This window comes from Halobacillus shinanisalinarum (assembly GCF_022919835.1).
GTDB classification, from domain to species: Bacteria; Bacillota; Bacilli; order Bacillales; family Halobacillaceae; genus Halobacillus_A; species Halobacillus_A shinanisalinarum.
In genome coordinates this window covers 2,075,609-2,306,294 of the sequence record NZ_CP095074.1, presented here as the reverse complement: position 1 = coordinate 2,306,294, position 230,686 = coordinate 2,075,609, and the positions used below count along the sequence as shown (strand labels likewise).

The window sequence follows — 230,686 nt, the reverse complement described above, 5'->3', positions numbered from 1 at the left end:
GGTTAGCGTCAGTAGAAAGAGCTACAGCCACTCCTGCATCGATCATTTTTCTAGCTTGTGCGAATTCTGCCATTAAGAAGAATGCTGTACCTGGGAGCAATACACCGACGACTCCGGTATCCGCCATATCTTTAATTCCTTGTTCAGATGCTTTTAAAAGGTGGTCGGCTGAGATGGCACCAACGGAGGCGGCTAATTCCGCTCCGGCATAAGGCTCAATTTCATCGGCATGAATTTTAGGGATTAACCCATGTTCTTTACCGGCTTCTAAAATGCGTCTAGATTGTTCTGGTGTAAAAACGCCTCGCTCACAAAAGACGTCGTTAAAGACAGCGAGGTTCTTTTTAGCGACTTCCGGAATCATTTCATTAATCACCCGATTGACGAATGGTTCAGGGTTCTCTTTTTCAGCCATTGGGATCGCGTGAGCACCCATAAACGTTGGTACGAGATCGACGGGGTGATCCTTGGCCAACTGCTGGGCAACTTCAAGCTGCTTTATTTCATGCTCAAGCGTCAATCCATAGCCGCTTTTCGCCTCCACCGTTGTTACCCCATGTAACAAAAATTGATCTAAGCGTTTTCTTGATTGTTCGTAAAGCTCTTCATGGCTCGCTTTCTGTGTTGCTCGAGTAGTAGCATGGATTCCGCCACCAGCTTCCATGATCTCCATGTATGTCTTTCCTTTCAGACGCATGGCGTACTCATTTTCCCTCGTTCCGGCATGTACCAGGTGTGTGTGTGGGTCAATTAGCCCTGGTGTAACCACCTTTCCTGTGGCATCAATATGATTTTCAGGGACCACTGAATCTTGGTACTTCTCACGAATCTTTACATCAGTACCTACTTCTACGACTTTCCCCTCTTCCATATAAACAGCACCATTCTCAATCACCTCAAGCTGAGACATGGCTTCTTTCCTTGCCGGTTTCTCCGAATGTCCAGCCATGGTAATTAATTGAGCTGCATTGGTAATAAGCAATTTTTGTACCATAAAAAATTCCCCCTCCTAGTCCTTCTTTAGCATAGGTATGTGAATGCCTTTTTCTTGAGCTGTATTTTCGGCAAGTTCATATCCGGCATCGACGTGACGGACCACACCCATGCCAGGATCTGTCGTTAATACACGTTCCAAACGCTGTTCCGCATTTTTTGTACCGTCAGCAACAATCACCATTCCAGCGTGAAGGGAATAGCCCATGCCAACACCACCGCCATGGTGAACACTGACCCAACTGGCACCGCCTACGCTATTAATCATCGCGTTCAAAATTGGCCAATCGGCAACCGCGTCACTGCCGTCCTTCATGGATTCCGTCTCCCTGTTTGGTGACGCAACAGAACCAGAATCAAGGTGGTCACGGCCAATAACGACGGGTGCACTTAATTTGCCGCTCGCCACCATATCGTTAATAATCTTTCCGAATCTGGCCCGTTCCCCGTAACCAAGCCAGCAAATGCGAGAGGGCAGCCCTTGGAAGCTGATTTTCTCACGAGCCATGCGAATCCAATTACATAAATGTTCATTGTCACTGAATTCTCTTAGAATGACTTCATCTGTTTTATAAATATCTTCTGGGTCACCGGATAAGGCAACCCAACGGAAAGGTCCCTTGCCTTCGCAAAACTGTGGACGAATGTAAGCAGGAACAAAGCCAGGGAAATCAAAAGCATTCTCTACCCCTTCATCCTTAGCGACTTGACGGATGTTGTTGCCATAGTCAAACGTAATGGCTCCTTGCTTCTGCATGTCGAGCATTGCCTGAACATGTGCGGCAATACTGCGTTTTGATAGTTTAATATATTCTCCGGAGTTCTTTTCACGAAGATCCGCTGCGGCTAGGAGATCCATATCCACTGGAACATACCCATTCAACGGGTCATGTGCCGAGGTTTGATCTGTTAGTGCATCTGGAATGAAACCTTTGGAAATCATTTCCGGCAAAAGCTCTGCAGCATTACCTAACAAACCAATCGAGAGGGCTTTGCCCTGGCCCCGAGCTTGTTCTGCCAGTTGAATAGCTTCATCAAGGCTGTCGGTGGATATATCCAAGTATTTTGTATCTAAACGGCGCTGAATACGATTCTGATCAATTTCAATCGCAATGCAGACCCCGCCGTTTAAGGTAACAGCTAGTGGCTGTGCGCCGCCCATGCCACCGAGTCCAGCTGTTAAGGTGATTGTGCTTTTTAAACTTCCATTAAAGTGCTGTTTGGCACACTCAGCAAACGTTTCATACGTCCCTTGAACTATGCCTTGACTGCCGATGTAAATCCAACTGCCAGCCGTCATTTGGCCGTACATCATTAAGCCTTTTTGATCGAGCTCATGGAAATGGTCCCAATTTGCCCAAGCAGGTACAAGGTTTGAGTTGGCAATCAACACTTTCGGTGCGTCTTTGTGAGAACGAAAGACAGCAACGGGTTTCCCAGACTGGATGAGCAACGTTTCGTCTTCCTCAAGGTTTTTCAGTGATTCAACAATCGCCTCGTAACATTCCCAGTTACGAGCGGCCTTGCCGATCCCGCCATAAACGACGAGTTCATCTGGATTTTCTGCCACATCTGGATGCAAGTTATTGCTAAGCATCCGTAAAGCAGCCTCCTGGATCCAGCCCTTTGTATGCAATTCTGTTCCACTATACTGCTTTACTTTTCCTGATTTCGTTTCAGACATCATCTTCATCCCTTCGAATTTAATTTTTCTGATAACTACATGGTATCAACAGTCAATATTTAAAAATAGATAATTAAATTTAGAATTTATGTACTTATATTCGATAAAGGTAAAGATATGCTTAAAAACGCTTACAATTAAAGGTGTTAAATTTAGAAATGAAAAAAATATTAGATTAGAAAGGGGGTAGCACTTTTATTAATTGGAGTGACGGTTAATATTTACCAAACCATATTCTCTATTAAAATAACCTGTTAAGCAAAAACTGGATGCACGAATATGATTATTTTTAACCTAGTTAAAAAAGTACTAAATTACGACGAATATTGATAAAATTTTGTTGTCTCCCCCAGGGAAGGGGGTGATAACTTGGATACTCAGGAAGTAGTTAAAAGTTTCAACAACTTTGAGTTAAAGGTCATGTATGAATCTACGCTTAACCACCTTAGTCATCATGGATCCGAGGTCTTAGAATTCTTAGAAGATCTCTTGTTCTTATTAACTGAAGAAATTCAGAATAGGAACATCTGGTAAAACCAAATCCATTAATCTAAGTTAGTTGTTCTGATAGCACCGTGGCGATAAAGGGGGAGGCTAATATAATTAAGGTTACTAACTGTGAATCTACTATCCCCACTAGATATCCATAGGTATCACTCGTTGAAATAACGCATCACGTAACTTTAATTAAAGGCTATAGATATGATTATTCCTCACATTATGTATTATTTGTTATCGCCGTTTCTCCAATGTTTATTCTTTTTTTAATAACGCATCCGTGACATAAGCGGTGAAGCGAGTAAGTGTTTTTTCAACGATTAGAATATCCTTGTTAGCCGACCTCCAACGCTAGGTACATAGTGAAAAGGCCCAACCTCCTCCTTGATGGAGAGAAATCGAGCTTTCGCTATCAGACAGTCATTCATTTGTACGAAGCACTTATTCCAACTATACATACGTTAATTATTCCGAGGGATCTGAATGGTCTCTCTGATATGGGGAATTGGATGATGACGATAAATATGGTAGGAGCTTTCCCCTTAGGACTTTACTTGTTGTCACAAATTCTTTCTTTAAAATGACACTTGTCTCATTCGCTATCAGAATAGTTGCAGGGGGATAAAATTACAATTATTAGGTCCCTATTAGGCTTATGTATCCCAATTCTGTACTCAGTGAATTCTACGGTATTCACGAGGTGTTTGACCAGTCGTTGATTTAAATACACGACTAAAGTAATTAGGGTTATTAAACCCTGTCGAATGAGCAATGTTTTGAATCGTTTCATCAGAGGAAGCCAGCATCTCTTTGGCTTTTTGTACACGGGTATAACTTAACATTTCTCGAAACGAACGTTCGTACTTGTTTGATAGAATATGACTGAAATAGGAAGGGCTGCGTCCAACATGTCTCGCTACTTCCTTTAAGGAAAGTGTTGGATCTTCGTAATGATCTTCTATATATGAAATGGCTTCTTCTATGATATCAATCCCTGCTGCGTTGGGGTGCTTTTCGATCGAGTTTAATAAGTAGTTTATAAATAGAATCATATCTTGGACAATCCGGTAAAGGACGGGACTGTATAAAATAGTATCAAACACCTGTTTGTACTTTTCCTCGCTCTCCTCATCTGTGATCCCTTTGCGAATCATAAAGCGACGGATTTGTGCGAGAATACTCGTCAAGCGTGTCCGCAATAGTCCAGGGTCAGGAAAGGGCGGCTCCATGCTGAAAAATTGTTCATACATCCATGTTTTGATCTCCCCTCCGTGCCCTTCATCTAGCATAAACACCCAGTTACGCTGTTCTTTCATCGTTAAAAAAGGATCCATGTCTGTCCAATCATGGTTATATCCTGAACTTAATACTTGTTGGTAACCCGTGAAAAAAGTCGTCTCCATTACTTTTCGCAGCTTCATATAGATTTGGTGGAGGGACCTTTGACTTTCTTCCGAATGAACAACGATTGCCAGAGGTTTACCCGCAGAACGTTCCCATTCTCTCAAGAAACGCTGCGCCTGTTTAACAGGGTCGGGAAGAGTTTCCTGGAATACGAGGGCGATCCGATCACTCGTTGAAAACACCAGTGGTTTATAGTAAAAATCGAACTGCTCGATGAAGGTTCTTAAATGACTTAAATCAGCTATAGATTCTGTTTTTACTAAGTAGACGGGGTATGGGAAGGGAAGGTGTTCTTCAATAAATAACGATTCATATCTGGCAGCATGCCTCGACTCACCATCTTTATTTGGATTCGATTGGCTGGAAAGATTCTTAAAAGCTTGTTGTAATGAGTTCTTCACCCGTGACGGCGATAACGGCTTTACCCATAAATCTACTGCCTCAATCTCCATCGCCTGCATAGCCCGCTCAAATGTAGGTTCCGCGGTAACCGCGATCACCTCTTCTGCATACCGGTCAATAAACGTCTTAACCATTTCCCACTTATCCTCAGCTACCATATCAAGTTCAATGCACAGCACATCAGGAACTTCATTCTCCAATACATCGAAAACCTCAACCAATTGATCGACCAGCCTCGAATTTGAAATAGGGAAGGAGTATTTCGTAATCAGCCACTCAAGACCAACAAGTTCCTGTCTATCACGATCTGCAATTAATAGTTTATACATCTGAGCCACCCTACCTTCTAAGCTATTCCCCTCATTTTAACGTATCACTGGAACAATAGCATCTTATTGGGGAAAATCCCACCTCAGGTCATCCAAATTTTGGATGACCTGAGGTGGGATTTATTTCCATATCATTAAATCTATTATACGGTGTGGCTACTATAAGGGAGGTTACTCTAGTATAATAGGTACAATTCGGTGTGTTTTTACTATGTGAGCCCACATCACAATGAATATCTGTCATATATTGTAGAATAGAAGTGTCTTACAGCCTGATTATTTTACCACACCTTAAAATCGGTGCTGGTATGCCTTGCGAAAATGATACATATCATGGTTATGGATAATAGTTTGCTTACGGCAAGGTGAAGAACAAGCATGGATTTTATAAAAGCTACTATGAATGGGTGGTCCAATTTCTTGTTTCTTTACCCTTTAGTCATGTCACTTTTATGGATTGCCGGATCTCTTTTGTTTTTTTTCGTCGTGAAAGCAACCCTGTTCCAATACATTTAATCAAGATCGAATGGCCTAAAATTAGTATTCTTATACCTTGCTATAATGAACAAGATACGATTGAAGAAACGATCAACCACTTTAGTAGATTGTCCTATCCAAATAAAGAAATTATTGCAGTGAACGATGGAAGCCAGGATTCAACAGGGAGACAATTACAGGATCTAGCATCTATCTATCTGCAATTACGTGTGGTCGATTGTAGTGAAAATAGGGGGAAGGCCCAAGCCTTACAGCTGGCCAGCTTTGCTTCAACGGCAGAATTTTTAGTATGTGTAGATGCAGATGCCATCCAATATCAAGCTTTTGAAAGTGACTTACAGAAGAGCATCACTGTATTAGAGGATAAGTTAGATATCTCTGTACAGGATTTTGCCTACCCTTACGGAATTGCGAGCGATGAAATCGTATCTATAGTAGAAAATTCGTCAATCTCAAGAGCAGCCATCCTTGCTCCACGATCAATCTCGCCTGGAAACGGCCTATACCGTATCAACCGATTTCTTGTTGAAGAAAAGAACTTTGAGATGATCTTTCAAGAATCGCCTGACTCTTTCAAAAATTAAAAGATGCAAGGATCAAACAAAATAGTTTTGATAATAGGCTGAATCTTTTAAACTAAAGAGGAAAAGGAGATGATCAGCATGTTGATGGAAAAAATCCCGAATTTCGCATTAAAAAATGTGGACGGGAAAGAAGTATCTATTGACGATTTTAAAGGAAAACAAACACTAATCTTTATGTGGGCTTCCTGGTGAAGATGTCGTGAACAATTGCCTGGATGGCAATCTTTTTATGACGAGCATAAAGGTCAAAACTTTGAAATTCTTTCCGTAGCTGTTGATGTCCAAGGGCCTGAGGTGGTCAGACCTTACATTGAAAGTATAAGCTTTCCAACAGTGGTCGATGAGGAAAATCAACTAGCCAATTACTTTGGGTTTAAAGTAGTCCCTAATGGAATCTTTATTGATGAAGAAGGCACCATTCGCTTGCTTAAACAAGGGTTTAAAGTAGACGAGGAAGAACACGTTCAATCGTTAGCGCAGCTTATTAATAAAGAAGTGGAGAAAGTTGAATTCGATGATCAATATTATCAGCCGCAGAACGCCCCTTCTAATGTAGAGAAACAATTAGCAGAGAAAAAATTCAAGCTCGCTATGGAATACTCTAAGAACGATAAAAAAGAGAAGGCGATTCAGGAACTTGATGAAGCGTTAGTACTAGATTCCGATAACTTTTTAATTCGAAAACAACGCTGGCATCTCCTTTATCCGGAGAAATTCTCACCAACGATTGATATAGAATGGCAGCAAAGGCAACTTGAAAAGGAAAAACAAGAAGAGGCTCAGTTAAAGGATGGGATGGTTTGTGGGCCAGAAGGTTGTTACATCCCTGGGACATGACCAGCGTCTTGAAAACTAGGTTATGACGAGCTTTCCATTTGATATAAGGATAATTCATATACTAAAATGAAATGATAAAGTTAAGGAGGGTTCAACATGGCTAAGACAATTACTGCCGAAGAATATGCAGAAGTTACTAAAAATATGAGTCAACCGGTTGTGCTTGAATTTGGTGCAGATTGGTGACCAGGCTGTCGTCAATTGGGGCCGGTGGTCTCAAGCGTATCTGAACAGCTTGATAATGTGGATTTCTACTATGTAGATGTAGATCAATCTTCAGATTTAGCTGGACAGTTTGGGGTACAAAGTATTCCAACATTAGTTTTAATTAAAGATGGAGAAGAAGTAAACCGTTCTGTTGGATTTGCTCCAGAAGAACAGGTGAAGGATTTCGCTCAATCATAATAGCAATAAAAAGAAGGCGTCCCAATTTAAAGTTTCGGGAGGCCTTCTTTTATTTTCTCTTAGCTTGGAGGGGGAGATATGTTGACACCGTACCTACTCATTTCTCCAATAACGTAAAACTGTACCCTTTATTTCGTATTGCTTTGATCAATTCTGGCAAAACTTCAAGTGTTTGTTTCAGTTCATGCAGGAGAATTACTGCTCCATCCTCAAGATTATCAGCGACATTTGTAATGATTTGCTGTGGATCCTCTTTTAGTTCCCAATCGATGGCAGCAATTCTCCACATGACAGTCAGTACATTCAGTTGTTTAGCTGCTTTGATCGTATCATCGTTGTATTGGCCAAACGGCGGGCGAAAATAGTTAATTTGACTCCCCGTAATTTGTTCAATTTTTGTGATGCTGTTTTGAATTTCTTTATATTGTTGTTCATAGGTAAGCTTAGTCATGTTAGGGTGTTTTGTAGTGTGTGAACCGATGAGATGCCCTTCATCTAATACTCTATTCCAGGGTCTTTTTGGATATAAAAGGCGAGATTGCCAAAAAAAGACCGCTGGAACGTTTTCAGCTTTTAGTACATCAAGTATCTGTGTTAAAACCTTACTTGGACCGTCATCAAACGTTAAGATAACAGACTTTTGGGTTTTATTTTGAACAGAAGTAACAACATCTGAATCGTTAGAGTCGTACACGACCCTTGAGCAATCCACTACTCATGGACTGTTTATCATCTCTATTCCTCCTTTTTCGCATTATGTATGGTTTGATGGGAGCCGCACTTCCCATCGTTAATTAAAAGGTGATTTGATGAGATTCGTACGTTTCCTCATAATTCTTTTCTGTAAATTCTTCTGGAGGGCCATCGAAAATGATTTTCCCATCTTTAAGTGCTAGGAGTCTTGTGGCATAGCGTTTAGCAAGATCGATATCGTGTACATTAATAATTGTCAGTAAATCAAGACGTTGGTGCATGTCCTTGAGCAAGGTGAAAATATGGTTAGACGTCCCAGGATCCAGGCTGGCTACTGGTTCATCTCCAAGCAAAACTCTTGGCTGCTGGATGAGGGCACGTGCGATTCCTACTCTTTGTTTTTGACCGCCACTCAAAAGTTCGACTCTGCGATTGGTCATTTCAGTAAGTTCAACTTCGGAAATCACACGTTTGGCTTGTTCCAATTCTTTGTTGGAAAACAAACCAATCAAGTTTTTAAAGTTACTGCGATAGCCAAAAATTCCCGTTAAGACGTTCTGTATCACGCTCATTCGGGGGATGAGGTTAAAAAGCTGAAAGATCATACCCATTTCAAGCCTGACCTGCCGCAACTGTTCTTCATTCATATTGGATAGTTGCTTTCCATCAAAATAGACTTCGCCTTGGGTAAGTTTCTGTAACCCATTGATGGAGCGAATAAACGTTGATTTTCCAGCACCGCTTTTACCAAGGATACATATAAAATCACCTTTATTAAATGACAGATGGACCTCAGATAGTGCATCATGCTTTGCTCCCGGGTAACGAACGGAGACATTTTTCATCTCAATCATTTGGTTGGCCCCCTTTCTTTCGCATGATTGGACATGAACTCCCTTTATCTTCAGGTCATCATTAAACAAGAATTCAAATGACCTTGTTTCTAATATAGCTGCCAAAGAGGTCAACGATAATAACCATGACCATAATCACCAGTACATCTAGTGAAACAGATGGATATTGGAAGGTCTGAAAATCGTTAAATAACCGCTGACCAATTCCGCCACCACCAATAAACCCTAGAATGAGTGATGTTCGAATCGCAACTTCAAACCGATAGAAGTAATGGGATAGCACATTAGGCCAAATCTGTGGAAGTATGCTGAACAGGGAGACGATCCAACCCTTGGCCCCGACTGCTTTCATAGCCTCTTGGGGGCCTGGATCAGCTGCTTCAATTAATTCTGAAATTAGTTTACCCAGCACACCGATGTTATGAAGCATGATTGCGATGACGGCTGGGAATGGCCCAAGTCCAAGCGCTGTCAGCAGGATTAATCCAAACACGATTTCTGGTACAGACCGAATAAAGCTTAAGGATACCCGCCCAAAATGATAAATAAATGGTGAGGGCGCTGTGTTCCTGGCAGCTAGGAAGCTTAATGGCAGGGCAATAAACAGCCCTAGCAGACTGCCTAGAAATGCCATGGCCAATGTTTGCAGCGTATCCTTTATGATGCCTGATAGGTTTGAAAAATTCGGTGGAAACCATTGTGACAGGAAATCGATCATGTTACGGAAATCCTTGAATTTCGATAAGTCAAATTCAGTAAGCCTCATGCTAATATAAATGAATACTATAAGAAGAATACCTGTTAAAATGTTGCGTTTTTTAAACCACACCATGATCAACTCTAATCTTTAATAATTCCTTGTTTAAGGGCTGCTTGCCTAATATTCTCATAATCCTCATTACTTGCTTTAGTGAACCCAGTGGCTCCAAATGCATCTAGAATCTCTTGATCCTCTATACCGAGGAAGGCTTCCTGTAGCTTGTTAATTGTCTCTTGATCTGTATCTTTGTGCACGGCCCATGGGTATTGAAAGATCTTATCTGATTTCCATATCACTCTAAGTTGTTCTTTATCAATCTTTCCTGATTCGACTAGCTGATTAAAAATAGCACTGTCAATAGCTGCAGCATCGACTTGTTTATTTTGGACGGCTAAAGCAGATGCGTCATGTGAGCCTGTGTAGCGAACAGATTTAAATTTATGGTTTTCGTTGGATTGATAACTCCCGCGCTCCTCTAGTTCGATAGAAGGGATCAAGGTACCGGAAGTTGAATTCGGATCACCAAACGCAAAGGCGACTTCTTCAGGCTTTTGCAGCATCTCGTCTAAGGAGTTCCATGGTTGATCACTGTGGGTAATAATGTATGAATGGTAAAAAGGTTCACCGTCAATTAATTGAGTAATGATTGCTTTCGCGCCGCTCTTTTGATGGGCGATGACATACGTTAGCGGTCCTAAATAAGCCATATTGATCTTATCGTAGTTCAAGGCTTCCACCACACCGTTATAGTCCGGGTAGACTTCCACCTTAACTTCACGATTCAATTTTTCATTAAGAATGGATTGGAGCTTATTCATTGCATTATCCATTGATCCTTCAGTCTGAGCCGGGATGACACCGATCGTAAATGCTTCCCCAGATTGCTCTTCTCCGGATTCCTCCTGGCCGGACTGTTCATTGCCTCCACCACATGCTGTTAAAATCAATCCGATACTAAGTATGAAAGCCGCTATCAACCACTTTTTCATATTTTCACCTCATTATTTTTGGTAGATCGTAATTCTATAAGTGAGTGTTCAAAAAGTTGCCAAATTAGAACGCCGACAAGGATCGTCACATCCTGTGACAAAGTCGGCACTAGCACGTCCTGTGCGTCGCAAGAAGTTCGAGGCGCGAAAGTTTTGAGGACCGCAAGCCGTATGCCCTTAATACGTGAGGACCGGAAAAACCGAGCAATGAAGAAATTCGCCGTTTATCATTTGGTGACTTTTTGAACAACCTCTATAAAATAAGGACTCAAGTAGAGTCCTTATTTTAAATGACATGGATTCGTCCTTTATTCCCACTAGTCACTTCACCAATAATAGAAGATTGCACACTGTTATTCGTAAGCTCTTGTTGCAATGCATCGGCTTCGGCTTCAGGTACTGAAATGAGCAGTCCGCCTGATGTCACAGCATCACAAAGGATAAGCTGTTCGATTTCACTGATCGTAGTATCGTAGTCAATACTCTCAGCAAGCCAATTATGATTCTTCCGTGTACCGCCAGGAATGATATTTTGTTCAGCCAGCTCTCTTGTCTTGGACAGAACCGGAACATCTTTGCTTGATACGTTTATACCAACCTGACTACCTTTAGCGATCTCAAGCGTATGACCGAGCAGTCCGAAACCGGTAACGTCTGTACATGCGTTAACCGTGTAGTTTTCCATAGTTTCGGCAGCTTTTTTGTTTAATTCAGCCATAACATTCATGACTTCCTCAAGTTCTTTCTTATTGATCAAGTCTTTCTTTATAGCTGTTGTTAGGATGCCCACACCAATCGGCTTGGTCAAAATAAGGCGGTCTCCTGGCTGCGCTCCTACGTTGGCTCGAATTTTTTCCGGGTGAATCGTTCCGGTAACTGACAGGCCAAACTTCGGCTCTTCGTCGTCGATGGAATGTCCTCCGACTAAGACAGCGCCTGACTCACTCACTTTGTCAGATGCACCAGTCAGGATATCAGCTAAAATACTTTTATCTAATGTATTAATAGGAAAGCCAACGATATTCATGACAGTGATCGGCTTGCCGCCCATCGCATAAACATCGCTTAAGGCGTTAGCCGCTCCAATTTGGCCGAACATATAAGGGTCGTCTACGATTGGAGTGAAATAATCCAGGGTTTGGACTAGGGCTGTTTCATCATTTATCTTATAAACACCTGCATCATCGGATGTGTCCAATCCGACAAGTAAATTTGGGTCAGCTACAGACTTTGGTAAGTGACGCAAAACTTGCGTCAGGTCTTCAGGACCAATTTTGCAGCCTCAGCCACCTTTACTAGATAGTGAAGTTAACTTAACGTTTTCATTACTAGACATCATACACTCTCCTTTTCATAAAAGGTTTAAAACAAGAAAAAGTCTTGAGGCAAACGGCCGAATCTAACTCAGGATACTTTCGTAGATCTTGAGGAAGTGATCTGCTTCATAGGAGCTTGAATGGTGATCGGCAATATATTGTTTAGCCTGCTGTCCAATCTTTTGTTTTATCTCGTTATTATTAATGATTTGTTCACCATAATCAAGAAATTCGTTTGGAGTTTTATAAACAAAACCTGTTCTATGATGTGTAACAATGTTTCGATTCCCTGAATTATTTGATACCAAAACAGGTAGACCATACCCCATTGCTTCGATAATAGCGGAAGACTGTCCTTCCGTATGGGATGTGTTTAATACAGCATCAGCAGATTGGTAAATGGCTCCCATACTTGAGTGAGTTACTTGACCCAAGTACTCGATCCAATCATGTTGACGAACAAGCTCTTCTACAGCTTTCCCCTCTTGTTCTTCAATTATTGGTCCAACTAACCAAAGGCGTACAGACGGGAACTTGTCATGCAGTTTGCTCATCATCTCAACAGCCTCAGGAACATTTTTAACTTTCCTGATTCCAGCCGGTAAAACAAACAGGAACGTATTTTCTCCTTTTTCAAGGGGGGATTTTTCTATTGGAAAATCACTGTTCCCTTGTGCAATCGTAAAAATTTTATCTTCAACCTCTGACAATTCGTTAGAGATCACCTCTCTTGCTTTATCATCAAAAACGTGAATGGCTTTAGCCCCTTTTAATGATGCGAAAACATCTTCCCGCTTATGTTCATCAAACAAGTCATGGTTGAGATCAGTACCAGTGATCGTTACCATATACGGATTCGGCATCTTGTCTAATTTTTGGATAAATTTATAAAAATGATAAGCATGAAAGCCATGAACAATATCTGCTTCAGGAAGAGTTGTCCATTCCTTGTCGGTAGTGGAAATAATCTCTGTATCAACAGCTAATTTCTCAAGGCTGTTCGCTATACGCTGGACAGTTACGGTGTTGCCTCGTGGTTGATGAAAATTGGGTGAGGCCAATAAAACTCTCATTTACTACCCATCCTTTAGTTCATTATTATGAGATCAAATTACTGTGTCACTCGTTTTATCTTTCACTTATTCATGAAAAAAGATCGTCCAATTGACGACCTCTTTTTCCAAGGAGTACATTCTAAACTACCCTTTACTTAATATGTATGGCGGGACTGTGTGGGAATCGAACCCACCGGAGACGGCACGCGCCTCCCTCAGGGTTTTGAAGACCCAGGGGAACACCAGTCACCCATCCAACCCCATATAATAGAACAATCACATTATACACAGAATCCATTTTTTAATTCAAGAAAATAAGTTTCAGGTGCAAAATCTATGTTTCGAAGGTAAAGCGATTAACTTGAACCAGTTTTCGTTCCTTATTAAGATAGAGGTAACATGTAACTTAGAGAAACGGGTGACAGATAATGGACGATACGTACTTTACGATTGGCATGGCGGGCCACATTGACCATGGAAAAACGACACTAACAAAAGCATTGAGTAATGTGGATACAGATCGATTGAAGGAAGAGAAAGAAAGAAGTATTTCGATTGAGTTGGGTTATGCCCCCCTACAGATAGCAGCTGGGGTTAACCTTTCGATCGTGGATGTCCCGGGACATGAGCGATTTATTCGCCAAATGATTGCAGGTGTTGCTGGGATTGATCTCGTCGTGCTTGTAATTGCTGCGGATGAAGGTGTTATGCCACAGACGAAAGAGCATTTGGAAATATTGGAGTTTCTTGGGGTTGAGCATTGTATCGTTGCCATTTCAAAAATTGATCGTGTCGATGATGAACTGTTAGAGCTTGTGACGGAAGATATTAAAGAGGGGCTTGCTGGGACCATTTTTCATGAGGCTCCATTCGTTTATGTTGATGGCGTATCAGGCAAGGGAATAGACAACCTGAAGCAGACATTGTTAAGCGAGTTAGAGTCGGTAGAAAGTCGCGATGCTTACGGCTCGTTCCGGTTGCCTGTCGATCAAGTTTTTACTGTCCAAGGACAAGGTACGATCGTCAGGGGGACCATCTATGAAGGGGTCGTTCAAAAGGGGAGTCATTTAAGGTTGCTTCCCAATGACTATAAGGTGAGGGCTCGTCAAATACAAGTCCATCATAAAGACCAAGAGCAGGCACTGGCGGGTCAAAGGACGGCGGTTAACCTCGGTGGGATCGCCAGAGAGGATATAAGCCGTGGCGATGTGCTTGTCGCTTCAGATCACTTCTTAGTAACGGAAAAAATAGATGTTTCACTTAGGTTTGTTGACGAGCTGACAACGCCTGTGAAACAACGGATGCCAGTGAAAATTCATGTGGGAACATCTGAAGTAATGGGGAGAATTGTTTTTTTTGACAGAAATGAAGTGAACAAGACAAGCGAAGAAGTACTGTGTCAAATTCAATTGAATGAAGAAGTTGTTGTTCGGCGTGGTGATCGATTCATTTTAAGGCGCCCAACTCCTATTGAAACCATCGGGGAGGCTGGGTGATTCAGCCTCAAGGGGCTAAATATCGTTTTGGCAAAGAAACAATCGAAATGCTTCACGGTAAGAAAGAAAGTACCCCAGGAGATCTGATTGAGGGTGTATTAAGCAAGCATACACTGCTTGATCTCAAACAACTGATTCAACATACCTCCTTGGATGAGCATGTGGTAAAAGAGGCCATTACTAAAGGAGTAGAGGATAGGTATCTGATCGAGGTTAGTAGGCAAAAATATAGTTTAACGAAAACGTTTAATAAGCTTAAGGATGAAATGACTACACAGCTTGAGGATTATCACCAGACCTTTCCGATGAGATTAGGAATGAGTAAAGCAGAACTTGTTCAGTTGTTTAGTGAAATCTATCAAAAATCGTTTGTCGAATATAGCCTGAATCAGTTCGTTGAGGATGGTGATGTACAAAAAGAAGAGCAGTTCGTTTCCTTAGCAGGCTTTTACCCGGATTTACCTAAACAATGGAAACAAAGGATGCTAGAAGTCATTGCTACTCTTGAAAAGGATGGAGTGTCCGTAAAGAAATGGGAGGAGTATGTAACGGATACACCACTATCGAAAGTGGATGCGAACGAGTTAGCTGTTTACCTTGTACAGACAAAACAAGCCTATCGGTTCATGGAGGATAGACTTATCCATCAATCAGCTGTTGATGGTGCCTTAAAGACACTGAGAGAACAAACTAATGATACGTTTGGTATAAAAGAAGCAAAGGATACTTTAGCTGTATCAAGGAAATATTTAATTCCGTTCTTAGAATTGCTTGATCAATTAAAAATCACTACCCGTATAGAAGATAAACGGAAATGGATAAGCCAGGGGTAGGATTAAAAAGGGGGGGACATGATGAGTTATAAAGTTACGATTGAATTTTGCATGCAGTGAAACTATGCACCAACAGCCGCAAGTTTTGCGGAACAGTTATTCACTCATTTTCGCACTGAAATTACGGCTATGGAACTGATCCCAAGTTCGGGAGGGGCATTTGAAATCAGCGTTAATGGTGAAAAGATTTATTCTAAGCTTGAAACGGGAGAATACCCCGAAGTGAATCAAATGATTGAAATAATGGAGAAACAAGCATGACCGTTAAAAGGTGCCTCATGGAATCAGATTTTGAGGCACCTTTTTTATAGAATTAAGCTTCTCCGTGAATTTAGAGAGAATGATGGAGGCTCGAGGATATGAAACAATATTTACGGCAGCTGCCGCCTGTTCATGAACTACAAAAGCAGGATCGGTTTGAAAGCATCCTAGCTAAATTTGATATCGCTAGAGAGCAGTTAACAAAATTTGTTCAACAAGAGATCAATGAAATAAGGGAACAGATCTTGAATCATAATTTTTCAAAAGAATTCTTTAATGATGGTATGGAGGAAGCCATTTTTCAAGGTGTAGAGGGAAGGATTCAGCAGTGGACACGGGATCGTTTGAGACGTGTCATTAATGCGACGGGTACAGTGTTACATACGAATTTAGGGCGATCACGATTGAGCGAAAAGGCTGTTCAGCATGTGGCAGATGTGGCCCGGAATTATTCAAATCTCGAATATAAAGCAGCTGAAGGCAAACGCGGTTCCCGTCATGATATTATTGAAGACTTGCTCAAAGAGGTAACGGGTGCAGAAGCGGCGATGGTGGTTAATAATAATGCGGCGGCTGTTTTTCTCGTATTAAGTGCATTGGCGAAGAGGCAAGAAGTCATCGTTTCCCGCGGCCAGCTTGTAGAAATTGGCGGGTCGTTTCGTGTGTCATCGATTATGGAAGAGAGTGGTGCTCGTTTGGTAGAAGTAGGAACAACAAATAAAACCCACCTGTTCGACTATGAAAATGCCGTAAGTTGTGAAACCGCCATGATTATGAAAGTTCATACGAGCAATTTTATGACCGTTGGTTTTACAGAATCTGTCGATACGGGAGATCTGGTTAATTTAAAAAACGAACGGGACTTAGTCTTTTATGAGGACTTGGGGAGCGGATCCCTTTATGATTTTAAACAACATGGAATAGGTGATGAGCCCGTTGTGAAGGAAATGGTTGACTCAGGTGTTGATCTAATTTCCTTTAGTGGCGATAAGTTATTAGGTGGGCCCCAGGCTGGTATCATCGCCGGGAACAAGGATCTTATCCAAAAGCTGAAAAAACATCAGTTAGCACGAGTACTAAGGGTCGACAAAATGACGCTAGCCGCACTAGAGCAGACACTAAAATCATACGTGTTAGGCGATGCGCCAACCGAAGAACTCCCGACTCTACGTGATGTTACTCGGACACATGAAGATATTAAGAGACAAGCGGAAACCTTTTCGAATGAACTGCAAGCCAAAACATCCTCCTATCATGTGGACATTGCAGAAAGCACCTCCCAAGTAGGAGGGGGAACGATGCCTAGTGTACATCTTCCTACCTTTGTTGCTGCCGTACAGCACAATCGATATTCTGCCCATGAGCTGGCAGCAAAACTGCGGGCCCATATCCCCGTTATCGTGACACGGATTCAGGATGGACGGGTGTGTGTCGATTTTCGGACCATTGTAAACGAGGAAATGCCGGAGCTCTTGGAAGGATTTTTAGACGTAGGGGTAGAACAATAGGAAAAAGAGTCTAAGTCTTTTATATGAGGAGTATTTCCATACAGTATTTTCCACCTCAGGTCATCCATAATTTGGATGACCTGAGGTGGAATTTTATTCCATTTACTTAATTTTGGAGTGGGTTTTTTCCATGAATAGAAAGACAGTATCTTCTCTTGGTAGCTGGTGGGTTTTGTACCCTTTATAGCCAAGTCCCTCATAAAAAGCTATATTTTTGATGCTCTTGTTTCCTGTAAACAATTCAAAACGTACATGTTCATATCTGCCTTCAATCTCTCGCATCAACTCTTTGCCGATTCCCCTGCCCTGAAAGTCAGGGTCGACCATTAGTTTCCCTATGTGGCAGGTTCCGTTTTCTTTTGAGGCTCTCACTGAACCGACAATTTTGCCATCGAGCACATACTTAAGTATAAAACTGCTTTCAAAGTCTTTTTCTACACCTGATACGGTTTGTTGTAATGGTTGAATGTCGTAGTCATTATATAGTTCAGCTTCACTTCTATAGGCCTGCTTTTGAATGTGCAGGATTTCTGAAGCATCCTCTGGTTTAGCTTCTAAAATTGCCTTCATACTACACGCTCCCTTATCTAACTATGTACTATCCATTATCGCTTATTTAAAGGGCAATGAACAAAAAAGTGCCTGTTCCTTGTTATTTTAAACACACAGGAACAGGCATTATGCAGGTTAACTATAGAGAAGAATTACCCTTTTATCTCTAAAGAATCCAATGTACTTAATGAAGGATATTTCACACGATATTTTCGATTAACTGCGTCGATAATAGTTTGGGTAGACTCAGGGTCAAGGCTGGCTTCCTCACTAATTTCTCCTTGAGGAAGCTTAACTTCAAAATCTATATGATTATGGTTATAACGGATGGTTCCTGAAACGATCATGATGGAAGTCCTCCTATACAAACTGTTGTCTATCAAGTTTATATGTTCCGTTATGAAATAGGCAAGAGTAACAGTCTCCCTTCACGTCATGGGATAGCACTAAAGGTGCTGAGAACATTACTAGAGGTAGGAATGGGCACTCAAAGCGTTTTTAACTAATTGAAAAAATCTCGAGCACCTGATTAGGCCTCGAGATTTCCTTAAATATATATCTAAGCTGCATCAATGTCGCTTTTATTTTCATTTGTTTTTGTTTTCCATCCTAATAAGAAAAGTAAAGCCAACAATCCAAGTATAGCACTCCCAACGATCATGTTCGACTGAATTAAACGAATGAGATTTCCGAGAACAATTCCCACAACACCAAAATCTGCATCTCCAAACGTGGTTCCTTGGAAGCCGAGAGAACCAAGTACAGGCAGTAATAATGCCGGCAGGAAACTAATCATTATCCCATTAGCCATGGAACCGAACACAGCTCCTCGACGACCGCCAGTTGCATTTCCGAAGACCCCTGCTGCTGCCCCTGTGAAGAAGTGCGGCACCAATCCGGGAACAATTACACTTAGACCTAGAAGAGGAAGGAATAGCATACTAACAAGCCCAGCAACAAAGCTGCAAAGGAAGCCAATAATCACGGCATTTCCTGCGAAAGGGAAAATAGCTGGAGCATCTAGTGCGGGTTTTGCATTGGGAACGACTTTATCCGCAATCCCTTTAAATGCCGGTACAATTTCCCCTAGTAGCATACGAACCCCAGCTAGAATGATATACACCCCTGCCGCGAAGGTAAGACCTTGCATAAAGGCGAACACGAGGAAGTTTTGCCCTCCGCTTAACTCTGCTTCAACGAAAGAAGGACCCGCAAATCCAGCAACAATGAAGAATAGGATAACCATCGTTAAAGATACGGATACAGATGTATCGCGCAGGAATCCTAGTGACTTAGGCACTTTAATTTCTTCGGTAGACTTCGAACCTTTTCCTACAGACTTTCCAACACAAGCTGATACAAAATATCCAATGGAGCCGAAATGCCCTACTGCAAAATCATCAGAACCAGTGACCTTACGTGTGAAGGGCTGAAGCATGGCTGGTGAAAGCACCATCAATGCTCCTAATATAATGGAACCTAGAATGATTACAGAAGCTCCGGAAAAACCGCCAGTAGTTAAGATAACGGCAATTAGGCATGCCATAAACATTGTATGATGACCTGTTAAAAAGATATATTTAAAAGGACTAAATCGTGCTAAGATAATATTGACAATCATACCAAACAGCATAATCATTGCTGTCTCTGTCCCAAAGCTTTCTTGAGCTAAGGCAACGATGGCCTCATTGTTTGGAATGACACCTTCTACAGCAAATGCTTCATCAAACATACTGCTGAATTGACCTAAGGATTGAACAAGTACATTGGCACCTGCATTGAGAATGACGAAACCCATCACTGTTTTCAGTGTCCCCGAAACGACATCCCCAGAGTTCTTGCGCTGAACCAGCAGACCGATTAGTGCAAATAGACCAACTAGGATGGCAGGAGTACCCAAGATATCCTTCATGATTAAATCAACCATTTGTAACGCCCCTTTGGTTTCAGATTTGAATTACAAATTGTTCTCTAGTGCCTCGCGGAGCTCGTTCTTATCCATTAAGTTTTTCAGTTTGACCACATTTTTGTTTCCGTCTTCAAGACTTTCCACAATGTCTTCTGAACCTAAGAACAAATCCGCTTGTTCTGTCTTGGCTGTTGTTAGATCTGTATGAGATACTTCGGCATCTTTTCCCATATCTTTTAGAGCGGCCTTTACATTCATCTCAACGATCATACTGCTTCCTAGTCCGTTTCCGCATACAACTAATACTTTTTTCATTTTCAAATTCCTCCTCTTGTTTTTTTACGCTTGAACATATTGATTAATCAACTGGATCACACTATCGCTGTCATGTGCTTCAATTAACTGGTTCACATTTTCCTCGTTCGATAAAACTTCAGTGAGCTGGGCCAGCGCTTTTAGATGAGTCTGGTTATCGATCGCAGCCAGTACAATAATCAACTGTGCCCGATGCTTTTCTTTATTAGAAAAATAGACAGGCTCCCTCAGTCGAAGCAGGCTCATCCCTAAGCGTTCCACCCCTGTGTCAGGACGGGCGTGGGGGATGGCAATTCGTGGAGCGATTACTATATAAGGACCTAACTCCTTCACGTTTTCAATCATTGCATCAACATAATGGGAGTGAATGGAATGCTGGTCAATCAATGGCTGAGCAGCAAAAGTAATCGCTTCCTCCCAACTCGGTACAGAGTCCTTAAATTGGATGGTTTGGTCTGTTAATAATTCATTGAGCATAGCTTTTCGTAACTCCTTTGTTCCGAAAGGTTTATTCTCCAATAACTGGTTTAAAGCTCTCTTAAGTTCATCTTTTTCATGAACAGTTGCATGACGCTCTACGACATCTATTACATGGTCAGTAGAGTTCGTAGGAAGGCCTTTAGAATGGAAAAGCTCATTCATTCTTTGCATGACATGCTCCTTTTCAAGATTTGTTAAAATAGCTGGAACATGTATAACAGGGGTGTTCTTTGGTTTAATAAAATTAGTAGAAAAGATGATATCTGCAGGATAGTCATTGGACTGATATTCCCTCATTGAAAGTGTGGCTGTCACATCTAGCCCTGCAATCAAATTTTCTAATTGTGTTCTAAGCATGTTAGAGGTGCCTATTCCGTTTTCACAGACAATAATGGCTTTGAACTTCGTTTCTACCCTTTTCTTCTCTTTTGTGAGCCAGCCTCCAAAGTGTAAAGTGATATAGGCGATTTCTTCGTCTGGAATTGGTTGACCGACATAGTATTCTAAGTGCATGATGACACGTTTTGTTAAATGATAGATATCCTGATAGTTTTCCTGGATACTGTCTGAGAGCTCATTAGCGATTTGTACGCCATATTTCAGCCGATAATAAGTTGGCTTAATATGCGAGATAAGATTCTCCTCAAGTCCTTTTCTATCGTCAAAAATTACACAAGAATAGGATTGAAAGTCAGAGATCATCCGTTGAACCACCTGTTTCAGCCCTGCTAATTCCTGTCTTGTATATCGACTGAAATCATCGTGCTGCACTTTGGAGCCGAGGAGGTTCATTGCAATAAAGCAAATTTCATCATTCGGAAATGTAACCTTCCATAAATGCTCAAGCTTTTGAGTAATAAGCATGGAAGCTTGATAGGCTTCCGTTTGTTGAAGTACTTCCTTCTCTTCTGAATCCACATGGATGAATCTCTGTAAATGAACCCGTTTTTTTATAATTAATATTTGTAAAGATAATATCTCCACCATTTCATCGGTGAGAGTCAATCCCATTTCTTCTTCTGCTTCATAAAGAAGCCCTTTTACATGATTTCTTTGATCGGTTTGATTTGAAATTTCGTCTGATTCGGGCTGAATCATTCTATGAACTTCATTACGAACGTTCCACCATTCTCTATGAGAGAAGATAGTGGATAGGACGTCAGAAAGCATCTTTCTCTTGGCTTCCTCAGAGCCATTGAGGTGATAGCCCATCCCCTTTTTATAATACAAATGCAAACCTTGCTGCTGAAATTCTTGTTTGATGGCTTGAAGAGCCTTAGCCACCGTACCTCGACTCATACTCGTAATTTCCATGAATCTTTTCATAGAGGCGTCGTGTTCTTCTAACAAAATTTTAGCCTTGATGAGTAATTCACGTTCTTGTTTAGATAATTGGTAATGCCAATCCTCAAAACTTTTCTCATTATCAATCACTATCTTGTATTTAGATCGATCAGGCAAAAAGACTCCTTTTCCATGTTTGTTTTCAATTGGATCGAGTCTTTGTTCTGTCAGCCAACTATTAATTTGATCGAGATCGTAGTAAATGGTTCGTTGAGACACTTTCATTTTTTCTACCAATTCCTTTGTTGATACGGGAGCGGCAGACTGTTGAATGATGGATAATAAGTGTGCACGTCTTTTATCCAAAACCATGGGGATCCCCCTTAATCCATTAATTGCTAATTGTTTAAATTTGCAAAACTATACTGATTACTAGTTGATGATCATCCTATGCTGTTATTATAACGCGTATTTATTAAGGTTGTAAGTGGTTTCATTGTGCATAAATTGTATAACTTAAATTTGCAAGTTTGGACAGTGTTTTTATTTGTTGATGTGATGGGCGATGGAAGTTATAAACGAACTTAGCGTTGTGATGAATCAGAGTAAGGATTTCACATACCCCCAAAAAAAGGAATTCGCTGCATGCTGACAAGTATCAGCTGATGGAGAGACGTACAAGGGATCAGGATCAATTCCAGAAGGATGTAAGATGACAGAACAGCGTTTTCTATTAGGTGTGATTAGTGCCTTCAATGAGCACCGATAAATGAAGTTGTCTTTTTTCCTCGTGCAAATAGTCGTATAATGAAAGAATGGATTAAAGAAAGAAGCGGGTGTCACGATCATGGTTAGCAGAAGAAATTTAAAAACAATGAACCCAGCATCAGGAGCGATAATTATGGCAATTGGGATATTTTTATTTGCCGCGATTGATGCATTTCCTTTTTTGCAGCGGAGGGTGGGAGGGATTCTTGCGGTAGGACTAGCTCTTATCAGCTTGAACATTTACCAAGGGCTGACAAGGCAGTTTTTTGATCGTGATTTTTTGATCCCTTTTTTGAAGAATCCTGTGAACTCTTTCACCATGGGAACATGGATTGCTGGAATGTCTGTCATATGTAATGTCTTAGAAAAATATTATCCGGCAGTAACGTTGATCGTGCAGATCATCGCTGTTGTGAATACAGTTCTTTGGCTGCTTTTCTTAGTAAGTTGTGGGTATAACTTTAGACAGTTACTTGCACGTCCCACGAATCATGCTATTCATGGGGTCGTTTTATTATCAACAGTGGCCACGCAATCGGTGGTGATTATGTGGATTAACTTTTTTCCTTTTTTCCCGAATGTATTGATCAATGTGGTGATCGTGCTTGGATTAACTTTTTACCTTTGTGGGGTGATATTAATCGCCGTTCGTTATGGCAAGGAAGCGGAATGGACGTTGGCTGATCATTGGACGAATACCAATTGTATCATTCATGGCGCGTTATCGATTTCAGGATTGGCTCTTGTCTCAGCTAATGTAGGCAGCTCTCTATTTTTAATGGTCTTTTGGCTAATAGTGTTTGGGTTATTGCTTTCAATTGAAGTGGTGGAAGTAATGCGTGCTGTGAAGCGGGTAAGGCAATTAGGTTGGAAAAAAGGATTATTTACCTACAATATCAGCCAATGGTCGCGGAATTTTACGTTTGGGATGTTTTACGCGTTTTCGATGACGATGCATAGTAATCCTCATTATCAGAATGTGCTATATAACTTCCACGCGGAATTTTTATCGATTTGGGCGTGGGTCGTACTTATTGTTCTTATGGCTGAAATTGTGCTTTGGGTTGACTCAAAGTGGAGTCTTTTCGATGGGAAAATGAGGGAAAAGGCCATATGAGTTTCTCTCCTTGCTAGTCGAATAGTTGTCAGAGGGTTCCCAGGATTGGGAGTCTTTTTTTGTTGGATTAGAATCTGGTCACAATAGAATAATTTGTTCAGTATGCAGCAGACTACTTAATAACCTTTAACGATAAGGGTGAACTTGATTATTTTCTAATATTTTTTCTCTTAGTGGGTGTTCAAAAAGTTGCCACATTAGAAGGTCGACTAAGGTCGCCATGACACGCGAGCAACGTCGAAACTAGCACGTATCATCCAAAAAAGGCAGTAGACAGTAATGTTCATTGTTGGGAGGTTTAATAAATGGCGAAACGTGACCCTAGATTAAATTCATCAGAACTTTCACAACTGTGGATGGGTTACATGCAGGACAGCATGACCATTTGTACGATGAAATACTTTTTACAAATTGTTGAAGACTCTGATATTCGACCGGTGATAAAACAAGCTTTAAAGCTGTCTGAGGCACATATTCCTAAGCTAATCGCTATTTTTCAAGGGATCATCGTCCAGTTCCCCATGGTTTTAATGATCAGGATGTTAATTTAGGGGCACCTCGGTATTTTCAGACCAATTTTTGTTAAACAATGTGAAACAGACGGCACAAATAGGGATGCAAATGTATGCACAAGGCAAGGCGTTATGTGCGCGTAAAGATATCCGTGATTACTTTTCTGAATGTCTGATAGAGTCGGATAAACTTCACGATAAGGCTGTTGATCTATTGGAATCAAAAGGTATATATACCCGGTCACCTTATATTGATACACCTGATCAGGTGTATTACGTAACGAAACAAAATTTTATGTCGGGTTGGATTGGAAAGCAAAGACCTTTGTTATCACTAGAAATTGCCAATCTTTATGCGAATTTACAACGAAATGCACTCGGTGCTAATTATTTAACGGGGTTTAGTCAAGTTGCAAAGTCAAAACAAGTGCAACAATATATGACACGAGGAAAAGAAATAGCTGCAAAACATGTGCAAATCTTTACAACGAAGTTACAAAAGCATCAGTTACCGGCATCAACGGTTTGGGAGGATCCTGTAACTGATTCGACTGTCGCCCCTTTTTCAGACAAGTTGATGTTGTTCCAAGTCACTACAACAAACTCGGTAGGTTTAGCTTATTATGGGACAAGCATATCGACGACTTTTAGGCGTGACCTGGCTGCCATTTACGTTAGGCTTATGGGTGAAATAGGCAAATATATTGAAGACGGGGGTAATTTACTGATTGAAAACGGTTGGATGGAAGAGCCACCGAGGATGATCGATCACGACCAATTAGCAAAAGATGGGAAGATGTAATGAGGACGGGAAGGTTTCTTCGTCTTTAGTAATTTTCTTTCATTATCATGCAGAAAACGTGGGAGGGTGCTTATGAATGGGAAAAAATTCTATTGAGAAACTATTCTGGAGTATCGCTCTGCCCGGGTTTGGCCAGTTGTTAAATGGTAGATATCTTAAAGGTATCCTATTGGTTGCACTTGAATTTTTGATAAATGTTCAAGCTAATTTTAATACAGTGATCATGTTAAGTTTCCGTGGTGACATGGCAGCTGCAATAGAGCAGGTGAACTATGGCTGGATAATGTTCTATCCTTGTTTGTACTTCTTTGCGATGTGGGACGCCTATAAAGATGCTGGAGGAGGGAGAAGCCCCTATTCATTTTTGCCTTTTGTCTTTGCTGCATATTTTGTTACGGTTGGAATTATGTTCTCAAACACAAAGGTACTAGGGGTATTATGGGGGCCGATCTGGTTACCTATACTTTCTGTAATCCCGGGATTAGGAGTTGGGTTCCTTATAAAAATGGTCATAATTAAATGGGGAAATGCTAAGTAATTATTCTTCTATACATAACTCCATACAACTTGAAAAATCCAACCCTCCCAAAAGGAAGGTTGGTTTTGTCATTTATAGGGGACGATCGTCAAATTCATAATGGACAGGTCCGGGTGCAACTGTTGCATTTTCTAATGCAGGTGTGTCAGGTCTTGCAATTCGATAGACAGCTGCTCCTACAATTTCGGTCGTTTCTTTAAGTTTTTCTTTACTAATTTTGTCTAAAGTATCCTGTGGTGAGTGATACCACGGCTCAAGTGGTGCGTGAATAAAGAGGGCTGCAGGAATGCCGCGCTGGAAAAATGGCACGTGGTCACTACGGCCAAGCTGCCCATATTCAACGACTTCAGCGACTCTAGAACCAGCTGCCGCACCGAGATCTGTGACGAGATTCTTTTGTCCGTCCGGAGTGAACATGATCAGGTCCCCTGCATCACGACTTCCGACCATATCCATTTGGAAATGGCCTACCGTACGATCGACTTCATCTTCACTTAAAGTACTGGCGTAGTGATAGGATCCGACAAGCCCTTTTTCCTCAGCTCCAAATGTCATGAAGCGAAGCTCAGTATCGGTAGGAGTCTTAGCCATGATTCTAGCTAGTTCCAATACAGCAGATACTCCTGAAGCATCATCATTCGCTCCTGGCCCTCCAGCCACGGAGTCATGGTGGGCACCGATCATGGCAATTTGGCCATTATCTTTATTTTTATGGGGCTCTTTGGTTGCGATTACGTTATAGGAAGTCTTATCAATCGTTCCGGCATCTTCAACGGAGACAGTCGCAGTGACCTGTTCGTTTTGCAAACGATCTACAAGTTTTAAGCCTGCTTCATGCGTGATGGCAACTGCTGGGATGTCTTGTCCCTCATAAGTATAGCCAAAATGATTCCCTGGTTGTCCTTTACCATTGAACATAATGACACCTACAGCGCCTTTGTCCAGCACGTTCTGAACTTTATCATAGTAGGTGTAGGAACCTCTTTGAATCAAAGCGATCTTCCCTTCGACTTCATTTCCGACCTCTTCAGATGAAGCTAGTCCAACATAAACGAGTGGAGCTTGAACGTTGCTGTTGACAGATCCATTAAACGTATGAACCTCTCCTGAGAAAGCTTGATTATTGACGTCAATAGCAGATGTGCCGCCATCCCATTCCTGGAAAGTGAAAGGCTGTAATTCTGTATCATATCCATAACTCTCAAACTCACCTTTGATATACTGTACGGCATCATATTCTCCTTGGGTTCCCGCTTCTCGTGGGCTTTCAGACAGTAAGGCAATGTTGTTGTACATCCGGTCTGCATTAATTTTCTTGATGACCTTGTTGTCAAAAGCATGATCAGCATTCTCGTTTGGAGCGTGGCTGTTTGCATTTGCTGCTGCAGGTGCAGAGCTTAAAGCTAAACCTGCAGCCAATACAAATGTAAGTATTTTACTGGACATCTTTCATTCCTCCTAAGTATGTTTAGATTTGATAGTGTTATTATTTCATTTTTTCAATATTTGGCAAATATTAGTTTCGTGTAAAATACTGGCTTGACTGAATGGATCTATATACTTATTTCCTATATATGGTTGTTTGGAACTGTAGTTTTTTGTCGGATAGGTGGTGCATCGGGATTGGTTTAGTAAAGTTATAAGTGGAAGGATTAGGGAATTTGCTACTAATGGTTCATTTTAAATAAGTTTAGTCTTAAAGAAGAGACATCCTGTTAAGACTTAAAAAAGGAGGGCCGATTTGAGGCCCTCCTTTTTGGATTGTTCCCGAACGTGAAATAGGGTTCTATTTACAATCGATATACCCAATCACAGCCGCTGATCATGGCTTCATCGTGTGTCACCATAATTGTTGAGATATTTCGCTGCTTTGTTTCGTTTGCGAGTAAATCGACGACGGATTTTCCTCGTTCACGGTCGAGACTTGCCGTCGGTTCATCGGCAAGGATTAGATTGGGTTGGTTCATTAAAGCACGGGCGATAGCGACTCGCTGTTGTTCACCGCCTGATAGCTGCTGGGGATAATGTTTGCTGCGATCGCTTAAACCGAGATGGGCAAGCAATTCTTCCGCTCGCTTCGTGATTTTATTTTTCTGATGGATCAGTTTACCGATCAGCTGCAGTTGCTCTTCTACGGTTAAAAATGGGACTAAGTTTGCTCCTTGAAAAATAAATCCGATTTCCTGAAGCCGTAGATTAGTCTGTTCTTTTTTAGGAAGGCCGTGTATGGTGCGTCCTCCCATTTTTACTTCGCCACTCGTTGGGACAGTTAACGCTCCGATAATCGACAGCAGTGTGCTATTCCCCGATCCTGAAGGTCCAAGAATCGCTCCGAATTCTCCTGGATTCACGTTCATCGAAACCTGATCCAGTACAGTAAGCGTCTCATTGCCCTGTTCATATTTTTTCGTCACTTCATTCAATTCTAAGATGGCTGTCATATTATTTTACACTCCCGATGGCTTCTAATGGATCGACGGAAACGATGCTCCGGAATGATAAGAGAGATCCAATCCACGCCATAATTAGTATTAATCCACTGTTGAACAAAATCATAGTGATCGACAATTCAAATGGTACACCGCTTGGAATAACTAAAGTTAGCCCATAGGTGAGCGCAATACCCGCTGCAACACCGCCGGCTGCCAAAATCGAAATCTGTGCAAAAAGGGCTCCAAGCAGAATACGCATTTTCGTTCCAATTGCCTTAAGCACACCGTACTGGTGGAGCTTTTGCAATGTAATAACATAGAAAAAGGTAGCAAGAACGATGGCTGCGATGATGAATAAGAACGTCACCATCATTGTCAACGACCCTTGTTCGGCTGAATAGCCAGGAACATTGGATAGGATGTCTCCCTTTTGAACCGCGTCAACGGATGAGGAGGGAGCGTCTATTGTGTCCTTTTCCGATAATAATACGGCTTGATACGTGTCAGATATTGATTCCCATGTTTCTAAGCTGGTGAATAGGGCTGGCGTGTGTCCGTAGCTGTACCGTTGCTCGGTAAAACCTTTAACAGTCCATGTTATTTCGTTGTATGTGAACTGGTCTCCAATGTTGAGCCCTTCCTGCTTGAGACTTGGGTCAGCGAGTACTTCGTATGGTTTCAATCCAGATTCATCAGAGGTCTCCGGCATAAATTTACTGGTTTGATCGACGGCGAACAGACTCACATTCAAGGGTTCGTCGTCTTTAATGATCTCGATCAATCTGCATGCCTAGCCGAGAGCCTCCATCTGGAATGGATGTTATATCGCTTTCCGTTAATTGTGAGCGTTCCAGCTGGTGTGTTTCACTAGACTCTACTACATACATTTCAGCTGGCATATTTTTTATGGCGGAGGCGTTATCGACGGCTAATCCGTTTGCTAGTCCTGAGATCGATAGCACGAGACTTGTGATTAGCGTGATAATGCCGGTAATTAGCAGGTACCTGAGTTTCGCATAGCGCATTTCCTTCCATGCTAGAAACATAAAAAATTCACCTTCCCTTTCATGACTTCACCTCTATCATAAAAGCGAAGTATGAACGGAAGATGAACAAGTAATTAAGGAAGCATCACAGTAAATGTGCTCCCTTTATGGAGCTCACTCTCGACAATGATCTCGCCACCGTGCAGTGTGATGATTTTTTTAACAATCGAGAGGCCGAGTCCGCTGCTATCCTTCTCCTGGCTGCGTGATGTGTCAACTTTATAGAAACGGTCGAACACTTTCTCTTGATGTTCGAGGGAAATTCCGTTTCCATTATCCTGAATGGTAAATCTGAGCCCATCCTGATGTTCACGGAGGGTCATGCTGATTTCGCCCCCAGCAGATGTATATTTAATACTGTTCGTCAGAAGATTTTCGAATGCTTGATAGAGCAATTCCTCATTGCCATTATAAGTAACTTCGCTTGCTACCAAATTAATGGCGATGCCTTTCGATTCCCATAACCACCGTGTTTGCTGGAGGAGGTTTTGCAGGATTGGAGCGACGGTAAACGGTTCACTCTTCGTTATATTCTCATCTTTATCAAGGGCAGCGAGCGTCAGCAATTGCCTGCTAAGCTTGGAAAGTCGGATACTCTCTGATTCGATCACTTGTAAATAATTATCTCTTTCCTCAGGTGAAGGAGACGAGGAGCGCAACAATTTCGCGTATCCTTTTATCGACGAAAGCGGGGTTCGTATCTCGTGGGAAACGTTGGAGACGAACTCTTGACGCATATTTTCGACCTGTTCAAGCTGGCGGCTCATCGATGTAAACGACCTTGCCAGTATTCCAATCTCATCCTTGCGATTTTGTTTAAGCTCAATCGAATATTCTCCGCCGGCAATCTTCTCCGTAGCACCAGTCAAGTCTTTAATTGGTTTTACAATATAACGCGTACTAAATAACACAAGCACCATGCTCAACAAAATCGTAAAGACAAGCAAGACCGCCAGTAAAATGTGAATTTCATTAAATTGCTGCTCAATATTCGGTCTCATAAATAAGGCATGTTTCTCACCATTGATCTCGACAGGCACTCCAATACTATTTGTTAATTCGTTTGAAAAAAAGCCGGTAACAAAGGTTTGGCCGGGATAATTCGCCATCCCATGATACGTGGTTCCGCCGAGAACTTTTTCTATGGCTTTAGAAGAGAGGGTTTGGTCACGAAAAGGAGCACCATAAAAGGTGCCGTTTCCCTCACTATCTGTCACATAAAATTGATAACTTAGCTCGGCTGTTTGCTCGAAAAAAGTATCGGCATCTAAAGAAGTATCGTTATAGAGCTGCACGATACCTTTGGCGATTTCGGTGTTTTTGGCATCGTTGGCAGGTTTTAGGATTTGCTGATAGTAAATGTTTGCTCAAATAAACGCGATCATGCTGCTAATCAGCATGATCAATAAAGTAACAACGACAATTCGCAAGTACAATGTGCGCATTTAGGAATCTTCCAACCTGTAGCCAATTCCGCGCACCGTTTTTATGGCAAAATCATCAGAGGTTTTGAACCGCTCACGTAGCCGTTTGATATGTACATCAACAGTACGATCATCTCCTGTAAATTCCAGACCCCATATTTTTTCTATTAACTGTTCTCTTGAAAAAGTACGGTTTGGAAAACTGGCGAGCTGATAAAGCAATTCAAACTCTTTTAAGGGGAGGATTGTTATGTTCGAACCGTTCTTCACCTCATACGAGCGCTTGTTAATCTTTGTCTCATTTAGCTGAATGACTTGTGAATTAACACGATCAAATCTTCTAAGAATGGCTTGCACACGAAACAGCAGCTCGTCCTCTTCAAAAGGCTTAATCATATAATCATCCGTCCCGGCCTTGTTGCCTTTTGCCTTATCAACGAGGCTGTCTTTCGCTGTTAAAATAATAATTGGAATATCGTACTCTTCCCGTATTTCTTTGGATAACTGAAAACCGTCTTTATTCGGCATCATCAAATCAACGATCGCCAAATCAACGGGGTGTTTTTCCAATGTGGTGGAAGCAGTTGATCCATCTGGTGTTTCGATGACAACGTACCCGTTTTGCTCTAAGTGAACACGTACGAGCTTACGCAGGTGTGCATCATCGTCAACGACTAAAATAGTTATCATGTCAATACCTCTTTTATCTAATAGGGTCTATTTATTCGATTATATCAAAGACCACTGTCATAAACATTGTTTCGTTACTGTCACATGAATGTTTTTTTAATGCAGAATAAGGCTTTTTCAATGTTTAATATGTGGGGATTTTGGTCGATATAAAAAGCAGCCATAGAAAAATTGAATGTATGGGGGATTGTCCATGTTCCAACTTTTTGCTACTAAAACAAAGGCAAAGCAGCCATCGTTTACATTTGATGAAGGGTTTAAAGGTGTGATTCAAATTGAGAGAGGATCCGATCTTGAGAAACAGTTGAAAATGATCAATTTAACGAATGATGACCTGAGTGTGCTTAAGTCGTTACAGCCGTTCGTTTCGGAAAACATTGAACAGATAGTCAGTCAGTTCTATAAAAACCTTGAGCATCAGGAATCATTGATGAATATAATCAAAGACAATAGTTCAGTTGATCGTCTTAAGAAAACGCTGAACGTACATATTCAAGAAATGTTTAATGGAGTCATTGATGCTCATTTTGTGGAAAAGAGAAAGCGAATTGCTGCGGTCCATGTTCATATTGGCCTAAAGCCGAAATGGTACATGTGTGCATTTCAGGATCTCTTGCATTCCTTGATGGGGATATTTGATAAGGAGGGACTTGATCAAGAGCAATATAGTAAATCCGTTCGTGCGACGACGAAGATACTAAATCTTGAACAGCAAATTGTGCTGGAATTATTTGAGCATGAAAATTTGCGTTTGAGAGAGCTTGAGGCTGAAAATAAAGTTCAAGCCTATCGCAGGATTGAACAAATGTCTGAGGAGTTGGCAGCCATATCCCAGCAGGCAAGTGCTTCTACGGAACAATTAACTGGCCAATCTGAGAAAATACTCGGTGACTCTCGAAAAGGGACGGAGGTTGCCCAAAATGTCGAGCATCAATCTTCGGAAGGAAAGAAACAGCTCGAATTACAGCATCAACAAATGAATCGTATTAAAGAGAGCATTAAACAAATTTCGACCGAAATGGAAACATTAAAAGGGGTGGCTGAACAAATCAGCAAAATTGTTACCATTGTTTCCTCCATTGCTGAGCAAACGAACCTGCTTTCCCTTAATGCATCAATTGAAGCGGCTCGTGCAGGTGAACATGGAGCCGGGTTCACGGTTGTTGCCAATGAAGTTCGCAAATTGTCTGAGCAAACAAAGACATCTGTGTCCGAAGTGTCTGCACTCATTCAATCGACCAATGGCCAGATCCATAATGTCTCTCACAATGTGCTTGATATCGATCAATTGATTACCGAGGGAACAGACAATATGGATCAAATCAATCACTTTTTTACAGAGATCGTAGGGGCGATGGTACAAAATAAGCAATACAATTCGGGGATTGAGCAAGAGCTCGAAGGTTTTTCCCAAGTGATCCAGGAAATTAATGATGCGGTTTCACAAGTGGCTGCTTCTTCACAACAATTAACAGAGCTCACAGAATAGTCTTTCAAAAAAGTGGTCCACACAAGGTCACTTTTTTGTTCTTGAATCATCGACCATATGAACATAGAAATGCATCTTTTGTCCCATATCGCCTTCATAAATAACAGAATATTCGTTCAATTATACCGCAACAATATAATGATTTACATTTTTTTCACTTTATATTATTTCCCGGTTTACAAAGTAGTGGTACGTTAGTAGTTGTAAGATAAGACTACTGGGAGGGAAGAAATGATGAAAAAAGGTGCACTGAAAAAAGTACTATCGGTGGCTGTATTATCATCGATGATCTTTGGGACAACGACGGGGATGGCGACTCAAACTGTTAAAGCTGAGGAAGAAAAGAAACCTGAAATTAAGAACATCATTTTTCTAATTGGGGATGGAATGGGGCCTGCTTACACAACAGCGTATCGTTACATGAAGGACGATCCTAGTACGATGAAAATGGAGGATACAGCCTTTGACCCGCATTTAGTCGGTATGCAATCTACATATTCGGCTGATCCTTATCATGATGGTGGTCCTGATGATGAAAAGGAAAATATACCTGACTCTGCCGCTACGGCCACTGCTATGTCGTCTGGGGTAAAGACATATAACGGAGCGATTGCTGTCGATTTACAGCAAGAGGATACACAGACGGTTCTTGAAGCTGCGAAGAAAAAAGGGAAAGCAACTGGACTTGTTTCCACTTCTCAAATTACCCATGCGACGCCAGCCGCTTTTGGATCACATGAAAACTCTCGGCAGAGCTATGATAAGATTGCCGATGACTTTTATGATGATTTAATAAGTGGCGAACATAAAGTGGATGTGTTGCTTGGCGGTGGAACAGATTATTTTGTTCGTGATGATCGGAATCTTACTGAAGAATTTCAAGAAGATGGCTATAATTATGTAACATCTACTGAGGGGTTAATGAATAACGATAGTGAAGAGCTTCTAGGGTTATTTGCACCTGTAGGTCTGGATAAGGCGATTGACCGCCCTGAAAAACAGCCTTCTTTGGAACAAATGACATCGGAAGCTTTAGATACGTTGAATCAAGATAAAGATGGGTTTTTCCTAATGGTTGAAGGAAGTCAAATTGACTGGGCAGGCCATGATAATGATGTTGTGTCAGCGATGAGTGAGATGGAGGATTTTGAAAAAGCCTACATGGAGGCAATTGAGTTTGCTAAAAAGGACGAGCATACCCTTGTCGTTGCTACAGCTGACCACTCTACTGGCGGCCTTTCCATTGGGGAGGGTGGCCCATACAAATGGAATACTGATGTCATCAAGGCGGCACAGCACACTCCGGATTATATGGCTGCACAAATTGTAGAAGAAGGTGCAGAGGTTGAAGCGATTTTAAATGAAAATATTGATTTCGAATTAAAACAGGAGGAGATTCAATCTGTAAATAAGGCGATGGAAACAGCATCAGAAGAAGATCGCTTGCTTGAAGTGGATAATGCAATCGAGAGCATTTTCAACGAACGGTCGGGGACAGGCTGGACGACAGGCGGACATACGGGGGTAGACGTACCTGTCTATGCGTATGGACCTGGATCAGACATGTTTGCCGGACATATTGATAATACGGAGCAAGCTGAAAACATTTTTAAAATTCTAGGGGCTTCCTCTTCCAATGACGAAGGTGGAGAATTAGCTGATACGGCGACAAACTATCCAACTGGAATTCTGATAGGTGCATTGCTTCTTGGGGCAGGCGGCATCATTCTTTTCCGAAGAAGGTCAGTGCACTAATTTTTACAAAAAGGTGATCTTATGATGAAAAAGATCGGGATTGTAATTAGCATTCTTGGACTCTGGTTGGTGGTTGCGAATGGGTATGGATGGTGGAAGCAGAAGACGGTTGTAACCCATGATACATCGCTTGCCCAATCCGTTGATGAGGAATGGGATCAAACAGCTGAACAACAAACATTGAAAGTGAAGGATGTTAAAGCTAGTCAGCCGAAGTCTGAGAATAAATATGGCAAAGGGGAGGAAGTTGGTGAGTTTATCATTCCTAAGCTTGGGACGGTGTATCCGGTGTATTGGGGCACCAATAAGGCTGCTTTGCAAAAAGGAGTTGGGATGTACGACACTGTTTTTACCAGTGTCCCCTCGGCAAAGCGGCATACGGCACTTGCCGGCCACCGGGATACGACCTTTCGCAACTTGGACCAATTAACTGCAGGCGACCGTTTATATGTAAAGGTGGATGAGGTGAAGTATGAGTACCAGGTCAGAGAAACGTGGGTGACGGGGCAGAAGATCGATCCGTTATTGTTGAAAAAGAAAATCCTACGCTCACGCTGACTACTTGTTATCCGTTTGATTACATTGGGTCAGCTCCTGATCGCTATATTGTCCAAGCAGAATTAATTGGAGAAGAACCAGTTAATGGAAGTTGAGGACAAAACCAGCCGACCTTGTTTAATGAGTGCGGCTGGTTTTATTTGTCGCTTTGATTATGTTCGAAGGGAATTTGTCCTCATGAATGATGGTGTGGTGCCGGTTTATTCTACCAAAATTGCAAGAGATTTTGCCCTCAGGTTCCTAAAAATCTAGTTCCAGATACTAGAAAATGAAACCAGTTCTCCTGCCAACTCGTATATAATGAAACGAGGCTGGGGGAGGAATGGGTGTGTGTAGTAAATCAGTGTTATTTGTTAGTGACTGTAACGTTAAAATAAGAAATCAGCAAATATAAAAGAGCATCTCTTTCCATGTACTTGAAGGCAAGATCACCGCTTTGGTTGGTCATAACGGGGCGGGCAAATCAACCTTAATCAAGTCGATTATCGGATTTCAGGAAAAAACAACTGGCACAATATCGATTAATGAAATCGATCAAGATGAAAGGTTTTTCGAGTACAAGCAGCATTTCAGCTATATTCCTGAAGAACCACTATTATTAAGTGAGCTAACCGTATACCAGCATTTTCAACTCTATCAAAAAAGCTACCACATCCCTGAGGAGACTTTCTTAAAGAGAGTGAGGGAATATACGGAAGCTTTTGAGCTGTCGGGTAAGCTGGATGAATACCCGGAGTCGTTATCAAAAGGGATGCGGCAGAAGGCGCAAACAATTTGTGCGCTTTTACCTGATGTGCCGCTGCTTCTTATCGATGAACCGTTTATGGGACTCGATGTGTACGCGGGGGCCTACCTAGAGAAGGTTTTATTAGAACGTAGAGAAGATGGAGTAAGCATTCTTTTGACAACACACCAGCTTGAAAAGGTTCGCGAGCTCGCAAATGATTTTGTAATGCTCAAGGATGGGGCAGTTTCCTCATCAGGTGTTGTTGATGACTTTCATGAACTCGATCGGAGACAATCGTAATGAATTCTTCCTCATGGGCTGTGTACAGATGGGTACGCGGGAACGATCAAGGAAGAAGCGGAATCTCTATAAGCAGGCGCTTATCTTGAATTTTGATTGGACTATTGTCTTCTATTTGGCGGTCTACGTTGTCATTATGTTGTTCATTATATATGAATGGCTGCAAGATTTTCTACCGTTAATTGAAACATGGCAAGTGACGATTGCTGACTGGTTGTGGGTACTCCCCATTATTTTGTTGCTTCGAGCATGTGGCCAGTCATTTTTCCATCCAGGGTTATCGTTTACCTCCTCTGAATTGAAAATTAGTATGCTGCCCCATTCTAGGAAACGGATATTGTGGTACGTAGTTGCAGAGCGAGTGTTGGTTCATACATGTATTGCATTTGTGTCAGCCACTTTAATTGGAATAGTGACACCATTTTCACTGTTCTTTTCACTAAATGTTGCCTTCATTTACAGCTTGTTTTTCCTGCTGACGGTGATCATTCATTGGAAAATGTATTCCTTGCCTCGCTGGAGAAAACTTCTCATTATTTTCTTTATTGCTGCTTTCTCCTCCGGGACTCGGTATGGTTTCCTGATCTTTCAGGAAGGGTTGCCTGAGTGGGCCATAGGTATTTGTCTTTTCCTCATTCTTGCGGGAATGAACGTGTACTTGATCCCAAAAGTGTTACAGCAGGTGAACTGGGGAAAGGTTGTTGCTACCAATGATGCTAAGGTGTGGAATATCAAGTTAATCAGTCAGATTACGAAAATAAATATTAAACCACCTAAGCGATATGGTATTCTACAAACCTACCTAAGAAGCCGCAGGGCTCAACAGCGTTTTACTAATATCCATTCCCTTTATCATAGACTTTGGAGAAACCATCTGCAAGCACAGTTCAACTATGTGGGGATTACGGTTCTATCTTGTGTTGTTGTTCTGGGTGTTTTACCGGGGCAAGTAGAGTGGATACTCATTATCACGGCTCCAATCGCTCTCTTTATTTATATAGAGGTATCTTTAAGCCTGTTTGAGGATCAATTTCGGCAGCAACCGATTCTTAGTGTTCTTCCTATTGAGGAAAAAGGCTGGCAATCCACATATTATAAATGGGCTTTGGCAGGAATTAGTCCGCTTTTTTTGACGTTTGTCTTTACTGTATGGGCAATTGATGGCATGGGGATAGGTTTACTGATTCAGATCATCGGATTCGTTTACTTGGCCGTTTATGAGCTCCATCGGCAAATTTTTGAACGAATGCACCAAATTCAGCGTAGAAATGTATCGAAAAATGAATTTCTTCAAATAATTAGCTACCTATTGCTTGGCCTTGGGCTATTTTTCCCTCCAACCATGATAGCGATAATACTGATCCCATGGATAGAAAAATATACAAAGCAAAAGCTTCTGACTCAGCGGACTTCTTCATGAGAAGAGAACTGAACAGAAGCTTTTTTTCTACTTAACTATTTTCTCCATAGCATCGAGCATTATCGACCATGCTTTCTCTGTTTGCGGAATGTACTCAGTCCAGTTCGGATCCATCTCGACTGTCAGTGTAAGTTTACTTCCCGTGTCTGTTTCGGCAATGTCTACCATGACGCGATCCTCACCAGAAGATTTTTCTGGGATTGCCCATGTAAAAGCAAGGCGATGAGGGTGATAAAGCTCAAGGTAATTTCCACAATGATCTATTTCCTCTCCATCACGAAGGTCTACAAAAGAGAAGCCCGACACGTGCATCAATGTCTATACGTCTAACGTCTCCATTTGGAAACATCCATTGCTTTACAATCTCAGAATCAAGCCAGGCATTGAAATCCTCTTCTGGAGCTTGAGCGAATTCATTTATCACAATAGCCCTTTTGTCACTTATGTCTCTTCCTTTGTTGCCCCACTTCTTTTTATAAATATAATCCCATCGTACCCTCAATCGATCATAAAATCTTACGAAATAAATAAAGATATAGAAGGTCATTGAAATAAAATTTCTAATTTTCTGTCGTTTCATTGACAAAATAGTTCAGTAGGACTATGATTAAAACAACTTTAAAAATGAAAGCGCTTAAGTAAATAGTGTGATAGAATGCTGTCTGGTTTCATAAAAATAGATAGGGACCAACCTCTCGAAGTAGCTCAAGAGGTAAAGCAGTTGATTTCGAGGGAACAACATTAACCTTGAACGAAGGGTTAATGCGTTTCATATATTCAATAAAAATCAAAGGGGGAAGCAGCTTGAAGAAGGTATTCAAAGGTCCTGTTTTGTTCGGTTGGATAGCGATTTTGATGCTGATTTTAGTAGTTGGTTGTTCTTCTGATGAAGAGGCATCTTCTGATGGGGATAACAGCGAGATAGCTAATGATGGAAAAGTGAATGGCGAACTTGAAATTCAATATTTTGTTGGTGGGTACGGCGACTCATGGTGGAAAGAAGTTATCGCTGATTTTAAAGAGGAGTATCCTGATGTGACGATAACCGAGCATGCCGGTCCGAACATTAACGAAGAGATGAGGTCACGCTGGGTTTCTGGTGATCCGCCTGACGTAGTGTATATTGATGGGGCAGGTTCGAGTGAAACACAGATGGTTGAAGATGGCCAGCTAATGAACCTGACAGAATGGGTGAAAGATGTAGAGGTCGACGGCACTCCTATTACAGAAAGTTTTATTGTAGATCCAGCTAAATATGATGGTGAAATCTATTCTTTACCTCTAGTATTTGACACATGGGGAACATGGTACGATGAGGCTTGGTTTGAAGCTGAAGGTTACGAAGTTCCAACAGATTTTGAAAGCTTTATGAGTACAATGGGTGATATTCAGGAGGGCGAAGATATTGCTCCGTTCGTTACAACCGGTCAACACCCTTATTACTTCTTGCGTGGGATGCTTTATCCAGCCTTTGGAGCTGCAGGCGGGGATCAACTGCTTGAAGACGTGATTACAGGTAAAGAAGGCGCTTGGACGAGTGAACCCGTACTTGAAGTAATGAAAAAGGTGGAGAAAATGCAAAAAGAAGGCTACATCGACGAAGGGTTTGGAGCTTTGAACCACACCCAATCGCAAATGAACTTCCTTCTTCATAAAAATGCTTTTATTCCTGTAGGATTCTGGCTGCCAAATGAAATGGAAAAAGATAAGCCGGAAGACTTTACGTATGGCTTTATACCTTCTCCAATGCAGGATGCTGGCGAACCCTTTGCCGTTGTTCCAGACCTAAGACCGCTTGCGATTGCTGAGGAAGCGGATAATCCTGAAGCAGCCAAGGCTTTCGTAGACTTTGTTTTCACGAAAGAATATGCCACCCTTTTCTCTGAGCATACGGGTGCGATCATGAACATCAATGGTGTTGATTTGTCGCAGAATGAAAATGTTTCGGATTATTTAATTGAAGCGAATGCAATGATTAACGATCCAGAACAGGTTAAAATCTATCAAAAACCACACCCAATGAGTGCGGAACTGGAAACACCGATTAGCAATGCATTGGTGTCGTTAATGCTAGGTAATATTACAGCAGAAGAATTTACACAGCAGGCAGAGGAAGCTGCAGCTGAATATCGGAACAGCAAGTAAGAGGGATGTCTATGGTATGGAATGTAAGGTGTGTGAACCTCACGTTTTTATATTCCATACCTACTTATATCTCAAGGGAAAGAGGGATTAGGTGGTACAGTCTAAAAAACAAAAATACCTGTTTTTAGCCTTTTGTTTAATTCCAACTTTTATTATGTTTTCAATTTTCACTTTGTACCCTTTGTTCAGTGGATTGTACTATTCATTTTTCGAATGGTCAGGTTCATCAGAAAGTAAAGAATTTATTGGAATTAGCAACTACATACAATTATTTAATGATGAGATCATCCCAATGACCATTATTCATGACTATTTCCTTGTTGCGACGAAAGTGTTAGGGATTATGGTATTGGCGCTTTTCTTTGCTGTTGCCTTAACCCAATTAAAGATAAAAGAGGCACCTTTTTACCGGATCGTTTTCTTTTTTCCGAATATTATGTCTGTTGTGGTCATCGGGATCCTTTGGACGTTTATTTACAATCCGAGCCTGGGACTCGTGAATTCGGGGCTGCAATTTATGGGCTTGGAGGACTGGGCGAGACCTTGGCTAGGTAGTGAAGACTGGGCATTGCCTAGTCTTGTCTTACCATCTATATGGGCTGGTATTGGATTGTTCATGTTGATGCTCATGGGAGGGATTGCTAACGTCTCAAAAAGCTATTATGAGGCAGCAGAAATTGATGGTGCCAATGAATGGCAGCAATTTTGGAAAGTGACGTTACCACTCGTCTGGCCGCAAATAAAAATTTCTATTCTCTACATCGTAATAACGACATTAAATGGTTCGTTTATCATCGTTCAAATCATGACAGGCGGGGGGCCTAACAATTCCACCCACGTAATGGGATCGTATTTATATGAACAGGCTTTCGTGCAATACAATTTTGGTTATGGTGCAACGATCGGTGTTATGATTTTGATCTTTTCATTGGTAACTGTACTGATTTTGCAATTCATTATGCGCCGCGAACGGGTGGAATACTAGTATGAATAGGCATAGGAGGGGAGATAGTGAAACGTCGTAGTATTGGTCACATCATGGGGAGAGCTGGCATCCGAATACCACTTGTCCTATGGTCGCTTGCTGTACTCTATCCAATCATATGGATGTTTATCGGATCATTTAAATCGAATGGCGAGATTTATGCAAATCCATGGGGGTGGCCAGAGTCGCTCAATATGGGAAATTTCGTCACAGCTTGGACAGAATATAATATTGATACAAGTGTATTTAACAGTTTGATCGTAACAGTAGTAGGTGCCTTGTTAACATTAGTTCTCGCCATCCCTACAGCCTATGCAATCGAACGTTTGCGATTCCGGGGAAGTCAATTCCTATTTACTCTTTATGTTTCCGCCATGATGATTCCAATGGTATTAGGCTGGATTCCATTATTCTTTTTACTGGCGCGGTTTAATATGCTCGATAATATTTACGGTCTCGCGATTGTCTACGCTGTCAGTCAGCTTCCGTTCACGATCTTTGTGTTAACGAGCTTCATGAGTACGATTCCGAAGTCATTGGAAGAATCAGCGGCTATGGATGGACTTTCACCATATGGTGTTTTGTTAAAAATCATTACACCGCTTTCGATGTCAGGGATTATTACGGTTACGATTATGAATGCCATCCAGTTTTGGAATGAATATTTTATGGCCCTCATCTTTCTACAGACAGAAGAAAATTACACATTGGCGCTGGCGATTGACTTTATCAGCAGCGAAGCACAGTACACCAATGCATGGGGCACCCTTTTTGCGAGTTTAACGATTGCTATTGTACCAGTTATCATTTTATATGCGATCTTCCAGCAGCGTATTGCTAAAGGAATGACAGAGGGAGCTATCAAGGGATAAGGTTTTCAGAGGTTACGGAGTTGGCATCCGCGACGAAAGCAAAAATATTCGGCCATCCTTTAGAGATAGCAACTCCCCAAGGCGCCCCTCGCACCTTGGGGGAGTTTTTATTCTTAAAAAGGATTTGTTGCCCATAGGCTGGCAGACTTAACAAACGTTCGGGGATTAAGTTTAAGCTGGGAAATAATATATTCAGCTAAATCCTCCGGCTGCATCAAATGGTCTGTTTCTTCATCTGCTTGATATTGTCCAGTAAAGTTTGTGGCTACCCGGCTTGGTGTGATTGCATTCACGCGGATGTTGTGCTTCCTTACTTCTTGCATTAAGGATTCAGATAGGCCAAGAATGCCAAACTTTGATGCACTATAGGCACTTGAGTTAGCCGTTCCTCTTAGCCCTGAGGTGGAAGAAATGTTAACAATATCACCGCTCTTCTGTTCTATCATCCCTGGCAAGACGGCTCTAGAGACATAATAGGTCCCCATTAAGTTAACCTGGATCACTTTTTCCCATTCTTCAGGATTTAAATCCATAAACCCGCCATATTTCCCGATTCCGGCATTGTTAATCAGGATATCGATGGAACCTAGGTCGCTTTTCACTTGTTTAACAGCTTGATTGACGGATTCGATATCAGACACATCTGCTGAAGCTACCGATATGTTTATACCAACGCTCTCGAGTTCTGCTGAAACTTTCTCTAAATTGGCTTCGGTTAAACCGACTAACCCAACATGAACCCCTTCTTTTGCTAAAGCGATCGCGGTGGCTCGGCCGATTCCACGGCCGGCTCCGGTGATTAACGCAGTTTTACCTTGTAGTGATTGCATTCTTTATCCCTCCGCTTTAATCTCAGCTACGATTTCATAAGAGCGCAGACGTTTCTTATGGTCATAAATTTGTGAGGTAATCATTAGCTCATCTGCTTGTGTCTCCTCAATAAAAGCCTGCAGCTTATGTTTCACCGTTTGCTTACTTCCGATTATGGAAGCCCCTAACTGTTGCTGCAAAGCTGCTTTCTCATGTTCTGTCCATATCTCATCCATATTTTCAACCGGCGGCTGCAGGGGTGTTTCTCGATTTCGGATGATGTTCAGAAATTGTTGTTGTAAGGTCGTGGCCAAGTACTCCGCCTCCTCATCTGTGTCTGCTGCAACAACATTGACGCCTAACATCGCATGTGGAGCTTCAAGCGTTTTTGACGGTTTGAAGTTGCGCCGATATAAATCGAGAGCAGCTATTGTATTGTTCGGTGAGAAATGGCTGGCGAATGAGAATGGCAGTCCGAGTTGGCCAGAAAGCTGGGCGCTGAATCCACTTGAACCTAACAGCCAAATCGGGATATCCAAACCTTCCCCTGGAACGGCTCTGACATGGTTTTTTTCCGAACGTAAATCAGGGTCAAAATAACCACGCAGTTCAGCGAGCTGCTGCGGAAAATCATTGCCATCACTTCTTGAATCTCTTCTTAGTGCTCTGATTGTGATGGGATCAGTCCCTGGCGCACGTCCTAAACCAAGGTCAACTCTTCCTGGAAAAAGTGATTCCAGTGTTCCGAACTGTTCAGCAATGACGAGTGGCGCATGATTTGGCAGCATCACACCGCCTGAACCAATCCTTATGGTTGATGTATGGGCGGCAACATGTCCAATAATAACGGAAGTTGCTGAACTGGCGATAAATGGCATGTTATGATGCTCAGCCATCCAATATCTGTTATAGCCCCATTTTTCCACATGCTGAGCGAGGTCAACCGTGTTTTTAAAGGCATCTGTTGCTGTATGTTTGACGGTGATTGGAGCAAGGTCAAGTACTGAGAATGGGATCGTATTCACCTGTTTGGATTTTGTTTCTTCAGACATGATGATTTCATCTTCTTTCTTTTTGTACTTCAATACAACTATATCTTATCAATGATTATTCGTGTCTCAAAATAACTTGCTTTTAATAAAAGTTTATGATCGTGCTAAGTAGGAAAGATAAAAAAAGACAGTTTTTTTTGGGGGACAAAAGGAGCGATGCTCAATGCCAACGCGTAAGGAACAAACGGCTAATGCGCAAACGAATAGCAAACAAGATTACGTAGATATAAAGATGGGTGACCATGACCTTTTTGTTAAAAAAGGCTATGACATGATGTACACCATTAATGATTTTTTACTAGGAATGTGGTTTCTGATCGGAAGTGTTTTCTTTTATTTCGAATCGTTAAAAGAATGGGGCGTAACGTTATTTGTCTTAGGAAGTGTGCAGATGTTAATACGTCCGACGATTCGTTTATTTCATCGCTTTCAGCTAAGAAAGCATTATGAAAACGAGTATGACCGAAAGCAGTAGCAATTTATGAAGGTGTGGAAGAGTCTCGGGCTCATCTGCATCTTTTTTAGTTTAAAATATTGCAGGTTTACAAGATCCCTCATAAGTTGACAAAGTTTTCGGAAAATTTTAATTGTAATCATCTCATGAACCTTTTATGCTTATAGTACAAACAAAAAAGTTATGTTATGGAAAATCTAGCATATGAATAGGGGAGTGATGGTGTGTGGTAGACGAGACAGCAATTGATCACGATATTTATTTGTTCCACCAAGGAAATCTCCGCTATAGCTATCAGCTCCTCGGTGCACATGTGGTAACAGTGGATGGGAAACCCGGGGTTCGTTTTATGGTATGGGCTCCGAACGCTGAGCAAGTAAGTGTCGTAGGAATATTTAATAAGTGGGATGGCAGACAACATCAGATGGAGAAGTTGAATGTGAACGGCTTGTGGTGTGTGTTCATTCCTGAACTAGAGAAAGGCACCATTTATAAGTATGAGGTTTTGACGGCACATGGGCATTTGCAGTTAAAGGCTGATCCCTATGCGTTCTCAAGCGAGCTTCGCCCCGCTACAGCCTCGGTAGTGTATTCGCTAGATGGTTACGTCTGGCAGGATGATCAGTGGATGAAGCGGCGAGAAGGGATGAATCTATATGAATCACCCATGTCTATCTATGAACTGCATTTAGGTTCTTGGAAAAATATTGAGGAGGAAATTTTTTATAACTATCGCGATTACGCGGAGATGGTCATTCCCTATGTAAAGGATCTTGGCTATACACATATTGAGCTGCTGCCGTTAACGGAGCATCCGTTTGACCGCTCCTGGGGGTACCAGGCTACTGGCTATTACGCGGTCACAGCTAGGTACGGGACACCTGATGATTTTCGTTATTTCGTTGACCAATGTCATGAGCACAGCATTGGGGTGATTCTTGACTGGGTGCCCGGTCATTTTTGTAAGGATCAACATGGACTTAGACGCTTTGATGGAGAGGCGCTCTATGAATATGCCAATCCTAAGAAGGCGGAGAAAACGCAATGGGGAACGCTGACTTTTGATTTTGCTAGGAACGAGGTTCAGAGTTTTCTAATCTCTAATGCAATTTATTGGTTAAAAGAATTCCACTTGGATGGACTGAGAGTCGATGCTGTCGCCAGTATGTTGTATTTGGACTTTGGCAAAGAAGATGGGGAATGGGAGTTGAATGAATATGGAGGAAGAGAGAATCTTGAGGCGGTTGATTTTATTAAAAGATTGAATGAAGCGATCTATGAAGAGGTGCCAAATGTGCTAATGATGGCCGAAGAATCAACATCGTGGCCGCTTGTGAGTGCACCTACATACATAGGAGGACTCGGATTTAATTATAAATGGAATATGGGCTGGATGAATGACATGCTTCGTTATATGGAGATGGAGCCGGTTCACCGCAAATACCATCATAACTTGATTACATTCTCGCTCCATTATGCTTATTCAGAGAACTTTGTGCTGCCGATTTCTCATGATGAAGTCGTTCACGGGAAAAAGTCATTGTTAAATAAAATGCCGGGTGATTATTGGCAAAAGTTTGCTAACCTCCGTGCGTTTTTAGCGTATATGTATGCACATCCCGGAAAGAAACTGTTATTTATGGGGGGTGAATTCGGGCAGTTCCATGAATGGAAGGATATGGATGAATTGGACTGGGAATTGTTGGATTATGATTCTCATAGGGCCATTTTGAACTTTATGAAACAGCTTCATCAGTTATATCGAGATATGCCCGCACTATGGGAACTTGATCATGATCAAGAAGGCTTTTTTTGGATTGATCCGCATAATTTCGAGCAAAGTATTCTTTCTTTTGTACGAAATAGCCGTTCTACCAATGATCAGCTTGTAGTTGTCTGTAATTTCACTCCTGAGGTGTATCATGGCTACAAGGTTGGTGTGCCGAAAAGCGGTACGTATAAAGAAATCTTTACAAGTGACGCGGTCCATTTTGGCGGCTCAGGGCAATCGAATGGCCTTACATTAAAAGCAATCACCGAGCCCTGGCAAGGTCAGGATCAACATATCGAAATGACGATCCCGCCACTCGCCGTAAGCTTTTTGAAATGTACATCGAAAGTAAAGGGGGAGGACTATGAAAGGTAAAGAATGTGTGGCAATGCTATTAGCTGGTGGTCAAGGAACGAGGTTGAAATCACTAACGAGGAAAATCGCGAAGCCAGCTGTTTACTTCGGCGGTAAATATCGAATCATTGATTTCCCCTTAAGTAATTGCACGAATTCTGGAATCGATACCGTCGGTGTGTTAACCCAATATGAGCCGCTTATATTAAATAATTATATCGGAATTGGTTCTTCGTGGGATTTAGATCGTAAACATGGGGGTGTGTCTGTACTCCCTCCGTATATGCAATCAGAAGGCGGAGGCTGGTACACAGGAACAGCCAATGCAATCTATAGGAACATAGATTTTTTAAATCAATACAATCCTGAACACGTGCTGATTCTATCAGGGGATCATATATATAAAATGGATTACGGTGAGATGCTGGATTACCATCGAGGAAGTGGAGCAGATGCGACGATATCGGTTATTGAAGTACCTTGGGGGGAAGCGAGTCGATTCGGAATAATGAATACAGATGGCCAAGGGCGAATTACCGAATTTGACGAGAAACCGGAATATCCGATGAGCAATCTTGCTTCAATGGGTGTTTACATTTTTCGTTGGGAGGTTTTGAAACGCTATTTAATGGAGGACGAAGAGAAGAGTCACTCCTCTCATGACTTTGGAAAAGATATTATACCTAAACTGCTTGCTGATCGGAAAAGGTTGATGGCCTACACGTTTGAAGGTTACTGGAAGGATGTTGGAACGGTCGAAAGCTTGTGGGAAGCGAATATGGATTTGCTTAAAAAACAACCTGAACTGAATTTGAACGATCATACGTGGCGCATCTATTCGAAGAACCCAAACCAGCCGGCTCAATACATTTCCCCCGCAGCCTTGGTTCGAGGGGCTTTGATCAATGAAGGCTGCCGGATTTACGGCACGATTGACATGTCGATTATCTTTTATGGTGTACACGTAAATGAGGGGGCGACTGTTAAAGACTCAGTCGTTATGCCTAATGTAAAAATCGGTAAAAATGTAAATATTAACCGGGCCATTATTGCTGAGGGAAGTGTGATTGAGGACAATGCTGTGATCGGTGACCCCTCACCAGACAGTGAGATCACTTTAGTGGCAGATGAAGGGAGTGTCATGGCGACAAGTTATGCAGCAAATAACTAAGGAGGAAACTCTCATGGATCGAATAGCCGGCGTTATTAATCTAGATCATGAACAAGATGTATTAGATGAACTCACTTATTTTCGCTGTGGGGCGGCGGTCCCATTCGCTGGTCGCTATCGAATGATTGATTTTGCAATATCCAATATGACGAATTCGCGGATCGAATCGGTAGCCGTTTTTGCACGGCGCAAGTATCGTTCTTTGATGGATCATTTAGAGCAGGGAAAGGCATGGGATTTAGACCGTAAGCGTGGCGGGTTGTTTATTTTGCCACCAGATTGGAATGACCCGACTGATATTTCTCGGGGGATTTGCAGCATTTTCATAATAATATCGATTTTATTGAAAGAACTTATGCTGACTACATCTTAGTTTCAGGATCGCAGAACATTTGTAATATTAACTTTCAGGATGTGTTAGAAGCTCATAAGGAGTCGAAAGCGGAAGTTACTGTCATTTATAAAAAGGTAGATGAACTGTATCCAGAGCACAACCAGGCCCACAAGCTCAGCTTTGACGATAACCAAAGAGTTACGGCGATTCATAATGATAAACGGTCCAGGAATGTCTATATAGATATGTACTTGATCGAAAAAAACTGCATGCATGAGCTAATTGAAGAGGGCATTGCCCATGGGAGCTCACACTTCTTCCTTGATGGCATTAAGGCAAAACTTCCGAATATTCATATCCATGCCTATGAGTATGAGGGCGCTCATGCACTGATTAATTCAGTCGAAAGCTATTACCGTCACAGTGCGAGTTTACTTAATGAGACGGAGCATAATAAGTTATTTAAAGAGGATTTTCCGATTTTTACAAAAGTGAAAAATGAAGCGCCGTCAAAGTATTCGCAAACATCGAATGTGACAAATACGCTTGTGGCTAATGGCTGTGTGATCGATGGTCAGGTTGAGGACAGCATCCTTTTCCGGGGAGTCAAGGTAGGAGAAGGAGCGGTTGTGAAAAATTCGATCATCATGCAACGCTGTGAAATTGAAAGTGGTGCCGTGCTTGAAAATGTCATTCTAGATAAAGACTGTAAAATATCGCAAGGGCGGATGTTAATTGGTGCACCAGAAAAGCCCTTCGTCCTCGCCAAGCGAAAAGCGATGTAAAGTTTGATAGGAGGAACTGTCTGAACTACTTATTCTGGCAGTTCTTTTTACATAATATAAGAGGTTGTTCAAAAAGTCACTAAATGATAAACGGTGAATTTCTTCGTTGCTCGGTTTTTTCCGGTCCTCAAGTATGAGAAGCATACGGCTTGCGGTCCTCAAAACTTTCGCGCCTCGAACTTCTTGCGACGTGCAAGGAACGTGCTAGTGTCGACTTTGTCACAGGATGTGGTGATCTTTGTCGACGTTCTAATTTGGCAACTGTTTGATACCACTATAAGGAGTGAATTGTAGATGAACGTGTTAATGGTAGGGTCTGAGTGTACCCCTTTTATTAAAACAGGTGGACTTGCTGATGTACTTGGGTCTTTGCCCCAGGCATTAGTTGCACAGGGGCATGACGTCCATGTCGTACTGCCTAAATATGAAGAGATGAGTGACGAGTGGAAGGAACAGCTGACGTTATTGCATGAACTAAATGTACAGATAGGCTGGCGTAACCAATATGCAGGGGTTGAGTACATTGAATATGATGGAATCCCTGTTTATTTTATCGATAATGAGTATTATTTTAAGCGTTCGAACCTGTATGGATATGAGGATGAAGCGGAGCGGTTTGTTTTCTTTAATAAGGCTGTGCTTGGAATGGTGCGTGCTCTTGATTGGGAGCCTGATGTTCTGCATTGCCATGATTGGCAGACAGGACTGATTCCCGTTTTCTTACATACTCACTATCAAAATGATGAAAAGGTGAAAGGTATGAAAACTGTGTTCACGATTCATAATTTGAAGTACCAGGGGATCTTTGCCGATTCAGTGTTGCACGATTTGATGGATTTAGATGAACGGATGATGACAGAAGATGGATTGGAGTTTTTCGGGAACATCAACTTTATGAAAGGAGCCTTAAATTACGCAGATGCAATCACAACCGTGAGTGAAACCTATGCACAGGAGATTCAAACCCCTTATTATGGGGAAAACTTAGATGGAGTACTTAGAAAACAATCCGACCGTTTAGCGGGGATCGTAAATGGGATTAATGATAAAGACTACAATCCGTTAAGCGATGTGGCTCTCGCTTTTCCTTATCGCAGTTCTCTTTCGAAAAAGGCTCAAAACAAAACGTGGCTGCAGGAGAAATTGGGGCTGCCTATTCGAAAGGATGTTCCGATGGTCGGCATCGTTTCGAGACTCGTTGAGCAAAAAGGCTTCGACCTTGTTGCACGAGTCATGGACGAGCTTTTGTACCATGAGGATATTCAACTCGTACTGCTCGGAACAGGTGAATACGATTATGAGCAAATGTTTGAGTGGGCGCAAGTAAAGTATCCAGAAAAGGTGTCCGCGAATATCATGTTTAGTGAAGCTCTATCGCGACAGGTGTATGCGGCTAGTGATCTATTTTTAATGCCGTCCCGATTCGAACCGTGCGGGATTGGCCAACTGATCGCATTAAGGTATTTGGCTGCACCTATCGTTCGTGAAACTGGCGGGCTCGCTGATACCGTGATTCCATTTAGTGAAAAAACAGACGAAGGAAGCGGCTTCACCTTTGCCAATTATAACGCACACGACATGCTGTTTACGATCCGTCGTGCGCTCGAACTTTATCATAATAATGATGCATGGAAGAAACTTGTGAAAAACATGACGAAGACTCAGTTTCCGTGGAAATACTCTGCTCGAAGATATAGTGAGGTGTATGAGTCGACACTCAGTAGCAGGGAATGAATGGAGGATACGATATGTTCAACAGCAAAGAGGAGTTCATACAGGTCTTTTCTGAAAAGATCGAAACAGAGCTTGGAAAGGGTGTGGAAACAGCGACAGAGCTTGATGCTTATCGATCTCTTGGGGCGTTAGTAAAAGATCGTGTCAACAAAAACTGGCTGCGAACGAACCACCAGTATCTAAGCGACCAAAACAAGCAGGTGTACTATTTTTCGATGGAATTTTTAATGGGACGTCTGTTAGGCAATAATTTGCTGAATATGCAGTTGCTTTCATTAGTGAAAGAAGGGTTAGCTGATTTAGGTTTTTCTTTAACGAGTCTTGAAGAACAAGAGCATGACGCGGGTCTTGGGAATGGGGGGCTAGGTCGTTTAGCTGCCTGTTTCTTAGATTCGTTGGCCTCTCTAGGTTTAGCTGGTCATGGCTATGGTATTCGATACAAATACGGCATGTTTGACCAAGCAATCATTGATGGTTATCAGGTGGAGCTCCCTGATCAGTGGCTCGCTAATGAATTTATATGGGAGATTCGCAGGCCGGAGCAGTCCCTTGAGGTTCGGTTTGGCGGTCATGTTCATTCGAAAATAAATGCTGATGGGACACTAACTTTTGAGCATGTTGGCCATGAACAAGTGCAAGCTGTTCCTTATGATGTACCAGTCATTGGTTATAACAACGAAACCGTGAATACTTTAAGATTGTGGTCGGCGGAAGCGTCGCAGGAAGATACAGTAAAAAGAGCCTCCCAGCAGGATGAACTCGGCAACTTTCTAACCCATAAGCGTTCACTGGAGGAAATGTCCGATTTCCTCTATCCAGATGATTCCCATGAAGAAGGAAGAAAACTACGCTTGAAGCAGGAGTACTTCCTCGTTTCTGCGGGTGTGCAAAGTGCCATTCGTTCGTTTGAGCACCTGAATTTACCTCTATCCTCTTTTCCAGAAAAAGTATCACTTCATATTAATGACACCCACCCTGCCCTCGTCATTCCTGAGTTAATGCGTGTATTGATCGATGTAAAAGAACTCGGCTGGGAGGAAGCATGGACAATTACACAAGCATCTGTCTCTTATACGAATCACACGACACTCAGTGAGGCGCTTGAGACATGGCCAGTTGATTTCGTACGCACGCTGCTTCCAAGGCTTCACATGATTATCGAGGAAATCAATGAACGTTTCTGCCAAAAGCTTTGGAGTCAGAACCCGGGTGACTTTGACCGCATTGCCCGGCTTGCTATTATAGCTGACGGCCAGGTGAAAATGGCCCATTTGGCAATCGTAGGCAGTCATAGTGTGAATGGGGTTGCCAAGTTGCACACGGAAATTTTGAAGACCCGTGAAATGAAGCACTTCTACGCTGTTTTTCCAGAACGATTCAACAATAAAACAAATGGCATCACTCACAGGCGCTGGCTTATCCATGCGAACAAACAGTTAGCGGATCATATTACCGAAGTGATTGGAGACCGCTGGGTTACCAAGCCAGAACGATTAAGAGATTTGCTTGGGGAGAAAGACGACTCCGCCTTTTTAGATCAATTGGGTAGGATTAAGCAGCAGAAGAAACAGGAACTTGCTTCATTTATTAAAGAGTATAATGGAACGGCTGTTGACACTGATTCAATATTTGATGTTCACATCAAACGACTGCACGGCTACAAGCGCCAGCTCTTAAATGCGCTTCATATTATGTATATCTATCATGAATTGAAGTCGAATCCCTCGTTTGAAATGGCGCCACGAACGTTTATTTTTGCCGCTAAAGCAGCCCCGAGCTATCACTTTGCTAAAAAGGTGATTAAATTAATAACGAGGGTGGCAGATGTTGTGAATAACGATCCTCTTGTAAACAGACAAATGAAGGTCGTTTTTTTAGAAAATTACTCTGTTTCCCTCGCTGAACGGATCATCCCTGCAACAGATATTAGTGAACAAATTTCAACGGCGAGCAAGGAAGCTTCGGGAACAGGAAATATGAAGTTTATGATGAATGGTGCCTTGACCCTAGGGACGTTGGATGGAGCTAATGTTGAAATTCATGATCTGGTCGGTGATGAGGGGATCTACACGTTTGGATTAAGTTCTGAGGACGTGCTAAGCTATGGCCAAAACGGAGGGTACTCCTCACGTGAAGTGTATGAGTCAGATGAACGTGTCCGCCGCACCTTAGATCAGCTCGTCCATTATAGCCCTTTTTCAAAAGGAGAAACCGAATTTCGGGATCTTTATGAATCGTTGCTCGCTTACAATGATGAATATTTCGTAGTGAAGGATTTTGCTAGCTACGTAGCGACCCAGCAGCGAATTGGCTATGATTATCAACAAAAACAGAACTGGAACGCGAAAAGCCTGCTGAATATCGCCCATTCCGGCAGGTTCTCAAGTGACCGTACAATACAAGAATATGCACAGAATATATGGAATATACGACCAGTACGTACCTTGAAGTGACAACCTTGAGGGGGAGAGTATGCCGTGAAATCGCTGGATATTTACCATAATAGTTTTGCACTACAGTATCGTGAACCTTTTGGTGCTGCACCAAAAGGTTCCTCGGTTACATTAACCATTGATATCGATCAACGTCATCCTTTATTACATGTGATTCTACACTGCATTCATGACAAGACTAATGAGGAACAGACGATTGAGATGGATCAGGTTAGTGAAAAGAACTCGTGTTATACCTTTGAAGCGACCCTTATTATGCCAGAGGAGCCCCAGCTCGTTTGGTATTTTTTTGAGATCCAGCTTGAGGATAAAATAAGGTATTACGGTCGATTAAATAGTGAGGAGAGTGGAGAGGGAGAAGTATATGAAAAGCGTCCTCCATCCTGGCAAATTACTGTTTACGACCCATGTTATCAAACTCCTGCCTGGTGGAAGAATGCGACCATGTATCAAATCTTCCCTGATCGATTTAAGAATGCAGGTGGATTGAAGCTTGAATATGCACCGAAAACAAGTCTCATGCACAATCACTGGGAAAACGATCCTTTTTATATTCGTAATGAAAAAGGAGAAGTGGTTCGTTGGGATTTCTTTGGAGGTACTATTCAAGGAATGATTGAAAAACTCGATTACATTCAATCGCTGGGTGTAACCGTCATTTATTTGAACCCGATTTTTGAAGCGGAAAGTAATCACCGTTATGACACAGGGGACTATCACAAAATTGATCCACTGCTTGGCGGTAAGGAAGACTTTGAGAGACTTGTGAAGGAAGCTTCTGAACGAGATATCGAAGTGATGCTCGATGGTGTGTTTAGTCACACAGGAAGCAACAGCAAGTATTTTAACCAAAGAGAACAGTACGATACGGTTGGTGCCTATCAATCTAAGGATTCGGTTTATTATCCATGGTATATCTTTCATGAACACCCGGATGAGTACGAAGCTTGGTGGGGAGTAGGTACACTTCCGACGTTAAATAAAGAGGACGAAAGCTATCAAAACTTTTTGATCCATGATGACGATAGTGTAATAAAGACATGGCAGCAATCAGGTGTAAAACATTGGCGGCTTGATGTTGCAGATGAGCTGACAGATGGTTTAATTAAGCAAATCTATCAACAGTTGAAAAAAGGGGATCAGGACAGTGTACTGCTCGGGGAAGTGTGGGAGGATGCTTCCAATAAATCTGCCTATGGAAAACGCAGAGACTACTTTCTTGGCGGTGTGCTGGATTCTGTGATGAACTATCCTCTAAGAGAGTTAATGCTCGGTTTTATAAAAGGAGAAGTGGACGCTTACTATATTCATCGCAGGCTCCTTACATTAAGCGAGCATTATCCATCGCAATACTTTTATTCCCTCATGAACATGCTGTCTACTCATGATGTTGAACGAGTGAAAACATTGCTTCAGGGGTTTTTACCAAAAGAGGGGATGGACCACGAGCAAATCATTAACAAACAACTGAAGGCGTTAAGTCTATGGCTTTACACATTCCCAGGAATCCCATCGCTTTATTATGGCGATGAAGCGGGGCTGACAGGTGGGGAAGATCCTGATAATCGTAAGCCATATCCTTGGGGAAGAGAAGATGAAGAGTTAGTGTCATGGTATAAAACACTGGGCGGTTTAAGAGCGAATTACCCATCATTGAGGACAGGAAGCTGGATACCTCATGCCCCACATGAAGATGTATACGGCTTTGAACGGATAATTGAGAATGGGGTTGATCAGTTTGGTGAACCTGCAATTAACGAGCACATGATTTATCTTATTAACCGAAATGTAAGTAAGGAAAGGGAAGTTACATTACCGGTAAGAAAAGGGAAATGGCAGTATGTGATTAACAAAGAGAAAATGTTTCACGTGAAACAAAGTGGGATGAAGATTACACTAGAACCTAGTGAAAGTTTATTGTTGAGGCATTTAAATTGAGTGCGCCATCCATTTATTGGATGACCTATTGGATGACCTGAGGTGGGAGTTTATGGAATGCTTGGAGTGGGAAAAGTTATAATGATTATAAAATGTTGATTATCCATATAAGGGAGTGTTTACTATCGGGTTTTTAGATGGATTAATGGGAAATGCAAGTGAAGTAGATCGTGAGAAGATCGCCAAGGAGCTTGAGGAAGTTCTTGTAGAAGGAGAAGAATTCCAAAGCGGGTACAAAGTATTGCGTGATTCCTTTATTTTCACAGATAAGCGTTTAATTTTAATTGATAAACAAGGGATGACAGGTAAGAAGGTAGGGTATCATTCCATTCCTTATAATAGTGTTACCCACTTCAGCGTAGAGACAGCAGGCAGTTTTGATTTAGAATCAGAACTGAAAATATGGTTGTCAGGGACCAGTGAACCTATCGGAAAAACTTTTAAAAAAGATAGTCCGATTCAAGAAGTACAAAGAAATCTTGCTAAGTATGTATTATAATCATATGCGAAGACAGGGTCAGCCTTCCATTAGGGAGGCTGACCCTTTTTATTACGAAGCATTTAGCTATTAGGACCGAAATGTGCAATTAATCTATATTTTGTGCAATTATATTGGATTACGATTAATTATCGTTAATTTCGTGCAAATAAGCGCTCAAATAGAAATCGTGCATAAATCGAAAAATATGTGCAATTAAATAGACTGTCATCCTCATGGAAGATTTTAAGTTAACCTATATTTATATAAGGTTGACAATATAAAATAGTTAAGATACTCTTCACTATATACATAGTGAAAGCAGGTGTTGATTGTGAAGCTTAAAACGATGGTTTATGCATCTTTATTTGCAGCAATAATTGGAGCGCTTGGTTTATTGCCACCCATCGTCACTCCGTTCACTCCTGTACCGATCACAGCCCAAACCCTAGGAGTGATGCTGGCTGGTTCGATCTTAGGAGCTAAGCGTGGCGCGTTAAGTCTATTAGTCTTTGTCTTACTAGTAACGTTTGGTGTACCATTGCTTTCAGGAGGCCGGGGCGGATTAGGAGTTCTATTCGGCCCCTCGGGCGGTTACATACTAGCCTGGCCTTTTGCCGCTTTTACGATAGGTTTTCTCGTAGAACGTTTCTGGAAAAAGCTAAATATTGGTCTCTATATCACCATTAATGTAATGGGGGGCATTCTTTTAGTTTATGCATTTGGTGTAACCTATCTTTCTATGATTACGGAGACCCCATGGACGAAAGCTGCATGGGCAGCACTGGTTTTTATTCCTGGTGATCTCGTTAAAGTTGTAGTGGCTTCTTTACTCGCTAGACAAATTAATCGTGTGTATCCATTAATTAAAATGGAGAAAAGCCATAATAATCGTAAATATAAAGCTGCCTGAAAAAAGGTTTGCCTTATCTAGGGCAAACCTTTTTTGAGAATATAAGTAATTGAGGTGTGTAGAATGGCTTTTATCGGGCCGTTTATAAAAGAAATAGCCGAGCAATCTCCTAAGCGGATAGCTATTGAAACGAACAAGGACCGAATAACCTACCAAGAATTTTATCATTCCGTTCTATTGCTTCAGCGGAAAATCTCCCGTCTACTCCCTGAAGGCAAAGGAAAAAAGATCGGTTTTTTGCTTCCTAATGAGCCGAAATGGTTAGAATTGTTTATAGCGATCAGTTCAAGTGGAGGGATCGCCATTCCGTTTGATCCTAAATGGAGTCCTTTCCAGTTAAATGATGTGATTAAGGATTCTCAGCCTGATCTCGTTATCTATGATGGCGTCTTTGCTGATCGATTTAGGAACACTACTTTTGTTCAAACTTGTACAATAGACGCACTAGATCTACTTTTCCCATCCGAGCAAAGCAGAAACCTTTTCTTGGATCAAGAGCCTTTTTATATTGGATATACATCTGGCACGACTGGCCAGCCAAAGGGTTTTATAAGAATCCATGCATCATGGGCGGATTGTTTCTCACTAGGCCGCCAAGTTTTTTCTTTGGATAAGGAAGACCACATACTATGTCCAGGACCTCTAGTACATTCACACTTCTTATATGCTGCTGTCCAATGTCTACATATCGGTGCCACCTTACATTTATGTTCGTCATTTGACGCGAGGGAAGTCTCTGAGGTTCTTCGGAGAAAAAACATTACCGTAATGTATATCGTTCCCACGATGTTTGAAGCGCTGAATAAAATTGGATGTGGCTTAATATCGGAGCACTTAAGAACGTTAATTTCTTCGGGAGCAAAATGGTCTGCAGCATCTAAACAGGCAGCTAGTCAAGCTTTCCCCCATGCATCCATTTATGAATTTTACGGCGCTTCTGAATTGAGCTTCGTTAGTTTTCGAGAGGTGAATGACGGTGGTCTCCCCGAAGGAGCGATCGGGGAACCTTTTCCTCGGGTAGAGATTTTGATTCTTTCAGATGACGGACGACCTGTTCGTCAAGGCGAAGTCGGAAATTTGTTTGTGAGAAGTCCTTGGATTTTTGACGGATATTTAAATCGACCTGAGGAAACGGCGGATGTTTTTAATGGTGCCTGGGCCACGGTTGGGGATCTCGCTTTTGTAGATGGGGATGAACACGTCATTCTTAAAGGGCGGAAGAAAAATATGATCATCAGTGGTGGTCTTAATATCTATCCTGAAGAGGTGGAACAAGTGATACGGGAGCATCCAGCTATTGATGAAGCAGTCGTAAAGGGTGTAGAAAATGATTATTGGGGTGAAAAGGTCACTGCTTTTGTTACCCGTACAGAAGGGAAGCAGCTTTTCATTGATGATGTGAAAGATCACCTTACGAAGCTGTTGCCAAAATATAAATGTCCTAAAGAGTGGATTGAGTTGGATGAGTTCCCTTATACAAATAGTGGGAAGATAGCTCGAAAAGAACTTGTAGAGCCTGCAGGGAGGAATTAGATGAAGGAAGTAGTGATTGTTAAGGCGAAACGCACACCTGTTGGGAGGGTAGGTGGTGTTCTGTCACATATCCCTCCTGAAAAACTGATGAACCCTATTCTTAAGGATTTAATCCAAGGTCTGGACCCAGGGGAAATTGACGATGTTATTTTAGGAAACGTTGTTGGACCTGGAGGGAATATGGCAAGGCTCTCCCTATTAGAAGCGGGGCTGCCAATGACGGTTCCTGGGGTAACAATAGATAGGCAATGTGGGTCTGGTTTAGAAGCCATTAATATAGCTGGACGCCTTGTTCAAGCAGGTGCTGGAGACATCTATATCGCCGGGGGTGTAGAGAGTACCAGCCTGGCCCCCTGGAAAGTAAAAAAGCCCGATTCTATACATAGTCCAAAAGGTCCTGAATTGTACACAAGAGCCAGGTTCTCGCCTGAATCAATCGGTGATCCTGAGATGGGGGAAGCGGCTGAAAACGTAGCGGAGCACTATGGCGTCACACGAGAAGAGCAAGACGAATTTGCTTATCGTAGTCACCTCAAGGCTGTTAATGCTCAAAGTGAAGGGGTTTTTGATAAAGAAATCGTTCCAAAAGATGGAATTCGTACAGATGAATGTCCACGTCCAAATACATCGCTTGCCAAACTATCTACTCTGAAACCGGTTTTTAAACAAGGAGGTACGGTGACGGCAGGAAATGCATGCCCTATGAATGATGGAGCTGCAGCTGTATTAATCATGTCTCTAGAGAAATGTCGCAAACTTGGGCTGAAGCCATTAGCCCGCTTTGTAGATAGCACCTCAGTAGGGGTTGACCCCCATTTACTCGGAATTGGACCAATTCCAGCTGTAAAAAAATTGTGGGAGCGCCAGCATTTGACCGAAAAAGATATTGATCTTGTAGAATTCAACGAAGCGTTTGCCTCTCAAGTCATCGCTTCATTAAAAAGTCTTGAAATTCCATACGAAAAAGTGAATCGGTCTGGCGGTGCCCTTGCGTTAGGTCATCCCTATGGTGCCTCAGGGGCTATTCTTGTTACGCGACTTGTCTCTGAGCTAGCAGGAAGTAGTCTTAAGCGTGGGATAGTGACTCTTGGTATTGGGGGAGGAATGGGATTGGCTACCTTATTTGAATCAATGGAAGATGTTCGCCTGTAAAGGTGGAGGAACAAGACGAAGATCTACTCCGTCATCAACCTCTGGCCGGAGTACTAACGGATGATGTTTAAAGCTGGTCACTAAATCGTGATCAGCTTTTTTAACAGAGCAATAAAGCCATACTCATCCGTCATAACATGTAACCGGCAACGATTTAAACATGAAGATAAAAATCGCCTCCCTAAAAATGTATGTTTCCTATTGACCTAAGCAACCTGAAAAGCGCCTATGAAATTGCTGAAGTTGGGCAAAAAAGATTGGGCCCATTCTTCCGTTAAAGAGTGAAAAGAAATCCCTCGTAAGGCTGCTGAATTTTTGCAAAATAATCGTGATGAAATTATTCGTACCGCTAATTTAGAAACAGGAGGACATTACTTAAAGTGGAGATGGAATTAAATCTCGCATTGACGTATTAAAAATACGTTGACGAGGTGAAGGAAGTCCATGCGACGATTGATGAATTTACTAAATTGAAGTGGGTGTCGGTTCAAGAAGAATATCGAGAATTTCCGTTTTAACTGAGAAGAGGACGAGTACTCGTTTACTTTAGCGATGTATTTGTCCTTTTTAAATTAGACAAAGCACTTATCATTACTATGATGTAAAATTGGGAAAGAAGGTACTTAAGGCAGGTATATAGAAGATGAAGTGTTATAAGGCATACATTTACATCGAAAAGAATCAGTCAAGCACGGATAAGGAGTCATACATAATGGAAACTAAGTTTCGGCGTAACACTCAGAATATGGACGTTAAAAAAGTACTCTTCATCATAGGCATCATCTTCGTCGCTTTTAATTTGCGTCCGGCTATTACATCTGTTGGACCTCTTATTAGCTCAATCACGGCGGATCTTGGGATATCCAATGCTGCGGCTGGATTTATTACAACTCTCCCCCTTCTGTCATTTGCTGTCTTTTCCTTACTTGCCCCTAAGTTAGGCCATCGATTTGGATATGAACGAATGGTGTTTATTGGTTTACTGACGTTAATCATGGGAATCGTTATCAGATTTATATCATTGACAGTTACGTTGTTTGTGGGAACCGCTTTAGTTGGAATCGGGATTGCCATCTCAAATGTATTGTTACCTGGTATTATAAAAGGGAATTATCCCCAAAAAGTTGGCTTGATGACGGCTGTTTATACAACTTGTATGTCTGTGTTTTCAGCCATCGGAACTGGGTTGAGCATCCCTTTAGCCAAAGGACTTGGTTTAGGGTGGGAAAAAACATTATTGTGTTGGGCTTTGTTAGCACTGCTAGCAGCAGTCATTTGGTTGCCCCAGATCCGTAAGCCAGCAAAATTGGATGACCCGAAAACGTCTGCATTACAGGGGGCTTCGATATGGCGTTCCAAAATCGCCTGGCAGGTTACCATTTTCATGGGATTACAATCCTTTTTATTTTATTCCATGATTACATGGCTGCCTGAAATCCTTAATGGTAGAGGCTTGAGTATATCAACGGCAGGATGGATGGTATCGGTCATGCAGTTAACAGGCCTTCCGATGACCTTTCTAACTCCTGTCTTTGCTACTCGTTTCCAAAATCAAAGAGGAATTGTGGGAATGATTGGTTGTCTTTATACTGCAGGGCTATTAGGGGTTCTGCTCGGTAGCAATATTCCCATGCTGACTGTCAGCGTCATGTTGATGGGAGCTGGTCAAGCAGCTTCGATCAGTTTAGCACTTACTTTACTAGGGCTTCGTGCAGGTAATGCTCAGCAAAGTGCTGCATTATCAGGCATGTCTCAATCAGTGGGGTATTTACTTGCTGCGGCAGGCCCAGTATTGATCGGCATCCTTATTGATGTTACTGCGTCCGTGAATGTGCCGTTGTTGTTATTCATTGCCATTATTATTGTGATGGTGACGGCAGGTCTAGGAGCGGGAAGGAATCAGACGGTTTTTAACGAGAACAGAGCCCATGATTAGTTAACGCTTCACTTTTTCACTCCTTTAGAAGAATAGTAAATTAAACAAAAGGGTTCCGTAAGCATAGCAATGATTCCTTTTTTTACATAGAAAGCTGATTCTTCATATGCATGTAAAATATAATCGTGGTAATAATAAGATAATGAATAGTTAAAAAGGAGCCTTGAGCGCCTATGGAAAGAATGGTTTTGTGGGGATTGTTTCTGTTCGGTATCGTTCTATTACTACTTAGTTTTAGAAAAGCACCCATACAGGACATCACTATTGTTTTCTTGTTGACCTCTTATATAGCAGTGATTTTAGGCCAAATTATTGTAAAGGAAAACATGATCACCTATCCGATTAATTTACTGAGTGAATACTTTAGGTCTAGTTTGCTTTACGAAATGCTTCTACTTCCCGTTGTTTGTATTTATTTTTATAAAACAACCTATCATTCGAGGTATCCAAGTATTGTTATGCAGTGTGCAACTTATACATTCACTCTAACGATCGTTGAAGTCTTTTTGGAAAAGTACACTGATTTTGTCGAATATTATACGTGGACCTGGGTTCACACCTTCATAGGTATTTTCTGTCTGCTCTTTTTTATCCGTTTGGTTACGAAGGTAATAATGACAAAAGCTAGGTTTCCAGTATAAGAGGGGTGACCTTTTATTATTAATATTGGGTGCTGAGGCCTTTGTGTTCAGTGGTTTTTTTCTCTGCCTTTGTGCCTTTACATAAGTAAAGAGAAGGGAATAAAAATGGTGATTGAAGTCAGGATGAAGACTTCATCACCATATTGTTTAAGGGCTTCTATAATCATCGTATATAAAATCTGGATTAGATATTTAGGGTGCTACAAACAGTCATGCTCCTTTATACTTCCAAGACTAATGCTCCTCTATACCCTTGACAATGCCCTTTGCTACTTGTTCGCGGTAATGCTCGCTTTTCAACAACTCGGCATCCTCTTTATTCGAAACAAACCCAGTTTCTGCAAGCACTGCTGGCATATCAGTATGACGCAAAACATAATAATCCGCTTTAAACACCCCGCGGCTCAGGTTACTAGTTTTAGAGATAACATATTCTTGGACTAAATCTGCAAACTCTCTTGCTTCCGAACTCCCTGCATTATAAAAGGTTTCAATACCTTTAGCACTAGAGTCATAGTATCCGTTGGCATGAATACTTACAAAAAGATCGCCTTCCCAGTTATTGGCTTGTTTCACACGATCTTCAAGTGTAACAAACGTATCATCTGACCGCGTCATTAAAATATCATACCCTTTTTCACGTAGTTTAGACTCAACTCGCTTAGCAATGTCCAGGACGACCTCTTTTTCCTGAAGAGAGTTCCCGATTGCTCCAGGGTCTTTACCTCCATGACCAGGGTCGAGAATAATACGTTTGATCTCCTGGCTTTCGGATTGGTCAGGTTTTACCTCCCTGAACTTATCTTCTTTTTCTACATCTTTCTCTTCTACACGTTTTTCTTCCTCAACTTGTTCCCCAGCGACTTCTGATAGAAAAGCTGTGCTTACAAAGCCTAGCTGTCCTTGATAAGTGATTTGCCCCCAACCATTCCCAAGTTCAATATACTCAACTCGTTGCCCTGGCATGAGACTTCCAATCACCTTGGCATTCAAACTAGGCGCTTGCCGTACATTTAAGGATGACTGGGTGTCAATTTCGCCTGTTTGTGCGGCTTCAACTGGCTGGGCAATCGTCATCGCAGATATAACTATTAGTACAAAAGAAAGAACCACCGTTATGAAACGCGTTTTTATTTTCATGTTCATACATAACTCCTCCCGACTATTAAAAATGTAACTTTTATTCTATGAAAAGTAGATCATACTATTAATCTTGGTCAAATTTTCAATGTTATATTCACCAGAAGGCTTTCATTTTAAATATTATCTAGGGTTATATATGGTCACACTATTCTAAGGTTTTAGGTTTGAAACACGAGCACTTCCTCTGCAAATGGGGCCTGCCCACTAGCCGCCCCGTAGCCAAGTAAATATTGTGGCTATTTATTAGAAAACGAATGGTTACTGAATAATGAATATTTGTAGAAGAGTCTTGTATGACTATGGAAAGAGTAGTTTTTATGGATATTATTAGTGGGTTGGGATGGTACTGTTGTATGGTAGTTTACGGAAACCACATATGAAAGACAAAATTATCATTTTCTTCATGACCTCCTATATTGCTACCGTTGCAGGTGTTATAGTTGTTGAGGAAAAAATGATCGATTATCCTGTCAACCTATTCAGTCAATATTTTAGTTCTAGTCTGTTATATGAAATGATCCTTGTTCCAATCGTTTGTATTTACTTTTATCAAACAACTTTTCACTCAAGCTATTCGCGTATTGCCTTACAATGCGCCATCTACACTTCTATTCTGACTTTCAATCGAAGTCCTTCTTGAAAGGTATACTGAATTAGTTGAGTACTATACGTGGACCTGGGTGTACACATTCATTAGCGTTTTCTGTATAATTATGTTGATCCGTTTCCTTATGAATGTAATCAACCATGTTGTTACATACCATAAGGAAGATATTTGACAAAAAAAGTCTAAAAACCAAGCATTTTTTCATAATCTTTAGTAGAATGGTAGATAGTTGAATAGGGGAAGAAACAGGCGTGATGTCATTCATCACTTAATAGGGAAGTTGGTTGAAATCCAACGCGGTCCCGCCACTGTATTTGCGAGCAACCTGCACGATTCCACTGTGTGAAAAGCATGGGAAGGAGCAGGGAGCAATGACCATAAGCCAGGAGACCTACCTGTTTTTCTCACCAATACCTACGCGGATAGGAGGTGTATAGTAAAAAAGGAAGCTGTCGTGTATGTGCTTTAGCGTCATTGCAAAATCCTTTTGTGTACACATCATCATTGCGGGATGTGTTTTTTTGTGCTCAAAAATTTTTTAATTTATGGGAGAGATAAACTTGAAACGACTATCAAATTACATATTTATACTTCTGATGACGATCGGTTTGCTAGTAGGTTGTGCAAGCAATGAGAACTCAAGTCAGCCAGAGGAAAGCATGAGTGATACAACTACAGAAGAAACCCAAGGTCAAGAAGGAACGACTTACCCTCTGACCGTAGAAGATTCTGCGGGTAATGAAGTGGTTCTGGAAGAAGACCCTGAACGAATTGTTTCATTGATTCCAAGTAACACAGAAATTGTGTTTGCCGTTGATGCAGGAGAACAGGTTGTCGGGGTGTCAGATCACGATAACTACCCTGAGCAGGTCAAGGAGATTGATAGAGTTGGCGGGATGCAAATTAATACCGAGAAAGTTTTATCATTAAAACCTGATCTCGTTCTTGCGCACGGTTCAAGTGCTCATAACTCTCAGGCTGCGCTTGACCAAATTAGTAATGCGGGGATTCCGGTCTATGTTGTGAAGAACGCCTCTGATTTTAAGGGTGTTTATGAAACGATTCACTCGGTGGGTAAATTGGTAAATGAGCAGGAGAAAGCGGACAGCATTGTAACTGGAATGAAGGATAAGCTTAAAGGAATTAAGGAAAAAGCCTCTGAGATCAAAGATCCTAAAAGTGTATTTGTAGAAGTGTCTCCGGCTCCGGAAATTTATACAACTGGAACGGGTACATTCATGCATCATATGCTCCAAGCGATCAATGCAGAGAATGCTGCTGCAAACCAAGAAGGATGGGTGAAAATGAATGAGGAGGCCATTATTAACTTACAGCCAGATGTCATCATTACAACCTATGGCTATTATACAGAGAAACCTGTAGAAAAAGTGCTTTCTAGAGAAGGCTGGGAAGAAGTACCGGCAAACGAGAAGAAACAGGTATATGACGTTCACTCTGATCTTGTTACACGTGCGGGTCCACGTTTGATTGAAGGGATAGAGCGGTTGGCTGAAGCTGTTTATCCGGAAACGTTCGGTGATGAATAAACCGTTAGCTTATATAGGAAGCGTAATCATTTTAGTAGGTGCATGGCTGGCAGGAGTGGCTGTTGGCAGTGTACCTATTCCGCTTCCTGTCATCATTGGGGCGATAGCAGAAACGATAAGTCCCTATCAATCAAATATTGATCCTATAAACATCAGTATTATTGTGGATGTTCGCTTGCCACGCGTCGTATTAGCTGGTTTAGTGGGTGCATCACTAGCTATAGCCGGGGCTTCTTTTCAAGGTCTACTACAAAATCCGCTAGCTGACCCTTATACCTTAGGTGTATCTTCGGGTGCGTCTGTCGGAGCAGTGTTGGTTCTGTTTGTGGGATTTTCTTTACCGGTTTTCGCCTCCTTCACACTCCCCATTGTCAGCATCTGCACGGCAGTCCTTACACTGCTCTTCGTTATTGGATTTGCACGCATGCTTGATCGAACACTTTCTATCGAGACGCTCATCTTGACAGGGATCGTCATGGGATCTTTTCTCGGCTCGGTTATTTCTCTCATGATTGCGCTTACAGGGGAGGAGCTTCGCCAAATTGTCGGCTGGCTCCTGGGAAGTGTAGCGATGCGGGGATGGAGTCACGTGGGGTTACTGCTCCCCTTTTTTATGGTTGGTGTACTGCTTCTTATGACTCAGGGGCAGGAATTAAATGCGATGTCGTTAGGCGAGGAACGGGCAAAGCAGCTGGGTGTTCCTACGGAGAAAAGAAAATCATTGATCTTATTAGCTGCTTCGATTTTAACTGGGGCGGCAGTTGCTGTATCAGGGACAATTGGTTTCGTCGGTCTAGTCGTTCCTCATATTTGCCGGAGGGTTTTTGGTACAGACCACCGGCATCTTATTCCACTGTCTTTGATTAATGGAGCGACGTTCTTAATTTTGGCAGACCTCGTTTCACGAACGATTATTGCCCCAGCTGAGTTGCCTATTGGGGTGATTACATCGCTGATAGGAGCACCGATTTTTGCTTTTATTCTTTACCAGCAGAGGAAAAAAGGGGCGAGTGTATGATTCAAGTAACCAATATGACGGGTGGATATGAAACTAAGCCCATTGTTGATCATGTCGATTTTCAAGTCAATCGTGGTGAGTTTTTTGGTGTGGTTGGTCCTAATGGAAGTGGAAAAACAACCTTATTTAAATTGATGAGTGGGATTCTTCCTCTATGGGAAGGGGAAGTGGTTATTGATCGGAAGCCCCTTGGTCATTACCCTCGTAAACAACTTGCTCGCAAGGTTGCGACATTGCCCCAGGTTCAGCAGAGCTTTTTTTCCTACAATGTCTACGAAACTGTGATGATGGGACGTTATGCCTATCAGTCAGGCTTTTTTAAGCAGCCGACGGAGCGGGATAAAGAAGTGGTTGAACATGTGTTAAAGCAAACTGGACTGACAGAAATGATGTCTCTCCCTCTCAATCATTTAAGTGGAGGGGAAAGACAACGTGTTTATCTGGCCCAAGCTCTGGTTCAGGAACCAGATGTTTTGCTGCTTGATGAGCCGACGAATCATCTCGACTTCAGTTATCAAAAACAGCTCTTGGATGAACTGAAACAGCTTTCGCTGACAAGCCATTTAACGGTCGTGTCGATTTTTCATGATTTAAATATAGCCAGTCTGTATTGTGACCGTCTGTTACTGATCGACCAAGGGCAGATCACTCAGATCGGCAAGCCAGAAGAAGTGATGCAAAAGCCTTTACTTGAGCGAGTCTATCATTCTTCGATTGATGTTCATGCTAATCCTACGTTATCAAGCCCCCAGATGAACTTGCTCCCGGATTATTTTTTAGACAAAACGAGGGCTGCTATTACACCTGCGCTTGTGGAAGCCACAGAGGAGAAGATTGTTGTAAGAACCCCCCAGTTGCTTAAAACTTTTTCTTCAGCGGTAAAGGGAGGGGGATTTGGCTGGTATCGTAACTTTATCAACTATCATGTTGATAAAAGCTTTAACTGTGAATCTCCTTCCCAATTCATGATAGAAAAATGTCAGCAGTGGGAGCTGACTGAACATGACACTTTAGCGATGATCACAGCAGCCCACCTGTCGGACTATTCGGAACGATTTTTCCTGGGAGACGGTGTTTCTATCCTGATTTTAGTTACAGCTGGGTTGGGTAATGCAGTAGATGTTGTCCATGGGGATAAACGAGTAGAGGCAGATCAGCCTGGGACGGTAAATACTTGGGTTTTCATCGATGGCCACCTATCTGAACAAGCATTTATTCAAGGAATCGTAACAGCGACGGAAGCGAAGACGAAAGCTTTTTCAACATGTGGAATTAAGGATTCGTTGACAAATACTGAAGCTACAGGGACGTCCACGGACAGCATTATGATTGCGAGCACTCAGACGGAGAGACAGCTGGAATATGCAGGACCGATTACCTTTCTCGGGAGCAAGATTGGGCAGATGATTTATGAGGCTACTAAGGAAGCCATTGAACGTTATTTGGAAAGAATGAAGCCTCAATGATCGAACACCTCATTGCTTTAACTGCAGCGCTTTTACTAGATCTATGGCTTGGGGATCCACGCTGGCTGCCACATCCCGTCCGCATGATGGGAAGCTTGATTCATTTTCTTGAAAGCAGGGGGAATAAAGGGAGTCTTCGCCGCTTCAAAGGGGTGGCTATGGTTCTCATTGTGTGCAGTGTTGTTTTCGTGATTACATGGTCTATTACTGCACTCGGCTATCACGTTCATGTTGGGCTGGGAGTGGTCTTGGAGTCCTTCTTTATTTGGACAACGATCTCTTTAAAGGGCTTGAAAGAAGCATCGATGAATGTATATACCCCGTTAACAGAGTCCGACTATACTCGAGCACGTCAGCATTTATCCATGATTGTCGGAAGGGATACCGAACATTTAGATGAATCTGAGTTGGCGAGAGGTGCGATTGAGACGGTTGCCGAAAATACGAGTGATGGCATTACGGCACCCCTTTTCTTTGCTCTTTTAGGTGGGGCTCCTTTAGCTATGCTTTATCGTGCCGTGAATACGTGTGACTCAATGGTCGGATACCGACATGATCGATTCTACCATTTTGGATGGGCGTCGGCCCGATTGGATGATGTGCTGAACTGGGTTCCGGCCCGACTGACATCGATGTTACTTTTGTTATTAGAGAAGAGTACTTTTCAAACGAAAAGAGAAGCGATTACTTTGTTAGTTCATCATTCAAAGCGTCATCCGAGCCCGAACAGCGGATGGGGTGAAGCAGCTTTTGCTATTTTAATGGGGATTCAGTTAGGCGGTGAAAATCGCTATTTCGGTGAAGTATCTATGCGTCCTACAATTGGGATTCCCTTTGAGAAAATGGACGCTGAGCATATTAAAACAGCCCATCACTTTATGGTGCGAGCTACACTTTATATGACTCTATTGTTATGGATAGGAGGTGCAGGCATTGAAGTGGCCGTCACATGGAGCTAACCCGCAATATTTAACGGACCCCTTACAGCTGTCAGAGGTGACCTATGATTTTAGTGTGAATGTGAATCCGTTAGGACCTCCGTCTTGGCTGCGGGAGAAGTGGGGAGATTTTTTCGAACTCATCACGAACTATCCAGATCCCTTTGCTGAAGATCTCCGTCGTACGATTGCTTTACAAGAAGGAATTTCGGAAAAGCAAATTCTCGTTGGGAATGGTGCGTCGGAACTGCTTACATTAATAGGGCGAGAGTTTGCTGGCAAACATCTATTGATTGTTGAGCCGACTTTTTCTGAATATCGAATGATTGCCGAGATGAATGGTTGTATAGTCGAATCTATCTTTCTAACCGAGTCGGAAGGATGGGAACTGCCTTTAGAACGGCTCAAATCTAAGCTTACTGGTGTAGACCTTGTGATGATCTGTAATCCAAATAACCCAACAGGCGTTGCCTACAAACAAAGTAAGTTAGTCGAATTGTTGAATGAGCTTGAAAAGAGAGAAGTCTCTCTTCTAATCGATGAAGCGTTTTATGATTTTGTTCAAAACGAACCGTCCCTAATTCAGCAAATAAACAAGTCATCTCACCTTATCATTTTGCGTTCGCTGACGAAGATGTACGCTATCCCAGGGTTAAGGATCGGTTATCTAGCCGGGTCGGAAGCTATCGTTCAGAAGTTAGCTTCCCATCAGCCGACATGGAGTGTAAATGCTTTGGCTCAAGACATTGCTAAGGGTTGTATCAAGGATCATTCCTACCGTCAACAAACAAGAGACTTGATTCAAGCTGAGAGAGAGCGGATTTTCCTTAGGCTTAAGGAGCTTGCATTTACTGTGTCAAAAAGCGACGTAAACTACTATTTATTAGGAGGATATCCTTCTTTAAGTGATACCTTGCTTCCTTTTCTGTTGAAAAATCGATTGGCTGTTCGTCATACACATAATTTCCCTGGATTAAATGGGGATTACGTGCGTCTGGCGATTCGAACGCCACGGGAGAATGACTGCTTGCTTGACCTCCTAAAAAGGTGGGTGCAAACATGATGATCTTTGTCTGTGGAGGTGTAAGGAGTGGGAAGACGAGTTATGCGGAGAGTTGTATGTTGCAATCAAATCTGCCACACCTCCACTATGTGGCAACGGGGGTGGTGACAGATTCAGAAATGCAAGACCGTGTAACCCGCCACAAAAAGGACCGCAAGCAAAGCGGGCGGTCCTGGCAAACGTGGGAACAGTCGACAGCCATTGATCAGCTTTCATTTACAGCGGAAGACGCCATCCTGATCGACTGTTTAACTACATGGGTCACAAATGAAATGATGGCTCAGGAGGGTGTGCATCCGGATGGTATGGTTACTTTTCTCATGAATCAGCTGGCCCGTTTAATCACAGGTGCTGGGGAAGTATATATTGTTTCCAATGACCTTGGCCGTGATCTGCCTTCACCTTATAAAATGGTTCGTGACTATCTATACATTCTTAATTCCATACATAGATACGTTGTTGGGAAATCAGATAAGGCGATTGAAGTGGTATTTGGTTGGCCGTTTTTTCATAAGGGGGTAGAAGCATGAGGGGAGTCATGATCCAAGGGACAGCATCAAATGTAGGGAAAAGTTGGATTGCAACTGGCTTATGCCGGCTGCTCGTTTGCCGTGGTCTAGCCATCGCTCCATTTAAATCGCAAAACATGTCAAATAACTCCTATATAACGAGGAATGGGGAAGAGATTGGTCGTGCTCAAGGAGTTCAGGCTGAGGCTGCTTTCGTTGAGGCAACCGTTGATATGAATCCCATCTTGTTAAAGCCGACAAGTGACCAGCGATCTGAAGTCATTATCCATGGAGTCAGTCAAGCTGCTTGGTCGGGATCAGAATACCGAACTCATTGGTATGAACAAGGGAAGCAGGCCATCAAGCAATCTGTTCAACGATTGGAGCAGGACTATGACGCGTTAGTGATCGAAGGAGCCGGCAGCCCTGTTGAGGTGAATTTAAATGATCGCGAATTGGTGAATATGTCGATCGCGGACTTGATCAATGTGCCAGTCATTCTAGTTGCTGATATTGACCGAGGCGGGGTGTTCGCCAGTATTGTTGGGACCCTGGAATTGTTGCCTGAGAAGCATCGGGAGCGTATTAAGGGATTAATTATTAACAAGTTTCGTGGTGAACGTGCTTTATTTGAAAGTGGAATAGAATGGATTGAAAACTATACAGGCATACCTGTTTTAGGTGTGCTGCCCCACTTAGAAGATCATGGTATTGAGGGAGAAGACTCATTAACGATCCAATCTACGCCAGCTAAAAGGGAAAAGTCCTTAGATATAGCTGTGATTCATTGGCCTTATTTATCGAATGAAACGGATATATCACCACTTACTCAAGAGCAGGATGTATCGATTCGTTACGTTCGCTCCGTTGATCAGCTTGGAAAACCAGATGCACTAATTTTACCAGGAACGCGAAGCACAATTGAAGACTACCTTGCATGTGAGGAAAAGGGACTGACAGAAGCGATCGGGGCTTATGCCGAGAGAGGAGGAGTGATCGTAGGGATTTGTGGTGGCTATCAGATTCTTTCTGATGTCATGTATCGCCATGAAGCTGATAAAGACGGTGTGCAAGGAATAGGGATATTTCCTCTCTCAACAACTTTTGTGAAAAACAAACAAACGATTCGTGTAAGCGGACATATTCATGAAGCAAGCGGTTATTCCCTTGTGCCCATGTCTGGCTATGAGATTCATCTTGGGCGAACGGCTGGATCTATCAAGTATCCGTTCCTTCAATTGAACGATGGACCTGAGGGAATCAGTCTTGATCAGGGGCGTTTGATTGGCACTTACCTTCATGATTGTTTTCATAATGATGAATGGAGAACGGAATGGTTGAATCGCTTGCGTAGAAAGTCGGGTTTATCCGAACAGGTAATGACTGATACAGGCGGTCGAGATGAGCGTTACGAACGTCTGGCTAAACATTTAGAAACCTATCTCGATACCGAAAAGATTATACAGATGATAGAGGAGAGCGCGCCATGAAAAATTTTGGATTGGGTGGATTATTTGCCTTGCAATTCTTCTCTGTGTTTCCTATCCGAAAAGGCATCGAACCGAACACGGCTGTCGTTCGCAGTTGTCTTATGTGGCTGCCAATACTAGGGCTGGTAATCGGAGGGTCTAATGCGTTTATTTTCTATGGACTCTCCTCTCTAACAACTATGAGTCTAGTTAGTTTAACTGTTTTTGCGTTGATGATTCCGGCCGTATGGAGTGGGGGTCTTCATCTTGACGGCTTAATGGATACAGGGGATGCCTTCTTCTCCTATCAGGACCAGCAAAAGCGCTTGGAAGTGATGCAGGATCCTCGGACAGGAGCCTTCGGAGTATTGGTTTTACTGGCCGTGTTGATTCTCCGTTTTGTATTCATGTATGAATCGTTTCTTGGTAATTTCTCAATGCTCTGGTTTATTTTATTGATTCCCTTTTTATCAAGATGTGTGATGGTGTTGATGTTAGGACATGCCCCTTCAGCAAGGCAGAGGGGCCTAAGCCATTTCTTTAAAAATCACTATAGTCACAGTGTGACGGTTTGGGTTCTTAGTCTCATGCTTGTGGTGAGTATTGTGATGGCCTTCCTCTCTTGGAGTCACTTTTCCGTCAGCTTATCAGCGGTTTTAGCTGCTATGATCGGAATTTGGGGGATTCGTAGATGGGCGGTACGTTCGTTTGGTGGAATAACAGGTGATGTTTGCGGCGCAACACTTGAAGGAATGGAGACATATTTATGGTTCATCGTTTGGTTATGTATTTGATTCGTCACGGGGAAACCCGCTCAAATGTACAAAGACGTTATATTGGTTGGAGAAATCAGGAAATGTCTGAACAAGGGCGAAAGCAAGTTGACTTTTTAAAAAAGCGTCTTCCTGAACTTCCAAAAATCTATGCTAGTGACCTTGATCGTTGTAGCGAGACAGCATCTATCCTCTCCTCATCTGTTGAAACGACAAAGAAGCTACGCGAGTATAACTTTGGTGATTTTGATGGTGGGACATACGAAGAGTTAAAGGAGGGAATTCACTATAAGCAGTGGCTGAACAACATGGAAAAGGTCACCCCACCTAATGGGGAGAGTTTTGTTGATTTCAAAGGTCGCGTTCTTCGCTTTGCTGACCAAATCCTTGGTTATCAACGCAATTTAGAAGAGCCGATTGTCGTCGTAACTCATGGAGGGGTGATACGTATTATGCTCCATCATTGGTCAAAGGAATCAAATTCTATGTGGGATTGGCCGATAGCACCGGGAGAGGCTTACAAAATTCTACTGGAGAAGGAGAGGGAGCAATGGATTTTGTCACAGGTGGAGCATATAACGGGAAGCTAGACTGGGTGATTGAGAATTATGATAGCGATTACACGATTTTAAAGGAGGACCAGCAGTCTGGATCTGTTGATACACCTCTTCTGATTGTAGATAAGCTTGAAAATAGGATTTATAACTACTTGAGCAACCAAGGGGAAGAGGGTGAAAAGTGGCAGAAATATTATGATACCTTAATGAAATGGGAACAAACTCTTACATCAAGACAGCTCGTAATTATAGGGACAGATATCACAGGAGGGATCGTCCCTATGGATAAGCAGAACCGATTATGGAGAGATAAGACAGGATTTTTTTATCAGCAATTAACAAAGGATGCCCAGAGAGTATTCCGAGTGTGGTTCGGAATCCCTCAACAACTAAAATAGGAGCGTGTTAAACATGAGATTATATACAAAAACAGGTGACAAGGGACAAACGAGCGTTATCGGCGGCAGAGTGGATAAAGACGATGTACGTGTAGAAGCTTATGGGACGGTGGACGAGGCGAATAGTTTTGTAGGGAAGGCACGCTCAGAGTTAACAGATTCCCGCTTTAGTGATGTTCAAGAGGAACTTGAGAAAATCCAACATGAACTGTTCGACTGTGGCAGTGATTTGGCAAATAAAAAGTCAAACCGTCCCTTCAAGCTTCAAGAAGAGAGTGTTGAGTGGCTGGAGCAACGGATGGATGATTACATTAAGCAAGCACCAGAATTGGAGCGGTTTATTTTACCGGGTGGATCACCAGCAGCATCAACGCTACACATCGCTCGGACGATTACTCGCCGTGCCGAACGCCTCGTCGTCTCCTTGCAAAAACATGAAACGATCCATCCTGTCTGCCTGACTTATTTGAACCGACTATCCGATTACTTTTTTGCTCTGGCACGCTATGTGAATATGATCCTCGAAACAAAGGATGTCGAGTACATTCGCAGTGCAAAAGTATTCCGTTCCCCAAATAAGAAATCGAAAGACGAAGAGTGATTAAATGGGACAACCATTGTTTATTTCTATTGAGGGGGGACGTGAACTTGTCATAGCCACTGATAACGCAGGAGGGATTGGTTTAAAAGCAGATGACATGGTTCACGTCTCTTATAAAAAAGTTGTGGAATCCTTGTTTCGTGTGTCATTAATGGATTGTTTAGCAGTAGGAGCAACACCGTTTGCTGTAACGATCAGTAATTTTGTTGGCGACGAGGTGTGGGGAGAGCTCGAACAAACCGTTAGAAACCTTGGGAATTCGCTTGGTTACTCTCTGGATATTACCGGAAGTACTGAATCGAATATGGAAATGAGTCAGTCGGCGATAAGCTTATCTATACTTGGCTGGGTTGGTTCTACAGAAAAAAGAATAGGTATTTCCCCGGAAATATGTAGGGTAGCTCTCATTGGTGAGCCACTTGTCGGGAAGGATGTTCTCTCCCATCCTGAAAAAATAGCTCCGCTTGAATTGTTTGCAGCGATTACAAAACAAAACTGGGTTTTTGAAACTTTGCCTGTTGGTTCAAAAGGGATTCAACATAGTGTCGAGGTGTTGGAAAAAAGAAATGGCTGGGGGAAGAGGGATTTAGAAATTCCGTTTGACGAGAAAGCCTCTGGCGGTCCATCAACTAGTTTTATGATTACTTATGATCAGAAGTGGAAGGGAGAGTTATTGAATTTAGCTGGCAGCTACATCACTCTTTTAAACTAAAGTTTCTGACTTTTGATTACACTAACACATTGCATACCGGTAAATCAGTGCCTAATAAATAAATATTCTTCTTATTCCCCATTTCTTGGACAGATAGTGAACCTTCACCGATTACGGCGGAGGTTTTTTTCTGTTTACGCAAGGATACTAACAACACGACCAAGTTAATGGCGGCAACTGATAAGTTTACATGTGTAGAAAAATTGCTGCATTCCTACCATTGGTTGATTATTTCAAGTATCATAAACCTATATTATATACAACTAGAATGAGGATGGCATATTTTGAAGAATAATGTTCTTAATTACTAGTTTTCCCTTTCCTTCTTTGGGCTTGTGATAACGATAATTTTCTTTCTTTTGAAGGTGAAAACAAGAGTTGGGAAGTGAAGCTGCAACTTTCAAATGACGTACAGATGGCACGGGGAAATATTCATTTAGGTTAACTAACGATGAAATTAAATGAAGTAGATAATGAAACTATTTAAACAAAGTGTCTCTTGAAGGGGCACTTTTTACTATAATATTAAGCTAACGGGTTGGAGCCGAAGGGATAAGGGTTAGTAAGGGCGTACTCGCTGTAGATTTCCGGAAGTACTGAATCGAATGTCAGTCGGCAATAAGCTTATCTAAAAACGCCTGTCCGATCAAAAGCACCTAACATAGTGTCGAGGAGTGGAAAAAAGAGCAGATACACACAATCTTTTTTAAATAACTAAAATTGTACGGACATTCTTTCGGAAACGCGGAAAATTAAATTGCAGCGGTTAAGTCTGGCTTTTAACGGATAAAATGATAATTAAATTATAAATTGAAAAGAAACAGATTCATTCATTATTTGTTGAAATAACTCTATTTTATCCCCCGGGGAGAGATGAGTTAAATATTTAAAGGAGCTTTATTATGAACCTTACTAAAAACCAGAGAATGGTAGTGAGTATTTTAATAGGCATTATGTTAGTCGTAGGATTTCAGATTGGTTTATCCCTGACAGGAAGTACGGGTATTAGCATTATTATTTCTTTGATTATGGGTCTGTTAACGCGTGTTATCAGCCATTTTCTCATCAGGGTATCTTAGTTCTCCCTAGATAAAGAAGAGTCAAGCTCTAACTATGACCGGATGAGCTTGGCTCTATTCTATGCCCTTCCATTAACATAACCTCTCAAGCCCTTTATAAAACAAAATATATTTCTCTAAACAAAAGCACTTACGTGTTTAGTACTAGTTGAATAGAATATTTTGAGTACATTGACATATTATTCTGAATTTAATCAAATGATATAATAGCGTATAAGATTTCCTATAATAGGAAATCTAGCACGCTCGTACTTTTGAAAGGGAGTTTAACTATTCAATCCTAGGAGGGAAATTCATGAGCGAAGTGAGATTAATTCCGTTTCGTACGGAAGAAGTGTTGGAAGCGACCTCAGAAGTACCTAAAGGAATTGAGATGATCGAAGCCCCTGCTCTTTGGGAAGGAACAAAACAGGGTAAAGGGAATGTCATAGCTATCATTGATACGGGCTGCCAGACAGACCACCCTGATCTTAAAGGTCGTATTATCGGGGGAAAGAACTTTACTACAGATTATGATGGGGACGAGACGAATTTTAGTGACAATAATGGGCATGGAACTCATGTCTCCGGGACCGTCGCTGCGATTGAAGATGGAAATGGAGTGGTTGGAGCGGCTCCTCAAGCAAATCTTCTCGTTTTAAAAGTGCTGACCGGAGAGGGAAGCGGAAAGATGCAGTGGATCATTGACGCCATTGATTACGCGACAAATTGGACTGGGCCTAATGGTGAAAAGGTAAGAGTCATGTCGATGTCCCTAGGTGGTCCTAAAGATATACCTGAACTGCATACGGTCATTCAAGAGGCCGTGAAGAATGACATTTCTGTGGTTTGTGCCGCTGGAAATGCAGGCGATGGTCGTGAGGATACACCTGAATATGGTTATCCTGGTGCCTATAACGAAGTCATTCAAGTAGGTGCGGTAGATTTTGAACGTAACCTTGCAGAGTTTACCAATACAAATAATGAGATCGACCTCGTAGCGCCTGGTGTGAATATTCTATCAACCTATCTGGAAGGAAAGTATGCAAAGCTATCTGGAACTTCGATGGCTACACCGCACGTGTCAGGCTCCTTAGCTTTGATCATTAGTTTAGCAGAGGAACAATTTCAAAGACGTATGACGGAAGCTGAAATCTTCTCACAGTTGGTAAAACGGACGGTTTCACTAGGTCATTCCAAGGTGGCAGAAGGAAACGGGCTTGTATCGTTAGCCTTTCAGGATAAGTTAGAGAGTTTATTTAGTACTCATAATAGAAAACAGGAGACTACAACACCCTCTTACTCTACCAAATAATTCATAAGAAAAGGGCCTCTTTAAAGAGGCCCTTTTCTTATGAACATAATGATAGTCTCATAAGATTTCAAAAAGAAATCCCTGCAACTCATAAAAGTTGCAGGGTTAAATGCTTTTCTCGCCTATACCAAAACTTTTGCAGGTTGGATTTTTTGTTTATCAATCTTATTGCAAAGGGAATAATAAAGTAGCTATCGTCTATTTATATATGTTCGTGTTAACACTATAATAAATACTATAAAAGAGAGGAGTCCGATATGAAGTCATATATTCAACACCACATCGATACATTTAAAGAAAATAATAGAAATAAGGGGCGTCTACTAGTCAAATGCCCCGACCAACCCGGCATCGTGTCAGCCATATCCCTGTACTTAGGTGAACACGATGCTAATATCATCGAGTCCAATCAATACACAACTGATCCAGAGAATGGGATCTTCTTTCTCCGTATGGAGTTTGAGTGCCCGAACTTGCAGGAAAAGAGAAAAAAGCTTGAGAAGCAATTTTTAGAGGTTGCTTATAAATTTTCTATGGAATGGGAAATCAATTTTCTCTATGATGTCAAAAAGGCCGCCATTTTTGTATCAAAAGAACTGCATTGTTTACGAGAGCTGTTACTGGAGTGGCAGAGTGGAGACCTTATGACAGATGTTGTTCTCGTAGTTAGTAATCATGAAGAATGCCGCGAGATTGTTGAATCCTTTAATATTCCTTTCTATTATATACCTGCAAATAAGGATATTCGTAAAGAGGTAGAAGCAAAGCAATTGCAGCTATTAAAAGATTACGAGGTAGACCTGATCGTGCTGGCTCGTTATATGCAAATCTTAACTCCGGAATTTGTTCGCGCCCATCAAGCTCAAATTATTAACATCCATCATTCCTTCTTACCGGCCTTTGTTGGAGCAAACCCGCATAAGCGTGCTTTTGAGCGAGGGGTGAAGCTAATAGGGGCCACTGCACATTATGTGACAAATGATTTGGATGAAGGCCCTATCATTGAACAAGATATTATTCGAGTTGATCATCGTGATACAGTAGAGGATTTGAAGAAAAAAGGTCGGTCTGTTGAGCGCAGCGTCCTGGCTCGTGGCGTGAAATGGGCAATAGAGGATCGTTTAATTGTCCATGAGAACAAGACAATTGTTTTGTGAATGAGGGGGTTAGAAAAGGAGAGGCTTTAGGCCGTTCTCCTTTTCTTTACTTAAGTGGTTGCTAACGGTTTAAGAAATCATAGTTGGATGTCATGTTTTACAAGCAAGTCTGATAGGGTGGGCCGCATATGACCATCCCTGCCTACAGTATGTCGTGCCGTAATTAAAGCATTCAGTATAGCCTCCTCAGTGGCTTCACCAACGGCTCGAAACGGGAGATCGATATCCTCCTCATGAATCGTAGGAATGGACAAACAATGATTTGGTTTTTCGTGAGGGATTTTCGTTGCTGTTGAAAATCCGATGACAATATCACCACTTCCATTCGAAATGTTTGAACCTGTACGAGATAATCCTGTTACGGTACGCTTGATCATTCGATTAAGCTGTCTTTCCGAGACGGGAAGGTCTGTTGCAACAATTATCATAACCGATCCTTTATCCTTTTCCTCTGGAAGGCGAAGGAGAGCTTCGCGCAACTCCATGCCTAGAGTCCTTCCATTAATCGTTAAGTCGCTTAACATACCGAAATTCGCCAATACTAAAACCCCTATCGTATAGGTTCCGTGCTCAAGTTCAATTTTTCGCGAAGCGGTTCCGACTCCCCCTTTTAGCGAGTAGCAAAGCATTCCTGCTCCTGCCCCAGCAGCCCCTTCCTCAAATTCGGAGGTGGCTGAATCTAATGCTGTCAAAACGTGGTGCTTCTCTACAAATTGAGCACGAATATCATTAAGGTACATATCATTACATTCACCAATTACGGGGTTAATTGTTCCAGTCGTTCTGCCGATCTCCGGATTTTCTGCCATCATATATTCTGTCAGTGCCAAGGAAGCTGTACTGGTATTGAACGTATTCGTTAAAATAATTGGCGTTTCAATTGTACCTAGTTCTTCTACTTGAATCGTCCCCATGGTTTTACCAAAGCCGTTAATCACATGACTTGAGGCGATCAGTTTCTCTTTAAACAGATTCCCTTGGTGAGGGATAATGGCTGTCACTCCTGTCTGCATCCCTTCGTTACTTAGCGTGACATGGCCCACCGTAACTCCTTCAACATCCGTAATTGAATTTAGTCTGCCCGGTTGCAATTGGCCGACTTCCACATCATAATCTCGTATTCTCCTTTGTTTTCGCATTGTACATGACCACTCCTAATTTCTGCTTCTTACTATTATTATTTCGGTACGTTGTCAAAACAACCCTTTTAAACTGAAATATATGCTTAATTTCGTTTCTTTCAAAAAAATTTCAAAAAAATTTCCGAAGAATTTTGATTGCGCTTACATTTTAGAGGTTCATATTCGAGGTCAATAAAGACAGGAGTTTTGTAAAGGTGTAATTAATTGTAATATTCAGATAAATATGTTGGAATTGGCGTTTTAAGCGTCCCTTCCTAGTGAATACAGATTATTTTCATGCTATACTAATAAAAAACTTTAAAAGACAGAATTTTAACTTTTTTACAATGAATAGATGAGGGGGACCTGTTATGCAAAAAAATGGCTATCCTATTCCGCAAGGGTTATATCATCCTGACTTTGAACATGAAGCTTGCGGGATCGGCATGATCGCAAACATAGATGGGACAAAATCACATAGTATTGTTGAAAATGCAGTAACAATCCTATGTAACCTGGAACACCGGGGAGGCCAAGCTGCTGATGTAAGTACAGGGGACGGAGCGGGAATACTAACGCAAATTCCTCACTACTTTTTTAAGAAACAATGTGAAAAAGAAGATATAGAGCTGCCTGCAGAAGGCGAATATGGTGTGGGAATGTTATTTCTCCCATACGATCACGATACACGAATGAAGTGTAAGGAAATCTTTGAAGATATTGTAAAGGAAGAGGGACAAACTTTCCTTGGCTGGCGTACCGTACCCGTTAACGATTCCTTTGTAGGTAATGACGCTAAAAAGACAAAACCGTTTATTCGTCAGGCATTTGTTGCGCCTAGTGAAGGCATTAAAGACAGAATGGAATTTGAGCGCAGACTTTATATTATCCGCAAGCGCGCTGAGATGATGATTGCAAAGATGGAAGGCTTTGATGACTTTTATTTATGCAGCTTGTCAACGAGCACGATTGTTTACAAGGGAATGCTCGTACCTGAACAACTAGATTCCTTTTATATTGATTTGAACCACCCTGATTTCAAAACGGCTCTTGCTTTAGTACATTCACGCTTCAGCACAAATACGTTCCCTAGTTGGAAACGTTCCCACCCGAACCGTTTTACGATTCATAATGGTGAATTTAATACGTTAAGAGGTAATGTGAACTGGATGCGGGCTCGTCAGGAACTTTGCGAATCGGAATACTTCAATGAAGAAGACCTCCAAAAGTTGCTGCCTGTTATTGATTCGAATGGCAGTGATTCCTCGATGTTCGATAATGCGTTTGAATTCCTTTATTTATCTGGACGATCACTTGCTCATACGGCAATGATGATGGTACCTGAGCCTTGGTCAAATGATGATACGATCCATCCGGAGAAGAAGGATTTCTATGAATACCATAGTTGCTTAATGGAGCCATGGGACGGACCTGCTGCTCTTGCTTATACAGATGGAAAGCAAATCGGAGCTTGTTTAGACCGGAATGGTTTACGCCCGGCCCGTTATTATGTAACGAAGGATGGCATGATTGTCCTTGGATCCGAAGTTGGCGCGTTAGACATTTTCGCTGACGATATTGCATATAAAGATAGACTTCATCCTGGGAAAATGCTTCTTGTTGATTTGGAAAAAGGGAAGATTATTCCTGATGAAGACATTAAACTGGAGATTTCTGGTGAAAAACCTTATAGAGAATGGTTAGAAGAGTACAAGTGGGACCTGGAAGATTTACCTGAGCCTATGCATCACCCAAGTACGCGAATTGAAAATTTGATTGATCATCAACTGGCTTTTGGTTATACAACCGAGGAACTAAATAAAATATTGATTCCACTTGTTTCAGATGGAAAAGACCCCGTTGGGTCAATGGGCTATGATTCTCCACTCGCCGTTCTTTCCAAAAAGCCTCAGCTTTTATACAGCTACTTTAAACAGCTTTTTGCCCAAGTGACGAACCCGCCGATTGATGCGATCCGTGAAAAGATCATAACAATGGTTGAGACCACGATTGGCGCAGAAGGGAACTTAGTGAACCCACAGCCAGAATCGTGTAGAAAAATAAAGTTAGAAACGCCGATCTTAACAAACCCCGAATTAGATAAGCTGCGTCAACAAAAACTTGAAGGCTTTCAAACAGAAACACTTTCGATTCTGTTTAATACTGCAAATCAATCTGATCAGATGGAGCATGCACTTGATGCTTTGTTTAAACAGGCTGATCAAGCGATTGAAAAAGGTACGACCTTACTCATTTTATCTGATCGGGGGATTGATGAGAACCACGCAGCAATGCCGGCATTGCTAGCTGTATCAGGTTTGCACCATCATTTAATTCGTCAAGGAACGAGAACGAAGGTGAGTTTGCTGGTTGAGTCAGGCGAGCCGCGTGAGGTGCACCATTTTGCTACGCTTCTTGGTTATGGGGCAGAAGGAATCAATCCGTATTTAGCGTATGAATCGTTAGATGCGCTCATCGAAAAGGGAGATATCGCGGTTGCTTCATTAGATGAAGCAGTGGATCGTTACATTCACTCTGTTACGGATGGGGTTATAAAAGTCCTTTCGAAAATGGGAATATCAACAATCCAAAGTTACCGTGGAGCACAAATCTTTGAAGCAGTGGGGATCCACACTGATGTGATTGACAAGTATTTCACACGAACGGCATCTCGTCTTGGCGGAATTGGCTTAGATATTATTGAAAAAGAAGTACGCATGCGCCATGAACGCGGATTTAGTAAACAAAGACTCAGCGGGAAAACACTTGATGCAGGGGATGAGTTCCAATATCGAGCAGATGGAGAAGATCATCAGTATAATCCTAAAACGATCCATACCCTTCAGCATGCATGCCGTACGAATAATTACAACCTTTTTAAAGACTATTCGAAACTGCTAACAGACGAAACGAGCAACTTGCAATCACTGCGTGGACTTATTTCCTTTAAGGAACGGAGGCCTATTCCTCTTGAAGAGGTAGAGTCTGTAGAAGAGATTACAAGAAGGTTCAAAACAGGTGCAATGTCTTACGGATCAATCAGCGAGGAAGCTCACGAGGCCCTTGCGATTGCAATGAACCGTGTCGGCGGGCGCAGTAATACAGGAGAAGGCGGAGAAAATCCTGACCGTTTTACTCCAGATGAGAATGGTGATTCGCGCCGAAGTTCGATTAAGCAAGTGGCATCAGGACGCTTCGGAGTAAACAGCCACTATCTTGTGAATGCGGATGAGATTCAAATTAAAATTGCCCAAGGTGCGAAGCCAGGCGAGGGCGGACACCTCCCAGGGAAGAAAGTTTACCCATGGATTGCAGAAGTACGCGGATCCACACCTGGTGTAGAACTGATTTCACCACCGCCACACCACGATATTTATTCGATTGAGGATTTAGCTGAGCTGATTCATAACTTGAAAAACGCCAACCCTAGAGCACGTGTAAGCGTAAAGCTCGTCTCGGCTGTTGGAGTAGGAACGATAGCCGCCGGTGTAGCCAAAGGCCGAGCGGATCTCGTGCTAATTAGCGGTTATGATGGCGGAACAGGTGCGGCTCCTAGAACGAGTCTTAAACACACGGGGCTGCCATGGGAAATTGGTTTAGCCGAAACCCACCAAACCTTGATGCTTAACCGTTTGCGGGATCGTATCGTCGTTGAAACGGACGGGAAAATGATGACAGGACGTGACATTGTTGTCGCGACCCTTCTAGGTGCTGAGGAATATGGCTTCTCTACGGCTCCACTCGTTGTACTTGGCTGTGTAATGATGCGCGTTTGTCATCTCGACACATGCCCCGTAGGTGTAGCTACCCAAAACCCTGAGCTTAGGAAAAAGTTCGGCGGCGATCCCGAGCATGTCGCAAACTTCATGCGTTTTATTGCCCAGGAAGCACGTGAGCTTATGGCAGAACTTGGGTTTAGAACAATTAATGAAATGATTGGAAGATCGGACGTACTGCAAGCCAATGAAGCGATTGATCATTGGAAGGCAAAAGGTGTAGATTTATCGGCCCTGCTTTACCAACCGGAAGTTTCTCCAGAAGTAGGCCATTATGCCATGTATGAGCAGGATCACGGCTTGGATAAGACAGTCGACCGTGAAGAACTCATCCCATTATGTAAAAAGGCGCTCGAAAACCAAGAGCCGGTTACAAGTACAGGATCGATCAGAAACATCCACCGTGTAACAGGAACCATTCTTGGTAGTGAGATTACTAGACGATACGGAGCGGCCGGCTTAAAAGAAGATACCATTCAATTGACGTTTAAAGGTTCGGCAGGACAGAGCTTCGGAGCCTTTATCCCGAGAGGAATGACATTGAGACTCGTTGGAGATGCCAATGACTATGTTGGAAAAGGCTTATCTGGCGGCAAGATCATCGTTCATCCTTCAAGGAAATCTACATTCCTCCCAGAAGAAAATACGATTATCGGGAATGTGTCACTCTATGGTGCTTCGGATGGTGAAGCCTATATCAACGGACTTGCTGGGGAACGTTTCTGTGTAAGAAATAGTGGTGCTGAAGTCGTTGTGGAAGGTGTTGGCGACCACGGCTGTGAATATATGACAGGTGGAAAGGTTGTTATCCTTGGAGGCACAGGCCGAAACTTCGGTGCTGGAATGTCCGGGGGTGTCGCCTACGTGATGGATGATTCAGAAGCAGCCTTCGAGAGAAAGTGTAATAAAGAGCTTGTGCACGTCCAGCAATTAACCGACCGGCAGGAAATCGAAGAATTACACGAACTAGTGAGAAAGCATGTACTTTACACGCACAGTCCAAAGGGACAACGTATTCTTGAAGATTGGGACGATATTGTACCGATGTTTAAACGTGTTATTCCAAAAGCATATCTAGAAGTACAAAATAGAATTAAAGTCTTGAAGCAAGAAGGATTAACCAAGTTTGATGCTGAAATGCAAGCATTTGAAGAAAGCAAACAAGAGAAGAAGCCTGTAGAAGCTTAAACCTATAGATAAGGAGGGGATACGATGGGGAAATCTACTGGATTTATGGAATATCAACGTCAGTCTCAAACTGAACGAGATCCGGCTGAACGGACAAAGGATTGGAAAGATTACACCATTCCTATGTCGGATGAAGAGGTTCAAAAACAGGGAGCACGCTGCATGGATTGCGGCGTCCCTACGTGTCATACAGGAATGGAGATCAATGGTTCGACAACAGGATGTCCCGTCTATCATTTAATCCCAGAGTGGAATGACCTTGTATATAAAGGACAGTGGAAAGAAGCTTTACAAAAAGAACATGAAATGAATAATTTTCCTGAGTTCACCGGCTTTGCCTGTCCTGCGCCATGTGAAGGAGCATGTGTACTCGGCATCAATGAGCCACCTGTTGCGATCCGTACAGTAGAACGTTCCATTATTGAAAAAGGGTTTGACGAAGGCTGGGTGCTACCAGAACCGCCTGCAAGCCGCACAGGTAAGAAGGTTGCGGTGGTCGGTTCAGGACCAGCAGGTTTGGCGGCAGCAGCTCAACTAAATAAAGCAGGACATACGGTAACTGTTTTTGAACGAAATGACCGTATAGGGGGCTTGCTGACGTATGGCATCCCTGAGATGAAGCTTCCTTATTCCGTCGTGGAGCGTCGTGTGAATATCTTAGAACAGGAAGGAATTAAATTCGTTACCAATACAGAAGTAGGACGGGATTATCCGGTCTCCCGCCTGCGTGAGGAGTTTGACTCTATTATTCTTTGTGGTGGAGCAACGATTCCAAGAAATATCGAGGCAGAGGGAAGAGGACTGAAAGGCATTCATTACGCAATGGATTTCCTTCATGCCAATACGAAGAGTTTACTAGATTCAAATCTTGAAGATGAAAATTACATTTCAGCAGAAGGGAAAGACGTCATTGTTATTGGCGGGGGGATACAGGTACGGACTGTATTTCAACATCTGTTCGCCACAATTGTAAGAGTCTAACACAGTTTGATATTTACGATAAGAAAATGGAAGACCGTGATGACCTTACAAACCCATGGCCTCAGTACCCGATCGTTCACCGTGTCGAATACGGACAAAAGGAAGCGGGATCCATATTTGGCCGTGACCCAAGAGCCTATTCAGTCATGACCAAGAAATTTGTTGGTGATGAGAATGGCCGTGTGAAGGAAGTCCACACCGTTAACGTGGAGCTAGTATTTGATGAAAAAGGGAATCGATCACGCAGAGAGATTCCTGGTACTGAAAAAGTCTGGAAAGCCGATCTGGTTCTATTAGCGATCGGATTCAGCGGACCTGAGCAGGACCTCATCGAAAAACTTGGAATTGAAACAGATGACCGTACAAATGTAAAAGCGGAATATGGAGAATATAGGACAAGCGAAGAAGGAATTTTCTCTGCTGGTGATATGCGTCGCGGTCAAAGCTTGATTGTTTGGGCAATCAATGAAGGAAGAGAATCTGCCCGTGAATGTGATCGTTATTTAATGGGAGAAACTGTCTTGCCATAGGATGCTGTTGATTCATAATTATTTTTGACCCACTCTATTTGAAGAGTGGGTTTTTTTATGATTCTATCTCCAAAAACTTCCACCTCAGGTCATCCATTTTATGGATGACCTGAGGTGGAAGTTTTTGGTTTTTTGTACTTGCACACAGAGTGAATTTTTTCAAGATTAAGAGTTTACTTCGTTTTATTATGGGTATTAGAAAATAGTAGTTACATTTTAATTTCTTAAGGAGGATTAGATGTATGAGCGACGACCACAAGGGAAGAAACAATAAAAAAAATAAACAACTGGAACAGTTTAGAGCAGATGATAGAGACAAGAAGATGACGACTGACCAAGGAGTTAAAGTGTCGGAGGACGAATTTTCCTTGAAAGCGGGAGAGCGTGGACCGACCCTTATGGAGGACTTCCACTTTCGCGAAAAGATGACACATTTTGACCATGAGCGAATTCCTGAAAGAGCTGTACATGCCCGCGGGTTTGCTGCCCATGGAGAATTTCAAGTCTATGAATCTATGAAGGAATATACCAAAGCAGGCTTTTTACAGGATCCATCAGTTAAAACTCCTGTTTTCGTTCGGTTCTCAACGGTAGCAGGTTCAAAAGGTTCTCCAGAAACCGCTCGTGATGCACGGGGCTTTGCTACAAAATTTTATACGGAAGAAGGAAATTATGATTTAGTTGGGAACAATATCCCTGTATTTTTCATCCAAGATGCGATTAAATTCCCGGATTTAGTTCATTCATTTAAGCCAGAACCTCATAACGGCATGCCTCAGGCGGCCACTGCCCATGATACGTTTTGGGATTTTGTCGCAAATAATCAAGAAGCTGCCCATATGGTGATGTGGACGATGTCAGATCGAGCAATTCCAAGAAGTTTCAGGATGATGGAAGGGTTCGGTGTGCACACATTCCGTTTTGTAAATGACAAAGGTGAGGCACATTTTGTGAAGTTCCATTGGAAGCCTGTGCTCGGAACACATTCTCTTGTATGGGATGAGGCACAAAAAATCGGCGGGAAAAATCCAGATTTCCATCGTGGAGATTTATATGGATCGATTGAAGCGGGTAATTATCCGGAATTTGAGCTTGGTGTCCAGATTATTAAAGAGGAGGATGAATTCAAATTCGACTTTGATATTCTTGATGCAACGAAGCTGTGGCCTGAAGAAGATGTACCTGTCAAAATCATTGGTAAGATGACGTTAAACCGTAATGTCGATAATGTTTTTGCCGAAACAGAACAAGTGGCATTCCACCCTGGAAATGTTGTGCCAGGTATAGATTTTTCAAATGACCCACTCCTGCAGGGACGTTTGTTTTCCTATACGGATACACAGTTGATTCGCCTTGGTGGGCCGAATTTCCATGAGCTGCCGATCAATAGACCTGTTTGTCCTTATCACAATAATCAGCGTGATGGCTATAGTCGTATGACGATTAATAAAGGACCAGTGAGCTACCATAATAATTCTCTCGCTAATAATACACCGGCGACTTCAACTGAAGACGAAGGTGGCTATGTTCATTACCAGGAAAAGGTGGAGGGGCGCAAGGTGAGAAGCCGCAGTGAGAGCTTTAAAGATCATTTTTCACAGGCTACCCTATTCTGGAACAGTATGAGTGAAACTGAGAAGAAACATATTATTTCCGGATTCAGTTTTGAGCTTGGAAAAGTGGGAAGCAAATCTGTGCAACAACAAAACGTTGATATGTTTGCTAATGTGAGCCTCGATCTGGCGAAAGCAATCGCAGATAACATTGGTGTCAATCCTCCACAGGGCGGAGGATCGGATGTTACAAAAACTTCTCCTGCGCTAAGTCAAGAAAATACGAAGAAAACCCCGTCGACTAGACAAGTAGCCGTTCTTATCTCTGAAGGGTTTGATGGAGCTGAGGTGTCCTCCGTGCTAGCTGCATTGAAGGTTGAAGGTGTTATTCCTGAAATCGTTAGCGATAAGCTAGGGATGGTGAAGGGATCAGATAACGCAGAGTTCAATGTGGACCACACCTTTTTGACGGCTGACTCGGTACTGTTTGATGCGGTCTATGTCGTTGGTGGCAATAGTGTGAGTCAAAAATTCCATCAGGATGCGATGTACTTTATTGATGAAGCATTTAAGCACTTTAAACCAATCGGAGCAACACATGAAGGGAAGAAGTGGTTGAAAAAGGCTGATCTAGAAAAAAGTCCAGGTGTTGTCCTCGGGGATGAAGATTCAAGTGAATTTGCGAAGGAATTTAGTGAGGCGGTTGCTGCTCATCGTTTCTGGGATCGTCAATTAGCTTAAAATTCGTATTTTAGAAAAGCAGCTTGGTGTTTGTCTATAAGGCAGGTCCAAGCTGCTTTTTATATGCATTCATTTAATGTGTTTACGTTGGAAGTTGGAAATCGATTCATATTCTTCTTCAAGCAAACGAGACAGGCGAATGTAAATAGGGAGAAGCTCTCTATAAACTCCTGTCGTCTTTTCGTCTGGCTTGTGTGTATGTGTGTGGCCGATCATGTCAGATACAATGCTGAAATCGTTAATCTCACCTGTAGCATACATGCCAAGTACAACAGCCCCCAGGCAAGAGCTCTCATAGCTTTCAGGGACAACCACAGGCTTATCAAAAATGTCGGTCATCATTTGTCTCCACATCTCTGATCGTGCAAAACCGCCAGTGGCTTGAATACGTTTTGGCTCACCAGTTAATTCTTCAAGAGCTAACAGAACGGTGTACAGATTATAGACGATTCCTTCCAAAACTGCACGAACCATGTGCTGCTTCTTGTGGTGAATACTTAACCCAAAGAAGGAACCACGGGCACTCGAGTTCCATAACGGAGCACGCTCTCCTGTAAGGAAGGGGTGGAAGATAAGGCCATCGGAGCCAGGCTCAATTGATGAAGCAATTTTTGTCAACACATCATAAGGATCGATCCCAAGGCGTTTGGCCGTTTCGACTTCAGAGGCTGCAAATTCGTCCCGCAGCCATCTTAGCACCATACCACCATTATTTACAGGACCTCCAATAATCCAGTGATCTTCTGTTAACGCATAACAAAAAATACGTCCTTTAGGATCTGTTCTGGGTTCACTTGAAACCGTACGGATTGCTCCGCTTGTGCCAATGGTTACGGCGATCACTCCAGGGTCAATCGCATTGACGCCGAGATTCGAAAGCACGCCGTCACTAGCCCCGATAATAAAGGGAATATGGTCAGACAATCCTAACAGCCGCTGATATTCTGATTTTAAGCCAGTTAAAGAGTGAGTTGTTGGCACAAGGGCAGATAGGTGGTTAGGCGTAATCCCTGTCAATTTCAAGGCCTCTTGGTCCCAATCCAGTGCTTCTAGATTAAACAATCCTGTTGCAGAAGCTATCGAGTAGTCGACAACATACTCATTAAATAATTTATAAAAGACGTACTCTTTAATGGAAATGAATTTAGCTGCTTTGGCAAAGATATCTGGTTCTTCTGCCTTTAGCCAAACTAATTTTGATAGAGGAGACATGGCGTGAATGGGTGTGCCTGTCCGCAAGTAAATCTCGTGTCCATTGTGGTTTTCTTTTATGTCTGTTGCATATTCGGCGCTTCGTGTATCTGCCCATGTAATGCTGTTTGTTAATAATGAGCCATATTCGTCAACTGCAATTAAACTGTGCATGGCTGAACTGAATGAAATGAATTGAATCTGACTTGTGGCTATTCCGCCTTTCTTAATAGCTTCCCGAATGGTTTCAAGTACAGCCTCAAAGATTTCATTTGGGTCCTGTTCGGCAACTAAAGGGTTCGGAGTATGCAGGGGATAGTTAATCGTATGTTGTGTAATGATTCCACCTTTTTTGTTAAAAAGAACTGACTTTGTACTTGTTGTACCAATGTCAACGCCTAAATAATACTGTGCGTTCATTCTATACCTCCTTTTGTATATGATTCCAATAAAAGAAAAAGGGCAGTTGCATCCCTGCCCAGTGTGTTCTTTCTATTTCTTAACGATGGCATGGCCGCCAAATTCATTACGTAAAGCAGCAACTACTTTTCCTGTGAACGTGTCATCCTCCAGTGAGCGATAACGCATCATTAACGATAAAGCGATAACGGGGGCAGCTACTTGGTGATCAAGGGCCGTTTCAACCGTCCATTTTCCTTCACCTGAGGAGTTCATTACACCTCTTATTTCATCGAGATTCGCATCTTTAGAAAAGGCTTGTTCTGTTAATTCCATTAACCATGAACGAATAACTGACCCGTGATTCCACACTTTAGCAACCTTTTCGTAGTCATAATCAAATTCACTTTTGTTAAGGATATCGAACCCTTCAGCAATCGACTGCATCATGCCATATTCAATGCCGTTGTGAATCATTTTCAAAAAGTGCCCACTGCCTGGTTTTCCAGTATAGAGGTAGCCATTCTCGATAGAAACAGCTTCAAAAAGCGGTTCGATATGCTTAAATTTATCGGGATGGCCACCTACCATTGTACAAGCACCATTCCTGGCTCCGTCTGTCCCCCCACTTGTCCCACAATCGAAGAAGTACATGCCTTTTTCTTTTAGGGTTTCTGCGTGTCTTAATGTTTCTTTATAATTGGAGTTTCCGCCGTCAATTAACATGTCCCCAGCTTCTAATTGGTTTGTCAATTCACTTATAACGTTTTCCGTTACATCACCTGCAGGAACCATCATCCACACGACGCGAGGGGTTGGCAGTTCACTGACAAGCTTGGCTAAAGAGTCTTGATAAGAGAACTGTTCATATGAGATTTTTTCTTGTACTGTTAAATCTGTATCGTACCCAACAACCTCATGACCATGATCCAATAAATTCAATGTTAAGTTTAAGCCCATTTTTCCTAGGCCTACCATGCCGACTTTCATATATATTCCTCCTTAGGGAAAAAGAATAATTTTTCATTATAAAATAAGTATATCAAAAATTTTTCCGTATTCAATTCATTTAAAAAAACTTTTTTTCTTATATAATACAAGTAGTAAGGAAAAGCGAGGGATCGAATGATGGAGAATGAAGCACAACATGGATTAGCGAGAATTAGAAGCAGCTATGGAAAATTTAGTGAAAAGGAAAAGAAAATAGCCGATTACATTCTCAATAACCCAGAAACAATTATTCACCACACGATTAACCAAGTTTCAGACGAGTTGGGGGTGGCGGAGTCAACAGTTTTCCGCTTTTGTAAACGCATTGGCTTTAAGGGGTATCAGGCCTTAAAAATTGCCCTTGCTGCAGAAATTGTGACACCCATAAAAGATATTCATGAAAAAATAAACGAAGGCGACAGTGTCTCTACGGTTTCTGAAAAAGTTTTTCGTTCGAATATAAAAACGCTTGAAAGCACCCTGCAGATTATTGATGGTACAGCGATAACAGAAGCGGTTAGCGCCATGTTAAAGGCTCGTAAAATTGACTTCTATGGTTGTGGGGGCTCTGCTGTAGTAGCATTGGATTGCTATCATAAATTTATTCGCAGTGGGCTCCTAGTGAGTGCACAACTTGAATCCCACATGCAGCTTATGTCTGCATCACAGCTTACGAAGGAGGATGTGGCTGTAGTAATTTCACATTCGGGATCAACAAAAGATACTCTAGATGTGATGCAAGTTTTGAAGGAGAACGAAGTGAAAACGATCTGCATTACCAACTTTGCGAAGTCACCGCTGACGAAGGAAGCGGATATTCCTCTTTATACGGTGGCAGAGGAGACTGATTTCCGTTCAGAAGCTTTTTCGTCACGAATCGCCCAATTGAGTATAATTGATGCTCTCTACACGAACGTGATGATAGCTAAAGAACAAGAGGGAAAGCAGGCATTGCAAGATATGCGTAAGGCCATGTCGTTAAAGCGACTATAAGAATTTTCAAGAGATGTAGGCCAGATTATACCGCTTTATGCAGGAAAAAGGTACGATTTTATATTGAATTGTTTCATAACGTGCATAATAAGGGAAAGGGAAATTAACTACAGCGAAAAGAGGGTGTTCTTATGCTACGAACAATATTAATGATAATTGGACTAATCGTGGTCATAGGCTTCATTATTTCATTGTTTTAACCTATTCATCTATAGTAAACCACCTCAGGTCATCCATAATCTGGATGACCTGAGGTGGGGAAAAATGTAAAAGGCCCTTGAAATGAAAATTTCGAGGGCCTTTTGCATTATCTTAGGTTGCTAGGAAACTCCGTCAGTGTAATTCCCCATACCAATGGAATAAGAAAATAAACGGCTATGGCTAATATGAAAATGGAAATGATGTTTAACCAAACTCCTGCCTTTGCCATGTCAGGAATTCTCAGATAGCCTGACCCAAATACTACCGCGTTTGGAGGCGTGGCCACTGGCAGCATAAATGCACATGATGCTGCTACTCCAGCACCAATCATTAAACTGTATGGATGTACATTAATCGCGACAGAAAGGGAGGCCATAATCGGGAACATCATCGTCGCTGTTGCTGTATTTGATGTAATTTCAGTTAAGAAAATAACTAATGCAATCACAGCCAGCAAGATTATGAAGAAGGATACACCTTCTAATACAGTTAACTGTTCTCCAATCCATTGAGCCAGACCAGAGTCTCTAAATCCAGCTGCAATAGCCAACCCACCACCAAAGAGTAAGAGGATACCCCAAGGCAGCTCCTTTGCTGTGTCCCAGTTCATTAGTGATTTCGCTTCCTTATGTCGGGCTGGAACAATAAATAAGACAATAGAGGCAGCTATCGCAATAACTGCATCGTCAATGCCCGGTACGAGGGGGGCAAGGATAAATGAACGTGAGATCCATGCTAAAGCAGTGATGACAAACACGGTCATTACTGCCTTTTCCTCATAACTCATGTTGCCTAGTGCTTTTCTTTCTTCGGAGATAACTTTACGTCCACCAGGTATTTCTCTTAGCTTCATAGGATAGGCAACCTTCACTAGGTACACCCAAGCAATAGCCATTAGAACAATCGCAATTGGTACACCAAACAACATCCAGCGGGCAAAGGAAATATCTATGCCATAAAGTTCATCAATGGTACCCGCAAAGATCGTATTTGGTGGCGTGCCGATTAATGTACCAAGTCCGCCAATTGAGGCAGAGTAGGCAATCCCCAGCATAAGAGCTTTACCAAAGTTGAAGTTTTCTTTAGATGTATCAATCGGGTCATTCTTAAGCGAGTCCGCCACTTGATAAATAATAGCCAGACCGATAGGGACCATCATCATTGCAGTAGCTGTATTTGAGATCCACATCGACAGAAACCCGGTAGCGACCATGAAACCAAGAATGATGCGCTCCGTATTTGTCCCGATCGCTGATATGATAGCAAGAGCGATTCGCTTATGTAGGTTCCAGCGTTCCATTGCAAGTGCAATAATAAATCCACCCATAAATAAGAAAATGGTATCAGAGCCGTAGGAAGAAGTCGTTGCGTCAAGATCTAGTCCTCCAGTGATCGGGAACAGCACGATAGGTAAAAGTGAAGTAACGGGAATAGGTATAGCTTCACTAATCCACCATGTCGCGATCCAAATGGTCGAGGCTAAAATAGCTTGTCCTTCACTTGATAAGGTTTCTGGATTGAAAAGGATCATCGTAAGAGCAAATAACAATGGACCAAGCCAAAGGCCGATTTTTTGCGCTGGTTTATAGTGGACTGGCGGCTCACCGCCCCCATTATCGTCTTCTTTTTGGTTTTTTTCTGCAAAAGAACTGCCTGTGTTTCCGCTTACAAAAAAGCTTAGCAGATCTTTTGCCTGCTGGTGGAGTTTCCACATATCATTCCACCAGTGGGAAAGTGCATATTTCATAGGTTGGCCTCCTTTTAGGTGTGTGAACTTTTAAACTATTACGAAATCGTCCGAATTTCAAGTGTTTTATACTAGGATATTTTTGTATATTATCCTCTCACTCCATTATAATGGATTCATAATAGTGTGTGTTCAAAAAGTTAACGAATGAGAACGTCGACAAAAAAACAACGTCATATACTGTGACAAAGTCGACACTAGCACGTTCCCTGTGCGTCGTAAGAAGCTCGAGGCGCAAACGTTTTGAGGGCCACAGCGTATGCCTTTCATACGTAAGGACCGGAAAAACTGAGCAACGAAGAAATTCACCTTTAATCATTTGGTGACTTTTTGAACATTCTCTAATAGCAATTATGGGAGGTTCCGATTGATGAGAGAACAAGTACAGTTACATAAAGACAAATTTTTAGAGGAACTGCAGGACTTTTTAAGAATACCGAGTATTTCTTCCTTATCAGAACATAAACAAGATGTTAGGGAAGGAGCCACCTGGGTAGCGAATGCTCTGGAGAAAGTAGGTATGGAGAACATCGAGATTATTGAAACCGACGGCCATCCAATCGTTTATGCGGACTGGCTTCATGCTGCTGATCAACCGACGGTTCTTATTTATGGTCACTATGATGTTCAGCCTGCAGATCCACTTGAGCTATGGGATTCAAAGCCATTTGAGCCCGATATTAAGGACGGTAAAATCTATGCTCGAGGAGCGACAGATGATAAAGGACAACTGTTTATTCATATTAAAGCACTAGAACTACTTATGGTCGAACGTGGATCTCTGCCAGTCAATGTAAAGTTCTGCATAGAGGGGGAAGAGGAAATTGCCAGCCCACACCTCCCACTTTTTATTGATAAGAATATAGAGCAGCTTTCCGCTGATGCTGTGCTGATTTCCGACACCTCTTTTATTGAAAAAGGGCAGCCGGCGATATGTACAGTATTGCGAGGGGCTCTTGCTATGGAGGTAGGGGTGAAAACTGCCAATACAGACTTGCATTCCGGTTCATATGGAGGCGGTGTTCCTAACGCCATTCATTCGCTCGTTCACATTTTCGACTCCCTCCACGACCAAAAGGGGAAAGTAACTGTCAAAGGGTTTTATGAAGGAGTTCCGACTGTAACGGAGGGCCTAAGAAAAGAAGTAGCAGCCATACCTTTTGATGAAGAAAAAGCGATGCAAGAATTAGAATTAGATTCGCTGTATGGAGAAAGAGGATTCACCTTCCAGGAGCAAACGGGGATTCGGCCGACTTTAGAGATCAATGGGGTCACCGGCGGTTTTCAAGGGGAAGGCATTAAAACAATCGTACCTAGTGAAGCAAGTGCGAAAATAAGCTGCCGTCTTGTGGGTGAGCAGGACCCTCAGAAGGTTTATGAGCGTATTGAACAGCATATGAAAGCACATAAACTAGAAGGAAGCCGCATCACAGTAAATTCGTTAATTCAAGCAAAACCGGTTTCATTAAATTCACAGGAGCCTATGATCCAAAAAGCCTCAGATGCGTATGAGAAGGTTTATGGCGTCAGACCGCTTTTTCCTAAAGAAGGCGGATCAATCCCAATAGTTGAGGTGTTCGCAAGACTACTTGAAGCTCCTGTTGTCCTGATGGGATTTGGTTTGCCATCGGAAAATCTGCATGCACCAAATGAACACTTTCACTTAGATAACTTTACCCAGGGTATAGAAACAGTTTGTGAATATTTGGAGAGTCTCTAACAGGATTGAGGGCAGCCTTCATGTCGAAGCTGCCCTTTACTGTCACGAATCTTCATTTTTATCTGCACATTCGAAGCAATAAAGCGATTTGTCTTCAGAAACCACACCATTTAAAAACCCATCTAAACAAAAGACTTCCTTACCGCACTGACTGCAATTGCCTACATGCTCTTGCACGCCGTCACCACCTCAAGTTAAATTCTCTTCAATTAATTCCTTAAGTACAACAGCATGGTTGTACTTCGTTTCTTTGGCTGCAAAAAGGAGGATAAGCCGCTCACCGTCAGCCATCTTTTTTAGTTCATCAAGTTTTTCCGTCCGTTCAGAGCTTTGCTGAATTTCCTCTTTATACGACTTCTTAAACTCATTGAATTTCTCGGGGTCATGGTTGAACCACTTTCTTAGTGGAGAGCTTGGTGCGATATCCTTCATCCATTCATCAAGGTCGGCATCTTCTTTTGATATACCTCGCGGCCAAACACCGTCAACTAGTATTCTATTACCACCTGTACGAGTGTCATCATCATAGATTCGTTTAAGTACGACAGACATCCTATCACCATCCCAGAAGTATTGTATAGTATTGCTATACCCTGAATGAGTAGGGTTCATTCCTGTTGAGGGAAAGAATAAATTGAGTTATAAAATTAGCACATTGACTCAGGATGATGCCATCCAAACTTAAAAAGTGTTAAACATAAAGTTCACTTATCTTTTTTATATGGGGAATGGGAATGATCGCAATGATTTAAGTGTTATTCGACTCAGAAAGCTTAAGAAAAAACCGACCAAATGGCGGCTTTTTCTTAAGCGTTTATGGAGGAATGTACCTCCTTATTTTTCCTCTGTCTAGACTGTTGAAAGAAAAGTAAACCAAACACAATCATTACAATAACTGCACAGAATATATAAAGTGTCGAAAAGCTTGCAAAAGCAATGAGAAGACCTAATACGTAGGATCCAATGGCAATTCCTGTATCGTATAAAGTGAAAAATGTGGCTGTAGCATGACCGCTTCGATGATCAGAAGTTGCCTGAATAGCCATCGTTTGGAAGCTTGGCAGTAATGATCCATATCCCAAACCGATTAACCCAGCGGATACTAGTAATCCCCACGCAGATTGAATAAAGCTTAGACTTACTAAGCCAATAGCAAATATAAGTAAGCAAGGTAAAATGACAAAATTCGGCCCCTTTACATCAAAGGTACGCCCCAGGTAAGGACGGGATAAAATCATAACAAAAGCAAAGACGAGAAAGAAGTAGCTGGAAGCAGCCGCTAATCCTAGAGAATTTGCATAAACCGAAATAAATGAAATAATCCCTGAGTAGGCAAAAGCTACTAAACTGCTGATAAGCGCAATAGGTATGGCCTTTACTTCAAATAAATCATGGATTGAAAGCTTGTTTCTAGCAGGGAGAGGGGATTGTTCCAGTTGATTTGGTACGTGAACCATATATGAACAAATCACTCCAATGACCATCGATATACTTAAAGTAAAAAATAACATATAGAAAGAAGTGAATTGGAGCAGGGTTAAACCAATAAATGGCCCTACAACTACAGCTAAGTTCATCGCCATGGCGAAATACCCTAGACCTTCCCCGCGCCGTTCAGGTGGAATGACATCAGCAGCAATAGCTCCAGTTGCTGTTGTCAGTACACCAAACGAAAGCCCATGAAAGAACCTTAAAGCCAATAATGCCTCATACTGTGTAATCCACATATACAAGAATGTGGTTGCCGCAAATAGAATAACTGAGAAGTAAAGCGCCCTCTTTTTTCCAATATTTTCAAGTAGCTTACCAGAGAATGGCCGGACGACGATTGCGGCTACTAGCATCATTGTGACGAGTAACCCACCCTGTGCTCCGCTCCCGCCAAGGTTTTCCATTACATAAATAGGTAATGTTGTTAGTAGTGTATAAAAAGTGATAAAAACTATGAAATGTATCAAAGATATACTTAAAAAGCTTTTAGTCCAAATCGGATTTCGTGTGTTCTTCATAGTTGTTTTTCCGCTCCTTAAGTCCAAGTTTATTCAGAAGCAATCTCAATTGCTCTTCTTCCTGTTCGGTTAATCCAATTAAATTTTCTTCATAAGTTCTGATAACCTCAACCAATTGTTCTACTTTAGCCTGTGATGCTTCTGTTATCTTGATGATTCGCTCTCTTTTATCAGGTCCTGGTTCACGTAAAACCCAGCCGTTTTGTTCCAGCCGCGTAATTGTTCTTGTGACAGTAGGTGCTTCGACATTCAAGTACTGCCAGATAGCTGTTTGTGTCATCGGTCCATTTTTGAACAAACAATAAAGAATAGACCACTGTGAGAAATATAACTCGTGGTCTTTTAACTTTTCATTAACTTGTTTATTCAATGTACGGACTTGTTGATTCAAAAGGTGTAATAGGTGATGCTTAGAAGGTTTCAATGTTTTCACTCCCTGATTATTTACCTAGGTAAGTAAATGTGCATAAAGAACATAATATAAGATCTTGGGCTGTTTGTAAAGGGGGATAAACCTTTAAGTTAATTGCTTCCTGTGATGAACATTAGCTTCTGACAATCTACTTGCGCGCTTAGATAGTTAGGTGAGGAAGTTTTTTTATGTTATCTTAACTTATAGTTAATCAATCATGGAATAAGGCAGGAGAATGGCATGTCTAAGGAAATAAAACTGAAAATAACTGATCAAGGTGCAAATAAGTATAGAAAAGGGTATCCGTTGCTCCGTAAAGATGCGATTGTGAATCGTCAGGAGTTGCAGGTAGAAGGCACAATTATGAAACTTGTCGATGAAAGAGGACAATTTATTGGCAAAGCCTATTATGGTAAACAAAATAAAGGATATGGCTGGGTGGTAACTCGTAACGAGGCAAAAGTTATAAATGGCGAATTTTTCAATAAGAAGCTTAAAAAAGCATTAAAGGATAGGGAGCATCTATTTAAGGATACAGAAACCACAGCCTTTCGAATATTCAATGGGGAAGGGGATGGCATTGGAGGTTTTACCGTTGATTATTTTGCGGGATATCTTCTAGTCAATTGGTATAGTGAAGGGATCTACTCGTTTCGTAATTATGTCATCGAATCATTAAAAAGAAACGTTGAATTTAATGCAATTTATCAAAAAAAGCGTTTTGGTAAACAGGGACAATACATTGAAGAAGATGAATTTGTTGTAGGAGAACGCGGAGAATTCCCCATTATTGTTAAAGAAAATGGTGTGAATTTTGCTGTGTATTTAAACGAAGGTGCCATGGTAGGTATCTTTCTTGATCAACGGGCAGTTAGAAAAACCATACGAGATCAGTATGCTGACGGAAAGAATGTGCTCAACATGTTCTCTTATACGGGGGCATTCTCAGTATATGCCGCACTTGGCGGGGCTGCACATACGACTAGTGTTGATCTGGCTAACCGCAGCTATGGGAAAACGGTCGAGAATTTTAGTTTGAACGACATTGACTATGAAGCCCAGGATATCATCGTTGATGACGTATTTAAATACTTTAAATACGCTAAACGGAAAGGAAAATCGTTCGACCTGGTCATCCTTGACCCACCTAGCTTTGCCCGATCCAAAAAATTCACATTCCGTGCAGAGAAGGACTATACGAATCTGCTGAAGGAAACGATTGCGATAACTGAGAAAAAAGCCGTTATTGTAGCCTCTACAAACTGTAGCAAGTTTAATATGAAAAGGTTCAAAACATTTATAGCTAAAGCTTTTAAGGAATCTTCCGTAAAATATAAGTTGTTGGAAGAGTACTCGCTTCCCGAAGATTATAAAACGATACCTGAATTCAAAGAAGGAGATTACCTTAAAGTTGTTTTTATTAAGAAGCTTTAATAGAGAGGAAGGAGGGACGCTCTCTCCTTCCTTCTTGTTTTATAATTAGGTAAAAAACTATAAAATTTTGCGTTTCGGGTCGTCAAATGGGAGAAAAAATTATTTATGCATCCTCGTGTAAATTCTACCTCCAAGGGTCTCTCCTTTTTTATATGGACAAAAGTTTTTCAACTGAACTAATTGAACTACCATTCATTGGTGAGGTTATCATGTCCGCTGCCCGTTTTTGAAATTTATAGAATAGAGTTCCGTATTCATATAGGGGTTTTAAGTAAGATCAGGGAGGTTTAACGGCAAGGACACATTTTGGTATGTAAAATCTATTTAATCTTCTTTAAGGGTGTCCTATATCGTTAAAACTTAATTCCCCTTTGTATTTTTAATATATATCTCTTTTACCATAGCCAGCAATTAACACTACTTTATAAGCACTTTCATGTATTTATTTACATAATATACAATAAATATCCATGATAAAAAGTTGGTGTGTGCAAAAAGAGTACATGAATACAAAATGTATCTATTTTGTGTGCAAATCTGTAATCAAGCACACAAAACTGTACGCGGTCACGTTTTGCGGTTTGTGTTCAAATATGTAAGCAAGTGTGCAAATCTGTAATCATATACACGAAAAAGAATACGTAAAAAGGCACATTGACTATTTCAGCAAACTTTAATATGTTGATGATAGAGATAGGTGGAACTAGCAATCTATCATTTGTAAATAAAGGAGAGTTTTAAATGACAAGATCAAGAATTGCAGCTATTGACGTAGGAAACGATTCAGTGAAGGCGAATTTTGGAAAATTGGAATCTGAACTATATATCCCTAATGTCATTGCTAGAGACTTGGAGGATCGACCTGTTATTGGGATTGAAGATTTAGATGACAAGGATCCGCTTGATAACTTACATATCCGCGTACACTCCCCAGCACTTGCAGAAAATAACGCTATCTACCGTGTAGGGAACCTTGCAGCTAAAAGTGACAACTCTACAGAGCTTGATCCCGGGAGCAGTAAATCAGAAGAAGACCAAACGCTTGTCATGCTATTTGCTTCTTTAGCGATGGATTCTGTAGCCAATAAAGATGCTAATCCCTCAAAGAATAGCGTGGTCGAGGCTAATTATACGTTAGGAACAGGCCTGCCTCTCCGTGAAGTTAAAGAAGGTAAGGACGTAGGCTATCGCTCTCAACTTCTAGGCTCTGTGCATCAAGTTGAATTTCTTGTCACCCCGAAATACCAGGGTATGAAAGTGAATATCAAATTCGATGAAGTAAAAGTGTACCCTGAGGGATTTGCGGCGTTTGTTAACCTTGTTATGGATAATGACCTTACTATTATTAATAAAGACTTGATTGATAAGCAAATCTTAATTCAGGATATCGGTGGTTTATCTACTGATATTGCAGTTATTAGAAACAGAAATGTAGATGATGATAAGGCTCAAGGCTTTAATTTGGGTGTAGCTGAATCATTAGAGCAGATCAGAGAGGAAATCTTGACGAAACATGGAGTGGAGTTAGATAGTCGCCGTGATGTGGTCGATATCATCACTAGGAAGAATGATCGTCACCATATTATGGTTAGGGGAAGCCGTACGAGCGTCCATGATATTACAGATCGTATCTTGTTGGAATTGGCTAAAAAACAATATCGCTTTTTAAGAAACGTATGGCAGAAGAACTCTCAGTCGGAGATTTGCTATTTTGTAGGTGGTGGATCTGCTGTACTGAAGGACTATATTAAAACACTTAACAATAAATTGGATGGCTTCAACATCGACTTTTTTGAAGATGAAAATGAAAGCATTTGGATGATGGCCAATGCGTATTATAAGCTCATTTCTGACTTCGTGCGTAAATCTGAGAAAGAAAACAAGAAAAAAGAAGCTGCTCCTCAATCAAAATAGGGTGATTACATGAGTAATACCAAAAAGAGTGTCGAGCGGGGACAGTCCATTACGTTTCGTGTTCCGTCCGACACTCCTGATCACTTATTGAAGCAATTGACCGATCTTAAAGAAAAAGAAAGAAGAAATTTTTCAAGTAAAATTGCGCAATATGTTATGGATGGAGTTAGTGCATCAATTTCTAAAGAAAAAGAAACAGTTACGATCCCACTACCTAGGAAACTGACGAAAGAACAACGAAGCTGGATGAAGCATGAGCACTCTGAAGCGTTAATGGGAAGCATCATCTATCAGCTAATGATCGATCCAACAAGAGCTATGACACTTTTAGCTTCACTCAACAGTAACTCAGTAGATATCAACGAAGCATTATATTTACAAGAAGAAGCAGCAGCAACAACGTCAAATGTTGAAGCTAAGGTGCCAAAAGCGACTGATGTTATCGAAGAAACTGAAATGGAATTTGATGATAGTGCTCTTGATGACTTAAGCCTTGATAATCTTCACGGTGAGCTACATCAGGATCAGGGAGAAAAAGAGGCAACGGAAGAGGAAGATGATGATCTGCTTGGTGACTTTCTGTCCAGTATGAATAAATAATACAAAGAGCCAAAAGCTTCATTAGCTTTTGGCTCTTTCAAATTCATGGACTCATTTAACAAATCCGCGGGCTTAGTTATATATAAAATAAAAGAACTGCTATAATAGAGCAGTTCTATTAAAATGGATTATGGTCAGCGAAGGCAAGAAAAGTTCTCTCATCTTCAATTAATCCACAAGCTCCGCATTGGATCTTATATTCAGGTCCTCTATAGTCCATATGGAAAGAAGCCAATTGGCCATTATCACATTCTGATAAAACTTCGCCAGTCCGGGGATCCAGTTTAATTGAGGTCGAAAGTTGTTTGATTTTATTAAATCTGGAACGGTTTGTCTTGCAGTTAGGGCATAAATATGGCTGCATATATTTCACCTCCAGGAAATTATTTTATGCTATTATTTCCTTCTTATACAAAAAATAGTACAAAATGTTATAAAAACAAACGAATCCTACTAAATTAGTAGCAAGCAGTCGAAAAAGGAGACATTTCCCGGGAAATATCGACGTGTATCTACAGGATGTTTAATAGATGAATAGTAGCTATTGTTAGTTAATGTTGCATGGAAATAAAAGAAGGGTAAGTGAATAAAATGGATGCAATTGTTCTTTTTAGTATTATCATTGTGGCTGCCTCTATTCTGCAAACGAGTACTGGTTTTGGTTTTTCAATAATGGCAACACCATTTTTACTATTATTGTTTGAACCAAAAGAAGCGATCCAAATAAACTTGATACTATCATTAGTGATTTCATTAGCTCTTATACGAAAGGTCCATCAGGATGTAGATATGACTATATTAAAGAGGTTTATCATAGGTAGCTTTTCAGGATTAGTATTAGGAATCATTATATTCTTATATGTTAATACAGCTCAATTGAAGCTAGTAGTAAGCTTGGTTATTTTACTGTTAACATTTCTATTGATCCTTTCTTTTCGAGTGAAGCAAACAAAAGAGAGAGATTTTTTCGTAGGGGGTATTTCCGGAGCTTTGACGACGAGTATTGGTATGCCAGGGCCGCCTTTACTGCTTTATTTTTCAGGTACGGGAGCAAGTAAAGAAAAGATAAGAGCAACTACTCTGGCCTTTTATTTGTTTATCTACACAGCAAGTTTAGCTGTCCAGATTGTGTTTGCAGGATCAAGTCAAACTATATGGGTGTCAAGCGCATTAGCTTTTCCCCTAGTGATTATTGGATTAATTGTAGGTCAAAAGCTTTTCGTGCGGGTGAGTCAACGTTTGTTTAGAGTATTTACTTATATCATCTTGTTGTTTACTGGTTTTTATTTACTTCTAGAACGTTTGATATAAGAGTGGGATTAAAGCAGAAAAAAGTCAGCCATTGGGCTGACTAAAAGCTAGTGCTGAGCCTGTTTATAGGCTTCCTCAGTACCGATAAATCCAATCATTGTAGAATGCTTTGTTCCATCATTTTCCTTACATGCGTTTAGATATATAATAGGCCCGCGCTTACTTATGTGTTCACATTCAAAAGTTCCAGCGGGAGTTTGCTTATAGCCACCATAATTGTTTTCAAATGTTATGACTTCCCCGTCATAGGAAATAGTATTTTTATAGTGAGTTCCATCGGGTTGAAATATAGATATGTCAACGCTATCTTCTTTTTTTTGTTCAACACCATCTATTAGGTTGAGCATCTTACTAATATTTTGAAGTTTTAAAGCACATTGAACTATTTGATCAAAACTGTCAACTTGATGTTCTACTATGACATCGCCATTTTCTTTGGCGTCATCGATAGAATAATTCTTTTGAATCTGCATTAGAGCAAGCAGCTAGAGTACATAAGGTGAACAACATAAAAGGTGATAGTACTTTTTTCATAGTACCTCCTGAAAACTAATTTTATTAGAATATCGAGAAAAACTTTAATAAAGGGGCTACTCTAATTATATTCGTGAAACTTTAGCAATACAACACCACATTCATAAAATTTGAATAATTCCCAAAAGAGCTTTAGCTTCTTACAATACCAGACTGGGGTTACTGAATATTGGAAAATAAATAAGTAAGAGACCTTACTCCTGCAAGGTCTCTTACTTAGCTATTTAGTTACGGGTTTATTTTCTTCAAGGTCAACCCAATCATGAGCCCATTTCTCGATGTCATCCATAATTGGTTTTAAAGACAAGCCTTTTTCAGTTAAAGAATATTCAATGCGGACTGGGGTTTCGGGAAACACGTCTCGCTTTACTAATCCACTTTTCTCCATGTCTTTTAATCGGTCTGAAAGTACTTTTCCGCTAATACCAATAGAGGATTCTATTGTACAAAAGCGTTGTTTACCTTCTAAAAGCTGGTAGATGATTAAACCTGTCCAGCGTTGACTTAGGAGGCCAATTGCTTTTTCAAAACGAGGACATATCGATTTGTTCATGTCTCATCACTCCCATTACCCTCATTATATCATTAGCCTGCAAGTTATTAAATGATATTTATTGCCTTAATAATAAAAAACAACCTCATTACTTAAAGTAACAAAGATAGTTGAATTAAGCATTATTTCAAGTATCTTTGCTTGTCCTTATTCTATAAAAGCTAGCTCAGGGAGCCATTGAGAGAGGTGTTGCTTTTGTTCTTCCATAACTTGTTTATAATTTTTAAGCTGCGTTGGGGTCAGCTTATGCATTGGAATGACCTCATAGTTATGTGCACCAGATGATGTAACATAGGTTAGAAGGAAGCGGGGATCCTTAACTTGTACGTTGTTTTGATCTTTTACAATGTTGAATTTTATAATGCCACCAATTCTCTTCTTAAATGCATCCTGTCCTGAAAAGAAATTTCCCAGGGAATAAACAGCAAGCATTTTATTGCCTTGTTTGCCTTCTACCCATTCGATTGGCTGTAGCACATGTGGATGGTGTCCGATGACTACGTCTACACCAAGATCAGCTGTGAATTGAACGAGCTTCTTCTGCCGCTCATTGGGCATTGGTTCGTATTGTTTGCCGAAATGCAGGCTTAAAATGACAGCATCACTGATTTCCTTAGCCTGTGCGATATCTTGTTTCATTTCTCTCTTATCGATAAGGTTAACAAGATAAGATTCACTTTCAGGAACAGATATGCCGTTCGTTCCATAGGTGTAGCTCAAAAAGGCTATGTCGATGCCTTGTTTAGTTTCGTACACCCGAATATTTTCGCTATCCTCTTTACTCTTATAAACGCCTGTGTACATCATCCCGATGGTCTCCCAATGCTCGATTGCACTACGAATGCCTCGGGCTCCCTTATCTAGGCTATGATTATTAGCCAGTGTTACCACATCTACTCCGAGTTGCTTGAGGTTATCACCCATTTCTTTAGGTGTATTAAAGGATGGGTACCCAGATAAACCGAGCTCTTCTCCTCCAACCATCGTTTCCTGGTTAGCCATTGTAATTGTTGTATCTTCTAAATAGGGTTTGACTTGTTTGAGCATGGGCATGAAGTCGTAGCCGTTACTAGTTTTGGCATCATTGTACACACGGTCATGGATAAGCACGTCACCAATAGCTGAGACACTAATTTCTGAGGGCAGCTCAAAGGTGTCTTTTTGTTCAAGCGAAGACTGGGAGGAAGGAGATAACCTTGCTTTTTCAGAAGGAGAACTTGTACCCTCACAAGCAGTCGCAAAGATGCTTATCAATAAGAATAGGATTAAAGGATAAAAACGCATGATATCACGGTCCTTTTTATAATAATAAAGTCGAATTTTGTCTTTATTATAACAGATATATTACTTCCTTTTTACAATTAAAGTGCATTGAAAAACCTGACCCATAAATGGTCAGGTTATGTATTAAGCTGTTTTTTTATATGTCTCAGTTATTAGGCTTGCTTGAATCAGCTGTTTTCTTACAGTTATTCCAATCCAACTTGCCAGAAATGCTTTGATCAATCCTACAAATACAAATGGGTAAACACCTGACGCAAGTGCTTCCTTCCATCCTAAATCTACTATAAATTTCAATTGAATCGTGCCAAACATTAGTGTGATAATCATGCCTGCAGTATTAGCGATCATTGCCATAGGGATAGTGTATCTTGTTTTTTCTAATATAAGTCCGGTAAAAAAGGCTGCCGCAATAAAACCAATGATGTACCCGCCAGTTGGCCCTGCTAATATTTGAGGGCCACCGCTCAATCCTGCAAATACTGGAAGCCCAGCTGTCCCTATAGCTGCATAGCAAACCATCGCTACAGCACCTTGGCGGCTTCCAAGAATAGTAGCTGTAATTCCTACAGCTAAGGTTTGACCGCTTATAGGGACAAGAGGCAAAGGAACTTCGACTTGTGCCATAATCGCTGTGACCGCCGCAAAAATAGCGCAATTCAGAGTGAGTCTTAGTTTTTTACTTTGTTCATTCATAATTGGACCCCTTTCGTTAACCTTTATATTAATAAGTTAACACAAAGGTCTGCAAAAAGGGTAGCTAATTCATATTATGGTATGGATGGTGTTTATCTGTTAGATGTGGGGTGTAAATTTACAGCTGAAAAAAGAAGGTTCTTTATTAAATGGAAGATGAATATAGAAATAAGAAGGACCGCCTTACATAGACGGCCCTCTTATGATTAAACTTTCACATACATAGGAAGGTTGGTATGCCCCATTTCCCGGAGATAGACAAAAAGATTGCCTTTATGGTTAATTTCGTGATCTATTGCCATGTTTAGAAGTTGACTTGCAGGAACCTTTTTCCCAAGAATTTGACTTACATCAATTACTTGTTCAAAATCATCATCAGATAACGCACTGAGCAACTTAACGGTGGCTTCCGTATATGTGTTTACCTTTTCAGTTAAATCAGTGGAATCATTTTCATCAAGAAGCTTCTCGGTGTCTTGTTTGTTTGCTAGTCTTACAAAAGTGTACGTTGATTCGATGATATGATTGACGAGCTTCTGGGCTTCCATAGATGTAGGTGTTGGTTTGTACGTATAATGTTTAGGATCAATCTTTGCAGCTAATTCTTTTGTTATTTCACGATGTGATAAAAAGTAATCAATGAATTGTGCGCTTTTACTCATATTGGGTCCCCTCCTAATAGAATACTTACTCCTTCACAATTAAAGTTAGTATTCTTGTAACCAACCGTCAATGAAAAACGTCTATAATACATGAGGATATTTTCTGTAGTAGTTTAGGACTAATTTAATGTAACAGACAGTCGTTTAAACCGTTACAATTATTTCATTTCTTTAAAAGAGTGTGTTTTTGGTTCAAAAAAGAGTAAAAATAATGTAAAATAGGTAAGTGTAATTTTAACGGAGGTTTTCTAATGTTTAAGAAAGAAAATTATTTAAATAAAAACACAATGTTAAAAATATTAGTCTACGCACTGGTTATCGGGATGTTTTGGCTCAAAATGACTTACATTCAGTTTAACATTTTTGAATTAAATGTTGAAAATACGAATGAGGGCTTCATTTTGGCTTTTAATCCTCTGAGTAGTATACTGCTCATCTTTGGATTGGGTATCTTATTAGCTGGACGCAAAGGTATGCTCGTTTCGTATATTCTTGGGTCATTGATTTTATATGTAAATATTCTTTTTTACCGTGAATATAGTGATTTCATTACAATTCCTATGCTTGAACAAGTTGCCAACTTAGCTGGAATGGGTAGTAGTATTACTAATATTTTAGCGCCGACAGATGCTTTTCTTTTTATTGATGTACTTGTGGCAGCTTTTCTATTATTCTATTTAAAAGCAGAGCGTCTGCGATTGTTTTTACCCAAACGAAGAGAAGGTTTGGTATTGGCTTTTGTTGCGATTCCACTTTTCCTTGCAAACTTGGCATGGGCTGAAACAGAGCGTACAGATCTGCTTGAACGTACGTTCGACCGTAATATGCTTGTTAAATATATCGGTCTTATAAACTACCATGTATATGATGCTGTATTGCAAGGCAAGACAGAAATGAAGAAGACTTTAGCGGACAGTAACGAACTTGTCCCTGTTATTAACTATCTAAATGAAAAGAATACACCTTTAAATGCCGAATATGCTGGTGTAGCGAAAGGTAAAAATGTAATAGCTATCTCACTAGAAAGTACTCAAACATTTGTTGTTGATAATAAATTACATGGAGAAGAGCTTACACCATACTTTAATGATTTGAAGGAAGAAGGGATTTATTTTGATAACTTCTACCATCAAGTTAAACAAGGCCGTACATCAGACTCAGAGTTTCTCCTTGCAAACTCCATGTATCCAACGAACCGTGGTGCTGTCTTCTTTACACATTCAAGTAATGAGTATGAGGCAATGCCGGAAGTGTTAGGTCAAAATGGTTACACTACAGGTGTTATGCACGCTAATGATAAGACTTTCTGGAATAGAAACGTGATGTATGATTCACTAGGAATTGATAAGTATTATTCAAAAGAAGATTATAATGTTACTGAAGAGAATTCCTATGGATGGGGATTATTAGACGAGCATTTCTTTGCTCAATCGTTGGATAAAATGAAGGAAATGGAGCAACCATTCTATAATAGGATGATCACGTTAACAAACCACCACCCATTTACATTGCCGGAAGATAAGAAATATATCGAAGAAGGAAACACATCAAGTGGTACCTTAAATCGATATTTTCAAACCATCCGCTATCAAGATGAAGTATTGAAACAGTTTGTAGAAAAATTTAAGAAATCTGATCTCTATGATGATACAATTCTAATGATTTATGGAGATCATTTCGGAATTTCAGAGAACCATCAGGAAGCAATGGGTGAGTATCTAGGGAAAGACATTAATGAATTTGAACAATTTCAACTGCAGCGTGTACCATTGTTGTTTTATGGTAAGGGGCTAGAACCACAAGTCAACCACACAGTCGGTGGTCAGATTGATCTCCGCCCTACATTAATGAACATGCTCGGAATTGAAGGTAATAATCCAATTCAATTTGGTCATGATTTATTAAATGAAGATCGTCGCCAGCTAATGGTTACTCGTGATGGAGACTTTGCAAATGAAAAATATGTAGGGATTCAAGGTGCCTGTTATGACAGGCAAACAGGCGAAGAAATAGAAGCAGAGCTTTGTGACCCTGGATTTAAACAAGCAAAAGAAGAACTAACGATGTCTGACTCAGTGATTTATGGGGATCTTCTCCGCTATCTTGATGAGACAAAACTCGTAGAACCAATGGGTGAAACGAATAAACAAAAGCAGGAAGAGTAAATTGAAAACCCCTCCCCACTTAAGTGGGGAGGGGTTTTTGTGCTAGTTAGAGAAGTCATGTTAGAAAAATACTTGGACTTACAGGCCAATCAAATGGAATTATAAAATTCAGTAAATTAAATTGACAGAGCCAAGATCTTGTATTATCATTAGCTACATCAATTTAAAATAGAATAAGCTTTATCTTCTTATCCAGAGAGGTGGAGGGACTGGCCCTTTGATACCTCGGCAGCGGGACTAATGATGACTCATTGGAAACTGTGCCAACTCCAGCAGGTGCGAACGCACTTGAAAGATGAGGAGAGCCGGTTTTCTAATATGTTTTTAGTGAAAGCCCCTCTTCTTGTTTTTAGGAAGAGGGGCTTTTTTTATTCGAAAGGGGATGAACGGATGATTGAATTTGAAGGTGTGTCTAAGGTGTATCAGCACAATGGTGAAGATCTTCGGGCTGTTGATCGTGTTGACTTAAATATAGAGAAAGGGGAGATCTTTGGTGTCATTGGATTTAGTGGCGCGGGTAAGAGCACGCTAGTACGTTTAGTGAATTTATTAGAAAAACCAACGCAGGGGAGGGTGCTTGTTGGCGGAGAAGATTTATCACAATTGACAAATCCTGACTTGAGAAAAGTACGCAAGAGAATCGGGATGATATTTCAGCACTTTAATTTACTAGATTCCAAGACCGTACTACATAATGTCGCTTTTCCCTTGTCGATTTCTGGAGTACCTAAAAGTGAAATCAATAAAAGGGTTGAGGAAATATTAGAATTTGTAGGGATTGCTGAGAAAGCGAATCAATATCCTGATGAATTATCCGGGGGACAAAAGCAACGGGTGGGGATTGCTCGCGCGTTGGCTACATCACCAGACATTTTACTCTGTGATGAAGCAACGTCAGCACTAGATCCAGAGACAACAAAATCGATTTTAAATCTGCTGAAAAAAGTACGTGATGAGTACAAGATTACGATTCTTATGATCACGCACGAGATGAATGTTGTACGGGAAATTTGTGACCGTATTGCTGTAATGGAAAATGGGAGAGTAATAGAGAAAGGTTCGATTTTTGAACTGTTCTCTAATCCGCAGCATGTAACAACGCAAAACTTTGTCCGTACGGTAATGGAAAATGAAATCCCCCCATCTATTCTTGAAGGTATCAGTAAACGAGGGGGAAATCGTCACATTTACAGGATCACTTTTATAGAAGAGAGCGCTGGGCAGCCCGTCCTATCACAGGTGTCGAAGAATTATGAGGTGGAAGTGAATGTCTTATTTGGGCAAATTACCGAACTTCAGGGGATTCCATTTGGTCATTTAGTTGTTGAGCTGCAGGGTGATGATAAAGAAATTATAAAAGCAATTGATTATATTCAACACATTGTAGCTATACAGGAGGTGGTAGCACATGCAGGTTAATTTAGCGGAATTTTGGCCGAGAATTTTGGAAGCAACCAATGAGACGTTACTGATGGTGGGTATTTCACTGCTTGCGGCAACGTTAATCGGGGTGCCATTAGGGATTGCCCTTGTTGTTACAAGAAAAGGTGGACTAATTCAAAATAGCCCTTTCTTCAACGGGTTAAATGCTGTCGTTAACTTTTTCCGTTCGATCCCATTTATCATTTTGCTCGTAGCTATTTTGCCAATTACGAGATTTCTTGTTGGCACCTCAATCGGGACAGCAGCTGCGGTTGTTCCACTCGTTTTCTTCTCGGGTCCATTTATTGCCAGACTTGTTGAAAGCAGTTTACTTGAAGTGAAACCAGGTGTAATCGAAGCGGCTGAAGCGATGGGTGCGTCCCCATGGCAAATCGTCTTTCGTGTTTATTTACCTGAAGCATTAAGTTCAATCGTTTTAAACTTAACCATTGCTACGATTGGTTTAGTGGGTGCCTCTGCTATGGCCGGTTTTGTCGGAGGGGGAGGTCTAGGCGATCTGGCAATAGCCTATGGGTACCAGCGCTTTGAGACGGACATTATGGTCATAACTGTATTGCTTCTCGTCGTCATTGTCCAGGTGGTCCAAACCTTCGGAAATATTCTATCAAAAAAAATACGCAGACAATAAAACAGGGGGAAAGGTCATGAGAAAGTTACTCATTTTAATTGGTATTATTTTAACTATAGGAACTGTTCTTGCAGGTTGCAATAAAGAAAGTGGGGCGTCTGGGGAAAGTGAAGTCGTAAAGGTAGGATTAAACGGCTCGGGTGTCCCTATTTGGGAAGAAGTAAAAAAGAAAGCAGAAAAGGAAGGCATTAAGATTAAGCTAGTGGAATTCTCTGACTATGTTCGTCCCAATATTGCCCTAGCTGATGGAGACATTGATTTAAATGCCTTCCAAACGGTCTCCTACTTTGATGCCTTTATTGAAGAACGGGGTCTAGATTTAGCTCCAATAGCAACGACAATGATCGCACCCATGGGGATCTATTCTAATAAATATAAAGATGTAGAGGAAATTCCCGAAGGTAGCATAATTGCTTTGCCAAAAGAAGCTACGAACATGGGGCGCGCACTACTGCTTCTAGAAAAGGCAGGTTTAATTAGTCTTCCTGAGGATTTTGATGGAAATGGTTCCTTAGATAAGATTGAAGAAAACCCAAAGAATCTAACGTTTGAACCGATTGTAGCAGCACAAACTCCACGGGTTCTTCCGGATGTTACAGCATCTATAATCAATAATGGAGTAGCAGTAGAAGCCGGATTCGTTCCTGTAAATGACGCCATTTTTGTCGAGGATGAAACGGCACAGCCATACATTAATATTATCGCAGCCCGCGCTGACGAAACAGATAAAGAAGTGTTTCAGAAGATCGTTGATATTTATCAGCAAGAGGACATAAAAGAACATATTCGTGAAGTTTATAACGATTCTTTAATCCCGACGTTCGTCCCTCTCGAAAAAATCGGATGGTAGGAGAGTGATTAAATGGGTGTATCTACGCAAAATACTTTACAAGAACTTATTGATCAATCCATTAACGAAAAGATGACCACGTATCTTAAAGCAAGTCATGACATTCATTCCCACCCCGAAATTGGAAATGAAGAAGTATTTGCTTCACAGCTTCTTTCCTCATTACTTGAAGAAGCAGGCTTTGTTGTAGATCGTAATATTCCTGAGCATAAGACCGCTTTTTTGGCAAGGAAAACCTCTGTCATATCTGGTCCTAAAATTGGTTATTTGGCTGAGTACGATGCTTTGCCTGGACTTGGTCATGCTTGTGGGCATAATATTATTGGAACAGCCTCAGTAGCCGCCGCCATTGCCCTGGGAGAAGTCATCGATGAAACAGGTGGGGAAGTCGTCGTTCTCGGAACACCTGCAGAAGAGGGCGGGCCCAATGGAAGTGCGAAAGGAACCTTTGTTAGACATGGGTTAGTCCAGGATCTCGACGTTTGTATGATGGTTCATCCACTAGGACAAACAAGTGGCTCAGCTCCTACGTTAGCGGTAGACCCTGTCGACTTTGAGTTTTTTGGAAGGCCAGCTCATGCAGCGAGCAATCCTGAGGATGGTGTAAATGCCCTGGACGCTGTTCTTCAGCTGTTTAATGGGATTAATGCTCTGCGACAGCATGTTACAGAGGAGGTTCGCATTCATGGGGTGATTTTAGATGGTGGTCAAGCACCGAACATTGTCCCGGATTATGCACGTGCACGATTTTATATAAGAGCGGCAACACGAGAGGCATGTGATGAGTTAACAGCGAAAGTGAAGCGTATTGCAGAAGGTGCTGCCTTAACAACGGGAGCTTCTCATGAGATGACATGGATTCAAAATGCTGTCGATAACTTTAAAGTGACTCCCCGTTTTGATCAAATTTTCAAAGAAAAGATTGAAGCACTTGGTGAAGCGTATTTTCTGGACCAGAAAGGACTGGGCTCAACAGATGCAGGTAACGTGAGTCAAGTCATCCCAACCATCCACCCTTATATTAAAATAGGACCTGATGAACTTGTTGCCCATACAGAGGCATTTCGAGAGGCTGCAATTTCAGAAACAGGCGACCAGGCGTTAATAAAAGGCGCCAAAGCGCTAGCATTGACGGGTTTGGATTTGTTGCTCGAACCTAAGCTGCTTCAAGATGTTAAGGACGACTTTAAAAGATAAGTAGTATAGAGGAGGGAGTCAGGTCACATGCTTGGCTTCTTTTTTCAATACAAAAATACACTCTGCTGTATCAATTCTTTATAATGTACTAAAATAAAGGGAGCAAACGAGAGGACGTGAGCAGACGATGACAGAAAATATTAAACTTATTGCGTTAGATATGGATGGCACATTGCTGAATCCTGAACATAAGGTGTCAAAAAGAAATCGTGAAGCCATTCAAAAGGCAAAAGACGAGGGGATACATGTGGTATTAAGTACGGGCCGCTCCTTAGCTACCTGTATAGATATTGCGAAGTCTCTTGGTCGCTCATCTTACATTGTGACGATTAATGGCGGTGAAATCTATGATGAAGATTTTAACCTTGTTGAACAAAATCTTCTTGACCATAAGCATGTTGAACGATTATGGGAGATCAGTAATGGACATGGCCTCCACTTTTGGACGTCAACCGTACAAGGTCAATTTAGCAGCCAGGAGCCTTTTGAAAAGGAAATCGGTGATTATGATTGGCTGAAGTTCGGCTATGACGTTGAGGATGATGAGGTGCGTCAAGTTATATTAGATGAATTGAAAAATAATGAAGCCTTTGAGATCACCAATTCCAGCCCCACAAATATTGAGATTAATCCTGTGGGTGTAAATAAAGCGGCTGCGCTGTTAAAGGTATGTGGTAAGTTAGGTTTGAAGATGAATCAGGTAATGGCGGTTGGCGACAGCATGAATGATCTTGCTATGATCAGGGAAGCTGGGTTTGGAGTAGCAATGGGCAATGCTCAAGAAATTGTTAAAGAAGAAGCGAATTGGGTAACACAAACAAATGAAAATGACGGTGTTGCTGAAGTGATAGAGCGAGTTTTGTAGTGCTTGACAAAGGGATTGTAGGCATATTTATGTTTTTTCATCATAAACTAAACTAACCCTATCCCAAAGTCTCCTCCCTGTTATAAGAAATTTAGAGATATCTATGTGGTCCAACCTCAGAAAAAGAAAAGCATCCTTGCTCTCTTTAGCACTAGAAGACGCATCGTTACTCATTGTGAATAACGATGCCTATTTTTATTTTCTTAACAGAGGGAGCGGGTTTATCCCCCTTATTCAACCCCTTTTAGCTAAGTAATTAATGATTAAAAAATTTAGCTCTCCCTATATAGCAGGAAAAACATGATTTTGAAAGAATAATAAAGAAAGAGATTATTTTTTTGTGCAATATAGTCAGAATATTCTGTCGTGTGGAGGTTATTCTCTCATGGAAACGGCCTATTTAAAGGAAGAGCATAAAATATTACGGGAATCTTTACGCAAGTTTTTAGCGAAAGAGGCCTATCCCCATTTTGAAGAATGGGAAAAGCAAGGGAGTATTCCGCGTTCATTTTGGAAAAAGCTTGGAAAGTTAGGCTACCTTTGTCCATGGCTTAAAGAAGAGTATGGAGGGCTTGAAGCTGATTTCGGTTATTCAGTAGTCATTAATGAGGAGCTTGAAAAAGTCGGAACAGGCTTGATTGGTATTGGTCTTCATAACGATATTGTCGTCCCTTATTTAGCTGAGTATGGTACAAAGGAGCAAAAACAAAGATGGTTGCCGAAGTGTGCATCAGGTGAAATCGTAACAGCGATTGCTATGACTGAACCAGGCACAGGATCTGACTTGGCGAATATAAGTACCACCGCAGAGTTGAAAGAGGATTACTATGTTGTAAACGGTGAGAAGACATTTATAACTAATGGAATCCATGCTGACCTTACAGTTTTGGTTTGCAAAACGTATAAGAAAGCAAGTCCGCCGCATAAGGGGATCAGCTTGTTAGTTGTGGAGAATGATACGGAGGGATTTTCGCGTGGTAAGAAGCTAAATAAAGTTGGCTTACATAGCCAGGATACAGCTGAACTTATTTTTGACGAAGCCAAGGTGCCAAAAGAGAATCTGCTCGGTAACCATAATAAGGGATTTTATTACCTTATGGAAAAATTGCAGCAAGAGCGTCTGATTGTTGCCATTGGAGGGATTTCGGCAAGTGAACGAATGCTTGAGTTGACAGTTGACTATGTTAAACAACGCCAAGCATTTGGGAGGTCGATTGCTTCTTTTCAAAATACTCAGTTTACATTAGCGGAGCTGCAAACGGAAGTGGAAATTGGACGAACTTTTCTAGATCGGACAATTGAAGCACACATGAATGGAAAGGACGTCGTAAAAGAAGTATCAATGGCGAAGTGGTGGATTACCGATCTTGTTAAGAAAGTTGCAACTGCGTGCATGCATCTACATGGAGGTTATGGTTACATGGAAGAGTATGAGATTGCAAGAAGATTTAGAGACGCACCGGTAACAGCTATCTATGCTGGCTCAAATGAAATAATGAAGTCAATTATCGCGAAAAAGATGGACCTTGTATAAATTGAATAGGGGGAGGAATGTATCATGAATGAAGTTGTGATCGTAGAAGCAGTGAGGACACCGGTCGGCAGGAGGAACGGGCTTCTTAGTGATATGAGGCCTGATGAGCTATTAGCAAAGGTGTTGAAAGAATTGGTCTGTCGAGTCAATCTTGATCCATCAGAAGTGGAGGATGTGATTGCTGGCTGTGTATCGCAAGTCGGTGAACAAGCGGGAGATGTTGCCAGAATTGCTTCCCTTATTGCTGGGTTTCCAAAAGAGATTCCCGGTGTCACTATTGATCGCCAATGTGGATCGAGTCAGCAGGCTGTTCACTTTGCATCACAAGCAATTGCAAGCGGTGATATGGATGTCGTCATCGCAGGCGGAGTAGAATCTATGTCTCGTGTTCCGATGTTTTCGAATATGAAAGGATCTGAATATAGCAATAAGCTAACGAGCCAATATGAGATCATTAATCAGGGTTTATCTGCCGAACGGATTGCTGAGCACTGGAAATTTAGTAAGCAGGAACTGGATGAGTATGCAGTGAAAAGCCATGAAAAAGCATTAATAGCAATTGAAGAGGGGCGTTTTGAAAAAGAGATCATGCCCCTAGAAGCAAAAGATAAGGATGGACTTCCGATTACAATGATGGATGATGAAGGCCCCGCGGTGGTACAACAATTGAAAGCCTTGGGCATTTAAAACCGGTATTTGAAGAAGATGGGATGATTACAGCTGGAAATGCCAGTCAAATTAGTGATGGAGCTTCTGCAGTTTTACTTATGTCGCTTCACAAAGCTGAATCACTTGGCTTGAAGCCTCGGTTTCGGGTTATAGCACGTTCCGTTGTTGGGTCAGACCCGACCTTTATGCTTACAGGCCCAGTACCAGCTACCCAGAAGGTTTTGCAAAAAGCCGGACTGAGAGTTGAAGAAATAGATTTGTTTGAAGTGAATGAGGCCTTTGCTCCTGTGCCATTATTTTGGTTGAAAGAGACAGGCGCTGATCCTGATAAACTTAACGTAAACGGTGGTGCAATTGCACTAGGGCATCCGCTTGGGGCGACGGGAACTAAACTGATGACAACGCTTATCCATGAATTGGAAAGGACTGGAGGACGATACGGTCTCCAAGCTGTTTGTGAAGGTATGGGGATGGCGAATGCGACAATCATTGAACGATTGGAGGAGTAGGGAATGGACGTAAGGGATGTTGTTGCCGTTGTAACAGGCGGAGCGTCTGGACTTGGTGAAGCTACGGTAAGAACCATCGTAGGGGAAGGAGGAAGAGCAATTATAGTTGACCGTGACTTAGAAAAAGGAAGAAAATTAGCTGAAGAGTTAGGCACCCAGGTTCTTTTTCAAGAGGTTGATGTTACTTCAGAACAGCAAGTTTCAAACATGCTAAATAAAACCATCGCTTATTTTGGAAAAGTGACGGCACTTGTTAATTGTGCTGGGGTTGCGATTGGCGAAAAAGTGTTAAATAGAGAAGGTGTACATGGCCTTGCGTCTTTTCAAAAGGTGGTTGAAGTCAACCTTATAGGTACTTTTAATATGATCCGTCTTGTGTCTGAGCGAATGAAGGAGAATGTAGCTAATGATGATGGGGAGCGCGGGGTTGTTGTCAATACAGCATCCATTGCAGCCTTTGAGGGACAAATTGGACAAGCTGCCTACAGTGCTTCAAAAAGCGGTGTGGTTGGATTAACTCTCCCAATTTCAAGGGAACTTGCACGTCATGGGATTCGAGTGATGACAATTGCGCCAGGATTATTTGACACACCTATGTTCGAAACGCTCCCTGATTCAGCTAAGGAATTGTTAGGTGAAACCACACCTTTTCCCAAGAGATTAGGACACCCTTGTGAATACGGAAAGCTTGTCCATAGCATCATTGATAACCCTATGTTAAACGGGGAGGTGATTCGCCTTGACGGAGCCATACGAATGCAACCAAAATAATGAGAATATTGGTGATCGTATCCACCTCAGGTCATCCATTATTTGGATGACCTGAGGTGGAAGGAATAGGTAATGGGACGTATCTGAGGGGTGGAGTTATTTGCTTTCAAACTTGATTAAAGGAGTGGAGATGGATGGGATCAACTCTTAAAAGTATGTTTGAACAAACTGTAGCAAAGTTTCCGGATAAAGAGGGATTAGTGGATTTAAGGCTGGGAATGAGGTGGACGTATCAGGAATGGGATGACGAAGTAAACAGACTGGCCAATGCGCTGACAGATTCTGGGGTGAATAAGGGGGATAAGGTGTCTACCGTACTTTTTAATACAGCGGAATTTGCAACAACGTTGTTTGCTTGTATGAAAATCGGAGCCATTTTTAATCCAATCAACTTTCGCCTCACCTCAAAGGAAATCAGTTTTATTATTAAAGATGCTAATCCCAAAGTAGTTCTGTTTGAAAGGGCAACAGCACCACAGCTAAAAGCGATCGCAAACGAAAGAACACATATTGGTTTCTGGGCCATTGATGAACAGCAGGATGTAGCGTTAGCCCGCAACTATTATGACGTCATAGAGGGTGTAGATCGAACTCTCCCAGATTGTGTAGTAGAAGAAAATGATTACTATGCTATTATGTACACCTCGGGTACCACAGGTGTTCCTAAGGGTGTTCTTCACACCCATAGAGACATGGTAGATCAAGCCTTAATCCTCACCGCAACTTTAAGACTTACCCATCGGGACCGTGGATTAACAGTTGCTCCAATGTTTCATTGTGCCGAACTCCATTGTACATTTCTCCCGAGAGTCATGATGGGTGCATCAACCGTTATCCTCCATCACTTTGATGCTAAAGAAATGATTCAAACAATCCGTGAAGAGCAGATTTCCACTCTGTTTGCAGCCCCAACGATGTGGAATATGATCTTGCAAGAGAAATATAACAAACGCGACTTCGAAACATTCAGGCAAGGTCTCTATGGTGGCGCCCCAATGGCCCCGGCATTAACTAAACGTTTACACGATGCCCTAGGTGTACAGCTTATCCAAGCTTATGGTATGACTGAAATGGGCCCCGCCATCACCGTACTCCTTGAAGACGAACAATTAACGAAGGCCGGCTCTGCTGGACGAGCATTGATCAATCATGAGGTACGTGTTGTCCGTACGCGGGAGGATGGACCTGCTGAACCTGATGACATTTGCAAACCAGACGAACTCGGAGAAATCATTGTCCGCGGCCCAAGTATGATGCCAGGATACTACAATCGACGCGAAGCTTCTGAAGAAGTTCTGCACAAAGGGTGGTATCACTCAGGGGATATTGGCTCTTTCGATGAAGACGGCTACCTTTGGGTAAGCGACCGAGTGAAGGATATGATCATTTCCGGTGGTGAAAACATCTATTCACGCGAAGTAGAGGACGTACTGTTTGACCATCCTTCCATACTTGATGCCGCAGTTGTCGGTGAACCTGACGAAATGTGGGGTGAAAGAGTGGTCGCTTACATTGTTAAAAAAGGTGATTTGGAACAGGAGGAACTTGAAGAATTTTGCACTTCAGGCAATCGTATCTCCCGGTATAAACGTCCGCGCCGGTATGTGTTTGTTGATGAATTGCCACGAAATGCGAGTGGGAAACTACAGAAGTTTAAACTGAGAGAACAAGCGGAAAGCGTTCTAGAATAAGAAAGAGCCTCGAGATCACATCTCGAGGCTCTGATTTTTTCCTGGCCATGCTAAGGTAGAGCTTTAATCAGTTTGAGTGCTCACTTTTTCAAATGTTCATCCACCTAATTGTTTCATTACATCAATTGGTTGTGCACGCCGCAACCGATCATATTGATCAAAAGGACAGCCAAAATCCTGGACTCGCTTTATAACATTTTTAATAGTGAAGACTTCAGGGTTTAAATCTGTGGTAACTTCATTCCAAAAAACAGGGGCAGCCACCGTGCCTTTCGAAGTGGCTCGCGCTGAATAAGGGGAGACAATCGTTTTGCCCTCAGCATGCTGAACATAATCGAGATATAAGCGTTGTCCGCGTTTTTTCTTTAGCCGTTCAATTGTAAATAGATCGGGGCTTTCTTTTATGAGCAGGTCGACTAAACTTTTCGTAAAATTCCTCGTTTCATCATATGTCATGCTTCCTTCTTGAATCGGAATATGAATCTGCATGCCTTTGTTTCCAGAAGTTTTAACAAAACAATGGACCTCAAGCTTGTCTAGTAAGTGTTTCAACAGCTGTGCAGCTGTAACAGCAAGATAAAATTCCTCTCGATTGGGTGGATCAAGGTCAAAGACAATCTCATCAGGATCATTTGCACCGGCTTTTTGAAAGGGGATATGAAATTCAAGTGCTCCCTGATTGCTTAACCATATCAAGCTTGAGAGACCATTACTTATCATAAAGGTTTCATCACCTTCCTCCCAGCTCTCTACATAGTTAGGTGCATGGTCAGATCGATGTTTTTGAAAAAAAGATTTATCGCCGACCCCATGAGGATAGCGGATTAATGTCAGCTTTTTACCCCTTATAAACGGAATCATATAAGGTGCAACAGCCCTGATATACATTAGGTAATCACGCTTGCTAAACTGCATATCAGGCCATAAGGTTTTATCCGGGTGGGTAATCTCTACGTCGTTAGGAAACAACAGGAGATCCCAATCCCGATTAGTAATTGTACAGTCGCCAGGCTCTAAGTCAAAGCGAAACCGATCAAAAACTGGCTCGCGCATTTCCCCATCTTCAGCCATAAGACAATGAATGGCTGCACACACGCTGGGGGCTAGCCTCCAGTTCGTTCCCTTTTCTTTAAAAAAGGTCTGAAGTGTCTGTGCTTGTTCAGATTTTAAACCATGCTTAAAGCTTCCTAATGGGACACGTTTATCTTTGTTCCAGATTTCCATCTTGTAATATTCATTTTGAGGGTTGAATGAGGTTAAAAAACCTGATACGGTGCGCCATTGTTTATACTTTAGCCATTTTCTCGTACGTCCATTCTCGTATGCACTGTTCTTTTGTTTCGCAACGATTCCTTCACCTAAATGAAGATGAAGAAGGCGGCGAATCACGGATGCATCATCAAATTCCTCTACATATTGAACTCTTTGACTGCCGATGGTATCGATAATTTTTTTTAGCTGCTGCTTTCTTTTAGTGTACGCGGAAGAATTTAAACCTTCTCCGTTTTCTAGAAGGTCGAAAGCCATAAATGTAGCTGGGCGTTGTACGGCACGTTGTTGAATGGTTGTATTGTTACTCATGCGTCCTCTTTTCTGTAAAAGGGGGAAGTTGGCTTGATAAGGGGTATTCAGAATGACAATCTCCCCGTCAAGAATAAGTGGAAATTGATCTGGTGGAGTGGCTTCTCGCCTCGCCTCAATGAGCTCTGGGAACCGACTCGATAAATCCTGACCGTTCCTACTTACAAGCTGGATCCCTTCTTCCGTCCATTTAAGAAAAGCACGATAGCCGTCATATTTCACTTCATATATCCACTCGTCGCCCTCCGGTAAATCCTCGGACAATGTTGGAAGCATTGGTTTATTCAAATCTCTCACCTTCTTTTCTACTGATTATTTTGAGCGAGTGAACAGTTTTTAGTCATAATTTTATCATTGAAGTAAAAGCTAATAGCAAAGAGCAGGCGTTTAGACGCCGAGCTAGAAAAGGGGCGAAAGAAATGCATACAATGTGGAAGGGTACGATTAGTTTCGGGCTTGTAAACATTCCGATTAAATTGCACGCTGCAACGGAAAACAAAGACATTAAATTGCGCCAGTTACATGAAAAGTGTAAGTCTCCAATTGAATATAAGAGAAGATGTCCTGTTTGTGAAGAGGAAGTTAACAACGAGGATATAGTAAAGGCTTATGAATATGCCAAAAATAAATTTGTTGTACTCGACCCAGAGGACTTAGAAAACCTTAAGAAAGAACAAGAGGACAAATCCGTTGAGATTCTTGATTTTGTTAAGCTTGAAGAAATCGATCCGATATATTTTGAGAAAAGTTATTTTATGTCCCCAAATAGTGGGGGGACGAAAGCCTACAGCCTCCTCAGAAAGGCTTTAAAAGACACAGGGAAAATAGGTATTGCCAAAATCATTATCCGTTCCAAGGAGCAGTTGGCAATAGTAAGATTATATCAAGATACATTGATTATGGAGACGATTCATTATCCAGATGAGGTAAGGAATGTTGCGGATGTGCCTAACGTTCCTGAGCAAACCGAGTTAAGCAAAAAAGAAGTAGATACAGCCGTAGCCTTAATTGATCAGCTGACAGCTGAATTTGAGCCGGAAAAATATAATGATGAATACCGTACGGCCTTGATGGAGTTAATTGAGGCGAAACGAAATAATGAAGAAGTAACAACGGCTAAGGACAAGAAACGTCCAGATAATGTAACAGATCTTATGGCAGCATTAGAAAAATCACTTGATGAGTCAAAAGATAAAAAGAAAGTGGCACCTAAAAAGGCAGAACCTAAAAAGAAAACGACGAAGAAATCAACCTCTAAGAAAAAGACCTCATAACCCTGTAACAGCCAGTTTTTGTCGAACGATTGGCTGTATTTTAATACCGAAATGTAGTATAATTAATAATAGAATTACAAAGTCGGAGGGTGTATGAATGGACGTTCGTTCCGAAGAGAAGGCAGAACACTTGATGCATTCTGCAAAAGCTTCAATGGCCATCGAGGGCTTAAGCTTAAATCAAGCGCAGGAAATCTTAGTGAAGAAATGTTTAACCGGTGTAATCTCACATAAGGAATTTTTAAAGCGGGCACTGGAATTATCTCGCCATGCCTAACTCAAGGTATGGGAGTGGATCCTCCCGCTATTGTTATGCAGGCACGTCTATTTTGATCAATCATTATGATCTTATGGATGACCGGCAACTCGAAAGTATGGAAACGATGTTAGCTACACAACGTTTGTCTGAATTGCAAGAATCACCTATACTTGGTGAATTTGATTTGCGTCATCTGCAAAGAATCCATGAATATATTTTTAAAGATCTATATCCATTTGCTGGGGAGTTAAGAACGGAGAACATTACTAAAGATGGTTTCTCCTTTGCTCAAGCCTCATTCATTCGGGAAGCGTCTGATTCAATTTTCGCCGACTTAATAGCAGTTGACTGGGAACAGGCTGAAGGCAAGCAGTTAGCTGAGCATCTTACTTATTTCATGGCTGAATTGAATGTACTGCATCCTTTTCGTGAGGGTAATGGACGAAGCTTGCGTGAGTTCATTCGCTGTTTGGCTTTAGAAGCGGGGTACAATCTGGACTGGGCAGTGATGCCGCGCGAACAAGTACTTCACGCTAGTATTGAATCAGTGAGTGATTTGCACCATTTACAAAAAGTCATAATCCAATCTCTAATTAAAAAATAACCGAGATCATCCACCATTATGGTATGATCTTTATTTTTATGTTACATTGTCTGAAAAATCTGACCAATTTATCAACAAGGGGAGGGCTTCACCTTGAGCAAAGAGCTATCCTTGAGGAGCATCTGGAAGGCAAAGCAGCGCATCACTGGTATTGCTGCCCAAACACGGCTCATTTACTCTGAACCATTGTCGAAGCACACAGGAGATCATGTATATCTAAAGCTTGAAAACGAGCAGCCTACGGGGCTTTTAAACTAAGAGGAGCAGCCAACAAAATCCTTTCTCTTTCTTTAAAAGAACAGCAAAAAGGCGTGGCGACATTTTCGACAGGGAATCATGGAATTGCTGTTGCCTATGTGGCAAAACAGCTTGGTGTTCGTTCAATCGTATGCATCTCATCGCGTGTTCCTAAGGGAAAAGTGAATAGGCTGAAGCAGCTTGGAGCAGAAGTGATTGTCGTTGGAGACAATCAGGATGACGCCGAGGACTATTGCTATCAGCTGGAAAGGGAACAAGGTGTTTCTGTGATAAAACCCTTCGATGACCTTGATATCATTGCAGGGCAGGGAACGATTGGACTTGAAGTTATGGAACAATGTCCTAATATAGACGAAGTGATTGTTCCGCTCTCAGGTGGAGGCTTGCTCTCTGGGATTGCTTATACGTTGAAATCCATCGAGTCTTCTATTCGTGTCACTGGTGTTACGATGGAGAAATCTGCTGTGATGCATGAAAGTCTTAAACAAGGACACCCCGTAAAAATGGCTGAGTCCTCTACGCTGGCAGACAGTTTGTTAGGTGGGATTGGGCCGCATAACGAATACACCTTTTCATTAACCCAGGAATATATGGATGAAAGCCTTCTGCTCTCTGAAAAGGCAATTTCAGAAGGGGTATTGTTTATGATGGAGCATCATAAAATGGTGATAGAGGGAGCTGCAGGTGCAGGAATCGGCCAGCTGCTATTAGAAGAGAGTGGAGATGGGCGTACGGTTGTGGTGATTGTCAGTGGTAATAATGTCGACCATGAAACGGTGCGTGAGTTGATTAAAACTAGATAAGCTTGCGGGGTGTGATGGATGGGAATAACTGTGAAGGATATCTTACAATTACCTGTAATGAAGTCGGCGAAAGTCCATGTAGGGCAAGAGCATGTAGAAACTAATCATGTGGAGTGGATCTCCGTCATTGAAACACCGGTAGAGAATTTTGTTCGAAAAAACGAATTTGTACTTAGTACAGGAATTGGTTGTGGCGACGACCCTAATTGTTTAGAAACCTATGTAAAGGATGTTATGCAATCGGGCGCGTCTGTACTCGCCTTTGCTACAGGACGGCACATTTTTAAGATTCCTGATCGCATTCAACAGCTTGCTTTCGACCAGGATTTTATCATCATCGAAATTCCATGGGACGTCCGCTTCGGAGATATTTTGCAGGATGTATTAATTGAAATTAGCAAAGAGAAGGAAGCTGAACAAAAGCAAGCCGAAGGAATCAGACAAGAATTGATTAATTGTGTGCTAAATGGAAAAGGCTTGCAAGAGATCATGACCATTCTTTATCACCATTCGAGGATTCCTGTCGCGATCAGTGACCACAATAAAATTTTGCGTGCTAATTATGATTTTGATCAGAGAATAATCGATGTCTTGAACGGAGTAGTTGAAGGGGATTACGAACTCATTCCGGCTGAGGGAACACCGTTTCGTGACCACCCTCTTTATCATTACATTGAAGAATATAAGATCGGTGAGCAATACTGCTATCAACTTACTATCCTGTCTAATCATAAAAAACAAGGCTACCTTCTCTTTCAGCCAAAAGACGATGCAGAATTAACATGGCCTGTCCTAAACATTCTGGAACATGCGCTAACAGCTAGTGCTCTATATTTTGTAAAAGAAGATGCCATTGAAATGACAGAAATCCGGCTTAGAGATCATTTCTTATTGGATCTAGCCAAGAATGATATAAACTTAGATAAACAAATATTGTCAAAAGCTCAATTGCTAGGCTATGATTTGACTCTTCCATACATTTGTCTTGTCGGTTCTATCCGCTTCAAGAAAAAGGTAGATAACCTTATTGGATCAACAGATCATTCAGTACTATCCTCTTCAATGCACAGTCGCAATTATTATATTCAAAAAGAGGTCACCCATGCTGGCGAGGTCTTGAAAAGGCGAACGATGACGACATTTGAGGATGGAGAAGTAATTGTCTACTTGGAGGCAGATAGCCATCCTTATGTGGAAACAAGTAATCAATTTCTAGACCTTATCGAACGACGATTAAATGAGTTGCTTGCAGGAATAAATATTTCCTGGGGAATATCCTTTCACAATAAAGGGTTTCTTTCCTTCCACCAAAGCTATGAAGAGGCCGTAACCGCTTTAAATATTGGAAAGCAACAGCATGAGGAAGGAAACCGTACCTTTTTTAGTGATACCCGAATGAACAGACTTCTCATGGCCCTATCCCATGAAAAAGAAATAGAAAGCATTGTAAAAGATACGCTGCAGCCTTTAATAGAATATGACCAGAAGCGGCAGACCGATCTCATTCAGACGTTTATCGTTTATAACAAATATAACAGTAACGTGAGTCAAACAGCGAGGGCCTTGACTTTGCATCGTCAATCTTTACTCCACAGACTGCGTAACATTGAGCAATTAACAGGATTATCACTGTTAAATTCGGATGACTTGTTTTTGCTTGAGCTTAGTGTCAGGTTATGGATGCTAAAAAAAGTAGAAGAGTAAACGGTGACAAACGTAAAATGCTTTGTTATGATGAAAGCAACCAAGCGAATAGGAAGTAAAACTACTAGGGGGGCCCGAATGTGGGCTGAGAGGAAAGCAAGTAGGCTTTCCGACTCTTATGAACCTGATCTGGTTAACACCAGCGGAGGGAAGTAGTCAGACGAAATGTCTTATGACTTTATCCACTCGAAGCCAGGTCCACTCTAGGATCTGGCTTTTTTAGTGTTCAATCCACTCCCTTAATGAAAGGAGGAGAAAATGTGAATCGAACCCGTCTCTTAACGACGATGGCGGTATTTGTAGCAATTGGAACGCTTGGGTCCCAGTTGCTTTGGTTTCCAGCTGGTATTGCTAAAGCCTATCCTGTGCAGCATGCCGTCAATGTGATGGCAGCCATCACGCTTGGGCCGATCCCAGCAGTCGGAATCGCTTTTACGATCGGCCTGCTTCGTAATCTACTCGGACTCGGAACATTGCTTGCGTTTCCGGGAGGTATGATAGGGGCCTTGCTCGCAGGTTACTTTTACAAATGGTCTAAAAAGCCCTGGACCGCAGCGGCTGGGGAAGTGATTGGTACTGGCATGATAGGTGCTATGTTTTCCGTGCCGTATGCCAACATACTAATGGGCAGTTCGGTGGGAGCACTAGCCTTTTTGCCCTCGTTTCTTATCAGCAGTACAACTGGCGCATTGATCGGCGGATTTGTCGTATCAAAAATGCGTCAATCGAACGCTATCCCACAACCAAATCTATAACTTTCGGAAACTACTAGGGGCGCGAGTGCGCTGAGATAAGGATTCTTCCTTAGTCCCTTGGAACCTGATCTGGGTAATACCAGCGAAAGGGAAGTAGCCTCACAAAAACTCTTAGTAGCTTCCTTCTTAAAAATAAGGAGGCAAAATTTATGACATTTACCGAAACATTAAGAAAAGAAAATAACGAACTATTTGAAGCGATTTTTAACCATCCTTTTGTTGATGGGATCGGCAAGGGTGAGGTTCCAGAACAAGCTCTAGCCCACTATATTAAAGCGGATTACGAATACTTAAACGCTTTTATGCACGTGTATGGTGTCGCGATATCAAAGTCAACCGAACGCCGTGACATGGGTTATTTCAGTGAGCAAGTAGGATTTGTTTTAAACAGTGAAACACATCCACACCACAACTTCTGTGATGTCGTTGGGATAGGTTATGACGAACTACAAGGCTACCCATTACCGCCGACAGCCGACCACTACGTTAAACACATGATGTATCATGCGCAAATGGGCGGACTTGGTGAGATCCTGGCAGCATTACTCCCATGCCCTTGGACATACGTTGAAATCGGCAATCACTTGATGAAAAAGTACCAGCCGACACCGAATCACACGTTCTATCCTTGGATAGAGTTCTACGCGAATGAGGATTTTGATACGCTATCAATGGCCATGTGTGATCGCCTTGATGAGCTCGCCGAAGAAGCATCAGAGGTTGAGTTGCGTAGAATGAGAGATGCCTTTCGAAAGAGTTGTCAACTTGAATTGAATTTCTGGGAAATGGCGTACACTTGTGAAGAATGGCCGACAGGGGAGGCGGTGAGTTCGAAATGAAGCAAGTTTCTTGTGCGTTAACGATTGCCGGCACTGACCCGAGCGGTGGTGCCGGCATTCAAGCCGATTTAAAGACATTTCAAGAACTAAAAAGCTACGGGATGAGTGTGATCACATCGGTTGTAGCTCAAAATACAACAGGCGTGAGTGGCGTTCATCATCTTCCCATTGAGATGCTGAAAGATCAGCTTGAGGCGATTTATTCTGACATGCCTGTACATGCTTTCAAAACAGGGATGATCTCAAATGTTAGTATGATGAAGGCGATTGCCGAGTGGGTTCCGAACTTGTCTGCACCTTATGTGATGGACCCTGTCATGGTTGCCCAAAGCGGTGACCCTCTGATTGATGAGGAGTCGCGTGTATGGCTTCGAGAGAATCTACTGCCGCTAACTTCGATTGTCACACCTAATATCCCTGAAGCAGAGGATATTTTAGGGGGAACAATTGAGAGCGGTGAGGACATGAAGGAAGCGGCACAGCAAATGGTTACTAGATTTGGTGCTGGTGCAGCCTTAGTAAAAGGTGGTCATATAAAAGGAGAAGCGGTTGACTTTTTATATGATGGATCTGGGATTCATACCTTTACAAGTGAACGAATTGAAACGAAAAATACCCACGGAACAGGCTGTACGTATTCAGCAGCGATAACGGCTTATTTAAGTCAAGGAGCGCCTATGGTAGAAGCTGTCGAGCAAGCGAAGCATTTTGTTACGGAAGCGATTCGCCATTCCTTTGATCTAGGTAATGGAAGCGGGCCGACGAATCACTTTGCTACACGCGAGGAGGTTTTTAACAAATGGCTTTAGATATTGTTTCCGAAGTAAGGGAGAAACAGCCGCTAATTCATAACTTAACGAACCAAGTTGTCATGAACTTTAGTGCCAATGGATTATTGGCCTTTGGTGGTTCACCAATTATGGCGATGGCTAAGGAAGATGCAGCTGATATTGCGAATGTATCTGATGGTGTATTGATCAATATGGGTACGTTAACAGAGGGTCAGGTTCAAGCAATGATTTTAGCTGGAAAAGCCGCGAATGAGAAAGGGATTCCTGTCGTGATTGACCCGGTTGGTGTGGCGGCAACAACGTTTCGTACGGAAGCTTTTCAGCGAATCGCAGCAGAAGTGCAGCCTACAGCCATTAAAGGAAATGCAGGCGAGTTAGCTCATCTCGTTGGGATGCCTTTAGAAACAAAAGGTGTCGATTCTGTCGATTCAGACAATGCCGATGAGATCGCTCGAAAAGTTGCTGATAAATTTGACACGATAGCTATTGTGACAGGTAAAGTGGATGTGATTTCAGACGGGGAAGAGATGATTAGCAATCAAACGGGGCATGCCTGGCTTTCGCAAGTGACTGGAGCAGGCTGTTTGCTCGGATCAATTGTTACAGCTTGCTTATCAACGACAGGTACACCTCTGAAACAGGCTTATACAGCGGTGAAATTTTACGGATTAGCAGCAGAGAAGGCTGCTTCTCAGCCTGGCGTGAATGGACCGGGAACGTTTGCTGCTCATTTTATCGATGCGCTGACCATGAATCTATCGCAACTAGAGGATTCTTCCTCATGAATCTACAGCAAAGACTAAGAAAATATCTTATCATGGGCAGTCAAAATTGCCAGCGTGATCCTGTGGTCATTCTAGAGGAAGCGATCGCTGGTGGGATTACAGCCTTTCAGTTTCGTGAAAAAGGGCCGAATGCTCTTGAGACAGAGGAAAAGCTTGAACTTGGCTTGAAGCTTCGCCAGCTTTGCCGGAAGCATCATGTGATGTTTATTGTAAATGATGACAGCGTTTTGGTGGAACCATTGGAAGCGGATGGTATTCATGTTGGGCAGAATGATGTAGACGTTGAGCAATTGCGTTCGACTTTTCCTGAGAAAATTATAGGTTTATCGGTTTCTAGTGAAGCCGAGGTTAGGAAAAGTGCTATAGATGTAGTGGATTATTTGGGTGCGGGTCCTGTGTTTGGGACTTCGACGAAGATAGATGCTAAGGCGCCTGTTGGTACGGAATGGATTACGAAGGTGAGAGCGATGTATCCAAATATGCCCCTCGTTGGAATTGGCGGGATTACGGCTCAGAATTCTCGATCTGTGTTGGAAGCGGGTGCCGATGGGGTGTCTGTTATTTCGGCGGTGACCCAAGCTGATGATGTGAGCCGTGTGGTGGAGAGACTCTAGGAGCTGGCCGCCGTGTTATCGGTGGCTAGTGCCGATAAATGAAGAGTAAGCCAGGAGCAAAGACTTGCCCCTGGCTCTCTACTAGTTATTTCTAGTCTGTTCATGGGGCGACTTTTTCAGTCAAGGGTTCTAATGAACGAATCGACTACATTGTTAAACCGCTCGGGTTCTTCTAAAAAAGGACAATGGCAGCTATTTTCAAAGAGTTCTAGGCGGGAATTAGTGATTTCTTTGTGCAAATGTTCACCTGCAGCGACAGGAATAAGTTTTTCTGTCTTACCGAAGCAAAGTAAAGTAGGTATCGTAATCGATGGTAGGTATGGACGGCAGTCAATGATTGATTGGTCAAACAGAATCGCACTTGCAATCGAAGCAGGAAGCCGCATCGTTTCCTCAAGCATCCACTCCATCTCTTGTTTAGGTACATTTTCCTTAAACATTAAGGGGATAAACCCAGATAATAATTCTTTTTGGTCTGTTTGGATATCACGCATCATGCCAGTTAACGCAGGAAGATCAAAGGCACCAATCTTGAAGTCATTCCATTTAAAATCAGAAGCTAATTCATCAACGATAACTGTCGCCTTAATATTATTTTGTCCAAATTGATGAAGATATTCCCAAATGACAAAGGCGCCCATCGACCATCCTAAAAGAGTTATATTCTTCAGCTTCAGCTTATCAACAAATTGCTTTACATCCCGAGCGTAATTAGCCACTGTATGGCCAGAATCCACATGTGAGGACTGTCCATGGCCACGCAAGTCTAAAGTTATCATCCGATAACCCTTACGAAAGTAGTTAGTTTGTTTTTGAAAAAAGCGACTGCTCATCCAAACTCCATGAAGGAATAAAATCGGCTTGCCTTCACCAATATCCTCATAATACAGTTCTACACCATCGTCAAGACGTATAGATGACATTACAAATTCCTCCCCGTTTACTTACTTACTTATTATTATGTTGCAATTAAAAGTATTATCTTCTAGAGCACTGGAATCGCCGGAAACTTATTTAATTCGTTCCTCCTAGAGACTTTCTAATTAATAAAAGGTCATTTAAAATCATTTAATTTAAAGGATTCCTATGCTTCATTTCTTATCAAAATACTAACTTCTAAAAATTCAAGAACAAATTGTGAAGTTTATGTGTCATTTATGAGGATATTCTGTTACAATGATTATAATGAGAATACGCTTACAAGGGAACATTTAAATAAGGAGTTGGATTCAATGGGTATTGTGCTAATGTTTCTGTTAATTGCAACGGTTGCCCCATTTGTGTTTATTCATTTGAAAAAGACGAAGCTTGCTATTGCTCAAACGATTTTGCTTGTGGGAATGTGGCTTTACTTCTTTGAGGCGATGTTCATGGTAGCCCCGACCGCTTTCTCGATCACATGGGTCATGTTCTACCTTAGCCTCGTTGTTGCAGAAGTAGCTTGGGTCATGTTCATCATACACGTTGCCAATTCACAGGCAAAATATCAAGAGAGTTATCAGTAAAAAATAAAAGCCTCCTTTCACAATTCAGGAAAGGAGGCTTTTTCTGTGCTCTATTGCCGAGCTTGAGTATAAAATAATTGTAGCAATGCTTGTAAAAAAGCAATGACTGATATGACGAATAGCAGAGTCTTAAACGTATAATCCGAATAAAGTGCTCCCCAAAGTGTAAAAGATGCCAATATGACGCAAAGAACAAAGCTAATTATATTCTTCCAAGGCAATCCACCAGGCTCATGGCCGTATCCGCCGTAAAGTTCTTTATTTTTTTCCAAACCAAACACCACCCCTGGAGAATTTTTAGAATGTCTTTCCTAAGATTGAATCATTTTGTTTTAGCATCTGCCAATACCATATTCCTAATGGCCGCTATGCTGCTGATGCTGTTCTTGTTGCTCTTGTTGGTTATGCTCACCGCCATTATGGTCATGGCCAAATGACATCGTAAACAGAGAGCCAGCGACAACGATAGCAGCCAGAACAAAACCGTGAAACATCATGTTCCATGGTACGTGTCCATTGCGGCTTTCGGATTCAGTCATATGCATGAACATGAACAACTGGATACCAGCCTGAATAACTGCCAGGACCATGATCGAAACGATGATCCATGTCGTTGATAAATTTGACCCCAGTGCAGCCCAGACGGCAAGCAATGTTAAAGTAATGGACAAGACGAAGCCAACAATGTGTTGAACAGGAATACGTTTTGTATGTTCTGCCATGTTAAACCACCATCCCGATTAAATAAACACTTGTAAAGATGAAGATCCAGACGACGTCCAGGAAGTGCCAATATAAGCTGATAATGAAGACTTTTCGACTGGTAACAGGTGTCAAACCACGTTTCGCAAGCTGTAGCAACAGAAGAATAGCCCACCCGATACCGAGTGTCACGTGCAAGCCGTGTGTACCAGCCAGAACAAAGAAGCTGGACCAAAAGGCACTCGATTGTAATGTAGCTCCTTCATGTTCATAATGAATGAACTCATATATTTCAAAACCAAGGAACCCAAGGCCAAGGAGTAATGTAATAATCAACCAGGTTGTCAGTCCCTTTACCGATCCCCGACGCATTTCATGGATAGAAATACCACATGTAAAGGAACTCGTGAGCAAAAGAAACGTCATGATGAGTACAGTACCTGGTTCAAATAGTTCCCCTGGCAATGGTGCATCAGCTGTCCGTCCAAACAACACAGCATAAGTGGCAAAGAGTGTGGAGAACAAAACAATTTCTGCGCCAAGGAAAATCCAAAAGCCAAGAATGTTCATCTGCCCTTGTTCCGTGCGGTACTCAAGCGGACCGGATTTTAGTTCGTGTGAACTCATATTATAACCTCCTTGCCGAGCGTTCGGTACGCTTAATTTCATCTACTTCAACATGAAAACCATCATCATAATCAAATGAACGGATTCCCATCATAATCAAAACGCCGACTAGCCCAGCGATGGCCATCCATAACCACTCGAAGACAAGGCCGAAACTAGCTATAAACATTATTCCCATCATGATGAATGGTTGTCCTGTACTACTAGGCATATGAATCGGTTCAAGTTTCTCCTCATCAAATGTCGTTTGACCTTTTTTCTTCATATCTAAAAAGGCATCATGATCTTCAACATGTGGAACCGTTGCAAAATTATAAAAAGGTACCGGTGTTGGTGTAGCCCACTCAAGTGTTCTGCCATCCCAAGAATCTCCAGTTTTTTCACGCTCGCTGTAACGGAAACTGTAGTAAATGTTATAAACAAAGATAACAAAGCCAATCCCCATGCCGAATGCGCCTACAGTAGAAATTACATTAAGCGGCATCCATTCAGGGATGATTGAGAAAACTCGACGCGGCATCCCATCTAACCCTACGAAATATTGTGGGAAGAAGCAAACATGGAAGCCAATGAGAAAGAACCAGAAGCTTAATTTGCCGATTTTCTCATTGAGCTTGTGTCCAAACATCTTCGGGTACCAATAGACAAGGCCTGCAAAACAAGCAAATACTGTACCGGCAATAAGAACGTAATGGAAGTGAGCGACTAAGAAATAAGAATTGTGAAATTGATAGTCTGCTGCGGCCATGCCGAGCATGACACCGGTGACGCCGCCGATAACGAAACTCGGGATAAAGGCGAGCGCCCATAGATTCGCTACAGTAAATTGAATCTTAGATTTATATAATGTGGCTAACCAGTTGAATATTTTCACACCGGTTGGCACAGCAATTAGCATCGTTGATACAGAGAACACAGAGTTAACGAACGCTCCGGCACCCATTGTAAAGAAGTGGTGCACCCAAACGAGAAAGCTTAACCCTGCAATTAAGATCATTGACCATACCATTGCTTTATAACCGAACAACTGCTTGCGGGCAAAGGTTGCAATGACCTCTGAAAAGATTCCAAACGCCGGTAGGATAACAATATATACTTCCGGATGACCCCACATCCAAAATAAGTTTGCCCACATCATCGGTAATCCTTCCCCTGTCAAGGTGAAGAACTGGGAACCAAAGATTCTGTCGATTGTCATTAATGCTAAAGCGACCGTTAAAATAGGGAAGGCAAAAACAATAATGAATGCTGTGACTAGCGTTGACCAGGTAAAAATCGGCATTTTAAACATTTTCATACCTGGAGCGCGCATCTTAATAATTGTAACCATAAAATTAATACCTGTGGCCAATGTTCCTATTCCTGAAAGTTGCAAACCTAGTAAATAAAAGTTCTGTCCAGGTCCAGGGCTCATTGCAGCACCGGCGAGAGGTGTATAACTGGTCCAACCCGCGTCAGGTGATCCACCGATAACAAACGATATATTAAATAACATTGCACCGAACAGAAACGACCAAAAACTTAGCGCGTTTAAAGCCGGAAAGGCAACGTCCCGAGCTCCTATTTGTAACGGTACGATTACGTTCATTAGCCCGATTAAAAATGGCATGGCCATGAAAATGATCATAACAGTACCGTGTGTCGTGAAAATCTCATTATAGTGCTGTGAATTTAGAAAATTCATATCAGGGAAGGCCAATTGTGTTCGCATCATTAGTGCGTCTACACCACCGCGGAATAGCATGGCAAGAGCACTGAGTATATACATGATTCCTATTTTTTTATGGTCAACGGTGGTCAGCCATTCACGCCACAACCACCCCCACTTTTTAAAATAGGTTAGGATAAAGATGGTGGCCGCCGTTACGAGCGCGATGGAAACCATTCCTGCATAAATAAGCGGTTCACCTGTGACAAAAAACTCATCTAGTTGCATAATATTTCACCTGCTTCCTTTGATCACTCTTCATGGGTGTCCTCTTCCTCGCCATTTTTCAAATGTAGCGTTTTTCCGTAAGCATCACGGTGTCGTTTAATAGCATAGTCCATCCCAGGGAGTGTACCGTGTTTAACCCACTCCAAATGGGTTGATGAAAATGCCATTTTATCTAACAGCCCAGGCTTAAGTAAGGCATTATATTGGTCTTGTGTCAGTTCCGGTGCTTCACTTTGTGTTTCCTCTACCCAGTTAGTGAATTCTTCATCACTTTCGGCATAGACCTCAAAGGTCTGTCTAGCAAAGCCTTCTCCATTAAAGTTGGAATTACGGCCATCATAGACCCCAGGTTCATCGGCTTGCAGATAGAGGGTGTTTTGCATACCGGCCATATTGTACTTTTGGCCGCCGAGCGCTGGAATCCAAAGTGAGGCCATCGAATCGGCTGAAGATAAACGGAATTCAACCGCACGGTCAGTCGGAATATGCAAATAATTCACGGTTTCGATTCCTTGTTCCGGGTAACTGAAGAACCACTTCCAATCGGCAGATGTTGCATAAATGACAAGGGGTTCTTCATCATTCGTCGATTCTGGTGGCTTTTCCAATTCATATAAGGTTTGCACTGTCGGTACGGATAGAGCAGTGACAATAATAATTGGAATAACCGTCCAGACAATTTCTATAGGGGTGTTGCCGTGAATATTAGGGTTATAGTCCTTATTACCTCGTCCAGGCCGGTCCCGGAATCTTACGACCATGTACGTGAATAAAGCAAAGACAACCAAAACAATTACCAGCATGAACACGATAGAATAGATAATTAGTTCTTTCTGACTTTCGGCGACAGGGCCTTTCGGATCAAGTACGGTAATTTGACCACAGCCACTTAACAATAAAACTAGGCTGAGTGGCAACAACGTCAGCCATTTCTTCATGTGTCGTTTCCTGCGTTCCACTTGGGCGATACACTCCTTCTCACATCTTATTTTAAAAGGATTTATGTTTGGCTCATAAATAACTACGGGTAGTATAGCAAATAAACTTGAAGCCTAGATAGTCTTAAATGAATTGTCATATAAAGATCACTTTTTTTATGAAATCTTGACACAAATTATTCAAACTTTAGTAACACTTTGGGCATAGGATGGCAGTTTATACTGATTTAAATGGTTACTTGAAGGATTGACTGTAAAGCACTATGTTATTCAGTTCGTCCGCTCCGCTCCGCTTTTACTTTTAGATCCGTTTCACTGTTTTATTTATAAGTGCTTTGAAGACATAGACTCCGACTATTATTTATAGAGGATGTTCAAAAAGTCACCAAATGATCAACGGCGAATTTCTTTGTTGCTCGGTTCAGTCCTCACGTAGGAAAGGCATATGCTGTGGTCCTAAAACTTTCGCGCCTCCGAGCTTCTTGCTACGCATAGGACGTGACGATCTTTGTCGACGTTCTCATTCGCAACTGAACACACACTTATAAAAAAGAAAAACACTTCCCCTATAATAGAAGAGTGTCTATTAATGAAGTCAGCACTTTGTACAATGTGCTTTTTAAGGTTATATCATTTTCTAATCCATTCATAAGTTTTAATTCTTAATGAAACGGTTTCTAAGTTAGATTTCCCCTCATCCTATTGATCCACTTCCTATTTAATAGTCTTATTTTATACCATTGCCCTCTATAAATTCAAAACCTACATATATGGGTGGTTCGGTTCATTACTCAATTTACTAACTTATATTCAATCTACATACACTTTTTAAGGTCAAGCAGTGTCTGGATATGCATTCCCTCGTGAAAAATGGTCCTTACTAATACTTGTTCGATAGTATGCATCCCCATTTCAGTTGGTGGGAACTCCAACTCTAACTTATCGCTATAGGTGTTCTGTATTTCCCGCGGTTGCTCACTAAGTAGCTTCTTCAACTTTTCAAATGAAGGGGTATTGTCGTCAAAATCAGCTGGGTTAGTCCCAAATCCAAACCAAGAGTTAAATTCTTCTGGGACGTTGGTGCTTTCTCTTGTGATAGCTTGAATCCACATATATTGGTCTAAATAAACATGACCTAGGTTCCACTGGATATTATTGTTGAATCCTGCTGGGATGATCTCTGCTTCTTCAACAGTTGTGTTTTCTACAACTTCTAACAGATAGCTGCGATAATCTTTAAGTTGATTAAATAATACTTCATGCGTTTCTTCATTCTTTTTATTTCCTCCTTTCTGATATCAAAGAATCAATCTGAATACCACCTAAGTGCACTGAAATGGTCATAATCTTGTAAAACTCAATCGAAGGCTACTGAAGCATTTTCTTTTTTAAAATTACTTCCAGTCCACAAACCGCAAAGCACGTGAGCAGCTGGAAAAGGTTAAGTCCTCTGTCGATTAACTCATACCATTCTACAACTTCCCTCTTCTCATAATCTCCCTTTTACCAAATCGTATATTCTTTACAAAAATTATGCAATCAAACCCTCGTAGTAGCGGATTCCTAAATTGTACAAAAATTATCTTTATAACTTCATACATTTTTTACATTACATTAAAAGAGTCTAGTGAATACAATGAATGTAATAGTAATTAAACTATTCAGATAACGGTAGGGAGGGAAAAAACATGGTGCTTCCATTTGATATTTTAGAGTATCAAAGTCGTTTGAAGAAGACAAAGGAACGTATGGCCGATAAAGGAATTGAAGTGTTATTAATTACGGATCCTGCAAATATGAATTATTTATCTGGCTATGATGCGTGGTCATTTTACGTGCATCAGATGCTTGTGATTATGATCGATGAACCGCAGCCGATATGGATTGGGCGCTTCCAGGATGCAAATGGTGCCAGGGTGAAGACGTGGATCTATGATGAGAACATTATTTCCTACCCTGATTACTATGTGCACTCAAGTGTCTATCACCCAATGGACTTTATTTCCGAAATTTTGACACAAATTGGTCAAGGCACTCGTAATGTTGGTGTCGAGATGGACCATTATTATTTCACAGCAATGGCCCTTGATCGCCTAAAGCGAGGGATGCCTAACGCGAATTTCCATGACGCATCATTACTAGTGAATGGGGTTCGGATTGTTAAATCAGACCAGGAAATTGAATATATGAAGCGGGCAGCTACAATTGCAGACTTGGCGATGACTAAAGGAGTCGAAAGTATTCGGGCCGGTGGGCGAGAGTGCGATACTGCTGCAGAGATCTACTACCACATGGTTCGCGGTACCTCGGAATTCGGTGGTGATTATCCAGCCATTGTTCCACTACTTCCTACAGGGGAAAATACATCGATCCCCCATCTCACGTGGACAGATAGGCCATTCGTTGAAGGCAGTGCAGTGATTGTAGAACTGGCAGGCTGTTATAAACGATATCATGTTCCACTTGCACGAACCGTTTCAATTGGTCAACCGAGTGAAAGGCTCAACAACTTGTCATCTGTAGTCACGGAAGGCATTCAAAATGTGCTTCAAGCCGCAAAGCCGGGTATGACCTGCAGTGATTTAGAAGAAGTATGGGGTAAAAGTATTCAAAAGTACGGATTTGAAAAGGAATCTCGTCTTGGTTATTCAGTCGGGCTGAATTACCCACCGGATTGGGGAGAGCACACCGCGAGCATTCGCAAGGGTGACAACACAGTCCTGCAGCCAAACATGACCTTTCATCTCATACCAGCACTCTGGTTCGATTCCGATGGTATTGAGATAAGCGAAACATTCCGCGTGACAGAGACAGGGAGTGAACGATTTACCACATACCCGCAAGAATTGATTGTCAGAAACGACCCATTCAACATTAGTTCAAACGGTCAAATCAGCTAGGAGGTGAGGGAATCATGCGTCTCTATACAAAAGATGAAATTCAACACGCAGTCCGATTAAACACAACTGTCATCGATGGTATTGAAAGCGCATTCACGTCGCTTAAAACAAAAAAAGTTGCGATGCCGCCGATTATGCGAATTGATATCCCTGCTAACAATGGCGAAGTTGATATTAAATCTGCTTATATCGAAGGTTACGACAGTTTTGCCGTTAAACTTTCGTCCGGATTTTTCAACAACCCAAAACTGGGTCTTCCCAGTGCAAACGGCATGATGATTCTCATTAGCACAACGACCGGGGAACCCCAAGCGATCCTTGCAGACAATGGATTGCTCACAGATATTCGCACAGCTGCCGCAGGAGCCGTAGCTACTAAGCATCTCAGTCGGGAAGACAGCCGGACAGTCGGCATCATTGGTACAGGATCACAAGCTAAATATCAATTAGAAGCCCTTACACATGTTCGACCGATAGACCAAGTCCAGGTATACGGACGAAGTCGTGAAAAGGCAGAACAATACAAATCATTTATTGAAAAGTCGTTGAACATGCGAGTGGATATTAAGAATACGCCAAGCGAAGCCGTCAACAACAGCGATATTATTATTACAACCACCCCGGCAACAGAGCCGGTCCTTAAGGCTGAGTGGCTCAACGAAGGTCAGCATATTACTGCCATGGGCTCAGATGCAGAGCATAAGCAAGAGCTTGATACTAATGTGCTCGAAAAGGCGGACTTAGTCGTCTGTGATGTAAAAGAACAGTCACTCATACTGGGCGAACTTAGATCGTGTTCAAACAGCAAGTTAATTAATCAAGTACATGAATTAGGAGAAATTACGAGCGGCCTAAAGCCTGGGAGAACCGGGTATAACCAAATCACCGTTTGCGATCTGACGGGAACAGGGGTGCAAGACACGCAAATCGCTCGTTACGCCTATCAGCAATTAAACTTTAAGGAGGATGATTATAATGAGTGAAGCTAAATTTAGTACAAAATCAATATGGGCTGGGGAGAAAGACTCGCTTGCCTTTGGCGCCACACAAGTTCCAGTCGTTCATAGTGTATCGTTTGGTTATGACGATATGGATGAATGGTATGAAGTGGCAATTGGTAACAAACCTGGTCACATATATGGACGTAATACAAACCCAACTGTTCAAGCTTTTGAAGAGAAGATCCGCATCTTGGAAGGAGCAGAAGCAGCAACAAGTTTCTCAACAGGCATGGCTGCAATCAGTAACACCCTTGGCACCTTGTTATTTCCAGGCGACCGTATCGTATCGATAAAAGACACGTATGGCGGAACAAATAAAATTTTTACAGAATTTCTTCCTAAACAAAAAGTAGATGTCGTGCTTTGCGATACAGGTGACCATGACGCGATTGAACAAGAAATTGAAAGAGGCTGTAAAGTACTTTATTTGGAGAGTCCGACAAACCCAACCGTGAAAATAACAGATATTAAGCGGATGGCACAAGCTGGTAAAGCAGCGGGAGCTATTGTAGTCGTTGATAATACGTTTGCTACCCCTGTCAACCAGAATCCACTTGAACTTGGTGCCGATTTAGTGATTCATAGTGCCACGAAGTTTCTTGGTGGTCATGCTGATGCACTTGGCGGGTCTGTTTGTGGAAGCAAAGAACTTGTTGAAGCGGTCTATCACTATCGTGAAATTAATGGCGCCACCCTTGATCCTATGGCAGCTTACTTGCTTCTTCGAGGCATGAAAACATTGAAGCTGCGCATCGATCAGCAAAATAAAAACGCTCAGGAAATTGCGGAGTTTCTCCAAGGAATAGAGCTCGTTGATGACGTATTTTACCCTGGACTTGTAAGTCACCCCAACCACGACATTGCTAAAGAACAGATGAAGGGCTTTGGCGGCATGCTCAGCTTTTCTGTTAAAGGCGGTGTGGAAACCGTTCGTCAATTACTGCCGAAACTGCAGTATGCCAATCGAGCGGCCAATCTTGGGTCAGTGGAAACAGTAGTTGGGCCATCCAGAACGACGAGTCATGTGGAATGTACACCTGAAGAACGAGCGGCAATGGGAATTCCGGAAGGGTTAATTCGTTATTCAGCTGGAATCGAAGATATTGATGATTTGATACAGGATTTGGAGCAAGCTTTTAAAGCACTGCCAGTCGATATTATGATCAAGAACTAAGGGAGGGGTCCATGTGACAACCAAAACCACGGACTTAGTTGAACGATCTGTAACAATACTCCCGGAAATCACCAAATGGAGACGGCACTTCCACCAATTTCCCGAACTTAGTTTTCAGGAAAAGGCAACGAGTGAGACCATTGTGCAGATCCTTCGTTCGTTTGACGTTTATACTATTGAGACTGAAGTGGGAGGGTATGGTGTTGTGGCTACCCTCACGACAGGGGAAGGTCCTGTGATTGGGCTGCGGGCGGACATGGATGCTCTGCCGATTTATGAACAGACAGAACTCTCGTTCGGATCAAAACATCCGGGTGTGATGCACGCCTGCGGACATGACGCCCACATCGCTATTTTGTTAGGCGGAGCAAAGCTGCTGGCTGAAGATGCAAAAAATGGCCTCTTTAAAGGAACAGTGAAGTTAATCTTTCAGCCAGCTGAAGAAAATTGTGATGTGCTTGGGGAGACGGGGGCAATAAAGATGCTTGGTTCAGGTACTCTCGACGACGTCGAGGCAGTGCTTGCCCTTCATATGTGTCCATGGCTTAAGACTGGCGAACTTCAGGTGCATGATGGGCCGAGTATGGCTAACAATGATGATTTTCACTTAATTGTAAAAGGCAATGGCGGACATGGAGGTTATCCACACCATACGAACGATCCGGTCTGGATGTCTACGTATTTACTACAGGCGCTGTATAGCTTAAATGGACGCAGGGTAAACCCGCTTGAGGTTGGCACGATAAGTGTTGGGCAAATCCATGCTGGGGAAGCGAATAATGTGATTCCAAGTTTAGTTGAGATTCAAGGCACTGTTCGATCTTACAAGAATGAAGTTCGGGAACTCCTGGTAAAAGAGATTGAGGGAGCCGCCCGAGTCGTTACAGCATTAGGCGGCGACTTTGAGTTAACGGTCCACCACGGTGAACCAGCTCTCGTGAACGACCCAGCAATCAATAACGTGATTCGCAAAGTGGCTGACGGAATGAAGGTTATTAATGAACCATTTGGGATGGGCAGTGAAGACTTCAGTCATATGACAGCACGTATCTCCGGAGCAATGTTTTTCCTCGGGTGCGGGCTTGAGGAAGAACGGAGCTTGCACCATCCTCGTTTTGATATTGATGAAGAGGCACTGTCAGATGGGGTAGCGATTATTGTAAAAAGTGTCTATCAGCTTCTAGAAGCGTAAAGGAGGGGAAGTGTAATGGTAAATATAGCTTTTGTTGGATTCGGTGGCGTCGGGCAGGCCCTTGCTGAAATTTTACTACAGCGAAAAGAAAGCTTGGATGATTCGTACGGACTTAATGCCAAAGTTGTAGCTGTTGCCGATATGGTGAAAGGTTCAGTATATGATCCAGACGGGTTAGATGTGGAGAAATTGCTTGAAGCGGTCCGTGAAGATGGATCGGTTGAGAACTTTGCAGGTGGACCACGGGTAAAAAGAGGATGGAGCAGTTTGGATACGATCGCCCATTCCAACGCAGATGTGATTGTTGAGGTAACCTTTACAGATGTAAATACGGGGGAGCCGGCTATTACCCATTGCCGAACTGCTTTTGAAAATAAAAAGAGTGTAATAACAACGAATAAAGGGCCTGTCGCTTTAGCCTATCGTGAATTAGCTAAATTAGCTAGAAGGCAAGAGGTGTTCTTTGGATTTGAAGGAACGGTAATGAGCGGAACCCCTGCCTTAAGGATGCCTGTTGAAACACTTGCCGGTAATCAAATTACCGAGATAAAAGGGATTCTCAATGGAACAACGAATTATATTTTGACAGAAATGGAAAAAGGCTATTCCTATCAAGATTCGCTAGAGAAAGCACAGAAGCTGGGCTATGCTGAAGCGGACCCTACAAGTGATGTTGAGGGGTACGATGCTCGTTATAAAGCAGTAATTTTAGCCAATTATTTAATGGATGAATCTCTTTCTCACGCGGAAGTTGAGTGTGAAGGGATAAGTAACGTGACGTCTGCACAGGTGCAGGAAGCCCTTCATGATGGAAAGAAATTGCGCTTGCTTGCTCGTGTTAAAAATGAACAAGGGAAAATTAAGGCGAGTGTGAAGCCGGAACGTATTGATGCGGATGACCCGCTTGCGGGAGTAGCAGGAGCCACAAACGCGATCGTCTATGAATGTGACCTTGCCGGCCCAATTATGCTGACTGGAGCAGGTGCAGGCTTGAAAGAAACAGGCTTTTCACTGCTGATTGACTTAATTCATTATCAGAAGGAGAAGCAGCTGGCCAAAATATAAAGGAGGGGATGCCAATGCATACAAAAATAAAGGCGATGAAGATGTTGATTGGCGGAAAATGGGTTAGTGCCAAAGACACGTTCGAAGTGCGCAACCCTCAAGATAATGAACTGATCGCTCGCGTTCCTCTCGCATCAAAACAAGATATGACACTCGCAATTGAAGAGGCTGAACGAACGTACAGGAACACCCAGGTTTGGCCGACGCATGAGCGGATCACGATTTTAAACCGGGTCGCAAATTATATGAAGGAACATGCTGAGGAATTTGCTCGCCTAATCGCTTCTGAAGGAAGTAAAACCATTAATGAAGCGCGAGGTGAAGTAAAGCGGGCCACACAAACAATTCAAATCAGTGCGGAGGAAGCACGGAGAATGAATGGGGAAACCATCAATTTTGACCAAAATGAAGGAAGTGAAAATCGCGTTGGGTACCAATATCGTTTCCCTGTTGGGGTGATTGGAGCAGTTACACCGTTTAATGACCCGTTGAATCTCGTGGCACACAAAATCGGACCTGCAATTGCCTCGGGTAACGCCATTGTAGTCAAACCGGCCTCCGTTACACCGCTAAGTGCACTGAAATTAGCAGAGGCTTTTGTAGAATCCGGGCTTCCGGAAGGGTTTTTATCTGTCGTTACAGGGTCCGGACGTCAGCTTGGAGATACACTCGTCACACATCCATCTGTAAAAATGATTTCTTTTACCGGCGGACCAAATGCAGGAGAGAAAATCACTCAAAGAGCTGGTGCAAAAAAAATCAGCATGGAGCTTGGTTCCAATTCCCCGGTTATTGTCTTGAAGGATGCTGATCTTCACGATGCCGTCCAGTCTACAGTATCTGGGGCATTTTCAGCGGTTGGCCAAAATTGTATTGGAGTACAGCGGATTTATGTGGAAAGAGAGATCTATTCTACATTTCTGGACACGTTCGTTAATCGAACCGCTGAACTAATAGTTGGAGATAAAATGGATGAACTGACAGATGTCGGCCCAATGATCGAGCAACGTGAAGCTGAGCGTGTGGAAGCATGGGTGAACGAAGCAGTTGCTGACGGGGCTGAAATTGAGGTAGGCGGTAAACGGGAAGGAGTTTATTACTATCCAACTGTATTAACAAATGTCCCCGCGACAGCTAAAATCGCGAAAGAAGAAATTTTCGGTCCTGTTGTGTTGATTCAACCTGTTGAGGATTTGAATCAAGCGATCGAGCAGGCAAACAATGTGGACTACGGTTTGCAAGCGGGTATTTTCACAAGCAACATTCATCATGCTTTTTACACAATAAAACATATGAATGTTGGCGGCGTTATGATTAATGACAGCAGTGATTACCGAATTGACGCTATGCCATTCGGCGGGACCAAAGGCTCTGGAGTTGGTCGTGAAGGGGTTCGTTATGCAATAGAGTCGATGACCGAATCTAAAGTGGTCTGCTTCCGGCTGCAAGAGAATATGCTTTAGTATTTGTAAACCCTGGTGACTCTATGCATCAGGGTTTCTTCTATTAGATAAGTTCATTTAAAGTATCACTAGCGTTAATTAAGAGCACTGGGCTCCTCCACATTTTTCAAGGATAAATTTTTCATCGTTGCAAATAGTAATGATGATTAATCCCTTGAGGAGGATATAAGATGAAGCAGGATTTATTATTAGTATTTTCCGCACTAATTATGACCATCGTTCTGACAGCATGTGGGGGAAATAATAAAGAAGCTGTTGAGCGAGAATCGTATAACTACAATCGTGTAGACTTCGGCCCTGAACAACGAGAGGAAATAGGGATGGGATCAGGACAGGATCGGTTTGAAGCCAACATTCCTTCAGAAGGGGGAAATTCTCACGTTCCTATGGAAGATCCCGAAGCACGAGATCAAGACCTTTTTGAAGCAGACGGGGACCATTTAGGAACAAACCGTCAACGGGTCGATGAAGTGACAGGAGCGTTTCAAGAACAGGTTGTCCAATTGACGAACCAAGCTCGCAAAAAGGAAGGGCTTGAGCCACTTAAAACTAACGGTGAGCTAGCCAGAGTCGCTCAAACCAAATCTAAGGACATGTCTAAGAAGAATTACTTCTCGCATATTTCGCCCACTTACGGCAGTCCCCTTCAAATGCTGAAGCAATTCGGAATTGAATTCGACACGGCTGCTGAAAATATCGCCGAAGGTCAGCAAACTCCAGATCAAGTTGTAAAAGGCTGGTTGGACAGTCCTCGCCATCGTAAAAATATTATGAATGAGAATGTAACTGAAATAGGTGTGGGATACACAGAAGATGGACAATATTGGACCCAACTATTTATTGGTAAATAAGCAATAGGCGCCAGCAGGTTGGCGTCTTGTTTTTTTCGGATATAAAAGAAAATATAGGATGACGTTTACATGATTGAATTTCCCGATTTTCTGGAATACTGATCAGTAAGCGGGTCAATAACAAGGTCTCACCCGTGAAGAAAGGGTGACAGGTTTTTGAGAAAAGTAACTACCCTTTTATGCGTTGGCTTACTTTTTATTGGAAGTTTGTTTATCCCACAGTCAATTCATGCTCGTGAATCGGAACAGCTTGTAGCGATAGGAGATTCAATCCCTTATGGCTATAACTTAACAAAAGATAACACTCTTCCTTCAGGAGGAGCATTTCCTTACATTATAGGCAATGAAGCTGATTTAGAGGTGACTAACCTAGGTGTACCGGGGCAGACATCTTCTGAACTGCTTACGGCCGTTCGTTCCAACGACAAGTTTCGCAGTACGATTAAAGATGCAAATTACGTTGTTGTTAATATCGGTGGCAATGATCTACTGAACCTCCTGAAAGAAAACCAAGGTCTTAAAGGCATCAAAATGGAAGAAGTAGCTCTTGTTGTCCGTGATCTAATCTTTAATGTATATTCGACTATCATCGAACTCGAACGGTTAACTCAGGGGGAAATACTTGTATATAACATATACAATCCTTATCCTGAAGCTGGTGACAAGTTAGACACTCCGTTGAGTTACATTAACACGCAATATAGCTCGTTAATTGAACTTTTAAGCCACTTTACTAATGTAAAGCTGGTCAACGCTTATAAGTCATTTAGGGATCACCCTGAGTATATTATTAAAGGTGATGTTCACCCGACCAGAGAAGGACAAATCGTATTAGCAAAATTAGGGTTAAAGCATATAAGGGATTAAAAGTCTACACTGAAGGTGTAGGCTTTTAATGTGGGAGGGTTTTTTAACGAAGGGGTCGAAGTTAAGTAAAGTACAGATCCTTTTTAAAAAAGTGGGGAATTGACACGGACGGGTGGAAGGCAAGGCTAGTTGAAACATCCCGTGGAATATTTGAAGTGTTTGTGAAAGGAAGCGGGCAGCCTCTGTGCGTTACACATCTATACTCAGAATTTAATGATTCAGGTGATTATTTTGCCGAAACATTTACCGACTTGCATCGTGTTTACTTGGTGAATTTACGAGAAACAGGCCGCTCGGAAAAAGCAGCAGAACCCCATCAATTAAGTATGTTTGAATCTGTTTTAGACTTAGAAGCAATTCGAGACATGCTTGGTTATAAAAAATGGGGGTTTGCCGGACATTCTACCGGGGGGATGCTTGGCGTTCTATATAGTATTTACTTTTCCGAACACTTGTATTTTCAATTAATTGTAGGCGCGGCTGCAAGAGAATATATGACTTTCTCGGACCAATGCATTTATAATGAGAATCATCCAGACTTCGCTTTCATGCAAAGTCTTATCGAAAAATTAAAGCGGAAAGATTTATCTGAGACGAGACGCAAAGAATTGACCATTGAACGAACGAAGTTATCACTATATAAGCCTGAAGCATATGAACAACTATTTAATGATCGTGTCCACAAGACAATGTCCGCCGTCCGCATGAATTATTTTGTAAGGGAACTCCCTATTTTTGACGTCACTCACAAATTGCAATTGATTGATACATCGGTTTTAATTATGTGTGGAAAACATGATGTCCAGTGCCCACTAGAATATTCTCTAGAAATGAATGAGCACATATCAGGTTGTAAACTTGTCGTGTTTGAAGATAGTAATCACTACCCATTTTTAGAGGAACCGACCAAATTTAAACAAGCTGTCCAACAATTTGTCAGTGAAATAAGGGAGCCAGATGATGCGAAAAGTTGAAGTCATTTCTTATCAGAAGCAGTGGTCTCTCGAGTTTAAACAAGAAGCAAACGTCCTAAACCAAATCTTTAATCAGGAAATTGTCCACATCGACCATATTGGAAGCACAGCTGTTGAAGGGCTAAAAGCCAAGCCCGTCATTGATATCATGGCAGTTTGTAAGGATATTCATAGTATTGATACTTACAATGAGGCCATGGCGGAAATTGGTTATGTAGCAAAAGGAGAAAATGGGCTTCCTGGTCGAAGGTTCTTTGAAAAGGGCGGTTATCAGCGGACACACCATGTCCATGTTTATCAAAAAGGAGACTCTGAAGTAGCCCGGCATTTAGCTTTTCGTGATTATTTGAGAACTCATCCTAAAGAAGTTACGCGATATGGCGGTGTTAAAGAAGATTTAGCCCGGCGTTTTCCGTATGATATAAAATCTTACATAGTGAAGAAAAATGGGATCGTGAAAGAGATCGAACATAAAGCACTTATGTGGTACGACACGGCAATTCGTGACTAGAGGAGGGTAATGATGACTAAAAGTAAATCCGTCCCCTTTGTCTTACTAACCTTACAGCCTTATCACTAACCGTTGCCGCTAATTATCAGTTGCTAGATCAGACAATCAGCGAGTGTTTGAATAATAGGGGGACGCCTGTAATTGAACGGGGTTTATTGGCAGTTAATTGGACAGTAGCATGCGAGATAGAACAAAAAAGCTAACCCTTATATACTGTAAACTATAATGAGAAACGAAAAAGGAGCGAATGAATGTATGATTCGATTCGGGGTAATTGGAACTAATTTCATAACAAAATTAATGATCGAAGCAGGACAAGAAGTAGCAGACTTTGAGTTGAAGGCCGTCTATTCCAGAACTAAAGCAAAGGCACAACAGTTTGCTGAGGAATATGGGGCAGACCTAACCTTTACATCGGTTGAAGAAATGGCACAGTGTGAAGAAGTGGATGCCATTTATATCGCCAGTCCTAATTCCTTTCATGCTGGACAGGCTATTACAGCGATGAAATACGGCAAGCATGTGTTATGTGAAAAACCGATGGCATCCAACCAGCGTGAAGCTGCAAGGATGGTGGAGACAGCGAAAGAGAATAACGTTCTGCTAATGGAAGCTATTAAGTCTACATTGATGCCAGGCTTTGCAAGCATCCAAGAACATTTGCATAAAATCGGCAAGGTGCGTCGCTATGTGGGGAACTTCTGTAAGTATTCTTCCCGTTATGACACATATCGAGAGGGTACAGTACTCAATGCATTTAATCCTGCTTTCTCCAATGGATCGTTAATGGATCTAGGAGTGTACGGGGTATATCCAATGGTTGTACTTTTCGGTAATCCAAAGTCACTAAAAGCAAATGGTGTTGCACTTGCATCAGGCGTCGATGGACAAGGCAGCATTCTTGCTGAATACGAAGGAATGGAGGCTGTGGTTACTCATTCGAAGATTAATCACTCCTATGCCTTTTCTGAAATACAAGGAGAAGAGGGGGTTATCATCATCCCTAACATTTCAGAGCCAAAAGATATTGAGATCCGATTTAATGATGGCGCCGTTAATGTTCTCGATCGTCAGGATGAGTTTCCTCCAATGTATTATGAACTGCAAGAATTTATCAGCCTTGCTAAAGAAGGCAAGACTCAGTCCGCTGTTAATTCTTATAAGAACACGTTGATTACCTCCCAAATTCTGCAAGAAGCGCGCAGGCAGATGGGGATCAGTTATCCTGCCGATCAGAACTAGAGGGTCGTAAACGAACATTCTTGGGTTGTGGTTGGTTCTCCAACAAATTAGTTTCCCGCTTTCACTTCATCCTGATACCGATTCTAATCAAGAGTTATATTCTTTGCGATTGAAGAGGGAAATTTAAGGTGCGTTGCGTTTTCATTTTGTTTGAATAGGATAAGTTGCATGAGCATAACAGGGTAAAAGGGTCGGTTTAATGTGTTATATTCAATATAGATATTCTAATATAAAATGATTTCTTACTCTCAACACCAAATAGAATGGCTCGAAGCTCAATCAGAAAGGAGTCTGATCTCATGAGTAAAATTTATGTGTTACACGAGAATGACGAATGGACAGATCATTTAACAAAACGTCTCAAGGAACTAAAATTGCCATTTGAAGTATGGCACTTGGACCAAGGAAACCTCGACTTATCAAGTGAGCCTCCAGAAGGCGTTTTTTATAATCGGATAAGTGCTTCTTCACACACAAGAGATCACCGCTTTGCGCCAGAATTCACCGAGGCTGTGCTTGCTTGGCTTGAGCGATACGGACGTACAGTTGTAAACGGAAGTCGCGCGCTTCGACTAGAAGTAAGTAAAGTGAATCAGTATATGGCTCTTAATGAGACCGGAATTACGACACCGAAGACGATCGCATCTGTCGGTAAGGATCAGATTATTGATGCAGCCAAAGAGCTGGACTTGGTTCCTTTCATTACTAAACACAATCGTGCAGGAAAAGGGCAAGGTGTTCAGTTGTTCCATTCCATCGAAGCACTGAAAGAGTATGTATATGGAGAATTCTTCGACGATCCTGTTGACGGGGTTACACTTGTCCAGCAGTACATTGAAGCACCAGAACCGTATATTGTGCGTCATGAATTTGTCGGCGGAAAATTTTTATATGCTGTAAAAGTAGATACATCTGAAGGCTTCGAATTATGCCCGGCTGATGCATGCACAATCGATGACATGTATTGCCCAACAGGTGGAGAAGAAACAGGTGGAGCTAAATTTGAGATATTAGATAACTACCACCCTCAAATCCTTGAACAATATGAGAATTTTTTACAGGAAAACAATATTCAAGTTGCCGGCATCGAAGCAATTCAGAATCAAGACGGACAACTTTATACGTATGATGTGAATACGAACACGAATTACAACTCGGAAGCGGAAGCTAAGGCGAACGTTTATGGCATGCTGGAGCTTGCTAAATATTTGGGTGAACAGCTTCATTCTCTACAAAAGGTCTGACTTGCTTATCACTGAGGACCCCGCCACATTGGAATACTGTGAGTTCAGTGGAACTTTCTCCGACATTTTAAGGTCACCTGTAAAAATAGTCGCATTCGCGGCTATTTTTTGATTATGCTGGGCAATCATTGCTTTTTTGAGAAAAAGGGGTCTAACTTTTATGTAAATTAGACAAGTTCCTATGGTTTGGTTGCATAAGCATAAGTAAACAAGCCATGGGAGGGGTCACATTGAAAGTGTTATTTCTTACAAAAAGGAAAATTGGTCTATTTCTCAGCATTTTGGTGTTAGGTATTGCTGCTTATTTCGTAGGAAGCTCATTATGGTGGAATAAGTCTGTACCTACAGTATCAGAGCCCGTAAATGCTGACACACGGGTGATTAACCTGGTTACAGGAGAGTTCAAATCAGAGACAGCTGATGGCAAAGAACTGGAAGCCTACCGCTGGGACCCTGGGACAATTTATGTTGAGAAGGGGGAGCAGTTTAGGCTCAGTATCTATGGAGTGAATGGCAAGGAACATCCATTTACAATTGAAGGAACAGACGTGAAAGGTATAGTTAAGAAGGGGAAAGAGACGATAGTTGATCTAAAATTTGATGAAGAAGGTGTTTATCGGCTCATTTGTAATACGCATTCCAGCATTGAGTCGAATGGTCCAATGATCGCTTATATCGTTGTTGACTAATGTAGGTTTTTAGTCTCGCTACCTTAATAATAGAGTGGGAAACTTATTTTGTGATCGTGTTAATGAAAGATAAGGAAAGGATAGACCTCGCCAGTCAACTTAGTAAGTTAATAGGGAGGTCTTTTTTTATGCATTTTTTGGGAAAAGGTGAGTAGCCGAGGGCATGTAGCACGCAATAAGGTTAGGAGGCCAATGATGAATCGTGAGGATTATATAATCGTACCTACGCCGTTAGATTTTAACTTGGATCAATGTTTAGTGTACCTAAACCGATCTAATCAAGAAGTGCTTCATAAAGTGAATGGGAAGAAGCTCACTAAGCTCCTCAAAATAAATGAATCCCCTCTTTTAATTGAAATAACAAGCGGAGAAAATGCTTTAACCGTTGAGTTTCCTTTTGGCACACCAAGTCAAGAGAAGGGTGTGGCCGTATATTCTTACATATGGGATTGGTTTGATCTAGGAAGAAATTTGGAAGGCTTTTATAAAATGGCAAACGAAGATCTTATTCTACAAAACATTGTGCCCAAGCATTCAGGGTTACGCATTGTAGGAATTCCAGATTTGTTTGAAGCTCTGACCTGGGCTGTCATCGGACAGCAAATCAACCTAACGTTTGCCTACACTTTAAAGAAGAGGTTTGTAGAGCATTTTGGTGAAAAACTTGAGCATCAGGACGAGGAGTTTTGGCTTTATCCTCGCAGTGAAACTATCGCAGCCCTGACAGTTAATGATCTAAAAGGGTTGCAGTTTACAACTAGAAAAGCAGAATATGTAATTGGGATCGCCAAAGCAATAGTTTCCCGGGAAATAACGAAGCAAGGGCTTTTGCAACTGGATTATTCTGATATGAAAAATAGGTTAATGAAGTTAAGAGGCGTAGGGGAATGGACGGCAGACTACGTCATGATGCGATGTCTCCATCAAACCTCGGCCTTTCCAGCTGCGGATATTGGTATCCACCACGCGTTAAGAAAACAATTCGGATTGGATCGAAAACCTTCGACGAACTATGTTGAAAAGCTATCATGGAACTGGGGGGAGTGGCGAGCATATGCCGCCTTTTATTTGTGGAGGTCTCAATATGGATGAAGAAATCAAGGGGGGATGAAATTTGAATACTTAAACGTTGTGGGTCATCTGGCAAGATCATAAAACCCGGTCTTATTATCATGTTGGTTTACTAACGGTTTTTATGTAGGCTCTTTTCGTGAATTTTGTTGCTCTTCCCCCTCGAAGTGGGAAGAGTAGTGTATTTCCAAAGCGTTATGTTATGAGACAGTTTATAGTTTTGAGAGCCGATTTTTTAGGGTGTTTTCACTAAGAACATGGGAGAAGGGTAAACTACTAATAAAAGGTACATGGATTTATTGTGGCAGACTTTTTAAGAAAAGTGTAAATATCCATGTTACTAGAATTACAAAAAAGGGTGTTTCGAACTATGAACGAAAGTCCCGATTTATCTCTAGAAAGGGTAAATCGGGACTTCCGTTAGCCATACTTTCGCGCCACAGCTATTCATCCTTAGTGATAACGGGAAGAATGATATGTGAAGGCCATTCCTTATTGTGGTACACCATTTGATTCGCAAGCTTGGATTCAGTACTGTTCATCATGGTTTGACCAGTATTCAAGTTTGCGTCAAAGCGCGGAAAGTTACTGGATGAAACTTCAATTCTTATCTGATGACCAGTAAGAAATACGTTGCTCGTCGCCCATAGATCAATCTCATATTCGACGACTTCACCGTTTAATTGTGCTTCTGGTTTGTAGCCGTTTCGATACTTTGCACGTACAATCCCATCAGCTAAATTGTAAGCCGTACCATCAGGCAGCACGTCGATCAATTTTGCAGTAAAATCAGTATCTTCTGCATCTGTTGACGCCCATAATTTAACTTTAACAGGTCCTGTCACTTCAAGTGGCTTCTCCAACGGTTCAGATGTATAGACTAGCACATCATCTCTTTCCTCGATGTTTCTTTGGTCACGTGGTCCTGTTGTGTTAACGCCATCGTACAATGTGCCTCCGCCGTTTGTTGGGACAGGTTTTTTGGGATTGTATACATAATTGTCTGCTGGTTCACGGTCAGGTTTTGCTGTAGACAATGTCCCATCACTGTCGCTTGAGTTTGCATCGCCTTGACTGTGCAAATAATAGGGTACATAGTTTGTACGCGCTAGCGGCCATTCTTGTTCATCACGCCACTGATTTACCCCCATTACAAAAATTTTAACCGGTGCTTCATCCATGATCTGTGTATCCTTGCCTTTCAGCCAATAATCAGACCAGCGGAGGTGAAGTTGGGTGAGGTCTTCTTTATAGTCGATCCAATCTTCAGAGGCATGTGAACCAAATTTGCGGTCTCCGATTAAAGAACCGAAATCGCCGTGGGCCCAAGGGCCGATGATTAACTTCTGGTCTTCCTTTATTTTTCGCTCGTCCGCTTTCTCTTTCATTTCCACGTAATTTTCCAACGTGGACCCTAGTAGACTATCGTACCATCCGCCCAGATGATATGCCGGAACATTTATTTGACTGTACTTGTTTGCGATGCTTGATTTCTGCCAATCTTCATCTTGCAATCCCCGTTCTAATTGCTCAAAGAAATACTCTGCGACACCGAGCTCTTTGAGAGGCGGCCAATCCTTAATTGGTGCATGGACATACCATTCTTCTATATGATCGATACTTTCAGCTAATTTTTTCATGGCCATATCATATGAATCCGGATCCTTGTATTTTCTTTTGATAAGGTCTGGCACAATGGATTCGAGTACCCAAGTTTCTGATAATCCCAATCCATATGCACCATTATAATAAAAGTTTCCGTTTCTTTGATCACTTAATGTCTGAGCCGGAAAAATTGCATGTAGACTCGGTGGACGTTCAGTGGCTGCCAACAGTTGTGTAAAGCCATAGTAGGAAAGGCCGAACATACCTACTTTTCCTGAAGAATATGGCAATTCTGCAGCCCATTCAACCGTCTCATAACCGTCTTCGGCTTCGTAGATAAATGGTTCAAATTCTCCTTCAGATTGAAAACGTCCTCTCACATCTTGAATAATGACAACATAACCGCTCTCGACAAGCCGGTTTGTATCAAGATAACGGTGGGAATAATAAGGTGAATCTTTACTGTAGGGGAGTCGGGTCAGTAAAACCGGATACTCTCCTTTTTCATGCGGACGATAGATATCTGCATAAAGAATAGTTCCGTCTCGCATCGTACAGGCAACATTCTTTTCTAACAAAATTTGCATTTAGAACGCCTCCTTAATTGGGCTCAGTCCCTGATCTCGTATATATAGTAAAGCAGCTGAGGGGGAAGCCCTCGGCTGCTGCTAGACCGTTTCTTCTGTTTTACTCGCACTTTTTACCTTAACAGGTGAAAGCAATCGCTCAAGCCAGCCCATTACTACATCGGCAACGACTGCCATTACTGCCGTGGGGATGGCCCCGGCCAGAATAATAGCCGCACCATTTGTGGCGTTTGTACCACGAATGATAATATCCCCTAAACCTCCTGCTCCGATAAACGTGCCAATAGTGGCAATACCGATCGCGATAACCAGAGCAGTCCTAAGCCCGGCCATAATAACTGACAAAGCTAAAGGCAATTCTACCATCCTCAGCAATTGGAATTTTGTCATTCCCATGCCGCGTCCAGATTCAAGCAGCGCACTATCCACACTGCGAATTCCTGTATACGTATTTCTTAGAATGGGCAAAAGGGAATATAGGAACAACGCAAAGACAACGGTATTGGCCCCAAGCCCCATGGCCAGCATAAGAACAGCCAGCATAGCCAGGGCTGGAATAGTTTGAATAATGTTCGTAAGTGAAATCACCCAAGCGCTTAATCTGGCCCGGCGTGCAATAATGATGCCAATGGGGATGGCAACAATCGCTGCAAATAAAACACCATAGGCAGACATTAGAAAATGGCGGAAAAATTCCTCCCCTACATACGTCATATTTTGCGAATAATAGAACCACAGTTCTTCAAGTATTTTCAAGTGAGATCACCCCCAGTTAGTTTTGTTCGAAATAATTGTGTTTTTCCAAAAAGTCTTTGGCTACAAGTGCAGGTTCTTTCATTTTTACGTTAGCCATATAGTTCATCTCACGCATTTTTTGTGTGCTTATTGTCCCGGACAACTTCTTGAGAATATCTCGGAGTTCAGGATGCTTATTAAGCACTTCGTTGCGGGCTACTGGTGAACTATCGTATGGTGGGAAAAGATGTTTATCGTCCTCTAAAGTAACTAGATCGAATGACTCGAGACGACCATCAGTAGTATAGGCCAGCACGACATCCATTTCTCCGCTTTCAACCGCCTTATAAACTAAGCCAATCGACATTGGAAAGATACGGCCGAATTCATATCCATATTTTTTAACAAACGATTCATAGCCGACACCCGGGCGCTCTATCCAGGAGCTGTCCACACCCAGCCTTAGTTCAGAAGCGATCGACTCCAGATCTGATACGGTCTTTAGATTTTCTTTTTCCGCCAATTCACTTGTTACGGTAAAAGCGTATGAATTGGCAAAACCGTATGAGTCAAACCATGTCTGGTTGAATTGTTGTTGGAATTCCTTTTTTACTACTTTGAGGGCTTTGTCCGGATCGGTGATCGGCTCCCTCCCTAATGCACCAACTAAATCTGTACCGGTGTATCTTGTGGCAGTGATATCCACATCACCTGACATCATCGCTTCATGTTGTACAGTGGAAGATCCCATATTTGAAATCATCTCTGTTTCAAGATCCGTGTAATGATTGATCATGAGTCGAACCATATTTCCCATAATAGATGATTCAGCAGTACCGAGCGTACCAATGGTGACAGTTTTCTCAGAAGGTCCGCTTAATCCAGGTAGTGAACAACCGCCAAGTAAAGTTAAAGTGAGTAACAACGCGACAATTGATTTCTTATTTGTTTTAACCATCTTGTAATGATCCCCCTTTCTAAAAGGCTTCCTGTGAATCTCTGATGCCTTTCGGTGTCGCTCCTCTCTCAAGACGTCCAAGAAGTAAGTCCGTTAACATCGCCATTAAGGTAACAGGGATAGCCCCTGCGATGATAAGGTCTGGACGGTACAGGTTTAATCCGTTAAAAATGTAATCACCCAATCCGCCGGCACCGATAAACGAAGCAAGGGTTGCCCAACCAATCAGGTAAACCGTTGATACTCGAACACCTGCCATAATAACCGGAACGGCAAGCGGTAATTCAACATCACGGATACGCTGCAGGCCGCTCATACCCATTCCACGTCCTGCTTCCAACAAGCTTTTGTTAACGTCTTTCACCCCTATATAGGTGTTTCTTAACATTGGTAACATTGAATAGAAAAATAATGCGGCAATGGCAGGAACCTTCCCAACCCCGAGAATAGGGATAAAGAAGGCAAGGATCGCAAGGCTTGGAAATGTTTGAACGACCCCGACCGTTCCGATTATAAATCCTGCAAGTTTAGGAACGCGTGTAAGCGCCACTCCCAGAGGAATCGCAACGATAACGCCAAGTAGAACGGCGATCAGCGAAATGTAAAAGTGTTCCCATGTTTTCATTAACAATTCATTTCCATTGTTCGCTAAAAACTCTAACATTTGATCCATCTCATCCCCTCCTATAGATCCGTCGTGGCGAGTTGATCCTCTTCGCCCCAAATGGAGTCATATACAACATCAGCAAGGCTGGCTCTGGTCACGAGACCACGAAGGTGTTGTTCCTCATCAATAACTGGGACATATTTCATGCCTCTTCTTAATATTTTGTGGATCGTATCCCGCAGCAATGTTCCTTCTGTTACCGTGTACAATTCCGTATTCAGTACATCCCCTACTTGAGTTGCTCTTTTACGATTTTGATCAATAATTTCAATATCAATATAACCTTTTAAAATTCCCTGACCGTCAACAACAAGCAATGAATCCACTCTGCGCTGCTTCATGATTTGAATCGCTTCAGATAGTGTTTTGTCTTCGGTCACTGTTGCGGGGTCGGGACTCATAATCTGTTCAACGGTTTGTATGGTCGGTCTTGCTTGTACCAACCGTTCTTTGCCAATAAACTCTTCTACAAAGTTGTCGACTGGATTTCGCAGAATTTCATCAGGAGTTCCGACTTGTACCAATTGTCCGTCACGCATAATCACAATTCGGTCTGCCAGCTTAAGGGCTTCATCCATATCGTGTGTGACAAATACGATCGTTTTCCCTAGTGATTGCTGCAGTTTCTTAAATTCTTCCTGTAATGAATCTCGTGTGATCGGATCAAGAGCACCGAACGGTTCGTCCATTAAGATGAGAGGAGGATCTGCTGCAAGCGCACGTAATACGCCAATACGCTGTTGTTGACCCCCACTTAGTTCATGCGGGAAGCGATCCAGATAGCCCTGCTCCATGTCCACAAGCTGTAGTAATTCTTCTGCACGGCTGCGGCGTTTATCCTCAGGCCATTTCAACAGCTTTGGAACTAGTGAAATGTTCTCTTGTATCGTCATATGTGGAAACAATCCAATTTGTTGAATGACGTAGCCAATTTCACGCCTGAGCTGCACCAAATCTTTTTCCAAAATATTTTCCCCTTCAATAAGAATACTCCCTTGTGAAGGCTCTATCAGACGGTTAATCATTTTCATTGTTGTTGTTTTTCCGCAACCACTTGGCCCGATAAAAACAACGAATTCCCCTTTCTCAACCTCCAAGTTCATATTATCAACCGCTTTATTTTCTCCCTCGTACACTTTTGTTACGTGATCGAATTTCAGCAAGTTAAAGCCACCTCCAAAAAATTTTCATATCGTATTTCTTTTTCCAGCAACACTGAGGATGATTCGGCAATAGCCTCAGTATAAAGAAGAATTTATAAAAAATAAAGTGCGTTTATTGTATATATAATACATATAGTTTATAAAATTTTAATTGCATAAAATATATCGGGGAATTTACTTAAGATTACCCTTACTAACTTTTAAATGCTTCAAAATACTCGTTTTCCATTTTTAAACCAGGTGTGTTACATTGTTTTATATAAAGCAGGAAGTCGAGAGGATGAAGGTATGTGGAAGAAAAACCGTTCGACAAAACGAGAGAAGTTGAAGAACAGTTTGTAGAAAAGATCGCCGACAATATGCATACGTTTGGGATATCGACAACCGTAGGGCGCGTTCTCGGGACTATTTATATGAATAGGGAACCGATGACTCTTGACGAATTATCCGAGAGTCTCGGTATGAGCAAAACCCGGATGAGCCAGGTTGTCCGTGAAATGTTAGATCTTAATATTGCGGAAAAGGCATTTAAAAAAGGTGTGCGCAAAGACATGTATAATGTTGAGCGCGATTATTATCAAACCTTTATATCTCTATTTACATCTAACTGGCGCAAAGCTATAAGTAAAAGCAAAATGTTCGAGCAAAAACTTCAGCGAGAGCTAGCGGAGATAGAGAAAACTGAAAACCTAGATGAAGAAACTGAACAAAAAATTGATGAATTGCTAAAGGAAACGAGGATTTGGCTGGACTACTACGATTGGATTAACCGGCTGATCGAGTTTTTTGAAAGCGGAGAGGTTTTTAAACACGTACCTGTTCGTGAAGACAAAGAAACAAATAATTAGTTCCCTATTAGCACATCCTATACTAATGAGAAATACGCAAGGAGGATTTATCATGCAGAAAAAAATTATATTATCTTGTGCCGTGACAGGGGCTGGAGACACGGTTTCTAAAAATCCATATGTGCCTGTGACACCAAAAGAAATCGCAGATGCTTCCATTAAAGCTGCAAAAGCAGGAGCAACCATTGCACACATTCATGCTCGTGATCCGGAGACTGGGCAATTGAGTCACGATGTGAACCTATTCCGAGAGGTCGTAGAACGGGTTCGGGAAGCTGACACGGACGTTATATTGAATATCACTGCTGGTGGAGGCGGCGATTGGATACCAAGTGATGAAGATCCGACACGTGGTGGTCCAGGGACAGATATGCAAACACCTGAAGAACGCCATGAACCGGTCGGTCAACTACTTCCGGAAATCTGCACGTTGGATTGCGGAAGTGTTAACTTTGGTAATCAGGTATATATTAGTCCAACAGATTGGTTGAGAAAGCAGGCAAGCCTGATCCAGCAAAGTGGTGTACGGGCAGAACTTGAATGCTTTGATACCGGTCATATCCGCTTCGCCAACCAACTGGTAGACGAAGGGCTGATTGATGGCGATCCACTTTTCCAATTTTGCCTCGGTATTCCATGGGGAGCGGCAGCTGATGCTGAAACGATCGCTTATATGAAGAGCCGCATTCCAGAGAATGCACGCTGGGCAGCCTTTGGTATCGGGAGAATGCAAATGCCGATCGTAGCCCAATCAGCTTTACAAGGTGGAAATATTCGGGTAGGCCTAGAGGATAATATTTACTTGAAAAAAGGTGTTCTGGCCTCTAATGAACAATTGGTCGACAGGGCTGTAGGTATCGTACAGAATCTCGGTTCTGACATTATGACTCCAGCAGAAGCGCGAGAAACACTGGATCTGCGAAATCCGCATGGAAAGGATAAATAACATCATGGCACAACAAAATACATTGATTAAGCACATTACTGTAGTAGGAACAGGGGTAATAGGCACTGGTTGGATCACTCGTTTTTTGGCGAACGGTTATACAGTGACGGCAACAGACCCTGCGCCAGAAGCGGAATCCAATATGCACGAAGCAGTACGGAATGCCTGGCCTGCCATGGAAAGGTACGGGCTGAGCGAAGGCGCATCAATAGCTAACCTTTCTTTTGAAAAGGATTTAAAGAAAGCTGTGGCTGAAGCAGATTTTATCCAGGAGAATGTACCGGAGCGAGACGCGCTGAAACGTCAAGTAATTGCAGAAATTGATGAGCACGCCAAAATGGATGCAATCATTGCCTCAAGCACTTCGGGGATCGTTCCGAGTGTTCTGCAACAGGATTGCACATTACACCCGGAGCGTGTGATGGTCGCTCATCCATTTAATCCGGTTTATCTAGTTCCACTAGTCGAGGTTGTCGGTGGTGAGAAAACAGATCAGATATTCATAGAAAAATCAAGGGTATTCTATGAGAGTCTCAACATGAAGCCGCTTATCGTTCAAAAAGAAGTTGAAGGTCACGTGGCAGATAGGTTGATGGAGGCGATATGGAGAGAAGCGTTGCACATCGTGAATGATGGCGTCGCGACGACAGAGGAAGTCGATGCCTCCATCGTTTACGGTCCAGGATTACGCTGGGCACTTATGGGGCCATTTCTAACCTTGCATATGGGCGGAGGAAAACAAGGGATGAGGCACTTACTTCATCAATTCGGACCAGCCCTGAAGCTTCCATGGACGAAACTGGAAGCTCCAGAGTTAACTGATGAACTGGCTGAAAAGGTGATCACCGGTTGTGAAGCGCAAACGGAAGGCTGCGATATGGCAGAATTGGAAAAACGCCGTGACCAATTTTTAATCGAATTGCAGGAATTGTTGGAAAAATACTGGCCGGCCGCCAATTTGAACGGCAGATTGTAAAGGAGAAGAGTACGAATGACGAATACGTTAGTAGTTTTGAAAGATCATGTACGTAAAGAATGGATTGACTACAATGGCCATATGAATGATGCTGATTATGTTCGAGCTTTCAGCTGGGCGGTTGATGGATTCATGGGTGAAATGGGCTTGAATGAAACGTTTCGTGAAAAGGCGCAATATACCATGTTCACACTTGAAAACCATATCTGTTACTTGGCCGAAATGAAATTCAATGAACCACTAGAAGTCCACGCACATGTACTTGACTATGATGAAAAACGTGTCCATCTCTTTCTTGAGTTGTATGGTGCTGAAGGTAAACGGGCAGCTACCAGTGAACAGATGATGATGGGAATTGAACAACAATCCGGACGTCCTGGCCCGTTCCCAGAAGAAATTTCTTCGAAGTTAAAACAGTTGGCGGATGAGTATGCTGTTGAAACAAAGCCGAAGGAAGCTGGCCGCGTAATAGGGATCCGTAAGAAAAAATAAAGTCTCAGGACTTCTAGATAAACCCGATAAAGGCGCGGCCTATGGTAGTAGGTTGCGCCTTTTAACTAATTTTTTTCTCATGGAGTGTCAGATTTTGATGGGCAGTTATATATAAGAAAAAGCTAACCTTCCTTTTGGATATCGGCAGAACCGGTTCTTTTAACGCTCAAAATGATATAAACGTAGTATCCCGTACCAGACATACTTTATTAAACACCAAAAAACAATAATGTCTGATTTTGAGAGGTATTGACTTTGTTTGTAGAATCAGTTGATTTATTTTAAATAAGTAATCATAATGATACCGTTGTGTTTTGAGACTAATGATCTATATTAACTAATGACATTCACGAGAGGAAGAAAATAGATGACACAAGTGATAGAACCGGTTCGGTATGATTTATCAACAGCTATTTCAGTTAAAAAGAAGAAGATGGTTGAACTAGGTATGAAGTATGGATTGGCTGATAAGAGAACAATAAAATGCAGTCAACAACTTGATGAGCTTTTAAATAGATATACAAGTGTAAAACATCAATCATATGAAATTATTTAATATAGAGACTTTTATTGAGTAGCTGAAAATGGGAGAATAGTAAAGACCATAATTAGAAAAATTGCCAGACATATCATTGGTAAAACCTAAAATACTTAAGCTTAATTTTATCATCACACCTCTATCTATTTGTTGGATAATGCTACCCAACACTACGGATAATGAGAGCTGAGAACTATTATACTTAGTCTTGTTTTAAACCTCATGAATTCCCACAAAAGAGACTCCTTGCTCAAGAAATAAGCTCATTAATGGATACTTTAAAATAAAGGTTTGGTAGGTACAGACGAATTCTTCTTCTGCTACGGTTTCGGATTGACCCCAATGCAACTTGCAGTAAGGCCTCCTCCTAAGGTAACTTCTGCTTACACCTTCTAACTATCTTCTTTTATCTTAAAAATAGAGAATTATAAAAACCTGTTTGCTAAATCAACAAAAGTATCCGGTAGGTAGCGGAATTCTCTTCAACTTTTGCTGTAGAATTATAACTCACTGATTTAGCAGTAGTTAGTCCACAGTGTAAAGCAGCTTAATCCAAGGCCTATGAGTTACTATTGTGTACAATAGAAGGAGTCTATCATGGGTTCTTTTATTATGTTGAAAGGGGCTTCACTTTTTTGAACAGTTAATTATACTATAGTTGAATCAATTTCATAATTTAAGCCCCTTCTGCCCCAAGGGATTCAAAACGCAAAAAAGGAAGTACCTCCCTAAACCTAGTCAAGTAGGAAATTTGAAATCATTTTTATTAGGTTAAAGGCAGTAATCTGGAAGACTCTATCTCGAGATATGTTTCCGTTTCCTTGGATGGAGAAGGAGGTCCGGGAAATCACTCGCTTTCCGTAGGCATCCGCTGAGTCTCCTCGGACTCCGTCCTCCGGGGTCTCACCTGTCATGTTCATCCTACAGGAGTCTCGCCATTTCCCGGGCCTCCTTGTGTTTGTGAGAAGAACGGAAACACTCCAGGTTCACAAGTCACCCAAAACGACAGAAGAAATTCTTATCAGAGAGCAAAAATTTCTCTGTGACGCGGTTATTATGCCGATGGGACACGTAAAAGAGCTTCCGATTTTAGATATCATCCAAATCGAGTTAATTCAGAGTATGACACCCCATGAGCTTCAAGAAGTAGGCATAAATAGAATGGGTGAATTTGTACATACGCATACATGACTTTAAATCGTGCATATATATCACGTCAAATCGTATATAAAACGAGTGAAATAAACAAAAAATCTCCCAAAACCGCAACTATCTCATTAAATGCCTTGTCATTGAAAAGTAGTTTTTCAATGCTTCAATATTCGTGAGCTTTTTTAGATAAATCCTATCTTTAAGTTAGAAACGTTTAGATGTGAATTTAAACGTATATTTCTCACTTCTGAAATACAGTCGTGTGTACTCAAAGATCGTATCATCATTAAAATAAGCCCATAAATTCATGGATAGAATGGATGCATCCCCTTCTAACTGAAGGATCCTCTTCAACTCCTCATTAGGGGATAACGGTAGAATCTCCCCTTGCCGCTCTTTAATGACATAGCCTTTATTTTCTACATATTTGTATTTTGAGCGAGTCATGACATCCACGGATAGATCAGGGAACAAGGAAACAGGCATATACGTTTCCTCTAGAATCATAGGTTCGTTGTCCACGCATCGTAATCTTCGAATAAAGAAGACCTTCTCCCCACTTTCAAGCTGCAGTGTTTCTTTCAACTGATCTTCAGGATCCAGCATATTAAAATCAAGGACTTGGTTTGTAGGTGTCTGGTTTAAGTGTGTCATTTCCTCTGTAAAACTTTGTAAACGGTAAATATCATGTTCAATTTTTTGATTCTTTACATATGTGCCACTGCCACGAACCCGATAGAGAATGTCTTCTTCAACTAACAACTTTATGGATTGCCTAATTGTTACTCGGCTGACTTGATATTTTGTAGAAAGCTTGTTCTCTGAAGGGATGGCCTCATCCTTATTAAGCTTTGCTGTAATGATATCGTTCTTAATTTTTTTGGCGACTTGTTTATATAAAGGTGTATTTGCATTCAAGTTGATCACCACCATGGAATTATGTATTGGATTTGTATTGATCGTTAACACAACTATAACGGATTCTGCAGTTTATTTCATCCTCCATATGCCGAAAAATTATTTTTATGACTTAATTTCTTATTTTATAATACAAATATAATGCATAATTGGTATTGAATATGTATTATAATAGTGTTATAAATGATGTAAGAGATGAATGGAAGGGGCATGTACATGAGGAAACAGCGCTTAGTTGTTGTCGGTAGTGGAAGCACGTACACAATGGGTATGATGATGAGTTTGATAGCTGAGAAAGACCGTTTTCCCTTAAAGGAAGTCGTGTTCTATGATACTGATGAGCAACGCCAGGAGCGAAATGCTAAAGCAACAGAAATCCTATTTAAAGAACGTTACTCAGAATTAGAATCGTTCTCTTATACTACTGATAAAAAAGAAGCCTTTGAAAATGTAGATTTTGTTTTTGTCCAAATCCGTACTGGCGGTTTAGCAATGCGAGAGCAAGATGAACAGATTGCTTTAAGACATGGAGTCGTTGGCCAGGAGACGTGCGGCCCTGGAGGGATGGCTTATGGATTGCGCTCCATTAAGGATATGATCGAGCTTGTAAATGATGTTCGCCGCTTCTCGCCGAATGCTTGGATTCTTAATTATACAAATCCAGCAGCAATTGTTGCGGAGGCACTCAACAGGGAATTTCCGAAAGATGATCGTTTACTCAACATCTGCGATATGCCGATTGCCATCATGATTAGTTACGCAAAAATTCTCGGAATTGATGTATGGGATATTGTGCCGGAATACTTCGGACTGAATCATTTTGGGTGGTTTACAAAAATTTATGATAAAGAAGGGAATGATCTTACTGAACGCTTGAAAGAACGGATTATTGATACGGGTTTCTCTCCAGAAGATGAAGCAATTGCCAATGATATCTCCTGGCAAAAGACGTTCGATCAGGCTCGCCAAATGCTGATTGATTTTCCTGAATTTCTACCAAATACGTATTTACAATATTACCTTTATCCAGAAGCAATGGTAGAAAAGGAGGATCCTAATCACACACGGGCTAGACAAGTCATTGAAGGCCGTCAGAAGCATGTACACGATCTCTGTGAGCGTATCATCGACAAGGGGACAGCCAGAGAGGAAGAGTTACACGTTGATGTTCACGGTGTGTTTATGGTTAAGGCAGCTGAATCACTTGCATACAATCTAGGTGAGAGATTCATAGTATTGGTAGAAAACAATGGGGTCATCCCAAATCTACCAGCGAATGCAATGGTAGAAGTACCAGCCCTTTTAACTAGCAGCGGCCCAAAGCCTTTTTCCGTTGGAGAAATCCCTACTTTCTACAAAGGATTAATTGAGGGGCAGTTAGCCTATGAACAACAAGTTGTTGACGCCTATTTTGAAACAAGTTATCAGAAGCTCGTTCAAGCACTTACGCTAAATCGTACAGTAATCAGCGCAACGAAGGCTAAAGAAATTGTAGATGACTTGATCGTTGCTAATGAGAAGTATTGGCCAAGATTTAAGAAGTGATTCAAGCTACGAGGAGGGATGCTTTATGAAAAAGCTGATTATTAATGCGGATGATTTTGGTTATTCAAGAGGGGTGAACTATGGCATAATCGACGCTTATCAGTATGGTGTGTTAACCTCTACAACCTTTATGTCAAACATGCCAGGTGCAGATCACGCAGCTTCATTGGCCAGACAGAACCCCGAGCTTGGGGTCGGTGTACATCTCGTATTAACTTATGGAAGACCATTACTGGGAAATCATAGAACTATCGTTGATGCCGAGGGTGATTTTCGAAAATTGAACTTCTATAAGGGAGCTTTCACAATTGATTATGGCGAGGTGTATGCCGAGTGGAAGGCGCAAATCGAAAAGTTCCTATCCTATGGATTGCAGCCTACTCACCTAGATAGTCACCACCATATCAATTCCTTTGGTGAGATGCCTCAAGTATTCATGAAGCTTGCTAAAGAGTATGGGTTACCTGTACGTAATAATTTGGATCAACAAGAGGTACAAACAACAGATTATTTTTCCTATTTAATTGAGACTGCTTTAAAGGATGATCATTCTCTCGATGAGCTATTCACCGAACATAACTCAGTAGAAGTGATGACACATCCGGCTTATTTAGATAAGCAGCTGTTATCGACATCTTCCTTCACCTATCCACGGGTAGACGAGCTGGAGTTTTTGACAGATTCAAGGATCGCCCGATTGATTGAAGCACGGTCAGATATTCAATTAACGACGTTTAAAGCGCTTTAAGGAACAATTATTTATGAGGGGGAACAAACAATGAAAAGCTTTCTTCAAAAATTTGGAAAGTCGTTACTGGTTCCTATTGTGGCCTTGCCTATTGCTGGGTTACTGCTTCGAATAACAGCTGAGGATATGCTTGATATTCCATTATTTCAGGCTTCGGGAGTTATTTTAGCCCAAATGGATGCGTTAATCGCCATCGGTATTGCCATGGGTCTTGCGAAAACAAAGGACAAAGGGATACCAGCACTGACAGGTTTCCTTGCTATTATCGTATTGAAAGAAGGACTCAAGGTTATGGATCCCGAGTTAAATATGAGTGTCTTCGGGGGAGTCCTGGCGGGTCTGATGGCTGCTTATATTTACAACAAATTTAAAGATACAAAACTGCCAAGTATGTTTGCCTTCTTCAGTGGAGAAAAATTTCCGATTACGATGATTATTTTCACTATGATTCCCGTAGCCGGAATCATGTCCGTCGTCTGGCCCTATGCTCAAGCAGGAATTGACACATTCAGTAAAACATTAATGGGTCTAGGAGCCCTGGGAATCTTTATATTTGGATTCCTGAATCGTTTCTTATTACCATTTGGTTTGCATCACGTGTTAAATACCTATGTTTACTTTGGTTTGGGTGAATATGAAACCGCTTCCGGAGAAGTTGTGGCAGGTGAGATTACCCGATTCTTAAGTGGTGATCCAACAGCCGGTTACTTCATAGGTGGATTCTTCATTACAATGATGTTTGGAATTCCCGCAATTGCATTAGCAATTACGAAGGCAGCGAAAAAGAGAAAACAAGAAACGAAATCACTTATGTCCTCGGGGGCCGCCACCTCAGTTGTAACGGGGATTACGGAACCAATTGAATTTACATTTCTATTCACTTCGCCATTATTATACTTTTTGCATTCGGTTTACACTGGATTAGCAGGAGCTGTCCTTTATATTCTCCATATTAGGCACGGATTTTCATGGGGAGCAGGGGCGATTGATTATTTCTTAAACCTCAATTTATCAGATGGAGGATTATGGATCATCCCAATAGGATTTGTCTTCTTTGGATTGTATTACTTCACCTTCTATACACTAATCGTGAAAAAAGATATTCCAGTGATCGGCAGGGGAGAAGATCTCGAATTTGATGAGGTAGCTGCCGACAAAGAAAAAGAATTAGAATTGACCCACTCGAACCATGAATATATGGCTAAGAAGATCCTTGAGTCTATTGGTGGGAAAGAAAATGTCCTCTCCAATGACCACTGCATGACACGACTTCGTTTAGAATTAAAAGATGTAGAGGTTGTTGATGAAGATCGCATCAAGCAAACCGGTGCTCATGGAGTAATTAAAATCGATAAACAAAGCATTCAAATTGTAATCGGCTCCGAAGCTACTACCGTCAAGAAAGAGCTCGATAAGTTTCTAGATTAATATGTTTAATTATTCCACCTCAGGTCATCCATATTATGGATGACCTGAGGTGGAATGGAATACCAACTTAGAACGAAAAGCTCACAGTTTTATGTGAGCTTTTTTCTAAAGCGAATCATATCCAGTGCTTGAATTCCGTCCTCGTAAATAGGTTCAGGATAGCGAGCGAAAAAGTCTTTGTATATATCATCGATACGGAAGCCAGCTTTTTGATAAAAGGCTAAGTTGGCTATACTAGAGTTTGCAGTTCCGACAACCATGTCATGAAGCCCTTTATCTTTATATAGCTTGAAAGCTTTTTTTACTACAAGTTTTCCTAAGCCCTTTCCCTGATAATCCGAATCGATAGCAAAGTTCTTCAACTCAACACTAAGAAGAGAAGGAAATATAAACAGGCAAACCCCTACGATTCTGCCATTATATTCAATAGAGAACATCTCTCCTTCATTGATGTATTCTTTAATGATGTCTTCCGTTTCGTCTGCCAGAAGAATATATGGTAAATAATTGTTTCTTTTCCGTATAGTGGTTAGTTTAATTGAATCCTCCACATAGCATACTCCTAACTAGATAGTTCCTCTTTTCGAATAAATCTTGGTCATTATTAGTCTTTATTAAGGGTGCGAATAAGGAAAAATTTGTTTCAAACGTGTTAAGATAAGAGAAATGGGGTAAGTATTTGATAAAATTAGCACAGCAAATAAGCAAAGAGAGGTGTATGAGTCATGCAAAGGAAAATTTCGATTGCAGGATGGCTGTTGTTCGTGATTGGTGTCGGCTTTTGGGTTTCTGATGCACAAACACCATTATTTGATATAGACTCCGTGTTTGTAGGCATTGGAGCTGTATTGCTGCTTATTTCTGGTGTTATGAAGATAAAGGGCCAACAAAATGAATAACACTTTCTCAATTACTCCATATGCCCCATGTGTATTTACTGGATAGCACTGTTTCACACACCAACTAACACCCCGATCAACCGCTACATGGACAAGCTTAAAAGTAGTCCATTTTCCTAATGAAAAATCCTGTTCTTACCCATTTAAATACCACATTTCGGTTAACAATACGTTCAACTAGGGGTACCGTTCTGCTCCTGCAGTTTTTTTAATCTCCTCAGGATGAAATGGAGAGCGAGGCTTTTCACTAACTATACTAAAAGAGTTGCCCATTCATCCACTTTTTCTACACGCAAATTCACTTCGTACCACTTCTTCGATCGTTCCAAGTCGTTACGGAATAAAAACTCTGCCAATTTGAAATATACGAACCACTCTTTTTTTTTCTTCTTAACATACTCTCAGGAATAAACGCTACAACCCCCACTATATCCATTTTCATACATCGAGGTGTCTGGTAAGGCATGGGGGTTTTGAACACACACTTATAATCAAATACAGGTTTCAGGAAGGAAAATAGATTTTTAAGAAGAAAGTCTAAACTAATGAGGCAATACAAAAAGGATTGATGCACATGAAGATAAAACCGTTTACTAACACGGATAAGGATCTAGAAGCAATTGTGGAAATTTACTGCCAGTCCTTTAAAAAGGAAAACGCAGAAAAAGTCCTCCAAACAATAATCAAGCATTCTACATATGAAGGGTTTTCAGGGATAAAATATGTGAGGGAGAGTGGAAAAGTATTAGGTTTTGCTTATGGGTATTCCTCTCTGCCAGGTCAATTTTACCAAGGGAAATTACAATTGCAGTTGAATGCAGAGGAACGAATTCAATGGCTGGACAACTGTTTTGAATTTGTAGAACTAGCTGTGGCCCCTGAGAGCAGAAAGAGGGGTATTGGGCGTGTGCTCCTTGATGAATTATTAAAGACCACAAGCCACGCTACCTCCATTTTGACTACATCTACTGATAATCTCCCTGCTATCCAATTCTATAAAAAGAACGCCTGGCAGGTTGTGAAAGCCCGAGCAGCTGTCATTCCAAACCTCCCACCCTTAGTGATCATGGGAAAAGAACTGACGAAGGAGGAAGTTAAGTGAATGATGCAAGAAAGGAGTTCACGGTTATGCATGATCAATTTTTGACAGAGTGGTCTAAAGCTTTGAAAAACGGAGATACTTCTACCATCGAAAGAAGAATGCATACGGATTACTATGTTACCTTCTTCTCTGAAAACCAGCATCCTATGTATTTTGATCGTAAGGAAGCGGTAGAAGGAATGCGGGCTTCTGTAGAATCCGCTCGTAGTTTTACAAAAAGACTTAATAACCGAATCACCCGATTAAGGAACAATGACAATGTTGTCGTATTTTATGAACAAGTACTACTTAACAGAGAGCGAGAAGAAATGAGCCGCCTGCTTACTATAGAAAACTGGCGTAAAGTGAACAAACAGTGGCTTATAATTAGAGAAATGGAAGAGAAAATATAAGCCTGGCTCTTAAACAAGGCTCCTCCCAACCCTATGTCACCGTTTACTTAGGAATATGTTAACATTGGAGTAGTGTTCTGGAATGGGACCTTTTCAGAAAAAGGAGTAGTGTAATTATGGAACAACAACAAGACAAAATGTACGACTTAATCGGGGTGGGAGTAGGCCCCTTTAACTTGAGCCTGGCCGCACTCTTAGACGACATAGACAGTGTCGACAGTCTCTTTTTCGAACAAAAAGGCAACTTCGACTGGCACCCAGGCATGCTTATAGAAGGTACTAAAATGCAAGTCCCCTTCATCGCAGACCTCGTAACCATGGCCGATCCAACCAATAAACACAGCTTTCTTAACTACATTAACGAAAACGAACGCATGTACCAATTCTATTTCCTGCAACGACTCGACATCCCACGACGTGAATATAATGAATATTGCCAATGGGTCACGCGCAGGCTCCCAAGCTGCAAGTTCGGCCAACGCGTCACCGGCATACATCACATCAATGACAACGAGGACTACTTCAAAGTAGAAGTGCTCAATCTCGCTACCAACCAAACGAGCGAATTTAAATCAAGGCACCTCGTTATGGGCACAGGCTCCGTACCTGTTATGCCAAAGTCGTTTAAGGATCTCCCTGCTGAAGATGTGTTCCACACCGCAGATTTCCTCCCTAACCGAGAACGTTGCCGAAACGCTAAGTCAATCACCGTCGTTGGCTCCGGACAGAGTGCCGCCGAAACCTTCCGCGAGCTGTTGAAAGAACAACAGGACTACGCTTACAGGCTCGACTGGATTACCCGTTCATCAGGCTTCGCTTCGATGGAAGAATCCAAGCTGAGCCTCGAGCACTTTTCACCCGATTATGTGAATTACTTTTACCAATTGCCACAAAAGCAAAAAGACGAGATCTTTGCAACGCAAGGGTTATATTATAAGGGAATCAGTAATCATACCATTAATGACATCTACAATCTCTTATATGAGTACTCGGTAGGCGGTGACGAGCTTGATGTCGGACTTCAGGTACTCAGTGAAGTGAAGGACATTAAGCCAAGGCAAGACAGCAATGGTTACGAAATCACCTGTTATCACACGCAAAAAAAGCAAGAATTCACACATGAAAGTGATGTTGTGATTACGGCAACCGGCTATAAGCCTAACGTGCCAGACTTTGTTCATTATTTAGGCGATTTTCTTGAATGGGATGAAGAAGGACGTTATAAGGTTGAAGCGGACTATCGACTGAAGAAAACAGATGACTCAACCAATGAAATCTATGTTCACAGCGGGATTTCACATACGCATGGTGTTGGCTCAACAAACCTTGGTCTGTCGGTGCATCGGAATAAGGTGATCATTAACCATTTGATGGGCCGCGAAGTGTATTCGATCCCACAAAAAAACATATTCCAAAATTTTGGATTATAAATGATGCAGAAAAAGGTCAGCTTCGGCTGGCCTTTTTTTGCGTTAATAAGTGCTTATGATGCGTTTGAGGTTATAAAAAGAGCAATACAATTGCACGAAATTCGCTGGGAATTGCATGGAACTGGGTGATAATTGCACATAAAAAAACAATAATTGCAGGAAATAGAGCGATAATTGCATATATCCAAAAAAAGGAAAGCCAATTTGTACCTAATCCGGATTTCATGCTCGGTCTTTCTACCCTTAAAGCCGAAAAAATTCAGAAACTTTCTCATAACCTATTGACAATTTGCACTTAAAAAGGAATAATAGCATAATTATACGGTATTATTAATAAATATACATTTATATACGAAAGGAGCCGGCAGCTTGAAAATAGGAATCGTTGGAGCGACTGGATATGGCGGAGTAGAGCTTTTTAGATTGTTATCCTCACACCCTTCTATTCAGTCCATTAGCTTATATTCTTCCTCACAAGCAGGGGAGAATGTGAACGAAACATACAGCCATTTGAATACGATGCAAGATCAACTGCAGCCATTAGAGCCAGAACATATGAAAGAAGAACTTGATGTCATTTTTCTAGCTACACCTGCTGGCGTGTCAAGCGAGCTAACCCCAAACCTTATAGGCAAAAAAGCGAAAGTGATCGACTTATCCGGGGACCTTCGCCTCCCCAGCCAGGAAGTTTACACACAATGGTACAAGAAAGAGGCAGCACCTGAATCAGTGCTTCAACGGGCGATTTACGGTTTGCCGGAATGGAACAAGGAAGCGATCAAAGCTGCGAAAATCATTGCAAATCCTGGATGCTTTCCAACTGCCGCCCTGCTTGGACTAGGCCCTTTGGTGAATGAAAGGCTTTTAGATCCAAACCGAATCATCATTGATGCGAAGACGGGAGTGTCTGGTGCGGGGAAAAATCCAAGTGCGATCACTCATTTTGCTCATACACAGGAAAATCTGCAAATTTACAAGGTTAATCAGCATCAGCATATTCCAGAAATCGAGCAACAGCTTACGATTTGGAATGAGGCAGTATCACCAGTTACCTTTTCCACTCATCTGATCCCGATGACGAGAGGGATTATGGCAACGATGTACGGAGAGCTGACAAAGGATGTATCCGCTCAACAAATGCATGATTGTTACCAAGCCTATTATGGCGAACATCCTTTTATTAGGGTTAGAAAACAAGGGCAATATCCTTCCACAAAGGATGTTTATGCATCGAATTATTGTGATATGGCTGCAAGCATTGATGAGCGTACACAGCGAGTAACGATTGTTTCTGTGATTGACAATTTAATGAAAGGGGCAGCGAGCCAGGCTGTACAAAATATGAATCTAGTAATGGGGATAGAAGAAACGACGGGCCTTCTTCATGTGCCTGTTTATCCATGATTATCGAAAAGGAGAGGTCAATTGATGCAAGCAACGGAGGCATACACGATTGAAAAAGTGGAAGAAGGAACGATTGTAACGCCTGTAGGCTTTACGGCGGGTGGCCTGCATAGTGGCCTCAGGCGTGTGAAAAAGGATTTCGGCTTACTTATGAGCGATCAGCCTGCCTCCGTCGCAGCTGTTTATACGCAAAGTCATTTTCAGGCTCCTCCCCTTAAAGTAACGCAAGAGAGCATCGCCGCTTCAAGTAAACTGCAGGCGGTAGCCATTAATAGTGCCATAGCGAATGCCTGTACAGGTGAACAGGGGCTTGCAAATGCTTATGAAATGAGAGAACTGATCGCTGATCGCTTCTCTATTCCGAAATCATATGTGGCTGTTACCTCAACGGGTGTAATAGGGGAACAGCTTCCGATGGATAAAATCACTTATGGAGCCCAGAAAGTACAGCCAAATAAAAACGGAGCCAAAGATTTTCAACAAGCGATTTTGACAACAGATACGAAAGAGAAGAAATCATGTTATCAACTGAATATTGATGGTAAAACAGTGACCATCGCAGGTGCAGCGAAAGGATCTGGAATGATTCACCCTAATATGGCGACAATGCTCGGCTTTATTACGACGGATGCAACGGTTGAATCTGAATACTTACAAACGGCCCTAAGTCAGTCAATTGAAAAATCTTTTAACCAAATTACGGTCGATGGGGAAACATCCACGAACGATATGGTGCTTGCTCTTGCGAATGGTGGCATTACCCATGAGCCTTTAACACCACAGCACCCGGATTGGCCAGCTTTTCAACAAACACTTCAGATTGTCTGCGAGGATTTGGCAAAGCAAATCGCAAGGGATGGCGAAGGGGCAACGAAATTAATTGAAGTAAACGTAACAGGTGCCGCTTCAAATCAGGAAGCAAGAATCATTGCGAAGAATGTTGTCGGCTCGAACTTAGTGAAGACAGCCGTGTACGGAATGGATGCCAACTGGGGAAGGATCGTCGGTGCCGTTGGCTATAGCGAGGCAAAGGTCAACGCAGACATGTGCAGCATTTCCATTGAAGATCAGCTTGTTTTCAGTCAAGGCACCCCGTGTCCTTTTTCAGAAGAGCAGGCGAAGGAAGACATGAGTAAGGAAAAGGTGACGATTACGATAGGCCTCCATGAGGGTGATGGAGTGGGAACGGCTTGGGGGTGCGATTTGACGTATGACTATGTCAAAATTAACGCTAGCTACCGAACGTAACGAGAAGCCTTTTGTTGTTGTGAAGCTTGGAGGGAGCATGCTTGATCGGTTATCAGAAGAGTTTTACCAAAGCTTTACGGTGCTGCGCAAGCATTACCATTGCATCATTGTTCATGGTGGAGGTCCGGCGATTACGTCGATGCTGGACCGTCTGAAAATTGAATCCGAGTTCCATGAGGGCTCTAGAAAAACCACAACAGAGAGTCTTGAAGTGGTTGAAATGGTGATGAGCGGGAAGGTGAACGCGCAAATCACCTCAAATCTTGGGAGGCAATCGATTCGGGCGGTTGGTATAAAGGGGTCTGATGCATCGATATTAACTGCAAGCTATGTTGATCAGCAAAAATGGGGCTATGTCGGAAAGATTGAACAGGTAGAAACCGATCTGCTGCTCCGGTTTCTGGAGGCGGATTATCTGCCTGTCCTTGCCCCACTTGGAAAAACGCAAGGCGGGCAAACCCTCAATATTAATGCGGATCTTGCAGCGGCAGCAGTAGCCAAGGCTATGAATGCTGAGAAATTGTTATTTGTGACAGATGTACCCGGAATCATGCGTCAAGGTGCTGTCGTGAAGGAAACTACGCCAAGCGAGATAACCTCACTGATAGAAAATGGTGGGATATACGGAGGGATGATTCCGAAGGTGAAGTCAGCTGTCGAGGCGCTGTCTGATCAACTTCAGGAAGTGAGGATAGTAAGCGGAGAACAGCCACTGATTCAGCAGGACCAAATGGTCGGGACAAAAATTCGATCAAAGCGAAAGGAGGAGGTTGAATGAGTTTATTTCCAACATACAATCGATTTCCACTGACACTTGTATCGGGGAACGGAACGACGGTTGTGGATGATCAAGGAAAAGAATACTTGGATTTTGTATCAGGCATTGCGGTGTGCAATTTAGGCCATCGTCCTCCAGCTGTCCAACAAGCGATGGAGGAGCAGCTTAATAAACTGTGGCACGTGTCGAATTTGTATGAGATCCCTATACAGCAGGAAGCAGCAGAGCTTCTAACAAACGTGACGAATCTAGATTATGTATTCTTTTGTAATAGTGGGGCAGAGGCCAATGAAGCAGCAATCAAACTGGCACGAAAACATACAGGCAAAGAGAAGATTATCACCTTTAAGCAATCCTTTCATGGGCGAACCTTCGCAACGATGAGTGCAACAGGGCAAGATAAAGTTCACGAAGGCTTCGGAACATTGCTGCCGACGTTTGAATACTTGCCATTTAATGATGTGGAAGCACTACAACAACTCCAAAATGATGATGCAGCAGCCATTATGGTTGAAGTGATCCAAGGAGAAGGCGGCGTTGTAGCTGGAACCCCTAAGTTTCTTGAAGCCGTTCAGCAGAAATGTCAGGAGATTGGTGCTTTGCTCATTATCGATGAAGTACAAACAGGAATCGGACGCACAGGTGCCCCTTTTGCGTATCAGCATGTGGAGCTCGATCCTGACATTGTAACCTCCGCAAAAGGCCTTGGGAGTGGCTTCCCAGTTGGGGCGATGATCGGTAAGGAACCACTAGCAGCTTCCTTCAATCCAGGTTCACATGGCTCAACATTTGGAGGAAACCCATTAGGTATGACTGCTGTGAAAGCTACACTTGGGACGGTATTTAATTATCATTTTTTAAAGGAAGTCGAGGAACGAGGAGCTTTTTTTCAAAAGGAATTGCAAGCGCGTCTGCTTCCCTTGGCACCTGTCCACGAAATACGCGGCCAGGGACTAATGATTGGCATTGAAGTGAATACACCAGTTCCGGCGATCATCGAAGAGCTGAGAGAAAAAGGTTTACTTGCCGTCCCTGCAGGAGCACAAGTCTTACGCTTGCTGCCACCTTTAAATGTATCCTATGAGGAACTACAAATAGCAGCTCAACGAATTGAATCCGTACTACAACAAAGCAAATACACAACCCGAGCGGAAGCCAATGTTGAAAATACAACCCTTTAATTTAACAAAACAGAGCGGTGAGCCCGCAACCTATAAATAACAACGTACAGCGAGGTGTTTAGCTATGCAAAAAGGATATCTTACCTTACAAGACGGTCAACAATTTCAAGGCGAAGCATCTGAAGATTGGGCTGACCCCGTCGAAGGAGAAATCGTCTTTTTCACCGGTATGACTGGATATCAAGAGGTGTTGACAGACCCATCCTATCAGGACCAAATCGTCGTCTTCACCTACCCGCTCATCGGGAATTACGGCATCAATGAAGATGATTTCGAAAGCAGCAAACCACAGGTGAAAGGTGTTGTCATGCTTCAGTGCGCCGATACAGCGTCACATTACAAAGCTACAACTTCTCTTAAAGACTATCTGCAAAAAGCAAGGATCCCTTTTCTAACAGCCGTCGATACTCGAGAAGTTACAAAAGCGATCCGCACAGGAGGAACCCGCCAGGCCGCACTGGCAACGACACCAACCAAGCCTAAAGGTCTCCCTGCCAAAGAACAAATTTTCCAGGCAAAAGGTGAAGAACCAACCACTTACGGCCAAGGCACCAAACACATCGCGTTAATCGATTTTGGCTTCAAACAGTCGATTTTAACCCGTCTTTTAGAAAAAGGTGTTCGCGTGACGGTTGTCCCCTTCACTGAACTCCATGCCATAGATGAACTCAGCCCAGATGGTGTCGTTCTCTCAAACGGTCCAGGAGACCCAAAGGACACCGCATCTTTTTTGCCAAAGTTGAAGATCGTACTTGAATCTTACCCGACACTAGGCATTTGCCTCGGTCATCAAGTGATTGCTCTCACATTTGGAGCGGATACGAAGAAGCTTTCTTTCGGTCATCGTGGAGCTAATCATCCGGTGAAAGATCTCAAAACAGGGAGAGTGTTTCTAACCTCACAAAACCATAATTACGTTGTAGATGAAGATAGCCTGGAAAATACAGCACTCCACATCTGTTTTACGCATGTGAATGATCAGTCGGTTGAAGGGCTGAAGCATGATAGCTTACCGATTTTCTCTGCACAGTTTCACCCGGAAGCGAAGCCAGGACCTGAGGATGCACTATGGTTATTCGATAACTTCTTCGAGCTAGTGACAACAACGAAAGGGGAGAAAGCCTATGTCTAAGAAGATTCTCGTGATCGGATCAGGGCCAATTGTGATCGGGCAGGCGGCAGAGTTTGATTACTCTGGAACCCAAGGTTGTCTCGCTCTCAAAGAAGAAGGGTACGAAGTTGTGCTCGTTAACAATAATCCTGCAACGATTATGACGGATACCAAGATGGCAGATGCTGTCTACTGTGAACCGCTTTCGGTGAACAGTATCGAAGCGATTATAAAAGAAGAAAAACCAGACGCATTACTTGCTGGACTCGGAGGGCAAACAGCGTTGAACTTGGCGGTCGAGCTTGATAAGCATGGTATTTTAGCAACCTATCAAGTAGAGCTCTTAGGTACGAGTGTATCCTCGATCCAGCAAGGAGAAGACCGCGAATTGTTTCGTGGGCTGATGAGCGAACTCAACCAGCCTGTTCCCGAAAGTGAAGTAATCGTAAGCGTGGATCAGGCTGTAGCTTTTGCCAAACGTGTAGGGTATCCCGTCATTAGTCGCCCTGCTTATACCCTTGGCGGACGCGGGGGCGGGATTACCGATAACGAAGTAGAGTTAAAAGACCTGATTCAAAATGGTCTGAAAGCGAGCCCAATCGGTCAGATTATCATTGAGAAAAGCATCGCTGGATTTAAAGAAGTGGAATATGAAGTGATGCGCGATAAGAATGGCACATGTATTTCCGTTTGTAACATGGAAAACTTCGATCCCGTTGGTGTCCATACAGGTGATTCCATCGTAGTGGCCCCATCACAAACACTAACAGATCAAGAATATCAAATGCTCAGAACAGCGGCGTTTGAAATTATTTCTGAACTAGAGGTGATTGGCGGCTGCAACGTACAGTTCGCTCTTGATCCAAACAGTCAGCAATATTATGTTATCGAAGTCAATCCAAGGGTAAGTCGTTCCTCTGCACTTGCATCCAAAGCGACCGGCTACCCGATCGCTAAAATGGCAACAAAAATAGCTCTTGGTTATACCCTTGATGAGTTGAAAAACCCACTGACTGGAACAACATACGCAAGCTTTGAGCCAGCACTCGATTACGTTGTCGTTAAATTCCCAAGATGGCCGTTCGATAAATTTCCTCAAGCTGACCGTAAGCTTGGTACGAAAATGAAGGCAACTGGTGAAGTGATGGCGATTGACCGCACACTAGAAGGCGCTTTTCAAAAAGCCATCGAGTCCCTTGATCAGACGATTCCAGCACTTGATCCAAGTAACCTGATGACACACTTGAAACACCCAACAGATCTGCGCTATTTCGCCATTTTAGAACTGCTTCGTCAAGGGAATACGATGGAACATATCCACAACGAAACAGCGATTGATCTATTTTTCTTAAACATTCTGAAAAACCTTGTGCAAATGGAGCAATCGATTCAAACGTACACGAGTGAAACCTTGCCAACGGAACTTTTGCAACAGGCAAAAACTTATGGATTTACAGATCACTCGATCGCCAAGCTGATCAAGGCGAACGAGGAAACCATCACACAACTAAGGAAAAATTATAATCTTTATCCGAGCTACAAGATGGTCGACACCTGTGCCGCTGAATTTGAAGCGGCCACCAACTACGCCTATGCTACTTATTCAGGCAACAACGAAATCGAGCCGCTCAAATCCGATAAAAAAGCGCTCATCATCGGGGCTGGACCGATCCGGATCGGCCAAGGCGTCGAATTCGATTATAGTGCCGTCAAAGCCATCGAAACATTGCGGGAGCTTGGTTGGACGACGATCATGATTAACAACAATCCAGAAACCGTCAGCACCGATTACGAAACCGCTGACCGCCTATATTTTGAACCAATCAACAAAGAAGTCATTGAAGCAATCGTCGCACACGAACATATCGACCACATCTACACCCAATTCGGCGGCCAAACCGCGATCAACATTGCGGCCCAACTTGAAGAAGCAGGGCTACCACTTACCGGAGTCACAGTTGATACGATCGCCCAACTTGAAGACCGTGATCAATTTTATTCCTTGTTAAAAAGTCTAGATATTCCGCACATTCCCGGGGCGATGTGCCACACGATGGAGGAAGCCTTGGACGCAGCAAGCTCCTATACGTATCCACTCCTGTGCCGCCCATCCTATGTCATCGGCGGACAAGGCATGGTGAAAGTGAATAGCGAACACGAACTCAAGGCGGCCCTTGCGGAAACAGAAGCCCGTCACTATCCAATCGTGCTTGATCAATTTTTAACAGGTCAGGAAGTAGAGGTGGACCTGGCGGCTGATGGAGAGGACACTTTCATCCCGGAAGTTATGGAGCACATTGAGCCATCAGGGATTCATTCTGGCGATAGTATGGCCATTTTTCCATCAACCATCAATGAAAGCGTGAAGGAAACGATCAAGGAATACGCTTTAAAAATAGTACAGCATGTCTCTTATAAAGGCATTATGAACATTCAATTCCTCTTAACTGAGGACACGGCATATGTGCTTGAAGTAAATCCGCGTGCCAGCCGTACGGTGCCGATCGTCAGTAAAGTATCAAACACTTCATTGATTGATCTTGCGACACGTATTCTTGCTGGTGATGATTCTCTTCAAATAAGCAAATTACCACAACCGGAATTTCAGCATGTGGCCATTAAGTACCCGCTGTTTTCCGACCATGCTTTACCAGAGCTTGATCACAAACTGAATGCTAATATGAAATCAACCGGTGAAGGCATGTGCCTCGGGCAGACTGTCCAGGAAGCACTGGCCAAAGTATTTGAACATCTGCCGCACTTTTATGAGGAAAACGTATGTTTTGCGGAAACTACTTTCGCACATGAGAAGTCACCGAATAAACTTCCATTTTCAGAATGGGTTCAGACAAAGGAAGCGAGTATATATGTAAATGATCAGCAAACAGCGGAAGCGAAGGAAAGAAGAATCCAGGCATTGAAATACGGAATTACCGTTTTCAGTCAAAAGGAAACCTTTGAAGCTTATATAACTTCATTGCATTCAAACCCGTACAGACCGACCCCGTTGCCTGGGAGTCCAAGAGAAGGAGTGCAATTAGGATGAATTTAATGTATGAAATGATGAACCACACTTATTCATTGAAGGGGAAAAATGTAAATACATGGCTCGACTTTTCCCAAACAGACATATCCGGGCTGCTCGCGCAAGCGCAACATTTAAAAGAAAATCCTCATAACAACATCTTAGCGGGAAAGACACTAGGCATGATTTTTGAAAAGTCGTCAACGCGTACCCGTGTCTCTTTTGAAGTGGGTATGTTTCAAATGGGCGGCCATGCACTTTACTTGAATTCCCGGGACATCCAAATCGGGCGTGGCGAAACAATTTCAGATACAGCAAAAGTCTTATCAGGCTATGTCGACGCTATCATGTATCGAACGACATCACATGAAAAGCTTCAGGAGCTTGCCAAGCATGCCACTATCCCTGTCATTAATGGACTCTGTGATCAATACCATCCCTGTCAGGCGCTGTCAGACATTTTTACAATTCTAGAATTAAAAGGGAGATTGGCTGGGGTTAAAGCCGTTTATGTTGGCGACGGAAATAATGTGGCTCATTCATTTATGATTCTTGGAGCGAAGATGGGCATGGACATCGTTATTGCTTCACCAAAAGGATATGGACCAGATACTGACATTTTAGCAAAAGCGAAGCAAGTGGCAGTAGAAAATAGTGGGTCTGTTGTTGTAGAAGATGATCCTATGAAGGCTGTTGAGGGTGCAGATGTTGTGTATACAGACGTCTGGGCGAGCATGGGGCAGGAGAAAGAAGCAGAAGAACGCATGCAAGCATTCCAAGGATTTCAAGTCAATGATGAGTTATTAAAAGAAGCTAAAGCTGATGTACACTTTTTACACTGTCTTCCAGCACACCGTGAAGAGGAGGTTACCGCAAGTGTCATTGACGGAACGCGATCTGCTGTCTTCCAGCAAGCTGAAAACCGCTTGCATGTACAAAAAGCAGTCCTCCAATCTGTGATTGGTTAAGGATAGATTGCGTTCTCTCCCTGGTGAGCGTGAGCACTTTATTTTTCAAGTCAAGCGCTCCCTTTTCATCCTGAACGCTCCATTTTCCAAGACAAACGCTCTCATTATGTAGAAAAATCCTCACCACCGTTGGTGAGGATTTTTCTACATGAAGAGCGCTAGTGCTAAATAACCTAAAGCTGCCACACCTGCCGCCATCAACCCCGGCTTCAGTTTGAATTTAGCGTACTCAATCGTATTTAAGTTCAAAATTCCGGCCGTCGTATTCGTATCATCACTAAGGGGGGAAGCAAAGGCACCAAACGTTCCACTTGCAAACACGGCACCTATCACAATGGGGAGAAAACTGCCCGCCGTTACCGCGATAGAAAGCGCAACAGGCATCAGAATTCCCCATGCGCCCCATGCTGAACCAATGAAATAGGCAAGTCCACAACCTAAAACAAAAATAACAACAGCTACATATCCAGATGGAATCCAATTGAACCAACTGGAGATCGTTTCCGCAAAGCCAAGTGCCTCAGTTCCTTTACTCAGTCCCCACACCATCGCAAGCAACAAGATAACCCCCATCATCTCGTTGCCGCCCTCAATCAACTCATTCATCTGTTTGCGAAGCGGTTCCTTAGAAAATTTCAAGTACACGACAAACCAAATTAGTGTTAAGACAACCGCTAATACCATGGCACCTAGCACATTATCATTAATTAACGCCTGAAATCCCGACTTTCCTTTTTCGACGCCGATCGCATACATAAATCCAAACGTAAGTATAATGACGCTCGCAAGTGGCATTATCAAATTCCATGGCTTTGCAGGGAGATCTTTTTTCAGGGAGGGGTGACAATCCTCCCACTTGTCATCATCGTCCTGATTGTCCTGCACATTGTCTCCTTGATTACTTTTTTTCTCCGCATCTGTTGCCTTTTTTTTCGAACGATGAAAGAAACTTAAATAAAATCCGAGAAGCAGCATCGCAAAGGCAAAGAAGTTAAACGGAATACTTTGTAAAAAAAGGGTATAGGGGTCTCCAGATGTCCCAGCCTGATGAATGGATAGCTCTACAACCGATGTCATGTAACCCACAAACGCTGTCGCAACAGGTATAACAGCCACGAGTGGCGAGGCCGTCGTTTCAATAACGAAACCGATCTCCTGTTTTGACATCGGAATTTTCTTGCGCATCGCCTTCATTACTGGACCGATCGTCACAATACGAAAACTCGGTGTACTAAACGTTCCTACGGCAGACAACCATGATAATATAAATGCTCCTCGCTTATTCTCTATCTTTTCTGTAGCTGCCTTAACAAATCCTTTAATTCCCCCTGACATACGTACAAGACCAATCATGGCGGAAAAAGCGTATAGGAAAATGATGATTTTTAAATTATTTTCATCTTGAAGCCCTTGGATAATGAATTGCACAGCAGTAAGCATACCATTTAACCAGTGAGGCTCTGCTAAATAACCGGCAACAATCACGGCAAATAGTAAGCTCGGAACCACCTGCTTTGTCCAAATTGCCGCAATAATTACGACAACGAAAGGAATAATTGATAACCAACCCATTGTGGCACCTCTTTCCGTTGATAGATCATTTTTTTAGCATGGGTGTAGAAGGTGGTTTATATGCATAATAATTGAGTGAATGCAGGAAAAAGTAAGGCTGATTCAAGCTAAGCCATAATGGTGTTTTGTCAGTTAAGAGAGGTCACACTTATTGACAAGCCATAATAAATCGTATTTTCTAGCGTTTGGATTAGAAAATCACTGGTGGGATTTAGATGTCAACTTCCGTAATTATTAAAGGTATTGTAGAAGGAATGGACAGGCAAATGAAGGAATATCTTGCCTTTTTAAATGTAAATACTGGACGAATTGTGTCCTTGCCTGAACTAGATTTACATACAGCAGAAGAGGAAGAACCTATGGATGTAATGGACGGTTTACCTGATTGGCAGAAGGATGATTTAAAATTGGCCTATGATATTGTTGATCATCCAATGAAATACAAACAACTACCATCAAATATGAAATTCATGAATACGAAATGATCGAAAACTTTTGCCTAACTCTACAGAATCCAAACAATAGGGAAAATTTACTTAGTCTCATCAAAGGTAGAGGGGCTTTCAGAAACGGACACAAGTGTCTTGAAGCCGAGTCTTCAGGATAAGAGGGCGATTGCTTAATAAAGAGAACAACTTTATTGTCACGGAGGTAGAATCAAAAAAATTTTTGATAAGATTTCTTTAGTTATTCTTAACCTTTTAAAGGTGCAATTTTTCCTGTCATAAAAGGAATTCAGGCTTTGTTATAAAAGTGGGTTTAGATCAATTTATAGATTGTTTTAAAAAAAACTATAAAAAAAGTGATCCAATTGCCTATTTGATTCGATAGCTATATGCAGAAAGATAAGGGAGGTGAGACTGTGCAAGATATTACGCAAATTTTAAGCGACATTCTAAACGGCAGTGTCAACGATTCCGGAAATATTGGTGTGGATATCAGCGACTTGCTATAACACTTAGCTGAAACTATGAAAAAGAATATGTTTTAAATTATTTAAATTTAACTCTACCTTAAGGCGAGTATTCTATTGCTCCTTTTGAGAACAAAAATCTTATGCCATTGGAGGTGACATCATGTTTGATTCAACACAAATTCTAAGCGATATTCTAAACGGCAGTGTCAATGACTCTGGCAATGTAGATGCAGATATCAGCGATTTACTATAAGGCTTACTTGTAACGATGAAGAAATAAAAACTATGGGAGGTGACATCATGTTAGACGTAACACAAATTTTGAGCGACATTGGTAACGGTAGTGTCAACGACTCTGGCAATGTAGATGCAGACATCAGCGACTTGCTATAAGGCTTACTTGTAACGATGAAGAAATAAAAACTATGGGAGGTGACATCATGTTAGACGTAACACAAATTTTGAGCGACATTGGTAACGGTAGTGTCAACGACTCTGGTAATGTTGATTTAGACATCAGCGACTTGCTATAAGACTTAGTTGTAATGAATAAGAAATAAAAGCCTTGGAGGTGACATCATGTTAGACTCAACACAAATTTTGAGCGACATTCTAAACGGCAGTGTCAACGACTCTGGCAATGTAGATGCAGACATCAGCGATTTGCTATAAGACTTAGTTGTAATGAATAAGAAATAAAAGCCTTGGAGGTGACATTATGTTAGACGTAACACAAATTTTGAGCGACATTGGTAACGGCAGTGTCAACGACTCTGGCAATGTTGACTTGGACCTTGATAGCTTACTTTAATACTTGCCTATGAAATAGTAAGGCAGTGTAGACGTTACTTTGTTAACACTCCGGGGTGAATCATTCACCCCGGTTTTTTTCGTATAGATGAAGCCAAAACAAAACAGGATTTATAATTTATATTATTCACATTATAATTTAAACTTTGAGGGGATGTTCAAAAAGTCACCAAATGATAAGAGGCGAGTCTCTTCGTTGACTTGCTTTTGAAGAGCGTGAGCACCTGTGTGTACAAGCCTATTCAAAGAAGTAAATTCCTCGGTGCAAGGCAGCGAAGAAGGATATTCTCTGAAGATGCCTCGCTACTCACTTATCAATAAGCAACAGTGGAACTTCTATTAAAACCGTGCACGTCCCTGTGCACAACGTAGAAGTTAGCACGTCGTGTGCAAGTTCATTCCTTGGAAAAGAAGGATACTTTTCCTTTGTGCGAGGTCGTTTCGGAGAAGGTTTCCTTGATGCTCAGGAGCTACGCCGCCACCAAACAGGACGTGCTAGTGTCGACATTGCTCGCGTATCATGGCGACTTTGCCGACCTTCTCATTTGGCTACTTTTTGAACACTCACTTTAATGATAAGTTAAACTTGGATCAATTCGAAATGAGTGGAGGTGATGAAACATGATGAAATTGTTCAAATTTTTAAAGCCCTATCGCATTCCTATCATAGTTATTTTAGTGCTAACACTTTTGCAATCCCTATCTCAGCTGTTTCTTCCTGCCCTAATGGCGAATGTTGTGGATAAAGGAATCGTGAATGGTGATATTTCCTATATTGTAAAAATAGGTGGCTTCATGTTGTTAGTAGCTGCAGGCGGTGTGGTGTTTTCGATCCTAGCAGGCTTCTATTCCTCGAAAGTGTCCATGGGCTTTGGAAAAATTATTCGTGAAAAAATGTTCACACATATTGAAAATTTTTCACTGCAAGGGTTTGATAAAGTCGGTGCCTCCTCTCTTATTACCAGAACGACGAATGACATTATGCAGGTTCAGCAGGTGCTGACAATGATGCTGAAGGTATTGATTATGGCCCCAATGATGTTTATCGGGGGAATCTTCATAGCCGTAGCTACAGACGCAGCCATGTCATTGATTATTATCGCAGTTGTTCCTATCATCGTTGCTGCAATCATCGTTGTGGCCAAAAAAGGACTCCCGCTTTTTAAAGCGTTGCAGAAGAAGTTGGATCGGCTAAATCTCGTTCTTCGGGAAGGGCTGAACGGCATTCGGGTTATTCGGTCTTTTAACCGTACTACTCATGAACGGAATCGGTTTAATGAAGCAAACTTGGATTTTGCCAACACGGCAATTAAGGTTAACAAGATTATGGCAACGTTGACACCGATTATGATGTTTGTCCTTAACTTTTCAATCATTGCCATTATATGGTTTGGGAGTATTCGGATTAGCAATGGAAATCTTCAAGTCGGTGAATTAATGGCCTTCATTCAATATGCCATGCAAATTATGTTTTCCTTAATTATGTCATCGATGATGCTCATCATGATTCCCCGCGCCTCGGTCTCAGCTAGCAGGATTAATGAGGTGCTCGATACAGTTTCTGAAGCTAAGGATCCAGTTGAAGATAAGCACGGACGCAGACTAGAGGGGTTTGTGGAGTTTGATCATGTAACGTTCAGCTATCCGGGAGCGGAGGAACCTGTGCTTTCAAACATTTCATTTTCTACCAAACCCGGGGAGGTGACAGCTATTGTAGGTGGCACTGGGGCAGGAAAGTCGACACTTATTAATCTCCTCCCAAGATTCTATGATGTTGATCATGGCACCATTACGATAGATGGTATCGATACACGTGACATGTCACAGAGTAATTTGAGAAATAACATCAGTTTTGCTCCTCAAAAATCGGTTCTATTTTCTGGGACAATTGCAGATAATATTCGCTATGGAAAGAAAATGGCGACAGATAAAGAGGTAAGGAAGGCAGCGGATGTTGCTCAAGTATCAGACTTTATTTTAGAGACGAAGAATGGCTTCGACTCTGTTATCGCTCAAAAAGGCGCAAACGTCTCGGGTGGACAGAAACAGCGCCTTTCCATTGCCCGTGCCCTAATAAGGAAAGCTAGTATTTATATTTTTGATGATAGTTTCTCAGCCCTTGACTTTAAAACCGATGCCAAGCTGCGTGCGTCCCTTCAAGAGGAGACATCTGATTCCACTGTGTTCATCGTTGCCCAAAGGATCAGTACGGTTATGGATGCGGACCAGATTATCGTTTTAGATCATGGGGAAATGGCAGGTGTTGGAACACACCAAGAGCTAATGGAAAGCTGTGAGATTTACCAAGAAATTGTATCATCACAGCTTTCAGAGGAGGAAACGGCATGAGCGAGAAACGTCAAAAACAGCAAAGAAACCGTCGTAAAGGAAAACCAGAGCAAAAGGTCAGGGATTTTAAAGGAACACTAAAAAGACTGATCGGCTATCTAAAACCTCATAGAGTTTCATTGCTAAAGGTACTTTTAACGGCTATCCTCAGCACATTCTTCGCCATTCTGAGTCCAAAAATCATTGGAATGATTACAACAGGGTTATTTCAATCCATGGTGATGAAAATGAATACCATTCCAAATGCTAGGGTTGACTTTGACTTTATCCAGGCAGCCTTAATAATTTTAGGTGTACTTTATCTTTTGAGTGTCGCATTCAGTTACATTCAACAATATATTATGGCGGGGGTTGCGCAAAAAACCGTCTATACCATCCGTAAAGAAGTGAACGAAAAACTTTCTCGTCTCCCGCTCCAATATTTTGATTCACGTACACATGGTGACTTATTAAGTCGTGCCGTTAACGATCTAGAGAATATCAGTAGTACACTACAGAAAAGTCTTACACAATTCATTACAGCCATCGTGACACTGGTTGGCGTTGTGGTGATGATGCTTACCATTAGCCCGTTAATGACTGTGATTGTTTTTATAACCTTACCGTTAAGCTTTATCATAACGAAGAAAGTGGCTGCTCGCTCACAGAACTATTTCATAGGCCAGCGAAAAGCTCTCGGGCAATTGAATGGCCACGTAGAGGAAATGTATTCAGGCCATCAGGTTATCAAGGCGTTCGGGCGTGAGGACCAGTCTATTGACCGATTTAAAAAAATAAATGAGAATCTCTATCAATCAGGCTGGAAAGCACAATTTATTTCCGGAATGATTAAGCCAATCCTGAAATTTGTTAATAATATTGTTTATGTACTAATTTGTGTAATTGGTGCGCTGCTTGTCACGAGAGGAACGATCGGAGTCGGTGGTATCCAAGCATTTATCCAATATATCAGACAATTTTCTCAACCGATTACCCAAGTATCAAGCATAGCAAATGTCATTCAATCTACGGTTGCATCAGCTGAACGCGTCTTTGAAGTTCTTGATGAAGAGGAAGAATGGGTATCTGGGAGTGCGAAGACGATTCAATCTGCAAAGGGATCCGTGAGTTTTCAGGGTGTCGATTTTGGCTATCAAAAAGATGTCACTTTGATTAGCGATATGACAGTAAATGTAGAGCAAGGTCAAAAAGTAGCGATTGTAGGACCGACTGGAGCTGGGAAGACAACACTGATCAATCTATTGATGCGTTTCTATGAGATAGACAACGGAAAAATCACAATTGATGGTGTTAACATTCGTGATGTAAAACGTGGAGAATTGCGTAGCTTATTCGGCATGGTGCTCCAGGATACGTGGCTCTTCAATGGGACGATACGAGATAATATAGCCTACGGTCGTGAAAATGCCACTGAAGGCGAGGTTATACAAGCAGCTGAAGCCGCGCATGCTGATTATTTTATTCGAACACTTCCTGAAGGTTACGATACGGTTCTGAATGAAGAAGCGTCCAATATATCACAAGGCCAAAAGCAGCTTATCACTATTGCTCGTGCGATCATTACGGATCCTGCAATCCTTGTGTTAGATGAAGCAACCAGCAGTGTGGATACAAGAACAGAAAGCCATATTCAACAGGCCATGAGTGAATTAATGGAAGGAAGAACAAGCTTCATCATTGCTCACAGACTTTCCACGATTAAGGACGCAGATACAATTCTCGTTATGGATAAAGGCAGCGTGATCGAGCAAGGCACGCATGATGAACTGTTAGTGAAAGACGGTTTCTATGCCGAGCTTTATCACAGTCAGTTCGCAAACGAAATCTCTGAAAAAGCAACCAGCTAGTCAATGATGCCTCTCCACCCCTAGGTGTTGACATTAGTTAGAAGATATTCATCTAGAAAATTATCCGTCAACATCTAATGAGGTCATTATCTAAGAAGGGGACATTATTATAGTTCTGGCAGGCTCTTCAGGAAAATAAAAAGCTGAAAGCGGTTCAGGTCAATAGTAACCGCCTCAGCCGGAATCTTAATGCTCATTAGGATAGTCACAGAACTCGATAATCGTTCCAGCTGTATCTGCCGGATTTAAATAAATCAGGCGTCGGCCATGTTTGTTTGTTCTCCTCGTGTCTTCCATTACTCGTACATTTTTATCTTTCAGCGACGCAATAGCCTCATCAAGGTTATCAACTCGGTAGGCAATGTGGTGAACACCTTTTCCTTTTTGCTTAATAAAACGAGCAATGGGGGATGTGGTATTGTTCGTAGGGCATAACAGCTCAGTTCGGTTTCCATCAATGTCCATGATCGCGATCTCACTTTCGACTCCTTGTGCTTCACTGCGATAACGGTCAATCATCGTCGCCCCCAATATATTCTCATAAAAGTCGATACTCTGCTGAAGCTGCCGGACAGCTACTCCAATATGGTCAAATTTTTTATTCATTTAGTTCTACTCTCCTCTTTCATCTGCCAGCCCCATTTTATCACAATCAATCATTCGTTAGTTTTACAGGATTCCAAGAGAAATAAAGAAAAATGACCAGTGGAGTAAGATGAGTGGTATGGAAATAACTAGTGGCCAGTTTAATTTAAATCTGCCCATTCTTCATCATTTTTTGAAAGTGAGACAAACTAGAGATGAAGGAGGTTATTATATGGGAAAGAAGGCTAAGAACAAAAGTAAAGAAGATATAAACGCCTTAAAGAGAGAGAAAGGTGAAAAGAAAGAAAATGGGACAAATAGTCATCCCTAATGACAGCATAAGGTCAGAAGAGACACTTCTCCAATAACCAAATTATGGCATCTGCCCCCACGTTTACCTTGTCGGAGGCAGGTGCCAATATGGATATGAAAGGTTGATGGGACGTTATTATGGAAATAATCATCCTATGGTTTTTACACATATTGGGTGTGGTGGTTTTCATATTCTCTTTAAGAAAACCACCGCGAAAAGATTGGTTGATAATGTTCTTTATTAGCGCTTACCTTGCCATTATATTGGGAGTTCTGGTTGTAGAAGGACATCTCATTACATATCCCGTTTCGCTCTATAAACACTTTCAATCGAGTGTTCTTTTTGAATTTTTGTTGTTCCCAGTATTATGTACCTATTATTATCAAACATCCTATTTTACTGGGGTTTTTGGTATGGTTTGGCAGGCTGGCGTATATAGTGGTGTCTTGACCATCGTTGAATTCTGCTTAGAAAGATATACAGAGCTAATTAAGTACCTACAATGGGACTGGTATTATACCTTTATAAGCGTGTTCTTATTTATGCTCAGTGTTCGTTTTATAATGGAGCTAATTAATTATAAAGCAAGGAGCATTGGAGAATAAAGTAGCAGCTGTTATTGGAACGCCTAGTCGAGTGCTCGAATGAAGTAGGAGAGTAAATGGAGCTGGGTAGCTGACCTTCTAATTTCCATCTTGGTCTATATGATTAGAATGATCCTAAAAGGCCTTGTTACTGTAATAAAATTTTGGAACTAATGCATCTTATATTTTTTAAAGTATGGCAATGTCGATCTCTCTTCATAATAACTATGAAGGGAGGTTATAAAATGGGAAAAGATCGACAAGAGAAAAAATTAAAGAAATCAAACAGGGTTGAGTCTGACCGTGATCAAAGCTTAGATTATCCTGGTGCTACTCAAATGGAAAATGCGGAACAAGCACGTAAACGGAATAAGTAAACAGAGTCTTGTGGATTGGACCGGGTGTCTTTAAAGAGGATGTTCAAAAAGTAATCAAATGATAAACGGCGAATTTCTTTGTTGCTCGGTTTTTTCCAGTCCTCACATATGAAAGGCATACGCTGTGGTCCTCAAAACTTGGCGCCTCGAACTTCTTGTTCTCATTCGGCAACTTTTTGAACACACACTTAAAGAGTGTGAAAAAAGCTGTGGCAGGCGTACCTGCTACAGCCTTTTCATATCTTCTATCTCCTGTTTTTTCTCTTCAATAGCCTGTAGCTGGTTCCTTTCACCTCTTACTACAAAATTGGCATGCCATGGCGCTGAAATGCAACTGCTTCTAAATCAGACATTCCTTGAACCTCAGCAAATGCCGAAAGTTTGTCCGAAACTTCTGGTGCATACTGTGCCGGTGGAGCGGCATGTCCCATTTGTCTTCTGCGGCCGGCATTCTTACGTGCGAATGGCCCCCAAATTGCGAAAGTTAAGCCAGGGTTTTGAATATTCACGAAAAATGTATTGCCTTTTGTGGAGAAGGTAGGACCAGCAAGCTCAGAGCCATTGATTTTATTTTCAGCAAAGACGTAAGTTTCGCCCTCAGGTGTAACCCCAATAATGCGGTCAACCCCACCGCCATCTTCAGAAATCCATAGATCTCCCCATGGAGTGATGCAGATATTATCGGGCATCTCTAAATCATTAGCTGCTGTTGATTCATAAAAAAGTTCTAATGTATTGGTTGCTGGTATATAGCGATAAACGCGCCCTAAATTTTTTTCACCTGCTGATGTATCGTCAAACCAGAATACACCACCTTCAAAATAGGCACCTTCTAAGCGGCTGAAAGGGATACATCCTTTACGACCTGCCTCAAGGGTAGGCTTTTCGGGATCAACATCCTTCCAGACGATTCCGAATTTTTGTCCGGTATAAAAGTTGCTTGTACTAGTTGAGCTCATTTCTTCCATAGCGGCTGCCTGTAAGGTACCACCTTTTTGTAGGGCACCCACCTTTTGGCTGCGATCATTTGGAAGGAAACGATATAGATAACTTGGACCGCCATCCTCTGTTAAATAAACAATTCCTGTAGCAGGATCTATGGCTGTTGCCTCGTGTGAAAAAGCACCCATTTCTCTGATAGGAGTTTTTGAGGTCTTATTTTCTGGATCATGGGGATCGACTTCGAAAACATAGCCATGACCTTCCTCAAGTGTCTCTTCACAGGTTAGCCAAGTCCCCCATGGTGTCGTGCCTCCAGCACAATTTCGAATCGTCCCTGCAGACGATACATACTCACTACTTATTTTGCGGTTAGCACCTACAACTAGGGCTGTAGTTCCGCCAGTGTTATCTTTATGATATGGATTTTTACCAATGACAGGGTACTTTGGATTTCCACTCAATTCATGATTACGTACTAAAATAGTTGAATGGTGTGGACCATCGAAAGCGGCCATGCCATCAAAGTTCTCTGGTATAGGACGGCCGTCTGAAAGCTTACCGCCCTCCTCTGAGATAATACGGTATTGAAATCCCCGCGGGAGATCGAGAATTCCACCAGGGTCTTTTACCAAAGGACCATAGCCACCTAACGCCTTAGACTTCTTTGGTGATGCTAATGCGCTATTACCACCGAGGGAAAGGATTCCTGATGTACCTAGTGCCATGGCTGCTGTACTCATTCCGCTTACTTTTAGAAAATCACGTCTATTCATATTAGAATTGCCGCTCATTAAAAGATGCCTCCTTTGATAGTGTTGAGGTGAATCTATTAATAAGCTAGCAAATTTGTTTTAACTAGATGTTTGGTTATTGTGAAATTATTGTTAATAAGGAAAATATGGAGGGATCCAGGGTCACCCGCATCGTTTCGATTTAAAATGGTTTGACAGTCCTCACCCTGCCATGGGGGAGAGGACTGTCAAATTGAAGTTATCCTTATTTCACTTGTAATTCATCTACGATATTTTGAACGCTCTTTATCGCTTCAGTGATATTATTCGCTTGAACGATGATTTTACTGTTATCTGGATATTGTTTGGCATTGTGATCGTAAAGAGGGTCATAATAATATTCAAGAAGCAATTGAACAGCTGAATAAAATTCTCCATTTTCTAAATGGCTTTCAATCTCATTGGCAATCGGCGTGTGGATTCTTTTTTTGATGATTCGAAAGGCTTCGATACATTCCTCTTGATGATTCCAAGGTTGATAGTCATCCAAAATGTTCATAATCCGCTCATTTATAGGCAAGTCGATAAAAAGTTGTGTTCCTTGTTCCTTTTTATTATATAGAAAATCTGGGAGAACTGCTTTTCCGATTCGCTTGCTTTCTCCCTCTAACAAGACATATGGTGATTTTTGGAAACGAAATAGATCTTGCACGAGAAGTGATTCAAATTTCTTTTGGTTATTTGGATCTAGTCCAATTTGGCCGAAGATGGAGCCCCTATGATTCGCCATTTTTTCTAGATTAAGAACAGGGTATCCTTCTTTCTGTAGATGACGTAAAATGGTGGTTTTGCCGGATCCTGTATATCCGTTCAGGGTGTAAACTCTTGGTTCGAATTCCAGCTGTTCCAGTGTATGAACGACCCATTGCCGATAACTTCGAATCCCACCTTCTAAGCGATAAACGTGAATTCCCATTAAATCAAGGACAGTAGCAGCAGTATTACTACGCATCCCGCCCCGCCAACAAAAAACAGCTTTCCGCGTATCAATTTGACTGAATTTCTTGATGAATTGTGGGAGCTTAGCTGAGAAAATTTCAAGTCCCCGTTCTTTTGCAGCTTGTGAGTTGACTTGTTTATAAAGCGTACCCACCTCAGCCCTTTCCTCATCATTAAATACAGGTATGTTCAGGCTGCCGGGGATCGTAGCATCGTTATACTCCGACGGGGAGCGGACATCGACAAAGGTGATCTCCTCACTATTTTGTAAAGTGAACAATTTATTTAGCGTGATATCTTGATACATTTTTAATCCGCCTTTCGCAAAAAAACCTTAGCGCTGTTTACTAGTGAATTATTCCTTAGCTGCAAATGCCATTTATTGGAGATAACAGGACATAGTAAGTCGAATCTCAACACAGGTCCGGTTACACTACTATGAAAAAGACCCCTCAGTGCCAAACAAAGCACTTGAGGGGGTATGTTTAATAGATCAACCAAAAAGATACATCTGGTGAGTTATGGTAGAGACTCTGTAGTCGCGTCTTGGGGTGTCTACTAAAATAGAGACAGAACAGGAGATTAATAGTGACGCTCAAAACCCTTTAATGAGTCATTTATCATGCTATTATATCATAGAATCTCTATTTAATTGAATCATCGGGAATTATGGCTCCTTATCCATTAGGGTAAAAGCCAGAATTGAGGTCTAAAGGTCGTCTGTTTTAAAAATTATGTAAAAAAGAAGAGACGAAAAAATGACTCGTCTCCTCTTTTCCTGCGATTTAATTGTTATAAACCTGGCGAATAAGATGTTGTCGGAATATCATTATACCGATCAGCATCGAGATTCTTAACTGTTCCTTCAGCTACACCTTTAATAATACCATTCAGTCCTGTTTCGACTGCTTTAACGAGCATGCCTTTTTTCTTCTGTCCCATGCTCTGGGTCTGACCGGTTACTTCAAAAAGTACGGTACCACTGCCATTTAAGGCAAAAGAACCTAGCGCTGTCCCCGGAAGATCCAGTCCTTGTCTGTATAAAGTAATATTATCAAATGGTGAGTTCCCCATTGATTGAAGAGCATCATAGGCCGCTAGATTCAGTTGTTGTGAGAATTCATAGTTGTAGATGCCCGCATATTCTGAGTATTCCTGCCCCTCTTCACTTTTAGGGTGTGGAACAAATTCTCCGGAGATGGAAAGGGTGACAGGGTCGTCCGTTCCATCAACGTAGTACAGTCCTTGATGATGCAGATCCACAAACACATCAACCGTACCGAATTCTCCTTTTAAACCTTTGTACACGTCACGAACAGTTTGTGCTTCCGGAGTGATATACCATCCCGGTTGGTCTGATGCACCTGGAATATCTTCAGCTTTAGGCACATAATTAAGATCAGGATTGAAATCACGGTTTACATCAAACCCAGGTCTAGAAGCATAATCATCTCCCTGTAAGGTGCCTGTATAATAGTGGTTCCATGTAGGCCCATTCGCGTTTGCCAGCTGTGGAAAATCTTCCACGGCTTCCTCCCAGGACATATCGTTCCCTCTACGGTCTAGCTCAGAAGCATCTGGGTTCATTTTCGGCAACGATACTAATGTAATTTCTTCTCTAATTTTTTGAGCCTGGGGAGAGTTGCTCGATCCTAAGTACTGTAAAATATTCAGCAAAGCTTCAGTGCCGGTTTTTTCATTGCCGTGAATTTCACTTTCGATCATAATCACTCGGTCTCCCGTACCAACCCTTGCTTGATAGATATTCCTTCCACTATTCGAGTAGCCAGCCACACGAACTTCAACTTTGCCTTTGCTAGTTTGCTCGATCTTCTCAAGTTTCTTCCCTAATTGGGCATAATCTGTGAAACCAGAACTATTATAGGTTTGCTGATCTGGGGTCCCTGGGTGGTTTCCAGCTGCGGATGCTGGCATCACTATACTTGTCGAAAGGACAATCGTGCTTAACACAGTCAGAAGCTTTTTCTTATTCAAAATTCATCAACTCCTCCAGGGTTTTTACTAAATTAAATTGAGGCTTACTCAGCAGAGTAGTTACTTTCAGGCAGGGTTTCCCAGAAGGAGGTGTCTGCTGAATGAATAGAATCGTCGGCCAGTGCGTTTAGGCTCGCTTCCATAGCCGTAACAACCTGCTGGATTAAGTAGCCATTGCTCTTTTGCCCTAACACATAGTCCTCGTAATAATGATCAGCCATTCCCCGGACTTCAAGTAATAGCGTGGAGATCCCGTACTCTAAAGCTAATCCGTTTCTACTAATCGTTGGCGCGTTGCCGCCAGGATATTTGGAAAGCAGGCCGTACCCCTTTGAATCAACGGCATGATATACAACAGAGCCTAGTTCCTTTGATTGCTCCAGAACTTCTGGACTTACGTTTTCATTCGTTGGATAGAGAATCGAACCAGAGACAAGCTCACCTGTATTCCCTAAGGTGGTTTGAGTTCCCTGGTGATGCAGGTCGATCATGTAATCTGGCTGATATTTTTGCAAAATATTTTCATGTAGTGCTTGCGTCTCGGGCTGATTACGTTCGACGTGATCGCGGTTAAGGTCAACTCCGTTGGCATTGTACCTGGTATGGGTACCGGCGACATAATCTTCTAAAGAAAAATTGACATCCCCTGCAGCCCCATCCACGTTTAATCGGGGAGCGATAAGCACATTCACATTATTGAGAATTTCCTGTACTTGTTTTCCATTAGAAGTTAAGTTTTTAATCACTTTAAGAGCACCTTCCGTTGTCAGTGTTTCATTCCCGTGCTGCTGGGTTAGGAACAAGATGGTTGGATTGTTCTCATCTATGCCAAAATTGGCTAAGTATAAATCCCTGCCTTTTACAGACTGGCCATAGACCTCGAGTTCCAATGCTTCAGAACGCTTATCAGCCTTTTCTAAGAAATCTACCATTTCCTCGTAGGAGTGAAGGCGTTCATTCTTAATCGTTTCATTTCCGCCATAGTTCGGTCCATTGGGTCCATTCCCTTCTGCTAGAACTGTACTGCCCCCTGTTAGAAATGTCCCTGATATCAGTAAGGCTCCACTGAATACTGCTGTTAAGACTTTGCTTTTCATAAATATCCTCCTAAAGATTATTTACAAACTATTTCGGTTAGCAACAGATGGATACCTTTCTTGAAAAGGAAAATAATTCCGTATACCTACGGTTGTGTAGGTTGTTGATCTTTTAAAGGCCTTTTGATATGGATATATTTACCTTGTGCCTGTTTGACAGGAATTGAAGTGATCACATTTGAGTTATATACTGTGATGTAATAGCTCAGACGAAGACAATTAGTGGGGCATTCAATTTGTAGGAGGTATGTGTGATGGATCATACTCGAACAAAAGGAGAAGTGACGGTGCTTTATCAAAAGTTAATAGAGGCTTGGAACCATCGAAATGCAAAGGCCATGGCTGAACTATATACCGAAACAGGCGAGCAAATTGGATTTGATGGGAGTTTGATGGAGGGGCCAGAAGAAATGATTTCAGAGCTTAGTGAAATATTTGGCCAGCATTCTACCCCGCCATTTATTAGTAAGGTAAAGAATGTTCGAATATTAGGAGGGGAAAGTGCCGTGTTACGAGCAATCGTAGGAATGATCCCGCCAGGTAAGACAGAACTCGATCCAGAACTTAACGCACATCAAACACTTACGGCGGTGAAAAAAGAGCAAGAATGGAAAGTTGAACTTTTCCAAAACACGCCTGCTCAATATCACGGCAGACCGGATTTAGTCGAGGAAATGACAGAGGAATTAAAATATATCTCAAATCAATAAACCCGAGGAAGCTGATGTTAGAGGGATCTAACATCAGCTTCTTTAGTTACTAATGTCTACCACATTGACTCAGATTTATATCGAATTTTGTATAATTAAATAGGTCTATGTCCCACTATTCGTTTGATTAATCATTCATGGTGCATTAGCCCCGCATCCATTCTAGTATCTTTTTGGTTTTCTCAAAATATTGAAGGAGTGCCTAGAATTTCAGCGAATATGTAAAGAAGATGAAATTCTAGTTTGGAGGGGTAATTTGTGAAGAAAAAGGTATTCTTACATACCACGTTTTTATTATTGATATTATCAACCGTGCTTACCGTTCAGCCAGCTGCCGCTGAAGACGGTAACTCTAAGTCCTCGGGTGTTCAACAAATTGAAGTTGAAGATGGAAAGACACAGCCGGTTTATTCCCATGAAGAAGCGATTCGGGAAACCGTGTTTATCGAAACCTCCGTTGATAGTGATGGGGACGGGGAGCTTGATCGCGTCCGCGCAGATATTATTCGACCGAAAGAAACGGAACAGGGGTTAAAAGTTCCGGTCATCTATGAAATGAGCCCATATCGTGCTGGACTCAATCCGATCAATTTTCATGATGTAGATGTCCCATTAAATCCAGTAGATCATAGGAAACCTGTGAAAAAAGGGAAGGGTGAGCAAGGTGAAGTAAGTCTTGCGCAAGCCCAAGGTACAACCAGTACAGCTGCAGCGGCCGGTCCAGCTGAACCTTCCTTCCCAGGATATTATGATGATTATTTTGTTCCTCGTGGATATGCCGTAGTCCTTGCTGAGAGTCTAGGAAGCGGTCTTTCAAATGGATGTGCCACGTCAGGCGGTGAGAACGAAACGCTTGGTACAAAAGCTGTCATTGATTGGTTAAATGGCAGGACACAGGCTTATGACAGTGAAGGGGATCTTGTTGAGGCAGATTGGTCAACGGGAAGTACAGGTATGATGGGGATTTCCTATAATGGTACATTGCCAAATGCTGTATCGACGACAGGTGTAGAAGGGTTAGAAACGATTGTTCCGATTGCAGCAATTAGCAGCTGGTACGATTACTACCGTGCGAACGGCGCTGTTGTAGCACCAGGAGGGTACCAGGGGGAAGATACAGATGTTTTAGCAGATGCTGTTACGACACGTGCGAATGCAGAAGAATGTAACAATGTCCTCAAGAAACTTGAGAGATTACAAGACCGTAAAACAGGTGACTACAATCAATATTGGGATGAACGTAACTATGTAAAAGATGCTAATAAAGTTGAAGCAAGTGTTTTTGCCGTCCATGGTCTAAACGATTGGAACGTAAAGACGAAACATCTATCCCAATGGTGGGACGCACTTGGCGAAAATAATGTAGAACGTAAACTTTGGCTTCACCAAAGCGGACATGCCAATCCTTATTACCTCCGTAATGAAGAATGGCTTGATACGCTAAATAAGTGGTTTGATTATTGGTTGTACGACATTGATAACAATGTAATGGAAGAGCTAATGGTAGATATTCAGCGTGAGAATGGCAATTGGAAAACGTATGAATCTTGGCCTGCGAAGGATGCAAAAGGTGTTCCCCTAAACTTCCAAGCAGAGGGTGCAAGTCTTGAACTTAAGCCAATGTCAGGTAAAAATAAAACGACAGCGACCTTTGTAGATAATCCGGCAATAACAGCTGAAACGCTCGCTGAGAATCCAAACAATGCTCACGAGAATCGATTAGTTTACCAAACACCAAAGCTTGAATCAGAACTTCGAATAAGTGGGACTCCTGAAGTCTCTATTCGGGCCAGCATTGATGCACGTGCTGCCAATTTAACGGCACTTTTAGTGGATTATGATCCAGAAAAAGAATCATTTGAAATCGTCACGAGAGGATGGATGGATCCGCAAAACCGCCACTCCATCTCCAAATCCCACTCTCTTGTACCAGGTAAAGAGTATAAGTTTACTTGGGGGATGCAGCCTGAGGATTATATCTTTGAAGAAGGTCACCAAATAGGTGTGGTTCTGCTTTCTTCAGACCATAACTATACGATTCGCCCGGAAGCAGGAACCAAGATTACTGTTGATCCCAAACGGAGTAAGGTCATTTTGCCTATTGTGGACGGTAAGAAAGCCATAAGCTTTTCTAAAGAATAGTTTTCTCGCAATTTCATGGACAGCATACTAATGCCCCTTAGGTCTTGACTAGGGGGCATTTTTGCAGTGTTGTTCGGTATAAGGGAATGGGATTGTCCCCAATGTGGCATCTATCATGATCGAGATGTGAATGCAAGCAAAAATATAAAACAAGAAGCGATAAGACTTCTAACCGTAGGAACAGCGGGTTACACCTAATCTATAACGGACTGTTAGGTCGGTATTCTTAGGAATGGTCCACTTCAAACAGACTGTAAAGTTGTTAAGTGGTGGGTAGTTCAATAAGTGATAGAAGATCCAAAACCTGGACACGAAAGGCTAGCCAATCACCCCATATTCCCAGAACTTCCACTAATGTTATGAAGTAGCCTATATGTAACTGCCCTGTAACTACTTTTACTAAAATGATAGAAAGGAACAAATATGAGGAGGAGTTTACTTTGAAAGTGTTAAAGCTATTGCTTGGTCTAGTGGCAGTTCTGATGTTTACGTTTAATTACAACCCACCGGTATCTAACGCTGCTGGTGAATTCATTAATGGTTCCTATGGAGGGAAGACGTATAAATTATATATTCCGGATAATTATAATTCGAGTAGTCATTATCCTTTATATGTTATGCTCCATGGTTGTACACAGGATGCTGCCCAATTTGCAACTGGGACTCAACTAAACAAATTGGCTGAAGAAAAAGGATTTTTAGTTCTTTATCCGGAGCAAACCACAAGCGCAAACTCAAACAAATGTTGGAATTGGTTTGAACCGAGCCATCAATCTCGTGGCAACGGTGAACCAGCTGTCATCGCTGAAATGGTAAATTCAATTAAAGGAGACTATTCTATTAAGCAAGATCAAATTTATGTAGCTGGTTTATCAGCTGGGGCAGCAATGAGTGTGATTATGGGTGCCACTTATCCAAATATTTTTTCCGGGGTTGGAGTCGGAGCAGGACTGGAGTATAAAGCAGCTGATAATACCATTGATGCTTTTACGGCAATGTCAAACGGTGGCCCGAATCCTGTTCAGCAAGGTAGACTTGCCTATCAAGCTATGGAGGAGGTTGCAAAAAAACTGCCGGTAATTGCGATTCACGGAACATCCGATTACACAGTGAACAGCGTGAATGCAGAGCAAGTCATCACTCAGTGGTCAGTTACAAATTATTTAGCAGCGAACGGAACAGAGGATGGGTGGATTGATGATACCCCTGAGCATACGGAATCATTACAAGTGCCTTCAGGAAGGAGCTACACCATGAGTAATTATCAAGGCAGAGATGGACAGGTATGGATGAAAAAAGTGCTTGTGCAAGGTATGGGTCACGCATGGTCAGGCGGAAGTGCACAAGGGAGCTATACAGATCCTCAGGGACCAGACGCAAGCCGATTAATGGTTGAGTTTTTCAACTCATTTACTAAACCTGAAGATCCAGATGCTAGTGCTCCCGTTACAACAGCCTCTGTTAAAGGAGGAACCTACCAGTCACCTGTAACAGTAGAGTTACAGACTAATGAACCGGCTACAACTTATTATACATTAGACGGCTCAAAACCTACTATTCAATCAAAGGAATATATCAAACCACTAGAAATCTCCCAAAATACAACTTTGAAATTCTTTAGTCAAGACCCAGAGGGAAACAATGAGATCGTTAAACAGGAAGTCTATATTATCAATGATGAGGGGGGAGAAAACTCAATCACTATTTTATCATCTGCCACTGAAGACGGATACGTAGGTAAATATGCAGCAGATGGAAAAAGTACACAAGATATCAAAGTGGGAGATAAGGGAATGTATAATACCGACACTTATCGAGGAATCCTCTCATTTGATACAGACCGTTTAGTGGAAAAGTCTATACAATCCGCAAAAATAAGATTATACACGAAAGGTTCTAAGGGGGCTATTGAATCTATTCAGGTTGATATAAAGAGTGGAGTACTGGGGAGGTCAGCTGGTATTGAGCAGTCAGACTATAATGCAATGCCTTCAAAAGGAAACACGATAGCCTTCTCTCCTCAGACGGGTAATTTTGTAGAGTTTCAGATTGCGACAGAGGATTTAGATTTAATCAATAAAAACGGAAAAACTCAACTCCGCCTAAGAGCAATAACGAAATCCGGATTTGCCCCCAATTGGATAGAGTTTTATGGAGGAGAACAAACAAATATAAGTCCGCAACTAATTGTGGTCACAGGTAATTGAATAGTATAAAAAGGAGCCTGTCGACTTAAAAATATGTTTCAATAAAAGATTCTCCAAACATGCTTAATAATTTTCGGCTTTGCTTCTTAGAGATGATTCGGTCTGTACGATTCTTTACAAATGGAATAATGCTGGTTTTAGTCGTTGACTATAATTGACTTTATTGTAATAAAAAGCTGATATGAGGCGGATACCCATATCAGCTTTTACCACTCATTGTGTTGTGGAGCAATTGACTTCTTTCGTTAAAAAATACTTTATAAGCTAGATTAACAAATAGTATAACTGTTAAGGAAACGGCCCCAACAATACCGAGTAGGATGGCTATTTGGTATTCTATGGCGACTAACGGACTAGCTCCTGCTAAAATCTGACCTGTCATCATGCCTGGCAGGAATACAATTCCCATTCCGACCATTTTGTTAATCGTGGGCAGGATAGCGGAATCAAATGCACGATTGACCCATTTTTTAGTAGCTGCCTGTGGCGTGGCACCAAGCATTAAGGCCGCTTCTACTTTATGTCTTTGATCATTCATCCCATCAAGAAGGGTCTGTACACCGAGTGTAACTCCTGTCATAGCGTTACCAATAATCATTCCGGCGATTGGGATGAAATATTGAGGGTCGTACCATGGTGTAAGCTGGATAACGATAAAATTAAAGTAAAGCAAACTAACGACAGAACCTGCAATCATTGAAATCAGAATCGCACGCTTTAGTGGTTTGCCCAGTTCCCCACGGACCCTGCTTGAGATATTGCGAATGGAAAAGGCTACCATAATAGCAACGACCAGAACTGTTAGCAAAGGATGGGGGTTTTCAAATAACAGCATTAAAATATAACCAACAATAAGTAACTGTAAGGTCATACGTATGGTAGCTATTAAGATCTGTTTTTCTCTAGGGATTTTACGCCAGCGTACGATTGCTAATAAAATAATGATGAATACATAAGCCGCTCCCAACTGCCAGAGCGTGAGGTCAATCATTTCTTCTCTCATAATGACCCCTTCCCTTGCAATGTATATTCATGAAAATCAATGGTTTGGTCGGAAAACGCCGATGCCACTGAACTGGAATGGGTCACGAAAATAACCGTTTTCTTTTGTTCTTCTGCAAACGTCATGAAGTTCTCCATGACTTCATGTTCTAGATCCTCATCAAGGGAAGAGGTTGGTTCATCCAGCAAATACACAGGGCTTACCATTAGCGTCATCCGTGCTAAAGCTAAGCGCTGCTGCTCCCCTCCAGACAAGGTTTCGGCCTCGTCCTCAAGATCTTTATGTAAGCGAAAACGTTCCATCGCTTTCTTGCAGGCTGCTTCATCTGGTTCTTCCTGTTCGGCGAAGCGAATACCGGCTAGAAGGTTCTCCTTCACAGTTTCACCGAACAATACGGGGTGTTGAGTAAGCATCACCACGTCCCTTCGATGGGCAATCGGATCAAGTTCGGTAACATTTTTTCCTCGAAAAAGCAGCTGGCCGTCACTAGGAGTTATCATGTGGTTCAGAAGCTTTAGAAATGTGGATTTGCCGCTGCCGCTTTCGCCGACAACACAAGTTTTCTGGAATTCGTTAATGGTTAATGAAGGTACACGCAAGATATCATGATAGGTAACGTTTTCAAAAGTGAACAAACGAAAACACTCCTTTAGCTATATACAAAATTTGTACTTCCTTTATAAAACTTTCTTAAAGCCAATTTTAGCCTAAATGATGCACTAGAGAAACTAATACGAAACAGTCGATGCACTTAATTTCCCACAACAGCCATAAATTATCACATGGAGTAGAGAAACAAGAGAGGGTAAAGTATCATAAACAGATAGAATGTAATACAGGGAGAGAAGATCCGATCATGAGTAATACAGAACAAACTGGACTTATTAAGTTCCTGCAAGGAAAAAGACTCTACCTAAGACCAATTGAGAACGAGGATTTAGATTTATTTTATAAGAAAGCGCTTTGGGACAAGGAGGGAAGAAGGCTAACAGGTACGCAAGCCGTGTTAAGCAGAAAAGGTGTTCAAAATTGGTTTGAAAGAAATTCTACAGATAGTAGCAGGATCGATCTGATTATTTGCCTGCAAGAGAACAATCAGCCCATTGGTGAAATGGCTATGTTGGATATCGACCATCAGAACCGAAAGGCCGCAGTTAGAATTTCTATTTTCGATAAAGAATACTGGGGCAGTGGATTTGGAACAGAAGCGATGTCATTGCTGCTGCAATTTGGGTTTGAAAATTTAAATCTGCATCGTGTAGGACTGGATGTTTTTTCATATAATGAAAGAGCAATTCGATCCTATCAGAAATTAGGCTTCAGGCAAGAAGGAATCATTAGAGATGACCTCTATTACGATGGAAAATATCATGACTCTATAGTGATGGGTGTATTAAAGGAAGAGTTTCTTAAGAAATAAGGATTGATGACATTTGCTACCCCTAAGTAAAAAAATGAAATAGTTTTTAGTGCCAGCCGTAGTAGCTTCTGAAAATAGTTAGGGGGTTCTCGTCATATGTAAATACTGCCTTTTTATCAACGATTAAAAAGATAAAAAGGGGTAGTGAAAATGAAAACTCAATCCTTCCGGTTCTTGTGGATCGGCCAGGCGGTTGCAAACCTCGGTGATGTGTTGTTGGTCGTCGGGCTGATCTCCATTTTATATACCTTGACCGAATCAGTGTTATATTTGGCACTGTTACCATTTGTGAATACATTTGGCCGATTTATCAGTGGGATGATTTCCCCGATCATAGTAAACAAGTACCGTTTAAAGTCTGTTTTGGTTTGGTCTCAAATAAGTAAATCAGCTGTATTACTTGGACTCTCGTTATTTGTCAGTTATAAGACAAATCCAAATATTTTGATCATCCTAACGCTTGTTTTAGTAATTGCGTTTTTGGATGGTTGGTCAATGCCGGCGACGAATGCGATGCTTCCAAGGCTAGTTTCTAATCAGGAGATCGTAAAAGCGAATAGCTTTGTCTCGATTGTAAATGAAACGACTCAACTTGGAGGATGGGCTCTTAGCGGTGTTCTTGTGGCATTATCAAGCGGCGGCCATGTCATTTGGATTACGTTTGCTTTGTTCATTAGCGCTTCCTACATGATGCATAAGGTTGTTGATCACACACCTTTTCAAAGAAAAAAGAGTGGTGACCATCCAATCGTCGCTATGAAAGAGGGCTGGCAATTGATTTGGAGATCCGAGCTTTTTAGAAACCTCCATGTAATGATTTTCTTTGAGGCCACCGCGAATGTTGTCTGGATAGCCGCCATTCTTTACGTGTTCGTGACAGAAGTACTGAATCAAACAGAAGCATGGTGGGGCTATCTCAATACTCTATTTTTCATTGGATTAATTTTGGGAGGGGTATTTTGTTCGAAATTCTCTCTTGTCCTTGAGAAAAAAATGAGGAAGTTCCTCATCTTATCTTCATTTGGTGTCAGTATTCTAACTTTTATTTTCGGATTGATTTCAGTAGCATGGATGGCGCTAGTTTTTGCAGCCTTTCACGGTTTTCTAGAACAGGTTAAAACGATTACGGTTCAGACCTATATTCAAAAAGAGGCGGCACCAGATGAGTTACCTAAGCTTTATGGTGCTCAAAGTGCGTTAGTTTCTCTTACATTTGGAGTTTCTTCGCTAGTCTTTGGAGCTCTAGCGGAGTCATTGGGAGTTCCTTACGCTTTCTTTATAGCAGGAATATTATTAGCAGGTTCCACGATGTATGTTTTTGTCCGTCGAGGGTCTTTTCCTGAAAAATATGAAATAGCTGACAGATAATAGGTAGGTATGGAAGGCCTGTAGCTCTAATGGATAAATAATGAGAGTTGGGCTTTTCGTGGATAAAATCAAAATTAAATTTCCTGCGGTTATAATCAGAGAATTGCGGATAAGTTCGTTGGGAGAGCTTTGCTGGTCACAATGGTAAGATAAGCCTGCTCATGGTATAATAGTTATAGAAAAACATATAATGAAAAAAGGACGCAGCTGCTACTGCGAGCCTTTTGGATAATGGTTCCCCCAGGGGATCAGCTATTTTAGAGAATAGACCTCTCCCGATTAACTGCTAGGCTAATAGGGAGGTCTATTTTTTATTGATCATTTTTATGATCAATGCAAGCAAAAACGTTCCAGATGTAAACAAAACCATTAGAACTTCATACATGCTCATGGGCATCACCCGCTTACTGTCGTGGGGTTAGCCGACCATCCTAAAAAATATTGTCCAACTATGATTTTACCACACATGTGTACATAAACCTATTTATTTAAGAACGAACGTTCCCAACTGATAAATTACAAATTTATCAAATACATGTAACTTTTTTCAGTCCACTCCGTCTATACCATTAAAAGCCGTTCAATCTTCCCGGGAGAAGAATTGATCAGATAAGGGGGGCAACATGAGGAAATGGTTGGTTGTGATAGTGATTATCAGTTTTTGCGCTTTAGCTACTTCCTGCAGTGATGACTCAAAAAGCAGTGAATCATTAGCTGACAAAACGACTTTAACTACAGAAGATGGATCAGGAGGAGAAGAAAGTAAATTTGCTACTCCATCAAATGAATTAGAAAACATTCAACAAGATGACGTGTCGAAAGAAGGAAGTACTCAAGCAGAAACAGATGAAATCAACCAATCTGATCGAAAAGTCATTTATACGGCCAATCTCCGTATTGAGGTCAAGGATTACCAACAATCCATCGACGAGATTCAAGCACAGGTATCTGAACGCGGTGGTTATATTGTGGGATCGAATAGGTCTGGAGATTCCGGCGAGGGTTCAGTTAATGGGCATGTAACCGCGCGCATTCCCCAGGGAGAGTTTCGTGAGTTTATGCAATTGGTAGAACAAGGCAGCAGTAAGGTTCTAGAAAGTTCGATTTCAGGGCAAGACGTGACAGAAGAGTACGTAGATCTTGAGTCTCGTCTAAAATCTAAACGTGTAGTTGAAAAGCGGCTGCTTTCTTTTATGGAACAAGCTGATAAAACGGAAGATTTATTGAAGATTTCTAACGATTTGGCTACTGTTCAGGGCAAGATAGAAGAAATACAAGGACGAATGAATTACTTGCAAAATAAAGCTGATCTGGCAACTGTAACTGTTCATATTCAAGAAAATAATGTACGTATTTCTGGAATGAATGACGAGGAACTAAATACGTGGGATCAAGCAAAGCAACAGTTTTTGAAGAGTATAAACTTTCTCATTTCTATTTTCTCAGGTTTAGTTGTTTTCTTTGTCGGCAACATACCCGTCTTGCTTCCACTAGCCATCATCGGTGTAATTGTATTCTTGATGATTAGGAAGAAAAGAAATAAACGATCACAGGAAGGATTATAGATTATGGGACATGTATCTTTGCTTAAACCTACAGTGAATTTAGAAGTAGAGTACCTTTCTTTTTACCAAGAATGGAAGGAATCTGGTGAGGAAATGATTCCATGGGTGATTGGAAAGGATCCATCAGACTTTGGTGCTATGGTCGAGAGTCTTTTGCAATCAGAGAAAGGGATGAACCTTCCAGAGGGGTGGGTACCAGATTCCACCTTTTGGCTTGTAGACCGTGATCAAATTGTGTTAGGCGTAGTAAATGTGCGCCATCAATTAACAGAAAAGTTGTCCAACTTGGGTGGTCACATCGGCTATGGCATTCGTCCTTCTGCAAGACGGAAAGGGTATGCTGCAGAACTATTAGCTTTAACTTTAGAAAAGGTGAAAGAATTGGGGATCTTCAAAGTTCTCATCGTTTGTGATCAAGGGAATATAGCATCAAAAAAAACAATTAGAAGAAATGGCGGAGTTGAAGGCGATGACTTCGTTGAGAAAAGTGGAAATACAGTGAAAAGGTTTTGGATAGAAGTGTAAGCGACGGGCCCACAGCATGATTGGCTGTGGGTTTGTTCTATAGTCAGCCATCCCACTCACAGTCTAAGATGCTCATTTCATATAAGCTCCAGTATTCGTTGTTTATTTTTCGGTGATCACGTAATAAACCATCCTTTTTAAAGCCCGCTTTTTCATAGCAGCGAATAGCCGGTTCATTAAAGTCAAACACTCCAAGGCTGACTTTATGAAGCTTAAGTTCATTGAAGGCTATTTTAAGAACTTCCTTCATCATCCTTGTCCCCATCCCTTTTCCGCGAGTCTGATCTCCTACGATGACTTTTCCAATCCTGGCCGATTTATTTGTTCTATCAATGTTTCGCAAAGCTATGTGTCCAACTATAGTGTTCATCTGTTTGTCGATCACGCAATAGATGAGCTGACTGGCATGCTCAGTATTTGAATCATTCACATAGTCTTTTAATTGTTCATGGTCAAGTGGGTATTGAAACATAGGGCCGCCCCATTGTAGTAAAAATTCCGGAGATTTGATCCAATCCATTAGTTGAGGAAAATCCTTTTCTGTAAAATAACGAAGTTCTATCCTATTCATTTTCACCTATTCCTTTCAGTTTTTTGCCAAAACCAGCATTATTATAAATAGTGTACTTTTTCTAGGTGATGAAGTCACGAGGCATGTTCTTATTCATGAAGGAAATTGCTAAGCAGTGGCGAATGGGATACAATAACACGAAGAAGATTGATCATGGAGGGGTACATATGGCGTTCCTTGAGCGGAGTGTTATCATACAAAAGCCGATTGACGAGGTATTCGCTACAGCGACAGATTTTTCAAAGAGTCCAGAAATAATGAAAACGGTAATCAATGTTGAATCCTTAACAGAAGGGCCAGTCCGGGAAGGCTATCAATTCAAAGAAGTACGCGAAATTCGCGGTCGTAAATCGGCATCTATTATTGAAGTTACTAGTTTCGAAAAAGACAAGAGCTATTCGGTTCGAAGTGCACAGCATGGAATTGATTTGCGCTATCACTATACGTTTGTTGAAACGACAGAAGGTACCAAGGTTGAATTTAAGGGTGAGTTAGAAACATTAGGTTTACGTAACACATTAACGAAACCGCTTATTAAAAAGATTATCAAAAAAGAAGACGCCAATCACTTGGACAAAATGAAGATATTTATTGAAGAGAGCTAGCCCCCAGTGTGATATAATGGAGAGAAATTAAAAAAGACGTACGCAATGAAAGGTCTCATTGAATTGGGGACCTGTTTTTTTATGAATTAGAAGAACGCGTCCGGCAAAGGAGAAGACTAGTTATGACTCAATCAGACCCTACATGGTTCCAGAATCTAGCGCCTTTTATAAAAGAAGCGTGGCAGAAAACCGGCTTCGAGCAGCCAACATCCATTCAACTTAAAGCCATCCCATTTATTAAAGAAGGAAAAGATGTCATGGCTGAGGCACCTACAGGCAGTGGAAAGACACTAGCATATCTATGGCCGTTGCTTGAACAAATCGATCCTACGAAAAAGCATACGCAAGTACTTGTGCTCGCTTCTTCTCATGAACTTGTGATGCAGATTCATCAAGAATTTCAGCTATGGTCAAAAAATAGCGGTCTAACAAGCACGACGTTAATTGGCGGCGCAAATGTGAAGCGTCAAATTGAAAAACTTAAGAAGAAGCCGCAAATGGTTATTGGCACGCCAGGCAGGGTATATGAGTTAATGAAGCAGAAGAAGTTAAAAGCCCACGAGTTGAAAACACTAGTTTTTGATGAAGCGGACCAACTTCTTGTCCCTGAACATCAGGAGACAGTGAACAATATTGTAAAGGCAACCCTTAAAGAAAGGCAAATTCTCCTTTTCTCAGCCACGTTACCAAATGAAGTCGAGATGTTAGCAAATGAATTCATGTATCATCCTGAAGTAGTTCGCGTAACAAAAGAAGTGTTAAAACCGAATGTTGAACATGTATATATTTCTACTGAAGACCGTGACAAGGTGGAAACACTTAGGAAATTAGCCCGGATGCAATCATTTAAAGGTCTGGCATTTATGAAAGATATTGGTAACCTAAGTGTTTATGCAGAAAAACTTAGGTATAAAGGCTTAACTCTAGGTGTTCTGCATAGTGATGCCAAAAAGGAAGAGCGTGCCAAAGCATTGAAAAGTTTTCGTAATGGGTATTTTTCCCTATTACTAGCAACGGACGTAGCGGCCCGAGGTTTAGATATTAAAGATATTACGCATATAGTTAATATAGATGTCCCTAAAATAGCCTCTGAATACATTCATAGGGCTGGGCGCACTGCGCGTTTAGGTGCCATTTCCGGTACGGTGATATCTCTGACTAATTCAGTAGAAGATAAACGTTTGAAAAAATTTGCGAGAGACATCGACTTTTCTCTTACAGAAAAAGAGATCTATAAAGGAAAGTTAACAAACTGTAAATAAACATCATTATTTTTCCATAAAGGGAATAATTTTGATAATTATTCTTCGTTGGTAATACAAGAAATTCTTGGTGTTGGCTAGGAAACACTTACGATAACTATCGGCCCTTGTTGCTGGAAGCTAAGCATGGAATACTAATGTTAACGCTTCAAGCTGCGTTAAATAAAACAAAAGGAGTGAAAACTTTGCTTAAAAGATATTCTTTCATTTTAGTCGCTGCTTTAGCTATCATTTCCATCTCTTCTCCAGCATCAGCCCAAGAGCAGGGGACATGGAAAGTAGAACAAGTAGATACACAGTCTGTTGGGGAATGGACGACCAATATACAAGAATGGTTATCAGAGCAGAATCTGGAATTCAGTAAGGAGAGGTTTCAACAAAACTTTAAGGTTCTCTTTAACCCCGAGCAAATTCCAGCAGATCAACAGCCCTCACAACCTGCTCAGCCAGAGGAATCAACACAGCAAGAACAACCAGCTGCGCAAGCACCTCAGTCAGGACAGGGGTCTACAGAAGCATCTCCAGCTCCATCTGAAGTCGAAGCAAATGCAACGTCTAGTTATGAGGAAGAAGTTGTTCAGTTAGTCAATGAGGAGCGTGCAAAAGAAGGATTGGCACCTCTTGAAATGCATAATCGCCTAAGTGATCTTGCGCGTATGAAATCACAAGACATGGCAGACAAAGGATATTTCAGCCATACGTCACCTACATATGGCTCTCCTTTTGACATGATGAAGCAATACGATTTCAGTTACTCAACTGCAGGTGAGAACATTGCTGCCGGCCAACGAACTCCACAAGAGGTAGTAGAAGGCTGGATGAACAGCCCCGGTCACCGTGAGAACATTATGAATGAAAGCTTTACTCATATTGGTGTAGGCTATGTTGAAGGCGGTTCGTATGGTACGTACTGGACTCAATTATTTATGACACCTAGATAAGTTAGGTAGAGAAAGACAGGCTCTCAGCTAGGGAGTCTGTCTTTTTTTCGTGAGAATAAAATATTGAGTCTAGCCCATGCCACAGCCTCTCTAGTCGCTCTCGCTTAACCCTAGATGGTAATGGGTATATCTTTTTTAGTAAAAATGGTTGTAAAACGCTTTCATAGGTCTTATACTTAACTAAACCGATTTACTAAACCGGTTTATGGAAAATGAAAATATAAAATTTGGAGATTTGTTTATGAAAACAGTGACTATGGCAGATGTTGCTAAACATGCACAAGTATCAAAAAGTACGGTATCACAATATTTAAATAAACGTTATGACTATATGGGTGAAAAAACGAAGCTAAGAATTGAACAGGCCATCTATGAACTTGGCTATCAGCCTAATATTATCGCAAGAAGCTTAAAACAAAAATCTACGAAAACGATAGGCGTGATCGTTGCTAACATTCTTCATAATTTTTCAACAGAGGTAAGTAGAGCAATTGAAGATGCCTGCAATAGGGCGGACTTTCACACGATTATCTGTAATGCAGATGACGATCCGGCGAAAGAGAAGAAATATATCGAGATGCTGAGGGCCAAGCAGGTCGATGGGTTAATTATTTTTCCGACGGGCAATAACCGGGATCTCTATCAGAAGATGCTAGATGAAAATTACCCGGTCGTCTTTGTGGATCGATCTGTCGAGGGTATCCCTGTTTCATCGGTTATGCTTGAGAATGAAAGGGCTTCTGAAATGGCGATAGATTATTTTGTTAACAAAGGGCAAAAAAGAATCGCGATCATTACAGCGTCCATGATTGAAGATGTTTCCCCACGTTTAGAACGGATGGAAGGATACAAAAAAGCGCTTCAATCCCATAAATTAGCCATACTAGATGAATATATTAAAAGTGTTGAACCCGATCAAGTCGAAGAAGCATTACAAGAAATGATGGCATTAGATCAGCCTCCTGAAGCGATTTTAGCTGGAAATGATCTCGTTTTGAAGGAGGTTCTCCAATTTGCTAAACTTCATCATTTGAATATTGCCGAGGACCTTTCTGTAATAGGGATCGATGACGTGCCTTATGCCAGCTTCTATACACCGCCGATTACAACAGTGGCTCAGCCCACATTTAAGATGGGAAAGATGGCCGGAGAGGTTTTACTAGATAAAATTAATAAGAAAAAGACGACAGATGAGAGGCCGGATTATCGCTTTGAGCCGACGCTGATGGTGCGGGAATCTGTTAAAGAAAAAGGAGGGTACGTCTTATGAAGAAAGATGTTCTTACGATTGGGGACGCAATGATTACATTTGACCCTTCCCATACTGGACCACTGAGGTTTGCCTCATCGTTTGAAAAGAAGGCCGGTGGAGCGGAGTTTAATTTTGCGATCGGCTGTGCGAGACTCGGTTTAACGACAGGGTGGATCAGCCGCTTAGGGAATGATGAGTTTGGCAAGTTCATTCGGAATTTTGCCCGTGGTGAAGGTGTTGATGTATCTGGAGTTTCTTTGTTGGACGGGTATCCTACCTCCCTGAATTTTAAAGAAATCCGCGAAGATGGAAGTGGGAGTACCTTCTATTATCGGGACAACTCTCCTACAAAAGCGTTGACCGAGGGTACGCTCAATGAAGCAGCGCTAAGAAATTGCAAGCTGCTCCATATTAGTGGTGTTTTTGCAGCGATTGATCCTAAGAAAAACATTCCCTTGTTAAAAAGAGCTGTGACAATCGCTAAAGACCATGGGGCTCAAATTTCCCTTGACCCGAACATTCGTCTGAAACTTTGGAGTGAGAAAGAAGCGAAGGATGGACTGATGGAACTGCTTCCTTATGCAGATGTTTTGCTGACAGGGGATGAAGAGGCTGACTTATTGTTTGGAACCCATAATCCTGAGAAACTTGTTCAAACGTGTCAGCGATATGGGATTTCCACGTTAGCCATTAAAAGAGGGGAGAGTGGGGCTATTGCTTATCGTAACGGAGAACTTCTTCAGGCAGATGCCATCACCGCTAGTAAAGTTGTAGATACCGTCGGAGCCGGCGATGGTTTTGATGTAGGTTTTGTTTATGGGGTGTTACAAGGATGGACGTTAAAACGTACGCTTCAGTTTGCTAATGTAATTGGGTCAATGGTCGTAAGTGTCTATGGAGATAACGAAGGGCTGCCAGAACTAGAGGAAGTGCTTGTAAAGCTTGGAGAGAAAGAATATATCGAGAGGTGAAAGGATGAACCTTCAATTAGCTTTAGATAGATTGACGAAGGAAGAGTGTCTGGGAATTCTCGCAGATACGAATGAATCAGTGGATTGGATCGAAGTCGGAACGGGGGTCATTAAGGAATATGGGATGACGATCGTCAAGGAGATCCGAGAAACTTATCCAAAGTCAGTCATCGTTGCAGATATGAAAACGTGTGACGCAGGGAGGCATGAAGCCATCCAGGCTTTTGAAGCAGGAGCTGATATAACGACAGTAATGGCTTTTTCAGCTGATCAAACGATCAAAGATATGCTTGAGGTGTCGAGGAGATATAAGACTCGAGTAATGGTTGACTTATTAGGCGTAGATGATAAACAGCGGATTCACCAACTCAGTCAATTGGGGATCGACCTCGTCAGTCTCCATTTTGGAAAAGATATGCAGAAAAATGGCAGCATTGATCATCATTTATTTGATCTCATCAGCGACCATTCAGGTTTGGAGGTAGCCGTGGCTGGAGGGATTAATCTTGAATCATTACCGAATATTCTTCCGTACCAACCTGACACATTGATTGTCGGGGAGCAATCACGAATCATGAGAATCGCAGTCAGGCTGCATCGAAAATCAAGGAGGTCATCAAGGAATATGAAACAAACGATTCACACCGTAGCTTATGAAATTAGCCAAGTTCTTGCCAATGTGAAAGAAGAAGAAGCAATGAAGCTGTCTCAATCGCTAGAGAAAGCGAAGCGAATTTTCATTGTGGGAGAAGGACGATCCGGATTGATGGGCAAAGCCTTTGCCATGAGGTTGATGCACGCAGGTTATCAAGTCTATGTGATTGGTGAAACGATTACACCAAGCGTCGAACATGGTGATCTGCTACTTGCCATCTCCGGCTCAGGTTCAACGCAGTCGATTTGTCAATTTGCGGAAAAAGCAAAAAGGAAAGAAGCGGAAGTAGCAGCTGTTACAACCAATGCTGATTCCCAACTTGCTAAACTTAGTGATCATCTGCTTGTCATTCCTGCTGCGACAAAAAAGAGACGTTCAGAAGAACCGGACACCATTCAGCCGCTCGGGAATCAATTTGATCAATCATTGCATCTACTTTTGGATGCCGTCATCATTTATACCTTAGACCAATCGAAACAAACAAATAATGAAGAAATGACAGCACGTCACGCCAATCTTGAATAGAGGTGAATCAAATGGAGATGTTACAACGAGTCCAGCAAGCAAAAGTTATTCCGGTTATTCGTGAGGCAACAGGCGAAAATATTTTACCGATTGCCAGGGCTTTATATAACGGTGGGATTACTGCGATCGAAATCACGGCAGAAACTCCAGACGTCGAAATGTTAATTAAAGAAGTGAGGAGTAATGTTGACGATATGATCGTAGGCGCGGGACAGTGCTCGATCCGGAAACAGCCAGAGCTGTTATTATGGCGGGCGCCCAGTTTGTTGTTTCGCCAACCGTCAACCCCGGTATGATAAGGATGGCACAAAGGTATGGCATCCCTTGTATTTCAGGGGCGTTAACACCAACAGAAATTTTAACAGCCTATGAGTCAGGCGCTGACATGGTGAAGGTTTTTCCTGCGAATGTAATGGGCCCTGGTTATATTAAGAGTGTTCATGGACCATTGCCACACATCCCGCTGATGGCTACAGGAGGTATTGATAAAGATAACATGCTGGAATACTTCCAAGGAGGGGTACAGGCTGTCGGAGTAGGAAGTCAGCTTGTTGATGCGAAGCGTTTATCATCCCAAGCAGATTTGGAGAATGTAACCAATATAGCAAAGCAGTATATTGAAAAGGTGTCAGAAGTTGAATCATAAATTTATTGTAAGCGGATTCAATATATATTCAATTTTTTAGGGAGGGAACGTTTATGAGAAAATCATTATCTATTTTGCTTCTCATTATGATTTTGTCACTCCTTTCACTAGCCGGTTGTGGAGATCGTGTAACAGGAGGATCTGGGGAGGATGGCAAGATAAAAATTATCGCCGCACATAATCAAACCTCTCCAGAGAACCCCTATCAATACGGTATGAAAGAGTTTAAAAGAGTAGCGGAAGAAAAGTCAAACGGAAATATAGAAGTAGAAGTTCATGCTGGAACGCTAGGTACAAGTGAATCCGAACTAGTACAGAAACTTAAACTGGGCGGTGCAGATGTTGTCCTCGTCTCCCCTGGATTTATGTCTAAAACAGGGATAAAGGAAATTGACCTATTCGCCATGCCATATGTATTTGAGAGTTATGATCATTGGGAGAAAGTGGTGGATGGTAAGGTCGGTGATAAAGTTGCGAAAATGATTAACAAAAAATCGGATAATGATTTTAAATTATTAGGCTACTGGAGTGCAGGCGTTCGTCATTACTATGGTAAAAAACCGCTGCATTCGATTGAAGACATTGAAGGAATGAAGTTACGTACCCAAACATCTGGTGCGATTGCAGATTATTGGGAAGCAACAGGTGCTGTACCAACTGCTGTAGCTTGGGGAGAGTTATATCAAGCTTTGCAGCAAGGGGTAGTGGATGCCTCCGAGAATTCTTATCCTTATTTTGTTCAACAAAACCATCATAAAACAGAAAATGGGAAATATATCACGGAAACTGCTCATGACTACACGACACGTTTCTTGCTTATCAATGGAAATAAATTTGATTCTTACACGGAAGAACAACAGGATGTCATTATGGAAGCTGCTCAAGCCGCGGTAGAAAAAGAACGGAAAGTCGTTAAGAAACAAGAAGAAGAGTATAAGCAGAAAGCGATCGAAGACGGGGCGGAAGTAAATCAAATTGATCGCCAGCCGTTCATTGAGCTTGCAAAGCCGATTCAAAACCAAAGAGCTAAGGAAATCAATACCATGGATTTATTGAAGCAGATTAGAGAGTTGAAATAATAGAGGATGTTCAATAAGTCATTCGTCAACTTTTTGAACACACACTAATAGAGAAAAAGCTGAAGGGTAGAGAATGTCCTTACAAAGGAGGATGAGAAAGCGATGTTTATTAAGCTGCTTGAAAGAATTCAATTAACGATAGGTGTATTGTTTCTTTTAGTCTTTTTCGTAACAATTATCATACAGGTCACTACACGCTACATGGGCATTTCTGCTATTTGGACAGGGGAAGTAGCAACTTATTCCTTTATTTGGTCCGTGTTTATGGGAGCATCGGTCATGCTTAATAGAAGAGAACATTTCAAATTTGACCTCTTATTGAACAAATTAAAAGGAAAAAGTAAAAAAAGTCTTTATCTCATAAATGATCTTATTCTATTAGTGTTCACCTTTGCATTGTTTTACTTTGGCATCGTGGTTGTTGAAAGCTTCTGGAACTTTACTTGGACTTCCCTACCACAAATGAAAATGGGCTATGTGTGGATCTCCATTCCGATAATGGGGGGAACAATGGTTATTTATACACTTAACCACTTGATCCAAAACATTAAAAACTTTTCCGGAGAGGAGGCTGTCAAATGATTGGGTTACTATTAACGGGAGTGTTCATTGTCTTAATGGTTATAGGGATTCCGATCGCCTTTGTCATTGGCATCGTTTCCTTAATCGGCTTTATGAATATTCCTTATATTCCAGAAGCATTAGTTCCTGTAAAAATGCTCAACGGTCTCGATTCATTTGTCTTATTAGCTGTTCCCTTGTTCATTTTAGCAGCCAATTTGATGAACAGTGGTCAAATTTCTCAAAAGTTAATTGACTTTGCCTTATCCATTGTCGGTCATATCCGCGGTGGACTAGCTCATGCAAATATTTTAGTTTCTATGCTTTTTGCAGGGGTCTCAGGAGCTGCTCAAGCTGATACAGCCGGAGTGGGGAAGATTCTCATTCCAAATATGAAAAAACAAGGGTACGACACGGAAACAGCTGTAGGGATTACAGCGGCCTCCTCTACTATTGGGGTTATTATCCCGCCAAGCATCCCGATGATTATTTTTGCAGGGTTAACGAATGTTTCAGTTGGAGCTTTATTTTTAGTTGGAATCATTCCCGGCGTTCTTGTAGGTGTTGCAATGATGATCCTTGTCTATATTCTTGCCGTGAAGCGGGAATATCCAACTTACCAAAGAGCGTCACTTAAAAACTTTATGAAAAAGTTTCTCGACACGATACCAGCGTTAATGACACCGATTATTCTAATCGGCGGAATCGTTGCAGGAATTTTCACAGCTACAGAAGCGGCTGCTTTCGCTTCCATTTATACCGTTATTGTAGGTATGTTTTATTATAAAACACTTAAGTTAAAGGATTTTCCTAAAATTCTTGTGGATACGCTTACTCTTAGCTCGTTATCTTTATTTGCTTTAGCAGCAGCAAGTGCACTCGGTGAGCTAATGAGTTATTACCAGCTATCCTCTTGGGTTGAACAATTCTTTGCCAATAACATTGATAGCAAATGGATTTTCTTGCTTATCATCATTGCCTTCTTCCTTTTCGTAGGAGCCTTTATGGATGCCATTCCAGCGATGATTCTGTTTATCCCGGTGATTTTGCCTGTAGCGAACAGTTTTGGTGTCAGTCCGACGTTATTAGGAATTATAACAATCATGACATTAGCAATAGGGTTAGTTACACCACCATATGGGTTGTGTCTTCTCTTAGCCGCAAAAATAGGGAAATTACCGATAGAACGATCATTTTCGGCAGTTATCCCATATATTGCGATCGTATTCGTTGTGCTACTCGTAGTCGCGTTTATTCCGGGGATAGCCATGTATGTACCTGAATTAATTAGTCCCGATTTATTTTAGATTAAACAGACAAGAGCTACTGGGCTCTTGTCTGTTTTTGAATTTTAATCAAATTTTAGCGGCCGTATATATCCCTCTGCACTGGTGTGGTCGATTTTCTTTTCAGCTTGAACCCACTGGTGGATGGTATATATTAATGTTAAGAGCATCGTGATAAGCCCGGCGATCATAAACCCAAGTGTTGGGGTAGATTCATAATAGGCAAAGGAAACCTGATGGTAAATGAAGAAAAGTAAAGTTGTTCCTGTAAAATAGGCAAGCTTGTCTAAGTAAGCCCTTGATTTCTGGAATGAACACTTGAGAATGAGCGGACACCAGTAGATGATTGAACTGAATCCGAGAATTATGAGATGGAAAACGATTCCCCATGCGTTAGGAATCATGTGTAGTACTTCATAACTGACTAATACTCCACCACCAAACAAAGCCATACTGGAAAGTAGCCGATTACTTCTTTTTACAAAAAAGCGAAAGGAGCTCCGAAACCATAAATGGTGTTGATTTGCGTATAAAATGAGCAGAGGAGCAACTATAAAAGCGATTAAACTACGTGTTGTATTTTCAATAGGTTGTACGTACAAACTGTTGATGATGACGATACCGATAACGAAAAAACAGATAAATAAGTGAGGCAATAATTTCCGAGTGCGAAATGTTGAGGTTTGTCCCATATTTACCATCTCCTTGAAGCTTTGCAGCTAGATTTCCCGCGTTGATATTTATTAAACCCATAAGAATCGATTTTTGGGATATAGATTTAGTATTTCAACGTTTAATATATTTAGTCGAGGAAAATAACGTTAATGATCATATCATGTTGTTTAAACCTGATTGTCTTAAAATGTTATAATTTTAAGAAAAGTATGTAGGAAGAGGTGTTGATATGAAGTGGGGGATTTTAAGTACAGCAGCGATTGCAAAGAAAGCACTCATCCCAGCACTACATCGTGCAGAAGATGCGGAAGTCGATGCGATTGCTAGTCAAAGTGGTAAAGAAAAGGAAGCAGCAGAGGAGTTTGGTATTCCAAAGGCCTACTCTAGTTATGAGTTGCTTTTAGCAGATGAGGAAATTGAGGCTGTGTACATTCCGCTTCCTAACCATTTGCACAAAGAGTGGACAATCAAAGCAGCTGAAGCAGGGAAGCATGTTTTATGTGAAAAGCCTGCTGCACTAAAAGCTCAGGACGTGGAGGACATGATCACAGCTTGTAAACAAAATCAGGTTTATTTTTTAGAAGCTTTTATGTATCAATTTCATCCCCAGCATGAGAGAGTGAAGCAATGGATAGAAGAAGGGGCAATTGGTGACGTTGGACTTGTCCGTGCTAGCTTTTCTTTTAATTTTAATCGAGATTCTAATAATATTCGCTTAGACGTAAACAAGGGCGGTGGAGCCCTCTGGGATGTAGGTTGTTATGGTATCCATTCCGCTTTACACGTGCTCGGTCAGAAGGTGAAGAGTGTTAATGCGGTTGCACATATTGATGATAAGTTCGGGGTGGATACAACAGCAGTTGCTACGTTGATGTTAGAGGACGAAACCATTGTGCAAGTAGATTGCAGCTTTGACGCTGTGCCGCGCAACGAGTATGAGGTGATTGGGACCAAAGGCATGATCAAAGTTCATGATGCCTACCGTCCAGATAAGAAAGACCATCAGGGCATCGTTACCATTCAAACTGAAAATGGCACAGAAGAGATGATCATTGAAGGGGATCAATATCGCCTTCAAGTGGAGACCTTTATGAATGCCATTCAACGGCAGGAATCCTTCGTTGATTACCATAGGGAGACGGTTCGTTACATTGAAGTTATGGAGGACTTGCAGCAACTTTTGTAAATAAAGGAGTTTTTGTTGAAAATGAAAATCTCGGAATTGGCGCAGATGGACGGATTGGATCAACTCAATCTGATAAGGAATAACCAAATAAAGGTTACAGAGATTACCGAGCACTATATCCAAGTGATCAAAGAGAAAAATCCACAGCTTAACGCGGTCGTGCACACAATGTTTCATACAAGCACAAACGAGGATGGTGCCTTTGCAGGAATGCCTTTTTTGGTAAAAGACTTAAATGCGGTTAAAGGGGAACCTTTGACAAGTGGTTCGAAGCTGATGGACGGGTATACGGCGGAAGTGGATGATGTGAATGTAAGACGTTTCAAACAGGCAGGACTTACGGTTATAGGAAAAACGAATACGCCTGAGTTCGGATTTACTCCTGCGACTGAATCAACATATTTAGGTTACGCGAAAAACCCTTGGAATAAGGACTACTCACCCGGAGGATCGAGCGGTGGAGCCGCTGCTGCTGTAGCCTCTGGGATGATCCCCTTTGCCCATGCGAACGATGGGGGAGGTTCCATTCGAATTCCTGCCTCCTGCTGCGGATTATTTGGATTAAAGCCTACACGAGGGCGAACGCCCTTATCGTTGAACTTCAATAGCTTATCCGTCAATCACGCTGTGACAAGGTCTGTAAGGGATAGCGCCGCACTATTAGACGTATTAAAAGGCCCTCAGAAAACAGATTCCTTTTTCACTCCGAATGATCAAAGTTCTTTTTTAGAGGAAGCAGGGAAAGAACCGGGGATATTGAAAATTGGTTATATGGCGGACTTTGGAGCATTAATGGAAATCGACGGGGAAGTACAGAAATCGACGAAAGCTACAGCTGAGCTTTGTGAACGTCTTGGTCATCAAGTTGAACTCGCCTACCCAGATTTTGATTTGCACCGTTTTATGGATGCTTTTGTAACTGTGTGGGTCGTAGGGGGAGCATTGGCTGTGAAAGAAGCTGCCCGTTTAAATCGGAAAGAGATAAATGAAATGAATATGGAACGGATCCTTTTCACCTTACATAAGAAAGGTACTAATATGACAGCAATGCAGTATGAAGAGGCACGACAATATCTACATACAGAAAGTGTAAAGGTACATGAATTCTTTGACAGCTATGATGTCCTTCTGCACCCCGTGACTTCGAAGCCAGCACTGCCGTTAGGACATTATAATGGGGAAGAAAAATCGGTGGATGAGATATTGGCGGTGTCCGCCGAGTATGCTCATTTAACACCTATTGCAAATGTCACAGGCCAGCCGGCCATGAGTGTCCCTCTCTATTGGGATAAGAGTAACCTTCCGATCGGCTCGCATTTTATGGGGCGTTTCGGTGATGAATCCACTTTAATTAAGCTTGCTGCACAGTTAGAAAAGGCGCAGCCGTGGTGGTCAAAATATGGGGAGCTTGTTTAGGAGGTGGACTAGGGTGTATAGACAAACAATTGCATTTATAACAAAAGGTGATTCATTGTTAATGCTTAACCGAAACAAAGCATCTAACCAAGGGTTGTGGAATGGTGTTGGGGGTAAAATGGAAGCTGGAGAAAGTCCAAATGAATGTATTGTACGTGAAGTTAAAGAAGAAGCAGGACTTCCTGTAGACCAAATGCATTTTATCAATAAAGGCTCGGTGAGATAGGAAATTGAAGAGGAACGGTTAGGTGATATGAACGTTTATCAAGTTAAATTGCAAGGGCCATACGAGCTTCAAACGCCATCAGCAAACGTTGGGATCCTGGACTGGAAAGATCAATTATGGGTACTAGATGAGTGGAACCAGGGTGTTGAAGGAATGATCCCTAGGTATCTGCCCCAAGTTCTAAAGGGAGTAGAACCGTGTGATCATCATTTTATAATACAAGATCAAAGAATTGCTCGATATGAGTGGCCAACCTTCCGTGACAAAAAACTTTAATATATAAGGCAGTAGGAGTATGATTGGAGTGATCCATTCATATGTTAAGAAAATAAGGAGGAATTGAAATGGCCTGGGTTCACACCATCCTGTCAGCGAGATTTCTATTTATTGGTATCTTCTCCCTAACGGCATTAAGTTTACTTACCTTTCAATCTATTTCAATGTTTCATGCAATTATTGATTTCTTTGAAGTGTTCAGGAGAAAATAAAAACAGAGAGAAAAAGGATGAACCGATTGATGGTTCATCCTTTTTCTCTAAATAGGTAGGAATCCATCTAAATATGCAATTAACTGATATTTGGTGCAATTATCAATGATTCCGTGCAATTCAGAATTAGTCAGCGGGAATGATAATCGCCTCATAAGTCTCATCAGTTGCAAAGGACTCCATTTTATCCTGGAAGAGAGTAGGCTGAAGTCCTCTCTGTTCACAGTTGGTTCGGCATATTTTAAGCATGTCAGCGGAAAGATCGAACCCGTCGACATCTAATCCTTCTTCAAGTAAAGGAATGAGCATCCTGCCAGTTCCTGCTGAAGGCTCAAGGATCTTGCCTTGTACGGACGCTAATCGCTTTTTATAAAATTCGATATCACCAAAAGAGTGGCCAATCAGCTTGTCCAGGTTGTACACTTGTGAAGATAATTTACTGTAAAAACTAATCACATGTTATCCTTCATTTGCGAATGCTAAAAGCCAATCTGAGGCAGTTTGTTGAACCACGTCCAGATGGTCAATAAAGCTATGTTCGGCTCCTTTAATAACCTTCAATTTGGAGCTTTCAGGAAGCCACTTAATGCCTTTCTTTGTAATCGGCATTAGAATTCCTTCTTCCCCTTGATCCCCATGAATAAGGAGGATAGGACAGGTGACGTTCGACAACAGCTGCTCTTGATCACATCGTTCAAAATCTTTCAGCATTTCTTCGGTAATGAGCATATTGTTTCGGTAAGGAACATTCACCTCTACTGTAAAAGTACCGGTTTTTGCTAAATCCGTCAGTTGTTCTTGATTAAATATGTCTGGCCAATGGTATTTTACAGGTCCCGTACCTGCCCCCGTTAAAATCATTGTTCTCACATATCGATTGTTAAATGCTTCTAGGCACACTCGTGCACCTAAACTATGACCATACAGAATAATGTCCACATAACCTGACTCAATTGCATAATGCATAGCCGAAGTTAAGTCGTCGACCTCATTGGCTAATGTAAGCGGACTGTCTTCGCTCTCGCCGCAGCCACCAAAGTCAAACCGTAATACACTAAAGCCAAGTTGGTGAAAGACAGAGGCAAAGAAATCAAAGCGACCGCGCGAGGAGCGGTTGGAGAGAAAACCGTGGCACATAATAATGACCGATGTTCCTTTGTTGCTATGTAAATCGCCAACTAAGGTTAAATCCCTACTGTTAGAAAAAGTAACACGCCTCATCTAGAAGATTCCTCCTTTCATTAGTCAATTGCACAATGAGAATAGTGAATAAGTTCATCCGTTAACACATGTAACTGTTGAATATTTGCTTTTGACGACTGTTGGAAGCCTAAATCTAGTAAGCTATTTTGAACATCTAGAGGACAGGAATCAAGAAACTCTTCTATTAACTTGTTGTCAGCCTCTTCAAAGAACAACCACAAAGCTTCGCCATAGGCTATCCAGGCAAGGTTGGCGCCTTGAGATTGGTACCTTTTTGCTTTGTTAACAAAAATAGAATCCTGGTGTGGAGAGAGATCAAAGGAGAGAGTTTTTTTCCGATTTCTTAGATAGTGTCGGAAATGACCGATGTTATTGATAATGCCCCCTGTATTCGGCAAGGATGTAAATGGTGAATGGGTTAAAAAAGATTGAAAGTGTTCTATATGTTTTTCTTGAATAAAAGGAATGACTGCACCAGTGGATAACGTGCCTTGCTCCAAATAGGAATACAAGAGAGCGGCCTCGGCCCAGGCTCCAAGAGAAGCTTGAGTCGCTGTCGTGGGATAGCCTGCTTCTAGCATTTTATTCGCGTAAGATTGCCGTTCATTGATTAGGTGTGTAACAATTTTAATCTGCTGCTTTCTGCCTTCTAGAGAATGAAGGAAAGCCTTTGCTTGATTCTGCAAGTGGTAGAGTCTGTTCTCGTTATCTTTTATTATGTACAGCTCATCTATATAACGATGGCTCCATGGATCCTCAAAAAGTTCTTTGAGGGAAAGCAGCTTGGAGACGGGAAGGATGCTTACTTGTAGCATCTTATTTCGATAGAATTCATTAATCGAAGTCTCTGCATCGATTCCGCTTGAATAAATGCTTAAGTCTAGATCACTATATTGATCATCATCACCCCGTGCTACTGAACCGGTGACAAATGCATAGTCCGCACCCATTCCTTGCGATTCCTCAACAAAGCACTTAGCAATCTCTATTAAATCCATATAAACTAATCTTCCATTCTTTTCTAAAGATCATTACTTACATCATACCATTACCATTCTGTCAACAGGCACCTAAATCCTCTTTAATAATAAGCAAAAACGGAAGCCCTATCAGACAGGCTCCCGTTAATTCGTGTACCATTTATAAAGTTTTTTCGGGCGGCCGATCTTTTGGTGACCGATGACTTGCTTAACCTGTCCTTCTTCCAATAAATACATTAAATAGCGATAAACAGTGGGATAGGCTAATCCGACACCTTGTGAAATAGTATCAACAGAATTTGCCCCCGATGCTCTTTTAGAAAATGTGCCACAGCCTCCAGTGTCCCTTTGCTGATTCCCTTTGCACTGTAGACATCTTCTTCGGACTCAAGTCTTTTTCTCATATTAGCGATTTGGATGTGTAGATGAATGCGAGAAATAATGTCGAGTTCCTTTGCAGGTTTTAAAGCAAAGTCTGTAGCGCCAGCTTTTCTAAATGCGTTGGCAACATCTTGATGATTATCTTCTGTTAAAACAAGAATAGGAATTTGCTGATTCTCCAAGCGAATCTCCTGAACTAACTCTAGCCCATTCATGACGGGCATGTGGTAGTCTACGATTAAAATATCATAATCCTGTTTTCTAAATAAGTTAAAACCGCTTTGTCCATCTGCAGCGGTCTCTGCTTCAATCCCATCTTTTTCACATAAATCTTTTAGCATGGTACGTAGAGAATCATCATCGTCGACAATTAATATCTTCATTCTTACACTCCCCTCACAAATCACTGAATTATGTATCTTTATCACGTTGCAGTATTAATACTATTTATATTATAATTTAATGCCATTGATAGCAATGGGGAATATCTATAAAAATAGAATTTTCATCATAGATATTTACCTATAAGAATCCCCATGGTGTTAACCATGGGGACGATTCAATCATTCAATCGTAAAACCGATTTTTCCGAAGTTTTTCGTATCGCGAAGATATTCAAAGGCTTCTTTATACTGTGATAAGCTAAACATGCGATCGAGTTCAGGCTTGATTTTATTTTTTTCAATGAAAGAAAGCATGTCAGCAAATTCCTCGCCGCTTCCCATTGTAGAACCTAGCAAGTTATATTGCCCATAGAAAAACTTGCGGATATCAATGGTGACTTCATCTTCTGTAGTTGCACCGAACGTTACGATCGTTCCGCCTTTGCGAATAACGGATAAGGACTTATCGAACGTCGCACCTCCAACGCTCTCGACAAGTAGATCTACTTTTTCACTCTTTAATTCTTCATTCCAATTAGATTGGGTAGGTATCGCTACATCCGCCCCGAGCTCTTTGGCCTTTTCCAGCTTCTCGCCAGCTCTAGACGTAACAATGACCCTAGCACCAACAGCTTTCGCGAATTTTAATGCAAAGGTGAGGACCCCACTACCGATTCCTGGGAGCATGACGGTATCACCCTGCTTTAACTTTCCCCGGGTAAATAATACGCGATAGGCTGTTAAGGCAGCAAGAGGCAGGACGCCCGCTTCCACCCAAGATAAGTACTCAGGCTTCGGTGCGATATTCTGGGCAGGGACGGAAATATATTCTCCAAATGTACCATGATCAGGCAATCCTAAAATATCAAAGCCTTCAGGGGGGCATCGCTATTATGCTTCCATCCCAGTCCAGGGTTGATAATGACTTCATCACCTTTAGTTAAGCCTCGAACGTTTTGGCCAACCTCTTCAATAATTCCGGCCCCGTCTGAACCGAGGATTAATGGTGGTTGATCTGTTTTGTGTCTTGAAGTCACAGCAATATCCCGGCGGTTCATTCCGGCCGTTTTCAATTTAACCTTTACCATGCCATTTTCCGCTGTCGGTTCATCTATATCCTGGTAAGATAATCCTTTTAATCCTTCTTGTTCTGCATGTGTGATTGCTTTCATTTGTGTGTCTCCTCCTTCGTTAGTTGCCCCAAATGAGTAGCGAAGATTGATAGTTTGTCCATATCGGCCACATCTTCCTCGAACAAAGGCACTCTAATCGTTTGTTGATGTGGGAAAGTTTGATCAATCTGGTTTAAATAGTCTTGCTCCTGTTTTCTGCGTTTCTGTAAAAATGCTCCATCTGCATGATCGGGCAGCACCTTGTTGACGATCAATGTTTTAATATAAAGGTGATGCTTCCCCAACTGCTTGATGGCTTGTTGTGTTTCTAAAATTGGCAGCCGTTCGGGTATTAAAACAAAAATAAATCCAGTTTGTATATCATCTAGAATGATTTCACGTACAGCTGCAAATTTTTCTCTGCGCTTCTGCAAAATATCATAAATTGGGTCATCGACAGGTTCTCCGTCATTGAGCAGCTCAGTATAATTGTCGTTGATTTTTTTCCTGCGTTCAAGCATTCCGTCTATCCATACACCCATTAGCTCAGGCAGTGTCAATAACCGTATCGTGTGGCCTGTCGGAGCCGTATCAAAAATGATTTTATCAAAGTGGTCAGCTTCTTCAAGAATGATGGAGATTAGCCGATCGAAAAGAGCAGCTTCATCAGCCCCGGGAGAAGCACTGGCCATGTCGATTTGACGGTGAACTTCCTCAACCATTTTTGACTTTACTAGTCCTTGTAAGTTGTCTTTTACGCCCTCAATGTACTTTTTAGACTCCCTGTTAGGATCAACCTCAACCCCCATAGATTTTCTTCAAGTTTGGTTTTTTCATGCTGAACATTTTTATGAAAAATATCCCCAAGGTTATGGGCGGGATCTGTTGACACAATTAATGTCTGATTGCCTGCCCGGGCGAAGGCAACGGCAATCGCTGCAGAAGATGTAGATTTCCCTACACCCCCCTTGCCGCCTACGAAGAGGATTTTATTTCGATGCAAATTATTCATTGTCAGGTCCCACCTTTGTAAGCTAATTGGTATCTGGTCAAGTACTCTGGTTCAGTGCTATTCTTATTAACAGCAGCGAATGCCGTCAAGTGGAGACTTTTCCATCCCCATCCGCAGATGCCAGTCATGGAATTTTTCAATAATGTACGGATACAGTTCGAGTGTATAATAAAAAGCGGGGTTTGGGATGCCGAGCATATCAGAATAAACGAGCAGCAGAAATAGGTCGTCTTCATCCCGAAGCTCTCTAGCAATTTCATTCTTGTGGGGCAGGCTTAACACTTCATCATAAAATTCAAATAGTCGTTTTAATGAAAATTTCATATTTGCCATAGAACACCACAACCCTTATGCATATAACATATCTTCAATTAGTGTATCACAGTTTTCTAAGTCTTCCGTAAATTTTCCATTGATGAAAACAGCATTATATTTGATATGGAGGGAGAAATGTTTGATAGCTTCAAAAATAGGGATATGATGATCCTTCACCTGCTTCATAAAGTATATACCTATCGCGAAGATGTTTCTGGGGTCTAAAAAAGTTATTGAAACCTGGTCGCCATATGTGGCTTCCACTCTTCTGTAAAATTCACCCATGAGCTGACGGTCGGGATCATGGTGTTTAAATTCGTCTGTCATTTTGATGAAACCATCCCCGCACATTCCTCCACAGCATCCCATTCCAATTTCTTTTTCCGCACGGATAATTATGATTTCAACCATTCGTGCCCCTCCTTTGTAAGGATAAAGGCCGCACTGGATTAGTGCGACCTTCCCGTTATATTTAAGAGGATGTTCAAAAATTCACCAAATGATAAACGGCGAATTTCTTCGTTGCTCGGTTTTTCCGGGCTTGCGGTCCTCAAAACTTTCGCGCCTCGACCTTCTCGTTTCTCATTCGTCAATTTTTTGAACACATTTTAAGCAATTTTTTCTATATCGTCACCTTTTCCTTTGAGAAGGACTGAAGCGGCTGTAAGTAAGATCCAAATGGTAAAGACAAGGATAATTGCTCCAAAGCTGAACAGAAGCCAATCACTTCCGGCTGCCCATGGGGCCCATTCCGTGAGCACCTGGTCAATCATTGCCCATAGCGTCATAAACATAAGGAATAACATAGGTATGAGCGTTGGCCAATAGTTTCGGCCTAGTCTCTTCAGCCAAATAGAGATCAACAGTAAACTAATTCCCGCTAAGAGCTGGTTTGATGTACCGAAAAGCGGCCAAAGCAGGTAACCACCAGATCCAAATCCTTTCGGCCCTTGTGGAATTAAGGTCAAAGCAGCACTTGAAACAACAGCGGCTGTGGTAGCTACATGGACTTTTGTTAATGGTTGAATGTTATATTCAACACCTAATTCTGAGATGATGTAGCGCATGAGTCGAACGGATGAATCAAGGGTCGTAGCAGCAAAGCTCACGATGATAACCGAAACAATCGTTGATGCAACGCTTGCAGGTATACCAAGCCCTGTGGCTAACTGTGCGGCTCCCTGGATGAATACAGTAAGTCCAGCGCCGCTTGCCGCCGTAAAACTGCTGTACGTTGCAGAAAATTCACCTGCAGTGGGGAAAAAGGTGATGACGGCAATGATAGCGATTAAGGCTAAAGCTCCTTCCCCGACAGCTCCTAAATATCCTACAAAACGGGCTTCTGACTCGTTATTCAATTGCTTGGAAGTCGTTCCGGATGAGACCAATCCGTGGAACCCGGAAATCGCTCCACAGGCAATAGTTATAAATAGGAGCGGGAACCATGAGGTGTCCGCCTGCCCATTACTTACAGGGGCAGTTACTTCTGGGTTCGTAAACAGAAGACCTAAATAAAGTAATCCTAAACCGACTAACAACTGATGTGAGTTGATATAATCGCGAGGCTGCAGGAGTTTCCATACGGGCAGGGTAGATGCGATGTACACATACACCATTAGAACAACGATCCATACAAAGAACGCCATTGAAGTGGCATTAGCACCTAGGAATGTTGCCCCTTCACCACCAAAGTATTTGACTAAATCAATTTGTAAAATAGGGACATAGCTTGCCACAATCGCCGCCAAGTACATGACTGCAAGTGCAATGACAGAGGGCAGCAACATATTGCCTTTTTTCTTATACACCCTGTATCCAATCCAAATAGCCAAAGGAATTTGAATAAATACCGATACGACACTTGCTGGGAACGAGATGAATAAATTTGCAATTACCCAGGCGAATACAGCGTTTACCATTAATACCAATAGTAAAATGATGAATAAAAACAGTTTTTTTGCGCGCTCTCCGATCAACTTGCTTGCTAACGTACCCATGGATTGACCTTTATTTCTAACGGATAGGACGAGTGTTCCAAAGTCATGGACGCCTGCTGCAAATACTGTTCCGAGCAGAACCCAGAGAATGGCTGGCAGCCAGCCCCAGTAGACTGCAATGGCTGGCCCGACAATAGGAGCCGCTCCAGCAACAGATGTAAAATGGTGTCCCCAAAGTACAAATTTATTGGTAGGTACGAAATCGACCCCATCCTTGTACTTATGGGCAGGTGTTACGTAATTAGGATCCAAGCGATAAATTTTCTCAGCGATGAACTTTGAATAGTACTTATAACCTAATGCAAATATAATAATACCGGCTATGGCAAGCCAAATACCACTCATGAAAATCCCTCCTCAATTTTGTACGAGCACAATATGTATACGCTTACACCCCATAAATATTATACTACTAACGTATTCTTGCTTTCAACATAATTGACTGATTTATCAAAAAATTACTGCAACCACGTTACTTTTGAGATCTTCCCAAAAAATAAAGTTGTGGGTCAAACATCACATTATAACAATATTCGGTAAAATCCATGTGTTTCGTGAATTTAAGATGGTGAACATATATAATTGGAGAGGGATCGATTTAGACTGAATTGAAGGAGTTCTTTTTTGTGATTGTCATGATAGATAACTATGATTCATTTACTTATAACCTATTCCAATACTTTAAACAATTGGATGAAGACGTGACCGTTTTTCGGAATGATCAGGTGACGATAGCTGAAATAGAAGGTTTAGATGCAGAATTAATTGTCATTTCACCAGGCCCTGGTCATCCTGCTGATACAGGGATTTGTCGTGAGGTTCTAAGCCACTTTTTCCGCACCACACCGATTCTTGGAATTTGTCTTGGTCACCAAATGATCGTGGAGTTTTTTGGAGGGAAAATAGAAAAAGGAGTACGCCCGGTGCACGGTAAAGTGAGCGCCGTCACACATGATGGGAAATCTGTTTTTCATAAGCTCCCTTGTTCTTTGAAAGTGACAAGGTATCATTCCCTTCAAACACCAGCAGAAGAATTGCCATTAATGCTTGAAATTAGTTCTATGACTGAGGATTCTGTCGTTATGGGGGTCCGTCACCATATCTATCCTGTTGAAGGAATCCAATTCCACCCAGAGTCTATTTTGACAGAGTGCGGATTTCAAATGCTTGAGAACGCTTATAAACAAGCTTTAGCCTTTCGTGAAAAAAGGGAGAAAGGAGTGATGATATGACACAGCCACATTTGTTTTTTGAATTTGCAGATCAAAATGGCAACAAACAGCCAATGTGGTTTACTGAGCCTCATTTTATAATTAAAGCAGACAGTTTAGAAGAGGTCGCTAGTGCTTTTACTCAAGTAGAGGAGGCTTTAGAAAAGGGATTTTACATTGCAGGATGTGTTTCTTATGAAGCAGCTCCAGCTTTTGACTCTGCTTTTAATGTGAACCAAAAAGGGGAGTGGCCGCTCGTTTGGTTTGGAGTTTTTACTAAGCCTCAATATGAAGGTGTAACCTCTTCGTCACACTCGTATTCGCTCACTCCTTGGGAACTTGGTACCACGTATGAAGAATACCAAGAAGGAATAGAGCAGATTAAGGCTGCTATTGAGCGTGGAGATACTTATCAAGTGAACTACACTGCAAGACTACAAGCTGCCTTTAGTGGTGATACCTTTTCCTTTTACAAACAATTAGTTTCCAACCAACAATCATCTTACAGTGCTTACATGTCATTAGGAAATGAACAATATATTTTATCGGCTTCGCCTGAACTTTTCTTTCGTAAAAATGGTTCAAATCTTGTGACAAGGCCGATGAAAGGAACTGCAAGGAGAGGAAGGACATTAGCAGAGGACGAAAATTATAAAAAAGCACTGAGTTTATCAGATAAAGATCAAGCTGAAAACTTAATGATTGTTGATTTGCTTAGAAATGACGTCGGGAGGCTGGCACTGCCAGGAACGGTTAAGGTGCCGGAGCTATTTGCTATCGAAACTTACCCCACCGTCCATCAAATGACTTCAACAGTAGAAGCACAATTACCCGAAAACACGCCGATGTATGAAATCTTTCGTTCTTTGTTTCCATGTGGGTCAATTACAGGTGCTCCCAAAGTGCGAACGATGGAGTATATCGCTAGTCTTGAAAAAACGCCAAGGGATGTATATTGTGGTGCTATAGGATATATGACACCGAATGAAGAGGCTGTGTTTAATGTCCCCATTCGAACCGTTTTGCTTAACCAAGGACAGGCTGTGTACGGAACGGGCGGCGGTATAACGTGGGATTCGACAACAAACGGTGAATACGAGGAGCTTCAAACGAAAGCAAAGTTGTTAACAGAAGCAAGGCCCGCCTTTAAGCTTCTTGAAACAATGCAGCTTAAAGATGGAGCTTATCCGCTATTGAAGCGCCACATCGAGCGAATCGACCAATCGGCACATTATTTTAATTTTTCATTCGATAAAGAAGCTGTAGTGGCGATGCTGGAACAGAATGCACTAAATCATCCTCAAGGGTTACATCGAGTCCGAATGCTCAGTGACCAACAGGGGCAGGTTAAAATAGAGACAATCGCAGTGACACCAACCCCTAAAGAAGCCTATGGTGCACTAGCTCATTCACCAATTGACCCTAACGACCCTTTTCTCTTTCATAAGACAACACATCGTCGCGTCTATGATAAACACCAGCACGAAGCAGACGGAGAAAGCTATGCGGTCTTATTATGGAACGATGAGGGAGAGCTTACAGAATTTACAATAGCGAATTTAGTTGTAAAAGAGAGAGGGGAGTACTTGACTCCACCGATTTCAAGCGGCTTGCTTGGAGGAACCTTGAGGGGAGAATTAGTGGAACAAGGGAGAGTAAAAGAGCGTGTCCTCTATAAAAGTGATCTCGCCTCCTTTGAAGAAATTTGGATGGTCAATGGACTGCGAGGATGGATCAAGGTACAGATGGGCAGTAATTGAAAGGAGAGGAAAAAATGAAGCATATTGTTTTTTATGATGCAAAATGTCCTTTTTGCTTTAATGTAAAACGTGTAATGCGTAAATTCGATTGGTGTAAACAAATGAAGTGGGTATCGATCCAGGAGGTTGAAAAAAAGCACGGAAAATATCCATATTTAGAAGGTCGAAATACGCGTGATGAAATTCATATGCTCACAAGACAAGGTGAATTGAAGGCAGGATTTCAAACGATTCGCCGGCTATTAATTCTTTTGCCGCCGTTTGCCTTTATTGGATTGTTGTTATATTTACCCGGAATGGAACGGATTGGGTCACCTTTATACAAATGGTTCTCGAATCACCGTTATCAATGGTTCGGGCAATACGATCAACCCAGGTATAAATAAGGTCATGATTAAATGATATTCGATTACGAATATTTTTAAATTATTTTACAAATGCTTCATGCTTTAATTATCATAGATACATAAAGCATAAAAGGAGATTCATATACTATGAAAGAAGAGTTAGCTTATATTGGTGAAAAAATTGTCGAGCAGCGTCATGAACTCGCTAATAGAATTCAATCCAAAGAAGGACAAGGATTTGAACGAAATCTTGCCCTAGCAAATGTGAGCCGTGAACAAGTTGAGGGCTGGAGGGCGACATT

The 230,686-nt window shown here is 41.8% G+C and carries 206 protein-coding genes, 1 tRNA gene, 11 pseudogenes and 4 riboswitches (2 of these 222 cut by a window edge); of the genes and pseudogenes, 143 read left to right on the top strand and 75 right to left on the bottom strand.

All coding sequences use genetic code 11. The annotated features are described in order from the left end of the window. From hutI to MUO14_RS11290, 3 genes are all read right to left on the bottom strand, one after another. On the bottom strand, window positions 1-994 hold the 5' portion of the coding sequence (gene hutI / locus MUO14_RS11300) for an imidazolonepropionase (protein WP_244755305.1). Its footprint begins 281 nt before the window's first position; 994 of the gene's 1,275 nt are visible here — the first part of the coding sequence; it begins with the start codon at window positions 992-994; its stop codon lies beyond the left edge, outside the window. A 15-nt stretch (window positions 995-1,009) separates the two neighbouring features. Then, window positions 1,010-2,680, bottom strand: a complete 1,671-nt coding sequence (gene hutU, locus MUO14_RS11295) for a urocanate hydratase (RefSeq protein WP_244755304.1) — start codon at window positions 2,678-2,680, stop codon at window positions 1,010-1,012. Window positions 2,681-3,849: 1,169 nt separating this feature from the next. After that, on the bottom strand, window positions 3,850-5,310 hold the full coding sequence (locus MUO14_RS11290) for a helix-turn-helix domain-containing protein (protein WP_244755303.1): 1,461 nt from the start codon (window positions 5,308-5,310) through the stop codon (window positions 3,850-3,852). Window positions 5,311-5,675: 365 nt separating this feature from the next. On the opposite strand from MUO14_RS11290, the gene MUO14_RS11285 reads away from it, so the two are divergent. The 3 genes from MUO14_RS11285 (at window position 5,676) to MUO14_RS11275 (ending at window position 7,634) form a co-directional block, all read left to right on the top strand. Further along, complete coding sequence (locus tag MUO14_RS11285) at window positions 5,676-6,392, top strand: glycosyltransferase (protein WP_244755302.1); 717 nt, start codon at window positions 5,676-5,678, stop codon at window positions 6,390-6,392. A 69-nt stretch (window positions 6,393-6,461) separates the two neighbouring features. Further along, a complete protein-coding gene (locus MUO14_RS11280; protein ID WP_318036034.1) occupies window positions 6,462-7,229 on the top strand; it encodes a TlpA disulfide reductase family protein in 768 nt (255 codons plus the stop codon). Window positions 7,230-7,430: 201 nt separating this feature from the next. Next, complete coding sequence (locus MUO14_RS11275; protein WP_255822194.1) at window positions 7,431-7,634, top strand: thioredoxin family protein; 204 nt, start codon at window positions 7,431-7,433, stop codon at window positions 7,632-7,634. Window positions 7,635-7,731: 97 nt separating this feature from the next. On the opposite strand, the gene MUO14_RS11270 is transcribed toward MUO14_RS11275, so the two are convergent. From MUO14_RS11270 to MUO14_RS11240, 7 genes are all read right to left on the bottom strand, one after another. Then, the gene (locus MUO14_RS11270) at window positions 7,732-8,346 is read right to left on the bottom strand and encodes a polysaccharide deacetylase family protein (RefSeq protein ID WP_244755301.1); all 615 of its coding nucleotides are present in this window, start codon (window positions 8,344-8,346) and stop codon (window positions 7,732-7,734) included. An 82-nt stretch (window positions 8,347-8,428) separates the two neighbouring features. Then, window positions 8,429-9,181, bottom strand: coding sequence for a phosphonate ABC transporter ATP-binding protein (phnC, locus tag MUO14_RS11265; protein ID WP_244755300.1), 753 nt, complete (start codon window positions 9,179-9,181; stop codon window positions 8,429-8,431). Window positions 9,182-9,254: 73 nt separating this feature from the next. Further along, window positions 9,255-10,010 (bottom strand): phosphonate ABC transporter, permease protein PhnE, encoded by a 756-nt coding sequence (gene phnE, locus MUO14_RS11260; RefSeq protein ID WP_244755560.1) that lies wholly within the window; start codon window positions 10,008-10,010, stop codon window positions 9,255-9,257. A gap of 11 nt (window positions 10,011-10,021) precedes the next feature. Further along, window positions 10,022-10,930: a phosphate/phosphite/phosphonate ABC transporter substrate-binding protein gene (phnD, locus tag MUO14_RS11255; RefSeq protein WP_244755299.1), complete on the bottom strand. Its 909-nt coding sequence runs from the start codon at window positions 10,928-10,930 to the stop codon at window positions 10,022-10,024. A gap of 286 nt (window positions 10,931-11,216) precedes the next feature. After that, entirely contained in the window at window positions 11,217-12,266 is a 1,050-nt protein-coding gene (selD, locus tag MUO14_RS11250; protein WP_244755298.1) for a selenide, water dikinase SelD, read from the bottom strand. Between the two features lie 63 nt (window positions 12,267-12,329). After that, complete coding sequence (locus tag MUO14_RS11245) at window positions 12,330-13,319, bottom strand: glycosyltransferase (RefSeq protein WP_244755297.1); 990 nt, start codon at window positions 13,317-13,319, stop codon at window positions 12,330-12,332. Between the two features lie 147 nt (window positions 13,320-13,466). Then, window positions 13,467-13,563 (bottom strand) — tRNA-Sec (locus MUO14_RS11240). Between the two features lie 166 nt (window positions 13,564-13,729). Here MUO14_RS11240 and selB point away from each other — a divergent pair. From selB to selA, 4 genes and pseudogenes are all read left to right on the top strand, one after another. Further along, complete coding sequence (gene selB / locus MUO14_RS24590) at window positions 13,730-14,797, top strand: selenocysteine-specific translation elongation factor (RefSeq protein ID WP_318036033.1); 1,068 nt, start codon at window positions 13,730-13,732, stop codon at window positions 14,795-14,797. Beyond that, window positions 14,794-15,630, top strand: a complete 837-nt coding sequence (locus MUO14_RS24585) for a SelB domain-containing protein (RefSeq protein WP_318036032.1) — start codon at window positions 14,794-14,796, stop codon at window positions 15,628-15,630. Before selB ends, MUO14_RS24585 begins: the two co-directional genes overlap by 4 nt. Window positions 15,631-15,702: 72 nt before the next feature. Continuing rightward, window positions 15,703-15,891 (top strand): annotated as a pseudogene (locus MUO14_RS24760) (Rdx family protein); the annotation flags it as partial. Between the two features lie 98 nt (window positions 15,892-15,989). Next, a complete protein-coding gene (gene selA, locus MUO14_RS11230; protein WP_244755296.1) occupies window positions 15,990-17,399 on the top strand; it encodes an L-seryl-tRNA(Sec) selenium transferase in 1,410 nt (469 codons plus the stop codon). Window positions 17,400-17,501: 102 nt separating this feature from the next. Here selA and MUO14_RS11225 read toward each other — a convergent pair whose 3' ends face one another. The 5 genes from MUO14_RS11225 to MUO14_RS11205 form a co-directional block, all read right to left on the bottom strand. Beyond that, window positions 17,502-17,969, bottom strand: a complete 468-nt coding sequence (locus MUO14_RS11225) for a GNAT family N-acetyltransferase (RefSeq protein WP_244755295.1) — start codon at window positions 17,967-17,969, stop codon at window positions 17,502-17,504. A gap of 134 nt (window positions 17,970-18,103) precedes the next feature. Continuing rightward, window positions 18,104-18,298, bottom strand: a complete 195-nt coding sequence (locus MUO14_RS11220; RefSeq protein ID WP_244755294.1) for a hypothetical protein — start codon at window positions 18,296-18,298, stop codon at window positions 18,104-18,106. 212 nt (window positions 18,299-18,510) lie between these two features. After that, window positions 18,511-19,878 (bottom strand): PTS ascorbate transporter subunit IIC, encoded by a 1,368-nt coding sequence (locus tag MUO14_RS11215; protein ID WP_244755293.1) that lies wholly within the window; start codon window positions 19,876-19,878, stop codon window positions 18,511-18,513. 30 nt (window positions 19,879-19,908) lie between these two features. Continuing rightward, complete coding sequence (locus MUO14_RS11210) at window positions 19,909-20,175, bottom strand: PTS sugar transporter subunit IIB (RefSeq protein ID WP_244755292.1); 267 nt, start codon at window positions 20,173-20,175, stop codon at window positions 19,909-19,911. A 24-nt stretch (window positions 20,176-20,199) separates the two neighbouring features. Then, complete coding sequence (locus MUO14_RS11205) at window positions 20,200-22,311, bottom strand: BglG family transcription antiterminator (protein ID WP_244755291.1); 2,112 nt, start codon at window positions 22,309-22,311, stop codon at window positions 20,200-20,202. Window positions 22,312-22,840: 529 nt separating this feature from the next. Here MUO14_RS11205 and MUO14_RS11200 point away from each other — a divergent pair. The 4 genes from MUO14_RS11200 (at window position 22,841) to MUO14_RS11185 (ending at window position 25,676) form a co-directional block, all read left to right on the top strand. Beyond that, a complete protein-coding gene (locus tag MUO14_RS11200) occupies window positions 22,841-23,824 on the top strand; it encodes a TDT family transporter (protein WP_244755290.1) in 984 nt (327 codons plus the stop codon). 305 nt (window positions 23,825-24,129) lie between these two features. Then, window positions 24,130-24,375 carry a DUF3231 family protein gene (locus tag MUO14_RS24310; protein ID WP_255822193.1) on the top strand — a complete coding sequence of 82 codons (246 nt, stop codon included), beginning with the start codon at window positions 24,130-24,132 and terminating at the stop codon, window positions 24,373-24,375. A 64-nt stretch (window positions 24,376-24,439) separates the two neighbouring features. Next, on the top strand, window positions 24,440-25,138 hold the full coding sequence (locus MUO14_RS24305) for a DUF3231 family protein (protein WP_255822202.1): 699 nt from the start codon (window positions 24,440-24,442) through the stop codon (window positions 25,136-25,138). Window positions 25,139-25,214: 76 nt separating this feature from the next. Then, a complete protein-coding gene (locus MUO14_RS11185; RefSeq protein WP_244755289.1) occupies window positions 25,215-25,676 on the top strand; it encodes a hypothetical protein in 462 nt (153 codons plus the stop codon). A gap of 72 nt (window positions 25,677-25,748) precedes the next feature. Here MUO14_RS11185 and MUO14_RS11180 read toward each other — a convergent pair whose 3' ends face one another. From MUO14_RS11180 to MUO14_RS11155, 6 genes are all read right to left on the bottom strand, one after another. Beyond that, window positions 25,749-27,122: a M28 family peptidase gene (locus tag MUO14_RS11180; RefSeq protein WP_244755288.1), complete on the bottom strand. Its 1,374-nt coding sequence runs from the start codon at window positions 27,120-27,122 to the stop codon at window positions 25,749-25,751. A 344-nt stretch (window positions 27,123-27,466) separates the two neighbouring features. After that, window positions 27,467-28,117 (bottom strand): ABC transporter ATP-binding protein, encoded by a 651-nt coding sequence (locus MUO14_RS11175; RefSeq protein ID WP_244755287.1) that lies wholly within the window; start codon window positions 28,115-28,117, stop codon window positions 27,467-27,469. 1 nt (window position 28,118) lies between these two features. Beyond that, the gene (locus MUO14_RS11170) at window positions 28,119-28,889 is read right to left on the bottom strand and encodes an ABC transporter permease (protein ID WP_244755286.1); all 771 of its coding nucleotides are present in this window, start codon (window positions 28,887-28,889) and stop codon (window positions 28,119-28,121) included. Next, window positions 28,873-29,154, bottom strand: a complete 282-nt coding sequence (locus tag MUO14_RS11165; protein ID WP_244755285.1) for a hypothetical protein — start codon at window positions 29,152-29,154, stop codon at window positions 28,873-28,875. Before MUO14_RS11165 ends, MUO14_RS11170 begins: the two co-directional genes overlap by 17 nt. 74 nt (window positions 29,155-29,228) lie before the next feature. After that, window positions 29,229-30,449, bottom strand: a complete 1,221-nt coding sequence (locus tag MUO14_RS11160) for a sensor histidine kinase (protein WP_244755284.1) — start codon at window positions 30,447-30,449, stop codon at window positions 29,229-29,231. A gap of 150 nt (window positions 30,450-30,599) precedes the next feature. After that, window positions 30,600-31,268, bottom strand: a complete 669-nt coding sequence (locus MUO14_RS11155; RefSeq protein WP_244755283.1) for a response regulator transcription factor — start codon at window positions 31,266-31,268, stop codon at window positions 30,600-30,602. A gap of 193 nt (window positions 31,269-31,461) precedes the next feature. Between MUO14_RS11155 and MUO14_RS11150 the strand changes: the two genes are divergently transcribed. The 5 genes and pseudogenes from MUO14_RS11150 (at window position 31,462) to MUO14_RS11130 (ending at window position 37,517) form a co-directional block, all read left to right on the top strand. Continuing rightward, on the top strand, window positions 31,462-32,757 hold the full coding sequence (locus MUO14_RS11150; protein ID WP_244755282.1) for a globin-coupled sensor protein: 1,296 nt from the start codon (window positions 31,462-31,464) through the stop codon (window positions 32,755-32,757). A gap of 231 nt (window positions 32,758-32,988) precedes the next feature. After that, window positions 32,989-34,512 carry an alkaline phosphatase gene (locus MUO14_RS11145; RefSeq protein WP_396265822.1) on the top strand — a complete coding sequence of 508 codons (1,524 nt, stop codon included), beginning with the start codon at window positions 32,989-32,991 and terminating at the stop codon, window positions 34,510-34,512. A 21-nt stretch (window positions 34,513-34,533) separates the two neighbouring features. Next, window positions 34,534-35,165, top strand: a pseudogene (locus tag MUO14_RS11140) (class D sortase). Between the two features lie 305 nt (window positions 35,166-35,470). Then, window positions 35,471-36,097, top strand: a complete 627-nt coding sequence (locus MUO14_RS11135; protein ID WP_255822201.1) for an ABC transporter ATP-binding protein — start codon at window positions 35,471-35,473, stop codon at window positions 36,095-36,097. Continuing rightward, entirely contained in the window at window positions 36,063-37,517 is a 1,455-nt protein-coding gene (locus tag MUO14_RS11130; RefSeq protein ID WP_244755279.1) for a hypothetical protein, read from the top strand. The genes MUO14_RS11135 and MUO14_RS11130 overlap by 35 nt, the downstream gene beginning before the upstream one ends. Window positions 37,518-37,544: 27 nt before the next feature. Here the strand turns inward: MUO14_RS11130 and MUO14_RS11125 are convergent, their stop codons facing one another. Then, window positions 37,545-37,829 (bottom strand): SRPBCC domain-containing protein, encoded by a 285-nt coding sequence (locus MUO14_RS11125; protein ID WP_244755557.1) that lies wholly within the window; start codon window positions 37,827-37,829, stop codon window positions 37,545-37,547. Between the two features lie 543 nt (window positions 37,830-38,372). Between MUO14_RS11125 and MUO14_RS11120 the strand changes: the two genes are divergently transcribed. The 3 genes from MUO14_RS11120 (at window position 38,373) to MUO14_RS11110 (ending at window position 41,519) form a co-directional block, all read left to right on the top strand. Continuing rightward, entirely contained in the window at window positions 38,373-39,662 is a 1,290-nt protein-coding gene (locus MUO14_RS11120; protein ID WP_244755556.1) for an ABC transporter substrate-binding protein, read from the top strand. 91 nt (window positions 39,663-39,753) lie between these two features. Then, a complete protein-coding gene (locus MUO14_RS11115; RefSeq protein WP_244755278.1) occupies window positions 39,754-40,647 on the top strand; it encodes a carbohydrate ABC transporter permease in 894 nt (297 codons plus the stop codon). A gap of 53 nt (window positions 40,648-40,700) precedes the next feature. Then, the gene (locus MUO14_RS11110) at window positions 40,701-41,519 is read left to right on the top strand and encodes a carbohydrate ABC transporter permease (protein WP_244755555.1); all 819 of its coding nucleotides are present in this window, start codon (window positions 40,701-40,703) and stop codon (window positions 41,517-41,519) included. Window positions 41,520-41,632: 113 nt separating this feature from the next. On the opposite strand, the gene MUO14_RS11105 is transcribed toward MUO14_RS11110, so the two are convergent. Further along, window positions 41,633-42,349, bottom strand: a complete 717-nt coding sequence (locus tag MUO14_RS11105; protein ID WP_244755277.1) for a 3-ketoacyl-ACP reductase — start codon at window positions 42,347-42,349, stop codon at window positions 41,633-41,635. Window positions 42,350-42,352: 3 nt separating this feature from the next. Next, complete coding sequence (locus MUO14_RS11100; RefSeq protein ID WP_244755554.1) at window positions 42,353-43,381, bottom strand: LLM class flavin-dependent oxidoreductase; 1,029 nt, start codon at window positions 43,379-43,381, stop codon at window positions 42,353-42,355. A 163-nt stretch (window positions 43,382-43,544) separates the two neighbouring features. On the opposite strand from MUO14_RS11100, the gene MUO14_RS11095 reads away from it, so the two are divergent. The 13 genes and pseudogenes from MUO14_RS11095 (at window position 43,545) to MUO14_RS11035 (ending at window position 61,028) form a co-directional block, all read left to right on the top strand. Continuing rightward, entirely contained in the window at window positions 43,545-43,856 is a 312-nt protein-coding gene (locus MUO14_RS11095) for a YrhK family protein (protein ID WP_244755276.1), read from the top strand. A gap of 205 nt (window positions 43,857-44,061) precedes the next feature. Then, a complete protein-coding gene (gene glgB, locus MUO14_RS11090) occupies window positions 44,062-45,981 on the top strand; it encodes a 1,4-alpha-glucan branching protein GlgB (RefSeq protein ID WP_244755275.1) in 1,920 nt (639 codons plus the stop codon). Then, window positions 45,971-47,131 carry a glucose-1-phosphate adenylyltransferase gene (locus MUO14_RS11085; RefSeq protein WP_244755274.1) on the top strand — a complete coding sequence of 387 codons (1,161 nt, stop codon included), beginning with the start codon at window positions 45,971-45,973 and terminating at the stop codon, window positions 47,129-47,131. The genes glgB and MUO14_RS11085 overlap by 11 nt, the downstream gene beginning before the upstream one ends. Before the next feature lie 13 nt (window positions 47,132-47,144). Beyond that, window positions 47,145-48,250: pseudogene (glgD, locus tag MUO14_RS11080) on the top strand (glucose-1-phosphate adenylyltransferase subunit GlgD). 294 nt (window positions 48,251-48,544) lie between these two features. Beyond that, a complete protein-coding gene (gene glgA, locus MUO14_RS11075) occupies window positions 48,545-49,984 on the top strand; it encodes a glycogen synthase GlgA (protein ID WP_244755273.1) in 1,440 nt (479 codons plus the stop codon). Between the two features lie 14 nt (window positions 49,985-49,998). Then, window positions 49,999-52,437, top strand: coding sequence for a glycogen/starch/alpha-glucan phosphorylase (locus MUO14_RS11070; protein ID WP_244755272.1), 2,439 nt, complete (start codon window positions 49,999-50,001; stop codon window positions 52,435-52,437). A gap of 24 nt (window positions 52,438-52,461) precedes the next feature. Beyond that, the gene (locus MUO14_RS11065; RefSeq protein WP_244755271.1) at window positions 52,462-54,375 is read left to right on the top strand and encodes a glycoside hydrolase family 13 protein; all 1,914 of its coding nucleotides are present in this window, start codon (window positions 52,462-52,464) and stop codon (window positions 54,373-54,375) included. A 124-nt stretch (window positions 54,376-54,499) separates the two neighbouring features. Next, on the top strand, window positions 54,500-54,874 hold the full coding sequence (locus tag MUO14_RS11060) for a PH domain-containing protein (RefSeq protein WP_244755553.1): 375 nt from the start codon (window positions 54,500-54,502) through the stop codon (window positions 54,872-54,874). Between the two features lie 313 nt (window positions 54,875-55,187). Further along, entirely contained in the window at window positions 55,188-55,766 is a 579-nt protein-coding gene (locus MUO14_RS11055) for a biotin transporter BioY (RefSeq protein ID WP_244755270.1), read from the top strand. Window positions 55,767-55,829: 63 nt separating this feature from the next. Next, window positions 55,830-57,299: an AMP-binding protein gene (locus MUO14_RS11050; protein ID WP_244755269.1), complete on the top strand. Its 1,470-nt coding sequence runs from the start codon at window positions 55,830-55,832 to the stop codon at window positions 57,297-57,299. Next, window positions 57,300-58,451: a thiolase family protein gene (locus tag MUO14_RS11045; protein ID WP_244755268.1), complete on the top strand. Its 1,152-nt coding sequence runs from the start codon at window positions 57,300-57,302 to the stop codon at window positions 58,449-58,451. It begins immediately after the preceding gene. A 712-nt stretch (window positions 58,452-59,163) separates the two neighbouring features. Then, the gene (locus tag MUO14_RS11040) at window positions 59,164-60,387 is read left to right on the top strand and encodes a CynX/NimT family MFS transporter (RefSeq protein WP_244755267.1); all 1,224 of its coding nucleotides are present in this window, start codon (window positions 59,164-59,166) and stop codon (window positions 60,385-60,387) included. 173 nt (window positions 60,388-60,560) lie between these two features. Beyond that, window positions 60,561-61,028 carry a CBO0543 family protein gene (locus MUO14_RS11035; RefSeq protein WP_244755266.1) on the top strand — a complete coding sequence of 156 codons (468 nt, stop codon included), beginning with the start codon at window positions 60,561-60,563 and terminating at the stop codon, window positions 61,026-61,028. A 234-nt stretch (window positions 61,029-61,262) separates the two neighbouring features. On the opposite strand, the gene MUO14_RS11030 is transcribed toward MUO14_RS11035, so the two are convergent. After that, on the bottom strand, window positions 61,263-62,174 hold the full coding sequence (locus MUO14_RS11030; RefSeq protein ID WP_244755265.1) for an N-acetylmuramoyl-L-alanine amidase: 912 nt from the start codon (window positions 62,172-62,174) through the stop codon (window positions 61,263-61,265). A 373-nt stretch (window positions 62,175-62,547) separates the two neighbouring features. Between MUO14_RS11030 and MUO14_RS11025 the strand changes: the two genes are divergently transcribed. From MUO14_RS11025 to purU, 15 genes are all read left to right on the top strand, one after another. Next, a complete protein-coding gene (locus MUO14_RS11025) occupies window positions 62,548-62,811 on the top strand; it encodes a CBO0543 family protein (protein WP_244755264.1) in 264 nt (87 codons plus the stop codon). Between the two features lie 197 nt (window positions 62,812-63,008). Then, window positions 63,009-63,191, top strand: a riboswitch (cobalamin riboswitch). Window positions 63,192-63,338: 147 nt separating this feature from the next. After that, window positions 63,339-64,325: an ABC transporter substrate-binding protein gene (locus tag MUO14_RS11020; protein ID WP_244755263.1), complete on the top strand. Its 987-nt coding sequence runs from the start codon at window positions 63,339-63,341 to the stop codon at window positions 64,323-64,325. Further along, on the top strand, window positions 64,318-65,343 hold the full coding sequence (locus MUO14_RS11015; protein WP_244755262.1) for a FecCD family ABC transporter permease: 1,026 nt from the start codon (window positions 64,318-64,320) through the stop codon (window positions 65,341-65,343). Before MUO14_RS11020 ends, MUO14_RS11015 begins: the two co-directional genes overlap by 8 nt. Further along, window positions 65,340-66,809 (top strand): adenosylcobinamide amidohydrolase, encoded by a 1,470-nt coding sequence (locus MUO14_RS11010; protein WP_244755261.1) that lies wholly within the window; start codon window positions 65,340-65,342, stop codon window positions 66,807-66,809. The genes MUO14_RS11015 and MUO14_RS11010 overlap by 4 nt, the downstream gene beginning before the upstream one ends. Beyond that, window positions 66,809-67,768 (top strand): adenosylcobinamide-phosphate synthase CbiB, encoded by a 960-nt coding sequence (gene cbiB / locus MUO14_RS11005; protein ID WP_244755552.1) that lies wholly within the window; start codon window positions 66,809-66,811, stop codon window positions 67,766-67,768. The genes MUO14_RS11010 and cbiB overlap by 1 nt, the downstream gene beginning before the upstream one ends. Beyond that, entirely contained in the window at window positions 67,743-68,810 is a 1,068-nt protein-coding gene (locus tag MUO14_RS11000; RefSeq protein ID WP_244755260.1) for a pyridoxal phosphate-dependent aminotransferase, read from the top strand. Before cbiB ends, MUO14_RS11000 begins: the two co-directional genes overlap by 26 nt. Further along, complete coding sequence (locus tag MUO14_RS10995) at window positions 68,807-69,340, top strand: bifunctional adenosylcobinamide kinase/adenosylcobinamide-phosphate guanylyltransferase (RefSeq protein ID WP_244755259.1); 534 nt, start codon at window positions 68,807-68,809, stop codon at window positions 69,338-69,340. Before MUO14_RS11000 ends, MUO14_RS10995 begins: the two co-directional genes overlap by 4 nt. Next, window positions 69,337-70,809 (top strand): cobyric acid synthase, encoded by a 1,473-nt coding sequence (locus MUO14_RS10990; protein WP_244755258.1) that lies wholly within the window; start codon window positions 69,337-69,339, stop codon window positions 70,807-70,809. Before MUO14_RS10995 ends, MUO14_RS10990 begins: the two co-directional genes overlap by 4 nt. Further along, complete coding sequence (gene cobS / locus MUO14_RS10985) at window positions 70,806-71,582, top strand: adenosylcobinamide-GDP ribazoletransferase (protein WP_244755257.1); 777 nt, start codon at window positions 70,806-70,808, stop codon at window positions 71,580-71,582. The genes MUO14_RS10990 and cobS overlap by 4 nt, the downstream gene beginning before the upstream one ends. Next, window positions 71,555-72,151, top strand: coding sequence for a histidine phosphatase family protein (locus tag MUO14_RS10980; protein ID WP_244755256.1), 597 nt, complete (start codon window positions 71,555-71,557; stop codon window positions 72,149-72,151). The genes cobS and MUO14_RS10980 overlap by 28 nt, the downstream gene beginning before the upstream one ends. Continuing rightward, window positions 72,112-72,516 (top strand): bifunctional adenosylcobinamide kinase/adenosylcobinamide-phosphate guanylyltransferase, encoded by a 405-nt coding sequence (locus MUO14_RS10975; protein WP_244755255.1) that lies wholly within the window; start codon window positions 72,112-72,114, stop codon window positions 72,514-72,516. Before MUO14_RS10980 ends, MUO14_RS10975 begins: the two co-directional genes overlap by 40 nt. A gap of 13 nt (window positions 72,517-72,529) precedes the next feature. After that, entirely contained in the window at window positions 72,530-73,117 is a 588-nt protein-coding gene (locus MUO14_RS10970; protein WP_244755254.1) for a cob(I)yrinic acid a,c-diamide adenosyltransferase, read from the top strand. A gap of 4 nt (window positions 73,118-73,121) precedes the next feature. After that, complete coding sequence (locus MUO14_RS10965; RefSeq protein ID WP_244755253.1) at window positions 73,122-73,829, top strand: ATPase; 708 nt, start codon at window positions 73,122-73,124, stop codon at window positions 73,827-73,829. Between the two features lie 1,374 nt (window positions 73,830-75,203). Further along, entirely contained in the window at window positions 75,204-76,202 is a 999-nt protein-coding gene (locus MUO14_RS10960) for a S8 family peptidase (protein ID WP_244755252.1), read from the top strand. Between the two features lie 257 nt (window positions 76,203-76,459). Then, on the top strand, window positions 76,460-77,359 hold the full coding sequence (gene purU / locus MUO14_RS10955; RefSeq protein WP_244755251.1) for a formyltetrahydrofolate deformylase: 900 nt from the start codon (window positions 76,460-76,462) through the stop codon (window positions 77,357-77,359). A 77-nt stretch (window positions 77,360-77,436) separates the two neighbouring features. Here the strand turns inward: purU and MUO14_RS10950 are convergent, their stop codons facing one another. Next, entirely contained in the window at window positions 77,437-78,498 is a 1,062-nt protein-coding gene (locus MUO14_RS10950; RefSeq protein WP_244755250.1) for a DmpA family aminopeptidase, read from the bottom strand. Window positions 78,499-78,851: 353 nt separating this feature from the next. Between MUO14_RS10950 and gltB the strand changes: the two genes are divergently transcribed. The 3 genes and pseudogenes from gltB to MUO14_RS10935 all read left to right on the top strand — a co-directional run bounded on the left by gltB (window position 78,852) and on the right by MUO14_RS10935 (window position 87,249). Further along, complete coding sequence (gltB, locus tag MUO14_RS10945) at window positions 78,852-83,444, top strand: glutamate synthase large subunit (RefSeq protein ID WP_244755249.1); 4,593 nt, start codon at window positions 78,852-78,854, stop codon at window positions 83,442-83,444. A 24-nt stretch (window positions 83,445-83,468) separates the two neighbouring features. Then, window positions 83,469-84,955, top strand: a pseudogene (locus MUO14_RS10940) (glutamate synthase subunit beta). A 242-nt stretch (window positions 84,956-85,197) separates the two neighbouring features. Next, window positions 85,198-87,249 (top strand): catalase, encoded by a 2,052-nt coding sequence (locus tag MUO14_RS10935; RefSeq protein WP_244755248.1) that lies wholly within the window; start codon window positions 85,198-85,200, stop codon window positions 87,247-87,249. Between the two features lie 69 nt (window positions 87,250-87,318). On the opposite strand, the gene gntK is transcribed toward MUO14_RS10935, so the two are convergent. Both gntK and gnd read right to left on the bottom strand, forming a co-directional pair. Continuing rightward, window positions 87,319-88,860: a gluconokinase gene (gntK, locus tag MUO14_RS10930; RefSeq protein WP_244755247.1), complete on the bottom strand. Its 1,542-nt coding sequence runs from the start codon at window positions 88,858-88,860 to the stop codon at window positions 87,319-87,321. A gap of 72 nt (window positions 88,861-88,932) precedes the next feature. Beyond that, complete coding sequence (gnd, locus tag MUO14_RS10925) at window positions 88,933-89,829, bottom strand: phosphogluconate dehydrogenase (NAD(+)-dependent, decarboxylating) (RefSeq protein ID WP_244755246.1); 897 nt, start codon at window positions 89,827-89,829, stop codon at window positions 88,933-88,935. Window positions 89,830-89,967: 138 nt separating this feature from the next. Here gnd and MUO14_RS10920 point away from each other — a divergent pair, with 138 nt between their 5' ends. Further along, complete coding sequence (locus MUO14_RS10920) at window positions 89,968-90,822, top strand: MurR/RpiR family transcriptional regulator (RefSeq protein WP_244755551.1); 855 nt, start codon at window positions 89,968-89,970, stop codon at window positions 90,820-90,822. Between the two features lie 307 nt (window positions 90,823-91,129). On the opposite strand, the gene MUO14_RS10915 is transcribed toward MUO14_RS10920, so the two are convergent. Next, entirely contained in the window at window positions 91,130-92,770 is a 1,641-nt protein-coding gene (locus MUO14_RS10915; RefSeq protein ID WP_244755245.1) for an SLC13 family permease, read from the bottom strand. Between the two features lie 370 nt (window positions 92,771-93,140). Between MUO14_RS10915 and MUO14_RS10910 the strand changes: the two genes are divergently transcribed. Further along, window positions 93,141-94,490, top strand: coding sequence for a dipeptidase (locus MUO14_RS10910; protein WP_244755244.1), 1,350 nt, complete (start codon window positions 93,141-93,143; stop codon window positions 94,488-94,490). A 42-nt stretch (window positions 94,491-94,532) separates the two neighbouring features. On the opposite strand, the gene MUO14_RS24300 is transcribed toward MUO14_RS10910, so the two are convergent. The 4 genes from MUO14_RS24300 to MUO14_RS10895 all read right to left on the bottom strand — a co-directional run bounded on the left by MUO14_RS24300 (window position 94,533) and on the right by MUO14_RS10895 (window position 96,923). Next, window positions 94,533-94,667, bottom strand: a complete 135-nt coding sequence (locus MUO14_RS24300; RefSeq protein ID WP_255822192.1) for a hypothetical protein — start codon at window positions 94,665-94,667, stop codon at window positions 94,533-94,535. Between the two features lie 12 nt (window positions 94,668-94,679). Further along, window positions 94,680-95,042 (bottom strand): DUF488 domain-containing protein, encoded by a 363-nt coding sequence (locus MUO14_RS10905; RefSeq protein ID WP_244755243.1) that lies wholly within the window; start codon window positions 95,040-95,042, stop codon window positions 94,680-94,682. 254 nt (window positions 95,043-95,296) lie between these two features. Beyond that, window positions 95,297-96,499, bottom strand: coding sequence for an MFS transporter (locus tag MUO14_RS10900; protein WP_244755242.1), 1,203 nt, complete (start codon window positions 96,497-96,499; stop codon window positions 95,297-95,299). Beyond that, complete coding sequence (locus MUO14_RS10895; RefSeq protein WP_244755241.1) at window positions 96,468-96,923, bottom strand: MarR family winged helix-turn-helix transcriptional regulator; 456 nt, start codon at window positions 96,921-96,923, stop codon at window positions 96,468-96,470. Before MUO14_RS10895 ends, MUO14_RS10900 begins: the two co-directional genes overlap by 32 nt. Window positions 96,924-97,151: 228 nt before the next feature. Between MUO14_RS10895 and MUO14_RS10890 the strand changes: the two genes are divergently transcribed. From MUO14_RS10890 to MUO14_RS10880, 3 genes are all read left to right on the top strand, one after another. Next, on the top strand, window positions 97,152-98,345 hold the full coding sequence (locus MUO14_RS10890; RefSeq protein WP_244755240.1) for a class I SAM-dependent rRNA methyltransferase: 1,194 nt from the start codon (window positions 97,152-97,154) through the stop codon (window positions 98,343-98,345). 741 nt (window positions 98,346-99,086) lie between these two features. Then, window positions 99,087-100,259 carry a ParM/StbA family protein gene (locus tag MUO14_RS10885; RefSeq protein WP_244755239.1) on the top strand — a complete coding sequence of 391 codons (1,173 nt, stop codon included), beginning with the start codon at window positions 99,087-99,089 and terminating at the stop codon, window positions 100,257-100,259. Between the two features lie 9 nt (window positions 100,260-100,268). Next, window positions 100,269-100,859: a hypothetical protein gene (locus MUO14_RS10880; protein ID WP_244755238.1), complete on the top strand. Its 591-nt coding sequence runs from the start codon at window positions 100,269-100,271 to the stop codon at window positions 100,857-100,859. A 118-nt stretch (window positions 100,860-100,977) separates the two neighbouring features. On the opposite strand, the gene MUO14_RS10875 is transcribed toward MUO14_RS10880, so the two are convergent. Next, on the bottom strand, window positions 100,978-101,223 hold the full coding sequence (locus MUO14_RS10875) for a DNA alkylation repair protein (protein WP_244755237.1): 246 nt from the start codon (window positions 101,221-101,223) through the stop codon (window positions 100,978-100,980). 227 nt (window positions 101,224-101,450) lie between these two features. Here MUO14_RS10875 and MUO14_RS10870 point away from each other — a divergent pair, with 227 nt between their 5' ends. Further along, the gene (locus MUO14_RS10870) at window positions 101,451-102,170 is read left to right on the top strand and encodes a sulfite exporter TauE/SafE family protein (protein WP_244755236.1); all 720 of its coding nucleotides are present in this window, start codon (window positions 101,451-101,453) and stop codon (window positions 102,168-102,170) included. Window positions 102,171-102,217: 47 nt separating this feature from the next. On the opposite strand, the gene MUO14_RS10865 is transcribed toward MUO14_RS10870, so the two are convergent. The 5 genes from MUO14_RS10865 to MUO14_RS10845 all read right to left on the bottom strand — a co-directional run bounded on the left by MUO14_RS10865 (window position 102,218) and on the right by MUO14_RS10845 (window position 105,896). Continuing rightward, complete coding sequence (locus MUO14_RS10865) at window positions 102,218-102,643, bottom strand: hypothetical protein (protein ID WP_244755235.1); 426 nt, start codon at window positions 102,641-102,643, stop codon at window positions 102,218-102,220. A 281-nt stretch (window positions 102,644-102,924) separates the two neighbouring features. Beyond that, a complete protein-coding gene (locus tag MUO14_RS10860) occupies window positions 102,925-103,257 on the bottom strand; it encodes a winged helix-turn-helix transcriptional regulator (RefSeq protein WP_244755234.1) in 333 nt (110 codons plus the stop codon). A 147-nt stretch (window positions 103,258-103,404) separates the two neighbouring features. Continuing rightward, on the bottom strand, window positions 103,405-104,541 hold the full coding sequence (locus MUO14_RS10855; RefSeq protein ID WP_244755233.1) for a CapA family protein: 1,137 nt from the start codon (window positions 104,539-104,541) through the stop codon (window positions 103,405-103,407). Between the two features lie 123 nt (window positions 104,542-104,664). After that, window positions 104,665-105,234 (bottom strand): biotin transporter BioY, encoded by a 570-nt coding sequence (locus MUO14_RS10850; protein ID WP_244755232.1) that lies wholly within the window; start codon window positions 105,232-105,234, stop codon window positions 104,665-104,667. 206 nt (window positions 105,235-105,440) lie between these two features. Further along, entirely contained in the window at window positions 105,441-105,896 is a 456-nt protein-coding gene (locus MUO14_RS10845) for a DinB family protein (protein ID WP_244755231.1), read from the bottom strand. 251 nt (window positions 105,897-106,147) lie between these two features. Here MUO14_RS10845 and MUO14_RS10840 point away from each other — a divergent pair, with 251 nt between their 5' ends. The 10 genes and pseudogenes from MUO14_RS10840 (at window position 106,148) to MUO14_RS10795 (ending at window position 118,218) form a co-directional block, all read left to right on the top strand. Continuing rightward, window positions 106,148-108,061 carry an LTA synthase family protein gene (locus MUO14_RS10840; RefSeq protein WP_244755230.1) on the top strand — a complete coding sequence of 638 codons (1,914 nt, stop codon included), beginning with the start codon at window positions 106,148-106,150 and terminating at the stop codon, window positions 108,059-108,061. 185 nt (window positions 108,062-108,246) lie between these two features. Next, window positions 108,247-108,363: riboswitch (SAM riboswitch) on the top strand. Between the two features lie 88 nt (window positions 108,364-108,451). Next, window positions 108,452-109,480, top strand: coding sequence for a methionine ABC transporter ATP-binding protein (locus MUO14_RS10835; RefSeq protein ID WP_244755229.1), 1,029 nt, complete (start codon window positions 108,452-108,454; stop codon window positions 109,478-109,480). After that, on the top strand, window positions 109,470-110,132 hold the full coding sequence (locus tag MUO14_RS10830; RefSeq protein WP_244755228.1) for a methionine ABC transporter permease: 663 nt from the start codon (window positions 109,470-109,472) through the stop codon (window positions 110,130-110,132). Before MUO14_RS10835 ends, MUO14_RS10830 begins: the two co-directional genes overlap by 11 nt. A 16-nt stretch (window positions 110,133-110,148) precedes the next feature. Beyond that, window positions 110,149-110,982 carry a MetQ/NlpA family ABC transporter substrate-binding protein gene (locus MUO14_RS10825; RefSeq protein WP_244755227.1) on the top strand — a complete coding sequence of 278 codons (834 nt, stop codon included), beginning with the start codon at window positions 110,149-110,151 and terminating at the stop codon, window positions 110,980-110,982. Window positions 110,983-110,994: 12 nt separating this feature from the next. Continuing rightward, window positions 110,995-112,179 (top strand): M20 family metallopeptidase, encoded by a 1,185-nt coding sequence (locus MUO14_RS10820; protein WP_244755226.1) that lies wholly within the window; start codon window positions 110,995-110,997, stop codon window positions 112,177-112,179. A gap of 127 nt (window positions 112,180-112,306) precedes the next feature. Then, window positions 112,307-113,044, top strand: a complete 738-nt coding sequence (locus tag MUO14_RS10815; RefSeq protein WP_244755225.1) for a Cof-type HAD-IIB family hydrolase — start codon at window positions 112,307-112,309, stop codon at window positions 113,042-113,044. A 385-nt stretch (window positions 113,045-113,429) separates the two neighbouring features. Continuing rightward, entirely contained in the window at window positions 113,430-114,578 is a 1,149-nt protein-coding gene (locus tag MUO14_RS10810) for an acyl-CoA dehydrogenase family protein (RefSeq protein ID WP_244755224.1), read from the top strand. Between the two features lie 24 nt (window positions 114,579-114,602). After that, window positions 114,603-115,756, top strand: a pseudogene (locus MUO14_RS10805) (thiolase family protein). A 3-nt stretch (window positions 115,757-115,759) separates the two neighbouring features. Then, on the top strand, window positions 115,760-116,527 hold the full coding sequence (locus MUO14_RS10800; RefSeq protein WP_244755223.1) for a 3-hydroxyacyl-CoA dehydrogenase: 768 nt from the start codon (window positions 115,760-115,762) through the stop codon (window positions 116,525-116,527). Window positions 116,528-116,661: 134 nt separating this feature from the next. After that, the gene (locus tag MUO14_RS10795; RefSeq protein ID WP_244755222.1) at window positions 116,662-118,218 is read left to right on the top strand and encodes a long-chain-fatty-acid--CoA ligase; all 1,557 of its coding nucleotides are present in this window, start codon (window positions 116,662-116,664) and stop codon (window positions 118,216-118,218) included. A gap of 96 nt (window positions 118,219-118,314) precedes the next feature. Here MUO14_RS10795 and ligD read toward each other — a convergent pair whose 3' ends face one another. Then, on the bottom strand, window positions 118,315-120,087 hold the full coding sequence (gene ligD, locus MUO14_RS10790) for a DNA ligase D (protein WP_244755221.1): 1,773 nt from the start codon (window positions 120,085-120,087) through the stop codon (window positions 118,315-118,317). A gap of 131 nt (window positions 120,088-120,218) precedes the next feature. On the opposite strand from ligD, the gene ku reads away from it, so the two are divergent. From ku to thiE, 11 genes are all read left to right on the top strand, one after another. Further along, complete coding sequence (gene ku, locus MUO14_RS10785; RefSeq protein WP_244755220.1) at window positions 120,219-121,073, top strand: non-homologous end joining protein Ku; 855 nt, start codon at window positions 120,219-120,221, stop codon at window positions 121,071-121,073. Between the two features lie 97 nt (window positions 121,074-121,170). Beyond that, window positions 121,171-121,350: a hypothetical protein gene (locus tag MUO14_RS10780; protein WP_244755219.1), complete on the top strand. Its 180-nt coding sequence runs from the start codon at window positions 121,171-121,173 to the stop codon at window positions 121,348-121,350. Next, window positions 121,343-121,936, top strand: a complete 594-nt coding sequence (locus MUO14_RS10775) for a Fic/DOC family protein (RefSeq protein WP_244755218.1) — start codon at window positions 121,343-121,345, stop codon at window positions 121,934-121,936. Before MUO14_RS10780 ends, MUO14_RS10775 begins: the two co-directional genes overlap by 8 nt. Before the next feature lie 93 nt (window positions 121,937-122,029). Continuing rightward, window positions 122,030-122,194, top strand: coding sequence for a hypothetical protein (locus tag MUO14_RS24580; protein WP_318036031.1), 165 nt, complete (start codon window positions 122,030-122,032; stop codon window positions 122,192-122,194). Between the two features lie 17 nt (window positions 122,195-122,211). Beyond that, entirely contained in the window at window positions 122,212-122,997 is a 786-nt protein-coding gene (locus tag MUO14_RS10770) for a pyridoxal-phosphate dependent enzyme (RefSeq protein WP_318036039.1), read from the top strand. Between the two features lie 18 nt (window positions 122,998-123,015). Then, window positions 123,016-124,701 carry a PucR family transcriptional regulator gene (locus MUO14_RS10765; protein WP_244755217.1) on the top strand — a complete coding sequence of 562 codons (1,686 nt, stop codon included), beginning with the start codon at window positions 123,016-123,018 and terminating at the stop codon, window positions 124,699-124,701. A gap of 56 nt (window positions 124,702-124,757) precedes the next feature. Continuing rightward, window positions 124,758-124,869: riboswitch (TPP riboswitch) on the top strand. A gap of 92 nt (window positions 124,870-124,961) precedes the next feature. Further along, window positions 124,962-125,456 (top strand): energy coupling factor transporter S component ThiW, encoded by a 495-nt coding sequence (thiW, locus tag MUO14_RS10760; RefSeq protein ID WP_244755216.1) that lies wholly within the window; start codon window positions 124,962-124,964, stop codon window positions 125,454-125,456. Between the two features lie 5 nt (window positions 125,457-125,461). Further along, window positions 125,462-125,565: riboswitch (TPP riboswitch) on the top strand. Window positions 125,566-125,605: 40 nt separating this feature from the next. Beyond that, a complete protein-coding gene (gene tenA, locus MUO14_RS10755) occupies window positions 125,606-126,295 on the top strand; it encodes a thiaminase II (RefSeq protein WP_244755215.1) in 690 nt (229 codons plus the stop codon). Then, window positions 126,292-127,104, top strand: coding sequence for a bifunctional hydroxymethylpyrimidine kinase/phosphomethylpyrimidine kinase (gene thiD / locus MUO14_RS10750; RefSeq protein WP_244755214.1), 813 nt, complete (start codon window positions 126,292-126,294; stop codon window positions 127,102-127,104). Before tenA ends, thiD begins: the two co-directional genes overlap by 4 nt. Further along, entirely contained in the window at window positions 127,095-127,871 is a 777-nt protein-coding gene (gene thiM / locus MUO14_RS10745) for a hydroxyethylthiazole kinase (RefSeq protein ID WP_244755213.1), read from the top strand. The genes thiD and thiM overlap by 10 nt, the downstream gene beginning before the upstream one ends. Beyond that, window positions 127,868-128,485 (top strand): thiamine phosphate synthase, encoded by a 618-nt coding sequence (gene thiE / locus MUO14_RS10740; protein WP_244755212.1) that lies wholly within the window; start codon window positions 127,868-127,870, stop codon window positions 128,483-128,485. The genes thiM and thiE overlap by 4 nt, the downstream gene beginning before the upstream one ends. A 116-nt stretch (window positions 128,486-128,601) precedes the next feature. On the opposite strand, the gene MUO14_RS10735 is transcribed toward thiE, so the two are convergent. Then, window positions 128,602-129,408 (bottom strand): alpha/beta fold hydrolase, encoded by an 807-nt coding sequence (locus tag MUO14_RS10735; RefSeq protein ID WP_244755211.1) that lies wholly within the window; start codon window positions 129,406-129,408, stop codon window positions 128,602-128,604. A 309-nt stretch (window positions 129,409-129,717) separates the two neighbouring features. Here MUO14_RS10735 and MUO14_RS10730 point away from each other — a divergent pair, with 309 nt between their 5' ends. Continuing rightward, entirely contained in the window at window positions 129,718-129,990 is a 273-nt protein-coding gene (locus tag MUO14_RS10730) for a spore morphogenesis/germination protein YwcE (RefSeq protein WP_244755210.1), read from the top strand. Between the two features lie 50 nt (window positions 129,991-130,040). On the opposite strand, the gene MUO14_RS10725 is transcribed toward MUO14_RS10730, so the two are convergent. From MUO14_RS10725 to MUO14_RS10700, 6 genes and pseudogenes are all read right to left on the bottom strand, one after another. Further along, the gene (locus MUO14_RS10725) at window positions 130,041-130,262 is read right to left on the bottom strand and encodes a hypothetical protein (RefSeq protein WP_244755209.1); all 222 of its coding nucleotides are present in this window, start codon (window positions 130,260-130,262) and stop codon (window positions 130,041-130,043) included. 84 nt (window positions 130,263-130,346) lie between these two features. Beyond that, entirely contained in the window at window positions 130,347-130,712 is a 366-nt protein-coding gene (qoxD, locus tag MUO14_RS10720) for a cytochrome aa3 quinol oxidase subunit IV (protein WP_244755208.1), read from the bottom strand. 1 nt (window position 130,713) lies between these two features. After that, on the bottom strand, window positions 130,714-131,319 hold the full coding sequence (gene qoxC, locus MUO14_RS10715) for a cytochrome aa3 quinol oxidase subunit III (protein WP_244755207.1): 606 nt from the start codon (window positions 131,317-131,319) through the stop codon (window positions 130,714-130,716). 1 nt (window position 131,320) lies between these two features. Next, window positions 131,321-133,255 carry a cytochrome aa3 quinol oxidase subunit I gene (gene qoxB / locus MUO14_RS10710; RefSeq protein ID WP_244755206.1) on the bottom strand — a complete coding sequence of 645 codons (1,935 nt, stop codon included), beginning with the start codon at window positions 133,253-133,255 and terminating at the stop codon, window positions 131,321-131,323. Window positions 133,256-133,278: 23 nt separating this feature from the next. Continuing rightward, complete coding sequence (gene qoxA / locus MUO14_RS10705) at window positions 133,279-134,193, bottom strand: cytochrome aa3 quinol oxidase subunit II (protein ID WP_244755205.1); 915 nt, start codon at window positions 134,191-134,193, stop codon at window positions 133,279-133,281. Between the two features lie 815 nt (window positions 134,194-135,008). Then, window positions 135,009-135,425, bottom strand: a pseudogene (locus MUO14_RS10700) (DinB family protein); the annotation flags it as partial. A gap of 456 nt (window positions 135,426-135,881) precedes the next feature. Between MUO14_RS10700 and MUO14_RS10695 the strand changes: the two are divergent. The 14 genes from MUO14_RS10695 (at window position 135,882) to MUO14_RS10630 (ending at window position 150,458) form a co-directional block, all read left to right on the top strand. Beyond that, window positions 135,882-137,093: a M24 family metallopeptidase gene (locus tag MUO14_RS10695; RefSeq protein WP_244755204.1), complete on the top strand. Its 1,212-nt coding sequence runs from the start codon at window positions 135,882-135,884 to the stop codon at window positions 137,091-137,093. 14 nt (window positions 137,094-137,107) lie between these two features. Further along, window positions 137,108-138,076, top strand: a complete 969-nt coding sequence (locus MUO14_RS10690) for a cyclodeaminase (RefSeq protein ID WP_244755203.1) — start codon at window positions 137,108-137,110, stop codon at window positions 138,074-138,076. Further along, on the top strand, window positions 138,069-139,268 hold the full coding sequence (locus tag MUO14_RS10685) for a cystathionine gamma-synthase family protein (RefSeq protein ID WP_244755202.1): 1,200 nt from the start codon (window positions 138,069-138,071) through the stop codon (window positions 139,266-139,268). Before MUO14_RS10690 ends, MUO14_RS10685 begins: the two co-directional genes overlap by 8 nt. Before the next feature lie 13 nt (window positions 139,269-139,281). Further along, on the top strand, window positions 139,282-140,460 hold the full coding sequence (locus MUO14_RS10680) for a M20 metallopeptidase family protein (protein ID WP_244755201.1): 1,179 nt from the start codon (window positions 139,282-139,284) through the stop codon (window positions 140,458-140,460). Window positions 140,461-140,475: 15 nt separating this feature from the next. Next, entirely contained in the window at window positions 140,476-141,525 is a 1,050-nt protein-coding gene (locus MUO14_RS10675) for a homoserine dehydrogenase (protein ID WP_244755200.1), read from the top strand. Window positions 141,526-141,539: 14 nt separating this feature from the next. After that, entirely contained in the window at window positions 141,540-142,988 is a 1,449-nt protein-coding gene (locus MUO14_RS10670; RefSeq protein WP_244755199.1) for an aldehyde dehydrogenase family protein, read from the top strand. Window positions 142,989-143,158: 170 nt separating this feature from the next. Then, window positions 143,159-143,839 (top strand): CAP domain-containing protein, encoded by a 681-nt coding sequence (locus MUO14_RS10665; RefSeq protein WP_244755198.1) that lies wholly within the window; start codon window positions 143,159-143,161, stop codon window positions 143,837-143,839. Window positions 143,840-143,995: 156 nt separating this feature from the next. Further along, a complete protein-coding gene (locus MUO14_RS10660) occupies window positions 143,996-144,706 on the top strand; it encodes an SGNH/GDSL hydrolase family protein (RefSeq protein ID WP_244755197.1) in 711 nt (236 codons plus the stop codon). A 155-nt stretch (window positions 144,707-144,861) separates the two neighbouring features. Beyond that, complete coding sequence (locus MUO14_RS10655; RefSeq protein ID WP_244755196.1) at window positions 144,862-145,680, top strand: alpha/beta fold hydrolase; 819 nt, start codon at window positions 144,862-144,864, stop codon at window positions 145,678-145,680. Continuing rightward, entirely contained in the window at window positions 145,667-146,191 is a 525-nt protein-coding gene (locus tag MUO14_RS10650; protein ID WP_244755195.1) for a GrpB family protein, read from the top strand. Before MUO14_RS10655 ends, MUO14_RS10650 begins: the two co-directional genes overlap by 14 nt. Window positions 146,192-146,446: 255 nt before the next feature. Then, window positions 146,447-147,433 carry a Gfo/Idh/MocA family protein gene (locus MUO14_RS10645; RefSeq protein ID WP_244755194.1) on the top strand — a complete coding sequence of 329 codons (987 nt, stop codon included), beginning with the start codon at window positions 146,447-146,449 and terminating at the stop codon, window positions 147,431-147,433. A 299-nt stretch (window positions 147,434-147,732) separates the two neighbouring features. Beyond that, window positions 147,733-148,677 carry an ATP-grasp domain-containing protein gene (locus tag MUO14_RS10640; RefSeq protein WP_244755193.1) on the top strand — a complete coding sequence of 315 codons (945 nt, stop codon included), beginning with the start codon at window positions 147,733-147,735 and terminating at the stop codon, window positions 148,675-148,677. Between the two features lie 230 nt (window positions 148,678-148,907). Next, window positions 148,908-149,366, top strand: a complete 459-nt coding sequence (locus tag MUO14_RS10635; RefSeq protein WP_244755192.1) for a cupredoxin domain-containing protein — start codon at window positions 148,908-148,910, stop codon at window positions 149,364-149,366. Between the two features lie 195 nt (window positions 149,367-149,561). After that, window positions 149,562-150,458, top strand: coding sequence for a DNA-3-methyladenine glycosylase family protein (locus tag MUO14_RS10630; protein WP_244755191.1), 897 nt, complete (start codon window positions 149,562-149,564; stop codon window positions 150,456-150,458). A gap of 422 nt (window positions 150,459-150,880) precedes the next feature. Here MUO14_RS10630 and MUO14_RS10625 read toward each other — a convergent pair whose 3' ends face one another. The 5 genes from MUO14_RS10625 to MUO14_RS10605 form a co-directional block, all read right to left on the bottom strand. After that, window positions 150,881-152,629, bottom strand: coding sequence for a CocE/NonD family hydrolase (locus tag MUO14_RS10625; RefSeq protein ID WP_244755190.1), 1,749 nt, complete (start codon window positions 152,627-152,629; stop codon window positions 150,881-150,883). Window positions 152,630-152,710: 81 nt separating this feature from the next. Then, entirely contained in the window at window positions 152,711-153,343 is a 633-nt protein-coding gene (locus tag MUO14_RS10620; RefSeq protein ID WP_396265841.1) for an ABC transporter permease, read from the bottom strand. A gap of 58 nt (window positions 153,344-153,401) precedes the next feature. Further along, entirely contained in the window at window positions 153,402-154,322 is a 921-nt protein-coding gene (locus MUO14_RS10615) for an osmoprotectant ABC transporter substrate-binding protein (RefSeq protein WP_244755188.1), read from the bottom strand. Window positions 154,323-154,341: 19 nt separating this feature from the next. Continuing rightward, on the bottom strand, window positions 154,342-154,995 hold the full coding sequence (locus tag MUO14_RS10610) for an ABC transporter permease (protein ID WP_244755187.1): 654 nt from the start codon (window positions 154,993-154,995) through the stop codon (window positions 154,342-154,344). 11 nt (window positions 154,996-155,006) lie between these two features. Next, entirely contained in the window at window positions 155,007-156,152 is a 1,146-nt protein-coding gene (locus MUO14_RS10605; RefSeq protein ID WP_244755186.1) for a betaine/proline/choline family ABC transporter ATP-binding protein, read from the bottom strand. A gap of 290 nt (window positions 156,153-156,442) precedes the next feature. Between MUO14_RS10605 and MUO14_RS10600 the strand changes: the two genes are divergently transcribed. The 5 genes from MUO14_RS10600 to MUO14_RS10580 all read left to right on the top strand — a co-directional run bounded on the left by MUO14_RS10600 (window position 156,443) and on the right by MUO14_RS10580 (window position 159,970). Then, entirely contained in the window at window positions 156,443-157,000 is a 558-nt protein-coding gene (locus MUO14_RS10600) for a GbsR/MarR family transcriptional regulator (RefSeq protein ID WP_244755185.1), read from the top strand. Window positions 157,001-157,052: 52 nt separating this feature from the next. After that, complete coding sequence (locus tag MUO14_RS10595) at window positions 157,053-157,946, top strand: beta-keto acid cleavage family enzyme (RefSeq protein WP_244755184.1); 894 nt, start codon at window positions 157,053-157,055, stop codon at window positions 157,944-157,946. Window positions 157,947-157,950: 4 nt separating this feature from the next. Further along, on the top strand, window positions 157,951-158,922 hold the full coding sequence (locus tag MUO14_RS10590) for a 3-hydroxyacyl-CoA dehydrogenase NAD-binding domain-containing protein (protein ID WP_244755183.1): 972 nt from the start codon (window positions 157,951-157,953) through the stop codon (window positions 158,920-158,922). 15 nt (window positions 158,923-158,937) lie between these two features. Then, entirely contained in the window at window positions 158,938-159,414 is a 477-nt protein-coding gene (locus MUO14_RS10585) for a thioesterase family protein (RefSeq protein WP_244755182.1), read from the top strand. A gap of 367 nt (window positions 159,415-159,781) precedes the next feature. Then, on the top strand, window positions 159,782-159,970 hold the full coding sequence (locus MUO14_RS10580; protein WP_244755181.1) for an aspartyl-phosphate phosphatase Spo0E family protein: 189 nt from the start codon (window positions 159,782-159,784) through the stop codon (window positions 159,968-159,970). 195 nt (window positions 159,971-160,165) lie between these two features. Here the strand turns inward: MUO14_RS10580 and MUO14_RS24295 are convergent, their stop codons facing one another. Then, the gene (locus MUO14_RS24295; RefSeq protein ID WP_255822189.1) at window positions 160,166-160,300 is read right to left on the bottom strand and encodes a hypothetical protein; all 135 of its coding nucleotides are present in this window, start codon (window positions 160,298-160,300) and stop codon (window positions 160,166-160,168) included. Between the two features lie 1,008 nt (window positions 160,301-161,308). After that, entirely contained in the window at window positions 161,309-162,022 is a 714-nt protein-coding gene (locus tag MUO14_RS10575; RefSeq protein ID WP_244755180.1) for a GntR family transcriptional regulator, read from the bottom strand. 216 nt (window positions 162,023-162,238) lie between these two features. On the opposite strand from MUO14_RS10575, the gene MUO14_RS10570 reads away from it, so the two are divergent. The 3 genes from MUO14_RS10570 to MUO14_RS10560 are packed head-to-tail and all read left to right on the top strand — an operon-like array spanning window position 162,239 to window position 165,743. Further along, window positions 162,239-163,567, top strand: a complete 1,329-nt coding sequence (locus tag MUO14_RS10570) for a 6-phospho-alpha-glucosidase (protein ID WP_244755179.1) — start codon at window positions 162,239-162,241, stop codon at window positions 163,565-163,567. A gap of 25 nt (window positions 163,568-163,592) precedes the next feature. Beyond that, the gene (chbG, locus tag MUO14_RS10565; protein WP_244755178.1) at window positions 163,593-164,315 is read left to right on the top strand and encodes a chitin disaccharide deacetylase; all 723 of its coding nucleotides are present in this window, start codon (window positions 163,593-163,595) and stop codon (window positions 164,313-164,315) included. A 30-nt stretch (window positions 164,316-164,345) separates the two neighbouring features. Beyond that, a complete protein-coding gene (locus tag MUO14_RS10560) occupies window positions 164,346-165,743 on the top strand; it encodes a PTS transporter subunit EIIC (RefSeq protein WP_244755177.1) in 1,398 nt (465 codons plus the stop codon). 89 nt (window positions 165,744-165,832) lie between these two features. Here MUO14_RS10560 and MUO14_RS10555 read toward each other — a convergent pair whose 3' ends face one another. Beyond that, complete coding sequence (locus tag MUO14_RS10555) at window positions 165,833-166,294, bottom strand: GNAT family N-acetyltransferase (protein WP_244755176.1); 462 nt, start codon at window positions 166,292-166,294, stop codon at window positions 165,833-165,835. Between the two features lie 174 nt (window positions 166,295-166,468). Here MUO14_RS10555 and MUO14_RS10550 point away from each other — a divergent pair, with 174 nt between their 5' ends. The 11 genes from MUO14_RS10550 (at window position 166,469) to argF (ending at window position 179,281) form a co-directional block, all read left to right on the top strand. Then, window positions 166,469-166,642 (top strand): hypothetical protein, encoded by a 174-nt coding sequence (locus MUO14_RS10550; RefSeq protein ID WP_244755175.1) that lies wholly within the window; start codon window positions 166,469-166,471, stop codon window positions 166,640-166,642. A gap of 574 nt (window positions 166,643-167,216) precedes the next feature. Continuing rightward, window positions 167,217-167,744: a GNAT family N-acetyltransferase gene (locus tag MUO14_RS10545; RefSeq protein ID WP_244755174.1), complete on the top strand. Its 528-nt coding sequence runs from the start codon at window positions 167,217-167,219 to the stop codon at window positions 167,742-167,744. Continuing rightward, complete coding sequence (locus MUO14_RS10540) at window positions 167,741-168,136, top strand: DUF4440 domain-containing protein (protein ID WP_244755173.1); 396 nt, start codon at window positions 167,741-167,743, stop codon at window positions 168,134-168,136. The genes MUO14_RS10545 and MUO14_RS10540 overlap by 4 nt, the downstream gene beginning before the upstream one ends. A gap of 116 nt (window positions 168,137-168,252) precedes the next feature. After that, on the top strand, window positions 168,253-169,566 hold the full coding sequence (locus MUO14_RS10535; RefSeq protein ID WP_244755172.1) for a lysine N(6)-hydroxylase/L-ornithine N(5)-oxygenase family protein: 1,314 nt from the start codon (window positions 168,253-168,255) through the stop codon (window positions 169,564-169,566). A gap of 369 nt (window positions 169,567-169,935) precedes the next feature. Beyond that, window positions 169,936-170,970, top strand: coding sequence for an N-acetyl-gamma-glutamyl-phosphate reductase (argC, locus tag MUO14_RS10530; protein ID WP_244755171.1), 1,035 nt, complete (start codon window positions 169,936-169,938; stop codon window positions 170,968-170,970). A 24-nt stretch (window positions 170,971-170,994) separates the two neighbouring features. Then, entirely contained in the window at window positions 170,995-172,218 is a 1,224-nt protein-coding gene (gene argJ / locus MUO14_RS10525) for a bifunctional ornithine acetyltransferase/N-acetylglutamate synthase (protein ID WP_244755170.1), read from the top strand. Further along, window positions 172,181-172,996, top strand: a complete 816-nt coding sequence (gene argB, locus MUO14_RS10520) for an acetylglutamate kinase (protein ID WP_244755169.1) — start codon at window positions 172,181-172,183, stop codon at window positions 172,994-172,996. The genes argJ and argB overlap by 38 nt, the downstream gene beginning before the upstream one ends. Beyond that, window positions 172,993-174,177 carry an acetylornithine transaminase gene (locus tag MUO14_RS10515; RefSeq protein ID WP_244755168.1) on the top strand — a complete coding sequence of 395 codons (1,185 nt, stop codon included), beginning with the start codon at window positions 172,993-172,995 and terminating at the stop codon, window positions 174,175-174,177. Before argB ends, MUO14_RS10515 begins: the two co-directional genes overlap by 4 nt. Before the next feature lie 64 nt (window positions 174,178-174,241). Further along, entirely contained in the window at window positions 174,242-175,309 is a 1,068-nt protein-coding gene (locus tag MUO14_RS10510; protein ID WP_244755167.1) for a carbamoyl phosphate synthase small subunit, read from the top strand. Beyond that, window positions 175,302-178,334 carry a carbamoyl-phosphate synthase (glutamine-hydrolyzing) large subunit gene (locus tag MUO14_RS10505; RefSeq protein ID WP_244755166.1) on the top strand — a complete coding sequence of 1,011 codons (3,033 nt, stop codon included), beginning with the start codon at window positions 175,302-175,304 and terminating at the stop codon, window positions 178,332-178,334. The genes MUO14_RS10510 and MUO14_RS10505 overlap by 8 nt, the downstream gene beginning before the upstream one ends. After that, on the top strand, window positions 178,331-179,281 hold the full coding sequence (argF, locus tag MUO14_RS10500) for an ornithine carbamoyltransferase (protein ID WP_244755165.1): 951 nt from the start codon (window positions 178,331-178,333) through the stop codon (window positions 179,279-179,281). The genes MUO14_RS10505 and argF overlap by 4 nt, the downstream gene beginning before the upstream one ends. Before the next feature lie 144 nt (window positions 179,282-179,425). On the opposite strand, the gene MUO14_RS10495 is transcribed toward argF, so the two are convergent. After that, window positions 179,426-180,853, bottom strand: a complete 1,428-nt coding sequence (locus tag MUO14_RS10495; RefSeq protein WP_244755164.1) for a Na+/H+ antiporter NhaC family protein — start codon at window positions 180,851-180,853, stop codon at window positions 179,426-179,428. A gap of 215 nt (window positions 180,854-181,068) precedes the next feature. On the opposite strand from MUO14_RS10495, the gene MUO14_RS10490 reads away from it, so the two are divergent. From MUO14_RS10490 to MUO14_RS10480, 3 genes are all read left to right on the top strand, one after another. After that, a complete protein-coding gene (locus MUO14_RS10490; RefSeq protein ID WP_244755163.1) occupies window positions 181,069-181,338 on the top strand; it encodes a hypothetical protein in 270 nt (89 codons plus the stop codon). A 1,862-nt stretch (window positions 181,339-183,200) separates the two neighbouring features. Next, on the top strand, window positions 183,201-184,928 hold the full coding sequence (locus MUO14_RS10485; RefSeq protein WP_244755162.1) for an ABC transporter ATP-binding protein: 1,728 nt from the start codon (window positions 183,201-183,203) through the stop codon (window positions 184,926-184,928). Then, window positions 184,925-186,775 carry an ABC transporter ATP-binding protein gene (locus tag MUO14_RS10480; protein WP_244755161.1) on the top strand — a complete coding sequence of 617 codons (1,851 nt, stop codon included), beginning with the start codon at window positions 184,925-184,927 and terminating at the stop codon, window positions 186,773-186,775. Before MUO14_RS10485 ends, MUO14_RS10480 begins: the two co-directional genes overlap by 4 nt. A gap of 186 nt (window positions 186,776-186,961) precedes the next feature. On the opposite strand, the gene MUO14_RS10475 is transcribed toward MUO14_RS10480, so the two are convergent. Beyond that, entirely contained in the window at window positions 186,962-187,381 is a 420-nt protein-coding gene (locus tag MUO14_RS10475) for a VOC family protein (RefSeq protein ID WP_244755160.1), read from the bottom strand. Between the two features lie 429 nt (window positions 187,382-187,810). Here MUO14_RS10475 and MUO14_RS24755 point away from each other — a divergent pair, with 429 nt between their 5' ends. Continuing rightward, the gene (locus tag MUO14_RS24755; protein WP_396265821.1) at window positions 187,811-188,278 is read left to right on the top strand and encodes a CBO0543 family protein; all 468 of its coding nucleotides are present in this window, start codon (window positions 187,811-187,813) and stop codon (window positions 188,276-188,278) included. A gap of 224 nt (window positions 188,279-188,502) precedes the next feature. Then, window positions 188,503-188,634 carry a YpzI family protein gene (locus MUO14_RS10470; RefSeq protein ID WP_244755159.1) on the top strand — a complete coding sequence of 44 codons (132 nt, stop codon included), beginning with the start codon at window positions 188,503-188,505 and terminating at the stop codon, window positions 188,632-188,634. A 299-nt stretch (window positions 188,635-188,933) separates the two neighbouring features. Here MUO14_RS10470 and MUO14_RS10465 read toward each other — a convergent pair whose 3' ends face one another. From MUO14_RS10465 to MUO14_RS10450, 4 genes are all read right to left on the bottom strand, one after another. Beyond that, complete coding sequence (locus tag MUO14_RS10465) at window positions 188,934-190,367, bottom strand: alkaline phosphatase PhoX (protein ID WP_244755158.1); 1,434 nt, start codon at window positions 190,365-190,367, stop codon at window positions 188,934-188,936. A 205-nt stretch (window positions 190,368-190,572) separates the two neighbouring features. After that, window positions 190,573-191,613: a tRNA 2-selenouridine(34) synthase MnmH gene (gene mnmH / locus MUO14_RS10460; RefSeq protein ID WP_244755157.1), complete on the bottom strand. Its 1,041-nt coding sequence runs from the start codon at window positions 191,611-191,613 to the stop codon at window positions 190,573-190,575. A gap of 485 nt (window positions 191,614-192,098) precedes the next feature. Beyond that, a complete protein-coding gene (locus MUO14_RS10455; RefSeq protein ID WP_244755156.1) occupies window positions 192,099-193,301 on the bottom strand; it encodes a M14 family zinc carboxypeptidase in 1,203 nt (400 codons plus the stop codon). A 44-nt stretch (window positions 193,302-193,345) separates the two neighbouring features. Further along, window positions 193,346-194,398 carry a M14 family zinc carboxypeptidase gene (locus MUO14_RS10450; RefSeq protein ID WP_244755155.1) on the bottom strand — a complete coding sequence of 351 codons (1,053 nt, stop codon included), beginning with the start codon at window positions 194,396-194,398 and terminating at the stop codon, window positions 193,346-193,348. A gap of 254 nt (window positions 194,399-194,652) precedes the next feature. On the opposite strand from MUO14_RS10450, the gene MUO14_RS10445 reads away from it, so the two are divergent. The 4 genes and pseudogenes from MUO14_RS10445 to MUO14_RS10430 all read left to right on the top strand — a co-directional run bounded on the left by MUO14_RS10445 (window position 194,653) and on the right by MUO14_RS10430 (window position 199,457). Next, a complete protein-coding gene (locus MUO14_RS10445) occupies window positions 194,653-195,108 on the top strand; it encodes an SgcJ/EcaC family oxidoreductase (RefSeq protein ID WP_244755154.1) in 456 nt (151 codons plus the stop codon). 258 nt (window positions 195,109-195,366) lie between these two features. Next, window positions 195,367-197,250, top strand: a complete 1,884-nt coding sequence (locus MUO14_RS10440) for a Xaa-Pro dipeptidyl-peptidase (protein ID WP_244755153.1) — start codon at window positions 195,367-195,369, stop codon at window positions 197,248-197,250. Between the two features lie 78 nt (window positions 197,251-197,328). Beyond that, a pseudogene (locus MUO14_RS10435) lies at window positions 197,329-197,448 on the top strand (zinc ribbon domain-containing protein); the annotation flags it as partial. 248 nt (window positions 197,449-197,696) lie between these two features. Next, window positions 197,697-199,457 (top strand): extracellular catalytic domain type 1 short-chain-length polyhydroxyalkanoate depolymerase, encoded by a 1,761-nt coding sequence (locus tag MUO14_RS10430; protein WP_244755548.1) that lies wholly within the window; start codon window positions 197,697-197,699, stop codon window positions 199,455-199,457. A gap of 199 nt (window positions 199,458-199,656) precedes the next feature. On the opposite strand, the gene MUO14_RS10425 is transcribed toward MUO14_RS10430, so the two are convergent. Together MUO14_RS10425 and MUO14_RS10420 are read right to left on the bottom strand one after the other, a co-directional pair. Beyond that, window positions 199,657-200,460 carry an ABC transporter permease gene (locus tag MUO14_RS10425; RefSeq protein ID WP_244755152.1) on the bottom strand — a complete coding sequence of 268 codons (804 nt, stop codon included), beginning with the start codon at window positions 200,458-200,460 and terminating at the stop codon, window positions 199,657-199,659. Further along, complete coding sequence (locus tag MUO14_RS10420; RefSeq protein WP_244755151.1) at window positions 200,457-201,095, bottom strand: ABC transporter ATP-binding protein; 639 nt, start codon at window positions 201,093-201,095, stop codon at window positions 200,457-200,459. The genes MUO14_RS10425 and MUO14_RS10420 overlap by 4 nt, the downstream gene beginning before the upstream one ends. Window positions 201,096-201,316: 221 nt before the next feature. Between MUO14_RS10420 and MUO14_RS10415 the strand changes: the two genes are divergently transcribed. Beyond that, window positions 201,317-201,880, top strand: a complete 564-nt coding sequence (locus MUO14_RS10415; RefSeq protein ID WP_244755150.1) for a GNAT family N-acetyltransferase — start codon at window positions 201,317-201,319, stop codon at window positions 201,878-201,880. Window positions 201,881-202,030: 150 nt separating this feature from the next. After that, the gene (locus tag MUO14_RS10410; protein ID WP_244755149.1) at window positions 202,031-203,248 is read left to right on the top strand and encodes an MFS transporter; all 1,218 of its coding nucleotides are present in this window, start codon (window positions 202,031-202,033) and stop codon (window positions 203,246-203,248) included. A 304-nt stretch (window positions 203,249-203,552) separates the two neighbouring features. Here MUO14_RS10410 and MUO14_RS24750 read toward each other — a convergent pair whose 3' ends face one another. Further along, on the bottom strand, window positions 203,553-203,633 hold the full coding sequence (locus MUO14_RS24750) for a putative holin-like toxin (protein ID WP_396265840.1): 81 nt from the start codon (window positions 203,631-203,633) through the stop codon (window positions 203,553-203,555). Between the two features lie 238 nt (window positions 203,634-203,871). Here MUO14_RS24750 and MUO14_RS10405 point away from each other — a divergent pair, with 238 nt between their 5' ends. Next, window positions 203,872-204,813 carry a DUF4349 domain-containing protein gene (locus MUO14_RS10405; RefSeq protein ID WP_244755148.1) on the top strand — a complete coding sequence of 314 codons (942 nt, stop codon included), beginning with the start codon at window positions 203,872-203,874 and terminating at the stop codon, window positions 204,811-204,813. Window positions 204,814-204,816: 3 nt separating this feature from the next. Continuing rightward, complete coding sequence (locus tag MUO14_RS10400; RefSeq protein ID WP_244755147.1) at window positions 204,817-205,338, top strand: GNAT family N-acetyltransferase; 522 nt, start codon at window positions 204,817-204,819, stop codon at window positions 205,336-205,338. A 43-nt stretch (window positions 205,339-205,381) separates the two neighbouring features. Here the strand turns inward: MUO14_RS10400 and MUO14_RS10395 are convergent, their stop codons facing one another. Then, on the bottom strand, window positions 205,382-205,909 hold the full coding sequence (locus MUO14_RS10395; protein WP_244755146.1) for a GNAT family N-acetyltransferase: 528 nt from the start codon (window positions 205,907-205,909) through the stop codon (window positions 205,382-205,384). A 95-nt stretch (window positions 205,910-206,004) separates the two neighbouring features. On the opposite strand from MUO14_RS10395, the gene MUO14_RS10390 reads away from it, so the two are divergent. The 10 genes and pseudogenes from MUO14_RS10390 (at window position 206,005) to MUO14_RS10345 (ending at window position 215,713) form a co-directional block, all read left to right on the top strand. Beyond that, on the top strand, window positions 206,005-206,514 hold the full coding sequence (locus tag MUO14_RS10390) for an SRPBCC family protein (RefSeq protein WP_244755145.1): 510 nt from the start codon (window positions 206,005-206,007) through the stop codon (window positions 206,512-206,514). Between the two features lie 122 nt (window positions 206,515-206,636). Continuing rightward, the gene (locus tag MUO14_RS10385; RefSeq protein ID WP_244755144.1) at window positions 206,637-207,776 is read left to right on the top strand and encodes a DEAD/DEAH box helicase; all 1,140 of its coding nucleotides are present in this window, start codon (window positions 206,637-206,639) and stop codon (window positions 207,774-207,776) included. A 185-nt stretch (window positions 207,777-207,961) separates the two neighbouring features. After that, window positions 207,962-208,717 carry a CAP domain-containing protein gene (locus MUO14_RS10380; protein ID WP_244755143.1) on the top strand — a complete coding sequence of 252 codons (756 nt, stop codon included), beginning with the start codon at window positions 207,962-207,964 and terminating at the stop codon, window positions 208,715-208,717. A gap of 241 nt (window positions 208,718-208,958) precedes the next feature. After that, a complete protein-coding gene (locus MUO14_RS10375) occupies window positions 208,959-209,987 on the top strand; it encodes a LacI family DNA-binding transcriptional regulator (protein ID WP_244755142.1) in 1,029 nt (342 codons plus the stop codon). Continuing rightward, window positions 209,984-210,940 (top strand): sugar kinase, encoded by a 957-nt coding sequence (locus MUO14_RS10370; protein ID WP_244755141.1) that lies wholly within the window; start codon window positions 209,984-209,986, stop codon window positions 210,938-210,940. Before MUO14_RS10375 ends, MUO14_RS10370 begins: the two co-directional genes overlap by 4 nt. 4 nt (window positions 210,941-210,944) lie before the next feature. Continuing rightward, entirely contained in the window at window positions 210,945-212,120 is a 1,176-nt protein-coding gene (gene hxlAB / locus MUO14_RS10365) for a bifunctional 3-hexulose-6-phosphate synthase/6-phospho-3-hexuloisomerase (RefSeq protein WP_244755140.1), read from the top strand. Between the two features lie 11 nt (window positions 212,121-212,131). Then, window positions 212,132-212,766: pseudogene (locus tag MUO14_RS24745) on the top strand (bifunctional 4-hydroxy-2-oxoglutarate aldolase/2-dehydro-3-deoxy-phosphogluconate aldolase). A gap of 53 nt (window positions 212,767-212,819) precedes the next feature. Then, window positions 212,820-213,845, top strand: coding sequence for a TRAP transporter substrate-binding protein (locus tag MUO14_RS10355; RefSeq protein ID WP_244755139.1), 1,026 nt, complete (start codon window positions 212,820-212,822; stop codon window positions 213,843-213,845). A 102-nt stretch (window positions 213,846-213,947) separates the two neighbouring features. Further along, the gene (locus MUO14_RS10350; protein ID WP_244755138.1) at window positions 213,948-214,427 is read left to right on the top strand and encodes a TRAP transporter small permease; all 480 of its coding nucleotides are present in this window, start codon (window positions 213,948-213,950) and stop codon (window positions 214,425-214,427) included. Then, window positions 214,424-215,713: a TRAP transporter large permease gene (locus MUO14_RS10345; protein ID WP_244755137.1), complete on the top strand. Its 1,290-nt coding sequence runs from the start codon at window positions 214,424-214,426 to the stop codon at window positions 215,711-215,713. Before MUO14_RS10350 ends, MUO14_RS10345 begins: the two co-directional genes overlap by 4 nt. A gap of 44 nt (window positions 215,714-215,757) precedes the next feature. On the opposite strand, the gene MUO14_RS10340 is transcribed toward MUO14_RS10345, so the two are convergent. Further along, a complete protein-coding gene (locus MUO14_RS10340; RefSeq protein ID WP_244755136.1) occupies window positions 215,758-216,384 on the bottom strand; it encodes a hypothetical protein in 627 nt (208 codons plus the stop codon). Window positions 216,385-216,596: 212 nt separating this feature from the next. On the opposite strand from MUO14_RS10340, the gene MUO14_RS10335 reads away from it, so the two are divergent. From MUO14_RS10335 to MUO14_RS10315, 5 genes are all read left to right on the top strand, one after another. Further along, window positions 216,597-217,553, top strand: a complete 957-nt coding sequence (locus tag MUO14_RS10335; protein ID WP_244755135.1) for a Gfo/Idh/MocA family protein — start codon at window positions 216,597-216,599, stop codon at window positions 217,551-217,553. 21 nt (window positions 217,554-217,574) lie between these two features. Beyond that, window positions 217,575-218,969, top strand: coding sequence for an amidase (locus tag MUO14_RS10330; RefSeq protein WP_244755134.1), 1,395 nt, complete (start codon window positions 217,575-217,577; stop codon window positions 218,967-218,969). A 13-nt stretch (window positions 218,970-218,982) separates the two neighbouring features. Further along, window positions 218,983-219,195 carry an NUDIX domain-containing protein gene (locus MUO14_RS10325; RefSeq protein WP_244755133.1) on the top strand — a complete coding sequence of 71 codons (213 nt, stop codon included), beginning with the start codon at window positions 218,983-218,985 and terminating at the stop codon, window positions 219,193-219,195. 27 nt (window positions 219,196-219,222) lie between these two features. Next, complete coding sequence (locus tag MUO14_RS10320) at window positions 219,223-219,471, top strand: hypothetical protein (RefSeq protein ID WP_244755132.1); 249 nt, start codon at window positions 219,223-219,225, stop codon at window positions 219,469-219,471. A 68-nt stretch (window positions 219,472-219,539) separates the two neighbouring features. Beyond that, window positions 219,540-219,683, top strand: coding sequence for a hypothetical protein (locus tag MUO14_RS10315; protein ID WP_244755131.1), 144 nt, complete (start codon window positions 219,540-219,542; stop codon window positions 219,681-219,683). 135 nt (window positions 219,684-219,818) lie between these two features. Here MUO14_RS10315 and MUO14_RS10310 read toward each other — a convergent pair. From MUO14_RS10310 to MUO14_RS10270, 9 genes and pseudogenes are all read right to left on the bottom strand, one after another. Further along, window positions 219,819-220,139 (bottom strand): annotated as a pseudogene (locus MUO14_RS10310) (class I SAM-dependent methyltransferase); the annotation flags it as partial. Between the two features lie 3 nt (window positions 220,140-220,142). Next, complete coding sequence (locus MUO14_RS10305; protein WP_244755130.1) at window positions 220,143-220,904, bottom strand: alpha/beta hydrolase; 762 nt, start codon at window positions 220,902-220,904, stop codon at window positions 220,143-220,145. Window positions 220,905-220,924: 20 nt separating this feature from the next. Beyond that, window positions 220,925-221,884: a hypothetical protein gene (locus tag MUO14_RS10300; protein ID WP_244755129.1), complete on the bottom strand. Its 960-nt coding sequence runs from the start codon at window positions 221,882-221,884 to the stop codon at window positions 220,925-220,927. A gap of 245 nt (window positions 221,885-222,129) precedes the next feature. Then, window positions 222,130-222,630, bottom strand: coding sequence for a response regulator (locus MUO14_RS10295; protein ID WP_244755128.1), 501 nt, complete (start codon window positions 222,628-222,630; stop codon window positions 222,130-222,132). A gap of 180 nt (window positions 222,631-222,810) precedes the next feature. Then, window positions 222,811-223,802 (bottom strand): annotated as a pseudogene (locus MUO14_RS10290) (zinc-binding dehydrogenase). Next, a pseudogene (locus MUO14_RS10285) lies at window positions 223,799-224,754 on the bottom strand (ArsA family ATPase). The pseudogenes MUO14_RS10290 and MUO14_RS10285 overlap by 4 nt, the downstream one beginning before the upstream one ends. A gap of 66 nt (window positions 224,755-224,820) precedes the next feature. Beyond that, on the bottom strand, window positions 224,821-225,087 hold the full coding sequence (locus MUO14_RS10280; protein ID WP_396265820.1) for a cory-CC-star protein: 267 nt from the start codon (window positions 225,085-225,087) through the stop codon (window positions 224,821-224,823). A gap of 15 nt (window positions 225,088-225,102) precedes the next feature. Then, the gene (locus tag MUO14_RS10275) at window positions 225,103-225,480 is read right to left on the bottom strand and encodes a hypothetical protein (RefSeq protein ID WP_244755127.1); all 378 of its coding nucleotides are present in this window, start codon (window positions 225,478-225,480) and stop codon (window positions 225,103-225,105) included. A gap of 197 nt (window positions 225,481-225,677) precedes the next feature. Next, window positions 225,678-227,411, bottom strand: a complete 1,734-nt coding sequence (locus MUO14_RS10270; protein WP_244755126.1) for a carbon starvation CstA family protein — start codon at window positions 227,409-227,411, stop codon at window positions 225,678-225,680. Between the two features lie 281 nt (window positions 227,412-227,692). Here MUO14_RS10270 and MUO14_RS10265 point away from each other — a divergent pair, with 281 nt between their 5' ends. The 4 genes from MUO14_RS10265 to MUO14_RS10250 form a co-directional block, all read left to right on the top strand. After that, a complete protein-coding gene (locus MUO14_RS10265; RefSeq protein WP_244755125.1) occupies window positions 227,693-228,298 on the top strand; it encodes an anthranilate synthase component II in 606 nt (201 codons plus the stop codon). Continuing rightward, window positions 228,295-230,037 (top strand): aminodeoxychorismate synthase component I, encoded by a 1,743-nt coding sequence (pabB, locus tag MUO14_RS10260; RefSeq protein WP_244755124.1) that lies wholly within the window; start codon window positions 228,295-228,297, stop codon window positions 230,035-230,037. Before MUO14_RS10265 ends, pabB begins: the two co-directional genes overlap by 4 nt. A 14-nt stretch (window positions 230,038-230,051) precedes the next feature. Next, entirely contained in the window at window positions 230,052-230,423 is a 372-nt protein-coding gene (locus tag MUO14_RS10255) for a thiol-disulfide oxidoreductase DCC family protein (RefSeq protein ID WP_244755123.1), read from the top strand. A 108-nt stretch (window positions 230,424-230,531) separates the two neighbouring features. Further along, window positions 230,532-230,686, top strand: partial view of an STAS domain-containing protein gene (locus MUO14_RS10250; protein ID WP_244755122.1) — the start only. It continues 676 nt past the right edge of the window; 155 of the gene's 831 nt are visible here — the first part of the coding sequence; its start codon is at window positions 230,532-230,534; its stop codon lies off the right edge, out of view.

Coding starts and splice junctions, on each gene's coding strand:
- MUO14_RS11040 (WP_244755267.1), top strand. CDS start 59,164: ATGGAAACTAAGTTTCGGCGTAACACTCAGAATATGGACGTTAAAAAA.
- MUO14_RS10830 (WP_244755228.1), top strand. CDS start 109,470: ATGCAGGTTAATTTAGCGGAATTTTGGCCGAGAATTTTGGAAGCAACC.
- MUO14_RS11290 (WP_244755303.1), bottom strand. CDS start 5,310: ATGTATAAACTATTAATTGCAGATCGTGATAGACAGGAACTTGTTGGT.
- MUO14_RS10560 (WP_244755177.1), top strand. CDS start 164,346: ATGAAAAGCTTTCTTCAAAAATTTGGAAAGTCGTTACTGGTTCCTATT.
- MUO14_RS10330 (WP_244755134.1), top strand. CDS start 217,575: ATGAAAATCTCGGAATTGGCGCAGATGGACGGATTGGATCAACTCAAT.
- MUO14_RS10630 (WP_244755191.1), top strand. CDS start 149,562: ATGAATCGTGAGGATTATATAATCGTACCTACGCCGTTAGATTTTAAC.
- MUO14_RS11125 (WP_244755557.1), bottom strand. CDS start 37,829: ATGCACGTGTCGGGCTTCTCTTTTGTAGACCTTCGTGATGGAGAGGAA.
- MUO14_RS24310 (WP_255822193.1), top strand. CDS start 24,130: ATGGCGAAACGTGACCCTAGATTAAATTCATCAGAACTTTCACAACTG.
- MUO14_RS10905 (WP_244755243.1), bottom strand. CDS start 95,042: ATGTCTGTCGTACTTAAACGAATCTATGATGATGACACTCGTACAGGT.
- qoxB (WP_244755206.1), bottom strand. CDS start 133,255: ATGCAACTAGATGAGTTTTTTGTCACAGGTGAACCGCTTATTTATGCA.
- gnd (WP_244755246.1), bottom strand. CDS start 89,829: ATGAAAGTCGGCATGGTAGGCCTAGGAAAAATGGGCTTAAACTTAACA.
- phnC (WP_244755300.1), bottom strand. CDS start 9,181: ATGATTGAGATGAAAAATGTCTCCGTTCGTTACCCGGGAGCAAAGCAT.
- chbG (WP_244755178.1), top strand. CDS start 163,593: ATGAAAAAGCTGATTATTAATGCGGATGATTTTGGTTATTCAAGAGGG.
- MUO14_RS11100 (WP_244755554.1), bottom strand. CDS start 43,381: ATGTCTGAAGAAACAAAATCCAAACAGGTGAATACGATCCCATTCTCA.
- MUO14_RS10870 (WP_244755236.1), top strand. CDS start 101,451: ATGGATGCAATTGTTCTTTTTAGTATTATCATTGTGGCTGCCTCTATT.
- gltB (WP_244755249.1), top strand. CDS start 78,852: ATGCAAAAAAATGGCTATCCTATTCCGCAAGGGTTATATCATCCTGAC.
- MUO14_RS10445 (WP_244755154.1), top strand. CDS start 194,653: ATGGATCATACTCGAACAAAAGGAGAAGTGACGGTGCTTTATCAAAAG.
- MUO14_RS11085 (WP_244755274.1), top strand. CDS start 45,971: ATGAAAGGTAAAGAATGTGTGGCAATGCTATTAGCTGGTGGTCAAGGA.
- MUO14_RS10620 (WP_396265841.1), bottom strand. CDS start 153,343: ATGACGTATGTAGGGGAGGAATTTTTCCGCCATTTTCTAATGTCTGCC.
- MUO14_RS10795 (WP_244755222.1), top strand. CDS start 116,662: ATGGGATCAACTCTTAAAAGTATGTTTGAACAAACTGTAGCAAAGTTT.
- MUO14_RS11225 (WP_244755295.1), bottom strand. CDS start 17,969: ATGAAGGCAATTTTAGAAGCTAAACCAGAGGATGCTTCAGAAATCCTG.
- thiD (WP_244755214.1), top strand. CDS start 126,292: ATGAAGCAAGTTTCTTGTGCGTTAACGATTGCCGGCACTGACCCGAGC.
- MUO14_RS10340 (WP_244755136.1), bottom strand. CDS start 216,384: ATGGGACAAACCTCAACATTTCGCACTCGGAAATTATTGCCTCACTTA.
- MUO14_RS10900 (WP_244755242.1), bottom strand. CDS start 96,499: ATGAAGAACACACGAAATCCGATTTGGACTAAAAGCTTTTTAAGTATA.
- MUO14_RS10650 (WP_244755195.1), top strand. CDS start 145,667: ATGCGAAAAGTTGAAGTCATTTCTTATCAGAAGCAGTGGTCTCTCGAG.
- MUO14_RS10820 (WP_244755226.1), top strand. CDS start 110,995: ATGGGTGTATCTACGCAAAATACTTTACAAGAACTTATTGATCAATCC.
- MUO14_RS11220 (WP_244755294.1), bottom strand. CDS start 18,298: ATGATCGTTTCAGGAACCATCCGTTATAACCATAATCATATAGATTTT.
- MUO14_RS10300 (WP_244755129.1), bottom strand. CDS start 221,884: ATGGATTTAATAGAGATTGCTAAGTGCTTTGTTGAGGAATCGCAAGGA.
- MUO14_RS10550 (WP_244755175.1), top strand. CDS start 166,469: ATGCAAAGGAAAATTTCGATTGCAGGATGGCTGTTGTTCGTGATTGGT.
- MUO14_RS10810 (WP_244755224.1), top strand. CDS start 113,430: ATGGAAACGGCCTATTTAAAGGAAGAGCATAAAATATTACGGGAATCT.
- MUO14_RS10465 (WP_244755158.1), bottom strand. CDS start 190,367: ATGAGCGGCAATTCTAATATGAATAGACGTGATTTTCTAAAAGTAAGC.
- MUO14_RS11205 (WP_244755291.1), bottom strand. CDS start 22,311: ATGGTTTTGGATAAAAGACGTGCACACTTATTATCCATCATTCAACAG.
- hxlAB (WP_244755140.1), top strand. CDS start 210,945: ATGAACCTTCAATTAGCTTTAGATAGATTGACGAAGGAAGAGTGTCTG.
- qoxC (WP_244755207.1), bottom strand. CDS start 131,319: ATGAGTTCACACGAACTAAAATCCGGTCCGCTTGAGTACCGCACGGAA.
- MUO14_RS10585 (WP_244755182.1), top strand. CDS start 158,938: ATGACGAATACGTTAGTAGTTTTGAAAGATCATGTACGTAAAGAATGG.
- MUO14_RS11110 (WP_244755555.1), top strand. CDS start 40,701: ATGGGGAGAGCTGGCATCCGAATACCACTTGTCCTATGGTCGCTTGCT.
- MUO14_RS10835 (WP_244755229.1), top strand. CDS start 108,452: ATGATTGAATTTGAAGGTGTGTCTAAGGTGTATCAGCACAATGGTGAA.
- MUO14_RS10350 (WP_244755138.1), top strand. CDS start 213,948: ATGTTTATTAAGCTGCTTGAAAGAATTCAATTAACGATAGGTGTATTG.
- MUO14_RS10815 (WP_244755225.1), top strand. CDS start 112,307: ATGACAGAAAATATTAAACTTATTGCGTTAGATATGGATGGCACATTG.
- MUO14_RS11165 (WP_244755285.1), bottom strand. CDS start 29,154: ATGTTTCTAGCATGGAAGGAAATGCGCTATGCGAAACTCAGGTACCTG.
- MUO14_RS10990 (WP_244755258.1), top strand. CDS start 69,337: ATGAGGGGAGTCATGATCCAAGGGACAGCATCAAATGTAGGGAAAAGT.
- MUO14_RS10400 (WP_244755147.1), top strand. CDS start 204,817: ATGGGACATGTATCTTTGCTTAAACCTACAGTGAATTTAGAAGTAGAG.
- MUO14_RS10695 (WP_244755204.1), top strand. CDS start 135,882: ATGGTGCTTCCATTTGATATTTTAGAGTATCAAAGTCGTTTGAAGAAG.
- MUO14_RS10305 (WP_244755130.1), bottom strand. CDS start 220,904: ATGAGGCGTGTTACTTTTTCTAACAGTAGGGATTTAACCTTAGTTGGC.
- MUO14_RS10730 (WP_244755210.1), top strand. CDS start 129,718: ATGGGTATTGTGCTAATGTTTCTGTTAATTGCAACGGTTGCCCCATTT.
- MUO14_RS10950 (WP_244755250.1), bottom strand. CDS start 78,498: ATGCGAAAACAAAGGAGAATACGAGATTATGATGTGGAAGTCGGCCAA.
- MUO14_RS10270 (WP_244755126.1), bottom strand. CDS start 227,411: ATGAGTGGTATTTGGCTTGCCATAGCCGGTATTATTATATTTGCATTA.
- MUO14_RS10395 (WP_244755146.1), bottom strand. CDS start 205,909: ATGAATAGGATAGAACTTCGTTATTTTACAGAAAAGGATTTTCCTCAA.
- MUO14_RS10490 (WP_244755163.1), top strand. CDS start 181,069: ATGTCAACTTCCGTAATTATTAAAGGTATTGTAGAAGGAATGGACAGG.
- MUO14_RS10535 (WP_244755172.1), top strand. CDS start 168,253: ATGGAACAACAACAAGACAAAATGTACGACTTAATCGGGGTGGGAGTA.
- MUO14_RS10410 (WP_244755149.1), top strand. CDS start 202,031: ATGAAAACTCAATCCTTCCGGTTCTTGTGGATCGGCCAGGCGGTTGCA.
- MUO14_RS10965 (WP_244755253.1), top strand. CDS start 73,122: ATGGGACAACCATTGTTTATTTCTATTGAGGGGGGACGTGAACTTGTC.
- MUO14_RS10645 (WP_244755194.1), top strand. CDS start 146,447: ATGATTCGATTCGGGGTAATTGGAACTAATTTCATAACAAAATTAATG.
- purU (WP_244755251.1), top strand. CDS start 76,460: ATGAAGTCATATATTCAACACCACATCGATACATTTAAAGAAAATAAT.
- MUO14_RS10320 (WP_244755132.1), top strand. CDS start 219,223: ATGAACGTTTATCAAGTTAAATTGCAAGGGCCATACGAGCTTCAAACG.
- MUO14_RS10315 (WP_244755131.1), top strand. CDS start 219,540: ATGGCCTGGGTTCACACCATCCTGTCAGCGAGATTTCTATTTATTGGT.
- MUO14_RS10960 (WP_244755252.1), top strand. CDS start 75,204: ATGAGCGAAGTGAGATTAATTCCGTTTCGTACGGAAGAAGTGTTGGAA.
- MUO14_RS11145 (WP_396265822.1), top strand. CDS start 32,989: ATGATGAAAAAAGGTGCACTGAAAAAAGTACTATCGGTGGCTGTATTA.
- MUO14_RS10450 (WP_244755155.1), bottom strand. CDS start 194,398: ATGAAAAGCAAAGTCTTAACAGCAGTATTCAGTGGAGCCTTACTGATA.
- MUO14_RS10385 (WP_244755144.1), top strand. CDS start 206,637: ATGACTCAATCAGACCCTACATGGTTCCAGAATCTAGCGCCTTTTATA.
- MUO14_RS11025 (WP_244755264.1), top strand. CDS start 62,548: ATGAAAGACAAAATTATCATTTTCTTCATGACCTCCTATATTGCTACC.
- MUO14_RS10280 (WP_396265820.1), bottom strand. CDS start 225,087: ATGGCAAATATGAAATTTTCATTAAAACGACTATTTGAATTTTATGAT.
- MUO14_RS10405 (WP_244755148.1), top strand. CDS start 203,872: ATGAGGAAATGGTTGGTTGTGATAGTGATTATCAGTTTTTGCGCTTTA.
- MUO14_RS10935 (WP_244755248.1), top strand. CDS start 85,198: ATGAGCGACGACCACAAGGGAAGAAACAATAAAAAAAATAAACAACTG.
- cobS (WP_244755257.1), top strand. CDS start 70,806: ATGAAAAATTTTGGATTGGGTGGATTATTTGCCTTGCAATTCTTCTCT.
- MUO14_RS10735 (WP_244755211.1), bottom strand. CDS start 129,408: ATGTCATCTATACGTCTTGACGATGGTGTAGAACTGTATTATGAGGAT.
- MUO14_RS10640 (WP_244755193.1), top strand. CDS start 147,733: ATGAGTAAAATTTATGTGTTACACGAGAATGACGAATGGACAGATCAT.
- MUO14_RS10515 (WP_244755168.1), top strand. CDS start 172,993: ATGAGTTTATTTCCAACATACAATCGATTTCCACTGACACTTGTATCG.
- MUO14_RS10845 (WP_244755231.1), bottom strand. CDS start 105,896: ATGAGTAAAAGCGCACAATTCATTGATTACTTTTTATCACATCGTGAA.
- MUO14_RS10675 (WP_244755200.1), top strand. CDS start 140,476: ATGGTAAATATAGCTTTTGTTGGATTCGGTGGCGTCGGGCAGGCCCTT.
- qoxA (WP_244755205.1), bottom strand. CDS start 134,193: ATGAAGAAATGGCTGACGTTGTTGCCACTCAGCCTAGTTTTATTGTTA.
- MUO14_RS10665 (WP_244755198.1), top strand. CDS start 143,159: ATGAAGCAGGATTTATTATTAGTATTTTCCGCACTAATTATGACCATC.
- MUO14_RS10885 (WP_244755239.1), top strand. CDS start 99,087: ATGACAAGATCAAGAATTGCAGCTATTGACGTAGGAAACGATTCAGTG.
- MUO14_RS10375 (WP_244755142.1), top strand. CDS start 208,959: ATGAAAACAGTGACTATGGCAGATGTTGCTAAACATGCACAAGTATCA.
- MUO14_RS10995 (WP_244755259.1), top strand. CDS start 68,807: ATGATGATCTTTGTCTGTGGAGGTGTAAGGAGTGGGAAGACGAGTTAT.
- MUO14_RS10255 (WP_244755123.1), top strand. CDS start 230,052: ATGAAGCATATTGTTTTTTATGATGCAAAATGTCCTTTTTGCTTTAAT.
- MUO14_RS10390 (WP_244755145.1), top strand. CDS start 206,005: ATGAAGGAAATTGCTAAGCAGTGGCGAATGGGATACAATAACACGAAG.
- MUO14_RS10625 (WP_244755190.1), bottom strand. CDS start 152,629: ATGCAAATTTTGTTAGAAAAGAATGTTGCCTGTACGATGCGAGACGGA.
- MUO14_RS11150 (WP_244755282.1), top strand. CDS start 31,462: ATGTTCCAACTTTTTGCTACTAAAACAAAGGCAAAGCAGCCATCGTTT.
- MUO14_RS10800 (WP_244755223.1), top strand. CDS start 115,760: ATGGACGTAAGGGATGTTGTTGCCGTTGTAACAGGCGGAGCGTCTGGA.
- MUO14_RS10475 (WP_244755160.1), bottom strand. CDS start 187,381: ATGAATAAAAAATTTGACCATATTGGAGTAGCTGTCCGGCAGCTTCAG.
- MUO14_RS10335 (WP_244755135.1), top strand. CDS start 216,597: ATGAAGTGGGGGATTTTAAGTACAGCAGCGATTGCAAAGAAAGCACTC.
- selA (WP_244755296.1), top strand. CDS start 15,990: ATGAAACAATATTTACGGCAGCTGCCGCCTGTTCATGAACTACAAAAG.
- MUO14_RS10850 (WP_244755232.1), bottom strand. CDS start 105,234: ATGAATGAACAAAGTAAAAAACTAAGACTCACTCTGAATTGCGCTATT.
- MUO14_RS11070 (WP_244755272.1), top strand. CDS start 49,999: ATGTTCAACAGCAAAGAGGAGTTCATACAGGTCTTTTCTGAAAAGATC.
- MUO14_RS10825 (WP_244755227.1), top strand. CDS start 110,149: ATGAGAAAGTTACTCATTTTAATTGGTATTATTTTAACTATAGGAACT.
- phnD (WP_244755299.1), bottom strand. CDS start 10,930: ATGAAAAAGTGGTTGATAGCGGCTTTCATACTTAGTATCGGATTGATT.
- pabB (WP_244755124.1), top strand. CDS start 228,295: ATGACACAGCCACATTTGTTTTTTGAATTTGCAGATCAAAATGGCAAC.
- argF (WP_244755165.1), top strand. CDS start 178,331: ATGAATTTAATGTATGAAATGATGAACCACACTTATTCATTGAAGGGG.
- MUO14_RS10355 (WP_244755139.1), top strand. CDS start 212,820: ATGAGAAAATCATTATCTATTTTGCTTCTCATTATGATTTTGTCACTC.
- MUO14_RS10485 (WP_244755162.1), top strand. CDS start 183,201: ATGATGAAATTGTTCAAATTTTTAAAGCCCTATCGCATTCCTATCATA.
- MUO14_RS10970 (WP_244755254.1), top strand. CDS start 72,530: ATGAGATTATATACAAAAACAGGTGACAAGGGACAAACGAGCGTTATC.
- MUO14_RS10875 (WP_244755237.1), bottom strand. CDS start 101,223: ATGCAGCCATATTTATGCCCTAACTGCAAGACAAACCGTTCCAGATTT.
- MUO14_RS11120 (WP_244755556.1), top strand. CDS start 38,373: ATGCTGATTTTAGTAGTTGGTTGTTCTTCTGATGAAGAGGCATCTTCT.
- MUO14_RS10915 (WP_244755245.1), bottom strand. CDS start 92,770: ATGAAATATGCACTTTCCCACTGGTGGAATGATATGTGGAAACTCCAC.
- MUO14_RS24755 (WP_396265821.1), top strand. CDS start 187,811: ATGGAAATAATCATCCTATGGTTTTTACACATATTGGGTGTGGTGGTT.
- MUO14_RS10345 (WP_244755137.1), top strand. CDS start 214,424: ATGATTGGGTTACTATTAACGGGAGTGTTCATTGTCTTAATGGTTATA.
- argJ (WP_244755170.1), top strand. CDS start 170,995: ATGCAAGCAACGGAGGCATACACGATTGAAAAAGTGGAAGAAGGAACG.
- MUO14_RS10580 (WP_244755181.1), top strand. CDS start 159,782: ATGACACAAGTGATAGAACCGGTTCGGTATGATTTATCAACAGCTATT.
- MUO14_RS10275 (WP_244755127.1), bottom strand. CDS start 225,480: ATGGTTGAAATCATAATTATCCGTGCGGAAAAAGAAATTGGAATGGGA.
- MUO14_RS11015 (WP_244755262.1), top strand. CDS start 64,318: ATGAATAAACCGTTAGCTTATATAGGAAGCGTAATCATTTTAGTAGGT.
- MUO14_RS10370 (WP_244755141.1), top strand. CDS start 209,984: ATGAAGAAAGATGTTCTTACGATTGGGGACGCAATGATTACATTTGAC.
- MUO14_RS24305 (WP_255822202.1), top strand. CDS start 24,440: ATGCAAATGTATGCACAAGGCAAGGCGTTATGTGCGCGTAAAGATATC.
- glgA (WP_244755273.1), top strand. CDS start 48,545: ATGAACGTGTTAATGGTAGGGTCTGAGTGTACCCCTTTTATTAAAACA.
- MUO14_RS11155 (WP_244755283.1), bottom strand. CDS start 31,268: ATGATAACTATTTTAGTCGTTGACGATGATGCACACCTGCGTAAGCTC.
- MUO14_RS10295 (WP_244755128.1), bottom strand. CDS start 222,630: ATGAAGATATTAATTGTCGACGATGATGATTCTCTACGTACCATGCTA.
- MUO14_RS10690 (WP_244755203.1), top strand. CDS start 137,108: ATGCGTCTCTATACAAAAGATGAAATTCAACACGCAGTCCGATTAAAC.
- MUO14_RS10775 (WP_244755218.1), top strand. CDS start 121,343: ATGCCTAACTCAAGGTATGGGAGTGGATCCTCCCGCTATTGTTATGCA.
- MUO14_RS10860 (WP_244755234.1), bottom strand. CDS start 103,257: ATGAACAAATCGATATGTCCTCGTTTTGAAAAAGCAATTGGCCTCCTA.
- MUO14_RS10910 (WP_244755244.1), top strand. CDS start 93,141: ATGAGAGAACAAGTACAGTTACATAAAGACAAATTTTTAGAGGAACTG.
- MUO14_RS10840 (WP_244755230.1), top strand. CDS start 106,148: ATGTTTAAGAAAGAAAATTATTTAAATAAAAACACAATGTTAAAAATA.
- MUO14_RS10765 (WP_244755217.1), top strand. CDS start 123,016: ATGGGAATAACTGTGAAGGATATCTTACAATTACCTGTAATGAAGTCG.
- selB (WP_318036033.1), top strand. CDS start 13,730: ATGGACGATACGTACTTTACGATTGGCATGGCGGGCCACATTGACCAT.
- MUO14_RS10920 (WP_244755551.1), top strand. CDS start 89,968: ATGGAGAATGAAGCACAACATGGATTAGCGAGAATTAGAAGCAGCTAT.
- MUO14_RS11245 (WP_244755297.1), bottom strand. CDS start 13,319: ATGAGAGTTTTATTGGCCTCACCCAATTTTCATCAACCACGAGGCAAC.
- MUO14_RS10480 (WP_244755161.1), top strand. CDS start 184,925: ATGAGCGAGAAACGTCAAAAACAGCAAAGAAACCGTCGTAAAGGAAAA.
- thiE (WP_244755212.1), top strand. CDS start 127,868: ATGAATCTACAGCAAAGACTAAGAAAATATCTTATCATGGGCAGTCAA.
- MUO14_RS10865 (WP_244755235.1), bottom strand. CDS start 102,643: ATGCAGATTCAAAAGAATTATTCTATCGATGACGCCAAAGAAAATGGC.
- MUO14_RS10980 (WP_244755256.1), top strand. CDS start 71,555: ATGGTTCATCGTTTGGTTATGTATTTGATTCGTCACGGGGAAACCCGC.
- MUO14_RS11130 (WP_244755279.1), top strand. CDS start 36,063: ATGACTTTCATGAACTCGATCGGAGACAATCGTAATGAATTCTTCCTC.
- MUO14_RS10510 (WP_244755167.1), top strand. CDS start 174,242: ATGCAAAAAGGATATCTTACCTTACAAGACGGTCAACAATTTCAAGGC.
- MUO14_RS10505 (WP_244755166.1), top strand. CDS start 175,302: ATGTCTAAGAAGATTCTCGTGATCGGATCAGGGCCAATTGTGATCGGG.
- MUO14_RS11010 (WP_244755261.1), top strand. CDS start 65,340: ATGATTCAAGTAACCAATATGACGGGTGGATATGAAACTAAGCCCATT.
- MUO14_RS11050 (WP_244755269.1), top strand. CDS start 55,830: ATGGCTTTTATCGGGCCGTTTATAAAAGAAATAGCCGAGCAATCTCCT.
- MUO14_RS10590 (WP_244755183.1), top strand. CDS start 157,951: ATGGCACAACAAAATACATTGATTAAGCACATTACTGTAGTAGGAACA.
- MUO14_RS10880 (WP_244755238.1), top strand. CDS start 100,269: ATGAGTAATACCAAAAAGAGTGTCGAGCGGGGACAGTCCATTACGTTT.
- tenA (WP_244755215.1), top strand. CDS start 125,606: ATGACATTTACCGAAACATTAAGAAAAGAAAATAACGAACTATTTGAA.
- MUO14_RS10570 (WP_244755179.1), top strand. CDS start 162,239: ATGAGGAAACAGCGCTTAGTTGTTGTCGGTAGTGGAAGCACGTACACA.
- MUO14_RS10855 (WP_244755233.1), bottom strand. CDS start 104,541: ATGCGTTTTTATCCTTTAATCCTATTCTTATTGATAAGCATCTTTGCG.
- MUO14_RS10610 (WP_244755187.1), bottom strand. CDS start 154,995: ATGGATCAAATGTTAGAGTTTTTAGCGAACAATGGAAATGAATTGTTA.
- MUO14_RS10670 (WP_244755199.1), top strand. CDS start 141,540: ATGCATACAAAAATAAAGGCGATGAAGATGTTGATTGGCGGAAAATGG.
- MUO14_RS11030 (WP_244755265.1), bottom strand. CDS start 62,174: ATGAACATGAAAATAAAAACGCGTTTCATAACGGTGGTTCTTTCTTTT.
- ku (WP_244755220.1), top strand. CDS start 120,219: ATGCATACAATGTGGAAGGGTACGATTAGTTTCGGGCTTGTAAACATT.
- MUO14_RS10545 (WP_244755174.1), top strand. CDS start 167,217: ATGAAGATAAAACCGTTTACTAACACGGATAAGGATCTAGAAGCAATT.
- MUO14_RS10615 (WP_244755188.1), bottom strand. CDS start 154,322: ATGGTTAAAACAAATAAGAAATCAATTGTCGCGTTGTTACTCACTTTA.
- MUO14_RS11215 (WP_244755293.1), bottom strand. CDS start 19,878: ATGGTTGATTTAATCATGAAGGATATCTTGGGTACTCCTGCCATCCTA.
- MUO14_RS10890 (WP_244755240.1), top strand. CDS start 97,152: ATGTCTAAGGAAATAAAACTGAAAATAACTGATCAAGGTGCAAATAAG.
- MUO14_RS24750 (WP_396265840.1), bottom strand. CDS start 203,633: ATGTATGAAGTTCTAATGGTTTTGTTTACATCTGGAACGTTTTTGCTT.
- qoxD (WP_244755208.1), bottom strand. CDS start 130,712: ATGGCAGAACATACAAAACGTATTCCTGTTCAACACATTGTTGGCTTC.
- mnmH (WP_244755157.1), bottom strand. CDS start 191,613: ATGTATCAAGATATCACGCTAAATAAATTGTTCACTTTACAAAATAGT.
- MUO14_RS10780 (WP_244755219.1), top strand. CDS start 121,171: ATGGACGTTCGTTCCGAAGAGAAGGCAGAACACTTGATGCATTCTGCA.
- MUO14_RS11185 (WP_244755289.1), top strand. CDS start 25,215: ATGGGAAAAAATTCTATTGAGAAACTATTCTGGAGTATCGCTCTGCCC.
- MUO14_RS10685 (WP_244755202.1), top strand. CDS start 138,069: ATGAGTGAAGCTAAATTTAGTACAAAATCAATATGGGCTGGGGAGAAA.
- MUO14_RS10415 (WP_244755150.1), top strand. CDS start 201,317: ATGAGTAATACAGAACAAACTGGACTTATTAAGTTCCTGCAAGGAAAA.
- MUO14_RS11035 (WP_244755266.1), top strand. CDS start 60,561: ATGGAAAGAATGGTTTTGTGGGGATTGTTTCTGTTCGGTATCGTTCTA.
- MUO14_RS11105 (WP_244755277.1), bottom strand. CDS start 42,349: ATGCAATCACTACAAGGTAAAACTGCGTTAATCACCGGAGCCGGCCGT.
- MUO14_RS10595 (WP_244755184.1), top strand. CDS start 157,053: ATGCAGAAAAAAATTATATTATCTTGTGCCGTGACAGGGGCTGGAGAC.
- MUO14_RS10975 (WP_244755255.1), top strand. CDS start 72,112: ATGGATTTTGTCACAGGTGGAGCATATAACGGGAAGCTAGACTGGGTG.
- MUO14_RS11180 (WP_244755288.1), bottom strand. CDS start 27,122: ATGTCCAGTAAAATACTTACATTTGTATTGGCTGCAGGTTTAGCTTTA.
- MUO14_RS11095 (WP_244755276.1), top strand. CDS start 43,545: ATGCCAACGCGTAAGGAACAAACGGCTAATGCGCAAACGAATAGCAAA.
- hutU (WP_244755304.1), bottom strand. CDS start 2,680: ATGATGTCTGAAACGAAATCAGGAAAAGTAAAGCAGTATAGTGGAACA.
- thiM (WP_244755213.1), top strand. CDS start 127,095: ATGGCTTTAGATATTGTTTCCGAAGTAAGGGAGAAACAGCCGCTAATT.
- MUO14_RS11210 (WP_244755292.1), bottom strand. CDS start 20,175: ATGAAAAAAGTATTAGTTGTATGCGGAAACGGACTAGGAAGCAGTATG.
- MUO14_RS10425 (WP_244755152.1), bottom strand. CDS start 200,460: ATGAGAGAAGAAATGATTGACCTCACGCTCTGGCAGTTGGGAGCGGCT.
- MUO14_RS11200 (WP_244755290.1), top strand. CDS start 22,841: ATGGCAATTGGGATATTTTTATTTGCCGCGATTGATGCATTTCCTTTT.
- MUO14_RS11175 (WP_244755287.1), bottom strand. CDS start 28,117: ATGACAGCCATCTTAGAATTGAATGAAGTGACGAAAAAATATGAACAG.
- MUO14_RS10470 (WP_244755159.1), top strand. CDS start 188,503: ATGGGAAAAGATCGACAAGAGAAAAAATTAAAGAAATCAAACAGGGTT.
- MUO14_RS10495 (WP_244755164.1), bottom strand. CDS start 180,853: ATGGGTTGGTTATCAATTATTCCTTTCGTTGTCGTAATTATTGCGGCA.
- gntK (WP_244755247.1), bottom strand. CDS start 88,860: ATGAACGCACAGTATTATTTAGGCGTTGACATTGGTACAACAAGTACA.
- MUO14_RS11045 (WP_244755268.1), top strand. CDS start 57,300: ATGAAGGAAGTAGTGATTGTTAAGGCGAAACGCACACCTGTTGGGAGG.
- argB (WP_244755169.1), top strand. CDS start 172,181: ATGACTATGTCAAAATTAACGCTAGCTACCGAACGTAACGAGAAGCCT.